The 227,973-nt window shown below is 67.5% G+C and carries 198 protein-coding genes, 7 tRNA genes and 1 pseudogene (2 of these 206 only partly in view); 84 read left to right on the top strand and 122 right to left on the bottom strand.

Translation table 11 applies throughout. The features are described 5' to 3' along the window. Both pdxR and RALTA_RS06775 read left to right on the top strand, forming a co-directional pair. A protein-coding gene (pdxR, locus tag RALTA_RS06780; protein ID WP_193352063.1) for a MocR-like pyridoxine biosynthesis transcription factor PdxR crosses the window boundary here: on the top strand, nt 1-136 show its 3' end. The gene continues 1,460 nt to the left of window position 1, outside the view; only the last 136 of its 1,596 coding nucleotides appear in the window; its start codon lies beyond the left edge, outside the window; the stop codon is at nt 134-136. Nucleotides 137-269: 133 nt separating this feature from the next. Continuing rightward, complete coding sequence (locus tag RALTA_RS06775) at nt 270-1,703, top strand: FAD-binding oxidoreductase (protein ID WP_012352689.1); 1,434 nt, start codon at nt 270-272, stop codon at nt 1,701-1,703. Between the two features lie 94 nt (nt 1,704-1,797). Here RALTA_RS06775 and RALTA_RS30250 read toward each other — a convergent pair. From RALTA_RS30250 to RALTA_RS06760, 4 genes and pseudogenes are all read right to left on the bottom strand, one after another. Beyond that, nucleotides 1,798-1,929: pseudogene (locus RALTA_RS30250) on the bottom strand (molybdopterin cofactor-binding domain-containing protein); the annotation flags it as partial. A gap of 4 nt (nt 1,930-1,933) precedes the next feature. Continuing rightward, nucleotides 1,934-4,069, bottom strand: a complete 2,136-nt coding sequence (ppk1, locus tag RALTA_RS06770) for a polyphosphate kinase 1 (protein ID WP_012352688.1) — start codon at nt 4,067-4,069, stop codon at nt 1,934-1,936. Nucleotides 4,070-4,217: 148 nt separating this feature from the next. Beyond that, nucleotides 4,218-5,168, bottom strand: a complete 951-nt coding sequence (locus RALTA_RS06765) for a GlxA family transcriptional regulator (protein ID WP_012352687.1) — start codon at nt 5,166-5,168, stop codon at nt 4,218-4,220. 240 nt (nt 5,169-5,408) lie between these two features. Next, nucleotides 5,409-6,119: an SDR family NAD(P)-dependent oxidoreductase gene (locus tag RALTA_RS06760; protein WP_012352686.1), complete on the bottom strand. Its 711-nt coding sequence runs from the start codon at nt 6,117-6,119 to the stop codon at nt 5,409-5,411. Nucleotides 6,120-6,398: 279 nt separating this feature from the next. Here RALTA_RS06760 and RALTA_RS06755 point away from each other — a divergent pair, with 279 nt between their 5' ends. Beyond that, the gene (locus RALTA_RS06755) at nt 6,399-7,310 is read left to right on the top strand and encodes a LysR family transcriptional regulator (protein WP_012352685.1); all 912 of its coding nucleotides are present in this window, start codon (nt 6,399-6,401) and stop codon (nt 7,308-7,310) included. A 13-nt stretch (nt 7,311-7,323) separates the two neighbouring features. Here RALTA_RS06755 and RALTA_RS06750 read toward each other — a convergent pair whose 3' ends face one another. Then, nucleotides 7,324-7,788 (bottom strand): RidA family protein, encoded by a 465-nt coding sequence (locus tag RALTA_RS06750; protein WP_012352684.1) that lies wholly within the window; start codon nt 7,786-7,788, stop codon nt 7,324-7,326. Nucleotides 7,789-8,100: 312 nt separating this feature from the next. On the opposite strand from RALTA_RS06750, the gene RALTA_RS06745 reads away from it, so the two are divergent. Continuing rightward, the gene (locus RALTA_RS06745) at nt 8,101-8,946 is read left to right on the top strand and encodes a MipA/OmpV family protein (RefSeq protein WP_041232123.1); all 846 of its coding nucleotides are present in this window, start codon (nt 8,101-8,103) and stop codon (nt 8,944-8,946) included. 98 nt (nt 8,947-9,044) lie between these two features. Here the strand turns inward: RALTA_RS06745 and RALTA_RS06740 are convergent, their stop codons facing one another. The 3 genes from RALTA_RS06740 to RALTA_RS06730 form a co-directional block, all read right to left on the bottom strand. Then, nucleotides 9,045-9,446, bottom strand: coding sequence for a cupin domain-containing protein (locus RALTA_RS06740; protein WP_012352682.1), 402 nt, complete (start codon nt 9,444-9,446; stop codon nt 9,045-9,047). Between the two features lie 4 nt (nt 9,447-9,450). Continuing rightward, entirely contained in the window at nt 9,451-9,930 is a 480-nt protein-coding gene (locus tag RALTA_RS06735; RefSeq protein ID WP_012352681.1) for a carboxymuconolactone decarboxylase family protein, read from the bottom strand. A 214-nt stretch (nt 9,931-10,144) separates the two neighbouring features. Continuing rightward, nucleotides 10,145-11,512 carry a patatin-like phospholipase family protein gene (locus tag RALTA_RS06730; protein ID WP_041232122.1) on the bottom strand — a complete coding sequence of 456 codons (1,368 nt, stop codon included), beginning with the start codon at nt 11,510-11,512 and terminating at the stop codon, nt 10,145-10,147. Nucleotides 11,513-12,162: 650 nt separating this feature from the next. On the opposite strand from RALTA_RS06730, the gene RALTA_RS06725 reads away from it, so the two are divergent. From RALTA_RS06725 to RALTA_RS06710, 4 genes are all read left to right on the top strand, one after another. Beyond that, nucleotides 12,163-13,257, top strand: a complete 1,095-nt coding sequence (locus tag RALTA_RS06725) for a branched-chain amino acid aminotransferase (protein WP_012352679.1) — start codon at nt 12,163-12,165, stop codon at nt 13,255-13,257. A gap of 263 nt (nt 13,258-13,520) precedes the next feature. Then, complete coding sequence (locus RALTA_RS06720) at nt 13,521-14,915, top strand: amino acid permease (RefSeq protein ID WP_012352678.1); 1,395 nt, start codon at nt 13,521-13,523, stop codon at nt 14,913-14,915. Nucleotides 14,916-15,005: 90 nt separating this feature from the next. Then, complete coding sequence (locus RALTA_RS06715; RefSeq protein WP_012352677.1) at nt 15,006-15,629, top strand: TetR/AcrR family transcriptional regulator; 624 nt, start codon at nt 15,006-15,008, stop codon at nt 15,627-15,629. Nucleotides 15,630-15,685: 56 nt separating this feature from the next. Next, the gene (locus RALTA_RS06710; protein ID WP_012352676.1) at nt 15,686-16,564 is read left to right on the top strand and encodes an NAD(P)-dependent oxidoreductase; all 879 of its coding nucleotides are present in this window, start codon (nt 15,686-15,688) and stop codon (nt 16,562-16,564) included. A gap of 85 nt (nt 16,565-16,649) precedes the next feature. Here RALTA_RS06710 and fabI read toward each other — a convergent pair whose 3' ends face one another. From fabI to mnmC, 12 genes are all read right to left on the bottom strand, one after another. Then, a complete protein-coding gene (gene fabI, locus RALTA_RS06705; protein ID WP_012352675.1) occupies nt 16,650-17,429 on the bottom strand; it encodes an enoyl-ACP reductase FabI in 780 nt (259 codons plus the stop codon). 79 nt (nt 17,430-17,508) lie between these two features. Then, nucleotides 17,509-18,699, bottom strand: a complete 1,191-nt coding sequence (locus RALTA_RS06700) for an acetate/propionate family kinase (RefSeq protein WP_012352674.1) — start codon at nt 18,697-18,699, stop codon at nt 17,509-17,511. 4 nt (nt 18,700-18,703) lie between these two features. Beyond that, nucleotides 18,704-19,666 (bottom strand): phosphate acetyltransferase, encoded by a 963-nt coding sequence (locus RALTA_RS06695; RefSeq protein ID WP_277915541.1) that lies wholly within the window; start codon nt 19,664-19,666, stop codon nt 18,704-18,706. A gap of 39 nt (nt 19,667-19,705) precedes the next feature. Next, nucleotides 19,706-22,006 carry a DUF3141 domain-containing protein gene (locus RALTA_RS06690; RefSeq protein ID WP_012352672.1) on the bottom strand — a complete coding sequence of 767 codons (2,301 nt, stop codon included), beginning with the start codon at nt 22,004-22,006 and terminating at the stop codon, nt 19,706-19,708. A gap of 61 nt (nt 22,007-22,067) precedes the next feature. After that, nucleotides 22,068-22,655 (bottom strand): DUF1344 domain-containing protein, encoded by a 588-nt coding sequence (locus RALTA_RS06685; protein ID WP_012352671.1) that lies wholly within the window; start codon nt 22,653-22,655, stop codon nt 22,068-22,070. 56 nt (nt 22,656-22,711) lie between these two features. After that, the gene (locus RALTA_RS06680) at nt 22,712-22,966 is read right to left on the bottom strand and encodes an RNA-binding protein (RefSeq protein ID WP_012352670.1); all 255 of its coding nucleotides are present in this window, start codon (nt 22,964-22,966) and stop codon (nt 22,712-22,714) included. 406 nt (nt 22,967-23,372) lie between these two features. Continuing rightward, nucleotides 23,373-23,448: transfer RNA gene (locus RALTA_RS06675), tRNA-Val, on the bottom strand. A 189-nt stretch (nt 23,449-23,637) separates the two neighbouring features. Continuing rightward, nucleotides 23,638-26,049, bottom strand: coding sequence for an endopeptidase La (gene lon / locus RALTA_RS06670; protein ID WP_012352669.1), 2,412 nt, complete (start codon nt 26,047-26,049; stop codon nt 23,638-23,640). Between the two features lie 253 nt (nt 26,050-26,302). After that, complete coding sequence (gene clpX / locus RALTA_RS06665; RefSeq protein ID WP_012352668.1) at nt 26,303-27,580, bottom strand: ATP-dependent Clp protease ATP-binding subunit ClpX; 1,278 nt, start codon at nt 27,578-27,580, stop codon at nt 26,303-26,305. Nucleotides 27,581-27,832: 252 nt separating this feature from the next. Continuing rightward, nucleotides 27,833-28,483, bottom strand: a complete 651-nt coding sequence (clpP, locus tag RALTA_RS06660; protein WP_011615108.1) for an ATP-dependent Clp endopeptidase proteolytic subunit ClpP — start codon at nt 28,481-28,483, stop codon at nt 27,833-27,835. A 100-nt stretch (nt 28,484-28,583) separates the two neighbouring features. Next, nucleotides 28,584-29,939 carry a trigger factor gene (tig, locus tag RALTA_RS06655; protein WP_012352667.1) on the bottom strand — a complete coding sequence of 452 codons (1,356 nt, stop codon included), beginning with the start codon at nt 29,937-29,939 and terminating at the stop codon, nt 28,584-28,586. A gap of 230 nt (nt 29,940-30,169) precedes the next feature. Continuing rightward, nucleotides 30,170-32,143 carry a bifunctional tRNA (5-methylaminomethyl-2-thiouridine)(34)-methyltransferase MnmD/FAD-dependent 5-carboxymethylaminomethyl-2-thiouridine(34) oxidoreductase MnmC gene (gene mnmC, locus RALTA_RS06650; protein ID WP_041232121.1) on the bottom strand — a complete coding sequence of 658 codons (1,974 nt, stop codon included), beginning with the start codon at nt 32,141-32,143 and terminating at the stop codon, nt 30,170-30,172. 145 nt (nt 32,144-32,288) lie between these two features. Here mnmC and RALTA_RS06645 point away from each other — a divergent pair, with 145 nt between their 5' ends. After that, a complete protein-coding gene (locus RALTA_RS06645; protein ID WP_012352665.1) occupies nt 32,289-33,146 on the top strand; it encodes a 23S rRNA (adenine(2030)-N(6))-methyltransferase RlmJ in 858 nt (285 codons plus the stop codon). Here the strand turns inward: RALTA_RS06645 and RALTA_RS06640 are convergent. After that, complete coding sequence (locus RALTA_RS06640) at nt 33,121-33,489, bottom strand: VanZ family protein (protein WP_012352664.1); 369 nt, start codon at nt 33,487-33,489, stop codon at nt 33,121-33,123. The genes RALTA_RS06645 and RALTA_RS06640 overlap by 26 nt on opposite strands. Nucleotides 33,490-33,736: 247 nt before the next feature. On the opposite strand from RALTA_RS06640, the gene RALTA_RS06635 reads away from it, so the two are divergent. After that, nucleotides 33,737-33,823: transfer RNA gene (locus tag RALTA_RS06635), tRNA-Leu, on the top strand. Between the two features lie 244 nt (nt 33,824-34,067). Beyond that, the gene (locus tag RALTA_RS06630) at nt 34,068-34,520 is read left to right on the top strand and encodes a hypothetical protein (RefSeq protein WP_041232325.1); all 453 of its coding nucleotides are present in this window, start codon (nt 34,068-34,070) and stop codon (nt 34,518-34,520) included. A 39-nt stretch (nt 34,521-34,559) separates the two neighbouring features. Here RALTA_RS06630 and RALTA_RS06625 read toward each other — a convergent pair whose 3' ends face one another. Both RALTA_RS06625 and RALTA_RS06620 read right to left on the bottom strand, forming a co-directional pair. Beyond that, on the bottom strand, nt 34,560-37,673 hold the full coding sequence (locus tag RALTA_RS06625) for an efflux RND transporter permease subunit (protein WP_012352662.1): 3,114 nt from the start codon (nt 37,671-37,673) through the stop codon (nt 34,560-34,562). A 4-nt stretch (nt 37,674-37,677) separates the two neighbouring features. Further along, nucleotides 37,678-38,820 (bottom strand): efflux RND transporter periplasmic adaptor subunit, encoded by a 1,143-nt coding sequence (locus tag RALTA_RS06620; protein ID WP_012352661.1) that lies wholly within the window; start codon nt 38,818-38,820, stop codon nt 37,678-37,680. A 463-nt stretch (nt 38,821-39,283) separates the two neighbouring features. Between RALTA_RS06620 and hpnD the strand changes: the two genes are divergently transcribed. Both hpnD and RALTA_RS06610 read left to right on the top strand, forming a co-directional pair. Then, nucleotides 39,284-40,120, top strand: coding sequence for a presqualene diphosphate synthase HpnD (gene hpnD, locus RALTA_RS06615; protein ID WP_012352660.1), 837 nt, complete (start codon nt 39,284-39,286; stop codon nt 40,118-40,120). A 53-nt stretch (nt 40,121-40,173) separates the two neighbouring features. Next, nucleotides 40,174-41,439 (top strand): Zn-dependent hydrolase, encoded by a 1,266-nt coding sequence (locus RALTA_RS06610; protein WP_012352659.1) that lies wholly within the window; start codon nt 40,174-40,176, stop codon nt 41,437-41,439. Here RALTA_RS06610 and RALTA_RS06605 read toward each other — a convergent pair. Next, a complete protein-coding gene (locus tag RALTA_RS06605) occupies nt 41,436-41,783 on the bottom strand; it encodes a hypothetical protein (protein WP_012352658.1) in 348 nt (115 codons plus the stop codon). The two genes, RALTA_RS06610 and RALTA_RS06605, sit on opposite strands and share 4 nt — an antisense overlap. Before the next feature lie 302 nt (nt 41,784-42,085). Between RALTA_RS06605 and ompR the strand changes: the two genes are divergently transcribed. The 6 genes from ompR to RALTA_RS06575 all read left to right on the top strand — a co-directional run bounded on the left by ompR (nt 42,086) and on the right by RALTA_RS06575 (nt 47,943). Beyond that, entirely contained in the window at nt 42,086-42,808 is a 723-nt protein-coding gene (ompR, locus tag RALTA_RS06600) for an osmolarity response regulator transcription factor OmpR (RefSeq protein WP_010810107.1), read from the top strand. 24 nt (nt 42,809-42,832) lie between these two features. Next, a complete protein-coding gene (locus tag RALTA_RS06595; RefSeq protein WP_012352657.1) occupies nt 42,833-44,182 on the top strand; it encodes an ATP-binding protein in 1,350 nt (449 codons plus the stop codon). A 225-nt stretch (nt 44,183-44,407) separates the two neighbouring features. After that, entirely contained in the window at nt 44,408-45,709 is a 1,302-nt protein-coding gene (tcuC, locus tag RALTA_RS06590; protein ID WP_012352656.1) for an MFS transporter, read from the top strand. A gap of 265 nt (nt 45,710-45,974) precedes the next feature. Then, nucleotides 45,975-46,523 (top strand): peroxiredoxin, encoded by a 549-nt coding sequence (locus RALTA_RS06585; protein WP_012352655.1) that lies wholly within the window; start codon nt 45,975-45,977, stop codon nt 46,521-46,523. 107 nt (nt 46,524-46,630) lie between these two features. Continuing rightward, nucleotides 46,631-47,152, top strand: coding sequence for a carboxymuconolactone decarboxylase family protein (locus RALTA_RS06580; protein ID WP_012352654.1), 522 nt, complete (start codon nt 46,631-46,633; stop codon nt 47,150-47,152). Between the two features lie 218 nt (nt 47,153-47,370). Further along, on the top strand, nt 47,371-47,943 hold the full coding sequence (locus tag RALTA_RS06575) for a GNAT family N-acetyltransferase (protein ID WP_012352653.1): 573 nt from the start codon (nt 47,371-47,373) through the stop codon (nt 47,941-47,943). A 2-nt stretch (nt 47,944-47,945) separates the two neighbouring features. Here RALTA_RS06575 and ispF read toward each other — a convergent pair whose 3' ends face one another. Next, nucleotides 47,946-48,455, bottom strand: a complete 510-nt coding sequence (ispF, locus tag RALTA_RS06570; protein WP_012352652.1) for a 2-C-methyl-D-erythritol 2,4-cyclodiphosphate synthase — start codon at nt 48,453-48,455, stop codon at nt 47,946-47,948. A 4-nt stretch (nt 48,456-48,459) separates the two neighbouring features. Beyond that, nucleotides 48,460-49,200 carry a 2-C-methyl-D-erythritol 4-phosphate cytidylyltransferase gene (ispD, locus tag RALTA_RS06565; protein ID WP_041232119.1) on the bottom strand — a complete coding sequence of 247 codons (741 nt, stop codon included), beginning with the start codon at nt 49,198-49,200 and terminating at the stop codon, nt 48,460-48,462. Between the two features lie 230 nt (nt 49,201-49,430). Between ispD and mfd the strand changes: the two genes are divergently transcribed. From mfd to RALTA_RS06525, 8 genes are all read left to right on the top strand, one after another. After that, nucleotides 49,431-52,880 carry a transcription-repair coupling factor gene (gene mfd, locus RALTA_RS06560; RefSeq protein ID WP_012352650.1) on the top strand — a complete coding sequence of 1,150 codons (3,450 nt, stop codon included), beginning with the start codon at nt 49,431-49,433 and terminating at the stop codon, nt 52,878-52,880. A 78-nt stretch (nt 52,881-52,958) separates the two neighbouring features. Continuing rightward, entirely contained in the window at nt 52,959-54,182 is a 1,224-nt protein-coding gene (gene argE / locus RALTA_RS06555) for an acetylornithine deacetylase (RefSeq protein ID WP_012352649.1), read from the top strand. A 234-nt stretch (nt 54,183-54,416) separates the two neighbouring features. Beyond that, nucleotides 54,417-55,808, top strand: a complete 1,392-nt coding sequence (locus tag RALTA_RS06550; protein ID WP_012352648.1) for an amidohydrolase — start codon at nt 54,417-54,419, stop codon at nt 55,806-55,808. Nucleotides 55,809-55,908: 100 nt separating this feature from the next. Next, entirely contained in the window at nt 55,909-56,763 is an 855-nt protein-coding gene (serB, locus tag RALTA_RS06545; RefSeq protein WP_012352647.1) for a phosphoserine phosphatase SerB, read from the top strand. Nucleotides 56,764-56,955: 192 nt separating this feature from the next. After that, nucleotides 56,956-57,243, top strand: a complete 288-nt coding sequence (locus tag RALTA_RS06540) for a hypothetical protein (RefSeq protein ID WP_012352646.1) — start codon at nt 56,956-56,958, stop codon at nt 57,241-57,243. After that, entirely contained in the window at nt 57,240-57,551 is a 312-nt protein-coding gene (locus tag RALTA_RS06535; protein WP_012352645.1) for a hypothetical protein, read from the top strand. The genes RALTA_RS06540 and RALTA_RS06535 overlap by 4 nt, the downstream gene beginning before the upstream one ends. Nucleotides 57,552-57,561: 10 nt before the next feature. Next, entirely contained in the window at nt 57,562-59,211 is a 1,650-nt protein-coding gene (locus RALTA_RS06530) for a PepSY-associated TM helix domain-containing protein (protein WP_012352644.1), read from the top strand. A 100-nt stretch (nt 59,212-59,311) separates the two neighbouring features. Next, nucleotides 59,312-59,551: a DUF2789 domain-containing protein gene (locus tag RALTA_RS06525; protein WP_012352643.1), complete on the top strand. Its 240-nt coding sequence runs from the start codon at nt 59,312-59,314 to the stop codon at nt 59,549-59,551. 13 nt (nt 59,552-59,564) lie between these two features. On the opposite strand, the gene RALTA_RS06520 is transcribed toward RALTA_RS06525, so the two are convergent. From RALTA_RS06520 to RALTA_RS06500, 5 genes are all read right to left on the bottom strand, one after another. Continuing rightward, the gene (locus RALTA_RS06520; RefSeq protein ID WP_012352642.1) at nt 59,565-60,782 is read right to left on the bottom strand and encodes a cystathionine beta-lyase; all 1,218 of its coding nucleotides are present in this window, start codon (nt 60,780-60,782) and stop codon (nt 59,565-59,567) included. 141 nt (nt 60,783-60,923) lie between these two features. Next, nucleotides 60,924-61,547, bottom strand: a complete 624-nt coding sequence (locus RALTA_RS06515) for a hypothetical protein (RefSeq protein ID WP_041232118.1) — start codon at nt 61,545-61,547, stop codon at nt 60,924-60,926. A gap of 8 nt (nt 61,548-61,555) precedes the next feature. After that, nucleotides 61,556-62,740 (bottom strand): beta-ketothiolase BktB, encoded by a 1,185-nt coding sequence (bktB, locus tag RALTA_RS06510; protein ID WP_012352640.1) that lies wholly within the window; start codon nt 62,738-62,740, stop codon nt 61,556-61,558. 115 nt (nt 62,741-62,855) lie between these two features. Next, nucleotides 62,856-64,235, bottom strand: a complete 1,380-nt coding sequence (gene rimO, locus RALTA_RS06505) for a 30S ribosomal protein S12 methylthiotransferase RimO (protein WP_050976441.1) — start codon at nt 64,233-64,235, stop codon at nt 62,856-62,858. Nucleotides 64,236-64,394: 159 nt separating this feature from the next. Beyond that, the gene (locus tag RALTA_RS06500) at nt 64,395-65,351 is read right to left on the bottom strand and encodes a tRNA dihydrouridine synthase (RefSeq protein WP_012352638.1); all 957 of its coding nucleotides are present in this window, start codon (nt 65,349-65,351) and stop codon (nt 64,395-64,397) included. A gap of 222 nt (nt 65,352-65,573) precedes the next feature. Between RALTA_RS06500 and RALTA_RS06495 the strand changes: the two genes are divergently transcribed. Together RALTA_RS06495 and RALTA_RS06490 are read left to right on the top strand one after the other, a co-directional pair. Beyond that, on the top strand, nt 65,574-65,873 hold the full coding sequence (locus RALTA_RS06495) for a type II toxin-antitoxin system RelE/ParE family toxin (protein WP_041232117.1): 300 nt from the start codon (nt 65,574-65,576) through the stop codon (nt 65,871-65,873). A 3-nt stretch (nt 65,874-65,876) separates the two neighbouring features. Beyond that, on the top strand, nt 65,877-66,167 hold the full coding sequence (locus tag RALTA_RS06490) for an addiction module antidote protein (protein ID WP_012352636.1): 291 nt from the start codon (nt 65,877-65,879) through the stop codon (nt 66,165-66,167). A 57-nt stretch (nt 66,168-66,224) separates the two neighbouring features. Here RALTA_RS06490 and phaR read toward each other — a convergent pair whose 3' ends face one another. From phaR to phaC, 4 genes are all read right to left on the bottom strand, one after another. Beyond that, nucleotides 66,225-66,776, bottom strand: coding sequence for a polyhydroxyalkanoate synthesis repressor PhaR (gene phaR / locus RALTA_RS06485; protein WP_012352635.1), 552 nt, complete (start codon nt 66,774-66,776; stop codon nt 66,225-66,227). A 421-nt stretch (nt 66,777-67,197) separates the two neighbouring features. Beyond that, complete coding sequence (locus RALTA_RS06480) at nt 67,198-67,938, bottom strand: 3-ketoacyl-ACP reductase (protein WP_012352634.1); 741 nt, start codon at nt 67,936-67,938, stop codon at nt 67,198-67,200. A gap of 71 nt (nt 67,939-68,009) precedes the next feature. Beyond that, nucleotides 68,010-69,191, bottom strand: coding sequence for an acetyl-CoA C-acetyltransferase (locus tag RALTA_RS06475; RefSeq protein ID WP_012352633.1), 1,182 nt, complete (start codon nt 69,189-69,191; stop codon nt 68,010-68,012). Nucleotides 69,192-69,270: 79 nt separating this feature from the next. Then, nucleotides 69,271-71,052, bottom strand: coding sequence for a class I poly(R)-hydroxyalkanoic acid synthase (phaC, locus tag RALTA_RS06470; RefSeq protein ID WP_012352632.1), 1,782 nt, complete (start codon nt 71,050-71,052; stop codon nt 69,271-69,273). 467 nt (nt 71,053-71,519) lie between these two features. Here phaC and RALTA_RS06465 point away from each other — a divergent pair, with 467 nt between their 5' ends. Then, nucleotides 71,520-71,747, top strand: a complete 228-nt coding sequence (locus tag RALTA_RS06465) for a hypothetical protein (RefSeq protein ID WP_012352631.1) — start codon at nt 71,520-71,522, stop codon at nt 71,745-71,747. 63 nt (nt 71,748-71,810) lie between these two features. Here RALTA_RS06465 and pgeF read toward each other — a convergent pair whose 3' ends face one another. Together pgeF and RALTA_RS06455 are read right to left on the bottom strand one after the other, a co-directional pair. Further along, nucleotides 71,811-72,614: a peptidoglycan editing factor PgeF gene (gene pgeF, locus RALTA_RS06460; protein WP_012352630.1), complete on the bottom strand. Its 804-nt coding sequence runs from the start codon at nt 72,612-72,614 to the stop codon at nt 71,811-71,813. Next, the gene (locus tag RALTA_RS06455) at nt 72,598-73,854 is read right to left on the bottom strand and encodes an RluA family pseudouridine synthase (protein ID WP_012352629.1); all 1,257 of its coding nucleotides are present in this window, start codon (nt 73,852-73,854) and stop codon (nt 72,598-72,600) included. Before RALTA_RS06455 ends, pgeF begins: the two co-directional genes overlap by 17 nt. Before the next feature lie 17 nt (nt 73,855-73,871). On the opposite strand from RALTA_RS06455, the gene RALTA_RS06450 reads away from it, so the two are divergent. Continuing rightward, nucleotides 73,872-74,702: an outer membrane protein assembly factor BamD gene (locus RALTA_RS06450; RefSeq protein WP_012352628.1), complete on the top strand. Its 831-nt coding sequence runs from the start codon at nt 73,872-73,874 to the stop codon at nt 74,700-74,702. Between the two features lie 79 nt (nt 74,703-74,781). On the opposite strand, the gene RALTA_RS06445 is transcribed toward RALTA_RS06450, so the two are convergent. The 3 genes from RALTA_RS06445 to RALTA_RS06435 are packed head-to-tail and all read right to left on the bottom strand — an operon-like array spanning nt 74,782 to nt 78,051. Further along, nucleotides 74,782-77,001 (bottom strand): ATP-dependent DNA helicase, encoded by a 2,220-nt coding sequence (locus RALTA_RS06445; RefSeq protein ID WP_012352627.1) that lies wholly within the window; start codon nt 76,999-77,001, stop codon nt 74,782-74,784. 25 nt (nt 77,002-77,026) lie between these two features. Further along, nucleotides 77,027-77,230, bottom strand: a complete 204-nt coding sequence (locus RALTA_RS06440; RefSeq protein WP_012352626.1) for a DUF465 domain-containing protein — start codon at nt 77,228-77,230, stop codon at nt 77,027-77,029. Nucleotides 77,231-77,262: 32 nt separating this feature from the next. Beyond that, nucleotides 77,263-78,051, bottom strand: coding sequence for a hypothetical protein (locus RALTA_RS06435; RefSeq protein ID WP_012352625.1), 789 nt, complete (start codon nt 78,049-78,051; stop codon nt 77,263-77,265). Nucleotides 78,052-78,216: 165 nt separating this feature from the next. Between RALTA_RS06435 and RALTA_RS06430 the strand changes: the two genes are divergently transcribed. Beyond that, nucleotides 78,217-80,562, top strand: coding sequence for a Tex family protein (locus tag RALTA_RS06430; RefSeq protein WP_012352624.1), 2,346 nt, complete (start codon nt 78,217-78,219; stop codon nt 80,560-80,562). A gap of 87 nt (nt 80,563-80,649) precedes the next feature. On the opposite strand, the gene RALTA_RS06425 is transcribed toward RALTA_RS06430, so the two are convergent. Together RALTA_RS06425 and RALTA_RS06420 are read right to left on the bottom strand one after the other, a co-directional pair. After that, nucleotides 80,650-82,014, bottom strand: a complete 1,365-nt coding sequence (locus RALTA_RS06425; protein ID WP_012352623.1) for an ATP-binding protein — start codon at nt 82,012-82,014, stop codon at nt 80,650-80,652. Beyond that, nucleotides 82,011-82,682 (bottom strand): response regulator, encoded by a 672-nt coding sequence (locus RALTA_RS06420; RefSeq protein ID WP_012352622.1) that lies wholly within the window; start codon nt 82,680-82,682, stop codon nt 82,011-82,013. Before RALTA_RS06420 ends, RALTA_RS06425 begins: the two co-directional genes overlap by 4 nt. A gap of 222 nt (nt 82,683-82,904) precedes the next feature. On the opposite strand from RALTA_RS06420, the gene RALTA_RS06415 reads away from it, so the two are divergent. Beyond that, nucleotides 82,905-84,707, top strand: coding sequence for a glycosyltransferase family 39 protein (locus RALTA_RS06415; protein ID WP_012352621.1), 1,803 nt, complete (start codon nt 82,905-82,907; stop codon nt 84,705-84,707). A gap of 3 nt (nt 84,708-84,710) precedes the next feature. Next, a complete protein-coding gene (locus RALTA_RS06410; protein WP_012352620.1) occupies nt 84,711-85,766 on the top strand; it encodes a bifunctional UDP-4-keto-pentose/UDP-xylose synthase in 1,056 nt (351 codons plus the stop codon). A 66-nt stretch (nt 85,767-85,832) separates the two neighbouring features. Here RALTA_RS06410 and RALTA_RS06405 read toward each other — a convergent pair whose 3' ends face one another. The 12 genes from RALTA_RS06405 to RALTA_RS06350 all read right to left on the bottom strand — a co-directional run bounded on the left by RALTA_RS06405 (nt 85,833) and on the right by RALTA_RS06350 (nt 98,507). Further along, entirely contained in the window at nt 85,833-86,255 is a 423-nt protein-coding gene (locus RALTA_RS06405) for an Hsp20/alpha crystallin family protein (protein WP_012352619.1), read from the bottom strand. A 15-nt stretch (nt 86,256-86,270) separates the two neighbouring features. Next, entirely contained in the window at nt 86,271-86,711 is a 441-nt protein-coding gene (locus RALTA_RS06400; RefSeq protein ID WP_012352618.1) for an Hsp20/alpha crystallin family protein, read from the bottom strand. Nucleotides 86,712-86,907: 196 nt separating this feature from the next. Beyond that, complete coding sequence (locus RALTA_RS06395) at nt 86,908-87,987, bottom strand: alpha/beta fold hydrolase (protein ID WP_041232322.1); 1,080 nt, start codon at nt 87,985-87,987, stop codon at nt 86,908-86,910. 123 nt (nt 87,988-88,110) lie between these two features. Then, nucleotides 88,111-88,500, bottom strand: coding sequence for a hypothetical protein (locus RALTA_RS06390; protein WP_012352616.1), 390 nt, complete (start codon nt 88,498-88,500; stop codon nt 88,111-88,113). A 453-nt stretch (nt 88,501-88,953) separates the two neighbouring features. Further along, nucleotides 88,954-90,852: a potassium transporter Kup gene (locus tag RALTA_RS06385; RefSeq protein ID WP_012352615.1), complete on the bottom strand. Its 1,899-nt coding sequence runs from the start codon at nt 90,850-90,852 to the stop codon at nt 88,954-88,956. A 322-nt stretch (nt 90,853-91,174) separates the two neighbouring features. Further along, nucleotides 91,175-91,915, bottom strand: a complete 741-nt coding sequence (locus tag RALTA_RS06380; protein ID WP_012352614.1) for an ABC transporter ATP-binding protein — start codon at nt 91,913-91,915, stop codon at nt 91,175-91,177. Further along, the gene (locus tag RALTA_RS06375) at nt 91,912-92,682 is read right to left on the bottom strand and encodes an ABC transporter ATP-binding protein (protein ID WP_012352613.1); all 771 of its coding nucleotides are present in this window, start codon (nt 92,680-92,682) and stop codon (nt 91,912-91,914) included. The genes RALTA_RS06380 and RALTA_RS06375 overlap by 4 nt, the downstream gene beginning before the upstream one ends. After that, a complete protein-coding gene (locus RALTA_RS06370; protein WP_012352612.1) occupies nt 92,679-93,758 on the bottom strand; it encodes a branched-chain amino acid ABC transporter permease in 1,080 nt (359 codons plus the stop codon). The genes RALTA_RS06375 and RALTA_RS06370 overlap by 4 nt, the downstream gene beginning before the upstream one ends. 1 nt (nt 93,759) lies before the next feature. Beyond that, entirely contained in the window at nt 93,760-94,626 is an 867-nt protein-coding gene (locus RALTA_RS06365; RefSeq protein WP_012352611.1) for a branched-chain amino acid ABC transporter permease, read from the bottom strand. A 102-nt stretch (nt 94,627-94,728) separates the two neighbouring features. Then, nucleotides 94,729-95,934 (bottom strand): ABC transporter substrate-binding protein, encoded by a 1,206-nt coding sequence (locus RALTA_RS06360; RefSeq protein ID WP_012352610.1) that lies wholly within the window; start codon nt 95,932-95,934, stop codon nt 94,729-94,731. A 121-nt stretch (nt 95,935-96,055) separates the two neighbouring features. Further along, the gene (locus tag RALTA_RS06355; protein ID WP_012352609.1) at nt 96,056-96,886 is read right to left on the bottom strand and encodes an alpha/beta fold hydrolase; all 831 of its coding nucleotides are present in this window, start codon (nt 96,884-96,886) and stop codon (nt 96,056-96,058) included. Nucleotides 96,887-96,899: 13 nt separating this feature from the next. Continuing rightward, nucleotides 96,900-98,507, bottom strand: a complete 1,608-nt coding sequence (locus RALTA_RS06350) for a benzoate-CoA ligase family protein (protein ID WP_012352608.1) — start codon at nt 98,505-98,507, stop codon at nt 96,900-96,902. 280 nt (nt 98,508-98,787) lie between these two features. Between RALTA_RS06350 and RALTA_RS06345 the strand changes: the two genes are divergently transcribed. The 15 genes from RALTA_RS06345 (at nt 98,788) to RALTA_RS06275 (ending at nt 115,316) form a co-directional block, all read left to right on the top strand. Beyond that, a complete protein-coding gene (locus RALTA_RS06345; protein ID WP_012352607.1) occupies nt 98,788-99,735 on the top strand; it encodes a helix-turn-helix transcriptional regulator in 948 nt (315 codons plus the stop codon). A 99-nt stretch (nt 99,736-99,834) separates the two neighbouring features. Next, entirely contained in the window at nt 99,835-101,532 is a 1,698-nt protein-coding gene (gene boxC, locus RALTA_RS06340) for a 2,3-epoxybenzoyl-CoA dihydrolase (protein ID WP_012352606.1), read from the top strand. A 31-nt stretch (nt 101,533-101,563) separates the two neighbouring features. Beyond that, nucleotides 101,564-102,988: a benzoyl-CoA 2,3-epoxidase subunit BoxB gene (boxB, locus tag RALTA_RS06335; protein ID WP_012352605.1), complete on the top strand. Its 1,425-nt coding sequence runs from the start codon at nt 101,564-101,566 to the stop codon at nt 102,986-102,988. 12 nt (nt 102,989-103,000) lie between these two features. Then, on the top strand, nt 103,001-104,245 hold the full coding sequence (gene boxA, locus RALTA_RS06330; RefSeq protein WP_012352604.1) for a benzoyl-CoA 2,3-epoxidase subunit BoxA: 1,245 nt from the start codon (nt 103,001-103,003) through the stop codon (nt 104,243-104,245). Nucleotides 104,246-104,355: 110 nt separating this feature from the next. Continuing rightward, on the top strand, nt 104,356-104,745 hold the full coding sequence (locus RALTA_RS06325; RefSeq protein ID WP_012352603.1) for an MbcA/ParS/Xre antitoxin family protein: 390 nt from the start codon (nt 104,356-104,358) through the stop codon (nt 104,743-104,745). Continuing rightward, nucleotides 104,705-105,457, top strand: coding sequence for an RES family NAD+ phosphorylase (locus RALTA_RS06320; protein ID WP_012352602.1), 753 nt, complete (start codon nt 104,705-104,707; stop codon nt 105,455-105,457). The genes RALTA_RS06325 and RALTA_RS06320 overlap by 41 nt, the downstream gene beginning before the upstream one ends. A gap of 121 nt (nt 105,458-105,578) precedes the next feature. Beyond that, nucleotides 105,579-105,654: transfer RNA gene (locus RALTA_RS06315), tRNA-Met, on the top strand. Nucleotides 105,655-105,858: 204 nt separating this feature from the next. Beyond that, nucleotides 105,859-106,443, top strand: coding sequence for an NUDIX hydrolase (locus RALTA_RS06310; protein WP_011615057.1), 585 nt, complete (start codon nt 105,859-105,861; stop codon nt 106,441-106,443). 40 nt (nt 106,444-106,483) lie between these two features. Continuing rightward, a complete protein-coding gene (aat, locus tag RALTA_RS06305) occupies nt 106,484-107,236 on the top strand; it encodes a leucyl/phenylalanyl-tRNA--protein transferase (protein WP_012352601.1) in 753 nt (250 codons plus the stop codon). Nucleotides 107,237-107,315: 79 nt separating this feature from the next. Continuing rightward, nucleotides 107,316-108,113, top strand: a complete 798-nt coding sequence (locus RALTA_RS06300; protein WP_012352600.1) for an arginyltransferase — start codon at nt 107,316-107,318, stop codon at nt 108,111-108,113. A 109-nt stretch (nt 108,114-108,222) separates the two neighbouring features. Beyond that, nucleotides 108,223-109,257, top strand: a complete 1,035-nt coding sequence (locus tag RALTA_RS06295) for a quinone-dependent dihydroorotate dehydrogenase (RefSeq protein WP_012352599.1) — start codon at nt 108,223-108,225, stop codon at nt 109,255-109,257. A 435-nt stretch (nt 109,258-109,692) separates the two neighbouring features. Continuing rightward, nucleotides 109,693-110,670 carry an ABC transporter substrate-binding protein gene (locus RALTA_RS06290; RefSeq protein ID WP_012352598.1) on the top strand — a complete coding sequence of 326 codons (978 nt, stop codon included), beginning with the start codon at nt 109,693-109,695 and terminating at the stop codon, nt 110,668-110,670. A gap of 180 nt (nt 110,671-110,850) precedes the next feature. Continuing rightward, nucleotides 110,851-111,747 (top strand): ABC transporter permease, encoded by an 897-nt coding sequence (locus RALTA_RS06285; RefSeq protein WP_012352597.1) that lies wholly within the window; start codon nt 110,851-110,853, stop codon nt 111,745-111,747. A 1-nt stretch (nt 111,748) separates the two neighbouring features. Further along, complete coding sequence (locus tag RALTA_RS06280; protein ID WP_012352596.1) at nt 111,749-112,543, top strand: ABC transporter ATP-binding protein; 795 nt, start codon at nt 111,749-111,751, stop codon at nt 112,541-112,543. 409 nt (nt 112,544-112,952) lie between these two features. After that, on the top strand, nt 112,953-115,316 hold the full coding sequence (locus RALTA_RS06275) for a TOTE conflict system archaeo-eukaryotic primase domain-containing protein (RefSeq protein WP_041232320.1): 2,364 nt from the start codon (nt 112,953-112,955) through the stop codon (nt 115,314-115,316). A 153-nt stretch (nt 115,317-115,469) separates the two neighbouring features. Here the strand turns inward: RALTA_RS06275 and RALTA_RS06270 are convergent, their stop codons facing one another. The 3 genes from RALTA_RS06270 to RALTA_RS06260 are packed head-to-tail and all read right to left on the bottom strand — an operon-like array spanning nt 115,470 to nt 117,903. Next, nucleotides 115,470-115,739 (bottom strand): hypothetical protein, encoded by a 270-nt coding sequence (locus RALTA_RS06270; RefSeq protein WP_012352594.1) that lies wholly within the window; start codon nt 115,737-115,739, stop codon nt 115,470-115,472. Further along, complete coding sequence (locus RALTA_RS06265) at nt 115,736-117,148, bottom strand: LutB/LldF family L-lactate oxidation iron-sulfur protein (RefSeq protein ID WP_012352593.1); 1,413 nt, start codon at nt 117,146-117,148, stop codon at nt 115,736-115,738. The genes RALTA_RS06270 and RALTA_RS06265 overlap by 4 nt, the downstream gene beginning before the upstream one ends. A 29-nt stretch (nt 117,149-117,177) precedes the next feature. After that, the gene (locus tag RALTA_RS06260) at nt 117,178-117,903 is read right to left on the bottom strand and encodes a (Fe-S)-binding protein (RefSeq protein WP_012352592.1); all 726 of its coding nucleotides are present in this window, start codon (nt 117,901-117,903) and stop codon (nt 117,178-117,180) included. A 237-nt stretch (nt 117,904-118,140) separates the two neighbouring features. Between RALTA_RS06260 and RALTA_RS06255 the strand changes: the two genes are divergently transcribed. From RALTA_RS06255 to RALTA_RS06245, 3 genes are all read left to right on the top strand, one after another. After that, nucleotides 118,141-118,926, top strand: a complete 786-nt coding sequence (locus tag RALTA_RS06255; protein ID WP_012352591.1) for an IclR family transcriptional regulator — start codon at nt 118,141-118,143, stop codon at nt 118,924-118,926. Nucleotides 118,927-119,064: 138 nt separating this feature from the next. Continuing rightward, complete coding sequence (locus RALTA_RS06250; protein ID WP_012352590.1) at nt 119,065-119,811, top strand: FadR/GntR family transcriptional regulator; 747 nt, start codon at nt 119,065-119,067, stop codon at nt 119,809-119,811. A gap of 15 nt (nt 119,812-119,826) precedes the next feature. Next, complete coding sequence (locus RALTA_RS06245) at nt 119,827-121,239, top strand: FAD-binding oxidoreductase (protein ID WP_041232319.1); 1,413 nt, start codon at nt 119,827-119,829, stop codon at nt 121,237-121,239. A gap of 67 nt (nt 121,240-121,306) precedes the next feature. On the opposite strand, the gene pbpG is transcribed toward RALTA_RS06245, so the two are convergent. From pbpG to RALTA_RS06220, 5 genes are all read right to left on the bottom strand, one after another. Continuing rightward, nucleotides 121,307-122,524 carry a D-alanyl-D-alanine endopeptidase gene (pbpG, locus tag RALTA_RS06240; RefSeq protein ID WP_145987328.1) on the bottom strand — a complete coding sequence of 406 codons (1,218 nt, stop codon included), beginning with the start codon at nt 122,522-122,524 and terminating at the stop codon, nt 121,307-121,309. A 272-nt stretch (nt 122,525-122,796) separates the two neighbouring features. Beyond that, nucleotides 122,797-123,519: a nitroreductase gene (locus tag RALTA_RS06235; protein ID WP_041232114.1), complete on the bottom strand. Its 723-nt coding sequence runs from the start codon at nt 123,517-123,519 to the stop codon at nt 122,797-122,799. A gap of 16 nt (nt 123,520-123,535) precedes the next feature. Then, nucleotides 123,536-123,994, bottom strand: coding sequence for an acyl-CoA thioesterase (locus RALTA_RS06230; RefSeq protein ID WP_012352586.1), 459 nt, complete (start codon nt 123,992-123,994; stop codon nt 123,536-123,538). 93 nt (nt 123,995-124,087) lie between these two features. Then, on the bottom strand, nt 124,088-125,014 hold the full coding sequence (locus RALTA_RS06225; RefSeq protein ID WP_012352585.1) for a DMT family transporter: 927 nt from the start codon (nt 125,012-125,014) through the stop codon (nt 124,088-124,090). Beyond that, nucleotides 125,011-125,955 (bottom strand): histone deacetylase family protein, encoded by a 945-nt coding sequence (locus RALTA_RS06220; protein WP_012352584.1) that lies wholly within the window; start codon nt 125,953-125,955, stop codon nt 125,011-125,013. Before RALTA_RS06220 ends, RALTA_RS06225 begins: the two co-directional genes overlap by 4 nt. A gap of 361 nt (nt 125,956-126,316) precedes the next feature. On the opposite strand from RALTA_RS06220, the gene phaP1 reads away from it, so the two are divergent. After that, nucleotides 126,317-126,895 (top strand): TIGR01841 family phasin PhaP1, encoded by a 579-nt coding sequence (gene phaP1, locus RALTA_RS06215; protein WP_012352583.1) that lies wholly within the window; start codon nt 126,317-126,319, stop codon nt 126,893-126,895. Between the two features lie 357 nt (nt 126,896-127,252). On the opposite strand, the gene lpdA is transcribed toward phaP1, so the two are convergent. From lpdA to aceE, 4 genes are all read right to left on the bottom strand, one after another. Continuing rightward, nucleotides 127,253-129,040 carry a dihydrolipoyl dehydrogenase gene (gene lpdA, locus RALTA_RS06210; protein ID WP_012352582.1) on the bottom strand — a complete coding sequence of 596 codons (1,788 nt, stop codon included), beginning with the start codon at nt 129,038-129,040 and terminating at the stop codon, nt 127,253-127,255. 33 nt (nt 129,041-129,073) lie between these two features. Beyond that, on the bottom strand, nt 129,074-129,736 hold the full coding sequence (locus RALTA_RS06205; RefSeq protein ID WP_012352581.1) for an Ntn hydrolase family protein: 663 nt from the start codon (nt 129,734-129,736) through the stop codon (nt 129,074-129,076). A gap of 72 nt (nt 129,737-129,808) precedes the next feature. Continuing rightward, a complete protein-coding gene (aceF, locus tag RALTA_RS06200) occupies nt 129,809-131,497 on the bottom strand; it encodes a dihydrolipoyllysine-residue acetyltransferase (RefSeq protein WP_012352580.1) in 1,689 nt (562 codons plus the stop codon). 167 nt (nt 131,498-131,664) lie between these two features. Next, entirely contained in the window at nt 131,665-134,352 is a 2,688-nt protein-coding gene (aceE, locus tag RALTA_RS06195; protein WP_012352579.1) for a pyruvate dehydrogenase (acetyl-transferring), homodimeric type, read from the bottom strand. Between the two features lie 475 nt (nt 134,353-134,827). Between aceE and RALTA_RS06190 the strand changes: the two genes are divergently transcribed. Continuing rightward, nucleotides 134,828-137,389 carry a PAS domain S-box protein gene (locus tag RALTA_RS06190; protein ID WP_407637501.1) on the top strand — a complete coding sequence of 854 codons (2,562 nt, stop codon included), beginning with the start codon at nt 134,828-134,830 and terminating at the stop codon, nt 137,387-137,389. Nucleotides 137,390-137,554: 165 nt separating this feature from the next. Continuing rightward, nucleotides 137,555-138,187, top strand: coding sequence for a response regulator transcription factor (locus RALTA_RS06185; RefSeq protein ID WP_012352577.1), 633 nt, complete (start codon nt 137,555-137,557; stop codon nt 138,185-138,187). Nucleotides 138,188-138,283: 96 nt separating this feature from the next. Here the strand turns inward: RALTA_RS06185 and RALTA_RS06180 are convergent, their stop codons facing one another. Continuing rightward, complete coding sequence (locus RALTA_RS06180) at nt 138,284-138,964, bottom strand: hypothetical protein (RefSeq protein ID WP_012352576.1); 681 nt, start codon at nt 138,962-138,964, stop codon at nt 138,284-138,286. Nucleotides 138,965-139,121: 157 nt separating this feature from the next. Here RALTA_RS06180 and folD point away from each other — a divergent pair, with 157 nt between their 5' ends. The 5 genes from folD to RALTA_RS06155 all read left to right on the top strand — a co-directional run bounded on the left by folD (nt 139,122) and on the right by RALTA_RS06155 (nt 145,467). Then, on the top strand, nt 139,122-139,973 hold the full coding sequence (gene folD / locus RALTA_RS06175; protein WP_012352575.1) for a bifunctional methylenetetrahydrofolate dehydrogenase/methenyltetrahydrofolate cyclohydrolase FolD: 852 nt from the start codon (nt 139,122-139,124) through the stop codon (nt 139,971-139,973). A 113-nt stretch (nt 139,974-140,086) separates the two neighbouring features. Continuing rightward, a complete protein-coding gene (locus tag RALTA_RS06170) occupies nt 140,087-142,171 on the top strand; it encodes a M3 family metallopeptidase (RefSeq protein ID WP_012352574.1) in 2,085 nt (694 codons plus the stop codon). Next, nucleotides 142,168-142,998: an exodeoxyribonuclease III gene (gene xth, locus RALTA_RS06165; RefSeq protein ID WP_012352573.1), complete on the top strand. Its 831-nt coding sequence runs from the start codon at nt 142,168-142,170 to the stop codon at nt 142,996-142,998. The genes RALTA_RS06170 and xth overlap by 4 nt, the downstream gene beginning before the upstream one ends. 130 nt (nt 142,999-143,128) lie before the next feature. Next, on the top strand, nt 143,129-143,653 hold the full coding sequence (gene hpaR / locus RALTA_RS06160; RefSeq protein WP_085960175.1) for a homoprotocatechuate degradation operon regulator HpaR: 525 nt from the start codon (nt 143,129-143,131) through the stop codon (nt 143,651-143,653). Nucleotides 143,654-143,673: 20 nt separating this feature from the next. Continuing rightward, complete coding sequence (locus tag RALTA_RS06155; protein WP_025582110.1) at nt 143,674-145,467, top strand: SulP family inorganic anion transporter; 1,794 nt, start codon at nt 143,674-143,676, stop codon at nt 145,465-145,467. Nucleotides 145,468-145,648: 181 nt separating this feature from the next. Here RALTA_RS06155 and RALTA_RS06150 read toward each other — a convergent pair whose 3' ends face one another. Next, on the bottom strand, nt 145,649-145,912 hold the full coding sequence (locus tag RALTA_RS06150; RefSeq protein WP_018006788.1) for a DUF1488 family protein: 264 nt from the start codon (nt 145,910-145,912) through the stop codon (nt 145,649-145,651). 227 nt (nt 145,913-146,139) lie between these two features. Between RALTA_RS06150 and RALTA_RS06145 the strand changes: the two genes are divergently transcribed. Next, nucleotides 146,140-146,215 (top strand) — tRNA-Lys (locus tag RALTA_RS06145). Nucleotides 146,216-146,321: 106 nt separating this feature from the next. Here RALTA_RS06145 and RALTA_RS06140 read toward each other — a convergent pair. Together RALTA_RS06140 and RALTA_RS06135 are read right to left on the bottom strand one after the other, a co-directional pair. Further along, the gene (locus RALTA_RS06140) at nt 146,322-147,710 is read right to left on the bottom strand and encodes an 8-oxoguanine deaminase (RefSeq protein WP_012352569.1); all 1,389 of its coding nucleotides are present in this window, start codon (nt 147,708-147,710) and stop codon (nt 146,322-146,324) included. 144 nt (nt 147,711-147,854) lie between these two features. Then, complete coding sequence (locus RALTA_RS06135) at nt 147,855-148,763, bottom strand: LysR substrate-binding domain-containing protein (RefSeq protein ID WP_012352568.1); 909 nt, start codon at nt 148,761-148,763, stop codon at nt 147,855-147,857. Nucleotides 148,764-148,905: 142 nt separating this feature from the next. Here RALTA_RS06135 and RALTA_RS06130 point away from each other — a divergent pair. The 3 genes from RALTA_RS06130 (at nt 148,906) to RALTA_RS06120 (ending at nt 151,001) form a co-directional block, all read left to right on the top strand. Next, nucleotides 148,906-148,981: transfer RNA gene (locus tag RALTA_RS06130), tRNA-Lys, on the top strand. A 355-nt stretch (nt 148,982-149,336) separates the two neighbouring features. Then, nucleotides 149,337-150,317: a tripartite tricarboxylate transporter substrate binding protein BugE gene (locus RALTA_RS06125; RefSeq protein ID WP_012352566.1), complete on the top strand. Its 981-nt coding sequence runs from the start codon at nt 149,337-149,339 to the stop codon at nt 150,315-150,317. 324 nt (nt 150,318-150,641) lie between these two features. Further along, nucleotides 150,642-151,001 carry a hypothetical protein gene (locus RALTA_RS06120; protein ID WP_012352565.1) on the top strand — a complete coding sequence of 120 codons (360 nt, stop codon included), beginning with the start codon at nt 150,642-150,644 and terminating at the stop codon, nt 150,999-151,001. A gap of 67 nt (nt 151,002-151,068) precedes the next feature. On the opposite strand, the gene RALTA_RS06115 is transcribed toward RALTA_RS06120, so the two are convergent. After that, entirely contained in the window at nt 151,069-152,586 is a 1,518-nt protein-coding gene (locus tag RALTA_RS06115) for an acetyl-CoA hydrolase/transferase family protein (protein WP_012352564.1), read from the bottom strand. A 388-nt stretch (nt 152,587-152,974) separates the two neighbouring features. On the opposite strand from RALTA_RS06115, the gene RALTA_RS06110 reads away from it, so the two are divergent. Both RALTA_RS06110 and RALTA_RS06105 read left to right on the top strand, forming a co-directional pair. Further along, entirely contained in the window at nt 152,975-153,526 is a 552-nt protein-coding gene (locus tag RALTA_RS06110) for a hypothetical protein (RefSeq protein WP_041232112.1), read from the top strand. Nucleotides 153,527-153,704: 178 nt separating this feature from the next. After that, nucleotides 153,705-158,558, top strand: coding sequence for an NAD-glutamate dehydrogenase (locus RALTA_RS06105; RefSeq protein WP_012352562.1), 4,854 nt, complete (start codon nt 153,705-153,707; stop codon nt 158,556-158,558). Between the two features lie 21 nt (nt 158,559-158,579). On the opposite strand, the gene RALTA_RS06100 is transcribed toward RALTA_RS06105, so the two are convergent. Continuing rightward, nucleotides 158,580-158,921, bottom strand: coding sequence for a hypothetical protein (locus tag RALTA_RS06100; protein ID WP_012352561.1), 342 nt, complete (start codon nt 158,919-158,921; stop codon nt 158,580-158,582). Nucleotides 158,922-159,493: 572 nt separating this feature from the next. Further along, nucleotides 159,494-159,880, bottom strand: a complete 387-nt coding sequence (locus tag RALTA_RS06095) for a hypothetical protein (protein ID WP_012352559.1) — start codon at nt 159,878-159,880, stop codon at nt 159,494-159,496. 185 nt (nt 159,881-160,065) lie between these two features. On the opposite strand from RALTA_RS06095, the gene RALTA_RS06090 reads away from it, so the two are divergent. Together RALTA_RS06090 and RALTA_RS06085 are read left to right on the top strand one after the other, a co-directional pair. Beyond that, nucleotides 160,066-160,326 carry a hypothetical protein gene (locus tag RALTA_RS06090; protein WP_012352558.1) on the top strand — a complete coding sequence of 87 codons (261 nt, stop codon included), beginning with the start codon at nt 160,066-160,068 and terminating at the stop codon, nt 160,324-160,326. A gap of 297 nt (nt 160,327-160,623) precedes the next feature. Continuing rightward, nucleotides 160,624-160,848: a DUF2188 domain-containing protein gene (locus tag RALTA_RS06085; protein WP_012352557.1), complete on the top strand. Its 225-nt coding sequence runs from the start codon at nt 160,624-160,626 to the stop codon at nt 160,846-160,848. Nucleotides 160,849-160,863: 15 nt separating this feature from the next. Here RALTA_RS06085 and RALTA_RS30245 read toward each other — a convergent pair whose 3' ends face one another. The 14 genes from RALTA_RS30245 to RALTA_RS06020 all read right to left on the bottom strand — a co-directional run bounded on the left by RALTA_RS30245 (nt 160,864) and on the right by RALTA_RS06020 (nt 173,379). Further along, nucleotides 160,864-161,004 carry a hypothetical protein gene (locus RALTA_RS30245; protein WP_018006801.1) on the bottom strand — a complete coding sequence of 47 codons (141 nt, stop codon included), beginning with the start codon at nt 161,002-161,004 and terminating at the stop codon, nt 160,864-160,866. 196 nt (nt 161,005-161,200) lie between these two features. Next, nucleotides 161,201-161,277 (bottom strand) — tRNA-Pro (locus RALTA_RS06080). Nucleotides 161,278-161,332: 55 nt separating this feature from the next. Continuing rightward, nucleotides 161,333-161,758, bottom strand: coding sequence for a MerR family transcriptional regulator (locus RALTA_RS06075; protein ID WP_012352556.1), 426 nt, complete (start codon nt 161,756-161,758; stop codon nt 161,333-161,335). A gap of 117 nt (nt 161,759-161,875) precedes the next feature. Further along, complete coding sequence (locus RALTA_RS06070) at nt 161,876-162,286, bottom strand: integration host factor subunit alpha (RefSeq protein WP_012352555.1); 411 nt, start codon at nt 162,284-162,286, stop codon at nt 161,876-161,878. A gap of 87 nt (nt 162,287-162,373) precedes the next feature. Then, nucleotides 162,374-164,821, bottom strand: a complete 2,448-nt coding sequence (pheT, locus tag RALTA_RS06065; RefSeq protein ID WP_012352554.1) for a phenylalanine--tRNA ligase subunit beta — start codon at nt 164,819-164,821, stop codon at nt 162,374-162,376. 60 nt (nt 164,822-164,881) lie between these two features. Continuing rightward, entirely contained in the window at nt 164,882-165,913 is a 1,032-nt protein-coding gene (pheS, locus tag RALTA_RS06060; protein ID WP_012352553.1) for a phenylalanine--tRNA ligase subunit alpha, read from the bottom strand. A gap of 237 nt (nt 165,914-166,150) precedes the next feature. Next, nucleotides 166,151-166,507, bottom strand: coding sequence for a 50S ribosomal protein L20 (gene rplT, locus RALTA_RS06055; RefSeq protein ID WP_008650487.1), 357 nt, complete (start codon nt 166,505-166,507; stop codon nt 166,151-166,153). A 28-nt stretch (nt 166,508-166,535) separates the two neighbouring features. Further along, nucleotides 166,536-166,733, bottom strand: coding sequence for a 50S ribosomal protein L35 (gene rpmI, locus RALTA_RS06050; protein WP_006575466.1), 198 nt, complete (start codon nt 166,731-166,733; stop codon nt 166,536-166,538). A 167-nt stretch (nt 166,734-166,900) separates the two neighbouring features. Continuing rightward, nucleotides 166,901-167,422: a translation initiation factor IF-3 gene (gene infC / locus RALTA_RS06045; RefSeq protein ID WP_081479471.1), complete on the bottom strand. Its 522-nt coding sequence runs from the start codon at nt 167,420-167,422 to the stop codon at nt 166,901-166,903. A 47-nt stretch (nt 167,423-167,469) separates the two neighbouring features. Beyond that, nucleotides 167,470-169,377: a threonine--tRNA ligase gene (gene thrS, locus RALTA_RS06040; RefSeq protein ID WP_012352551.1), complete on the bottom strand. Its 1,908-nt coding sequence runs from the start codon at nt 169,375-169,377 to the stop codon at nt 167,470-167,472. Between the two features lie 358 nt (nt 169,378-169,735). Beyond that, nucleotides 169,736-169,812, bottom strand: a tRNA-Val gene (locus tag RALTA_RS06035). 21 nt (nt 169,813-169,833) lie between these two features. Continuing rightward, nucleotides 169,834-172,062 carry a RelA/SpoT family protein gene (locus tag RALTA_RS06030; protein WP_012352550.1) on the bottom strand — a complete coding sequence of 743 codons (2,229 nt, stop codon included), beginning with the start codon at nt 172,060-172,062 and terminating at the stop codon, nt 169,834-169,836. 15 nt (nt 172,063-172,077) lie between these two features. Then, nucleotides 172,078-172,440: a RidA family protein gene (locus RALTA_RS06025; protein ID WP_012352549.1), complete on the bottom strand. Its 363-nt coding sequence runs from the start codon at nt 172,438-172,440 to the stop codon at nt 172,078-172,080. A 57-nt stretch (nt 172,441-172,497) separates the two neighbouring features. Beyond that, nucleotides 172,498-173,379 (bottom strand): alpha/beta fold hydrolase, encoded by an 882-nt coding sequence (locus RALTA_RS06020; RefSeq protein ID WP_012352548.1) that lies wholly within the window; start codon nt 173,377-173,379, stop codon nt 172,498-172,500. A 202-nt stretch (nt 173,380-173,581) separates the two neighbouring features. Between RALTA_RS06020 and RALTA_RS06015 the strand changes: the two genes are divergently transcribed. Next, nucleotides 173,582-174,358 (top strand): 3-hydroxybutyrate dehydrogenase, encoded by a 777-nt coding sequence (locus tag RALTA_RS06015; RefSeq protein WP_012352547.1) that lies wholly within the window; start codon nt 173,582-173,584, stop codon nt 174,356-174,358. 39 nt (nt 174,359-174,397) lie between these two features. Beyond that, nucleotides 174,398-174,892 carry a DUF411 domain-containing protein gene (locus RALTA_RS06010; RefSeq protein WP_012352546.1) on the top strand — a complete coding sequence of 165 codons (495 nt, stop codon included), beginning with the start codon at nt 174,398-174,400 and terminating at the stop codon, nt 174,890-174,892. A gap of 43 nt (nt 174,893-174,935) precedes the next feature. On the opposite strand, the gene RALTA_RS06005 is transcribed toward RALTA_RS06010, so the two are convergent. The 3 genes from RALTA_RS06005 to RALTA_RS05995 all read right to left on the bottom strand — a co-directional run bounded on the left by RALTA_RS06005 (nt 174,936) and on the right by RALTA_RS05995 (nt 176,873). Next, a complete protein-coding gene (locus tag RALTA_RS06005; RefSeq protein WP_012352545.1) occupies nt 174,936-175,316 on the bottom strand; it encodes a putative zinc-binding protein in 381 nt (126 codons plus the stop codon). Between the two features lie 205 nt (nt 175,317-175,521). Then, nucleotides 175,522-176,160, bottom strand: a complete 639-nt coding sequence (locus RALTA_RS06000; RefSeq protein ID WP_012352544.1) for a CoA transferase subunit B — start codon at nt 176,158-176,160, stop codon at nt 175,522-175,524. Nucleotides 176,161-176,171: 11 nt separating this feature from the next. Further along, entirely contained in the window at nt 176,172-176,873 is a 702-nt protein-coding gene (locus tag RALTA_RS05995) for a CoA transferase subunit A (RefSeq protein WP_012352543.1), read from the bottom strand. Between the two features lie 181 nt (nt 176,874-177,054). On the opposite strand from RALTA_RS05995, the gene RALTA_RS05990 reads away from it, so the two are divergent. Then, on the top strand, nt 177,055-177,600 hold the full coding sequence (locus RALTA_RS05990; protein ID WP_018006818.1) for a PAS and helix-turn-helix domain-containing protein: 546 nt from the start codon (nt 177,055-177,057) through the stop codon (nt 177,598-177,600). A gap of 12 nt (nt 177,601-177,612) precedes the next feature. On the opposite strand, the gene RALTA_RS05985 is transcribed toward RALTA_RS05990, so the two are convergent. The 5 genes from RALTA_RS05985 to RALTA_RS05965 all read right to left on the bottom strand — a co-directional run bounded on the left by RALTA_RS05985 (nt 177,613) and on the right by RALTA_RS05965 (nt 182,119). Beyond that, entirely contained in the window at nt 177,613-178,014 is a 402-nt protein-coding gene (locus RALTA_RS05985; protein ID WP_012352541.1) for an acyl-CoA thioesterase, read from the bottom strand. Nucleotides 178,015-178,066: 52 nt separating this feature from the next. Beyond that, nucleotides 178,067-179,095 (bottom strand): DctP family TRAP transporter solute-binding subunit, encoded by a 1,029-nt coding sequence (locus tag RALTA_RS05980; protein WP_012352540.1) that lies wholly within the window; start codon nt 179,093-179,095, stop codon nt 178,067-178,069. A gap of 64 nt (nt 179,096-179,159) precedes the next feature. Continuing rightward, nucleotides 179,160-180,464 carry a TRAP transporter large permease gene (locus RALTA_RS05975; RefSeq protein ID WP_012352539.1) on the bottom strand — a complete coding sequence of 435 codons (1,305 nt, stop codon included), beginning with the start codon at nt 180,462-180,464 and terminating at the stop codon, nt 179,160-179,162. Next, complete coding sequence (locus RALTA_RS05970; RefSeq protein WP_012352538.1) at nt 180,461-181,063, bottom strand: TRAP transporter small permease; 603 nt, start codon at nt 181,061-181,063, stop codon at nt 180,461-180,463. Before RALTA_RS05970 ends, RALTA_RS05975 begins: the two co-directional genes overlap by 4 nt. 270 nt (nt 181,064-181,333) lie before the next feature. Beyond that, entirely contained in the window at nt 181,334-182,119 is a 786-nt protein-coding gene (locus tag RALTA_RS05965) for an SDR family oxidoreductase (protein ID WP_041232111.1), read from the bottom strand. Between the two features lie 351 nt (nt 182,120-182,470). Here RALTA_RS05965 and RALTA_RS05960 point away from each other — a divergent pair, with 351 nt between their 5' ends. Continuing rightward, the gene (locus RALTA_RS05960; protein ID WP_012352536.1) at nt 182,471-184,159 is read left to right on the top strand and encodes an electron transfer flavoprotein-ubiquinone oxidoreductase; all 1,689 of its coding nucleotides are present in this window, start codon (nt 182,471-182,473) and stop codon (nt 184,157-184,159) included. 84 nt (nt 184,160-184,243) lie between these two features. Here the strand turns inward: RALTA_RS05960 and RALTA_RS05955 are convergent, their stop codons facing one another. The 3 genes from RALTA_RS05955 to RALTA_RS05945 all read right to left on the bottom strand — a co-directional run bounded on the left by RALTA_RS05955 (nt 184,244) and on the right by RALTA_RS05945 (nt 187,387). Next, nucleotides 184,244-185,290, bottom strand: coding sequence for a lipase secretion chaperone (locus RALTA_RS05955; RefSeq protein WP_081479470.1), 1,047 nt, complete (start codon nt 185,288-185,290; stop codon nt 184,244-184,246). Continuing rightward, nucleotides 185,277-186,398, bottom strand: coding sequence for an esterase/lipase family protein (locus RALTA_RS05950; RefSeq protein ID WP_012352534.1), 1,122 nt, complete (start codon nt 186,396-186,398; stop codon nt 185,277-185,279). The genes RALTA_RS05955 and RALTA_RS05950 overlap by 14 nt, the downstream gene beginning before the upstream one ends. A gap of 89 nt (nt 186,399-186,487) precedes the next feature. Then, nucleotides 186,488-187,387, bottom strand: coding sequence for a flagellar brake protein (locus RALTA_RS05945; protein ID WP_012352533.1), 900 nt, complete (start codon nt 187,385-187,387; stop codon nt 186,488-186,490). A gap of 241 nt (nt 187,388-187,628) precedes the next feature. Here RALTA_RS05945 and RALTA_RS05940 point away from each other — a divergent pair, with 241 nt between their 5' ends. Beyond that, the gene (locus RALTA_RS05940) at nt 187,629-188,345 is read left to right on the top strand and encodes a FadR/GntR family transcriptional regulator (protein ID WP_012352532.1); all 717 of its coding nucleotides are present in this window, start codon (nt 187,629-187,631) and stop codon (nt 188,343-188,345) included. Nucleotides 188,346-188,382: 37 nt separating this feature from the next. After that, nucleotides 188,383-189,489: an NAD(P)/FAD-dependent oxidoreductase gene (locus tag RALTA_RS05935; protein WP_012352531.1), complete on the top strand. Its 1,107-nt coding sequence runs from the start codon at nt 188,383-188,385 to the stop codon at nt 189,487-189,489. An 83-nt stretch (nt 189,490-189,572) separates the two neighbouring features. Here the strand turns inward: RALTA_RS05935 and RALTA_RS05930 are convergent, their stop codons facing one another. The 7 genes from RALTA_RS05930 to RALTA_RS05900 form a co-directional block, all read right to left on the bottom strand. Continuing rightward, nucleotides 189,573-191,318 carry a glycoside hydrolase 5 family protein gene (locus tag RALTA_RS05930; RefSeq protein WP_012352530.1) on the bottom strand — a complete coding sequence of 582 codons (1,746 nt, stop codon included), beginning with the start codon at nt 191,316-191,318 and terminating at the stop codon, nt 189,573-189,575. Between the two features lie 110 nt (nt 191,319-191,428). Further along, a complete protein-coding gene (locus RALTA_RS05925) occupies nt 191,429-192,355 on the bottom strand; it encodes an SMP-30/gluconolactonase/LRE family protein (RefSeq protein ID WP_041232110.1) in 927 nt (308 codons plus the stop codon). After that, on the bottom strand, nt 192,324-193,145 hold the full coding sequence (locus tag RALTA_RS05920) for an NAD-dependent epimerase/dehydratase family protein (RefSeq protein ID WP_012352528.1): 822 nt from the start codon (nt 193,143-193,145) through the stop codon (nt 192,324-192,326). Before RALTA_RS05920 ends, RALTA_RS05925 begins: the two co-directional genes overlap by 32 nt. Next, the gene (locus tag RALTA_RS05915; protein WP_012352527.1) at nt 193,138-193,863 is read right to left on the bottom strand and encodes a ribonuclease activity regulator RraA; all 726 of its coding nucleotides are present in this window, start codon (nt 193,861-193,863) and stop codon (nt 193,138-193,140) included. The genes RALTA_RS05920 and RALTA_RS05915 overlap by 8 nt, the downstream gene beginning before the upstream one ends. Nucleotides 193,864-193,878: 15 nt before the next feature. Next, nucleotides 193,879-195,066 carry a mandelate racemase/muconate lactonizing enzyme family protein gene (locus RALTA_RS05910; RefSeq protein ID WP_012352526.1) on the bottom strand — a complete coding sequence of 396 codons (1,188 nt, stop codon included), beginning with the start codon at nt 195,064-195,066 and terminating at the stop codon, nt 193,879-193,881. A gap of 13 nt (nt 195,067-195,079) precedes the next feature. Further along, nucleotides 195,080-196,066 carry a Bug family tripartite tricarboxylate transporter substrate binding protein gene (locus tag RALTA_RS05905; protein ID WP_012352525.1) on the bottom strand — a complete coding sequence of 329 codons (987 nt, stop codon included), beginning with the start codon at nt 196,064-196,066 and terminating at the stop codon, nt 195,080-195,082. A gap of 60 nt (nt 196,067-196,126) precedes the next feature. Further along, on the bottom strand, nt 196,127-196,780 hold the full coding sequence (locus RALTA_RS05900) for a GntR family transcriptional regulator (RefSeq protein WP_012352524.1): 654 nt from the start codon (nt 196,778-196,780) through the stop codon (nt 196,127-196,129). 79 nt (nt 196,781-196,859) lie between these two features. Between RALTA_RS05900 and RALTA_RS05895 the strand changes: the two genes are divergently transcribed. Then, complete coding sequence (locus RALTA_RS05895) at nt 196,860-198,293, top strand: aldehyde dehydrogenase family protein (RefSeq protein ID WP_012352523.1); 1,434 nt, start codon at nt 196,860-196,862, stop codon at nt 198,291-198,293. A 74-nt stretch (nt 198,294-198,367) separates the two neighbouring features. Continuing rightward, a complete protein-coding gene (locus RALTA_RS05890; protein WP_012352522.1) occupies nt 198,368-199,414 on the top strand; it encodes a porin in 1,047 nt (348 codons plus the stop codon). 12 nt (nt 199,415-199,426) lie between these two features. Here RALTA_RS05890 and RALTA_RS05885 read toward each other — a convergent pair whose 3' ends face one another. From RALTA_RS05885 to RALTA_RS05865, 5 genes are all read right to left on the bottom strand, one after another. Beyond that, a complete protein-coding gene (locus tag RALTA_RS05885) occupies nt 199,427-200,701 on the bottom strand; it encodes an MFS transporter (protein ID WP_012352521.1) in 1,275 nt (424 codons plus the stop codon). Nucleotide 200,702: 1 nt separating this feature from the next. Next, nucleotides 200,703-201,812: a chorismate synthase gene (gene aroC / locus RALTA_RS05880; protein WP_025582179.1), complete on the bottom strand. Its 1,110-nt coding sequence runs from the start codon at nt 201,810-201,812 to the stop codon at nt 200,703-200,705. Nucleotides 201,813-201,897: 85 nt separating this feature from the next. Beyond that, nucleotides 201,898-202,632 carry a glutathione S-transferase C-terminal domain-containing protein gene (locus RALTA_RS05875; RefSeq protein WP_012352519.1) on the bottom strand — a complete coding sequence of 245 codons (735 nt, stop codon included), beginning with the start codon at nt 202,630-202,632 and terminating at the stop codon, nt 201,898-201,900. Between the two features lie 21 nt (nt 202,633-202,653). After that, nucleotides 202,654-204,552, bottom strand: coding sequence for an MFS transporter (locus RALTA_RS05870; protein WP_025582183.1), 1,899 nt, complete (start codon nt 204,550-204,552; stop codon nt 202,654-202,656). Between the two features lie 170 nt (nt 204,553-204,722). Continuing rightward, entirely contained in the window at nt 204,723-205,169 is a 447-nt protein-coding gene (locus tag RALTA_RS05865; RefSeq protein WP_012352517.1) for a CBS domain-containing protein, read from the bottom strand. A gap of 243 nt (nt 205,170-205,412) precedes the next feature. Here RALTA_RS05865 and RALTA_RS05860 point away from each other — a divergent pair, with 243 nt between their 5' ends. The 3 genes from RALTA_RS05860 to RALTA_RS05850 all read left to right on the top strand — a co-directional run bounded on the left by RALTA_RS05860 (nt 205,413) and on the right by RALTA_RS05850 (nt 207,969). Further along, on the top strand, nt 205,413-206,729 hold the full coding sequence (locus RALTA_RS05860) for an O-acetylhomoserine aminocarboxypropyltransferase (RefSeq protein WP_012352516.1): 1,317 nt from the start codon (nt 205,413-205,415) through the stop codon (nt 206,727-206,729). Then, nucleotides 206,729-207,553, top strand: a complete 825-nt coding sequence (locus tag RALTA_RS05855) for an alpha/beta fold hydrolase (protein ID WP_012352515.1) — start codon at nt 206,729-206,731, stop codon at nt 207,551-207,553. The genes RALTA_RS05860 and RALTA_RS05855 overlap by 1 nt, the downstream gene beginning before the upstream one ends. Before the next feature lie 98 nt (nt 207,554-207,651). Continuing rightward, nucleotides 207,652-207,969, top strand: coding sequence for an Mpo1-like protein (locus tag RALTA_RS05850; protein ID WP_041232108.1), 318 nt, complete (start codon nt 207,652-207,654; stop codon nt 207,967-207,969). Between the two features lie 171 nt (nt 207,970-208,140). On the opposite strand, the gene RALTA_RS05845 is transcribed toward RALTA_RS05850, so the two are convergent. After that, nucleotides 208,141-209,487, bottom strand: coding sequence for a YihY family inner membrane protein (locus RALTA_RS05845; RefSeq protein ID WP_012352513.1), 1,347 nt, complete (start codon nt 209,485-209,487; stop codon nt 208,141-208,143). Nucleotides 209,488-209,692: 205 nt separating this feature from the next. Here RALTA_RS05845 and wrbA point away from each other — a divergent pair, with 205 nt between their 5' ends. Genes wrbA through RALTA_RS05830 form a run of 3 tightly spaced genes read left to right on the top strand, consistent with a single transcriptional unit; the run spans nt 209,693 to nt 212,135 of the window. Then, nucleotides 209,693-210,295: an NAD(P)H:quinone oxidoreductase gene (wrbA, locus tag RALTA_RS05840; protein WP_012352512.1), complete on the top strand. Its 603-nt coding sequence runs from the start codon at nt 209,693-209,695 to the stop codon at nt 210,293-210,295. Then, entirely contained in the window at nt 210,292-210,699 is a 408-nt protein-coding gene (locus RALTA_RS05835; protein ID WP_012352511.1) for a DUF2069 domain-containing protein, read from the top strand. Before wrbA ends, RALTA_RS05835 begins: the two co-directional genes overlap by 4 nt. 17 nt (nt 210,700-210,716) lie before the next feature. Beyond that, the gene (locus tag RALTA_RS05830; RefSeq protein WP_041232107.1) at nt 210,717-212,135 is read left to right on the top strand and encodes an FAD-binding oxidoreductase; all 1,419 of its coding nucleotides are present in this window, start codon (nt 210,717-210,719) and stop codon (nt 212,133-212,135) included. Between the two features lie 12 nt (nt 212,136-212,147). Here RALTA_RS05830 and RALTA_RS05825 read toward each other — a convergent pair whose 3' ends face one another. The 8 genes from RALTA_RS05825 to RALTA_RS05790 form a co-directional block, all read right to left on the bottom strand. Continuing rightward, the gene (locus RALTA_RS05825) at nt 212,148-212,996 is read right to left on the bottom strand and encodes an N-formylglutamate amidohydrolase (RefSeq protein ID WP_012352509.1); all 849 of its coding nucleotides are present in this window, start codon (nt 212,994-212,996) and stop codon (nt 212,148-212,150) included. A gap of 2 nt (nt 212,997-212,998) precedes the next feature. Next, nucleotides 212,999-214,036, bottom strand: coding sequence for a porin (locus RALTA_RS05820; RefSeq protein WP_012352508.1), 1,038 nt, complete (start codon nt 214,034-214,036; stop codon nt 212,999-213,001). A gap of 165 nt (nt 214,037-214,201) precedes the next feature. After that, nucleotides 214,202-215,161: an ABC transporter ATP-binding protein gene (locus RALTA_RS05815; protein ID WP_012352507.1), complete on the bottom strand. Its 960-nt coding sequence runs from the start codon at nt 215,159-215,161 to the stop codon at nt 214,202-214,204. Then, entirely contained in the window at nt 215,158-216,120 is a 963-nt protein-coding gene (locus tag RALTA_RS05810) for an ABC transporter ATP-binding protein (RefSeq protein WP_012352506.1), read from the bottom strand. The genes RALTA_RS05815 and RALTA_RS05810 overlap by 4 nt, the downstream gene beginning before the upstream one ends. 10 nt (nt 216,121-216,130) lie before the next feature. Next, nucleotides 216,131-217,078, bottom strand: coding sequence for an ABC transporter permease (locus RALTA_RS05805; RefSeq protein ID WP_012352505.1), 948 nt, complete (start codon nt 217,076-217,078; stop codon nt 216,131-216,133). A 61-nt stretch (nt 217,079-217,139) separates the two neighbouring features. Next, a complete protein-coding gene (locus RALTA_RS05800) occupies nt 217,140-218,111 on the bottom strand; it encodes an ABC transporter permease (protein WP_012352504.1) in 972 nt (323 codons plus the stop codon). Between the two features lie 39 nt (nt 218,112-218,150). Then, nucleotides 218,151-219,797 carry an ABC transporter substrate-binding protein gene (locus tag RALTA_RS05795; protein ID WP_012352503.1) on the bottom strand — a complete coding sequence of 549 codons (1,647 nt, stop codon included), beginning with the start codon at nt 219,795-219,797 and terminating at the stop codon, nt 218,151-218,153. A gap of 195 nt (nt 219,798-219,992) precedes the next feature. Next, nucleotides 219,993-220,751: an IclR family transcriptional regulator gene (locus RALTA_RS05790; protein WP_012352502.1), complete on the bottom strand. Its 759-nt coding sequence runs from the start codon at nt 220,749-220,751 to the stop codon at nt 219,993-219,995. A 244-nt stretch (nt 220,752-220,995) separates the two neighbouring features. Between RALTA_RS05790 and RALTA_RS05785 the strand changes: the two genes are divergently transcribed. Further along, nucleotides 220,996-222,162 carry a thiolase domain-containing protein gene (locus RALTA_RS05785; RefSeq protein WP_012352501.1) on the top strand — a complete coding sequence of 389 codons (1,167 nt, stop codon included), beginning with the start codon at nt 220,996-220,998 and terminating at the stop codon, nt 222,160-222,162. 17 nt (nt 222,163-222,179) lie between these two features. Beyond that, on the top strand, nt 222,180-222,578 hold the full coding sequence (locus tag RALTA_RS05780; RefSeq protein WP_012352500.1) for a Zn-ribbon domain-containing OB-fold protein: 399 nt from the start codon (nt 222,180-222,182) through the stop codon (nt 222,576-222,578). A gap of 50 nt (nt 222,579-222,628) precedes the next feature. Here the strand turns inward: RALTA_RS05780 and RALTA_RS05775 are convergent, their stop codons facing one another. From RALTA_RS05775 to RALTA_RS05765, 3 genes are all read right to left on the bottom strand, one after another. After that, entirely contained in the window at nt 222,629-223,504 is an 876-nt protein-coding gene (locus RALTA_RS05775; RefSeq protein ID WP_012352499.1) for a pirin family protein, read from the bottom strand. 133 nt (nt 223,505-223,637) lie between these two features. Further along, on the bottom strand, nt 223,638-224,213 hold the full coding sequence (locus tag RALTA_RS05770; protein ID WP_012352498.1) for an acyloxyacyl hydrolase: 576 nt from the start codon (nt 224,211-224,213) through the stop codon (nt 223,638-223,640). A 271-nt stretch (nt 224,214-224,484) separates the two neighbouring features. Beyond that, nucleotides 224,485-227,973, bottom strand: the 3' portion of a protein-coding gene (locus RALTA_RS05765) for a pyruvate carboxylase (protein ID WP_041232106.1). The gene runs 15 nt beyond the window's last position; the window shows 3,489 of its 3,504 coding nt (coding positions 16-3,504); its start codon lies beyond the right edge, outside the window — the gene reads right to left on this strand; its stop codon occupies nt 224,485-224,487.

Below are 227,973 nucleotides of genomic sequence, written 5' to 3'. Positions count from 1 at the left end.
GGAGGACGATATCGGACCCGCCTTCCACAAGCTTGCCGAAGTCATCGAGCCTGCGCTGGAGCACCTGGCCCGTACGCGCCAGCCGCCACGCGAATTCAGCGCGCGCATCAACAACGAAGCGTGGAGCGGTGCGTGACGTGGTGCCACCGTGCCGGCGCCGATTGGCTCTTATCATCGTGCGCGGCCTTGCCCTAGCATTCTCCGCTGCGCCTGGGCGCTCTCCCCCGCTCTTGCAGCCCTACCGACTCCCTTAACCGGAAAGACCCCCGATGGCACCCGTGCAAGACCCCTCCGCCCTGCTGGCCGAACTGGCCGGCGTCCTCGATCCCGCCGGCCTGCAGGTTGGCGATGCCATCGAAACCCGCTTCCGCAAGGACTGGTACGCACCACTGGACCCGCATCCGCCGGTCGCGGTGGCACGGCCGCGCAGCACGGCCCAGGTGTCGGCCGTGCTGGCCATCTGCAATCGCCACCGGCAGCCGGTGGTGCCGCAGGGTGGTCTGACCGGACTGGCGGGCGCCGCAACGCCTGCCGGCGGCGAACTGGTGCTGTCGCTAGAGCGCATGCGCGGCGTGGAAGAAATCGATGCGCAGGCCGGCACCATGACCGTGCTGGCCGGCACCACGCTGCAGGCCGCGCAGGAAGCCGCGCGCGCGGCGGACTGGCTGTTTCCGGTGGACCTGGGCGCGCGCGGCAGTTGCCAGATCGGCGGCAACATCGCCACCAACGCGGGCGGCAACCGCGTGATCCGCTACGGCATGATGCGCGAGCAGGTGCTTGGGCTGGAGGCGGTGCTGGCAGACGGCACTGTGGTCAGCTCGCTCAACAAGATGCAGAAGAACAACGCCGGCTACGATCTGCGCCAGCTATTTGTCGGCAGCGAAGGTACGCTCGGCGTGATTACGCGCGCCGTGCTGCGCCTGGCGCCACTACCGGGCTGCACGCAGACTGCCCTGTGCGCGCTGCGCAGCTATGAAGACGTGGTGGCGCTGCTGCGCCATGCGCAACGCCGGCTGTCCGGCCGCGTGTCGGCCTTCGAGGCGATGTGGGCCGATTTCTATGAACTGGTGACGACGCGCGTGCCCGGCGTACGCGCCCCGCTGCCCGCCGGCTCACCGTTCTATGTGCTGGTCGACCTGCAGGGCAACGACGCCGGACAGGACGGCGCGGCCTTTGAATCGATGCTGGAAACGGCGATGGAAGCCGGCCTGATCACCGACGCTGCCGTTGCCACCAGCGAAAAGGAAGCCGAGCACTTCTGGAAGCTGCGCGACGCGGTCGCCGAGTTCCCGGTGATGTGGGCGCCCAATGCCGCCTACGACGTGAGCCTGCCGATCGGCCAGATCGGCCGCTTCGCCGAGAGCCTGCGCGCGGCGGTGCTGGCGCGCTGGCCGCACGCCGAGCTGGTAAACTTCGGCCATGTGGGCGACAGCAACCTGCATGTCAGCATTTATCTTCCCGGCGCGACGGCCGAGGACTTTCCCGAGCATGAGATCAGCGAGGTGCTCTACCCCAAGGTGCAAGAGTTCGACGGCAGTATTTCCGCCGAGCATGGCATCGGCACGCACAAGAAGCCGTTCCTTGGGCATTCGCGCACGCCCGAGGCGCTCGCGTTGATGCGCTCACTCAAACGGTCACTGGATCCCAACCTTATCTTGTGCCCGGGCCGGGTAATCGACGTGGACCCGGAACTGCCAAGGTGAAGCAAGGACGCATGAATGGCTCAGTTTCCCTGCCTGAAGCGCTGCGCCGCTGCCGCCCTGACCCGCCACGCGGCCCTGCAAGCCGTGCTGCACCCAGGTCATGGCTGATAAAGTTGCCGTAGCGCGCATCCAGCAGGGTCTGTTCCATCAGCGCCGCGCCGATGCCCCAGGTCATGCCGCCCAGAATCTGGGAGCGCGCTGTCCTGTGGTTGAGGATGCGGCCGGCACACTCAGGTCAGTGCAGCCAGCAGCATGCGCTGTGCCGACTCGCCTTCAGGCACAGGCTGGCGCGCATAGTCCCCTTCGGACGTCATCATCCACGCTTCGCGCCGGTCGGACAGATACGGCTTCAGCCCTTCGGATATCACACGCGCCTTCAACACGGGATCGAGCACCGGAAAACAGATCTCGATCCGGCGGGACAGGCTTCGGTCCATCCATTCGCCACTGGACAGCATGACCTTTTCCGCCCCGCCATCGTGAAAATAGAAAATGCGCGAGTGTTCGAGAAAGCGGCCCATGACCGATCTCACCGTGATGTGCTCGGACAGTCCGGCGATACCCGGACGCAACGCGCATGCGCCCCGGACGATCAGGTCGATGCGCACGCCGTCGGCCGACGCATCGTATAGCGCCTGGATCAGTTCCGGCTCCAGCAGCACATTCATCTTGGCGATCATGCGCGACTTGCGCCCGGCCCTGGCGTGCGCGGCCTCACGTCGGATCGCCGCCAGCAACTGGCTCTTTAACGTAAACGGCGACTGCCAGATATGGGTCAGGCTTTGCGTCTGGCCGCGGCCGGTCAGCTGGCTGAAGACTTGCGCCACGTCCCGGGTCAGCGATTCGTTGCAGGTCAGCAATCCGAAATCGGTATAGGTGCGCGACGTCTCATGGTGATAGTTTCCAGTGCCGAGATGCACATAGCGCCTGAGCGCTCCGTCCTCCCGCCGCACCGCCATGAGCATCTTGGCATGCGCCTTGAAACCGACGACGCCGTAGACCACATGCGCGCCGGCTTCCTCCAGCTGCGCCGCCCATCCGATATTGGCCTCTTCATCGAAGCGGGCCATCAGCTCCACCACGGCCGTGACTTCCTTGCCGTTGCGCGCCGCCTCGATCAGCGACGACAGCAGCGCCGAGTCGTACCCGGCGCGATACACCGTCTGGCTGATTGCCACGACATCCGGATCCTGCGCCGCCTGCCTGACGAAATCGACCACCGGCGCAAACGACTGGAAGGGATGGTGCAGCAGGATGTCGCCATCGCGCATGGCGCGAAAGACGTCCGGCTGTTCCCGCAGGACCTTGGGCAGGCCGGGCCGGAAAGGCAGGTATTTCAGGTCCGGCCGGTCGACCTGGTCGGGCACGTGCATCAGCCGGACCAGGTTGACCGGACCATTGACCGAGAACACTTCGCCGGGCCCCAGCCCGAACTGTTCCTGCAGGAACGCGGTCATGGCGCGGGGACAATTGTCCGCCACCTCCAGCCGCACCGCATCGCCAAGATGCCGGTGCGGCAGTTCGCCCTGCAGCGCCTCGCGCAGGTTCTTGACCTCTTCCTCGTCCACGAACAGCTGGCTGTTCCGGGTGACGCGGAACTGGTAGCACCCGCGAACCGTCATGCCACTGAACAGCTCGCCGACATGGGCATGCAGGATCGAGGACAGGAACACAAAGCCGTGCTGGCATCCGGCTATGCTCGCCGGCAGCGCGATGACGCGTGGCAAGGCTCTTGGCGCCTGCACGATCGCATTGCCGGAGCTGCGGCCGAAGGCGTCCTTCCCCTCGAGCTCCACGGCGAAGTTCAGGCTCTTGTTCAGCACGCGTGGAAAGGGATGCGCCGGATCCAGCCGGATCGGCGTCAGGACCGGCATCAGCTCGGCAAAGAAGAACGCGCGGATCCAGGCCTTCTGCTCGGCGTTCCACGATGGCCGTCGCAGAAAGCAGATCTGCTCCTGCGCCATGGCGGGAATCAGCACGTCGTTGAACAGCCGGTACTGTTGCTCGACCAGCTCCCGCACCCGCCGGTTGACCGCGGCATAGACTGCCTGCGGCGTCATCCCGTCCGGGCCGACCACCGGCGACGACAGTGCGCACTGCTCCTTCAACCCCGCCACCCGGACTTCATAGAACTCGTCCAGGTTGCTGCTGAAGGTGCACAGGGCCCGCAGGCGCTCGAGCAGCGGCATGGCGGGATCGGCCGCCTGCTGCAGGACGCGGTCAAAGAACGCCAGCTGGCTGAGTTCGGGGTGGATATAACGTGCATTGCCATTGGACAGGGTCGCCGAGTCCGCCTGCTCGCCCGTGCGCCCTTCCCCGCGCCGGTCCGCCGACTCGTCCTGCATGGAGCTGGATTCGTTTGTCATGATGCCGTGCCAAGGAGAAACCGTGTTCAGATTCTAGCTGGCGTAACGCGCATATCGGTGCGATTCCGCTTGCGGGGTTGGCGAAGGATGGCCTGCATTGGCATATCCCGGCAATGCCTCTTTGCTGGCCGTGTGATGCGTGCTGCCATCAGGCCGTCTGCAAGGCGCCGCCGCGCGCCATGCGGCGGATCGCTTGCGGCGGTTGGCCGAACGCCCTCAGGAAGGCCCGCCGCATGCGCTCGGGATCGCCGAAACCGGTATCCCGGGCCACGACATCGATGGGATGGCGTCCGCTTTCCATCATCAGCCGCGCCGCTTCCACGCGCAGGCGCTCGACCGCCTTTGCCGGACTCTGGCCCGTTTCGTCGCGGAATGCGCGGGAGAACTGCCGGGCGCTGAGGTGCGCGGCTTGCGCAAGCTGCTCCACCGACAGTTCTTGCTTGAGGTTCTGCCGCGCAAAATCCAGCGCGCCACGAATGCGATCCGAGCGCGGCTCCAGTTCCAGCAGCGCTGAAAACTGTGACTGGCCGCCGGCGCGGCGATGGTATACGACCAGCCCCCTGGCAACGTCCCGCGCGATCGCGGCACCCGCGTCTTTCTCCACCATCGCCAGCGCCAGGTCGATGCAGGCCGACATGCCGGCCGAGGTCCAGACCGGGCCATCGATAATGAAGATGCGGTCCTCCTCCACGCTGATGTCCGGGAAGCGGCGCCGCAACTGCTCCGCGTAATACCAGTGCGTCGTGGCACGGCGGCCAGCCAGCAAGCCGGCCTCCGCCAGGGTGAAGGCGCCGGTACACGTCGCGCCGATCCGCCGCGAGGTCCGTGCCGCCCGCTGCAGGAACTTCACCAGCGCCGGCGGCGCGGGCAGGACGTCATTGTCTCCCACTACCAGGACGGTATCGAAGCGACGCCTGCCAAAGGGTTCGGTACTGACGGAAAAGCCCCCGGAAGTCGACACCGGTCCGCCATGTTCGGACAGCAGGTGGACCTGGTAGAGCGGCACGTCGAGGTACCGGTTGGCGAACTCCAGCACCGTCGACACCGCCAGGTTCAGCGCCTGGAAGCCGGGATAGAGGGCAAGGGCCACATGTTGCATGGTGAACTCCTCATGGCAGTGGAAGGCACATTCCCTGTCATGGCATAAACGGTGGGATCCATGACATTGTTGCCATCGCCATTGTGCACCTGATCTTCCATGTCGCGCTATCGCGCCTGCAAGCCCGGGTCGAGCGCTGGGTCCGTTGATGCGCCGCCTGGCGGACGTCATGCGTTTGCGCAAGCGCTGACCGCGGCGGCCGGCCGCTGGTGCCGGCAAGCAACGCCGCGGGTGGCCTGCTCAATGGCCCGCGCTCTGGCCGCCGTCGACATGCAGGATCTCGCCGGTGACGAAGGGCGCCGAATCGAGATACAGCACGGCATCGACAATGTCGCGCATCTCGCCCATATGGCCCACCGGGTGCAGCGCGCTCAGCGCCGCGTGCGTTTCGGGCGGATGCATCGGCGACTTGATGATGCCGGGCGAGACCGCATTGGCGCGGATGCCTGTCCTGGCGTATTCGATGGCCAGCGACCGCGTTGCGGCGTTCAGTCCGCCCTTGGTCAGCGAGGCCAGCACCGACGGCACGCCCTGGATGGCATGGTCGGCCAGGCTGGTGGTGATGCTGACCACGTGGCCACTGCGCTGTTTCTCCATCTCGGCAATGGCGAGCTGCGTGATATGGAAGAAGCCGGCCAGGTTGATCCCGGTGACGGTCGCATAGTCCTCGCCGGTATAGCTGGTGAAGGGCTTGGCGACGAAGACGCCGGCATTGTTGACCAGCGTATCGATGCGGCCGAACCTCGCCACCGCCTCGGCAATGACGCGGCGCGCCGTCGCGGGATCGGCGATATCGCCGGCGACTGCCAGGATCTCCGCGTCGTCCGACGGCCTGATGCTGCGCGCCGTCGCCACCACGCGGTGGCCGCGCTCGCGGAAGCCCTTGACCAGTTCGGCGCCAATGCCCTGCGATGCGCCCGTGATGACTACGACTTTCTTTGCTGTGCTCATGTCTGGTACCTCGATATCGTGGGATTCGGCCTTGCCGCCGATCGGGCCGGCGGCTCCGATGGGTTCCAATCTAGGCAAATCTCCCGCGCCTTCGAAGACCTCGCGAGAACAAACAGTTGTGCGCCGGCAGTACAAATGCGGGCGACGGCAGGACACCCGAACGCCGCGCGGTTGGCGCCTGCGCCGGCATGCGCCCGCACCATCGACTTCTGCGGACGACGCCCCTATGATCCTCGGATCGATCGACTCGACAGGCCGCCCCGCCAGCGGCTACCCGACATGAAACGGCAATTCGACGACCTTCAGCTTGGCAGCATCGAACTGTTCTGCCTGGCGGCGGAGCTGGGCAGCTTCACCGCGGCGGCCGTGGCCGCCGGCGTGACGCCACCCGCAGTCAGCCGCACCGTCCAGCGGCTGGAGGAACGCCTTGGGGTCCGCCTGTTCGTGCGCACCACGCGGCAGATCAGGCTGACTGACGAGGGGCGGGTGTACTTTGAGCAAAGCCGCGGCGCGCTGGCGCAGCTGCTGGACGCCGAGCGCCAGATCAGCGGCCAGCAACGGGCACCCGCCGGCCGCTTGCGGATCAGCCTGCCGACGCCTTATGCCCACTATCGCGTGCTGCCGGTGCTGCCGGCATTCCGGGAGCAGTACCCGGAAGTCGAGATCGACGTGCACATCAGCAACCGCAACGTCGACTTCGCCGACGACACCTATGACCTTTCGGTGCGGGGACGGGCACCGGACGACTCGAACCTGATCGCGCGCAAGCTCGAGGACGCCGAACTGGTGGTCGTGGCGGCGCCGGGATACCTGCGCCGCGCCGGTACGCCGCAGTCGCCGGAGGACCTGCTCAGGCACGAGTGCATCCAGTTCGAGCGTCCCAGCAGCGGCCGCAGGATTCCCTGGACGCTGCGGATCCATGGCGAGGAAACCGATGTCGTGACGGCCGGCTCCTACGCGGTGTCCGAGGACATTCTCGGCGGGGCAACCCTGGTGCGCGCCGGCGCCGGGCTGTTCCAGACTTACCGCTTCGTGGTGGAACAGGACCTGCGCGACGGCGCGCTGGTGGAGGTGATGCGGGATTACGGCGGCAGTTCGCGGCCTTTTGTGCTGCTGTACCCGTCGGCGCGGCACGTCACACGCCGGGTACGGGTGTTCGTCGACTTCCTCGTCGAGAAGTTCTCGGCTTAGCGCGACGCAAGGACTATGCGGGCCGGACCTGTGCTATGACGACGAGTATCACGGCGGCGTTGCCCGGCTGCTGCAAGTGCGAAGAGATGGTGCGCGCATGGCCGGCTTTTTCCGCCAGCACGTCACGGAACAGGTCGGACGCCCCGTCGAGGACCGCCGGCTGCCCGAACCAGCCTGGCGCACTGGCGATGTGGCCGTCCACGCGGACGATGTGGTCCAGGCGATCGAAGCCGTCCAGGTAGGCATCGATCTGTGCCAGCACGTTGAGCGCCGCCAGCTCGGCCGCGCTTCTGCCCTGCTCGACGGTCAGCTCAGCACCGATCTGGCCCTGCCAGATCACCTTGCCATCCTGCAGCGGCAACTGTCCCGAGATAAACAGCAGGTCGCCGGCCTGGCTGACCGCGGTATAGCTGCCCAGGGGTTGCGGGGGCGGCGGCAAGACAAGGCCGCGCGCGGCGAGGCGTTCACGAATCGACATATCGGCTCCAGTCAGGCCCGCTCACACAAGGCGTCCCGGACAGGACGCCCCAGGGCCCATGCGACCCACTCTATGCGACCCCCGCCATCGGATAAAGGCATCACCAGGAACAGCAATTGGTACTGCGGGGAACAAATGCTGCGCCGCCGGGGGGCTGAGCGGGAACCGCGCAGCCGGCCACTCTGGTTATACTTGGCCTGGTTTTGCTCCTGCTCGGTTTTTCCCCGCAATTCCACCAAAGTTCTCCGGAGCCACGCCATGCGAACCGGGCATTGCGCCAGCCGATCACGGCATGGCTTCCCAGAGACGAGGTTGCGCAAACACTATCGCGCGCTCCCGGCAATTGCCGTGGCCTTCGCCACGGCGTGCGGGGCACAGGATTTCGATGCCATCGAACGGCCGTTGTGGGAAGTCGGGCTTGGGGTCGGCGGCATCACCCTGCCGCACTACCGCGGCTCGGACGCACGCGCCAACCTGTTGTTTCCGGTCCCCTACTTCGTATACCGCGGCGAGCATTTGCGGGCAGACCGCAACGGGGTGCGCGGCAAGCTGTTCGACAGCGACCGGATCGAGATAAATGTCAGCCTCGGCCTCTCGCTACCCGTCGAAAGCAGCGAGGATGCGGCGCGCCGCGGTATGCCGGACCTCAAGCCCGCCGTCGAAATCGGTCCTTCGCTGGCGCTCACGCTTTGGCGATCCGCTCAGGACCGTACCCGGCTGGACCTGCGCCTTCCCATACGGCTGGCGGTGACGGTGGAATCGTCGCCCAAGGCGATTGGCTGGATCTTCTCGCCGCACCTGAACCTGGACGTTGCCAACGTTGGCGGCCTGCCCGGCTGGAACCTGGGCCTGATGGCGGGGCCGCTGTTCTCGACCGCGCGTTACAACCAGTATTTCTATTCCGTCGAAGAACAGTTCGCGACCGCGGCGCGTCCGGCCTATATCGCCCAGGCCGGCTATTCCGGCAGCATGGCGCTGGCTTCGTTGTCCAGGCGGTTCCGTCATGTCTGGTTCGGCGCCTTCGTCCGCTACGACCGGCTGGATGGTGCCCGCTTCGAGAGCAGTCCTCTGGTGCGCCAGAAGGACGCCCTGGCCGCCGGACTGGCACTGAGCTGGATCTTCGGCCAGTCGTCGACGTACGTACCGAGCCGCGAATAGCGCCACCGGCGGGTCGGCACATCGCGCGGCTGCCGCCGGCGGATCCTGGATTCGTGATTCAGGGCCCCGGACCGTGACCGGCCCGGGGCACGGCTGCGCTAGTTCACCGGGGTGAAGATCGGCGCACCCTGCTTCTTGAGCAGGAACACGACAAACTTTGCCGGCTTGGTCTTGCTGGCATTGCGACCGACGGTGTGGAGATCGTCCGGGCCTTCATAGAAGGTCTCGCCCGCCTTCAGCGTGACTTCCTTGCCGCCCTTCACGCCCATCACGATGCTGCCCTCGAGCACATAGACGAACGCATGCGCGTCATGGCGATGCACCGGGTCGAAGCCGCCGGGCGGGTACTCCACGGTGATCATCTGGACTTCCTTGCCCGCATAGTCGGGCAACGCCTTCGTGGCCAGCGACTGGACCACCACCTCCGGCGGCGCGGCGTGGGCCAGCGGCGCCGACATCAGCAGCACCAGGCTTGCCGCCATGGCAATCGACCGTGTCATGGCATTACTCCAGATTGGCCTTGTCCAGCCCGAACGCCTTGTCGGAAGAACCGGGGACCATGCGGAACGCTACGTTCAAGCGGTTCCACGTATTGATGGTGCCCACCAGGAAAGTCAGGTCGGACAGCTCCTTCTCGGAATACTGCGTGCGAACGCGCTCGTAGACATCGTCCGGCACGCCTTGCGCGGGCAGCTGGGTCAGGGCCTCGGTCCAGGCCAGCGCGGCGCGCTCGCGCGCCGAGAACAGCGTCGATTCGCGCCAGATCGCCACGTGATGCAGCCGGAGCTCGCGCTCGCCGTGGATCTTGGCCATCTTGATGTGCATGTCGACGCAGAACGCGCAACCGTTGAGCTGCGAAGCGCGAATCTCCACGAGTTCGCGAATGTGCTGCTCGATCGTCGTTTTCTGGAAAAGGCTGTTCAGCTCCATGAGCTTCTTGGACAGCTCCGGGGACTGCTGGAAGTAGTTGAGACGCTGCGTCATGATCTCTCTCCTGCTGAGATGGCGGGAATGCCCGGCGGACCCGCGCCGGACGTCGCGCGGGTACCGCTTGCAACGAATCGTAGCCGTGGGCCGGCGGCACCGGTAGTTCCGCCGAGGGACACGCACTGTTACCGTGCCGACACCAATCGTCCGGCACGATGGCATTCCCGCAGCGCAGGCCTGGCCGGCAGACCACCCGCCTTCCGCGCCGGCCCTATCGGGCTGCGTTGGCTTCGCGCTCGAACTCGCGGATCACCGGGTTGCCCAGGATGGCATCCCGGCCCGCTTCGATCAGGCGATCGACATCCTTCTCGGGCAACCGAAGCCGGGTCGGCAGCTCGTTCAGGCTTGCAGATCGCGCCGGGTCGAGGGCGTCGAAGGCAATTCGCGTAACGAAGAACTCGACGTCGTCGCAGCGCCAGCCTGGACGGCGCTCGGCAATCGCCTGCTGCCGGACAAACGGCATGGCGCACCGATACGCGACGAGGTCGTTGCGCCACTGGCGCATCATGGGAACGAAGGCGTCATAGCTCATGCGCACGTTGGTGGCCATTGCCGCATCGATCGACGCGTTGGCGACTTCGATTCCCGACGGGCCATCCTGGCGCCGGTTCCAGTCGCCACGCGGACCCTGGCCGGCGTCCACCACGACGAACAGCAGCCGCCGCACATGGATCGCGTCGTTCTCGCTCATGGGCCCATAAGCCGTGCCCAGCAGCAAACGGGATTGGAAAATGGTGGCCAGGCCATAGTTGTCGGTCACGCCACCGTCGACCAGCTTGATGTACTTGCCCTTCGACAGGTCCCGGTGGCCGCGCACGGCAGCCGCCAGCGCGCCAAGCAGCAGCGATTGCCCGGGCGCATGGGCATGGTCAAGGTTCGGCAGCGGCGCACGGCATGCGTCGGTGTGCTTTTCCAGCACGATGGGCGCGAAGAACAGCGGCACCGCCATGGAGGCGGCGACGGCCTCGGACACGGGAAAGCTGGCGAGATCGCTGCAAAGCGCATCGAATGCCAGCTGGCTGAACGGAAACGCGACCCGGTAATAGACGTTGGTGGCGTTGATCCACACCAGAGGCTTGCCGCGCCGGAACATGTCGGCGTAGGTGGCTCCCTTGAACACGTCTTCGTCCAGCCATGCCTGAAGATCTTCCCGGTTGTTGAGTCCCCCGGCAAACAGCCGCGCAATGTTGAGGGGATTCAGCAGGCTGAAGCGAAGCCGGGCCTCTCCGTCCTTCAACAGCACCGATCGGAACGTCGCCAGGCTGTCCTTGCCGTGCAGGCCGAAGTATGCGGCGGTGAGCGAGCCGCCGGAAACGCTGCTGATGAAGGCGACGTCGTCGAGCAAGGAAGCGCCGCCGGGAGCTCGCATGGCGTCCAGCCCCTGCAGCGCGCCGAAGGCGAAGGCCGCGGCCCGCGTGCCGCCGCCGGAGAAGGCCATGGCGATGGTCGTCGGCCCGGCGACGTCGGTGGGCTCGCGCAGGGGGACGGTTGCGCTGGCCGCCGTCGGCTGGGGCAGATTGCGGGGGACATTGTGCGAAAGCGAGCCGCAGGCACCGACTCCCGCAAGCCACAGCAGCATCAGCGCCCGGCAGGCTCTTTGCCAAGTGCCGCGCCCGCTACCCGGCGTGCCGGTTGGCCCGGTCAGGCAGTGCTTGCGGCGGAGAGTGCGGTCAGGGCGAGACATGCCTGGTGTGGCGCAGCCGGCGGGATGGAAAGGTGGCGATGCGTTGCCGCATGCATCCGTTGGCCAGGATGCCTCACCATGATATGGCATCACTGCGGGGACGGCACGTAGCCGGATTAGCGACCGGAGCGACCGGAGCGGCTTCGGATGTAGGGAAGGCCCCCATTCTTGCAGATCAGAATCCATCGTCCGCTATGCGTTTTGAAGATACCAGATGTGGGAATTATTGAATTTACGGCGGCGCGGCCGCTTCTTACACTCCTCCAGACAAATAAAACATCCGGAGACAGACATCGTGAATGCGACAATACTCGCCAGACCGCACCAGGCCGCAACGCGGCAGCGACTGGCCGGCAACGGCGGCAGCCTCGACACGGCGCCGTCTGCCTGAGCGCGATCCGGGCACTGCGACGCCCGCCGATACCGATTGGCTTGGCGGCCTCCTATCGCATGGCCCGTACCAGTACTCCCTTGTAGCGCACCCGTCCGGTCACGCCACCGCGGCGGCCAGGCCATATGGCCCAACATCCCCCGAGCACTGAAGCATGAGCACTGAAAATTCACTGCAGTTCGCCCTGGAGCCCCATCCCGGCCCCACCCCCGCCGACCAGATCGCCTCCAGCCTGGAGAATCCCGTCTTCGGCCGCGTGTTCACGGATCACATGGTCACGATCCGCTGGACCGACGGTCGCGGCTGGCATGACGCCAGGGTGGAAGCACGCCGTCCTTTCCAGATCGACCCCGCCTGCGCCGTGCTGCACTACGCGCAGGAAATCTTCGAGGGCATGAAGGCATACCGTGGCGAAGGCGGCAAGATCTCGCTGTTCCGGCCACTGGAGAACGCCAGGCGCTTTCGCGCCTCCGCTGCCCGCATGTCGATGGCCGACCTGCCCGAGGCCACCTTCCTGCAAGCCGTGGAAGCGCTCGTCGACATTGACCGCGCCTGGATTCCCGGCAGCCAGGGCAGCCTCTACCTGCGCCCGTTCATGTTCGCCTCGGAGAATTTCCTCGGGGTGCGCGCCTCCGCCGAATTCATTTTCTGCGTGATCGCGTGTCCGGTCGGCCCGTATTTCAAGCCAGGCAAGTCGGCGGTAACGGTCTGGGTCTCGGACCAATACACCCGCGCGGCTTCCGGCGGCACCGGCGCCGCCAAATGCGGCGGCAATTATGCAGCCAGCCTGATCGCGCAGACCGAGGCCGCGGCCAAGGGCTGCGACCAGGTGGTGTTCCTTGACGCCGCGGAGCACCGCTGGATCGAAGAGCTCGGCGGCATGAACGTGTTCTTCGTGATGGATGACGGCTCCCTGCGCACGCCCCCCTTGAAAGGGACCATCCTGCCAGGCATTACCCGCGCTTCGATCATCGAGCTGGCCCGCCACGAGGGCATTGCGGTCAACGAAACGCCATACGACTTCGCTTCGTGGCGCGCCGATGCAGCCAGTGGCCGGGTCAGGGAAACCTTCGCCTGCGGCACCGCCGCGGTCGTCACCGCCATCGGGCAGGTGCGTCACGCCGGCGGCGAATTCACCATCGGCAACGGCGGCGAAGGCGAAGTCACGCAACGGCTCCGTGCCTTGCTGACCGGCATCCAGCGCGGCAGCATCGCCGACCCGTTCGGATGGGTGCATCACGTCGCTTGAGATCGGCGTGACTGACGCTGGCGGCGAGCAAGCAATCGGAGGGCAACGCTCGCCGCGTTGACTTGGCTTGACGTCTGCCCCCGCTTCGGCGGTCTGGGGCAATTCCACAAAAATTACCGGGACCGGCGCGCGACCTGCGTGCCGGCGAGCCGTGCCGCCTACCCGTCGGCACGCTGCCCGGATGCCAGCGCACCGCATGCCGCGCCGCCATCTCCGGCGCGGATCCGTGCGCGCGCGGCACAACCCATGCAGGAGATCCCTATATGAGCTTGTTCCGAACCAAGGATATCGACGCCATGCTGGCGCAGAGACACGTCGCCGCCCTGAAAAAGGTGCTAGGTCCGGTCGACCTGGTGCTGATGGGCATCGGCGCCATCATCGGCACCGGCATTTTCGTGCTGACCGGCACCGGCGCGCTGACCGCGGGGCCGGCGCTGACGGTGTCGTTCGTGATCGCGGCGCTGGCGTGCGGCTTTGCCGCGCTGTGCTACGCGGAGTTCGCTTCGGCGATCCCGGTGTCGGGCTCGATCTATACCTACAGCTACGCCACGCTGGGCGAGATCGTGGCATGGATGATCGGCTGGGACCTGCTGCTGGAATACGGGCTGGCGACGTCCGCGGTGTCGGTGGGCTGGTCGGGCTATTTCCAGTCGCTGATGGCGGGCTTCGGCATGAAGCTGCCGGCGGCGCTGACCGCGGCGCCGGGCTCGGTGCCGGGCGTGCACACCGTGCTGAACCTGCCGGCGTGCCTGATCATGCTGGCCATCACCTGGGTGGTGTCCTACGGCGTGCGCGAGTCCGCGCGCGTCAACAACCTGATGGTGGCGGTGAAGATCGGCGTGGTGTTGCTGTTTATCGCGGTGGGCGTATGGCACGTGCAGCCGGCCAACTGGCAGCCGTTCGCGCCGTTCGGCTTCACCGGCATCTTCAATGCGGCGGCGCTGGTGTTCTTCGCGTTTATCGGCTTCGATGCCGTGACGTCGGCGGCGGAAGAGGTGCGCAACCCGCGCCGCGACCTGCCGATCGGCATCATCGGCTCGCTCGCGGTCTGCACCGTGCTGTACGTGGTGGTCGCGGCGATCATGACCGGCATCGTGCCGTTCGCGAAGTTTGCCGGCGTGGACCACCCGGTCTCGCTGGCGCTGCAGTTCGCCGGGCAGAACTGGGTGGCGGGCTTTGTCGACCTGGGCGCGATCCTGGGCATGACCACGGTGATCCTGGTGATGACCTACGGCCAGACCCGCGTGATCTTCGCCATGTCGCGCGACGGGCTGCTGCCCGAGCGCCTGTCATCGGTGCACCCGGTGCACGCCACGCCGTACTTCGCCACCTGGACCGTCGGCCTGGTGTTTGCCGCAATTGCCGCCTTCGTGCCGCTGAACGTGCTGGCGGAACTGATCAATATCGGCACGCTGGCCGCGTTTACGCTGATCTCGGTGGCGGTGCTGGTGCTGCGCAAGACCCGGCCCGATCTGCCGCGCGCATTCCGTTGCCCGGGCGTGCCGGTGGTGCCGCTGCTGTCGATCGGCTTCTGCCTGTTCCTGATGGCGCATCTGCAGGCGCTGACCTGGGCTGCGTTCCTGGTGTGGCTGGCGCTGGGGCTGGTGATCTACTTCGCCTATGCGCGGCGCAATGCCGTGCTGCACGGTGGTGCCTGACCGCCCAAGCCCGGTGGGGTCTTCGGACCCATCGGCCATGCAAGCTGTTATATTGGGAGCAATCATTTCCTAATTGGCAAAGCCACCAGCATGTCCGCAAGCCAGTCCCACAACCCCACACGCCCGCGCAGCAGGGGCCGCCCGCGCGAGTTCAGCCTCGACCAGGCACTGGATCGGGCCGTGCGCGTGTTCAGTGAACGCGGTTACCACGGCGCTTCGATCAGCGATCTCACCCGCGCCATGCGCCTCGCCCAAGGCAGTCTCTACAAGGCGTTCAAGGATAAGCAATCGCTGTTCCTGGCGGCGTTTGATCGCTACCGCTCCCTGCGCTCGGAGACACTGCAGCGCGCCATCGATAACGCCGGCACCGGGCTGGATCGCCTGCGCGCCACCCTGGCCTTCTACGCCGAATCCGCGCAGGGCGCGGCTGGCCGGCAAGGTTGCCTGGTCGTCGCCAGCACGGTGGAACTGTGTGCGTTCGACAAACCCGTCGCCCGCCATATCGCCGCCGCGCTGTCGCGCAACGAGGCGTTTCTGGCCGAACTGATCCGCCAGGGCCAGGAAGACGGCTCGATCCCGGCCCATGTGAATGTCGAAGCGACTGCGCAGGTGCTGCTGTGCCTGACGCAAGGCATGCGCGTGGTCGGCAAGACCGGGCGCAGCCGGGAGCAGATGCAGGCCGTGGTGGACGCTGCGCTCAAGGTATTAACCTGAAATTTTTTTGGCTATTTAGGAAACATTCATTCCCTTTTGACCAAGGAGGACTTGCCATGAAGATCGCTTTTCTCGGCCTCGGCACGATGGGCCTGCCAATGGCCGCCAATTTGCTCAAGGCCGGCTACGCGGTGCGTGGCTGGAATCGCTCGCCCATGCCGGTGGCGAGATTGGCAGCGCTCGGCGCGCAGAGCGCCGCCACACCTGTCGAGGCGGTGGCCGATGCGGACGTGCTGATCTCGATGCTGGCCGACGATGCAGCCACCCGTGCCACGCTACTGGATGCGCAGGCACTGCGCGCGCTCAGGCGGGGAGCGATCCATGTCAACATGGCCACGATATCGGTGGCGCTGGCAGCCGAGCTGGCCGCCTTACACCAGTCGCAAGGCGTGGACTACGTTGCCGCGCCGGTGCTCGGACGGGTAAACGTCGCGGAAGCAGGCCAGCTCAACATCCTGGTGGCCGGCAAGGCAGAAGCCATTGCAAGCGTGCAACCGCTGCTGGATGTACTCGGTCAAAAGACCTGGCAGCTCGGGGAGCGGCCGGAACAGGCCAATGCGGCCAAGCTAGCCGTTAACTTCATGATCGCCAGCGCCATTGGCACGATGGGCGAAGCCGTGGCCCTGGCGCACGGCCATGGGGTGGATAAGGCCGGCTTCCTGGAGCTGGTCACGTCCACGGCCTTCGCCGCCCCCGTCTACAAGGGGTATGGGCAGGCCATCGCCGAAGAACGCTTCGAGCCGGCAGGATTCAAGCTCGCGCTCGGCCTCAAGGATGTGCGCCTGGCGCTGGAAGCCGCGGAACAGGCCAACGTTCCGCTTCCGCTGGCGAGTACGCTGCGCGATACCCATATCGAAAGCCTTGCGCATGGCGACGGCCACCTGGATTGGGCGGCACTGTCGCGCACGTCCGCACGCCGTGCCGCGCAGGCCTGAACCGCCACCGTACCTGTGACCGCATCGCGGCAACCATCGCAGTGCGGTGGATGGCTAGCGCCACGTCGACATGTTTGCTGGCCTTTCACGCCATGATATTGACGCCGCCATCCACATACAGGGTCTCGCCCGACAGCCGCCTGGCGTACGGCGTCGCCAGGAAGGCGCAGGTGTACCCGACGTCCATGACGTCGACCAGTTCGCCCAGCGGAGCGCGTTCCACAGCGTCAGCGAGCATCAGATCGAAGCCCTTCAGCCCGGACGCAGCGCGAGTCTGCAGTGGTCCTGGCGAGATTGCATGCACGCGAATGCCGCGCGGGCCCAGCTCGTATGCCAGATAGCGTGACACGGCTTCCAGGGCGGCCTTCACCGGACCCATGACGTTGTAGTTCGGCACCACCTTGTTGGCGCCGTGATAGCTCATGGTGAACATCGTGCCACCGTTGCCCATCAGGGGCGCTGCCAGGCGGGCCATACGCACGAAGGAATGGCAGGACACATCCATTGCCTTGGCAAAGCCCTCTGCCGAACAGTTGAGCAGGCCACCCTGCAGATCGTCCTTCGGCGCCCAGGCAATCGAATGCACGAGGATATCCAGCCCTCCCCACTGGTCCCCGATGCGCGCAAACAACGCGTCCATTTCGGCCGGGTTCGTGACATCCAGCGGCATGAAGATGGAAGCGTCCAGCTCCTGCGCCACCGGCTCGACAAACTGGCGCGCCTTTTCGCCGGGATAGGTCACGGCGATCTCCGCTCCCAGTTCACGGAAGGCTTTGGCGCACCCATAGGCAATGGAATGCTCATTCGCTATCCCGCACACAAGCGCGCGGGTGTTGGCGAGGATCGGCTGTTTCTCGGCTGTCATGTCACTTTCCCGATGGGTTCGTTGCTGCGGTGGCGCCACCGATGCCCATGCCCGTTACCAGTCCGGGTCGCTGGCCCGGTCATCGGTCCTGTGCCGCGAGGATCTCCCTGGTATGCCTGGCAATCATCAGCTCCTCGTTGGTCGGGACGACCCACACCGGGACTCGGCTCGAAGCCAGGCTGATGCGCGGCCCGTCGCTGTCGTTCGCCGCGGCATCGATGCTCACGCCGAGCCATGCCGCGAGCTGGCAGACGCGCTCGCGGATCGGCGCAGCATGCTCGCCAATGCCTGCGGTAAACACCAGCGCATCCAATCCCTGCGCGGCAGCGGCCAGCGAGCCAAGCTCCCTGGCAATGCGGTAGGTGTACAACTCGATGGCAAAGCGGGCGCGCGGATCGTCGCTGGCGAGCAGCGCGCGCATATCGCTCGACACGCCGGAGACGCCGAGCAGGCCGGACTTGCGGTAGATCAGGTCCTCGATGGCCCGCGCCTCCATGCCGAGTTCGCTGATCAGGTACAAGATCACCCCTGGATCGAGACTGCCGCTGCGGGTTCCCATCGGCAAGCCATCCACCGCGGTAAAGCCCATGGTGCTGGCCACGCTGCGGCCTCCCACCAGCGCGCACATGCTGCTGCCGTTGCCGAGGTGGGCCACGACCGTGCGCCCTGCCGCCGCGGCAGCGTCGACGCTCGGCAGCACCCCGGCGATGTACTCGTAGGAAAGCCCGTGGAAGCCGTAGCGCCGGACGCCGCGGCCGGTCACTTCGGCAGGCAGCGCGAATGCCTGTGCCACCTCCGGCTGTGCCCGGTGGAAAGCGGTATCGAAACAGGCGACTTGCGGCAGCTCCGGACGCCGCTCGGCGAGGATCCGGATCGGCTTGAGGTTGTGGGGCTGGTGCAGCGGGGCAAGCGGGCACAGCGTGTCAAGTTCCGCCAGCAGCGCCTCGGTGACCCGCGCAGGCCGGGTAAGACGCACGCCCCCATGGACGACCCGGTGCCCCACCGCGCTCAGCGAATGCCCTTCGCCGTGGGCGCGCAAAAAATCTGCCAGGAAGGCGATGGCCCCTTCGTGCCCGAGTTCGCTGCCGGCATCCCACTGCCTGGCCTCGATTTCGGCGCCCGTCCCGTCCATCGCGCGGAATGCCGGTGCCGTGTAAAGCCCGTCGATGCTGCCGCGCAGGACCAGTCTCAAGGCGTCGTCATGGGTATCGTAGGCACAGTACTTGATGCTCGACGAACCCGCATTCAGGACCAGGATCAGTTCGGCCATGGCATCACCCCGCCACCTGGCCGGATTCGCGGCGCGCCCTGGCCACCAGCGCGGCCACGGCGCAGGAGGCCAGCCGTGTCGTGACCGAGTCGGCACGGCTGGTCAGAATAATCGGCACCCGCGCGCCCAGCACGATGCCCGCGGCGTCGGCGCCGGCCAGGAAAGTCAGGCTCTTGGCGAGCATGTTGCCGGCGTCCAGGTCCGGCACCAGCAACACATTGGCGCGCCCCGCCACCGGCGAATCGATCTTCTTGATCCGCGCCGCAGCCAGGTTGATGGCATTGTCCAGCGCAAGCGGACCATCGACCACCGCGCCGGTGATCTGATGGCGGTCGACCATCTTGCATAGCGCGGCGGCATCGAGCGTGGACGGCACCTTGGGGTTGACCGTTTCCATTGCCGACAGGATTGCCACGCGCACCTCATCGACCCGCAGCGCGTGGGCCAGGTCGATGGCGTTCTGCAGGATGTCGGCCTTCTCGGCGAGCGTCGGCGCGATATTGACTGCGGCGTCCGTGACGATCAGGGCGTCTGCATGCCCCGGCACATCCATCACGAAGCAGTGGCTGATGCGCCGCGCCGTGCGCAAACCGCTGTCGCCCTTGACCACCGCCCCCATCAGCTCGTCGGTGTGCAGGCTGCCCTTCATCAGGGCCTCGGCCTTGCTTTCGCGCACCAGCTGCACGGCGGCGGCCGCTGACGCATGGCTGTGCTCGGCATCGACGATCGGGTACTCGCGGATGTCGATGCCGGCGGCCCGGGCGGCGTCCTCGATGCGGGCACGCGGTCCGACCAGAATCGGCGCGATCAGGCCCAGCCGTGCGGCCTCCACCGCGCCTTCGAGCGAAGCCTGGTCGCACGGATGCGCCACCGCGGTAGGCGTGGCCGGCATGGTCTTGCAGTAGTCAATCAGACGCTGGTACTTCTCATGCCTGGCGTTCACGGTTTGCTCCTGCGTCAGGATCATCGGTTCCGGCCGCCGGCGCTGAAGGCGACCCCCAGTGCGCTAGGACGCGCGCTTGAGCGCGCGTTCCGGCCTGGCTTCCAGCACCGCGCGGATCTTTTCAAGCATGGTTGCCTGCTCCGCCGTGGGCGTGGCGCCAAGCAGCCGCGCATCGGTACGCAGCTTCTCCGCCAGCGTCCGCAGCCGCTGCCCGTCGGCCTGGTGCCTGAGCAGCGTCGGCAGGGTCTTGAGCGCCTGGTCGGGCGCGTACCGCGCGATCAGTTCCTGCTGGCCGCGGATCTTGCGCCAGGCGTCCGGCGCAAGATCGGGCAGCAGGTCCGCATAGTCCGTCACCAGTTCCTTGCCCAGCTCCAGCCGGGACAGTGGCAAGGGCTCGCCCTTGCGGCTCAGCAGGCAGGCGAGCCGGGCGATGGCCTCGGCGTATCCGCCACGCGCCACCGCGGCCAGCGCCGCCTTGACCTCCGGCAGCTCCTCCGGCGCGGTAGCGGCTGTTGCGCCGGCGCGGGCGGCAGGCTCGCTCCTTGCCAGGAACGGGAACAGGTTGGCGTACACATTGAAGAAGGTGTACTCGGTCATCGCATCGCGCACGGCCCGGTAGGCGTCCAGGCTGGCGCTGAGGATTTCCGCGCCCGCTTCTTCCTGCTGCCGGAGCGGGTGGTCTGGCTGCAGTGCCTGCCGGTTGGCCCTGACCGCGTCCGCAGCCGGCTTGAGCCACGCCATCCACGGGTTCAGGTCCGAGAACAGCCAGTTCTGCATGCGCAGCGGATGGAATTCGCGCTGCACCCGTGCTGTCATCTCGTTGGACACCGCCTGGACATAGGGCTGCGCAAACAGTTCGTAGGCGCGTTGCGTGAAGTCAGACAGGTTCGCGACCGCCTCGAACGGCTTCTCGTCCACCCGTTCGAAGCGGTTGAGCCTGCTGGCAATCTCCTCGAGCGAATGTTCCTCGAACTCGACCTCGTACTCCACGCCTTCGCTGCCCTTGCGCTCCTGGATCCGCATGGCGTAGAGCCCCGGCGGCAGCAGCTCGATGCTCTTGAGCACCGAGACGATCTGCGCGTGCTCCTTCTGCGCGACCTTGCCGGAGACGAAGATGCCGAGGTGGCCGACACTCTCGTGCATCATGCCGACAATGACCTGACCGCGCGCCTTGATCTCCTCGGTGCTGCCATAGATGTCCGCGACCCAGTTGAAGGCCTGCTGAGGGGGCGTGATGTTGTCGCCCAACGAGGCAAACAGCACGATCGGCGAGCGGATCTCGCGCAGATCGAACGCCTTGCCGCCGGCCCCCTTGACATCACCGCCCCAGAGCTTGTTGCCGACGAACAGATTGCGCGTGATCCATTCGATCTCCTCGCGGTTCATAAGGTAGTAGCCGCCCCACCAGCGCTCGAATTCCAGGAAGCGCGGCGGCTCGGTATCGACCTTCCTGTACAGGTTGTAGTACTTGTCCCAGAGACTATTGGCCGGATTCAGGTTCTCGAAATTCTGCACCAGCCAGGCGCCGTCGAACTTGCCGTTACCGAGGTCGGCCGTATACGAAGCCAGCCAGGTCCCGCCCAGCAATCCGCCGGAATAGCGCATCGGGTTATCGCCTTCGCCTTCGCTCCAGGCACCACTCCAGTACGACATTGGCGCGCCGTTGATGACGATGGGCCCGGTGTCGTCCGGGTCAGAGGCGCCGAGCATCATCGCGGCCCAGCCCCCCTGGCAATTGCCGATGATGGCTGGCTTGGCACTGTGCGGATGCAGCGCGCGCACGCGCTTGATGAACTGTTGCTCGGCCTCGCACACGTCCAGCAGGGTCTGCCCGGGCTCCGGGTCGCGGAAGAAGATGACGAAATAAACGGGGTGGCCGGCACGCAGCGCGACGCCCACCTGCGAGTCGTCCTTGAAGCCGCCGATGCCCGGACCATGGCCAGCGCGCGGATCGATGATGACATAGGGGCGGCGGCTGTCATCAATGGTCACGCCGTCGGGTGGCGTGATCTTCAGCAGTGCGTAGTTGACGGGCCGTTCGAACTTGCGCCCATCCAGGATGGTTTCATAGCCGAAATGCAGGACCGGCCTGAGCCCCTGCATGGTGTTCTCGACAAAGTTGTTGCCCCGTTGCCGCAGCGTGTCCCAGAACAGGACGGCACGCTGCATGCTGTCGACGGCATAGGCATAGCCGCTCATCGGATCCAGGCCGCCTCCCTGGATGGCCGGGCCGCCCGAAGCGTCGGCCGCCTGCCGCACACGGCCGCTATAGACCTCCTGTGCATGCCTCAGGCGCTTCTGCAGCACCATGCCGGTCTTGAGACCCACTTCGCGCGCGCGCACCAGTTGCTTTGCCGCATCCATACTGTCCTCCGCTGGAATCTGTCACACTGCGCGCCAGCAAGGCGAGCTGGCACCGGTCCGGCTACCGGGCAGCGGCAGGCTGCACCGACACGGCAACGGCTTCGGTATAGACCGCTTCGACCCGGTCGCCTCTCTTGATGCCGTTCATGCGCTCCGGATCCCCCACCAGCAGGACCATGGTGCGTCCCTTCGGCCCCTTCAGGGTAACGGACCTGGCGGTGGTGTCGAAGTCGATCACGTCCGCCGTGATAGTCACTTCCCTGCCGATCGTGCCGCCCGGCTTGGCACCCGGCGCGGCGCGCTCGGAGATCTTGCGCTCATGCACGGCGAGCGGCCCGCTGCCCTTCTTGAGGCTCAGGGCAAGCGCTTCCCTGTACGCGATCGTGACGGTATCGCCGACCTTGAGCTGCTCGAAGTTGCGCGCCTCCGGCCCCACGACCAGATCGGTGGTCTTGCCGTCCGCCGACTTGAGCGACACCGTCCGTGTCGGCGCATCGATCTTGACGATGCGGGCAGTCAGCGTGGCGGTGCCGGTCGCGATGGCCCCTTCGGGCGTTTGCGCGACATCCACGCGGGTTTCGGTTTGCGCCGATGCGATAGCGCTGGCCGCGGTCATCACAACCGCAACCAGCAGTGTGCTGGGTTTCATGTTGGCTCCCTCCTGTCAGTATTGCTGAACGCGCCGCGCTGCCCGATGCCGACGCTTCAGTTGAAGCGCTCTCTCAGCACCAGCGCAGAAATCTTGTGGCCTCTCCAAAACATGTCGTGGATACGCTCGCGCAGCTTTTCCAGTGTGTCGTCGTCGAGCGTATCGAAGGTCAGCCGCACCGCAGGCCTGGTGCCGTCGCCTGCCACGTGTTCAATGCTGGTGTATTGCGGGAGCCCGTATTTCACGAGAAAGGAGCCGATTTCCTCATCCGTGGCTGCTGCGTCCAGGTTTCCAAGCAAGAGAATAGACATGACTCATCTCCGAAGATGGGCACGAATCTGAAGACGCAGCCGGCAGCATCGCCGACGGCTTTCGCAGTGTGTCCGCTTTTGTCCACGCCGATTCACGAACTCTAGCTTCTGTCCTGCGCAAAACAGAACTGAATCTTTTTCGATAAGCAGTAAGAAGATTTTTTACCTACACGACTGATGTCCGACACACCCGTCGCGCGAATGCGGATCACGGTCAACTGAGTAAAGCGGATCCTAGCCTGTCGGCAAAGGAATTTTCGCGAGCGCGATGTGTTGGCGGGAAAGGCATGGGGCTTTCGTCACCCGATGCTGAGGAGGACCCATGCAGGCTCCTGTGCCTGATGGTGAAACAGGTATAAAAAAAGGACCTAGATCGCTCTAAGTCCTTGATTTACCGGCCTCGCGGTGGTGGGTGCTGAGGGGTTCGAACCCCCGACCTACGCCTTGTAAGGGCGCCGCTCTACCAACTGAGCTAAGCACCCGCTCGGCCATCGCAGGCTGTCTGCCTGCCACGTGCTGAACGCTCCGCACCTCGCGGCAGTTGCCGTGGTTTGCGTTGCGAGGGCGCAAGTTTAATACAGGTGATTTCGGTTTGCCAAGGGCGCCAGGACAAAAAAACGCCGCGGGGCATTGCTGCCCTGCGGCGCTTCGTTCATGCGGCTGAGGCGGCGTCAGTGATGCAGGCGCTCGACCTTCGCCGTGGCCTTGTCCGCCACCTCGGCGGGCTTGGCGTCCTCTTCCGGCAGGGCCTCGGGCTTGCGCTCGAGCGCCAGTTCCAGCACCTTGTCGATCCAGCGCACCGGCACGATCTCGATGGCGTTCTTGACGTTGTCCGGGATCTCGGCCAGGTCCTTGACGTTCTCCTCCGGGATCAGCACCAGCTTGATGCCGCCACGGTGGGCCGCCAGCAGCTTCTCCTTGAGGCCGCCGATCGGCAGCACCTCGCCGCGCAGGGTGATCTCGCCGGTCATGGCGACATCCGCGCGCACCGGGATGCCGGTCAGCACCGACACCAGCGCCGTGGTCATGGCGCCACCTGCCGACGGGCCGTCCTTGGGCGTGGCGCCTTCGGGCACGTGGATGTGGATGTCGCGCTTCTCGAACATCTCATCGGTGATGCCCAGGCGGCGTGCCCGCGAACGCACCACCGAACGCGCGGCCTCGACCGACTCTTTCATCACGTCGCCCAGCGAACCGGTACGGGTGATGTTGCCCTTGCCCGGCATGATCGCGGCTTCGATGGTCAGCAGGTCCCCGCCCACCTCGGTCCACGCCAGGCCGGTCACCTGGCCAACCTGGTTTTCCTTGCCGGCCAGGCCGAAGTCGTACTTGCGCACGCCCAGGAATTTGTCCAGGTTCTCCGAATCGACCTTGATCGTGCCCGACTCCTTCTTCAGCAGCAGCAGCTTGACCACCTTGCGGGCGATCTTGGACACCTCGCGTTCCAGCGAACGCACGCCCGCTTCGCGCGTGTAGTAGCGGATGATGTCGCGGATCGCGCTTTCGGTGACCTCGATCTCGCCGGCCTTCAGACCATTGTTCTTGATCTGCTTGGGCAGCAGGTAGCGCTGGGCGATATTGACCTTCTCGTCCTCGGTGTAACCCGACAGGCGGATCACTTCCATACGGTCGAGCAGCGGCGGCGGGATGTTCAGCGAGTTCGACGTCGCCACGAACATCACGTCGGACAGGTCGAAGTCCACCTCGATGTAGTGGTCCTGGAACGTGTGGTTCTGTTCCGGGTCCAGCACCTCGAGCAGCGCCGACGACGGATCACCGCGGAAATCCATGCCCATCTTGTCGATCTCGTCGAGCAGGAAGAGCGGATTGCGCACGCCGACCTTGGACAGGCTCTGCAGGATCTTGCCCGGCATCGAGCCGATGTAGGTACGGCGGTGGCCGCGGATCTCGGCCTCGTCACGCACGCCACCCAGCGCCATGCGCACGAACTTGCGGTTCGTCGCGCGCGCCACCGACTGGCCGAGCGAGGTCTTGCCCACGCCGGGCGGCCCGACCAGGCAGAGGATGGGTGCCTTCACCTTGTCCACGCGCTGTTGCACCGCGAGGTACTCGAGAATGCGTTCCTTGACCTTCTCCAGGCCGTAGTGGTCTTCATCCAGCACGCGCTCGGCGTTGGCGAGGTCGTTGTTGACCTTGCTCTTCTTGCGCCACGGCAGGTTCACCAGCGTGTCGATGTAGTTGCGCACGACGGTGGCTTCGGCCGACATCGGCGACATCAGCTTGAGCTTCTTGAATTCGGCGTCGGCCTTCTTCTTGGCTTCCTTCGGCATGCGCGCAGCCTTGATGCGCTTGTCGAGTTCTTCCAGGTCGGCGCCTTCTTCGCCCTCGCCCAGTTCCTTCTGGATGGCCTTGACCTGCTCGTTCAGGTAGTACTCGCGCTGGCTCTTTTCCATCTGGCGCTTGACGCGGCCACGGATGCGCTTTTCGACCTGAAGGATGTCGATCTCGCCCTCGAGCTGCGACAGCAGGCTTTCCAGGCGCTCGGTCACATTGACCATCTCCAGGATCTTCTGCTTCTGCTCGAGCTTGATCGGCAGGTGCGCGGCGATGGTGTCGGCCAGGCGCCCTGCCTCGTCGATGCCCGACAGCGAGGTCAGGATCTCCGGCGGGATCTTCTTGTTGAGCTTCACGTACTGGTCGAACTGCGACACGATGGCGCGGCGCAGGGCCTCGGTCTCGGCGCTTTCGCCCGGTGCGGGCGGCACGGGCACGGCTTCGCACATGAAGTGCGAATCGTCCTCGCTCACCTCGCGGATATTGGCACGCTGCGTACCTTCGACCAGCACCTTCACGGTACCGTCGGGCAGCTTCAGCATTTGCAGGATATTGGCGATGCAGCCGACCTCGTACAGGTCGTCGGCGGTCGGCTCGTCCTTGGCCGCCGTCTTCTGGGCCACGAGCATGATGCTCTTGCCCGCCTCCATCGCAGTCTCAAGCGCCTTGATGGACTTTGGGCGTCCCACGAACAGCGGGATCACCATGTGCGGAAACACCACCACGTCGCGCAGCGGCAACAGTGGCAGGCGAATCGGCTCGGCCGGGAGGAGTTGTGTTCCGGACATCATTTTCCCCAAGTCAGTCATTTAAGGCGTAAATTGGGCCGCCTGAATCGATTACAAGATACGTGCCAATCGATTCCTCAAGGCAGGCAGATGCCGCTACCTGCACTTGGTGGCCCCTCTGAAACAGCATACCCGCGTTTCCTCCCTCTCGTCGGTAGAAATAAACAAAAAAAGCCGCTCGCTTCTACGCGAACGGCCTTTCCGCCTGCTGCCGGTGTGGTGCCGACCACTTACCACGCTGGCAGGCCTCGCGTCAGTTGGACCCTGCCACCTTGGGCTGCTGTTCCTCATACATCAGCAGCGGTGGTGCGTCGCCGTTGATCGTATTCTCATCGATCACCACCTTTTGCACGCCCTTGTAATTAGGCAGGTCATACATGACGTCCATCAGGGACTGCTCCAGGATCGAGCGCAGGCCGCGGGCGCCGGTCTTGCGGCGGATCGCCTTGCGTGCGATGGCGCTCAGCGCGCCCGGACGGATTTCCAGCTCGACGCCTTCCATCGCCAGCAGCTTCTGGTACTGCTTGACCAGCGCATTCTTGGGCTCGACCAGGATCTGCATCAGGGCAGCCTCGTCCAGCTTGGCCAGCGTCGCCACCACCGGCAGGCGGCCGATCAGTTCGGGGATCAGGCCGAACTTGATCAGGTCTTCCGGCTCGGTCTGGGGCAGCACCTCGCTGACGTCGCGCTCTTCCTTGCTCTTGACCTGCGCGGCAAAGCCGATGCCGGTCTTGTCCGAGCGCTGCATGATGACCTTTTCCAGGCCATCGAAGGCGCCGCCGCAGATGAACAGGATGTTGGTCGTGTCCACCTGCAGGAAGTCCTGGTTCGGGTGCTTGCGACCCCCTTGCGGCGGCACCGATGCCATGGTGCCCTCGATCAGCTTGAGCAGGGCCTGCTGCACGCCTTCGCCGGACACGTCGCGCGTGATCGACGGGTTGTCCGACTTGCGCGAGATCTTGTCGATCTCGTCAATGTAGACAATGCCGCGCTGCGCCTTCTCGACTTCGTAATTGCAGTTCTGCAGCAGCTTCTGGATGATGTTCTCGACATCCTCGCCCACGTAGCCGGCTTCGGTCAGCGTGGTCGCGTCGGCGATCACGAACGGCACGTTCAGCAGGCGCGCCAGCGTCTGCGCGAGCAGCGTCTTGCCGGAGCCGGTGGGTCCGATCAGCAGGATGTTGCTCTTGGACAGCTCGACATCGTCCTTCTTGCCGAGGTGCTTGAGGCGCTTGTAGTGGTTGTAGACCGCCACGGCCAGGATCTTCTTGGCCTGTTCCTGGCCAATCACATACTGGTCCAGGCTTTCGCGGATCTCGTGGGGCGTGGGCAGGTCGGAGCGCGCGGCCGCGGCGGCGTCTTTCTCGGATGCCGTGGCCTCGTCGCGAATGATCTCGTTGCACAGGTCGATGCATTCGTCGCAAATGAACACCGACGGGCCGGCAATCAGCTTCTTGACCTCATGCTGGCTCTTGCCGCAGAAGGAGCAGTACAGAAGCTTTTCGCTGGATGAACCTTTTTTGTCCGCCATAGGAATCAGTCACTTTTGCAGTGCGCACACCGCGGAGCGACAGGCTCCTCGGCGATACGCTTCAAACGCATCATACGCCAAAACAATTGGCACCACCGGCGGCTCCCCCCGGCTGTGGGGCGAAGACCCCGTTTCACAGGTTCCGATGCAAAAAACGAGGCACGGGGCCTCGTTCCGGTGTAGCCTTCGCCATTTGGGCCCAGCCAGCGTGGCAAGCCGCCGTTCCACGATAGGCCACGGCGGCGCGCCGCATCAGCCGCGGCGGGCGAGAACCTTGTCGATCAGGCCGTAGTCGACCGCCTGGTCGCCGCTCATGAAGTTGTCGCGATCGGTATCGCGGGCAATCTTCTCGACCGGCTGGCCCGTCACTTCCGACAGGATGGTGTTGAGCCGCTCGCGCAGGTACAGGATCTCGCGCGCCTGAATCTCGATGTCCGAGGCCTGGCCGCGTGCGCCGCCCAGCGGCTGGTGGATCATGATGCGCGAATTGGGCAGCGCCGAACGCTTGCCCTTGGCGCCCGCCGCCAGCAGGAAGGCACCCATGCTCGCCGCCATGCCCATGCACAGCGTGGACACGTCGGGCTTGATGAACTGCATGGTGTCGTAGATCGCCAGACCCGCCGACACCGAACCGCCCGGCGAGTTGATGTACAGCGACACGTCCTTGTCGGGGTTCTCGCTTTCCAGGAACAGCAGCTGTGCCACCACCAGGTTGGCGGTCTGGTCGTTGACCTCGCCCACCATGAACACCACGCGCTCCTTCAGCAGGCGCGAGTAGATGTCATAGGCGCGCTCGCCCCGGCCGGACTGCTCGACGACCATCGGCACCAGCCCCAGGCCCTGGGTTTCCAGTGCCGAAGCCTGCGTGGTGGCGAGACGGTCAAGCAAATCATTGCGGGTCATGCATGTTCTCCATGGATTCGTCGGATCGCAAGGCAATCCGGGGTAACTCGGGAAGTCCCTGCCCCGCGCCGTGGCGCGGGGCTGCCGGTCCCTTCCGGCCTCAGGCTTGCTGCGCGTTGCCTTCGGCGGTGAGTTCCTCGAAGGACACCTTCTTGTCGGTGACCTTGGCCTTGTCGCACACGAAATTTACCACGTTGTTTTCGAGCACGTAGGCTTCCATTTCGGCCAGGCGCTGCTGGTCGCCGTAGTACCAGCGCATGACTTCCTTGGGGTCCTCGTAGCTCTTGGCGAAGTCCTCGATCTCGGCCTTGATCTGGTCGGCCTTGGCTTCCAGGCCGTTGGCCTTGACGATCTCGGCCAGGATCAGGCCCAGCTTGACGCGGCGCTCGGCCTGCTGCGCGAACATCTCGGCCGGGATCGGCATGTCCTTGGCGTTGGGCATGCCACGCTGCTCCAGGTCGCGGCGGGCCATCTCGACCAGGCGCTCCTGGTCCTGCTCGATCAGGGCCTTGGGCACGTCCAGCTCGCTGGCCTTCAGCAGCGCTTCCATGACCTGGTCCTTCAGCATGGCGTGCGTGCGGCGCTTCACTTCGCGCTCGAGGTTTTCGCGGATGTCGGCGCGCATCTTCTCGACGCTGCCGTCGGCGATGCCCAGCGACTTGGCGAAGGCTTCATTCACTTCCGGCAGGTGGGCCCACTCGACCTTCTTCAGGGTCACGGTGAACTCGGCGGTCTTGCCAGCCACTTCCTTGCCGTGATAGTCGGCCGGGAATGCCAGCGGGAAGGTCTTGCTTTCGCCGACCTTCAGGCCCAGGGTGGCCTGCTCGAACTCGGGCAGCATGCGGCCTTCGCCCAGCACGAACGGGAAGTCCTCGGCCTTGCCGCCGGCGAATTCCACGCCGTCGATCTTGCCGACGAAGTCCACGGTCACGCGGTCGCCGTTCTGCGCGGTCACGTCGGCACCGCCGTCGCCATGCTCGCCGGATTCGCCGCGGGCGTGGTAGTGCACGCGCTGCTTGCGCAGGATGTCGATGGTCTTGTCGACTTCGGCGTCGGTGATCTCGGTGCTGGTGCGGGTGACTTCAGCCGCCGACAGGTCGCCGATGGTCACTTCCGGGTACACCTCGAAGGTGGCGTCGAATGCCACTTCATCCTCGCCCACGCCTTCGTTCTTGATCTCGAACTTGGGCTGGCCGGCAACCTTGACGTCCTGTTCCTTGGTGATGTCGAAGAACTTGCGCGCGGCCTTGTCGAAGCGGACTTCGAACTCGACCTGCTGGCCGTACTGCTTCTCGACCATCTTCATCGGCACCTTGCCCGGACGGAAGCCCGACATCTTCACGGTCTTCGACAGGCGAACCAGGCGCTCCTGCTTTTCCTTCTCCACTTCGGCCTTGGGGATGGCCAGGGTCACCTTGCGGTCCAGCTTGCCGAGGTTCTCAATCACGTTCGACATGGTCGTAGATCCAATCCAGAAATGTAGTTGTGTTCGTAGGTGCTGCCGTCTTGTACGCGTACCGCCCGCTTTACCGCCACGGCGCCGTCACCACAGGACGGCCAGGGCAGCGCACCGGCGAACGGAAAGCTCCGCGCAAACGGAAAACGGGGATTATCGCACGGTTTTGATTCGCTTCCGGCAGATTTTGCCCGGAACGCGCCCCAACCATGCAGCGTCGCTGCGCCACGCTACGCTGCCTGCCCATGGCGCAGCGCGCGCAGCAGCAGGCGTGCCGGATCCACCGCATCGGCCAGGTCCGCCTCCAGCGGCAGGGGCTCGCCCTCGATCTGGCTGGCCAGCAGTTCCGCGCCCAGCGCAGCCCAGGTGAGGCCGCGCGAGGCATAGGCAAGCGCCGCATAAAGCCCGGGCAGGCGCGGCATGTCGCGCAGGTGCGCGCCGCGCAGCGACGCGGCCTGTGCCACCGCGGCGGCCTCGTCGGGCACTTGCCCGATCAGCGGCAGCCGGTTGTGCGTGACCGTGCGCACGCCGACATAGCCCGACACATCGGCGGGATCGATTTCGGCCACCGCGCCGGCCCGGTCCGGCAGCAGGCCGGCCAGCCTGCCAAGGTTGGCGGCGTGGACCGCCGGCTGCGCCACCAGGGGACCGATGTCTTCGTCATAGCTCGAGCCGACGCGGCCGCTGCCGTCGGCGGCACGCGGCAGCAGGTAACCCGCGCCGGTCACCACGCAGTCGGGCCAGCCGCCGAGCGCGTCGACCTGCGCGGCCGCCAGCGTGGTCAGTTGCCCGCGCACGCGGCGCAGGCTCCAGTGTTGCTGCGGCAGCAGTTGCTGCGCCTCATGTGCATTGGCCAACACCAGCACCGCTGCCGACGCCAGCACGGTGCCGTCCGGCGCGAGCGCGCGCCATTGCCCGTCGACGAGCGCGATCGCGCCGACCCGGCAGCCGAAGCGCGCCGTCACCGCATCACCGGCACGCGCCAGCTGCGCCGCGCAGATGTCCGGCGGCGCGACCCACCCGCCCTGCGGGAACCACAGGCCGCCGCGCGGCACGCCGGCGTGGTGCGCGGCAGCCGCCTCGGCGGCGCTCATCCAGCGCACGAATTCCGGCGGCAGGCCCATCGCTGCCAGCGCGGCACGCTGCGCCTCGCCTTCGGCCTCGTCCTCGCCGATCTGCAGCACGCCGCAGCCTTGCCAGCCAACCGGATGCCCGGCTTCGGCCAGCGCCGCCCAGGCGCGCAGCGCGTACTGGTTGCCGGCACGCGACAGCCGCGACAGCAGGCTGTCGTCGGCCGACACGTGCGCATGCATGGCCGCGGCGCGATGCGCCGAGGTCTGCCGCGCCGGCCCGTCATGGGCATCGAACAGGGTCACGCGCCAGCCGCGCGCGGCCAGCCGCTCGGCCACGGCGCAGCCCGCCAGTCCGGCGCCGACCACGATGGCATGCCGCTCGGCCCATTGCGCGGGCTGCGGCGGCGCGTGGCGGCGCGATTTCCATTGCGGGCGAAAGTGCGCCACGGTCATGTCGCGCTTGCCGCCAAAGCCGGCCGCCTTGCTGACCTCGAAGCCGACTGCCTTCAGCCCCCGCCGCACGAAACCCGCGGCGGTATATGTCGCCAGCGTGGCGCCGGGGCGCGCCAGCCGCGCCAGGCCGCGGAACACCGGTGGCGACCACATATCGGCATTGCGCGCCGGCGAGAAGCCGTCGAGGTAGAAGGCATCGGCACCGGCGGCCAGGCGCGGCAGCATGGTCTCGGCATCGCCCAGTGCCAGCGTCAGCACCACGCGGCCCTGGTCGAACGCCAGCCGGTGCAAGCCCGGCAGCGCCAGCGGCCACTGCGCCTGCAGCGCCTGCGCCAGCGGCTGCAGCCCGTCCAGGCCAGCATGCAATTGCGCCAGCCCTTCGCGCGTAAACGGATGCTTTTCGATCGAGACGAAATGCAGCGTGCCGCAGCGCTGCGGGTCGTCGCGCCACGCCTGCCAGGTCGCCAGGAAATTCAGGCCCTGGCCGAAGCCGGTCTCGACGATGACGAACTGCCGTTGCCCGACCCACGCACCGGGCAAGCCATTGCCGCCGAGGAAGACATGGGCGGCCTGCGCCAGGCCGCCTTCGGTGCTGTGGTAGACGTCGTCGTAACGGGGCGAATACGGGGTGCCCTGGGCAGACAGGATGGGCTCGGCGGGCTCGAGTGCGCGCGGCATGGGACAGGAAACTCGAAAGCGGAATGCCCCCGACGGAGCGTCAGGAGCGTGGCAGGGGCGACTCGCGGCGGATGGTAGCATAGCGGCCTTCCCGCGGACGCCGCCGTCTGCCCCGATCTTGCGCCGCCAGGGTGCCCTGCTCCACATGCTCAGCTATCGTCACGCCTTCCATGCCGGCAATCACGCCGATGTCCTAAAGCACGCCGTCGTGGTGCAACTGCTCGCGCACCTGGCGCAGAAGGACAAGGCATTCTGGTACATCGACACCCATGCCGGCGCCGGCCTTTATGCGCTGGACCACGCCTACGCGCAGAAGAAGGCCGAGTTCGAGACCGGCATCGCGCCGCTGTGGCGCGCCGCCGCGAGCGGCACTGAACTCCCGGCGATGCTGGACGAATACCTGGACCAGGTGCGCGCGCTCAATCCGGACGGCAGCCTGCGCCACTACCCGGGCTCGCCGTGGCTGGCCTGGCAGATGCTGCGCGAGCACGACCGCTTGCGCCTGTTCGAGCTGCACAGCACCGAGATCCAGGTCTTGCGCGACAACTTCCGCGGCGCCGGGCGCCGCGTGATGCTGTACGACGGCGACGGCTTCGGCGGCATCAAGGCCATCCTGCCCCCGCCCCCGCGGCGCGCACTGGTGCTGGTCGATCCTTCCTACGAAGACAAGCAGGACTACGCGCGCACCGTGCAAACCGTGCGCGACGGGCTGGAACGTTTTGCCACCGGCGTCTATGCGGTCTGGTACCCGCAGGTGCAGCGGCGCGAAGCGGTGCAGTTGCCGGTGCAGCTCAAGGGCCTGCCGCTCAAGAGCTGGCTCCATGTGACCCTGACGGTCAAGCGCCCGGTCGAAGGCGGCCTGGGGCTGCACGGCAGCGGCATGTTCATCGTCAACCCGCCGTGGCGGCTGCAGGAAGCGCTGCAGCAGGCCATGCCGGTACTGGTCGGCCTGCTCGGGCAGGACGACGGCGCCGGGTTTACGCTCGAAGCCGAGGAGCGCTGAGCCGCCGCACCAGCCAGTCCAGCGCGATGGCCGCGGCCACGCCGACGGCGTCGGCAAAGAGGTCGAGCCAGTCGGCCTCGCGGTAGCCGGTCTGTCCCTGCAGCAGCTCGATCAGGCCGCCATACGCGACCAGGCCCAGCCATAGCGGCCAGCCGCGCCCGGCGTAGGCGCGTCCGCCCAGCACGCCCAGCATCGCGAATCCGAGCGCATGGTTGGCCTTGTCCCAGCCGGTGGTTGGCAGCGGCTGCGTCGGCGGCATCAGCGACAGCGCCAGCACAGCGGCGGCACAAGCCCAGAACAGCAGGCGCCAGTGCAGCGGGGTCGGGGTCGGAACGGCAAGCATGGGCGGGACGAAGGTCGGCAAAGCCGACAATATAGCCGCACGGGCCAGCCACCGGCGCACAGGCGCCACGGGGCTGGATTCCCCCCGCGCCTTGCGCTACAATCCGCAACCTCGTTGCACTGCGGACTGCCGACGGCAGCTCCGGCAAGCATGCGGGCAAAGGCGGGCACTTCCAGCCGCCTTTTTTGCTTTCATATCCGGCAACGAGCATCGCGGCCGCCCGCCTCCGGGCAGCGCCGCAAGGACCGCGAGGGTGGCGAAATTGGTAGACGCACCAGGTTTAGGTCCTGACGCCAGCAATGGTGTAGGGGTTCGAGTCCCCTCCCTCGCACCACCCGCCTTGCAAGTGGCGGGGTGACAACCTTCCCCCTTCAGAATTCGATCGGCCCATGCGGCAAGCGGCTGCGTGCCTAGCGCTGCCGTGTGCGTTGGCGGCGCTTGCCACGGGTGGTAGAACACCTGAGTGGCACCGCCTTTCGCGGACCCTTGCGGCGATCTATGCTGAAGATGTCGGGGCCGCCGTGCGCACGTTGCAGGTGGTGTCCGGCATCATCACCTCAGCCCTGATCGGAGGGCATATGAAATTCCCTGCCTTGCTGTTGGCAGCGTCGATGGCCGCTGGCTGGACATCGCTCGCACACGCCGCCGGATGCCAGTACGACATGCAGTGCAAAGGTGAGCGGATCTGCCACCAGGGGCAATGCGTCTACCCTGAAGTGGAAGAGTCGGCCGAGGCAGGCGGGCCGTCCAAGACTGGCGCTTCGGCTTCCGCTTCCGCTGCCCCTGCCGCCACCGCGGCGGAGGTCACCCCGGTTCCGACCACATCGGTGACGTCCAGCGCTCCCGCCACCCTGACCGGCACCACCGTCAAGCGCAGCCCCGCCCCGCCACCGCCGCGCGGATGCTGCACGGTGGCCGGCAAGCTGAAGCTGTCGCCGGCCTCGGCTTCGGACACCAGCCTGGCCAGCGGCGATGCCTGCCAGGGGCTGACCGCCTCCGGCAAGCCGGTTCCCGGCACGATCTGCAACTAGGCGCAGCCCCCGGCCGGGGCAGGACCATGACGCGGGCCGTCACACGGCCACGGAGCCAGGCCCGTCTTCGGGGCGCCTGACGCGGAACCATGCCGCGTACAGCGCTGGCAGGAACAGCAGCGTCAGCACCGTGGCGATGATCAGCCCGCCCATGATGGCCACCGCCATCGGCCCCCAGAACATCGAGCGCGACAGCGGGATCATCGCCAGCACGGCCGCGGCCGCCGTCAGGATGATCGGGCGGAAACGGCGCACCGCGGCTTCGACGATGGCGGTCCACTGCGGCACGCCGGCGCGGATGTCCTGCTCGATCTGGTCGACCAGAATCACCGAGTTTCGGATGATCATGCCCAGCAGCGCGGTGATGCCCAGCTGCGCCACGAAGCCCATCGGCGCCCGCAGCAGCAACAGCGTGGCCGCGGCGCCGATCAGCCCGAGCGGGCCGGTCAGGAACACCATGGCCGCGCGCGAGAAGCTGTGGAGCTGCAGCATCAGCAGCGTGAAGATGATGAAGATGCACAGCGGCAGCTGCGCCGCGATCGAAGCACCGGCCTTGCCGCTCTCTTCTTCCGCGCCCGCCACGGTGATGCGGTAGCCCGGCGGCAACTGCGCCCGCAGCGCGTCCAGCTTCGGGTTGATCTGCGCGGTGACGGTGGGGCCCTGGATGCCGTCGACCACGTCGGCCTGCACCGTCACGCCGAAATCGCGGTTCTCGCGCCAGACCACGCCGGGCTCGGAGCGCAGCGTCACGCGTGCCACCTGCGTCAGCGGCACCACGCGGCCGGTGTTGGTCGGCACCAGCATGTTGTTCAGGTCCGAGATCGCGTCGCGCTCATTGCGCGGCGTGCGCATCAGGATCTCGATCAGCTTGTCGCCGTCGCGGTACTGCCCCACCGGCACGCCGCTCAGCACCGTCTGCGTGACGCGGGCGATGGCCTGGGTCGTTACACCAAGCGCGCGCGCCTTGTCCTGGTCGATCTCCAGGCGCAGCATCTTGACGTTCTCGTTCCAGTTGTCGTTGACGCCGACGGTGTTGGGGTTGGCGCGCATCTCGGCCTTGACCTGGTCGGCCAGCCGGCGCACGCCGGCGGCATCCGGCCCGATCACGCGGAACTGCACCGGATACGCCACCGGCGGCCCGTTGGGCAGCAGCTTGACGCGTCCGCGCAGGTACGGGAACTCGGCGTCGAGCAAATGGATGACGCGGCGGCGCAGCGCGTCGCGCACTTCGGTGCTGGCCGGCATCACGATCACCTGCGCCACGTTGGACTGAGGGAAGATCTGGTCCAGCGGCAGGTAGAAGCGCGGCGCGCCGGTGCCGACGAAGGTGGTCAGGCTGGCGACGTCGCGGTCCTTGCCGATCCGTTGCTCGAAGCGCTTGGCTTCGGTCTCCATCTGGGCAAAGCTGGTGCCTTCCGGCATCCACAGTTCGACCATCAGCTCCGGCCGGCTGGAATCCGGAAAGAACTGCTTCTCGACGAACTTGAAGGCGTAGAGACCCAGCCCGAACGCCACCAGCGTGATTGCGATCACCAGCTTGCGCCAGGCGACACACCAGTCCACCAGCCGGCGGAAGCGCGCGTAGAACGGCGTGTCGAAGACCTCGTGGGCCTCGCCCGCGCCCGCGCCGCGCGTCTTGAGCAGCAGGTAGCCCAGGTAGGGCGTGAAATAGACCGCGGCCAGCCACGACAGCACCAGCGCCAGCGCCGTCACCGCGAAGATGGCGAAGGTGTACTCGCCCACGGTCGAGCGCGCCAGCCCCACCGGCAGGAAGCCGGCCGCGGTGATCAGCGTGCCGGTCAGCATCGGCATCGCCGTCGAGGTATAGGCGAAGGTGGCGGCCTCCATCTTGGAGAAGCCCTCTTCCAGCTTGCGCACCATCATCTCGACCGCGATGATGGCGTCGTCGACCAGCAGGCCCAGCGCTACGATCAGCGCGCCCAGCGAGATCTTGTGCAGGCCGATGCCGAAGATGTTCATGAACAGGAACGTCACCGCCAGCACCAGCGGGATGGTCAGCGCCACCACCAGGCCGGGGCGCACGTCGAGCCGCAGCGGTCGCGTGTGCAGGCCGAGCGAAACAAAGCTGACCGCCAGCACGATCACCACCGCCTCGATCAGCACCCGCACGAACTCGCCGACCGAGCGCTGCACCGCCTGGGGCTGGTCCTGTACCTGGTCCATCTCGATGCCCACCGGCAGCTGGCCGCGCAGCCGCTCGAAGGCGGCGCGCAGGTTCTTGCCCAGCTCGATGATGTCGCCGCCCTTCTGCATCGAAATGCCCAGCCCGATCACGTCCTTGCCGTTGAAGCGCATGCGCTGCTGGGTGGGGTCGATATAGCCGCGGTAGACGTGCGCGATGTCGCCCAGGCGGATATTGGCGATGCCGTTGGGCCCGCGCAGCACCAGGTTCTCCAGGTCTTCCACGCTGGCGAACTGGCCCGACAGGCGCACCTGCAGGTTGTCGGTCGGGGTCACCAGCACGCCGCTGCCGGTCAGGTTGTTCTGCTGCGAGATCTGGTCGGCGATGGCGTTGATGTCCAGCCCCAGCTGGGCAAAGCGGGCCTGGTTGAATTCGATGTAGACCTTCTCGTCCTGCAGGCCGATCAGCGACACCTTGGCTACCGACGGCACGCGCAGCAGTTCCTGGCGCACCAGGTCGGCATATTCGCGCAGCTCCTTGTAATTGAAGCCATCGGCCGAGAGCGCGTAGATGGTGCCGTAGACGTCGCCGAACTCGTCGTTGAAGAACGGCCCCCGCACGCCGGCCGGCAAGGTCTGCTGGATATCGCCGATCTTCTTGCGCACGGTGTACCAGATCTGCGCCGTCTCCTTGGCCGGCGAGGTGTCCTTGAGCTGGAAGATCACCGTGGTCTCGCCGGGCTTGGAGAAACTGCGGATCTTGTCCGCATAGGGCACTTCCTGCAGCTGGCGTTCGATCTTGTCGGTGACCTGGACCGCGATCTGCTCGGCGGTGGCGCCTGGCCAGAAGGCCTGCACCACCATCACGCGGAAGGTAAACGGCGGGTCCTCGTCCTGGCCCAGCTGGAAAAACGCCAGCAGGCCGCCGAGCAGCAGCACCACCAGCAGGTAACGGGTCAGGGGCTGGTGTTCGAGCGCCCAGCGCGACAGGTTGAAGCGGGAATGGTCCATCCGCTCACCCCTGCTTCGGGGTAGCGGCTGCCGCCGACGCCGGCGCGACCATTTGCAGCGGTCGCACCTTCTGGCCTGGGCGCAGCAGGTGCACGCCCGCGGTGACGATGGTCTGGCCCGGGGCCAGGCCCTGGCGCACTTCGATCTCATTGCCGAAGGCCTCGCCCAGCGTCACCGCCACCGGCTTGACCGTGCCGGAGGGGGCATCGTAGACCCAGACCATGTCGCGACCCTGCTCCTGCAGCAGCGCGGTCAGTGGCACGCGCAGCGCCGGCGCGGCACCGTTGCGCACGAAGGTCACCACCGCGGTCATGCCCAGCTTGAGGTCGGCGGGCGGGTTGGGCACGCTCACGCGGGTGGCATAGGTGCGCGTGACCGGGTCCGCCGCTGCGGCGATCTCGCGCACGCGGCCGGGCAGCGCGCGCTGCGGCTCGGCCCAGGTATGGACGGTCACGTCAGTCAGCCCGCGCAGCAGGCCGACCTGGTCCTCGGGCAGGCCGATGGCCACCTCCTTCTCGGCGGTCTGCGCCACCCGCACCACCGGCTGGCCCGGGGTGACCACCTGGCCCACCTCGGCGTCGATGGCGGTGACCACGCCGTCGGCGTCGGCATGCAGCACGGCATAGGCAGTCTGGTTGGACTGGCTGCGCAGCCCGGCCTGGGCCTGGCGCAGGCGCGCTTCGGCGGCATCGAAGCTGGCCTGGCGCCGGTGCTGCTCGGCGGCGCTGATAAAGCCCTTGGCGAACAGGTCGTTGTAGCGCTTCAGGTCCGCCGCGGCGAGGTCGCGGTCGGTGCGGGCGGCCTCGAACTGGGCGCGCGAACCGGCCTCGGCCAGCGACAGGTCGGCGGGATCGAGCCGGGCCAGCGGCTGGCCCTTGCTGACCACGGCGCCGACATCGACCAGCCTGGCCGCGATCTTGCCGCCGACGCGGAAGCCGAGCCGCGACTCGACGCGCGGGCGCACGTCGCCGGAAAACTCGAAGGCGGTCTTGCCACTGTGCGGGCTGAGTTGCATCATGCGCACCGGGCGGATCTCCGGCGCCGACTCCGGCGGCTTGCCGCAGCCGCCCAGCACCAGCGCACCGACCAGTGACAGCGCCGCCACGGCCATGCCATCGCAGCGCCTGGCCTGCCGCAGCAGCTTCATGACGACGGGGGTGACAGGGGGGGCGGAGGTATCCGCGGCCGCAAGTTCCGGCACATGGCAAAGCACTGGCATCGGTAGGCAACGAGTCGGGATGGACGGGACAGACCAGGCGGGCCACGCTCGGCCCCTTCGCGCCGGGCCATGTAGCGGCTGAATGTGGCGGGCAGAGGCGGCAGCCTGACGGTGGCCGGCGCACGGCCGGAAAGCCGGCACAGGCACTAAATAACTTGCCGGTCAGTAATATAACGACCGCCCCGGGGTGCGTCAAACGGCAGGCGACGAAACGCCTGGAAGGAACCTTCAGCGGCGCGCCACGGCCGCGAACCGCGCCAGGCGGCCCCGGGGGCCATTCGCCCGCGGTGCTACAATCGGCGCGCCGCGACGCGGCTGACACTCGTCGGCCCGGCAGCCCCGCTATTCCGCGGGTTCCCCGCGGTTTCCCCATTTTCGACCCGAGACCGGCGTGACGCCCGATCAGTATTGCCAAGAGAAAGTCGCCCAGAGCGGCTCGAGCTTCTATTACAGCTTCCTGTTCCTGCCGGCCGAGCGGCGCCGTGCCATTACCGCGCTGTACGCATGGTGCCGCGAGGTCGACGACGTGGTCGACGACACCCATGACGCCGGCCTGGCCCACCAGCAGCTCGACTGGTGGCGTGCCGAGCTGCGCCGCCTGTTCGACGGCGCGCCAACCCACCCGACCACCCAGGCCCTGCAGCCGCATGTCGCCAGCGCCGGCCTGAGCCAGGCCGAGATGGCCGAGGTGCTGGAAGGCATGGAAATGGACCTGACGCAGACCCGCTACCTGGACGAGGCCGGCCTGTCCCGCTACTGCCACTGCGTGGCCGGCGTGGTGGGCACGCTCAGCGCGCGCCTGTTCGGCTACACCGATCCGCAGACGCTGGTCTTTGCCGAAAAGCTTGGCCAGTCGCTGCAGCTGGTCAATATCCTGCGCGATGTCGGCGAGGATGCCCGGCGCGGGCGCATCTACCTGCCGGTCAATACGCTGCAGCAGTTCCAGGTGCCGGCCTCCGAAATCCTCAAGGGCGAGCATTCCGGGCGCTTTGTCGCCCTGATGCAGTACCACGCCGGGCGGGCACGCGCGCTGTACCAGGAGGCGCTGGCGCTGCTGCCCCGGCAGGACCGCCGCGCCCAGCGCGCCGGCCTGCTGATGGGCGCGATCTACCATGCGCTGCTCGATGAACTGGAAGCCAGCCAGTTCCAGGTACTGAACCAGCGCATCGCGCTGACACCGCTGCGCAAGCTGTGGATCGCCTGGAAAACCTGGGTCCGCAACAGCTAGCGCGCCGTCCACGCCCGCCATTCCCGACCTCTTTGCCCCTTAGCCGTACCGCCATGACGCAACCCGCTTCCGCTTCTCTCGGCGACACCATCCTCGCCCATGCCGACGAACTGGCCCGCTTCTCCGACATGGAGGGCGGACTGACCTGCGCGTACCTGACCCCGGCCCACCGCGCGGCACAGGACCTGCTGGCGCAGTGGATGGCGGCCGCCGGCATGCAGGTGCGCATCGATGCCATCGGCAATGTCATCGGCCGCTATGCCGCCGACCCCGCGGCTGGCGACGCCCGCGTGCTGATGACCGGTTCACACTTCGATACCGTGCGCAATGGCGGGCGCTATGACGGCCGGCTTGGCATCCTGCTGCCCATCGCCGTTATCGGCGCGCTGAACCAGGCCGGCATCCGCCTGCCCTATCACGTCGACGTGGTGGCCTTTGCCGAGGAGGAAGGGCTGCGCTTCAAGACCAGTTTTCTTGCCAGCAGCGTGCTGGCCGGGCGCTTCGACCCCGCCCTGCTAGAGCGCCAGGATACTGACGGTGTGACCCTGCGCGAGGCGCTGGCGGTATCCGGCCTGCCCGGCGCCGGCGACCTGCAGGCGCTGCGCGCCGCAGCGCTCGACCCGGCGTCGCTGCTGGGTTTTGTCGAAGTGCATATCGAACAAGGGCCGGTGCTGCTGCACCATGGCCTGCCGCTGGGCGTGGTCACGCAGATTGCCGGCAGCAGCCGTTTCTCGGTCCGCGTCGAAGGCCTTGCCAGCCATGCCGGCACCACGCCGATGGGCATGCGCCGCGACGCCGCGGCGGGCGCGGCGGAGATGATCCTGCTGGTCGAGCAGCGCTGCGCGGCGGCGCCGACGCTGGTCGGCACGGTGGGCCAGCTGCAGGTGCCGGACGGGTCAAGCAATGTCATCCCGGCGGCCTGCACGTTCTCGATGGACATCCGCGCCGGCGAGGACGGCATCCGCGAGGCCGCCATCGCCGACATCGTCGCCGGTATCGCGCAGATTGCCGCGCGTCGCGGGCTGACCGCGCAGGTGGAGCGCGTGCCGCCGGTCAACAACGCGCCGTGCGCGCGCTGGCTGATGGATCAGTTCGGGGCGGTGCTGAAGAAGCGCGGGCTGCAGGCGTTCGAGCTGCCGTCCGGCGCCGGCCATGATGCCATGATGATGCAGCGGGTCACCGACGTGGCCATGTTGTTCGTGCGCTGCGGCAACGGCGGCATCAGCCACAACCCGCTGGAGACCATCACCGCCGACGATGCGCAGCTGGCCGCCGAAGTGTTTGTGGACTTCCTGCGCCACTTCCAGCCGCGCGGCTAGCCGCCCTGGTAGATGTCGCGTCCGAAGTCGTAGAGATTCTTGCGCAGCCTGCGGCGCTCGTCTGGCGACAGGCGCGAGCCGCCGCGATCGTCGCCGCGCCGGCGCTCCGCTTCGCGCTGCTCGGCACGATGGCGCTCGGCCCGGGCGCGGGCCTCGCGCTGGCTGTTTGCCGGATCGCTAGCCTGAGCCGACGGGTAGCGCTTGAGCAAGTGCGCCATCCCGGCCGATTGCGCCAGCGCCGTCCCGGGCGGCAGGCACAGCGCCAGCACGGCCAGCGCCAGCGCAAGGCATGCGCCGGCGATACCTTGCTGCGGATGCCCGTGCCGGGTTCGGTTCACTTTCATTGATAATGGCGGTCTTGGCTTCGCGATCGGGCAGCGGTTGGACTGCCCTGAAGCCCGGAATTCCGGTACCCCGTCCGCTGCCGCGCCCTCTGCAAGCATTGCGCCAGCGGGCGCTGGGCAGGCTGGCGGAAGCCGTGGACCGTCCGGCGGAAATGCGCGGAAAACTGCCGGGCAAGGCGCCGAAAAGGATGGATTGCGCAGTGTAATCGCCCGATTGATGCACGCTGCCATACCACGGGGTAAAGTATGTAACGTTTTGTTAAGCCATTTTGAGCGAAAGCGATAGTCGCTAAGATACCGCCATGGAAAATACCAGCCACAAGATTCTTGTCGTCGACGATGACCCGCGTCTGCGCGATCTGCTGCGCCGCTATCTGGGCGAACAGGGTTTTACCGTGCTGGTGGCGGAGAACGCCACCGCGATGAACAAGCTCTGGCTGCGCGAGCGTTTCGACCTGCTGGTGCTGGACCTGATGATGCCCGGCGAGGACGGCCTGTCGATCTGCCGCCGGCTGCGCGGCGCCAACGACCAGACCCCGATCATCATGCTCACCGCCAAGGGCGAGGACGTGGACCGCATCGTCGGCCTGGAGATGGGCGCCGACGATTACCTGCCCAAGCCGTTCAACCCGCGCGAGCTGATCGCGCGCATCCACGCGGTGCTGCGCCGCAAGGGCCCGGCCGAGGTGCCCGGCGCCCCGTCGGAAACGCCCGAGACCTTCGCCTTCGGCGATTTCGTGCTGAACCTGGCCACGCGCACGCTGACCAAGAACGACGAGGAAATCACGCTGACCACCGGCGAGTTCTCGGTGCTCAAGGTGTTCGCCCGCCATCCACGCCAGCCGCTGTCGCGCGAAAAGCTGATGGAAATGGCGCGCGGCCGCGAATATGAAGTGTTCGACCGCAGCCTGGACGTGCAGATCTCGCGCCTGCGCAAGCTGATCGAGCCGGATCCCAGCAACCCGCGATTCATCCAGACGGTGTGGGGCCTGGGCTATGTCTTCATTCCCGATGGCGTGAAATAACCGATTGCGGCCGCTGTTCCTATCGTGGCGACCGTAATCGGCCGTACCGCAACGCGGTTCTTTGGTTCGCTGTTCTGGCGGACCTTCATGCTGATCGCCCTGCTGCTGGCCATCTCGCTGGGGATCTGGTTCCAGAGCTATCGGCTGTTCGAACGCGCCCCGCGCGCGCAGCAGATCGCCATGCAGGTGGTCAGCGTGGTCAAGCTCACGCGCGCCGCGCTGCTCTACTCCGACCCCGCGCGGCGCCGCTTCCTGCTGCTCGACCTGGTGCAGAACGAAGGCATCAAGGTCTATCCGCGCGAGCAGGACGACGACTTCGCCGCGCCCACCGCCAACCCGTTCCTGACCTCGCTGGTGCAGCAGGAGATCCGCAGCCGCCTGGGCGAGGACACCGTGCTGGCCACCACCGTCAACGACATCCCCGGCGTATGGGTCAGCTTCGAGATCGAGGGCGACGACTACTGGGTGGCGATCAGCCCGGAACGCTTCGAGCGCGTGCCCGGCATCCAGTGGCTGTGGTGGAGTATCGCCGCGCTACTGCTGTCGATCATCGGCGCGGCGTTTATCACGGCGCGCGTCAACTACCCGCTCAAGCGGCTGGCCAACGCCGCGCGCGCCATCGGCGCGGGCGGCGACCCGCCGCCGCTGCCCGAGCACGGCGCCAGCGAAGTGGCGCTGGCCAACCACAGCTTCAACCAGATGGTGCGCGACCTGCGCCAGCTCGACGACGACCGCGTGGTGATGCTGGCCGGCATCTCGCACGACCTGCGCACGCCGCTGACGCGGCTGCGGCTGGAAACCGAGATGTCGCCGATGGACACCCCCACGCGCGACGCCATGATCGCCGACATCGAGCAGATGGACGCGATCATCGGCCAGTTCCTCAATTACGCCCGCCCGCCGCTGGAGACGGTCGAGCCGGTGGACCTGTCGGCGCTGGTGCACGATGCCGTCGGCGTCTATGCCGCGCACGACGACGTGCGCGTGCATGTGCGCGCGAAGGAGCCGGTGATGGCGGTGGCCAACCGCATGGAAGTGCAGCGCATCCTCGACAACCTGGTCGAGAACGCGCGCCGCTACGCCAAGGACGAGCAGACCGGCATGGCCGTGGTCGAGATCTCCACGCGCGTCGACGACAAGGAAGCCGTGCTGACCGTGGCCGACCACGGCAAGGGCGTGCCCGATGGCCAGCTGTCGCTGCTGACGCGGCCCTTCTACCGGCTCGACGCCGCGCGCAGCGAAGCCAAGGGCGCCGGCCTGGGCATGTCGATCGTCAACCGCATCATGCAGCGCAACGGCGGCCGGCTGCTGCTTGCCAACCGCGCCGCGCCGGCCACGGGGCTGGTGGTGAGCGCGTGTTTCCGGCGCGCCTGAACGGCGCACGGCATCGCATGCGCGATGCCCTGACAGGTTTTCGACAGCCGCTGATAGCCTTCTGAAAGGCATTTGACAGGTCAATGACAGGGGGGCGGCGCACACTGGCGCCCGTCATCAGGCCCGCGGCATCTCCGTTCCCCATGTGGCGCCGCCCGCGCGCCTGGCTGATACCTCCCGACAATCAAGCCGCCGGATCGCACCGGCGGTGCCTGAGAGACAGCCATGTCAGAGACCACCGCAGCGTCCGCCGGCTCGCAGCACGGGTTCCGCACCGTGTTCCGTGTCGTCAGCGGCAACTTCCTGGAAATGTATGACTTCATGGTGTACGGCTTCTATGCCGCGGCCATTGCCAGGACGTTCTTCCCCAGCGGCAACGAATTCGCCTCGCTGATGCTTTCGCTCGCCACGTTCGGGGCAGGCTTCCTGATGCGGCCGCTGGGTGCGATCGTGCTGGGCGCATACATCGACCATCACGGCCGCCGCAAGGGCCTGATCCTGACCCTGGTGCTGATGGCCATGGGCACGCTGCTGATCGCCTGCGTGCCGGGCTATGCCACCATCGGCGTGGCCGCGCCGCTGCTGGTGCTGGCCGGCCGCCTGCTGCAGGGCTTTTCCGCCGGGGTGGAGCTCGGCGGGGTCTCGGTCTACCTGTCCGAGATCGCCAAACCCGGGCGCAAGGGCTTCTATGTCGCGTGGCAGTCGGGCAGCCAGCAGGTCGCGGTGATCTTCGCCGGCCTGCTCGGCGTGATCCTGCACGCCACGCTGGCACCGGCGCAGATGGATGAATGGGGCTGGCGCATTCCGTTCCTGGTCGGCTGCCTGATCGTGCCGTTCCTGTTCCTGATCCGCCGTTCGCTCGAAGAGACCGAGGCCTTCAAGGCGCGCAAGCACCGCCCGGCGATCGGCGAGATCTACCGCTCGATGCTGGAAAACTGGCGCATCATCCTGGCCGGCTGCATGATGGTCGTGATGACCACGGTGTCGTTCTACATGATCACCGCGTACACGCCGACCTTCGGCAAGACCGTGCTGAAGCTGGACGACACCGACAACCTGATCGTCACCATGTGCGTGGGCCTGTCCAATTTCATCTGGCTGCCGCTGATGGGCGCGCTGTCGGACCGCGTCGGGCGCAGGCCGCTGCTGCTGTGCTTCACGGCGGCGACACTGCTGACGGCCTACCCGGCGGTGTCGTGGCTGGTTGCCGAGCCGTCGTTCGCGCGGCTGCTGATGGTGGAGCTGTGGCTGTCGTTCCTGTATGGCAGCTATAACGGCGCGATGGTGGTGGCACTGACCGAGATCATGCCGCCCGCGGTGCGCACCACCGGCTTCTCGCTGGCCTACAGCCTGGCCACCGCGCTGTTCGGCGGCTTCACGCCGGCTATCTCGACCTACCTGATCCACGCCACCGGCAACAAGGCGGCGCCGGGACTGTGGCTGATGTTCGCCGCGCTGTGCGGGCTGGTCGCGACGCTGGTGATCTTCCGCGCGCGCCGCACCGGGGTGGCCATGCAGGCGGCTTGATTTCTGCGCGATCGTCACCAAGTTCGCACTTGCGGCGTCATCGCGCATGGCATACTGGCCCATCGCCTCGGCGGCGCGCTGGCGTGCGACACACTACATGCCCTGCCTATCGGGCTCTTTGAGAATATCAATTAGCCCCGGCCCGGATGATGACGCATAATCACGTTTTGTCGCGGTACGCCGCCGCAAGCAGCCGTATCACCGGTCCCACGCCGGGCACGCGGCAGCGGCACCGCTCTCATTGCAACCGTATCAGGAGAAGTCTATGAAGACCGTTGGTGACAAGCTCGAAGCCTTCCACGTCGTCGGTGTCAAGCCGGGTTTCAACAATCACGAAGAGAACGGCCAGTCGGCTTTCGAAGACATCACTGAAAAGTCGTTCGAAGGCAAGTGGAAGATCATCTACTTCTACCCGAAGGACTTCACCTTCGTGTGCCCGACCGAAATCGTCGCCTTCGCCAAGCTGAACGGCGACTTCGCCGACCGCGATGCGATCGTGCTGGGCGGCTCGACCGACAACGAGTTCGTCAAGCTGGCATGGCGCCGCGAACACAAGGACCTGAACAAGCTGAACCAGTGGCAATTCGCCGACGTGACCGGTTCGCTGATCGACCAGCTGGGCGTGCGTGACCACGCCGCCGGCGTGGCCCTGCGCGCGACCTTCATCGTCGACCCGGACAACGTGATTCAGCACGTTTCGGTGAACAACCTGAACGTGGGCCGCAACCCGGACGAAGTCCTGCGTATCCTGGACGGCCTGCAGACGGACGAGCTGTGCCCGTGCAACCGTGCCGTTGGTGGCGCCACGCTGTAATTTTTCTGCCAGTCGCCAGACGCCGTGGCGATCCGCGGGGGGCCCTGCCCTCCGCATCGAAACCCGCATGCGCGGGTTTTTTGAGCCCTGATCGATAGGAGAAATAAATGGAATTCCTCAGCACGATTAAGAACCTCATTCCCGATTACGCCAAGGACATCCGCCTGAACGTCGACGGCACCATTGCCCGCTCCTCGCTGGAAGGCAACGATGCGGTGGGCGTGGCGCTGGCGGCGGCATTCGCGGCGCAGAGCAAGGTGCTGGTGGATGCCATCCGCAATGCCGGCGTGCTGTCGCCCGACGAAACCAACGGCGCGCTGACCGCGGCCGCGCTGATGGGCATGAACAACACCTGGTACCCGTATGTCGAGATGGCCGACGACCCGGACCTGGCCAGCCAGCCCGCCGGGCTGCGCATGAACGCCTACGCCACGCATGGCGGCGTGGACAAGCGCCGCTTCGAGATGTACGCGCTGGCCGCATCGATCGTCGGCAAGTGCCATTTCTGCGTAAAGTCCCACTACCAGTTGCTGAAGAACGAACAGGGCATGACCGCGCAGCAGCTGCGCGACGTCGGCCGCATCGCCGCGGTGATCGTGGCGGCCGCCAACGTGATTGCAGCCCAGTAAATGGCACAGTCAGGGTCCCGGTAAGCGGCCCAGCAAGGCATCTGCGCGCCCCCGCGCCCTTCCCCTGGCAGCCCGGCAACGGGCGCCGTAGCACAACAGCCGGCAGCTTCCCATCGGAAATTGCCGGCTGTTCCCATCCTGCAACCGTGATGGCCCCGTCCTGCGCGGGCGCGGCGATCCGCCTACAATCCAGGCAGGATACGCACTTTCAGCCTGCCATGACCCTGCCTTCGCCGACTTCCCCCCGCTTCCATTACCGCCTGGCAGCGGTGCATGACTGGGGCGATATCGCCGCCGTCACGCAACAGGCCTACGGGCAATACGAGCTGGCCATCATGGAAGATTGCCGCGCCTCGTTCCAGCGCGGCATGCAGGCCGTGCTGGCGACCAGCCACCCCGACATGGAATGGTGGGTGGCGGAGACCGATCACGGCATCATGGGCGCCGTGCTGTTCTGCCACCCGGGCGCGACGTTGCCGGCACTGGACGGCAGCACCATCACCCTGACCCAGCCCGAAGCACGGCTGCTGTCGGTCAGCCCGCAGGCGCGCGGCCTGGGGCTGGGCCGCACGCTGATGCAGATCTGCATCCAGCGCGCGCGCGATATCGGCGCGTCGACGCTGGTGGTGCGCACCATGCCGGAAATGGCGTCCGCCAACCGGCTGTGCCAGCAAATGGGATTCACCAAGCGCACCGAGGCGGGCGCGCGCAGCGGCGCGATGGCGCGGCTGATCGACTACACCTACGCCATCCCGCCCGAAGACACCACGGCGGACACGCCCCGCGCCTGAGCTCAGTCCTGCGCGTCCGCCACCGAGGCGCGCCAGAGCAGCACCGCGGCCTGCGCCACGATGCCTTCCTGGCGGCCTTCGAAGCCCAGCTTCTCGTTGGTTTTGGCCTTGACGTTGCAGCGCCCGCGCGCAATCGCCAGGTCTTCGGCCAGGTTGGCCACCATGGCGCCAATATGCGGCGCCAGCTTGGGCGCCTGCGCAATGACCGTGGCGTCGACGTTGCCGATCTCGTAGCCGGCCTCGCGCACGCGACGCGCCGCCTCGCGCAGCAGCGCGCGGCTGTCGGCACCGGCGAACTGTGCGTCCGTGTCGGGAAAATGGCGCCCGATATCGCCCAGCGCCGCGGCACCGAACAGCGCATCGGTCACCGCGTGCAGCAGCGCGTCGGCATCGGAATGGCCCAGCAGGCCACGGTCGTGCGGGATCTCGACCCCGCCCAGGATCAGTTTGCGGCCGGGCACCAGCGCGTGGACGTCATAGCCCTGTCCCACCCGGATATCGAAAGGCATCATGCGGTCATGCTCCTTTGGCGTGGCTGCCCAGCAGCACTTCGGCCAGCGCGAAGTCCTCCGGGTAGGTCACCTTGAAATTGCGCAGCGAGCCGTTCACCAGCCGCGGATGCAGGCCCAGGCGCTCGATCGCGCTGGCCTCGTCGGTCACCACCGCGCCGGCCGCCATGGCGTCCTGCAGCGCCTGGCGCAGCACGCCCAGGCGGAACATCTGCGGCGTCTGCGCCTGCCACAATCCTTCGCGCGGCACGGTGGCGCCGATGCGGGCGTCATCCTGGGCCCGCTTCAGCGTATCCGGCACCGGCACGGCCAGGATGCCGCCAATGGCGGCGTCCGGATCATCGTCGCCGTCGCTTTCCACCGCGCGTACCAGCGCGTGGATCATCGCCGGGGTCAGGCCCGGGCGCGCGGCATCGTGCACCAGCACCCAGTCGGCGTCGGTCGCGCCCAGCTGCGCCAGGTGGTGCAGGCCGGCCAGCACCGACGCATGGCGGCTGTCGCCGCCGACAAAGGCGGTATCGAAGCGCAGCCCGGCAAACGCGGCCGCGCCGAAGCGCGATTCCAGCGGCATGTCGTCGGGTGCCAGCACCAGCGCGGTGGCGCTGATGGCGTCGCACGCCGAGAACGCCGCCAGCGCGTACCAGATCATCGGCCGGCCGGCCACGGTCTGGTATTGCTTGGGCACGGCGCCGCCGGCGCGGCTGCCGGTACCGGCACAGGGAATCAGGGCAAAGCGGCGAGCGGACACAGGATCGGCGTGGAGTGAAAGAAGCGCTGGCAGCCCGCCGGCCCGGACCAATGCTTTGACAAAGGGGCGGCAGCGGGACAACCGGTGCGCATTCTATAATACGGCCCTTGCCCGTCGCCATGCCGCGTCGCCGTTACCGGCAGGGCGCCACCGGCACCTGGAGTCCCCTGTTCCGACCCCCGCCCGCAATGCCGGCGGGGTGTCGTCGTTTTTGAACGCCCCCTGCCGACATGCCTGACGCCACGCCCGCCTTTCCCTTTGTCAACCTGCCGCTGGTCAAGCCGGGGCTGCGCCACAGCGTGGCGGGCCTGCGCGGCTCGGCCGATGCGCTGGCGGTGGCCGCTTATGCGCGCCAGCACCACGAGCGCGCGCCGATGCTGGCAGTGGTGTGCTCGCATGCCGTCGATGCGCAGCGCCTGGCCGAGGAAATCCCGTGGTTCGCGCCGGAGTTGCGCGTGCGCCTGCTGCCCGACTGGGAAACCCTGCCCTACGACAGCTTTTCGCCGCACCAGGACCTGGTCTCCGAACGGCTGGCGACGCTGCACGACATCCAGACCGGCCAGTGCGACGTGATGCTGGTGCCCGCCACCACCGCGCTGTACCGGCTGGCGCCGCCGGCCTTCCTGGCCGCTTACACCTTCTTCTTCAAGCAGGGCGAGCGGCTCGACGAGGCCGCGCTCAAGGCGCAGTTCACGCTGGCCGGCTACGAGCATGTCAGCGCGGTGATGCGGCCCGGCGAATACAGCGTGCGCGGCGGCCTGATCGACCTGTATCCGATGGGCTCGGCGCTGCCGTACCGCATCGACCTGTTCGGCGACGAGATCGAGACCATCCGCGCCTTCGATCCCGACACGCAGCGCAGCCTGTATCCGGTCAAGGAAGTGCGGCTGCTGCCCGGGCGCGAATTCCCGCTCGACGAAGCCGCGCGCACCGCCTTCCGCGGCCGCTGGCGCGAGGTGTTCGAGGGCGACCCGACCAAGTCGCCGATCTACAAGGACATCGGCAACGGCGTGCCGTCGGCCGGCATCGAGTATTACCTGCCGCTGTTCTTCGAGCACAGCGCCACCGTGTTCGATTTCCTGCCCGCCGACACGCAGCTGGTGTTCGCCGGCAATGTCGACGAGGCCATCCGCCGCTTCTGGGCCGACACCACCCAGCGCTACAACTTCATGCGGCACGACCGCGAGCGCCCGCTGCTGCCGCCGGCGGACCTGTTCCTGTCCGAGGAGCAGTTCTTCGTCGCGGCCAAGCCGATGGCGCGGCTGGTGCTGCAGGGGGAAGCCGGCGCGGATCAACCGGCGTTCTCGGCCATCCTGCCGGATGTCGCGGTCAACCGTCGCGCCGAAGACCCGCTGGTCAATCTAGAGTCGCTGCTGCTCGACAAGCAGACCCGCGTGCTGATGTGCGCCGACTCCGCCGGGCGGCGCGAGACGCTGCTGCAGCTTTTTGCCGAAAGCGGCCTGCGTCCGCATCCGGTCGAAGACTTTGCCGCGTTCCTGACCGGCGACGCGCATTTCTCCATCGCAGTGGCGCCGCTGCAGAGCGGCTTCGCGCTGCCGCAGGCACGGCTGGCCTTCGTCACCGAAGCCGAGTTGTACGCCGGCACCGCGCGCCGCACCGGCCGCCGCAAGCAGGAACAGGCTTCCGCCGTCGATTCGATGGTGCGCGACCTGGCCGAGCTGAAGATCGGCGACCCCGTGGTGCACAGCGAGCACGGCATCGGCCGCTACCAGGGCCTGGTGACGCTGGACATGGGCCAGGGCGACGAGGAATTCCTGCACCTGGACTACGACAAGGGCAGCAAGCTGTACGTGCCGGTGCACCAGTTGCACGTGATCTCGCGCTATTCGGGCGCCGATCCCGATACCGCCCCGCTGCACCACCTGGGCTCGGGCCAGTGGGACAAGGCCAAGCGCCGCGCCGCGCAGCAGATCCGCGATACCGCCGCCGAACTGCTCAACCTGTACGCGCGCCGCGCCGCGCGCGAGGGTTTCGCCTTCCCGCTGTCGCCCAAGGACTACGAGACCTTCGCCGAGAGCTTCGGCTTCGAGGAAACCCCCGACCAGGCCGCCGCGATCGCCGCGGTGATCGCCGACATGACCTCGGGCAAGCCGATGGACCGGCTGGTCTGCGGCGATGTCGGCTTCGGCAAGACCGAGGTCGCGCTGCGCGCGGCCTTCGTCGCGGTGCTGGGCGGCAAGCAGGTGGCGATGCTGGCGCCGACCACGCTGCTGGCCGAGCAGCATTTCCAGACGCTGTCCGACCGCTTTGCGGAATGGCCGGTGCGCATCGTCGAGCTGTCGCGCTTCAAGACCAAGAAGGAGATCGACGCGGCGATCAAGCAGATCAACGAGGGCAGCGTCGACATCGTCATCGGCACCCACAAGATCCTGTCCGACCAGGTGAAATTCCAGCGCCTGGGCCTGGTCATCATCGACGAGGAACACCGCTTCGGCGTGCGCCAGAAGGAAGCGCTGAAGTCGCTGCGCGCCGAGGTCGACGTGCTGACGCTGACCGCCACGCCGATCCCGCGCACGCTGGGCATGGCGCTGGAAGGCCTGCGCGATTTCTCGGTCATCGCCACCGCGCCGCAGAAGCGGCTGGCGATCAAGACCTTCGTGCGGCGCGAGGAAGACGGCGTGATCCGCGAGGCCATCCTGCGCGAGCTCAAGCGCGGCGGGCAGGTCTACTTCCTGCACAACGAAGTCGAGACCATCGAGAACAAGCGCGCCAGGCTGGCCGAGCTGGTGCCCGAGGCGCGCATCGCGGTCGCGCACGGCCAGATGCACGAGCGCGAGCTGGAGCGCGTGATGCGCGACTTCGTCTCGCGCCGCGACAACATCCTGCTGTGCACCACCATCATCGAGACCGGCATCGACGTGCCGACCGCCAACACCATCCTGATCCACCGCGCCGACAAGTTCGGGCTGGCGCAGCTGCACCAGCTGCGCGGCCGCGTCGGGCGTTCGCACCACCAGGCCTATGCCTACCTGCTGGTGCATGATGTCGACGGCCTGACCAAGCAGGCGCAGCGCCGGCTCGAGGCGATCCAGCAAATGGAGGAACTGGGCTCGGGCTTCTACCTGGCCATGCACGACCTGGAAATCCGCGGCGCCGGCGAGGTGCTGGGCGACAAGCAGTCGGGCGAGATCCACGAGATCGGCTTCCAGCTCTACACCGACATGCTCAACCACGCGGTCAAGGCGTTGAAGGCCGGCAAGGAGCCCGACCTGATGGCGCCGCTGGCCGCCACCACCGAGATCAACCTGGGCACGCCCGCGCTGCTGCCTAACGATTACTGCGCCGACGTGCACGAGCGCCTGTCGCTGTACAAGCGGCTGGCCAACTGCGAAACCCCGGAGCGCGTCGACGATATCCAGGAAGAGCTGGTCGACCGCTTCGGCCGTCTGCCGGCGCAGGCGCAGGCGCTGGTCGAGACCCACCGGCTGCGCATCGCCGCGGCGCCGCTGGGCGTGCGCAAGATCGACGCCGGCGAAGCCACCATCAGCGTGCAGTTCGTGCCCAACCCGCCGATCGACGCAATGCGCATCATCGACCTGGTGCAGAAGAACCGCCATATCAAGCTGGCGGGACAAGACAAGCTGCGCATCGAGGCCAAGATGCCCGACGTGGCGGTGCGCGCGCAGACCATCAAGCATACGCTGCGGCAACTGGCGTAAGGCCATGCTGATCGCGCATGGACGCGGCGCGCGGCCGGGTGTAGCATCGATTCCTTAACAAGTTAGCGATATCGCCCCATGCCCACCCAAGCCGCCCCCGCCGGATCCGCCGGCCAGCCCGTTACCGAACCCGCCGCGCGCGGCAGCGCGCTGGAATGGACCCAGCGGCTGGTCGCCTATGACACCACCAGCCGCCATTCCAACCTGGGCCTGATCGAGTCGGTGCGGGACCATTTCCTGGCCAAGGGGTTGAAGCCGCATCTGAGCTATAACCCGCAACGGGACAAGGCCAACCTGTTCGTCACCGTGCCCGCGGCCAATGGCGACACCAACGGTGGCATCGTGCTGTCGGGCCATACCGACGTGGTGCCGGTGGACGGGCAGGCATGGACCACCGACCCGTTCAAGCCGGTGGTGCGCGACGGCAAGCTGTACGGCCGCGGCACCTGCGACATGAAGGGCTTTATCGGCACCAGTCTGTCGCTGCTGCCGGCCATTCTCGACGCCCGGCTGCGCGAGCCGGTGCACTACGCGCTGTCGTTCGACGAAGAGATCGGCTGCATGGGCGCGCCCTACCTGCTGGCCGAACTGCGCGAGCGCGGCGTGACGCCCGGCGGCTGCATCGTCGGCGAGCCGACCAGCATGCGCGTGATCGTCGCGCACAAGGGCATCAACGCCTACCGCTGCTGCGTGCGCGGCCAGGCCGCGCATTCGTCGCTGACGCCGCGCGGCGTCAATGCCATCGAATACGCGGCGCGGCTGATCTGCTTCATCCGCGACATCGCCGACGAGTTCAAGGCCAACGGCCCCTACGACCGGGCCTTCGACGTGCCCTACACCACCGCGCAGACCGGCACCATCCAGGGTGGCATTGCGCTCAACACGATCCCGGCGCTGTGCGAGTTCGTGTTCGAGTTCCGCAACCTGCCCGGCGTCGATCCGGAAGCGATCTACGCGCGCATCCACGGCTATGCCAACGACGTGCTGCTGCCGAAAATGCGCGCCGAGCACGCCGACGCCGACCTGACGCTGAGCAAGATCGCCGCCGCGCCGTCGCTCGACGTGGCCGAGCAGGAAGCGATCACGCAGCTGGTACGCGCGCTGACCGCGGACCGCGACACCAACAAGGTGGCCTACGGCACCGAGGCGGGACTGTTCCAGCGCGCGGGCATTCCTGCGGTGGTGTGCGGGCCCGGCGATATCCAGCAGGCGCACAAGCCGGACGAGTTCGTTGCGCTGGAGCAGCTGGCCGCGTGCGAGGCGTTCCTGCACAAGGTGGTGGACAGCCTGCGCGTGAGCTGACGGCCGGCGTATCGAAACCTTGCTCCCCTCGCCCGCTTGCGGGAGAGGGGATGGGGGAGGGGCCGGCGTTTCCACAAAGTTGCGCGCATCGCATCGAGATGCGCCTGCCCTCTCCCCCGCCCCTCTCCCAAAGGGAGAGGGCAGACCCCACTCCGCTTTCGTTGGCGCATGGCTTTTCGCAGCGCGCCAACTACACCGCCAGCATCAAACCAACAACAACGAAGGAGATCCTGCATGGCCGCACGTCGCACCGCTTCCCGTTCCACCCCCCCCCGCTTCACCCTCGCCGGCCTGGCCCTGGCCGCCGGCCTGCTGTGCCACGCCGCACAGGCGCAGGTGCCGGCCGCACCGACCGCGCCCCTCGGCGCCGATGCGCTGCACGCCCAGATCGAGACCCGCGCCAAGGCCGTCGAAAAGCAGCTGATCGCCTGGCGCCGCGATATCCACCAGCATCCGGAGCTGGGCAACTACGAGACCCGTACGGCAAAGCTGGTGGCTGACCACCTGCGCAAGCTCGGCATGGAGGTGAAGACCGGCGTGGCCAAGACCGGCGTGGTCGGTCTGCTCAAGGGCGGCAAGCCTGGCCCGGTGGTGGCGCTGCGCGCCGACATGGACGCGCTGCCGGTGAAGGAGCGCGTCGACGTGCCGTTTGCATCGAAGGCCAAGGGCCAGTACCTGGGCAAGGAAGTCGACGTGATGCACGCCTGCGGCCATGACACGCATGTGGCGATTCTCATGGCCACGGCCGAAGTGCTGGCCGGCATGAAAGACCAGCTGCCCGGCACGGTCAAGTTCATCTTCCAGCCGGCAGAGGAAAGCCCTGCCGACTTCGAGCCCAATGGCTCGAACATGTGGGGCGCCAAGCAGATGGTGGCCGAGGGCGTGCTCGACAACCCCAGGGTCGACGCCATCTTCGGGCTGCACGTCACCAGCGGCATCGAGTCGGGCAAGCTCGGCTGGCGCAGTGGCGCCTCGATGGCGGCGGCCGACCAGTTCTGGATCGACGTCAAGGGCCGCCAGACGCATGGCGCGCGGCCGTGGGGCGGGATCGACCCGATCGTGGTGGCATCGCAGATCGTGATGGGCCTGCAGACCATCCAGAGCCGCCAGGTCAATGCCATGCTGGAGCCGTCTGTGATCACCGTGGGCACCTTCCACGGCGGCAACCGCATGAATATCGTGCCGGAGAAGGTCGAGATGATGGGCACCATCCGTACCTATGACGAAGGCATGAAAAAGGACATCCATGCCCGCATGAAGCGCACCACCGAGGCCATTGCCTCCAGCGCCGGGGCCGAGGCGAATTTCCGCGTGGTCGAGCTGTACAACGCCACCATCAACCAGCCGGCGCTGACCGAGAAGATGGCGCCCACGCTGCAGCGCGTCGCCGGCGACGGCAACTGGATGATCACGCCCAAGGCCACCGCGTCGGAGGACTTTTCGTTCTACCAAGAGAAGGTGCCGGGCTTGTTCTTCAATCTCGGCGTGACGCCCAAGGGGCAGGACGTGACCAAGGCACCGTCGAATCACTCGCCGGAGTTCTATGTGGATGAGCCGGCGCTGATCAACGGCGTGCGCGCGCTGTCCAGCCTGACCGTGGACTACATGGTGATGGCGCAGCGCTGATTCGCCCGGGGGCGCCGCGGGGGGCTACAATAGCGCCTTTGCCGCGTAGCAGCCCCCCCGCCTTGCCGACGACCGCGCAAGCGCCCGATTTTCGCCCGTCATGCCCCTGATCCTGCAGAGCCTCGCCCCGCTGTCCCCCGCCGACCTCGACACCGCCCGCACCCTGGCCCGCGCTTCCGCGCTGGTGCCGCGCAGCGACACCGTGGCCGTGGCCGAGGACTGCGCGCCGCTGACGCCGGCGCTGCGCGACGCGCTCGACGACTTCTGCGGCCCGCGCGCGATCGACTGGGCGGTGGTGCCGGCCGGGCGCAAGCTGTCCGACTTCCGCCTGGTGGCGATGGACATGGACTCGACCCTGATCACGATCGAGTGCATCGACGAGATCGCCGACTTCTGCGGGCTCAAGGCCGAGGTCTCCGCCATCACCGAAGCCGCCATGCGCGGCGAGATCACCGACTTCAACGAAAGCCTGCGCCGCCGCGTGGCGCTGCTCAAGGGGCTGGACGCCGCCGTGCTGGACCGGGTCTACGCCGAGCGCCTGCGGCTGTCGCCGGGCGCCGAACGCATGCTGCAGACGGTGCAGGCGCTGGGCCTGAAGACGCTGCTGGTCTCCGGCGGCTTCGTGCACTTCACCGACCAGCTCAAGCCCCGCCTGAAGCTGGATTTCACCCGCGCCAACACGCTGGAGATTGTCGACGGCAAGCTGACCGGCAACGTCGTCGGCGAGATCGTCAACGCCGAGGTCAAGGCCCGCACGGTACAGGAAGTCTGCGCCCAGATCGGCGCCACGCCGGACCAGGCCATCGTCATGGGCGATGGCTCGAACGACCTGAAGATGATGGCCGTGGCCGGACTGTCGGTGGCATTCCGCGCCAAGCCGGTGGTGCGCGCGCAGGCCAGCGTCGCGTTCAATCATGTCGGGCTCGACGGCCTGCTGGCGCTCTTCCCGCATTGAGCCCCGCCGCGGGCCCAATGCCGTTCAGTTAAGGTATCAGACACTACCGTCATTCCCGCGCAGGCGGGAATCCAGCGTCTTTTAATGTCGCTGGGTTCCCGCCTGCGCGGGAACGACTGTAGGCCGAGCCGGTGCTTGCGCACACAAATGCGAATCATTATTATTAATGTTTCGTTGATCTGACATTGCCCCATGCAAGTTCTGGCCGTCCTTCTTGGCCTGGCTGCGGCCGCGTGCCTGTACCTGGCCGCGCCCAACCAGGCGTTGCTGCCGCCCGGCACCCTGAGCCGCCCGCGGCTGGCGGGCTGGCTCGGGCTGGCCCTGACAGGTGCCAGCACCTGGCTGTGGAGCCTCACCGACGGCTGGCCCGTGGCCGTCGCCGCCAGCCTGGTCACGGTACCTTGCGCCCTGTCGGTGTGGCCGTTCATCGGCACCTACGCGGCACGCAAGCGCCACGGCGCGCGGGAGCGGCAAGCATGAGCGCGGACACCTCCGGCATGGGCACCAAGTGGCTGGCCGGCACGCTGCTCGGCCTGCCGCTGGCGATGGTGCTGTGCACGCTGGCGATCCTGGCCCTGCCGGGCGGCTGGCAGACCGGCATCGTCGCGGCCGTGACGGCCTGCCTGCCGGGGTGGGTAGCGATCATCAGCGCCAGCCTGCTGTTCCGTTCCAGCCGCAGTGCGTGGCTGTGGCTGGGCCTCGCCAACCTGCTCGGCTTCGGCGCACTGTGGGCGCTGCGCCTGTCCGGCCTGGCGCCGGCCGCGCTGGCCACCCTGCCCGCCCCCTGAGACTGCCATCATGAAAACCGCAACCCTGCGCCTGTACCAGACGCTGCACACCTGGGTCGGCCTGATGGCCGGCTGGGCCCTGTTTATCGCCTTCTTTGCCGGCGCCATCACCGTGTTCCACCACGAGCTGCACGTCTGGCAGTCGTCATCGCGGCTCAAGGGCAGCGCGCCGGTCGAGGCAAAGGCCGACCCGGCCGCGGTCGACCGCTTCATGCAGAAGCTGGTCGCGACCCATCCCGAAGCCGCGGCCAGTGCCTACGTGATCATGCCGTCGGAGGGCGAGCCGAATATCTCGGCCTACTGGCAAGACAAGGCCGGCGAGTGGCAGATGACCACCGATGCGCGCCTGGCCGGCAACGCGGCGATGCAGCGCGACACCTCGCGCGACCACGTCATGGGCGAGCTGTCGGCCTTCCTGAACAGCCTGCACTACTCGCTGGGCATACCGGTCGGCGGCATCTATTTCATGGGCGCGATCTCGGTGCTGTACGGACTGGCACTGGTGTCGGGCGTGCTGCTGCACCTGCCGCGGCTGAAGAAAGACCTGCTCGCGGTGCGCCCGGGGCGCAACCTCAAGCGCTTCTGGATGGACACGCACAACGTGCTGGGCCTGTTCAGCCTGCCCTTCCACCTGGTCTTTGCCATCACCGGTGCGCTGTTCTGCCTGTCGCTGGTGCTGATGATGGTGCTCAACACCGTGACCTTCAACGGCCGCCTGTTCGAGGCGGTACCGACCGCCACCACCGCGGTGCCCGAAGTGGCCGCGGCAGGCCGCGCGGTGCCGACGCTGCCCACCGCCACGCTGATGCAGATCGCCCGCGAGCACGGCGGCGAGCGCTTCACGCCGGAGTCGTTCCGCTTCCAGCGCTACGGCGACGCCAACGCCGTGGTCGAAGTGCGCGGCACCAGCACGCACGCGCTCGGCAACCTGGGCTCGGTCGGCATCCACGCCGCCAGCGGCGAACCCAGCGCCGGCCAGCTGACGGCCAACCAGACCGCCGGCGCGCGCGACAGCAACCACGGGCTCTACAGCGCGCTGTACGCGCTGCATTTCGGCACCTTCGGCGAGCTGCCGGTGCGGCTGGTCTACCTGCTGGCCGGGCTGGCCGGCGCCTTCCTGTTCTACTCGGGCAACCTGCTGTGGATCGAGTCGCGGCGCAAGCTGCGCCAGGCCGAGCAGCCGCGCGTGCATCGCCTGCTGGCGCAGGCCACCGTGGGCGTCTGCATCGGCTGCTGCATCGGCGTGGCGCTGTGCTTCCCGGCGGCGCTGCTGTGGCCAGAGCGCGCCGTCAGCCAGACCTATTTCACCGTGTTCGGCCTGGCCTGTGCCTGGGCGCTGCTGCGCCCGCCGGTACGCGCGGCGGTGGAACTGCTCTACGCTGCCGCGCTGGCAGCGCTGACGGTGCCGCTGTCGAATGCGATCCTGACCGGCGACCACCTGCTGCACAGCATCCCCGCCGGACACTGGATCATCGCCGGCTTCGACCTCGGCGCGATCGCGCTGGCCGCGGGCTTTGTCGCCCTCGCCCGCGCCACCGCGCGCCGCGCACGCAGCGGGCCGGCGGAATCGGTCTGGGCCATGCCGCGCCCGGCACGGGCGGAACAGGCCGCCAGACCGGCCGCCGCGGCCAAGGCGATGTCCGGCACCGAGACGCACTGACGCGCAGCACCGGCACAAAAAAACGGACGCCGCGGCGTCCATTTTTGTTGCCTGCGCTGCCCTACACTACCAGAGGCCAACCACCGCGAGCCCGACCATCATGGAACCGACCTTCCACCAGTTTTCCGAACTGTTCGACCAGCTGGGCCTGGCATCGGACGAAGCCAGCATCCGCGCCTTCATCGGCAGGCACGCGCCGCTGCCCGAGACCGTCGAGCTGGCCGAGGCCCCGTTCTGGACGCCCGCCCAGGCCGCGCTGCTGCGCGACGAGCTGCTCGACGACGCCGACTGGGCCGAAGTCGTCGACCAGCTCAACCTGGCGCTGCGGCAGCCGGCCTGACGTTGCCGCCGGATCAGGCTGCCAGCGTGGCCTCGATCGCCTGGCGCAGGTCGGCGATCAGGTCGCGCGTGTCTTCCAGACCGATATACAGCCGCACCAGCTCGCCGGTATCGTGCCAGCCGGCCGGCGGCCACGTGCCCGCCGGGCGCATGCCCTGCACGTGGTACGGTACCGCCAGGCTGTGCGCGCCGCCCCACGACCAGCCGATGGCGAACAGCTGCAAGGCCTCGACGAAGGCATCGACCTGCTGGCGTGTATAGCGCTCGCGCAGGACGATCGCGAACAGCCCGCTGGCGCCGGTGAATTCGCGCCGCCAGTTGGCATGGCCCGGACAGTCCGGCAGCGCGGGATGCAGCACGCGGGCCACCTCCGGCCGCTGGTGCAGCCATTCGGCCACCTCGCGGGCGGCACGGTCATGGGCGGCCAGCCGCACCGGCAGGCTCGGCAGCGAGCGCAGCACCAGGTGGCAGTCATCGGCTGACACGCCCCAGCCCATCAGCATGCGGGTGCGCTTGAGCCGGGCGTGCAGGGCATCGTCGCAGGTCAGCACCGCGCCCATCAGCACATCGCTGCCGCCCGACTGGTACTTGGTCAGGGCCTGCACCGAGATGTCGATGCCCAGTTCGAACGGGCGGAAGTAGACGCCGGCCGACCAGGTGTTGTCGATCGCGGTCAGCACGCCACGCGCGCGCGCCGCGGCGACGATGGCGCCGCAGTCGGGCACCTCCATCGTCACCGAGCCCGGCGACTCCATCCAGATCAGGCGCGTGTTCGGCTGGATCAGCGCAGGCACCGCGGCGGCGTCCATGGGGTCGTAGTAGCGTACGGTCACACCGAAGTCACGCGCCAGCCACTCGCCGTGGTCGCGGTTGGGGCCGTAGACGTTATGCGGCACCAGCACGTCGTCGCCGCTCTTGAGCAGCGCGAAATACACCAGCGAAATCGCCGCCAGGCCCGACGGCTGCAGCAGTGTATGGCGCGCGCCCTCGAGCAGCGCCAGATGCTGGCACAGGGCCTCGCTGGTCGGCGTGGCATGCAGCCCGTAGCGCCAGTAGGTTGTAGCGCCATCGCCATGCGCGCGCAGTTCGGCGAGGTTGCGGAACACCACGGTCGAGCCGCGGTGCGTGGCCGGGGAGAACGAGGCAAAGCCGGGGGCGATATCCAGCTCGGGCTGGACCGCGACGGTCTGCAGGTAATGGGATGCGGGCTTGTCGGACGGGGAATCGGACACGGCGGTTTCCTTGCTGGCTGCCGGCCGGCCGCGGAACGCAGCCGGCGGCACGATCGGCATGTGAGGCGATAAGCCTCCGAGCTTACCAGCAAATGCCGCCCGCGCCACCGGGAGCCTTCAGCGCGTGGCGGCGGAAAAGGCCTACCAGCCGGAAATCGACGATTTCGGCGGCGGCGGCGCGTAGGTGACGCCGCTGCTGGGCGTCATGTCGAACGGCGGAATGACCAGCAGGCCCAGCGGGCGGATGAAGAACGGCAACACGATGGCGGGATTGAAGGCATCGGTCCAGGTGCCGCGCACGGCGCCGCTGGCGTCGATGGTGCCCTCCCAGTTGCCCGACACCCGGGTGCCGTCGTCGGACTCCTCCATCAGGAAGGCGCCGCCGTCCCACTCGCCGGCCAGAAGGCGCACGCCGGCGCCACGGCCGCTGTACTCGCCGCGCACGCTGTCGCGCTCGTCGGGCTTGGGGCCCAGGCGCAGGCGCACCGGCTGGTCGCCGACCTTGCCGACATAGACCGGCAGCGACGCGTACTCGGGGCGTGGCGCCAGCGGCCTGGCGGGACCGGTCGACAGCGCCGCGCCGCGGCGGGCCTCGCCGTCGCGGATGGCCTGGTTCAGGCCCAGGGCTTCACCGCCGGCGGCGGCGCCGGCCACCGGGCCGGTCGACAGCTCGGTGGCCGGCGCCGCCTGCGCCGCACCCGCCAGGGCGAGCGCGGCAGCGGCACCAAGGGTCGTGCAGAGTTCGGTCAGCCAGGCCACGCGCAAGGCAGTCCTCAGATCCGTTCGAAGATGGCGGCAATGCCCTGCCCGCCGCCGATGCACATCGTCACCAGCGCGTAGCGGCCTTGCACGCGTTGCAGCTCGTGCAGCGCCTTGACCGTGATCAGCGCGCCGGTGGCGCCAATCGGGTGGCCCAGCGAGATGCCGGAACCGTTCGGGTTGACCTTGGCCGGGTCCAGCCGAAGCGCCTTGCTGACCGCGCAGGCCTGCGCGGCAAAGGCCTCGTTGGCTTCGATCACGTCCAGGTCCGACACCTGCAGGCCGGCACGCTCCAGCGCGATCTTCGTCGCCGGCACCGGGCCGATGCCCATGGTCTTGGGGTCGACGCCGGCATGGCCGTACGACACCAGGCGCGCCAGCGGCTTCAGGCCGCGGCGCTCGGCCTCGGCGCGCTCCATCATCACCACCGCGGCGGCGGCATCGTTCAGGCCCGAGGCATTGCCGGCGGTGACGGTGCCGTTTTCCTTGACGAAGACCGGCTTGAGCTTGGTCATGTCGTCCATGGTGGCATCGTGGCGCACGTGCTCGTCGGTGTCGAAGGTGACCTCGCCCTTGCGGCCCTTGGTCACCACCGGGACGATCTGGTCCTTGAAGTAGCCGGCCTTGATCGCGGCGGAAGCGCGGCGGTGCGATTCCAGCGCGGCCTCGTCCTGTTGCGTGCGCGAGATGTCGTATTCCCTGGCCACGTTCTCGGCGGTCACGCCCATGTGGATGCGGTGGAACGGGTCGTGCAGCGCGCCCAGCATCATGTCGACCAGGCCGGCGTCGCCCATGCGCGCGCCCCAGCGTGCCGCCGGAGCCAGGTACGGGGCGCGGCTCATGCTTTCGGCACCGCCGCCGATGGCGACGTCGGCATCGCCCAGCAGGATGGTCTGCGCGGCGCTGACGATGGCCTGCAGGCCCGAGCCGCACAGCCGGTTGACGGTCAGCGCCGGAGCGTTGATGGAAACGCCGCCGTTGACGGCCGCGACGCGGCCCAGGTACATGTCGCGCGGCTCGGTCTGGATCACGTTGCCGAACACCACATGGCCGACGTCGTCGCCCGACACCTGCGCGCGGGCCAGCGCCTCGCGCACGACCAGCGCGCCCAGTTCGGCCGGCGCCACGTCCTTCAGGCTGCCGCCAAAGGTCCCGATCGCGGTGCGGACACCGCTCACTACTACGACTTCACGCGTCATGACTGTCTCCATCCAGGTTATGTTGCACCGCACAGTATAGCCGCAGCGCAGCCGAAGTGAACGGTCGTACTTTTACCTAAGGGCAGCCTTGCCGGCATCGTCCGGCGGGACTAGCTCAGACCTCGCCCCACAGGTCGTGGCCGTCGGCGCCGGTGATGCGCACGTCGACAAACTCGCCGGCGCGGTAGCGTTGCGAAGTCCGTTGCGGCGGCGCGATATAGACCAGGCCGTCGATTTCCGGCGCATCGGCCGACGAACGGCCGATGCCGCCATCCTGGTTGACTTCGTCGACCAGCACCCGCAGGGTCTGGCCCACCTTGCGCTGCAGGCGGCGTGCCGAGACCGCCTCGGCCACTTCCATGAATCTGGCGCGGCGTTCCTCGCGCACCTCGTCGGGCAGCGCGCCGGGCAGGTCGTTGGCGGTCGCGCCTTCCACCGGCGAATACGCAAAGCAGCCGACACGGTCCAGTTCGGCCTCGGCAATGAAGTCCAGCAACGTCTGGAACTCGGCTTCGGTCTCGCCCGGGAAGCCGGCGATAAAGGTGCTGCGGATGGTCAGTTCCGGACAGATCTCGCGCCAGGCGCGGATGCGGTCCATGGTCTTCTCGGCGTTGGCCGGGCGCTTCATGCGCTTGAGCACGTCCGGGTGGGCGTGCTGCAGCGGCACGTCGAGGTACGGCAGCACATGGCCGTTGTTCATCAGCGGGATGATCTCGTCGACATGCGGGTACGGGTACACGTAGTGCAGGCGCACCCAGGCACCGTACTGCGCGGCCAGCTCGCCCAGCGCCGCCACCAGCTCCGTCATGCGGGTCTTGAGCGGGCGGCCGTTCCAGAAGCCCGTGCGGTACTTCACGTCGACGCCGTAGGCGCTGGTGTCCTGCGAGATCACCAGCAGTTCCTTGACCCCGGCCTTGAACAGGTTCTCGGCCTCCAGCATGACTTCGGCCACCGGGCGCGAGACCAGGTCGCCGCGCATCGACGGGATGATGCAGAACGAGCAGCGGTGGTTGCAGCCCTCCGAAATCTTCAGGTAGGCGTAGTGCTTGGGCGTGAGCTTGATGCCCGCGGCCGGAACCAGGTCGGTGAACGGGTCGTGCGGCTTGGGCAGGTGCGTGTGCACGGCCTGCATCACCTCGCCGAGCGCGTGCGGGCCGGTCACGGCCAGCACCTTCGGGTGAACCGACGACACGATGTCGTGTCCTGCCGCGTCCTTCTTCGCGCCCAGGCAGCCGGTAACGATGACCTTGCCGTTCTCGGTCAGCGCTTCGCCGATGGCGTCCAGGCTTTCCTGCACGGCTTCGTCGATAAAGCCGCAGGTATTGACGACGACCAGGTCGGCGCCGTCATAAGTGCCGCTGATGGCATAGCCCTCGGCGCGCAACTGGGTGATGATTTGCTCGGAGTCGACCAGCGCTTTCGGGCAGCCAAGGGAAACGAATCCCACACGCGGACTATGGTCTTTCTGGTTCGTTGCTTCTGAGGGGTTTTTCACGTTGGAATCCGAATGTGGGGCTTGGCACGGCAGCCGGACCGTGGGTCACTGACACAAGGCCGCCGGGCGCGAAACAGGCAATCGCGCATTTTAACCGTTTGCCGGAATTTGCCGGCGCCTGACGCACGACATGACTGCAAGACCACGGTTACGCCGAAGTCACTCCGCGCGTTGAAGGCCTTGCAGGACGTGCGCGATCTCCTGCGAGTCCTGCATGCGCCGGATCGCCGCATGCAGTTCGCCGGCCTGCGGCCACGTCCGCTTGAGATAGCTGAGCCAGAGCTTGACGCGTCCGTGTTCGTGGCACGAAGCGATGCGGGCATGCAGCTTGTTCAGGTACGCCGCGATCTGGCCCAGCACCAGCGGCCACTCCTGGTCCGACGGCGTGCCGGGCATCTGGCCACGAATGCGCAAGGCCAGGAACGGGTCCGAGACCGCGCCGCGCCCGATCATGACGTCGTCGCAGCCGCTGACCTCGCGGCAGCGTACCCAGTCGGCGACGGTCCAGACGTCGCCATTCGCTATCACGGGTATGTCGACGGCCGCCGCAATGCGCGCGATCCAGTCCCAGTGGGCCGGCGGCCGGTAGCCATGGTCCCGCGTGCGGGCATGCACCACCAGCGACGCCGCGCCGCCTTCGGCCAGCGCGGTGGCGCAGTCGATGGCCAGCGCGGTATCCGAGACGCCCAGCCGCATCTTGGCGGTCACCGGAATAGTGGCCGGCACCGCGGCGCGCACCGACGCGACGATCCGGTTCAGCAGCGCCGGATTGGTCAGCAGCATCGCGCCGCCGCCATGGCGGTTGACGACCTTGGCGGGACAGCCGAAGTTCAGGTCGATGCCATGCGGCGACAAGGTCGCGGCATAGGCGGCATTGCGCGCCAGCCACTCGGGATCGCTGCCGAGCAGCTGGATCACCATCGGCGTGCCGCTGCGGGTATGGCCGCCGGACAGGATCTCGGGCGTGTCGCGCTCATAGACCCGCGCCGGCAGCAGCGACCCCGTCACCCGCACGAACTCGGAGACGCAGCCGTCGTAGCCGCCGGTTGCGGTCAGCACATCGCGCAGCACATAGTCGGCAAGCCCTTCCATCGGGGCCAGGAACAGCCGGCTCATGGCAGGCACCGCGCCGCGGGCACCGGCGCCGGAGAGAAAGGTTGGAGAAGGCAGGACATGGGACGCCGCGCAAGCAAGGCGAGTCCCGAACCGAGCCGCCGCTGAAGGGTGCGATACAGAGGCCCCGGACGGGGCAGAGCGCGCATTCTACCTGCTTTGGGATGGGGTGGTTTTTCGGGAATCGATGATTCCACGCCTGTAGCCTAGAGGCTACGGTGTGGTATGCTCAGCATCCGCACAACCCAAACGTTCGACCGCTGGTACTCCGCCTTGCGCGACAACGCTGCCAGGATTCGCATCCAGGTCCGAATCGACCGCATGCTGAACGGAAATCCAGGCGACGTGAAAGCCCTTGGCGCTGGCCTCTTTGAAATGCGGGTGGATCATGGCCCCGGCTACCGCATCTATTTTCAGCGACGCGGTGAAGTTCTTGTCGTTCTTCTCTGCGGCGGCAACAAGTCGACCCAGCACGCTGATATCGACCGGGCACGCCACCTCGCGGCGAATCTTGACCTGGAGTGAGCCATGAAAGAACCAACCCGCCCTTGGGACTCGGCCGCACAACTGCGCAACGAAACAGAAATCGCCGCCTACCTGGACGCCTGCCTGGCCGAGGCCGGTGACGACGATCGCTTCATTGCCTACGCGCTCGGCGTGGTCGCACGCGCGCGCGGCATGACGCGGCTGGCCCGCGAAACCGGCCTGTCGCGCGAAAGCCTCTACCGTTCGCTGTCTGGCGAAGGCAATCCGGAATTCGGGACGATCTGGAAGGTGATGCGGGCGCTGGGGATCCGCCTGCATGCAAGCGCCGGCTGAGCGCGCCGGCCCCGGGTGCTGATGCGCGGCGGGCGCCCGGCCCGCCGGCGCTGGTTGCTACTTCTTGTCCGGCTGGTTGAACGGGAACGTGCCGAACATGTTCTTGGCCTGGTTCTGCATCTGCTCCTGCATCTGCACGAACAGGTTCTTGCTCTGCTCGATGTAGTTGCTCATCATGCCCTGCATCATCGGGCCCTGCATGTTCATGAACTGCGACCACATGTCCGGGCTGAAGGCTTCCCCGGAGTACAGGCCCTTGGAGTTCTCGGCCAGCTTGTTCTGGATGTCGATGAAGGCCTGGATGTTCTTTTCCAGGTAGGTGCCCATCATGCCCTGCATGGCATGGCCGTAGAAGCGGATGATCTGCGACAGCATGGCGCTGGAGAACATCGGCACGCCGCCGGTCTCTTCTTCCAGGATGATCTGCAGCAGGATGCTGCGCGTCAGTTCGTCACCGGACTTGGCATCGACGACCTTGAAGTCCTCGGAATCCATCACCAGCTGCTTGACGTCGGCCAGGGTGATGTAGGTGCTGGTCTGGGTATCGTAGAGCCTGCGGTTGGGATACTTTTTGATCAGTCGCTCTGCGCCTTTTTTGGTCGTGGCCATCGGTGCTCTGTCCTTGTGTCGTCGCTGATTGCGCGCTGCTGCACCGCATGGGGTGCAGTGCGCAAATCGGTACCGCCCGCGCCATCTGCTGTTATCGTGCCGGCCGTCTTGCGGCTGTTCGCGCATGGCTGCGCGCCGCGGCCCGCCGTCTCGCCCCCGCGAGGGCCATGCTGCACGACTATGGTGCTGGCTGCGCCGCTGCCCTGATTCTATGCCCAACAAAGCACTAAGAAAAGCGACGAGGCTTAAGGAAAACCCGGTAAACCGGGCCATCGCGGCGCCGATGCAGTACGCCCGAAAATGATTCGCGGGCCATGCCGGCCCGCGAAACCCGCGGCGAAACATTGCGTCCGCCGCCTTGTGCGCCGCGCTGGCTGCACCGCAAAACGCGGCCGCCGGCGCGGCTGGCTGGAGCGCCAGGTCAGCCCATATGCAGGCCGCCGTTGAGCGAGAAGTCGGCGCCGGTCGAGAAGCCGGACTCCTCCGACGCCAGCCAGGCGCAGATCGAGGCGATCTCTTCCGGCTCGCCCAGGCGCTTCACCGGAATCGTGCCGACGATCTTGTCGAGCACATCCTGGCGAATGGCCTTGACCATGTCGGTGGCGATATAGCCCGGCGAAACCGTGTTCACCGTCACGCCCTTGGTCGCGACCTCCTGCGCCAGCGCCATGGTGAAGCCGTGCAGGCCAGCCTTGGCGGTGGAGTAGTTGGTCTGGCCGAACTGGCCCTTCTGCCCGTTCACCGACGAGATATTGACGATCCGGCCCCAGCCGCGGTCGGCCATGCCGTCGATCACCTGCTTGGTGACGTTGAACAGCGAGGTCAGGTTGGTGTCGATCACCGCATCCCAGTCGGCGCGGGTCATCTTGCGGAAGACCACGTCGCGCGTAATGCCGGCGTTGTTGATCAGCACATCGACTTCGCCGACCTCGGCCTTGACCTTGTCGAAGGCCGCCTTGGTCGAGTCCCAGTCCGCCACGTTGCCCTCCGAGGCGACGAAATCGAAGCCCAGGGCCTTCTGCTGCTCCAGCCACTTTTCACGGCGAGGCGAGTTGGGGCCGCAGCCGGCCACTACGCGAAAGCCATCCCTGGCCAGCCGCTGGCAAATGGCGGTCCCGATACCACCCATGCCGCCGGTCACATACGCAATGCGCTGAGTCATGTCCACTCCTTGATTGGCTTTTCGTTATTTGCCGCCGGGCCGCGCCATGCGCGAGCCCGGCGCACCCCTTCTTAATTGCGCTCGACCGCCAGCGCCACGCCCATGCCACCGCCGATGCACAGCGACGCCAGGCCCTTTTTGGCATCGCGGCGCTTCATTTCGTGCAGCAGCGTCACCAGGATACGGCAGCCCGACGCACCGATCGGATGGCCGATGGCGATGGCGCCGCCGTTGACATTGACCTTGGAGGTATCCCAGCCCATCTGCTGGTGCACCGCCAGCGCCTGCGCGGCGAAGGCTTCGTTGATCTCCATCAGGTCCAGGTCCTGCGGGGTCCAGCCGGCGCGCGACAGCGCGCGCTTGGACGCCGGCACCGGGCCCATGCCCATCACCTTCGGGTCCACGCCGGCGTTGGCGTAGCTCTTGATGGTGGCGAGCGGGGTCAGGCCCAGTTCCTTGGCCTTGGCCGCGGACATCACCACCACCGCGGCGGCGCCGTCGTTCAGGCCCGAAGCGTTGGCCGCGGTCACCGAGCCGGCCTTGTCGAAGGCGGGCTTGAGGCCGGCCATGCTGTCCAGCGTGGCGCCGTGACGGACGAATTCGTCGGTCTTGAACGCCACCGGGTCGCCCTTGCGCTGCGGGATCAGCACCGGCACGATTTCTTCATCGAACTTGCCGGCCTTCTGCGCGGCTTCGGCCTTGTTCTGCGAGCCCACCGCGAATTCATCCTGGGCCTCGCGCGTGATGCCGTATTCCTTGGCCACGTTCTCGGCGGTGATGCCCATGTGGTACTGGTTGTACACGTCCCACAGGCCGTCGACGATCATGGTGTCGACCAGCTTGGTGTCGCCCATGCGGAAGCCGTCGCGCGAGCCCGGCAGCACGTGCGGCGCGGCGCTCATGTTTTCCTGGCCGCCGGCGACCACGATCTCGGCGTCGCCGGACATGATGGCGTTGGCGGCCAGCATCACAGCCTTCAGGCCCGAGCCGCATACCTTGTTGATGGTCATCGCCGGCACCATTGCCGGCAGGCCGGCCTTGATCGAAGCCTGGCGCGCCGGGTTCTGGCCCGAGCCGGCGGTCAGCACCTGGCCCATGATCACTTCGCTGACCTGCTCCGGCTGGATCCCGGCACGCTCCAGCGCGGCCTTGATCACGATCGCACCCAGTTCCGGCGCCGGAATCTTCGCCAGCGAGCCGCCAAATTTGCCAACCGCGGTACGGGCCGCGGATACGATGACAACGTCAGTCATGGTGTAGTCCTCTCAATGGAAACAGGGACCCGCAGTCTGCCGGCGCCCACGCGGGGGCACGCCGGCGGACGCGCGGGCATCAAGCCTTGGCTTTGACGTATCGCCCAGGCGCGGGTTCGATTGCAGGGTAGCGCGCGTTGCCGTACTGCGCAGGCGCGGCGCGCTTGGCGCCGGCATGGCTGGCCAGCCATGCCGACCAGTCCGGCCACCAGCTGCCGGGGTGCTCGGTGGCGCCGGCCAGCCATTGCTGCGGCGAAGCCGGCAACGCGTCGTTGGTCCAGTGGCTGCGCTTCTTCTTTGCCGGCGGATTGATCACGCCTGCAATATGGCCGGACGCGCCCAGCACGAAGCGCAGCTTGTTCTTCAGCAGTGCGGTCGAGGCATAGGCCGCGGTCCACGGCACGATATGGTCCTCGCGAGAGCCGTAGAGATAGGTCGGCACGTCGATGCTGCCCAGGTCCACCGGCGCATTGCAGACGGTCAGCTTGCCGGGCACCTTCAGCTCGTTCTGCAGGTAGGTATGGCGCAGGTACCAGCAGTACCACGGCCCCGGCAGGTTGGTCGCGTCGCCATTCCAGAACAGCAGGTCGAACGGTACCGGGGTATTGCCCTTCAGGTAATTGTCGACCACGTAGTTCCACACCAGGTCGTTCGGGCGCAGGAACGAGAAGGTATTGGCCAGCTCCAGCCCGCGCAATAGCGCGCACGGCGCGCCGGCGGCGCCGCCCAGCGTGGCTTCGCGCAGCTGCACGTGGCCCTCGTCGACGAAGACGTCGAGGATGCCGGTGTCGGCGAAGTCCAGCAGCGTGGTCAGCAGCGTCAGGCTGGCCGCCGGACGCTGGCCGCGCGCGGCCATCACCGCGAGCGCGGTGGAAATGATGGTGCCGCCGACGCAGAAGCCCAGCACGTTGATCTGGTCCTCGCCGCTGATGTCGCGCGCGACTTCGATGGCGCGGATGGCGGCGTGCTCGATGTAGTCGTCCCAGGTGCGCGACGCCATGCTGGCATCGGGATTGCGCCACGACACCAGAAACACCGTATGGCCCTGCTCCACCGTATGCCGCACCAGCGAGCTTTCCGGCTGCAGGTCAAGGATGTAGTACTTGTTGATGCAAGGCGGCACCAACAGCAGCGGGCGCGCATGGACCTTGGCGGTGAGCGGCTTGTACTGCAGCAGCTGGAAGTACTCGTTCTCGAAGACCACGGCGCCTTCGGTCACCGCGACATTGCGGCCGACTTCGAAAGCGGTCTCGTCGGTCTGCGAGATCTTGCCGCGCGTCAGGTCTTCCATCATGTTGCGCACGCCGGCGCGCAGCGATTCGCCGCCCGATTCGATCAGCAGGCGCTGCGCTTCCGGATTGGTGGCGAGGAAGTTGGCGGGCGACATCGCGTCGACCCACTGCGAGATCGCAAAGCGGATGCGCTGGCGCGTCTTGGCATCGGCCTCGACGGCATCGGCAAGCTCGGTCAGCGCGCGGGCGTTAAGCAGGTAGAAAGCGGCGGCGTAACGGTACGGCATGTTGTTGCGCCACGCGTCGCCGGCAAAACGACGGTCGTGCAGCGGGCCGGTGCCGTCGGGCTTGCCCTCGGCCAGCGCCTGCCACAGCGCCGCGAAGTCTTTCATGTAGCGTTGCTGGATGTCGGCCATCTGCGCGGGCGCAATCTTGATGCCTGCCAGCGAATCCAGGCCCGGGATGCCGGACATCATGCCGGAGGCGGCCGCGTGGCCGTTGCCTTCAGTGCCCTGCCACTGGCGGGACCATTCCAGCCATGTGGCTGGATCGAATGGCCCCGGCGTGAACCTGGGTGGTTGGGACTTGCCTTCCTGCGTGGAAGCTGCCGCACCTTTGCCGGTCGCCATGATCAGTTTGTCTCTCTGCCGTCACTATTCGAACCGGCTCCGGGGCATTGCCCTGGCCGGCACTCTGCATGGGGAGATGCTATCCGAATGGACCCGGCTCCAGCCCTCCCCGCAGCGGGAGGGTCAGCCGGCACATCTGCCCTGGAACTGGCCTGGAACCCGGGCCGCGCAATGCGCGGCCGGGGCTTGTATCCATTCCGATAGCGGCTCCCCATTATCCTGCGGCATATCCCTCGACATCCGGCGGGCATCAGTCCTCGTCCGCCGGCGCCATGCGCTATGCTTGCCGGAAAAACCTGGGAATCGTCAGCGATTCCGAGACATTCGAGGCCATTGTTGCCTTGCAACGTGCGCGCTGTCAATGCGGATATCCGCCCCGGCGCCGTGCGCCGCCCGACCTACCGGACGGTATGCAGCGCACGCATCTGCCGAGGCCATCGAGCCTAGCCGAGAAGGATGAAATTCTGATGTACATCGTGGCCATTGGCTGGCTCTACGTGGCGCTGATGATGGCGATCACCGAGCACAACGTGGTGGCGGGCGTCGCCACCTTCCTGATGTATGGGGTCGCGCCGGTCGCGCTGGTGCTCTACATCATGGGCACGCCCGGCCGGCGCCGGCGCAAGGCTGAAGCCGAACGCGCGCAGGCAACGGGTACCACGTCCGGCGAGGCGGCAAGGCAGGAGGACGAGTAAGGCGGCCGAGTAAGGCGGCCCAGCAAGGCGGCCAAGTAACGCGGACGAGCAAGTCAGCGCCGCTCAGTCGGCCAGCCAGACCAGGCTGGCCATGCGCCCGGTCACGCCGTCGCGCCGGTACGAATAGAAGCGGTCGGCATCGGCAACGGTGCAGGTATCGCCGCCGTGAACGTCGACACAGCCCGCGCGCGCCAGCCGCGTACGCGCCAGCGCATAGAGGTCGGCAAAGTACTTGCCCGGGGCGCCGGCTTGGAATGCGGCGGCAACCGCGGCTTGTTCATCCGGACGGGCCTGCGCGAGAAAGGCCTCGCGCACCTCGGCGCCCACCTCGAAGGCCCCGGGGCCGATCGCCGGCCCCAGCCATGCCAGCCAGCGCATGGCAGCGCCGCCGGCGGCCGCCTGCATCCGCGCCAGCGTAGCCTCGATCACGCCGTTGCACAGGCCGCGCCAGCCCGCATGGGCGGCACCCACCACCGTTCCCTGCGCATCGCACAGCAGCACCGGCAGGCAATCGGCCGTCATCACGGCGCAGACGTGGCCCGGCGTGACCGCCAGGCTCGCATCGGCCCGCGGCACAGGATCGCCCGGTGCGGCCACATGGTCGACCGTCGCGACCGCGCAGCCATGCACCTGTTCCAGCCATTGCGGCATCGACGGCAGGCACGCGGCCAGCCGCGCGCGGTTGCGCGCCACGTCGCCCGGATCGTCGCCAACGTGGGTGCCCAGGTTCAGGCCGCCCGGCATGCCGCCGGCCAGCCCGTACGGCCCCTGGCTGACGCCGCCCTGGCGCGTGGTCGACAGCGCGCGCACGCGCGCCGGCGCGGGCCAGTCAGGCACCAGCCAGGCGGGATCAGGCGTCGCGCTCATCGCCGTCACCGTCGTCGTCATCGTCATCGTCGCCGGCGTATTCCCAGTGGGCTTCGCCGCCTTCCCACACTTCGTCCCAGGCCTCGTCTTCGTCGTCGGCCTGCGCGCTTTCAAAGTCGAGCGCGTCGATCAGCGCCTGCAGGTCTTCGGGCGGCTGCGCGGTCCATGACATGTGCTTGCCGGTGGCCGGATGCACCAGGCCAAGCTTGTACGCATGTAGCGCCTGGCGCTCGTAGGGCACCGGCAGCGGCACGCGGATGGCGGGACGCTGGCCGCGCTGGGTGGCGCGGAAATAGACCGGGTCGCCCACCAGCGGGTGCCCGATCGATTCGAAATGCACGCGGATCTGGTGGGTGCGGCCGGTCTCGAGCTTGCACATCACCATCGACACAAAGCCCCGCCCCAGCGGCACCGTGGCCAGGGTACGGAAATGCGTGCGCGACGGCTTGCCGCTGGCGGTCTGCACGATCGCCATGCGCGTGCGCTCGCGCGGGTCGCGGCCGATGGGGGCGTCGATGGTGCCCTCGTCATAGGTGCGGCCCCAGACCAGCGCGATATACGTGCGCTTGACCGTGCGCGCCTGCAGCTGGCGCACCAGGTCGGTCTGCGCGGTCAGCGTGCGCGCCACCACCATCAGCCCCGACGTCTCCTTGTCGAGCCGGTGCACGATGCCCGCGCGCGGCAGCGACGCGGCGCCGGGGTCGCGGTGCAGCAGGCCATTGAGGACGGTGCCGCTCCAGTTGCCGGCGGCCGGGTGCACCACCAGCCCGGCGGGCTTGTTGATCACCAGCAGCGTGTCGTCCTCGTAGACCACGTCGAGCGGCACGTCCTCGGGCGCGAACGCCGACGCTTCGGGCGCGGCCTGCGGCTGGACCTCGATCCGGTTGCCCATCTGCACCGCGTCGCGCGGACGGCGCACCTGGCCGTCGACGCGCACCGCGCCGCTTTCGATCCATTGCTGCAGGCGGCTGCGCGAAAACTCGCTGAAGTGACGCGCCAGCAATTTATCGAGGCGCTCGCCATGCGAGGCGCTGTCCACCTCCAGCGACAGGGTCACGGGCAGGCCGGCAGCGGCTGCCGGCGCATCGACGGCATCGTCGAATTCATCCGGGCCGGCCTCGAAACCGGCCACCGCCGCGGCGGCGCGCACCCGTTCGGGTGGCAGTCCTCCCACGCCGGCTCCGGCTTCCGGGTTCGGCTGGGGGCTTGGGCTATAATGCTTGACGCTATTTTTCTTCATCCGGGATACGATTGCCCATGCAATTGCAGAGCATGAAACGCGCGCGCTGGCGCACGACAATTGGAGCGGTTCTGCTCGCAGGCGGCTGCGTCATGCTGTCTGCATGCGGCCTGCTCGCGGACCAGCCCGACGAAACCGCCGGCTGGTCGGCCAACAAATTATATTCGGAAGCCAAGGATGCCCTGGATGGCGGCGACTATACGCGCGCCGTCAAGCTGTATGAAAAGCTCGAGGGCCGCTATCCGTTCGGCCGCTATGCGCAGCAGGCACAGATCGACACCGCCTACGCCAACTACAAGGACGGCGAAACCGCGGCGGCGCTGGCGGCGGTGGACCGGTTCATCCAGCTGCACCCGAACCATCCCAACATCGATTACGCCTACTACCTGAAGGGGCTGATCAACTTTAACGACAACCTCGGCTGGCTGGGCCGCTTCTCGGGGCAGGACCTGAGCGAGCGCGACCCCAAGGCCGCGCGCGCCGCCTACGATGCCTTCCATACGCTGATCACGCGCTACCCGGAAAGCAAGTACACGCCGGACGCCACGCTGCGCATGCAGTACATCGTCAACTCGCTGGCCCAGCATGAGGTGCATGCCGCGCGCTACTACTTCCGCCGCGGCGCCTACCTGGCGGCCGTCAACCGCGCCCAGCAGTCGCTGAAGGACTACGACGGGGCGCCGGCCAACGAAGAGGCCCTGTACATCATGATCCGCTCGTACGACGCGATGGGCATGAAGGACCTGCGCGACGACACCGCGCGCGTGATGGAGAAGAACTTCCCGGAAAGCGACTTCATCAAGTACGGCGCGCGCCGCAAGGACAAGTCCTGGTGGGAAGTGTTCTGACGCCGCAGCGCCGGCAGCGCTAAAAAAACGGGACGTGTCGGATGACCGTCCCGTTTTCTTTTGCAGGGGCCCGTCGCGATCAGTCGGCGGCCGCGTCCCCTGTACCGGTTTCATCCTGCTGCCCGGCGGGCGAACCGCGCAGCGACTCCAGGAAGCGCACCACCGTGGCTGCCTCGCGCGTGCGCGTGAACGGCGGCAGGCTTTGCCAGATCTGGCGCCCATAGGGCTTCTCGACCAGGCGCGTGTCGAAGATCGCCAGCACGCCACGATCCGATTCCGAGCGGATCAGCCGCCCCGCCCCCTGCTTGAGCGTGATCACCGCATGCGGCAGCTGGTGCACGGCAAACGGGCTCAGGCCCTTCTTCTGCAGCACTTCCATGCGCGCGGCCAGCACCGGATCGTCCGGCGGCGCGAACGGCAGCTTGTCGATGATCACCAGCGACAGCGCCTCGCCGCGCACGTCCACGCCTTCCCAGAAACTCTGGCTGCCGACCAGCACCGCATTGCCCAGCTCGCGGAAGCGGTCCAGCAGCTCGGTCCGGCTGGCCTGGCCCTGCACCAGCAGCGGCAGGTTCAGGCCGCGCTCGGCAAAGGCATCGTAGAGCAGGTCCGAGGCACGCTGCACCGCGCGCAGCGTGGTGCACAGCAGGAAGGTGCGCCCGCCGGCCGCCTCGATCAGCGGCAGCGCCGCCTGCACCACCGCATCGGTGAACTGCGGCGACTGCGGCGGTGGCATGTCGCGCGGCACGTACAGCAGGCCCTGCTTCGCGTAATCGAACGGGCTGGGCAGCGTCAGCGAGCGGTCCTTGTCGAGCCCCAGCTGCGCGGCGTAATGGGTGAAATTGCCCTTCACCGACAGCGTCGCCGAAGTGAAGATCCACGCGCGCGGCTGGCCGCCGCGCTGGCGCGTAAAGATCGGCGCAATCGACAGCGGCGTGCGGTGCAGCTGCACGGTGTGCGAGAACACCTCGACCCAGCGCACCGTCTCCGGGCCGGCGGATGCCACGGCCTCGCCCTGCTCTTCCCCTTGCGCCGGCTGCGGTGCCGGCGCGGCCGGGGCATCGGTGCGCCAGGCGGCCAGCTTGTTGGCCAGTTCGAGCGCGCGGCGGTGGCACTGCTGCAGCGATTCGGCGCGCTCGGCCTGGCTTTCGAGCATCTCGACGAAGTCCGACAGCGCCGCGTCGAGCGCATCGAGGGTCTCGTTGAACGGTTCGGCGATGCGGCGGTCGGCCTCGATCTGACCCAGCGCCAGGCGTGCATTGTCCTTGCTGAAGGCCAGCCGCAGGTCGCGCGCGGCGCGTTCCAGCGGCGCGCCCAGCGCCACCCAGTCGACCGCATCGCGCGCGTGCGACAGGCCTTCGGCCACGGTGTCGCGCGCGATCTCCAGCAACTGGCTGGTCGACAGCGTCTCGCCGAAGAACAGCGTAGCGGTCTCGGGCAGCTGGTGCGCTTCGTCGAAGATCACGGTGTTGGCCGCGGGCAGCAGCTCGGCCATGCCGGTGTCGCGCAGCACCACGTCGGCAAAGAACAGGTGATGGTTGACCACCACCACGTCGGCCTGCTGCGCCTCCTTCCGCGCGCGCATCACGAAGCAGTCCTTGTAGTAGGGGCATTCCGAGCCGAGGCAGTTGTCGCGCGTGGAGGTCACCATCTGCCACACGGGCGCGTTCTCCGGCACCGACGCCAGTTCCGCCTTGTCGCCGGTGGCGGTCTCCTTGATAAAGCGCCCGATCTCGCGCAGCCACGCCGCATCCTGGCGCGAGGCCAGGCGCCCGCCAGCCTGCGCGCGCTCCAGGTGGTAGTGGCAGACGTAGTTGGCCCGGCCCTTGAGCAGCGCCACCGAGACCGGCACATTGAGCGCGTGGCGCACCGTGGGGATGTCACGCAGGAACAGCTGGTCCTGCAGGTTCTTGGTGCCGGTGGACAGGATGACCTTGCCGCCCCACAGCATCGCGGGCACCAGGTAGGCGTAGGTCTTGCCGGTGCCGGTGCCCGCCTCGACGATGACGGCGTCATTCTGCGCGATCGCGCCGGCGACGGCCTCGGCCATCTTGTGCTGCGATGCACGCGGCCGGTAGCCCGGAATGGCCTGCGCCAGCGTGCCGGTGTCGGCAAAGATGGTGGCAAGCTCGGCGCCACGGCTGGCAGCGGCATCGGCCGGCGCGGCATGCGCATTCTCTACGGCGTCGCTCGGCTCGCTCGCGTCGCTGTCGAGGGACAGCTGGGGGGAATCGGGAAGATCGGACAAGATGGGGAATGTTGTATGGGCTGCGGCAAACCGGCAGCGATCGCCGGCCATCGCCGCGCCCGGGGCGCGTCGGCGCTCAGGCCGGCACGTCGGGTTCCAACTGCAGCTGCAGCAGCGTGATGGCGTCCTTCAGCTTGAGCCGGCGCTTCTTCAGCCGGCGCAGCTGCAGTTCGTCATGGATTGCATCGCCGGCCAGCCGGTCGATCAGGAAGTCGAGATCGCGGTGCTCGATCTGCAATTCCATGATGCGCCGTTCGAGGGTATTCAGGTTGCTGTCCATCTTTGCCTCCGCTGCCATCACCGTGCCGGCGCTCAGAAGCCGAACGGGCGCGGCGCCGACGCCGGGCCCTGTTGCTGCTCCCTGGCCTTGGCGCGCCGCTCTTCCAGCGCCTTCTGGCGCTGCTCGAGGTCGCGCTGCTTGGCGTCGTATGCCTTCACGTTCTCCTCGCGCTGGCGGGCCTGCTCCGCGCCCTTCTGCTGCGCCTCGCGCATGCGGGCATCGAAGTCAGACTGCTTCTTTTCGTAGGCCTGGGCGTTGGCGGCGCGCTGCGGCGCCCCGGCCTGGCGCTGCGCGTCGCGCAGCTGCTGTTCCTGCTGCTTTTTCTCGTACGCCTCGCGGCTGGACTGCTCGCTGGCGGCGCGCTGCGGCTGGCTGGCCTCGAACTCGGCGCGGCGCAGCGCCTGTTCGCGGTCGCGCTCGGCAGCGCGGTGGGCACGCTCGGCCTCGCCCACTTCCAGCTCGCGCTTGCGCAGCACCTGCAGCTCCTCGCGCTGGATTTCCTTGGCATTGTCGATGCAGCGGGTGACGAAGAACTTGCTGTAGCACTCGCGCTCGGCGGCGGCAAAGCGGTAGTTGGTCCACGCGCGCGAATCGCCGATGGCCTTGCGCTCGGCGGCAAAGTCGCGCGCGGCAGCGGGTGCGGCGGCGGGGGCCGAGGCCTGCGCCTGTGCCGCGCGCAGCGGCATCAGCGCAGCGCATGCCGCCACGGCCACGGCGGCCAGGGCACCGCGGCGGATCAGGAAGACATCGGACACATTGGCGAAGGTTGGCATGGCCGGGAGGGTGGCCTTGGCAACGGCCGGGCGGGACTTGACGATCATGTCCGGATTCTAGCATCCGGGCCGGAGCGCGGCCTGCCCGCGGTCGCCCTGCAGGTGCGCGCGACGCCGCCCGCCTGGCCTGCGGCGCCAGCCGCGCCGGACGCCCGCGCGCTTGTGGCAAAATGCCCCGCTTTCGACTGACTGCGTCTCACGCTGCGTTCCACGATGTCCAACCTGCCCGCATCCGTCTCGCAAAAGATCGTCGCGCTTATCGCGGCCGAACTGTCCGTGCAGCCCCGCCAGGTGGCCGCGGCCGTGGCGCTGCTCGATGAAGGCGCCACCGTCCCCTTCATTGCCCGCTACCGCAAGGAAGTGACCGGCAACCTCGACGACACGCAGCTGCGCAACCTGGAAGAGCGCCTGCTGTACCTGCGCGACATGGAGGACCGCCGCGCCGCGATCCTGGCGTCGATCGAGGAGCAAGGCAAGCTCACGCCCGAGCTGCAGGCGGCCATCGAAGCCGCGCAGACCAAGCAGGCGCTGGAAGATCTCTACCTGCCCTACAAGCCCAAGCGCCGCACCCGCGCCCAGATTGCGCGCGAATGCGGGCTGGAGCCGCTGGCGCTGGCGTTGCTGGCCGATCCCACGCTCGACCCGCAGGCCGAGGCGGCGAAGTACGTCAATGGCAACCCCACCGCCGACGGCGGCGTGCCCGACGTCAAGGCGGCGCTGGACGGCGCGCGCGACATCCTGTCGGAGCAGTTCGGCGAAACCGCCGAACTGCTGGGCAAGCTGCGCGAGCACCTGTGGAACCACGGCGTGGTGGCCTCCACGGTGATGGAAGGCAAGGAAACCGCGGAAGAAGAGAAATTCCGCGACTACTACAACTACAGCGAGACCTTGCGCACGGTGCCGTCGCATCGCGCGCTGGCGCTGTTCCGCGGCCGCAATGCCGGCGTGCTGATGGTCAAGCTGGGCCTGGGCGAAGAGCAGGACGCGATGGTGCCGCACCCGTGCGAAGGCATGATCGCGCGCCATGTCGGCATCCAGCAGCTGGGCCGCCCCGCCGACAAGTGGCTGGGCGACGTGTGCCGCTGGTGCTGGCGCGTCAAGGTGCAGCCGCACTTGGAGACCGAGCTGCTGACGCAGCTGCGCGAGACCGCCGAGAGCGAGGCCATCAAGGTGTTCGGCCGCAACCTGCATGAGCTGCTGCTGGCGGCGCCGGCCGGTCCCAAGGCGGTGATGGGCATCGACCCGGGCATCCGCACCGGCTGCAAGGTGGCCGTGGTGGACAGCACCGGCAAGCTGCTGGAGACCGCCACCATCTACCCGCACGAGCCGCGCCGCGACTGGAACGGTTCGCTCGCCGTGCTGGCACGCCTGGCAAAGCAGCACGGGGTGGCGCTGGTTTCGATCGGCAACGGCACCGCCAGCCGCGAGACCGACAAGCTGGTGCAGGACCTGATCAGGCAGATGCCCGAGCTGAAGCTGACCAAGATCGTGGTCAGCGAAGCCGGCGCGTCGGTCTACTCGGCGTCCGAACTGGCCGCCAAGGAGTTCCCCGACCTGGACGTGTCGCTGCGCGGGGCGGTGTCGATCGCGCGCCGGCTGCAGGATCCGCTGGCCGAGCTGGTCAAGATCGATCCCAAGTCGATCGGCGTGGGCCAGTACCAGCACGACGTCAACCAGCGCGAACTGGCGCGCGCGCTCGACGCGGTGGTCGAGGACTGCGTCAACGCCGTCGGCGTCGATGTCAACACCGCGTCGGCGCCGCTGCTGGCGCGTGTGTCGGGCCTGAACTCGGTGCTGGCGCGCAATATCGTCGAGTTCCGCGACGCCAACGGCGCCTTCGCCAACCGCAGTGCGTTGAAGCAGGTGCCGCGCCTGGGCGACAAGACCTTCGAGCAGGCCGCGGGCTTCCTGCGCATCAACGACGGCGACAATCCGCTGGACCGCTCGTCGGTGCACCCGGAAGCGTACCCGGTGGTGCAGCGCATCCTGGACCACGTCAAGAAGGGCCTGCGCGACGTGATGGGCAACCGCGAGGCGCTGCGCGGCCTGGCGCCGGAAAAATTCACCGACGAATCGTTCGGCCTGCCCACGGTGCGCGACATCCTGTCCGAGCTGGAAAAGCCGGGCCGCGACCCGCGTCCGGAGTTCAAGACCGCGACCTTCCAGGAGGGCGTCGAGGACGTGAAGGACCTGCAGCCCGGCATGGTGCTGGAAGGCGTGGTCACCAACGTGGCCGCGTTCGGCGCGTTTGTCGATATCGGCGTGCACCAGGATGGCCTGGTCCATATCTCGGCGCTGTCGAACAAGTTCGTCAAGGACGCGCACGAAGTGGTCAAGGCCGGGCAGATCGTCAAGGTCAAGGTGATGGAGGTAGACGTCAAGCGCAATCGCATCGGCCTGTCGATGCGGCTCGACGACGAACCCGGCCAGGCCGCGGCGCGCGCCGGCAGCGACCGGGGCGGCCAGCGCAATGGCGGCGGCAAGGGCTTCGGCGGCGGCCGCCGCGAGCCGGAGCCGGCCGGCGCCATGGCCGCCGCCTTCGCCAAGCTCAAGCGCTGATCGCACCTGCCTCGGGCACAGCGCCCCGCACGGGAAACCGTGCGGGGCGTTTTCGTCTCTGGCTGTTTCAGGCTGTTTCAGGCTGTTTCAGGCGCCGCGGGCGATGCGCACGGCCAGTCCCGTGCCGGCACGCCCGGCACCGTCGGCCCCGTTGGCAAATCCCAGCTCCAGCCCATGCAGCCGCGCCACGCGCCGCGCGATGGAAATGCCCAGGCCGTGGCCCTGCTCGTGCTGCCCGGCGCCGCCGCGGAAAAAGCGGTCACCGAGGCGCGCCAGCAATTCGGGCGCGACGCCGGGACCCTGGTCGCGCACGGTGATGCTGTCGGGCCGGAAATCGACCAGCACCAGCGCGCCTGGCGGGCTGTAGCGGATCGCGTTGTCGAGCAGGTTGCGCAGCAGCAGCGACAGCAGCGCGGAATCGCCCGCGACCGGCAACGCAGCCTGGCCCGGCGGCGGCCAGGCCAGCTCCACGTCGACCTGCTTGTGCTGCGCCAGCGCCAGGCAGTCGGACAACGCCTGCTGTGCCACCGGTATCCAGTTGACCGGCTGGCGCGACGGCAGCCCGGCGGCATCCTCGAGCCGGCTCAGCGTCAGCAGCTGCGACACCAGCCGGCCGATACGGTCGATGCCGGCGGCGACATTGGCCCGCGCCAGCGCGCGTTCGTCGCGGTCGGGCGAGCGCTCGGCGATTTCCCACTGCGCCTTGAGCGCTGCCAGCGGCGTGCGCATTTCGTGCGCGGCATCCGCCGTCAGGCGCCGCTCATGCTCGATCGAATCGGAGACGCGCGCCAGCAGCCGGTTCATCGCGTGCACCAGCGGCACCAGTTCGCCCGGCACGGCATCGAGGCTGAGCGGACGGCGATCGTCCGCGGCGCGCGCTTCGATATCCGCGGACAGCATGCGCACCGGCGCCAGCGCGCGGCGCATGAAGCCGATCAGCAGGCCGATCAGCAGCGGCAGGCCCACGGCCCAAGGCAGCACCTGCGCGGCAATGTAGGACAGGATCAGCTCATTGCGCTCGCCCAGCTGCTGGCCCACGCACACGCGCCAGCCGGTGTCGGGATCGTCGAGGTAATAGAGCCGCCAGCGCTGCCGCTCGAGCGTGACTTCGGTAAAGCCCTTGACGCCCTCGGCGCGGGGCAGCTTGTCGCCGTCGGGATCGATATGCAGCGGCTTGCCGTCGGGCAGCCAGGCGGCAATGGCCAGGTCGCCGAGGCCGGCGTCGCCCAGGTCGCCTTCGTCGAGACGCGGCACGCGCGCGCGCGACATGCCCGCGCCGATGTCGACCAGCGGCACGACCGACTGCATCTGCAGCGCCATGCGTACCATGTCGGTGTCATAGAGCTCGTTGATCTCGTGCCGCGCGCGCACATAGGTCATGCCCAGCGTCAGCAGCCATACCACCGGCGCGGCCACCAGCACCGCCAGCACCAGCCTGCGCTGCAGCGTCATGCGCAGTCCTCGGCCGCGCCCAGCGTGTAGCCGGCGCCGCGGAAGGTGCGCACGATCTTCGGATGGATCTTGCGGCGCAAGTGGTGGATGTGGACTTCCAGCGCGTTGCTCTCGATCCCGCCCTGCCAGTCATAGAGCTTGTCGCGCAGGATTTCGCGCGTCAGCAGGCGGTTGGGGTGCGCCAGCAACAGTTCGAGCAGCATGGCTTCGCGGCTGGTCAGCTCGACCGGCTTGCCCTGCCAGTACGCCTGGCGCGCGGCCGGGTGGAAGGTCAGCGCGCCGTGCTGCCACACCGGGGCGGACATCCCCGCCGCGCGGCGCGTGACAGCGCGCAGCCGCGCGGCCAGTTCATCGAGCGCGACCGGCTTGACCAGGTAGTCGTCGGCACCGGCATCGAGCCCGCCGATGCGGCTGTCGACGGCATCGCGCGCGGTCAGCACGATCACCGGGATGCGGCTGCCGCGCGCGCGCCAGCGCGCCAGCAACGTCATGCCGTCTTCGCCCGGCAGGCCCAGATCCAGCACCACGGCATCGTAGTGGGCCAGGCCGAGCGCGTGATCGGCGTCGGTGCCGTTGCGAAACCAGTCGACCGCGTAGTCGAGCAGCTGCAGGCCGCGCCGCAGGCCGTCGCCCAGCATCGGGTCATCTTCAACAATCAAAAGTCTCATGCTCTGGAGTGGCCTGGAGGTATCACGGCGTGGTGCGCGCGCCGCTTAATGTGCCATTAAGGTTCGCGGATTATGCTCCGCTCACCTTTCAATTGCCTGCCCGTACAACGCGGCGCGCCTCACCGGCGTGGACATGGCTGGTCCGCCCGCACCGGCCCGCTCGCCACTTGCCGCGGCCTGTGCCGCGCCATCCTGTTCCCGCCCATGCTGTTCCGTTCCCGCATGCCGCACCATCCCGACCGCGTTGCCGCCGCTCCGGGTCTGCTCCCTGCCAGGGCCGCCATGGCCGGGGATGCGGCACGCACCGCCGGGGTGCCGATACTGGTGCCGATGCTGGTGGTGATGGCCTTTGCGCTGCTGTGGTTCGGCACGCTCGGCATGCGTCACCTGCTGGGCCCCGACGAGGGCCGCTATGCCGAGATCGCCCGCGAGATGCTCAACAGCGGCGACTGGGTCACGATCCGCTATGACGGCCTGAAGTACTTCGAGAAGCCGCCGCTTCACATGTGGATGACGGCGGTGTCCTACGCGTTGTTCGGCATTGGCGACTGGCAGGCGCGGCTGTGCGTGGCGCTGGCGGGCGCCGTGGGGCTGGGGGCATCGATGCTGGCGGCCGCACGCTGGTTCGGCAAGCGCGCCGGGGTGATGGCCGGGCTGGTGCTGGCCGGCGCGCCAATGTGGAACGTGGCGGCGCATTTCAACACGCTCGACATGACGCTGTCGGGCGCCATGGCCTGCGTGCTGGCGGGCCTGCTGCTGGCGCAGCATCCGGCCACTGCGCCGGCCGCGCGCCGCCGCTGGATGCTGGCGTGCTGGGCGGCAATGGGCGTGGCGGTGCTCACCAAGGGGCTGGTCGGGGTGGTGCTGCCCGGGCTGGTGCTGGTGCTCTACACCGCCGTGACGCGCGACCTGGCGCTGTGGCGGCGCCTGCATGCCCCGGCCGGGATCGCGCTGATGCTGCTGGTGGCGGTGCCGTGGTACTGGCTGGTGGCGCGGCGCAACCCCGAATTCCTGCGCTTCTTCTTCATCCACGAGCACTGGCAGCGCTATACCTCGACCGCGCATGCGCGCCCGGGCGCGCCGTGGTACTTCGTGCCGCTGCTGGCAGGCGGCTTCCTGCCCTGGCTGGGCTTGCTGCCGGGCATGGTCCGCGCGGTCGCGCAACGCGCCGGCGTGGTCCGGTCCGCGGGCGCCGGCGCCACCCCGCCCTTCCAGCCGGCGCTGATGACCGGCCTGTGGGCGCTGGCCATTTTTGTGTTCTTCAGCCTGTCCGGCTCGAAGCTGCCGGGCTACATCGTGCCGATGTTTCCCGCGCTCGGCATCCTGGCCGGCGTGGCGCTGACGCAGGCCGGCGAGCGTGCCTGGGACTGGCAGCTGCGCGCCATGCTGGCCGTCGGCACGCTCGGCATGCTGGCGAGCCCGTGGGTGGCCACGCTCGATGCCAACCATACGCCCAACGCGCTATACCGCGCCTATGCGCCGTGGGTGGCGCTGGCGTGCGCGCTGCTGATCGCGAGTGCCGCCGCGGCGCGATGGCTGCAACGGCGCCGCGGCCGCATGGCCAGTGTCACCGGCTATGCGTTCGGCATGCTGCTGGCGTTCTCCGCCGCGCTGCTGGGCCACGAAGCGATCGGCCGTGCAGCCTCCGGCATCGACCTGGTGGCGCCGATCGAACGCGTGCTGCGGCCCGGCATGCCGCTGTACGGCGTCGGCATGCTTGACCATACGCTGCCGTTCTACCTCGGCCATCCGCTCACCATGGTGGCGCAGGCCGACGAACTGGACTTCGGCGCCGCGCAGGAGCCGCAAAAGTGGGTGCCGACCGTCGAGGCCTTCGTCGACGCCTGGCAGCACGGTCCGCGCGCCGTCGCGCTGCTGTCGCCGGCAACGTTTGCCGAACTGAGCGCGCGTGTGCCGATGCATGTCATCGCGCGCGACTGGCGCCGAGTTGCGGTGTCCAACTTTGCCTTGGCCGGCGAGCGCCAGACGCGCCGGCTTGTTTCCGATTTCCACGCCACTCCTTAACGCATGCAAGTCAAGAAAGTACTCATCCTTGGCGTCAACGGCTTCATCGGCCACCACCTGACGCGCCGCATCCTGGAAACCACGCCGTGGGAAGTCTACGGCATGGACATGAACACGGACCGCCTCGGCGATCTCGTCGAGCATCCGCGCATGCACTTCTTCGAGGGCGACATCACCATCAACAAGGAGTGGATCGAGTACAACATCCGCAAGTGCGACGTGGTGCTGCCGCTGGTGGCCATCGCCACCCCCGCCACCTACGTGCGCCAGCCGCTGCGCGTGTTCGAGCTCGACTTCGAAGCCAACCTGCCGATCGTGCGCGCCGCGGTCAAGTACGGCAAGCACCTGGTGTTCCCGTCGACCTCGGAGGTCTACGGCATGTGCAGCGACGAGGCGTTCGACCCCGACGCCTCGCCGCTGGTCTACGGCCCGATCAGCAAGCCGCGCTGGATCTATGCCTGCTCCAAGCAGCTGATGGACCGCGTGATCCACGCCTACGGCATGGAGCAGGGCCTGGACTACACGCTGTTCCGCCCCTTCAACTGGATCGGCGCCGGGCTGGACTCGATCTTCGAATCGAAGGAAGGCTCGTCGCGCGTGGTGACGCAGTTCCTCGGCCACATCGTGCGCGGCGAACCGATCAAGCTGGTCGACGGCGGCGCGCAGCAACGCGCCTTCGCCGACATCGCCGACGGCATCAGCGCGCTGATGCGCATCATCGAGAACCCGGGCGGCGTGGCCAGCGGCAAGATTTACAACATCGGCAACCCCGGCAATATCCACTCGGTGCGCGAGCTGGCCGAGATGATGCTGAAGATGGCCGCCGACTACCCGGAGTACGCGCAGCAGGCGCGCCTCACCAAAATCGTCGAGACCTCCTCGGGCGACTTCTACGGCAAGGGCTACCAGGACGTGCAGCACCGCGTGCCGAAAATCGACAACACCATCGAGGAACTGGGCTGGCGCCCGGAGATCGGCATGGAAGCGGCGCTGCGCCGCATCTTCGAGGCGTACCGCGGCCACGTCAGCGACGCCCGCGTGCTGGTCAACCAGGGCTGAGCGCTCGCGGACCATGCAAAGCAGAACGGCGGTGCCTGGGCACCGCCGTTCTGCATCCGGGCACGCCTAGCCCACCGAGACCTCGATCCGGCGCGGCCGCGCTTCATCGCGGCGCGGGATGGTCAGCTTGAGCACGCCGTCCTGCAAATTGGCCTGGATCGCCGACGCGTCGAGATCCGGGCTGAGCGTAAAGGTGCGCGCATAGCGCGGCTGCCGCACTTCGGCATGCTGCACGCGCAGGCCGGCCGGCATCGGCAGCACCGCCTCGCCCTCGATGCGCAGGTTGCTGTCGTGGACGTTGACTTCCAGCTTCTCGCGCGGCACCCCCGGCAGGTCCGCCCACAGCGTCACGCCGGCGGCGGTCTCGAAGATATCGACGGCGGGAATCAGCGTCATGGCCGGCGCCTCGTCGCGGCGCTGCGCCACGGCACCGCCCTGCCCGGCCGCACTGGCCTGGTCGCGCTGGACGACTGGATTCGAATCGGTCATGGCTACCTCCTCACGTTAGCTGATGGTGATGGCACGCGGGCGCGAGGCCTCGCGCTTGCCGACGCTGATCGACAGGCAGCCGTTGGCATAGCGCGCCTGCACCTTGTCGGGATCGGCCGCCTGCGGCAACTCGATCACACGGCGGAAGCTGCCGGCAAAGCGCTCCTGCGCATAGGGACGCGCTTCGGCGTCGCCCTCCGGCTGCGTCGCGGCGCGCTCGCCGCTGATGGTCAGCAGGCCCTTGTCGACCGACACATCGAACTGTTCCGCCTTGAGGCCCGGGGCAAACACCACGATCTCGATGGAGTCGTCGGTAGTGCCGATATTGAGCGGCGGAAACGCACCGAAACGCCCGGAGCGCAGGCTCGACGGAAAGCCGCCGAACAGGCCAGCCATCTGCCGTTGCATCCGGTCGAATTCACTGAACAGATCAGTCCCGAAAATGAAATCACTCATGGTTGGATCCTCCTTCTGTGCAGCGGGAAGGCGCACGGACGCCTGGGTTCCCTGCCATCGGTGGCGCCGCTGGCCGGGAAGCCACAGCGCGTTGCTGCAGCGGCTGGGCAACCCTTAGTTAGTGACCAGCCGGGAGGATTTCAAGAGGGAAATGGCGCGGTGCCGGCACGGCTGTGCCGGCGCCCTGAATGAGGTCTCAGGCACCGGCGCGATCGAAGCCGGCCTTGCGCGCGAGCACGATGGCCTGCCCGCGGTTTTCCACTTCCAGCTTGGCGAAGATGCTGGTGATATGGTTGCGCACGGTCTTCTCGCACAGGTCCAGGTGTGCAGCGATCTGCGCGTTGTCGCGCCCCTGCGCGATCAGTTCGACGATATCGCGCTCGCGGCGCGTAAGCGCGGTGAACGCGGGGCAGCGTGCCGGCTGCGCCGACGGCAGGAACGCACGCACCTCTTCCAGCCAGCGGCGCCAGGCGGGCTCGGTGTCCAGCAACAGGTGATTGCCGCTTTCCAGGGGCACGAAGCGCGCGCCGGGAATCTCGCTGGCCATCAGGCGTCCCTCGTCGAACGGCACGCGCGCATCGCGCACCGCGTGCAGCACCAGCGTCGGGCACGAGACGCGCGGCAGCAGCGCCACCACATCGATCTCGTTGAACACGCGCATGAAGCGCGCGGCATTCAGCGGCGAAGTCGACACGCGCTCCAGTTCGTTGAACCAGGCATGCTGCTCGGCGGTGCCGCCAGGGATGAACTGCGTGGTGAAGAACTGGCGGAAGGCGGGGTTCTCCTGGCCCCAGCCGAGTTCGGCCAGCTTGTTCATCAGCTCGGCTTCCTCGCGCAGGCGCTGGCTGAGATGGTCGCGCTTCAGGCGCCCGCGCGCGTAGCCGCCGTGCAGCACGAGGTGGCTGACGCGCTGCGGATGCGCGACCGCGTAGGCCACCGCGATCGATGCGCCCTGCGAGATACCCAGCAGCGGGAAGTGGTCCACGCCGGTGGCGTCGACAATGGTTTCGAGATCGCGCAGCCAGGCGTCGAAGGACAAGTCCTCGATGTCGCGGTCGGAGAGGCCGCAGCCGCGCTCGTCATAGCGGATCAGCGTATGCGTCTCGGACAGCGCCGTGATCATGTGGCTCCACACCGGGCTGCCGACATCGAACTCCAGGTGGCTCATCCAGTTGGCCGCCTTGACCAGCGGCGCGCCGCTGCCGGTGACGGCATAGGCCAGCCGCACGCCATCGCGGCTGGTGCACAGGCGGATCTGCTGCTTGAACATCGGCATGTCGGGGCCGCGCGGGCGCAAGCTGCCCGCCGGCAGCCGCGGGCCGCGGCTGCCATGCGGGCGCGCCGCGTGACCTCCCTAGCTTAGGCAAAGGATGGGCGGCGCAAAAGCGCCGCAGCGGCTTCAGGACAGGCATTCGCCGCTGCCGCGCGCATCGCTGCGCGCGCCGTCGACATACGGATCACGAGACCGGGCGCGCGCGCCTTCGGTGAAGACGTCGAAGCGGCCCACGCGCGCGCCGTCCGTATAAGGGTCCGGCTTGCGCATCCCGTCATGACCGGGTTCAAAGCCGCGCACGCGGCACACGGAAAGATTGCCGCGCGCGACCACGGGCAGCAGCGCGGTGCCCGCGGCCGGACTGCGCGCGCCCTCGGTAAAAGCATCGCGCTGGGCGGCATGGCGTGGCACGGCAGCGGCCAGGGCTTCGCCATACGCGCCGGCCTGGGCCGCCTGGCTGAAGCCGGCGGCGAATGCGGCAGCGGCAACGAGGGTCTGGGCAAGATTCCTATGCATTGCAATCTCCAACTGCGGTAGCCGGGGGCGGGTCTACCCCGGCAAATCCGTCATGCGGGCGATCGAAGACAAAGCGGCGTGGCTGCACGGGATCGCCCGTGCCGTGCAAGCCATTGCCTGGCGCGGCTCGGCTGCCATCCCATCAGGGCAGCGGCGTGGCGCCGGACTCCGGGATCCGGGGTGTGCTGGGCAGTCTGGATGCCGCCACGCCGGGGAGGGAACTGCCGCAAGGCGCGGGGCTGAGACAAGCTGAGGGACGCATTGTCGGATGCGGTCGGGCTTGCCGCATGAGTCCACGGTCCCGGTTCAGGCCGACGGCAGCCCGGTTTCCGGGACCTGTGCCCCGCCCCCCGGACATCGCCGCCCAAAGAAAAGCCCCCGGGACGCCTGGCGGCGCAGGCCCGGGGGCTGGCAGAGCGGACGGTGGGGGCGGCGGACGCTGCCCCCGCGCGCTCAGATCTCGACCTTGGTACCCAGTTCCACGACCCGGTTGGCCGGGATCTGGAAAAAGTCCGACGGCTTGGCGCCGTTCTGGTGCATCCAGGCGAACAGGCTTTCGCGCCACATCGGCATGCCAGGCAGCTTGGACGGGATGACCGATTCGCGGGCGATGAAGAAGGAGGTCTCCATCAGCTCGAAATGCATGTCCAGCTTGCGATCGGCCAGGTCCAGGACCTTCTGCACGTCAGGCGTTTCCTTGAAGCCGTACTCGGACTTCAGGATAAACACGCCGCCGCCCAGGTCCTTGCAGCTCAGGCGATGGTCGTCGTCCACGTAGGGGACGTCGCGCGTGATGAAGTTGAGGAACACCACGCGCTCATGCAGCACGCGGTTGTGCTTCAGGTTGTGCAGCAGCGAGACCGGCACCGAATCGGTGTTGCCGGTCAGGAACACCGCGGTGCCTTCGACCCGGTGCGGCGGGTGCGCCAGCAGGCCGGCGATGAACGGCTCGAGCGGGATGCCGTCTTCCAGGCTGCGCGCGCGCAGCAGCTTGCGGCCGCTGTACCAGGTCATCAGCAGGAAGAACGCAGTGCTGCCCAGCAGCAGCGGGAACCAGCCGCCTTCGGCAACCTTGAGCAGGTTCGCCGCGAAGAACGACAAGTCCACCACCAGGAAGGCCGTGCCCAGCATCGCGACCAGCGCGGGGTTCCATTTCCAGACATTGCGCATGCACACCGTCGCCAGGATGGTGGTGATGACCATGGTGGTGGTCACCGCGATGCCATAGGCAGCGGCGAGATTCTCGGACTTCTTGAACGAGATCACGACGGCAAACACCAGCACCAGCAGCATCCAGTTGACCACCGGCAGGTAGATCTGGCCGATCTCGGCCGCCGAGGTGTAGCGCACCCGCATGCGCGGCAGGAAGCCCAGCTGGATGGCCTGGCTGGTCAGCGAGTACGCGCCCGAGATGACCGCCTGCGAGGCGATCACCGTGGCGCAGGTGGCCAGCAGCACCATCGGGATCAGCAGCAGCTCCGGCACCATCAGGTAGAACGGGTTCTCGGCGCCGGCCGGGTTGTTCAACAGCATCGCGCCCTGGCCAAAGTAGTTCAGCATCAGGCACGGCATCACCAGAATGAACCAGCCGATGCGGATCGGGCGCGCGCCGAAGTGCCCCATGTCGACATACAGGGCCTCTGCGCCGGTCAGCACCAGGAACACCGAGCCAAGCACGATGAACGCCTGCAGCGCGTGCTCGACGAGGAAGGTAATGCCGTAGTACGGATTCACCGCCTTCAGGATCTCGGGCGCCTGCACCAGGTTGTAGATGCCCAAGGCGCCCAGCGCCAGGAACCACGCCGTCATCACCGGCCCGAACAGCTTGCCCACTGCCGCGGTGCCGTGGCGCTGGATCAGAAACAGCGCCGCGAGGATCGCCAGCGTGATCGGTATCACGAACTGCGACAGCTGCGGCGCGGCGATTTCCAGTCCCTCCACCGCCGACAGCACCGAGATCGCCGGCGTGATCACCGCGTCGCCGTAGAACATGCAGGCGCCGAAGATGCCCAGCATCATCAGTACCTTGGCCTTGCCGGAGCGTGCCGCCACGGTGCGCAGCACCAGTGCCATCAGCGCCAGCACCCCGCCCTCGCCGTCGTTGTCGGCCCGCATCACGAACACCACGTACTTGATCGAGACCACGATGATCATGGCCCAGAACAGCATGGAGATCACGCCCAGCACGGCGTCCGTGCTGAAGGCGATGCCGTGTTCCTTGCTGAAGCATTCCTTGAGGGCGTAGAGCGGGCTGGTGCCGATGTCGCCGAAGACGACGCCTACCGCGCCGAGCACCAGCGCGCGCGTGCTGGGGCTCTCGACAAAATAGTGGCTGGTTGTGGACTGGGTCATGAAGTTGGGTCTGCCCGACCGGAGCGCCGGCAGGTTTGTTGGCTCTGCCGCGGGCCGGTCCGATCCGGCGCAACAGCTTGCTGCGCCAGGGGCCGGTGCTGGTTGCGGTTCTTATTGCATTGCACAAACGCGCGCAATTCTAGTGGAACTGTCGACTATCGACCACTGCGGCAAAACGGGATGCCGCTTTCGTGACTTCGCAAGAATGGGAGGGAAGTGGCGGATGGTCAAGCCCTGGCAGAGCAAAACAGCGACACCTTGCGCCCGCAAGTGCCGTTGCGGCAGGGCAACAACAGCGCCTTTTCCGCCACATTGGTGCCGGTCAGACCCCCAGGTAGCGGTCCAGCGCTTCCGGCTTGCCAGCCAGGTCCGATGCGGGGCCGGACAGCACCACCCGGCCCTTTTCCAGCACCACGGCGCGGTCGGCGTGCGCCAGCACCGAGCGGAAATTGCGGTCAACCACCACCGACGCGATACCGGTGGTCCGCACGGTCGCGATCACGGCCCAGATCTCGCGCACGATGCGCGGCGCCAGCCCTTCGGTGGCCTCGTCCAGCACCAGGCAGTCAGGATTGGTCATCAGCGCGCGGCCGATCGAGAGCATCTGCTGCTCGCCGCCGGACAGTTGCTGGCCGCCATGCGACAGACGTTCCTTCAGGCGCGGGAACAGGTCGAGCACGCGTGCCTCGTCCCAGTCGCTGCGGCCATTGCAGCCCTTGCGCGCGGCCATCAGCAGGTTCTCGCGCACCGACAGGCTGGGGAAGATGCCACGCCCCTCGGGGACGTAGGCCACTCCCAGCCGGGCGACCTCGAACGGCTGCGCGCGCGAGACATCGCGGCCGGCCACCAGGATCCGGCCCTGGCGCTGGCGCACGTGGCCGAGCAGCGTACGCAGCAGCGTGCTCTTGCCCATGCCGTTGCGCCCGAGCAGCCCGACCGTCTCGCCCGCGCCGACGGTGAAGTCGATGTCGCGCAGCACGTGGCTCGAGCCGTACCAGGCATTGATGCCGGTGGCCTCGATCATCGGCGCGGCCGGGGCCGAGGCGGAGTTCTGCTGGTTCATGCGGCCTCGTCCTCTTCCTCGCCCAGGTAGGCCACCTGGACGTCGTGGTTGGTGCGGATGGCCTCGGGGCTGCCGCTGGCGATCACGGCGCCATTGACCATCACGGTGATGCGGTCGGCGACCGAGAACACCGCGTCCATGTCATGCTCGACCAGCAGGATGGCGTGGCCTTCGCGCAGGCCGCGCAGCAGCGCCAGCATCCGCGCCGACTCTTCCGCGCCCATGCCCGCCAGCGGCTCGTCCAGCAGCAGCGCGACCGGCTGCGTGGCCAGGCACATCGCCACCTCCAGCTGGCGCTTCTGCCCGTGCGCGAGATCGCTGGCGCGCCGGTCCGCCAGGTGGTCCAGCCCGGCCCGCTCCATGGCCTCGTCGGCCAGCGTCGCGCTGGTGCGGCAGCCCTGGGCGCTTTCCCACAGCCGCCAGGCACGCTGCGCGCGCGACTGCGCCGCCAGCCGGCAGTTCTCGCGCACCGTCAGCGGCAGGAAGATGTTGTTGCGCTGGTAGCTGCGCCCTACTCCATGCCGCGCCAGCCGGTGCTGCGACCAGCCCGTCACGTCCTCGCCTTTCAGCCGCAGGCGGCCGGAGGAAGGCGACAGTTCACCGGACAGCATATTGATCAGGGTCGACTTGCCGGCGCCATTGGTGCCGATGACGGCGTGGATCTCGTGCAGCGCCAGCGTCAGGTCGACGCTTGCCACGGCGGTCAGGCCGCCGAAGCGCCGCGTCAGCTGCTGCGCCTCGAGGATGGGGCTGGCGGGCGCGTTCATGCGGCCTCCGTATGGCTGCGCGGCTCGGCGGCGGCTTCGTCGGTGCCGGAGCCGGCATCGCCATTGCGGCGGCGCCGGCGTCCGTGCCGCAGCACCGACGGCAGGCTGACCAGCCCGCGCGGCAGCAGCGCCACCGCGACAATGATGAACCCGCCCATCAGCAGCTGCCAGTGCTTGGTCAGCGTACTGAACCACTCGGCCAGCAGCACGAACGAAAACGCGCCCAGCACCGCACCGGCCAGGCTGCCGACGCCGCCGAGGATCACCATCAGCATGGCGTTGCCCGACTGGTGCCACGACGCGATCTCCGGATTGACGAAGCCGAACTGGATCGCATAGAGAAACCCGGCCAGCCCTGCCAGCAGCCCGCCTGCGACAAAGGCGCCAAGCTGGTATCGATAAGTGGCATAGCCGGCCGCGCGCATGCGCTGCTCGTTGTGGCGGATGCCGACCAGCGCGTGGCCGAAGCGCGAGCGCAGCACCAGCATCAGCACAGCCACGGTCGCCACCAGCCCGAGCCACACCAGCCAGTAGAAGTGCATCGGGTCGTTCACCGTCAGCAGGTGCTCGCCCGGCACGGGAAATTCCGGGCGGAAGTAGATATAGGTGCCATCGCTGCCGCCCGCGACCTTGGTGTCGTGGAACACGAAGTACACCATCTGCGCGAACGCCAGCGTCACCATGATGAAATACACGCCGCGCGTGCGCAGCACCAGCGCGCCCACCACCAGCGCCAGCGCCGCCGATGCCGCCAGCGCGCCGGCCAGCAGCACCCAGCCGTTGCCGGGCCCGCTCTGCGGCGCCAGCATGGCCGTGGCATAGGCGGCCATGGCGAAGTAGGCGGCATGGCCCAGGCTGACCAGCCCGGTGTAGCCGATCAGCAGCTGCAGCGACAGCGCGAAGATCGCCATGATCATCACCTTGCTGAGCAGCTCGATATAGAACTTGTGGCTGTCGGCGGTCAGCAGCAGCGGCAGCCCGGCCAGCACCGCGAAAGCCACCACCCAGCCCAGCGCGGTGGCCAGCGTGGCGTTGCGCGCAGCGTGCCGGCGTGCCGGCAATGTCGTCGGATTCATGTCACCCCGCCTTGAACAGCCCCTGCGGCTTCCACAGCAGGATCACCGCCATCAGCAGGTAGATCAGCACGCCGGCTGCCTCCTGCCAGAACACCTTGCCGAAGGTATCGACAAAGCCCAGCAACAGCGACGCCACCAGCGCGCCCTTGACCGAGCCGATGCCGCCGATCACCACCACCACGAAACAGACGATCAGCACCTGCGCGCCCATGCCCGGATAGACCGACGACACCGGCGCGGCGATCATGCCGGCCAGCACCGCCAGGGCCACCCCAAGCGCGAACACAAAGCGGTACAGCACCGTGATATTGATGCCCAGCGACTGCACCATCTCGCGGTTGGTCGCGCCGGCACGGATCATCATGCCCAGGCGCGTGCGGCGGATCACGTAGTACATCGCCAGCGCCACCACCAGGCACACGGCGGAGATGAACAGGCGGTACACCGGATAGGTCATGTCGTTGCCGATCGGCAGCGCGCCGTCGAGCAGCGCCGGCACCTGCACGCCGTGCACGTCATCGCCGACCAGGATGCTGCGCAATTCCTCGAACACCAGGATCAGGCCATAGGTCATCAGCACCTGCTGCAGGTGGTCGCGCTCGTACAGGTAGCTGAAGAAGGCCCACTCCAGCACATAGCCGAACGCCACCGCCAGCACGATGCCCAGCGGAATGGCGATGAACAGGTTGCCGGTCAGTCCGGCCAGCGTGAAAGCCAGATAGGCGCCCAGCATGTAGAAGCTGCCGTGGGCCAGGTTGATCACGCCCATGATGCCGAAGATCAGCGTCAGGCCGCTGGCGACCAGGAACAGCAGCAGGCCGTACTGGACGCTGTTCAGGCACTGGATGAGAAAGGAGACGATGTCCATGCGGGCAATACATCAAGGAACCGATAGCGCCACGCAGGCTGGTGGCAAGCTCCCCTCCCCCGCGTGCGGGAAAGGGGAGAAAACACGCGGGTGTTAAAGCGCTTACAGCCGGCACCCGCGCGCGGGGTCGGCCAGCGCCTTCACCGCCACGGCACTGACCTTGTTCTCGCGCCCGTCCACCTTGCGCAGGTAGAAGTCCTGCACCGGGTTATGCGCCTTGGACAGCGTGAAGGTGCCGCGCGGGCTGTCGATCCTGGCGCCGCCCATGGCCTTGTAGAGCTCGGCCTTGCGCGTCATGTCGCCCTTCACGGCGCTCGCGCCGGCTGCCAGCAGCTGGGCCGCATCGTAGCCCTGCACCGCATACACATCGGGCTGCAGCTTGTAGGTCTTGGCGTAGTCCAGGCGGAAGTTCTTGTCGCGCGGGTTGGTCAGGCCGTCGGCGTAATGCAGCGTGGTCTCCAGGCCCTGCGCGGCGTTGCCCTGCGCCTCGAGCGTGCCGTCGGTGAGGAAGCCCGACCCGTACAGCGGGATCTTGTCCTTCAGCCCGGCCGCGGCCCAGTCCTTGACGAACTTGACCGCGCCGCCGCCGGCAAAGAACACGAACACGGCGTCGGGCTTGAGCGATGCCACTTCGGTGATCAGCGCCTGGAACTCGACATTGGGGAACGGCAGGCTCAGTTCCTTCACCACTTTGCCGCCCTTGGCCTCGAACGCCTCCTTGAAGCCCTTGACCGACTGCTCGCCGGCGGCGTACTTCCAGGTCAGCGTTACCACCTTCTTCAGGCCGCGCTCGCCCAGCACCTGGCCCATCGCATAGCCCGGCTGCCAGTTCGAGAACGAGGTGCGGAAGATATTGGGCCCGCACAGCGGCCCGGTGGCCTCGTCGACGCCGGCGTTGGGAATGATCAGCAGCGTATTGTTTTCCTTGGCCACCTTGACGATGCCCATCTGCACGCCGGAATGCACCGTGCCCACCACCACGTCGACCTGGTCGCGCTTGACCAGCTTGGTGGCATTCTCCGGCGCCTTGGCCGGATCGGATTCGTCGTCGACCTTGAAGTACTCGATCTCGCGCCCGCCCAGCTTGCCGCCCTGCTGCTGCACGTACATGCGGAAGCCGTTCTCGATGGCGTTGCCCAGCGCGGCGTAGGTGCCGGTGTACGGCAGCATGAAGCCGACCTTGATCTTGCCGCCGGCGGGAGCGCCGGCCGCGGGGGCCGCGGTCTGCGCCGACGCGCCGGCCATGGCAAAGACGGTGGCGACGGCAAGGCAGGCAGGCGCAAGCCTGCGCGATGGGAAGCGACGCATGGTGTCTCCTGGTGGTCAAGCCGGTTGGCTCGCTGGACCGTTGCCGGTCACCCCTGCCCTTGCCATGGGCCGCCGGCGCACCTGGCACCGGGAACCCCTGCGCAACCGGCGGGAAGCCGAATTATTTTAGGTTTGAAGTATATGCGTTTATATGCCGAACCGCGGCCAGCGTCAACGGATCTTTTTGGTCGCGATGGGGCGAATGTCCGCATCGCGCGAGTTTAAGCAAGGTGGTCTGGGGGGCATATCGATGGATACCCTCGATCTGCGCCATGGTGCCGTACTCGTCGTCTTCGCCCTGCACCGCAAGCACCGGGCATTGGATGCCGGACAGCAGCGGCCGCAGGTCCCAGCGGCGGAATTCCGGGTCGAGCCAGATATCGTTCCAGCCCCAGAACGCCGAATCGACATCCGCGTGGTGGCGCGCCAGCCGCTCGCGCAGGTCGGTTTCCAGGTAGGCCTGGCGCGTCGCCGCGATGCTGCGCACCGACAGGTCTTCGACCACGATATGCGGCGCCAGCACGGTGATGCCCGCCACCGCCTCCGGGAAGCTGGCGGCATGGATCAGCGCGATCGAGCCGCCATCGCTGTGGCCGAGCAGCCAGGGCGTGCCGTGCGCGCGGCCGGGTCCGATTTCGAGCGCATCGAACAGCGCGGGCAACGCCTCGCGCGCCTGCCGGTGCATGAAATCGGGGCGCCACTTCTCGCCGTGCGGCCGCGGCGTGGAGCGGCCGTAGCCGTAACGGGAAAACACCAGTCCGCAGTAATCGCCGGCCTCGCAGAAGTCGCGCGGAAAATCCCGCCACATGCTGACCGAGCCGAGGCCCTCGTGCAGGAACACCACCAGCGGACGCTGCGCGCGCTCCGGGCGCAGCCACTGGTATTCGATCTGGATACGGCGGTTGTCGAACGGGATCTCGACCAGGCTGCCGGGCATGGACATTGGTTGCATCGGTTAAAGAAGTTCAGCCGCGCGCGGCCTGCTCGCGCTGGCGCAGGCGGAAGCGCTGGATCTTGCCGGTGGCGGTCTTGGGCAGTTCCGGCACGCATTCGATCTGGCGCGGGTACTTGTACGGCGCCAGGCGCGACTTGACGAAGGCCTGCAGTTCCGCCGCCATGCCGTCGTGCCATTGCTGGCCCGGGCGCAGCACCACGAAGGCCTTGGGCTTGACCAGTTCGTCGGCGTCCGTCACGCCGATCACCGCCGCTTCCAGCACGGCCGGATGCTGTGCCAGCGCGGCCTCGACCTCGAACGGCGAGACGTAGATGCCGCCCACCTTCAGCATGTCGTCGCTGCGGCCGGCGTAGGTGTAGTAGCCATCCGCATCGCGCAGGTACTTGTCGCCGCTGCGCGTCCAGGCGCCGACGAAGGTTTCGCGGCTCTTGTCGCGATTGCACCAGTACATCAGCGCGGCGCTCGGGCCCTTGATGAAGAGCTCGCCGATCTCGCCCGCGGCGCACGGCTGGCCCTGCTCGTCGAGCAGCCTGATTTCGTAGCCGGGGACCGGCACGCCGGTGGTGCCGTAGCGCACTGCGCCCGGCCGGTTCGACAGGAAGATATGCAGCATCTCGGTGGAGCCGATGCCGTCGAGGATGTCGCAGCCGAAATGCGCCAGGAAGCGTTCGCCGATATCGCGCGGCAGCGCCTCGCCCGCCGAGGTGCAAACGCGCAAGGCCACGTCCGCGCGCGCCGGCAGGTCCGGCGCGGCCAGCATGCCGGCGAACAGGGTCGGCACGCCGCAGAATACCGTCGGCTGGTGCTCGCGCAGGCGTTTGAACACCGCGGCGGGCGTGGGCCGCTCGGCCATCAGCACGGTGGTCGCACCGACCGACATCGGAAAGGTCAGCGCGTTGCCGAGCCCGTAGGCAAAGAACAGCTTGGCGGCGGAGAACACCACGTCGTCCTCGCGGATGCCCAGCACCTGCCGGGCATAGAGGTCGGCGGTATGGAACAGGTTGGCGTGGGTGTGCACGGTCCCCTTGGGCCGGCCGGTTGAGCCGGACGAGTACAGCCAGAACGCCATGTCGTCGGGGCCGGTGCTGGCTGCGGTCGCCGGCGTGCGGGTGCGCGCCAGCATCGCGCCGACGCTGCAGGACGGCGCGGCGCCGGCATGTGGCGCCGCCTGGATCACGGTCGGGGCCAGCCCGCTCTTGTCGATCGCAGCCTGCATCACCGCCAGCAGCGGTTCGGACACCACCACCGCGCGGGCACCGCTGTGGTCCAGCATGTAGGCGTAATCGTCCGCCGTCAGCAGGGTATTGACCGCCACCGGCACCACGCCCGCCAGCAGGCAACCGAGGAACACCACCGGAAAATCGACCGTGTCGAGCGCGCACAGCAGCACGCGCTCTTCCTGGCGCAGGCCGGCCGCGCGCAGCGCCCCGGAAAAGCGGCGGGAACGGTCGTCCAGTTCGGCGTAGGTCAGCGAGGTGGTGTCGTCGCGGTAGGCGGTCTTGCCGCCGCGGCCTGCCTGGAGGTTGCGCGACAACAGGTCCTCGGCGGCGTTATAGCGTGACGGCAGCGCCGCAATGGCACTGGCGGCGTCGGCAGCCGCAGGGTCGGGGGGCGTCATGTCTCACTCCTTGGTATCGCGCGCCACGGCCCGCCGGCCGGCAGGCGCGCGACGGCGCCAGGCCAGTCGCTGTTGTCGGGGCCGGTCTTGGGGCAGCCGGATCCGCTTATTGATGCATTTTATTTCACATCAACTATTATGCAACCAAGGGAATGCACTATAGGACAGGGTTCGCGGTGGCAGCCGCCTCCGGCACCACTTGGCGCGCTGCGCTGACCGTATAATGCGCCCCTGCTTTCGCCCCAGCCTTTCTTTAGGCCGCACCTACCTGACCGACACCATGCGCCGCGATTCCGCTCCGCTGCCCGCCGCCAGCGCCGCCGAGGCCGACACGCCTGCCGCGCCCGCTGCCAACGCCGAACGCGACCCCTACCTGACCCAGCTGGGCGAGCGCATCCGTTCGCTGCGCGCCTCGCGCGGCATGTCGCGCAAGGACCTGGCGCGCGGCGCGGCCGTGTCCGAGCGTTATCTTGCCAACCTGGAAACCGGCACCGGCAATGCGTCGGTACTGCTGCTGCGGCAGGTGGCGCGCGCGCTGGACGTGCCGCTGCCGGTGGTGCTGGCCGAGGTCGACACCCTCAACGGCCAGCAGGCGTCCGAGTTCGCGCAAATGGTGCAGTGGCTGGCGCAATTGCCCGCCGGCGAGCTGGCCCGCGTGCGCGAAGCCTGCCGCCACGCGCTGGCGCCGGAACAATCGGGCGATGCGCGCCACCGCCGCATCGCGCTGATCGGGCTGCGCGGCGCCGGCAAATCGACGCTGGGGCGCGCGCTGGCGGCCGCGCGCGACGTGCCGTTCGTCGAACTGAATGCGGTGATCGAGCAGGAAGCGGGCGCCAGCCTGTCCGAGATCCACTCGCTGTACGGGCAGGCCGCCTATCGCCGCTACGAAATGCGCGCGCTGGAACGGACCCTGCGCGAACACGACCGCATGGTGCTGGCCACGCCAGGCAGCCTGGTGTCGGAACCGGCGACCTTCAACCTGCTGCTGGCGCAGTGCTTCACCATCTGGGTCCGCACCTCGCCTGAAGAGCACATGGCGCGCGTGGTGGCCCAGGGCGACATGCGGCCGATGGAAGGCAACCGCGAGGCCATGGCCGACCTGCGCCGCATCCTGGAGGCGCGCGCGCCGCTGTATGACCGCGCCGACCTTTCCATCGACACCAGCGGCCAGGACGCCGCTACCTCGCTGCAGCAACTGCGCGCCCGGCTGCAGGCCGCCGGCGCCTGAACCGGCCCGGCGGGCTGACAAAGACGTTGCACCGCCCGTCTCCATGCACTATATTTCATCAAAAGCCGCAAGGCACTATAGTGCACTCAGGAGACAGCCATGTCCACGCCGGCCATTGCCCCGCAACCCTTTGACCCGGCAGACGCGTCCGCGCCGGTCACATTCGAGCGCCACCCCGACCAGTACCGCCACTGGAAGCTCAGCTTCAACGGCCCGATCGCCACGCTGGCGATGGATGTCGATGAAGAAGGCGGCCTGCGTCCCGGCTATGCGCTCAAGCTCAATTCCTACGACCTTGGCGTCGACATCGAACTGCACGACGCGCTGCAGCGCATTCGCTTCGAGCATCCCGAGGTCCGCACCGTGGTGCTCACCAGCGCGCGCGAGCGCATCTTCTGCTCCGGCGCCAATATCTTCATGCTGGGGCAGTCCTCGCATGCGTGGAAGGTCAACTTCTGCAAGTTCACCAACGAGACCCGCAATGCCATCGAGGACGCCAGCCGTCACTCGGGGCTGAAGTTCATCGCCGCGTGCAACGGCACCACCGCCGGCGGCGGCTATGAGCTGGCGCTGGCGTGCGACGAGATCGTGCTGGTCGACGACCGCTCTTCCGCGGTGAGCCTGCCCGAGGTACCGCTGCTGGGTGTGCTGCCCGGTACCGGCGGCCTCACGCGCGTGACCGACAAGCGCCATGTGCGTCGCGACCACGCCGATATCTTCTGCACCACCACCGAAGGCGTGCGCGGCCAGCGCGCCAAGGACTGGAAGCTGGTCGACGAAGTAGTCAAGCCGGCGCGCTTTGCCGAATACGTGGCCGAGCGCGCCGCGGCGCTGGCAGCCACCAGCGACCGCCCGCAAGGCCACCACGGCATCACCCTGACGCCGCTGTCGCGCGCCGTGGAGCCGCACGGCTATCGCTACGAGACCGTGCGCGTGCATATCGATGCCGCCGCGCGCAAGGCCACGCTGACCGTGTTCGGGCCCGACAAGCACCAGCCCGCCGATCTCGCCGGCGTGGTCGCGGCGGGCGCGCAATGGTGGCCGCTGAAGATGGCGCGCGAACTCGACGACGCCATCCTGACGCTGCGCACCAACCACCTCGATATCGGCATCTGGGTGCTGAAGACCGAAGGCGACCCGGCCGCGGTGCTGGCGGCCGATGCCCTGCTGCAGGCGCACGCCGGCCACTGGTTCGTGCGCGAGACCGTCGGCATGCTGCGCCGCACGCTGGCGCGGCTGGATGTGTCGTCGCGCAGCCTGATCGCACTCATCGAACCGGATTCCTGTTTTGCCGGCACGCTGCTGGAACTGGCGCTGGCCGCCGACCGCAGCTATATGCTGCACCTGCCCGACGCGCCCGACGACGCGCCACGCGTGTTCGTCTCGCCGCTCAATTTCGGCCACTATCCCATGCCCAACGGGCAGACCCGCCTGGCGGCGCGCTTCTACGGCGACGAGGCCGCGCTCGGCCCGGTGCGCGACCATATCGGCGCGCCGCTGGACGCGCTCAGCGCCGATTCGCTCGGCCTGATTACCGCGGCGCCGGACGACATCGACTGGGAAGACGAGATCCGCATCGCCCTGGAGGAACGCGCCAGCCTGTCGCCGGATGCGCTCACGGGGATGGAAGCCAACCTGCGCTTCGGCGGCGCCGAGACCATGGAAACCCGCATCTTCGGCCGGCTCACCGCCTGGCAGAACTGGATCTTCCAGCGCCCCAACGCCGTCGGCGAGCACGGCGCGCTGAAGGTCTTCGGCAGCGGCAACAAGGCCCGCTTCGACTGGGACCGCGTCTAGCGCACCCGCCCGACAACACAGGAGACAGCCCGTGAGCATCGACTACAGCCAGAAGATCCCCAACAACGTCAACCTGTCCGACGACCGTGCGCTGCAGCGCGCGCTGGAACACTGGCAACCGGCGTTCCTCGACTGGTGGCGCGACATGGGGCCCGACGGCTCGCACGGCTTCGAGGTGTACCTGCGCACCGCCGTGTCGGTCGATCCATCGGGCTGGGCGCATTTCGACCACGTCAGGATGCCCGACTACCGCTGGGGCATCTTCCTGCAGCCGGCCGATCCCGAGCGCCGCATCCACTTCGGCGAGCACAAGGGCGAGGCCGCATGGCAGGAAGTGCCGGGCGAGCACCGGGCCAACCTGCGCCGCATCATCGTGACCCAGGGCGACACCGAGCCCGCCTCGGTCGAGCAGCAGCGCCACCTCGGCCTGACCGCGCCCAGCCTGTACGACCTGCGCAACCTGTTCCAGGTCAACGTGGAAGAGGGCCGCCACCTGTGGGCGATGGTGTACCTGCTGCACCGCTATTTCGGCCGCGACGGGCGCGAGGAAGCCGAGGCGCTGCTGGAGCGCCGCTCCGGCGATCAGGACAACCCGCGCATCCTCGGCGCCTTCAACGAACGCACGCCGGACTGGCTGTCGTTCTTCATGTTCACCTACTTCACCGACCGCGACGGCAAGTTTCAGCTGTGCGCGCTGGCCGAGTCCGGCTTCGATCCGCTGGCACGCACCACGCGCTTCATGCTGACCGAGGAAGCACACCACATGTTCGTCGGCGAATCCGGCGTATCGCGCGTGATCCAGCGGACCTGCGAGGTCATGCGCGAGCGCGGCATCGAAGACCCGGCCGAGGTGCGCGCCGCGGGCGTGATCGACCTGCCGACCATCCAGCGCTACCTGAACTTCCACTACAGCGTCACCATCGACCTGTTCGGCGCCGACCAGTCGTCGAACGCGGCCACCTTCTACAGCGCCGGGCTGAAGGGACGCTTCGACGAGGGCAAGCGAGCCGACGACCATGTGCTGAAGAACGATGTCTACCGCGTGCCGGAAGTGCGCGACGGCCGCCTCGGCGAGCGTGAGGTGCCGATGCTCAACGCGCTCAACGAAGTGCTGCGCGACGACTACATCAAGGACAGCATGGGCGGCGTGGCGCGCTGGAACAAGGTCATCGAGAAGGCCGGCATCGCCTTCCGCCTGACGGTGCCGCATAAGGCCTTCAACCGCAAGATCGGCACGCTGGCCAACGTCCATGTCTCGCCCGACGGCAGGCTGATATCGGAAGCCGAATGGAAGGCTCACGAACGCGACTGGCTGGCGACCGACGAAGACCGCGCGTTCGTCGCCTCGCTGATGGGCCGCGTGACCGAGCCCGGCAAGTACGCCAACTGGATCGCCCCGCCGGCGGTGGGCATCAACCGCCAGCCGATGGATTTCGAATACGTGCGCTTTAACTGAACCCGACTCGCCATGGGCGCCCCCGACATCATCAAGCAGCACCTGATCGATCCGGAAATCTGCATTCGCTGCAACACCTGCGAAGACACCTGCCCGATCGATGCCATCACCCACGATGACCGCAACTACGTGGTCCGCGCCGACGTGTGCAACGGCTGCAATGCCTGCCTGTCGCCGTGCCCGACCGGCGCCATCGACAACTGGCGCACCATGCTGCGCGGCCAGGCCTACCCGATCGAGGCCCAGCTGCTGTGGGACGAGCTGCCGGCCGAGGTGCCGCTGCCGGAACTGGACATCGCGGACGAAGCCGCGCCCGCCACCACGGGCGGCGGCACGGCCGCGGCCGACGGCGCCGCGATCCAGGCCGTGGAAACCAGCCGCCATACTTCGCCGCGCGCGCCGTGGTCGGCCGCCCATCCCTATGTGAACCTGCATGGCGTGCGGGCGCCGGTGACCGCCACCGTAGCCGGCAACTACCGGCTCACGGCCGCGGATGCCTCGAGCGACATCCACCATATCGTGCTGGACCTCGGCACCCATTTCTTCCCGATCCTGGAGGGCCAGTCGATCGGCATCGTCCCACCGGGCACGGATGCCGCGGGCAAGCCGCACTACATCCGCATGTATTCGGTCGCCAGTCCGCGCGACGGCGAGCGCCCCGGCTATAACAACCTTGCGTTGACGGTAAAGCGGGTCGATCAGGACCACGACGGCAAGCCGGTGCGGGGCGTGGCCTCCAATTACCTGTGCGACCTGGCCAAGGGCGACACGGTGCAGGTGGTGGGTCCGTTCGGCTCGACCTTCCTGATGCCCAACCACGCCGAGGCCAGCGTGATGATGATCTGTACCGGCACCGGGTCGGCGCCGATGCGCGCCATGACCGAGCGCATGCGCCGCAACGTGGCCCAGTTCAACGGACGCCGGCTGCTGTTCTTCGGCGCGCGCAATGCCGCCGAACTGCCCTACTTCGGCCCGCTGCTGAAGCTGCCCAGGGATTTCCTCGAGATCCACTTCGCCTTCTCGCGCGACCCGGCCACGCCGCGCCGCTATGTCCAGGACGCGATCCGCGAAGCCCGGGACAGCGTCGCAGCGCTGCTGGGCGACGCCAACGGCCACGTCTATATCTGCGGCCTGAAAGGCATGGAGGAAGGCGTGCTGGCCGCATTTGAAACGGTCTGCGCCAGCGCCGGTCTTAACTGGAAGGCGCTGGAAACCACCATGAAGGCCGAAGGACGGTTGCATATCGAGACCTATTAGCCGCGACCCGTGCCACCGGCGCGCGCCGCGTCGCAGGCCGGATTTGGGCAACCTCTTCCCTTCTGAAATTCATCGCCTATAATCTTTCTGAAGAAACAGGAGCACAGGCGATGCAATCCAGGCGGATTCCGGAGACCGATCCCGCCGGCGGCCCCGACCCCGGCACTACGCTGACCAAGGCGGTCATGCGCGCCGCCGGCTTCCTGGGCATCAGCCAGGCGATGGTGGCGAGCGTACTTGGCATCAGCACCGCCTCGGTGTCGCGCATGGCATCGGGCGGCTACGTGCTGGATGCGCATCGCAAGGAGTGGGAGTTCGGCGTCTTGTTCGTGCGCCTGTTCCGCTCGCTCGACGCCATCCTGGGCCATGGCGACCAGGCCCGGCTATGGCTGACCAACGACAACCTCGCGCTGGGCGGCAAGCCGCTTGAACTGATCCGCACAACCGAAGGTCTGGTCCGTGTCGTTCACTATCTGGACGCCACCCGCGGTCGCATCTGAGCGCCGGCAGTTCGCGCTCACGCTGTGGCGGGCGGTGGAAGCCCAGCATGTAGTCTCCACCATGCCGCTGGTCGACAGCCTGGAGGAACAGGCGGTCCTGGAAGCGGTGCTCGACGCCGGCAAGCCGGCCGTGCCCCTCGAGGCGCGCCATCTGCACTACCTGCTGTTCACCCCGTTCCGCTACCCGCCATCGCCGTGGGGCTCGCGCTTCCGCGCCAGCCAGGATCCGGGCGTGTTCTATGGCGCCAACGAGATCCGCACGGCCTGTGCCGAGCTAGGCTACTGGCGCTGGCGCTTCCTGAACGACAGCCCCGCGCTGCCGCGCATCGACGCGCGCGCGCAGACGCTGTTCGAAGTGCGTGTCGAGACCTCCGGCGTGGCGCTGGACCAGCCGCCGTTCGACCGCGACCGCGCCGCCTGGACCGACCCGGATAATCACGAGCCCTGCCAGGCGTTCGGCCGCGTCGCGCGCGAAGCCGGACTCGGCATGATCCGCTACACCTCGGTGCGCGATCCGCAGCACGGCCCCTGCGGCGCGGTGCTGACGCCGCGCGCGTTCTCGCATCCGATGCCGCTGGCCACTACCACGTGGATGCTGACCGTGCGCCGCGACCGCGTGATGTGGCAGCGCGACGACCTGCAGCAGCGCGACAGCTTCGAGTTCGAGGCCGCGCTGTGGCAGCGCACAAGCGATACCCCCGAGGCCCGCTGAACCTCCGCCCCGCTACGGCGATCTAATCGTTATGGCATGCGGCAATGCGCATCGCTGGCAGGTTTCCTAAACAGGTGTTGCATTGCGCAACCAGATGCCATATAATCTTTTCTTCGACGGACGCGGGGTGGAGCAGTTGGCAGCTCGTCGGGCTCATAACCCGAAGGTCGCAGGTTCAAGTCCTGCCCCCGCAACCAACCGCACAGACGCGTGTCTGTGACGCCGTCGACGCAGACAAACCCGCCTCCGGCGGGTTTTTTGTTTTGGTGCCGCCGCTCCGCGCACCGTAGCGGTGGCTGCGGCATTCGCGCGTCGCCACCCATGGTGCAGCACCGCTCCAACGGCCCGCCGGCGCGCTCGGCGAGGGTGATACACTTTCGCCATTCTCCCGGACGCCCCTCATGAAATTCTGCTCGAACTGTGGTCATGCTGTCGTGTTGCGCGTGCCTGACGGCGATAACCGCCCGCGCAGCGTTTGCGACAACTGCGGCACCATCCACTACGTCAATCCCCGCAACGTAGTCGGCACCATCCCGGTCTGGGAAGACAAGATCCTGCTGTGCAAGCGCGCCATCGAGCCCCGCTACGGCTTCTGGACCCTGCCGGCGGGCTTCATGGAGATCGGCGAGACCACCGCCCAGGCGGCCTCGCGCGAAACACTGGAAGAAGCCGGCGCGCGCGTGCAGGTGGGCGAGCTGTTCTCGATCCTGAACGTGCCGCATGTGCACCAGGTTCACCTGTTCTACCTCGCCACGCTGGACGACCTCGACATTGCGCCCGGCGAGGAAAGCCTGGAAGTGAAGCTGGTGGAAGAGGCCGATGTGCCCTGGGATGAACTGGCCTTCCCCACCGTGATCCATACCCTGCGCTGCTTCTTCGCCGACCGCGCCGCCGGCCGCCTGCAGGACGGCAGCTTCCGGCTGCACAGCCTGGACATCGACAAGCCCATGCGCCCGCTGACCAGCCGGGCCACGGTCACCCCCTGAGCGGCGGGCCTGCCGCGCACCGCCCTCCGGCGCAGTCCGCATGATTGCCTGGCTGGACCCGCAAGATCCGTTTCCCCCGGTCGAGCACGCGCTCGGGCCAGACTCCGAGGCGCCCGGGCTGCTCGCCGCCAGCCGCGAACTGTCGCCGCAGCGGCTGCTGCTGGCGTATCGCCAGGGCATCTTCCCGTGGTATTCGAGCGGCCAGCCGGTGCTGTGGTGGAGCACCGATCCGCGCATGGTGCTGGCGCCGCCGGCACTGCGCGTCTCGGTCAACCTGCGCAAGACGCTGCGGCGCGTGCTGCGCGATGCCGACTGGGAAATCCGCGTCGACCATGATTTCCTGGCCGTGATGCGCGCCTGCGCCAGCACGCCGCGCGAGGGCCAGGACGGCACCTGGATCACCGACGCCATCATTGCCGCGTACGGCGCGCTGCACCGCAACGGCCTGGCCCACTCGGTCGAGAGCTGGTACCGCGGCGAGCGCGTCGGCGGCCTGTACGGCGTGGCGCTGGGACGGATGTTCTTCGGCGAATCCATGTTTGCGCACCGCACCGACGCCTCCAAGATCGCGCTGGCGGCGCTGTGCGCGTTCCTCGGCAACCACGGCGTGGCGATGATAGACTGCCAGCAGGAAACCGACCACCTGGCCTCGCTGGGTGCGCGCCCCATCCCCCGCGCCGAATTCGTGGCCCATGTGCGCGCGGCAACGGCGCAGCCGGCGATCAGTCCGTGGCGGTTCGACAAATCGGTGCTGGAGCGCTGGGCCGGGACACCCGCCGCGCCGGCAGCCTGAATCCCTGGCACGGGTGCGGACGCTGGCGCTGCGGACCACCGTGCAAACCGCGCCGTCCCGCCCCGGAGCCCCCTGAGTCATGAGCAAGCTGAAGGAACTACCGCTGTCCGCGCTGCAGTTCTATGCCACGGCGCCTTACGCTTGCAGCTATCTCGACGGGCGCATGGCGCGCTCCCAGGTGGCCACGCCGGCGCACCTGATCAATGCCGACGTCTATTCGCGCCTGGTGCGCGCGGGCTTTCGCCGCAGCGGCATCTTCACCTACCGGCCGTATTGCGACGATTGCCACGCCTGCACGCCGTGCCGCGTGCTGGTCGACCAGTTCACGCCAGACCGCTCGCAGCGTCGCGCCTGGAACCGCCACCAGCACCTGCAGGCGCTGGTGGCCCCGCTGACCTACGTCGAAGAACACTACTCGCTGTACCTGCTGTACCAGTCGATGCGCCATGCCGGCGGCGGCATGGACCAGGACAGCCGCGACCAGTACGAGCAGTTCCTGCTGCAAAGCCGGGTCAACTCGCGCCTGGTCGAATTCCGCGATCCGCCGGGCTCGCCCGAGGCCGGGCGGCTGCGCATGGTCAGCATGATCGACGTGCTCGACGACGGGCTGTCGTCGGTCTACACCTTCTACGATCCGCTCGAGCGCAACGCCAGCTACGGCACCTACAACATCCTGTGGCAGATCCGCCAGACCCATGCGCTGGGCCTGCCACACCTGTACCTGGGCTACTGGATCGCCGACAGCCGCAAGATGGCGTACAAGGCGCGCTTCCGGCCCCTGCAGGTGCTGACAGGCAACCACTGGCATGCGTTCGAAGACCTGGGCACGGAGGCCGCCGAAGCCGCCGCGCCAGTGCCGCCGGCCCCGCAGGCCTAGCCCCGCCGCGCCAGCGGCCGGCGGCGCAGCCGCCCTTCCGGGCGGGCCAGCCGCTACAATGCCGCCCTGGTCCCGACTTCCGCGCCGGCCCGCCGGCCGCCTGCCCAACGTGCTCAACGCGCTCTACCCCCTGTTTCGCCCCGCCCTGTTCTCGATGGATGCCGAGGACGCCCACCATTTCACGCTGAACAACCTGCTGCGCGCCCACCGCATGGGCCTGGGCAGCTGCATCGGCAACCGCATTGCCGAAGACCCGCACACGGTCATGGGGGTGCGTTTTCCCAACCCGGTCGGCCTGGCCGCGGGGCTGGACAAGGACGGCGCCTATATCGACGGCCTGGCCGCGCTCGGCTTCGGCTTTATCGAGGTGGGCACTGTCACGCCGCGCGCGCAGCCGGGCAACCCGCGCCCGCGCATGTTCCGGCTGCCGCAGGCCGATGCGCTGATCAACCGCATGGGCTTCAACAACGGCGGCGTCGATGCCTTTGTCGCCAATGTGCGGGCTTCGCGCTGGAAGGCCGAGGGCGGCGTGCTGGGGCTGAACATCGGCAAGAACGCCGATACCCCGATCGAGCGCGCCAACGACGATTACCTGTACTGCCTGGAGCGCGTCTATCCGCACGCCAGCTACGTGACGGTCAACATCTCTTCGCCGAACACCAAGAACCTGCGCCAGCTGCAAGGCGCGAGCGAGCTCGACAGCCTGTTGTCGTCGCTGAAGGACGCGCAGCAGCGCCTGGCAGACCAGCACAAGCGCTATGTGCCACTGGCGCTGAAGATCGCGCCGGATCTCGACGCCGACCAGATCGGCAACATCGGCGACGCGCTGGTGCGCCACAAGATCGACGGCGTGATCGCCACCAACACCACCATCTCGCGCGAGGCGGTCAAGGGCCTGCCGCATGCCGAAGAAGCCGGCGGCCTGTCCGGGCGCCCGGTATTCGAAGCCTCGACCCGCGTGGTGCGCGCGTTGCGCGGCGTGGTCGGCGACGCGGTGCCGGTCATCGGCGTGGGCGGCATCTTCGGCGGCGCCGATGCGCGCGCCAAGATCGAAGCCGGGGCCAGCCTGGTGCAGCTCTACAGCGGCCTGATCTACCGCGGCCCGGCGCTGGTGCGCGAGTGCGCCGCGGCGCTGCGCGGCTGAATTCCCCGGTCGCCCACGCCTTCACCTGGCACCTGGCCGGTGCACCACCCGGCTGTGCCAGGTGGAGGGAAAACCTCGACGCCCCGGTCGCGCGCAATTGCATGAAGACGCGGCCGCCGCAATCGGGGTAATCCACAAGCAAACCTCGGTTCCCGCGCAATAAAATGCGCCTCGATGGCGGATAGCGGGCGTCTGGCAGCATCGGATGCCCCACTTCCGCATGATGACTGTCCATTTCGTGCGCGGGAAGTGGTATCCTCGCAGGCTTATCGCTGTCGCATCCGACGCGTCCGCGCACGCTCCCTCCCGCCGCAGGAAGCCGCCGCGCCCGCCCGGACCGGCACCGTGCGCCAGCCGGCGCGCGCGCCAGGACGGCGGACCGAACCATCCGCGGCCGTATCCAATCCAGAACCGAGTTTCGGGGGAGCACACATAATGAAGTCCACCAAGGGTCTCGCAGCATCCAAGTCCATCCTGGGCGGCGCCATGGCGCTGGCACTGCTGTACGGCGGCGCCGTGCAGGCCCAGACCGTCAAGGTGCTGTCGATCGTCGACCATCCCGCGCTGGACGCCATCCGCGACGGCGTGCGCGCAGAACTGAAGGCAGCCGGCTATGACGCCGACAAGAGCCTGAAGTGGGAATACCAGAGCGCCCAGGGCAATACCGGCACCGCCGCGCAGATCGCCCGCAAGTTCGTCGGCGACAACCCCAACGCCATCGTCGCCATCGCCACGCCGTCGGCACAGGCCGTGGTGGCCGCCACCAAGACGGTGCCGGTGGTGTACTCGGGCGTGACCGATCCGGTCGCCGCGCAGCTGGTCAAGAGCTGGTCCGCCTCGGGCACCAACGTGACCGGCGTGTCGGATAAGCTGCCCCTGGACAAGCAGGTCGCGCTGATCAAGCGCGTGGTGCCGAAGGCCAAGACCGTGGGCATGGTCTACAACCCGGGCGAGGCCAATTCGGTGGTGGTGGTCAAGGAGCTGAAGGAACTGCTGGCCAAGGAAGGCCTGACCCTGAAGGAAGCCGCCGCGCCGCGCACCGTGGACATCGGCCCGGCCGCCAAGAGCCTGATCGGCAAGGTCGACGTGATCTATACCAACACCGACAACAACGTGGTGTCGGCGTACGAGGCCCTGGTCAAGGTGGCCAACGAATCGAAGATCCCGCTGGTCGCGGCCGATACCGACAGCGTCAAGCGCGGCGCCGTCGCGGCACTGGGCGTCAATTACGGCGACCTGGGCCACCAGACCGGCAAGGTGGTGGTGCGCATCCTGAAGGGCGAGAAGCCTGGCGCGATTGCCTCGCAGACCAGCGACAACCTGGAACTGTTCGTCAACACCGGCGCGGCCGCCAAGCAAGGCGTCACGCTGGCGCCGGAGCTGGTCAAGGAAGCGAAGACCGTCATCAAGTAAGCACAGCCAGCCACGCCCTGCCACCCCGCCGCCGCAAGGCGGCGGATGCGCCGGCCCGGCCTACCCGGCCTGGCCGGACCGACCAGGGCGAGGCGCCCGGCGGCCCCACCCGGGCGTGCCGGCCGCACCGCCCCGAAACCGGCGCAAGGCAGACGCCGGACCCTGCAACAGGATTCCCCCATGTCCCTCTTTTCCCTTCTGGGCGCCCTGGAGATCGGCCTGATCTTCAGCCTGGTGGCGCTCGGGGTGCTGATTTCCTTCCGCATCCTCAACTTTCCCGACCTGACCGTCGACGGCAGCTTCCCGCTGGGCGGCGCCGTGGCCGCGACGCTGATCGCCGCCGGCCAGGACCCGTTCCTGGCGACCGTGGTCGCCATCGCGGCCGGCGCACTGGCCGGCTGGATCACCGGCTGGCTCAACGTGCGGCTCAAGATCATGGACCTGCTCGCCAGTATCCTGATGATGATCGCGCTGTACTCGGTCAACCTGCGCATCATGGGCCGCCCCAACGTGCCGCTGATCACCGAACCGACGCTGTTCACCGTGCTGCAGCCGGAGTGGCTGCCGGACTACGTGCTGCGCCCGCTGGTGCTGTTCGTGGTGGTGGTGGTCGCCAAGGTCGGCCTGGACTGGTTCTTCAGCTCGCAACTGGGCCTGGCCATGCGCGCCACCGGCGCCAACCCGCGCATGGCGCGCGCCCAGGGCATCCCCACCGGCCGCGCCACGCTGGCCGGCATGGCGCTGTCCAACGCGCTGGTGGCACTGGCCGGCGCGCTGTTCGCGCAGACCCAGGGCGGCTCCGATATCTCGATGGGCATCGGCACCATCGTGATCGGGCTGGCCGCGGTGATCATCGGCGAGACCATCCTGCCGGCACGGCGGCTGATCTGGACCACGCTGGCCGTGGTGCTGGGCGCCATCCTGTACCGCTTCTTCATCGCGCTGGCACTGAACAGCGACTTCATCGGCCTGAAGGCGCAGGACCTGAACCTGGTCACCGCCGCGCTGGTGACGATCGCGCTGGTGCTGCCGGCCACGCGCAAGAAGCTCTTTGCCCGCAAGAACGGAGGTGCCTGAGATGCTGCGCGCACAAGACCTGAAACTCACCTTCAACCCGGGCACCCCGATCGAAACCCGCGCGCTGCGCGGCCTCAGCCTGGAAATCCCGAGCGGGCAGTTCGTCGCCGTGATCGGCTCCAACGGCGCCGGCAAATCGACCTTCCTGAATGCGATCAGCGGCGACCAGATGGTCGACTCGGGCCGCATCACCATCGATGACACCGACGTCACGCGCAAGCCCGCCTGGGACCGTGCCCACCTGGTGGCACGCGTGTTCCAGGACCCCATGGCCGGCACCTGCGAAGCGCTGACCATCGAGGAGAACATGGCCCTGGCGATGGCCCGCGGCAGCCGCCGCGGCTTCCGCCCGGCGCTGAACCGCGCCTCGCGCGAGCTGTTCCGCGAGAAGCTGCGCCTGCTCAACTTGGGCCTGGAAAACCGCCTCACCGACCGCATCGGCCTGCTCTCCGGCGGCCAGCGGCAGGCGGTGAGCCTGCTGATGGCCTCGCTGCAGCCGTCGCGCATCCTGCTGCTGGACGAGCACACCGCCGCGCTCGACCCGAAGACCGCCGCGTTCGTGCTGGAACTGACCGCGCGCATCGTCGAGGAAAGCAAGCTGACGACGATGATGGTGACGCACAGCATGCGCCAGGCGCTGGACTACGGCCAGCGCACGGTGATGCTGCACCAGGGCCAGGTGGTGCTGGATGTCTCCGGCGACAAGCGCAAGGGGCTCGATGTGCCGGACCTGCTCAAGATGTTCGAGCAGACCCGGCATGAGCAGCTGGATGACGATGCGCTGCTGCTGGGGTGATCGCGCTGGCAAGAAAAACGGGGAGCTTCGGCTCCCCGTTTTTTGTTTGGCGCCGATCAGCGGGCGACGGCAATGGGGCGCGCCATGACGCCCAACTGCGCCGACTGTGCGCTCCCGACCCCGCTTGCATGCCGGCGATAGCCGATGCGCTGAACTGCTCGGTACGCGACGGGCGCTCGATCTTACCGCTACATACGCAGAACAGGCAGCAAGGAAGTGTCGCTTAAACGATAATCAAAAAATCGTGGGATTTTTAAACGTCTGCCGGCCAAATTAAACGACTGGAGCAAAACGTGACGACTAAATGGATGGGGTATAAGTGGCTCGCAGAAACCCGGCCGGCCCGGATTCGCGACACCGAGGATAGCGACTGAGTGAGGGGATAAATTGCTCGGCGAGTATGAAGTCGATGACTGATCACGATGCGTTCGCTGCACTGCAAGCCGAGAACGCCCGCCTGATCGGGCTACTGGAATTGCATGGCATCGACTGGCGCGTGCCGCCGAAGGAGCCTGCGCCTTGCGTTCAGGATGCTGAACCGTCGCGCTTTTCCACGAGTGACAAAGTGGCACTGTTCCGCCGGTTGTTTCGCGGCCGGACGGATGCCTACCCGATACGTTGGGAGAGCAAGGCAACAGGCAAGTCTGGCTACGCGCCGGCTTGTGCCAACGAATGGCGCGCAGGTATCTGCGAAAAACCGCGCATCAAATGCGGTGACTGCGGCAACCGATTGCTGGTCCCGCTCTCGGATCAGGTCATCTACAACCATTTGGCCGGCCAGCACACGGTGGGCGTCTATCCGCTGCTGGAAGATGACGCCTGTTATTTCCTCGCCGTCGATTTCGACGAGGCCGAATGGCAGGACGATGCCCGCGCCTTCGCGCAATCCTGCGGTGAACTGGGCGTCCCGGTTGCGCTGGAGATTTCCCGCTCCGGACAGGGCGCCCACGCCTGGGTCTTCTTCGCTGGCAAGGTGGCGGCCCGCGATGCGCGCCGCCTGGGCACGGCGATCATCAGTCACACCTGTTCGCGCACCCGGCAACTCAAGCTCGGGTCCTACGACCGGCTGTTTCCCAACCAGGACACGATGCCCAAGGGCGGCTTCGGCAATCTGATTGCCCTGCCACTGCAGAAACATCCGCGCGAGCACGGCTATAGCGTGTTCGTCGATGCCGACCTGCATCCCTATCCCGACCAGTGGGCGTTCCTGGCATCGATCCGGCCGATGGCACCCCACGACATCGAGCCGACCATCTTGCGCGCCACCGGTGGCGTGCACCCCTTGGATGTCACCTTCATCGGCGACGAGGACTTGGCAACGCCATGGCGGCGCGAAGCCCTCATGGGACAGACACTGGCAGGTACGATGCCTGAGTCACTGACTTTGACGCTGGCTAACCTGGTCTATTTTGAGAAGGCGCAGCTACCGCAGCCGCTGGCCAACCGCCTGATCCGTTTGGCGGCATTCCAGAACCCCGAGTTCTGCAAGGCGCAAGCCATGCGGATGTCAGTGTGGAACAAGCCGCGGGTGATCGGCACCGCGGAAAACTATCCGCAACACATTGCCCTACCACGCGGCTGTCTCGAGGCCGCGTTGAAACTGCTGCGTGATAACGGCATCGGCTGTGATCTACGCGACGAGCGCTGCTTGGGTGAGCCCATCGACGTCAGTTTCGCCGGCACGCTCCGCCTCGATCAGGAGGCCGCCGTTGCCGGGATGTTGCAGCACGACGCGGGTGTGCTGTGTGCACCGACCGCGTTCGGCAAGACTGTCACTGCGGCCGCGATGATCGCCCGTCGCGGCGTCAACACCCTGGTGCTGGTACATCGCACTGAACTGCTCAAGCAATGGCAAGAGCGCCTGCAGGCCTTCTTGGGGGTCGGCAAAGGCGTGGTCGGCACCATCGGCGGCGGCAAGATCAAGCCTTCCGGCAGGATCGACATCGCCGTGATGCAATCTCTGTCGCGTCAGGGTGAAGTCAACCCGCTGGTCGAGAACTATGGTCATGTCATCGTCGATGAATGCCACCACGTCGGCGCGGTGTCGTTCGACGCCATTCTGAAACGGACCAAGGCCAAGTACGTGCTAGGCCTGACCGCCACCCCGATTCGCCGCGATGGCCAGCAGCCCATCATCTTCATGCAGTGCGGGCCGATACGATACACCGCGGCGAAGGCGCCCAACTCACCTCACGCCTTGATGGTCGTAGCGCGCACACGCCTTGCGCGAATCGAGCTGCCGACCGAGTCTGGCATTCAGGATGTGTTTCGGCACCTGGTTCACGATCAGGTCCGGACTGACGCCATTGCTGCGGAGGTGCGTGAGGCCTTCACTCAAGGCCGCAAGATTTTGGTGCTGACAGAACGCACCGAACATGTTGACGCCATCCAGGCCGCTTTGAATGAGCAAATTTCCCGGCTATTCGTGCTGCACGGGCGGATGTCAAAGCCGCAACGCGCGGCATTGATCACGGCGCTCAATGCCCTGCCAGCCGACGCTGCTCGCGTGTTGCTGGCGACCGGGAAGCTGGTCGGTGAAGGGTTCGACCACCCGCCCCTCGACACCTTGGTGCTCGCGATGCCCGTGTCATGGAAAGGGACGCTGCAACAGTACGCCGGCCGGCTGCACCGAGAACATGCCGGCAAGACTGAAGTGCGGATCATCGATTTTGTCGACGCTGGCCATCCGGCATTACTGCGGATGTGGGACAAGCGCCAGCAAGGGTACCGAGCCATGGGCTATCGGATGGCGGCAGAAGTCGGCATTGGATGACCGTTTTCCCGCTTCCGAAAGCCGCTCGGAATGGTCCCCGCGCGTCATGTCGAAACGGTCTGCATGCATGTATCCGCCTTGCCTGGTGAGCCCTTGCCAATGCATGCCCGCAGCCTCGATGAGCTCCGCGCACCCTGTCGAAGCGTGAAGGCCTCAGACCGTTGCCGCCTTGTCCAGCCACCGCGCCAGCTGGTCGGTGACCGCGGTGCTGGAAAACGAGCAGCTGTCCTGCGCGAACACCGCCGCCATCTCCAGCCGGCGCAGCAGCTCCTCCATGGCCTGGCCGTAGACCGGCGGCAAGGCCAGCGCGCTGCCGGCGTCGCGCCATTCGCGCACCAGGTCCTGCGCGGGCTTTGCGCCGGCCACGTGCTGCTCCAGCGCGGCGCGCATGCGCGCCAGCGCTTCCGAATTGTTAGCGCTCATGAACGCGCCCTCCTTTCCTTGTAGAGTTCGCGGAATGTGCGGCCCGACGGCGCCGGCATGTCGCGGGTTTCGGTCCAGCCCTTGCCGGCCATCGGCAGGCTGGTGATCAGCCGGTTGCCGCCTCCCATGCGGCCCAGCCACCAGGCGCCGATGCGCGTGGCGAAGGCATACAGGTCAGGCCGCTTGGCCACGTAGCCCCAGGCCTTCAGCGCAAAGCGCTCCTGCCACGGCCGCAGGCCGCGTTCCATCTGCTTCTCGCGCAGCTTGCGCAGCAGGTCCGACAGCGGGATCGAAGCCGGGCAGACCCGATTGCACTCGCCGCACATGGTCGCAGCCTGCGGCAGGTCCACCGCATTCGCCAGCCCGACGTAGCTGGGCGTCAGCACGCTGCCCATCGGGCCAGGATAGACCCAGCCGTAGGCATGGCCGCCGATCTTCTGGTAGACCGGGCAATGGTTCATGCAGGCGCCGCAGCGGATGCAGCGCAGCATCTCCTGGAATTCGCCGCCGATCAGTCCCGAGCGGCCGCCGTCGACCAGCACGAAGTACATGTGCTCGGGGCCATCGCGCTCGCCTTCGGCGCGCGGGCCGGTCAGCAGCGAGAAATAGTTGGAGATGGCCTGGCCGGTGGCTGAACGCGGCAGCAGGCGCATCACCGTGGCCAGGTCTTCCAGCGTCGGCAACACCTTCTCGATGCCGGTCACGGCCACGTGCACGCGCGGCATTACCGTGCACATGCCCTCATTGCCTTCGTTGGTGACCACGGCCACCGAGCCGGTCTCGGCGATGATGAAGTTGCCGCCGGTCACGCCCATGTCGGCGCTGAGGAATTCCGGGCGCAGCACTTCGCGCGCCTCGCGCGTCATCTCCGGAATCTCGGTCAGCCGTGGCTTGTGGTGGACTTTGGCGAACAGGTCGGCAATCTCGTCCTTGTCCTTGTGCACCACCGGCGCAATGATGTGCGAGGGCGGCTCAGAGTCGTTGATCTGCAGGATGTACTCGCCCAGGTCGGTCTCGATGCTCTGCACACCCATCTCGCCCAGCACCTGGTTCAGACGCATTTCCTCGGTCACCATCGACTTGCTCTTGATGACCTTCTTCACGCCATGCTTGCGCGCAATCTCGGCGACCAGCCGGGCGGCGTCGGCGGTGGTCTCGGCAAACAGCACGGTGGCGCCGCGCCGGGTCGCGTTCTCTTCAAACGTGGCAAGCCAGACGTCGAGGTTCTCGAGTGCGCGGTTGCGCCGCTCTTTCAGGGCTTCGCGCGTGGCGTCGAAATCGATATCCCGGATCGCCTCGGCGCGCGCCGTGACAAACTTGGTCGAAAGCTTTTTCAGGTTTTGCTGCAGGCGCTGGTCGGCCAGCTTCTGCCCGGCGCGCGCCTTGAATTCCATGCTGTGGACTTGCATCGTGGCGAATTCCTGATGTGTCTGCGCGGTCAGGCGTCGCCTGCCAGCACCTGCGCGATATGCAGCACGCGCGTGCGGCTGTCGCCGGTGCGGCGCAGGCGGCCTTCGATATTGAGGATGCAGCCCAGGTCGCCAAGCACCACGGCATCGGCACCCGTGGCCCGGATGTTGGCGCACTTCTCGTCGACGATGGCCGTGGAGATATTGCCGTACTTGACCGAGAACGTGCCGCCGAAACCGCAGCAGGCCTCGCAGTCCTTCATCTCCGTCAGTTGCACGCCGGGCAGGCGCGACAGCAAGGCGCGCGGCTGCTGCTTGACGCCCAGTTCGCGCAGGCCGGAACACGAATCGTGGTACGTGATCTGGCCCGAGAACGTCGATGGCAGGGTCTCGACCCGGACCACGCTGGCCAGGAAGTCGGTCAGCTCGTACACGCGTTCGCGCAGGCGCTCGTAGCGGCCGTTCAGTTCGGGATCGTCACGCAGCAAATCGGCGTAGTGATGCCGGATCATGCCGCCGCAACTGCCCGACGGCACCACGATGTAATCGAACATCTCGAATTCGCGCAGGAATTTCTCGGCCAGGTCGCGCGATACCGCGCGCTCCCCCGAGTTGTAGGCCGGCTGGCCGCAGCAGGTCTGCGCCTCGGGCACCATGACCTCGCAGCCGGCGGCTTCCAGCAGCTTGAGCACCGAAAAACCGATTTCGGGGCGCATCAGGTCCACCAGGCAGGTGTGGAACAGACCGACTCGCATTGTTGACTTCTCCCAGACCCTGAAACCCCGCAATTATGCGCGCTTGGCGTCGCGGGTGGCGCACAAAGCGTTCATCGGCGTGGTGAATTCGGTGCCATGCACGCCACTTTGCGAGGCGACATCACCGGCCGATTCTTACCGTAATGTCATTTCACCTATTGAAATTTTCACGATGCGAGATAGAATCAGGCAGACACTTAAAAATGCCGCAAGGCAACATTTCTACGTTTCCCAACCATGTCCGACGCAGACAAGTCACCCGGCAAGACGTCCATCCAGGTCATCGAGCGCATGATGACCCTGCTGGACGCCCTCGCGCAGCATGCCGACCCGGTCAGCCTGAAAGAGCTGTCGCTGGCCACCGGCCTGCATCCTTCCACCGCGCACCGCATCCTCAACGACATGGTTGCGTGCCGCTTCGTCGATCGCTCCGATCCCGGCAGCTACCGGCTCGGCATGCGGCTGCTGGAGCTGGGCAACCTGGTCAAGGCGCGCCTGTCGGTGCGCGACGCGGCGCTGGCGCCGATGCGCGCGCTGCATCGCGTCACCGGCCAGACCGTCAACCTGTCGGTGCGCCAGGGCGACGAGATCGTCTATATCGAGCGGGCGTACAGCGAGCGCTCCGGCATGCAGGTGGTGCGGGCCATCGGCGGCCGCGCCCCGCTGCACCTGACCTCGGTGGGCAAGCTGTTTTTGGCGGCCGACGAGTCGGCGCGCGTGCGCAACTACGCGACCCGCACGGGGCTGGCCGGCCACACCCGCACCTCCATCACCGACCTGGCCAAGCTGGAACGCGAACTGAACTGGGTGCGCACCAACGGCTATGCCCGCGACAACGAAGAGCTGGAGCTGGGCGTGCGCTGCATCGCCGCCGGCATCTATGACGACTCGCGCCGGCTGGTGGCCGGCTTGTCGCTGTCGGCGCCGGCAGACCGGCTGCAGGACAGCTGGCTGCAGAACCTGAAGGACACGGCCCTGCAGATCTCGCGCGGCATGGGGTACGTGACCGAAGCCGCCGCCTGAAGCCCATCGCGCAAGCCGCCGCCAACGCGCGGGCTGCCGGCAAGGCAGTCCGCGCGTTTTAACGTGGGCCGGCGCCTTTTCTGGATCAAGGGTTTACCCTTTGTTTTCAGATAACCAGCAAACCTTATAATCGACGCCATGCGAACCCGCACCGTCACCCTTACCGAACAGGTCACGCGCCAGCTTCGCGCCGATATCGAAAGCGGCGCCTACCCCGTCGGCAGCCGCCTGCCGACCGGCCGGCAACTGGCCGAGCAATACGGCGTCAGCGCCGCCGTGATCCGTGAAGTGACGGAGCACCTGCGCTCGCAGGGCTTCGTCGAATCGCGCCAAGGGGTCGGCTGCACGGTGCGCTCGCGCACCGGCGCTTCGGGCTTCCAGCTGCCGCGCGAGCCCGAGCTCGACGCCGGCGAACTAGCTGACCTGTACGACCTGCGCATCGACCTGGAAGGCGCCGCCGCGGCGCTGGCCGCGGTGCGCCGCACCGATGACGACGTGGCCGCGCTGGCGGCATTGCTGCAGCGTCTGCAGGACCGGCTCTATGACCCGCAGCCGGCCGCCGACCTCGACGCGGCGTTCCATATCGGCATCGCCGCCGCCACGCACAATCCGTACTACCGCCAGCTGCTGCAATACCTGAACCTGCAGCTGCACCAGGCCGTTGCCACCGCGCGTGCCAATACGCTGCGCCAGCCGGGCCTGGCCGAGACCGTGCATGCCGAACACGAGGCGATCGTGGCTGCGATCCGCCGCGGCGATGCCGGCGCGGCACGCGCGGCGGCGGTGGCGCACCTGCAAAACGCCGCGCGCCGCCTCGGGCTTGCGCTGCGCGCGCGGGTCGACACAGCGATGGCGAGCGCTGCCAGCCCCGCACCTCTTTCCTGAGACCATACCACCATGATGCAAAACGGATCCTTTGCCCAGCGGCTTACCGAAGCCCTCGGCCCCGACACCGCGCTGACCCGCCCCGACGATATCGCGCCGTGGCTGTCCGACTGGCGCGGCATTTACCGCGGCCAGGCACAGGCTGTGCTGCGGCCCCGTACCGTCGACGAGGTAGCGCGCGCGCTGGCGCTGTGCCAGCAAGCTGCGGTGCCGGTGGTGCCGCGCGGCGGCAATACCGGCCTGTGCGGCGGCGCCACGCCCGATGCGCGCGCGCAAAACGTGGTGCTGAGCCTGGACCGCATGAACGCGGTGCGTTCGCTCGATACCATCGCCAATACCATGGTGGCCGAGGCGGGCTGCATCCTGGGCAACCTGCGCCGTGCCGCGCAGGACGCCAACCGCCTGCTGCCGCTGTCGCTCGCCGCCGAGGACTCGTGCCAGATCGGCGGCAACCTGGCCACCAATGCCGGCGGGGTCAACGTGGTGCGCTATGGCATGACGCGCGAGCTGGTGCTCGGGGTCGAAGCCGTGCTGCCGAACGGCGAAATCTTCCACGGGCTGCGCACGCTGCGCAAGGACAATACCGGCTACGACCTGAAGCAATTGCTGATCGGCTCCGAAGGCACGCTGGGCGTGATCACGGCGGCGGCGCTGCGCCTGTTCCCGCGCACCGATACGCGCAGCGTGGTGCTGGCGGCAGTGGCCTCGCCGGCGCAGTCGCTGGCGCTCTATGAACTGCTGTTCGAGCAATGCGGCGCACGCCTGCAGGCCTTCGAGTTCTTTACCGGCGATTGCCTGGACCTGGTGCTCGCCCATGCCGAAGGCGTGCAGGAACCGTTTGCGCAGCGCTACCCGGCCTACGTGCTGGTGGAGCTGGCCGATACCACCGACGAGGCGGCGCTGAACGCGCTGCTGGAACGCGTCATCGGCGAGGCGCTGGAGCGTGAACTGTGCCTCGATGCCGCGGTCTCCGCGTCGCTGGCCCAACTGCAGGCGCTGTGGAAGCTGCGCGAGGAAATCTCCGAAGCGCAGCGCGCGGACGGGCCGCATCTCAAGCACGACGTGTCGCTGCCGATCGAGCGGATTCCGGCCTTCATGGATTCGATGGCAGCCCGGCTGCGCACGCTCGATGCCGCGATCCGGCCCTTTGTGTTCGGGCACTTCGGCGACGGCAACCTGCACTACAACCTGTCGCGTCCGGCCGGCGCCCCGCGGGACTGGGCGGCCACGCACGGCGAGGCCGTCACCGATGCGGTGCTGGACGAGGTGATGCGTTACGGCGGCAGCATCAGCGCCGAGCATGGCATCGGCCAGCTCAAGCGCCACGCGTTCCTGGCGGTCAAGGATCCGCTGGAACTGCGGCTGATGCGTGAAATCAAGGCGGTGTTCGATCCCGCCGGCATCATGAATCCCGGCAAGCTGCTCTGACGGCTGCGCCGCCAAAAAGAAAAACGCGCCGCAGGACGGCGCGTTTTTTCCGGTCTGGCGTGCGGCCTCAGATGCCGCGCGATTGCTGCGAGGCCAGCACCGCGTGGGCGCTGCCCGGGCCCTGCGTCAGGTTGGGCGAGGACGGGAAGCCGCGCTGCGGCGAGGAAGGCGAATGCTCGAGCCAGTCCTTGACGCGGTTGGCATCGGCAAAGCGCGACAGCTTGCCGGCCGAATCCAGGAACACCATCACCACATTGCGTCCCTGCACCCGGGCCTGCATCACCAGGCACTGGCCGGCCTCGGAGATAAAGCCGGTCTTCTGCAGGCCGATTTCCCAGTTGCCGCCGCGCACCAGGCGGTTGGTGCTGACGTAATGCTGGGTGCGGCCCAGCACGTTGACCTCATGCTCGGTCTGGGTCGAGAACTCGCGAATGGTCGGATTGCGGTACGCCGCGTTGACCATGCGTACCAGGTCGGTCGCACTCGACACGTTGCTGCTCGACAAGCCGCTGGAATCGACGAAATGGCTGTCGTTCATGCCCAGCTCGCGCGCCTTGCGGTTCATCGCCTGCACGAAGGCAGGCAAGCCGCCCGGGTAGTGTCGGCCCAGCGCCGAAGCGGCGCGGTTCTCGGACGACATCAGCGCCAGCAGCAGCAGTTCCTGGCGCGTCAGCTGCGTGCCGAAGCGCAGGCGCGAGCTGCTGTGCTTCTCGGTGTCGCGGTCCTCCTCGGTAATGGTCAGCACCTCGTCCATCGGCAGGCGCGAATCCATCACCACCAGCGCGGTCATCAGCTTGGTGATCGAAGCAATCGGTAGCACGGCGCTGGCATTCTTCTGGAACAGCACCTCGTTGGAATTCTGGTCCATCACCAGCGCCACGCTGGAGCGCAGCGCCAGGGCATCGTCGGTGTCGCGCAGGCCCATGGCTTCGCCCAGCGACGGCTTGGACGGCGTAAACGCCGCCCGCACGGGGGCCGCGCGCTGCGCCACGACGACGTGGCGCTTGCCATTCTTCAACACCACCACCTTGCGCGTGGGCGCTGCCTCGCTCTTTGCCACCTTCGCGTTGCGAGCGCTTTTGGCGACTGGCTTGGCAGCGCTCTTTTTGTCGGTTTTGGCGGAATTAGCCTGCTTTTTGCTTGTTTTTTGCGTGGATGCGGCCTTGGTGGCCGCCTCAGCCACAGGCACCGCGACCATCGACACCGACACCAATACCGCGGCGGCGACGGCGGACAGGGGTGTGGAGCCGAAGAATCTGGAGAAAATGGAATCAGACCGGAACATGATTCGTTCAGCGCATAGGAATGGCGCTAGTGTAGGAAAGAAAGAAATTGTTAGCAAGATTAAAGACTTACAGACGCTCCTTAAAGTTCGATTCACATACATTTCCACATTGCGGAAAAAGTACGTGATGCATCACGTGCGCTATCGAACTCGCGGCGCGCTTGACCCAAGCGCGGTCCGGCTCACCCTGCTATCCCCTTTGTAGCGATGAAGCCAGTTCGGAACTCGTCAGTGATATCGGCGTCCATCGTTACATGTTGAAACAAATTTCACTATGAGAGAAAACGCGCAAACCCGCTGACCGGCTCACGTTCCGTAGTGAGGCGGTTTGCGACGGCCTCCGGATCGGCAAAACCCAGCGACATGCCGCATACCACCATTTCTTCCGGCGGCAGCCGCAGGTGGCTGGCGATGATCTTGTGGAACTGCGTAAACGCCGCCTGGGGGCAGGTATCGAGCCCACGTGCCCGGGCGGCGACCATGATGCTTTGCAGGAACATGCCGTAGTCGAGCCAGCTGCCCTGCTCCATGATGCGGTCGATGGTAAAGATCAAGCCCACCGGCGCATCGAAGAAACGGAAGTTGCGCGCATGCTGTTCATGCATGCGCGCCTTGTCCTCGCGGCTGATTTCGAGCAGGCCGTACAGATCCCAGCCCACCTTGCGCCGCCGCGACAGATAGGGGTCGGCCCATTCGCGCGGATAGTATGGGTACTCCTCCCTGTACTTGCTGTCGCGCTCGGGATCTTCGTAGGCGGCCAGCACGTCGGCGCACAGCTTTGCCTTGGCCTCGCCTGACAGCACATAGACGCGCCACGGCTGCGTATTGGTGCCCGACGGCGCGCGGCTGGCAACAGCCAGGATCTCTTCCACGGTACTGCGCGGCACGGGCGTATCGAGAAAGGCCCGCACCGAACGCCGCGTCAGGATCGCGCGGTCGACGCAATCCACGGCCTCCTGCGTACCGAGTTGCTTCTCGTGGGACATCTTGTTCATCTCCTGTTGCCCCTGCCTATTCCCGCGCGCCCGTCACCGCGCCCGCCGCCACCAGCGGCAGCAGCGCTTCGCGCAGCGCGCCGGGCAGCGGTACCGGCCGGCGCGTGACGCGATCGACATAGACGTGGATGAAATGCCCTTGCGCTGCGGCGGCCTCGTTGTCGCCGCTGAACAGGCCGACCTCATAGCGCACGCTCGACGTGCCCAGCCTGGCTACGCGTAAACCCGCTACCACGGTCTCGGGAAAACTGAGCGACGAGAAGTAGTTGCACTGCGTCTCGATCACCAGCCCGATGGTGTCGCCCGACGTGATATCGAGCACGCCCTGCCGGATCAGGTAGGTATTCACCACGGTGTCAAAATAACTGTAGTAGACAACGTTGTTAACGTGGCCATAGACATCGTTGTCCATCCAACGCGTGGTGATCGGCTGGAAGTAGGGATAGGCACTGCGAGGCTCGGCTTGAGGTTTCATGGGGCGAGAAGGAGACTGGACGCGAGACAGTACGAAATGCGGAGATTGTGAACCGGCGGCCTGCGCGATACGACCGATACGAACGCGCCGCGCCTAACGGCGGATGACAAGCGCAACGCCCAGCGCGGCCAGCACCATGCCGGCGGCAGCCAGGGGCGGAAAGCGCTCGCCAAACAGCAGCCAGGCCATCACGGCCGTGGTGGGCGGGGTCAGGTACATCAGGCTGGACACCCTGGTGGCGGCACCCTGCCGGATCAGCAGGAACAGCAGCGAGATCGCGCCGATCGACAGCGCTACCACCGACCACGCCAGCGCGCCCAGCATGGCGGGAGTCCACTGCACCGCCCGCGTCTCGAACAGGAACATGAAGGGCACGCAGGCGAGCGCCGCCGCGGCGAACTGAATCACGGAACCCATGCGCAGGTCGAACACCGGGCAGAAATGCCGCTGGTAGACCGTGCCCACGGTGATGCTGAGCAACGCGCCCACGGCCAGTGCGAGACTGGCCGGCGTCAACCCGCTCGTGCCGAGCTTGTTTGCCACCACCAGTGCCACGCCGGCGATGCCCAGCAGCAGGCCCAGCCACTGGCGAGCGCCGATGCGCTCGCCCATGCGCGTGGCGATCAGCGCGGTCAGGATCGGCTGCATGCCGACGATCAGCGCCGATACGCCAGCCGGCATGCCCAGCTTGATCGCCGCCCAGACGCCGCCGAGGTAACCCGCCTGCAGCAGCAGGCCCGCCACCGCGATATGCCCCACCACGCGCCAGTCGGTAGCGGTCGAACCGGTCACGCGCGGCAGCGGCACGCGTGCCAGCAGAACGAACGGCACCATCAACAACAGCACGCCGGCAAAGCGCAGGAACAGGAAGGTCATCGGCTCCGCGTACGGCATGCCGTATTTGGCGACGATAAAGCCGGTGCTCCAGATCAGCACGAACAGCCACGGCATCGACGCGACCCAAAGCGTGGCGTGCGGGCTGGCCGCGCCGGTGCGGCCTGACTCGATCACATCGTTCATGACGCCACCGCGAGCTGCGCCCCAACGCGCGCATACAGCGCGTGGTACTGCGCATGGTATTGCGCGGCAAGGCGCACCGTCTGCGCATGGACGGCAACGGTGTCCTCGATCTGGTTGCCGTAGCCGCCGGCCATGGTCACTGCTACCGGCAGCCGGCGAGCCTGCGCGGCGTCGAACACCAGGCCGTCGCGCCGGGCCAGGCCAGCCATGGTCAGCTTGAGCCGCCCGAGCCGGTCGCCCTCGTGCGGATCCGCGCCAGCCAGGTAAATGAGCAGGTCCGGCTCGAAGCGGCTGAACAGCGTGTCCAGCGCTGCCTGCAGCGCCTGCGCGTAGGTCTCGTCGTCGCAGCCGTCCGGCAGGCCGACGTCGAGGTCGCTCGCTTCCTTGCGGAACGGGTAGTTCTTTTCTCCGTGCAGCGACAGCGTGAATACCGACGGATCCCCGTGCAGGATCGACGCGGTGCCGTTGCCCTGATGCACGTCCAGGTCGATCACCGCCACGCGGCGCACCGCGCCGTCGCGCTGCAGCACGCGGGCGGCGATCGCGGCATCGTTGAAGACACAGAAACCGCCGCCCTTGTCCGCGTACGCATGGTGCGTGCCGCCCGCGAGGTTCACGGCAATGCCTTCGCGCAGCGCACTCCGGCACGCCTCGATGGTGGCGCCGGCGGAACGGCGCGAACGCTCCACCATCGCTTCGGACCAAGGAAAGCCGATCTCGCGCTGGCGCGCGGCGTCAAGCGTCCCGGCCGAGGCCGCCTCCACGTATTCCGCCGTGTGAGCCAGCAACAGCGCATCGTCGCCGGCGCGAGGCGCCTCAGACAGGCGCAGCCCCGGCACCTGGGCCGACACCGCGTCGCGCAGCATGCTGTACTTGCGCATGGGGAAGCGATGTCCGGGCGGCAGCGGCAGCACGAAGTGATCGGCGTAGAAAGCGAGCATGGACGGAGGCCTGGGCGATTCTGTTCACATCTTGTTGGAGTTCCGGCCTCGGCCGGGCGTGCCGGCGCGGGCAGCCTGGCATGGTAGCACCCCTGCCGCCGCACCGCCGGCGCCGCCCTGGAATGGCGGAAACGCCACCTTGGGAAGTGCCTCCGCCCTTGTTTTTGTGCAACGCACAAAATCTTCTTGACATTGGATCAACCGCCCCTAAAATACCGATTGTTGCGGCGCACAAACACTCCTGGGCGCCCTGACCCACCCACACGCCTGGGCTGGCCGAAGCGGGTTCAACACCGTCACGGCCCTGACATCTAGGCGGCTTAATTTGCTTGACCTTGAAGTTCACCACTGGAGACCAGCAATGATCCTCACCCCGGAACAAGTCGCAGCAGCACAAAAGGCTAACCTCGAAACGCTGTTCGGCCTGACCACCAAGGCGTTTGAAGGCGTCGAAAAGCTCGTCGAACTGAACCTGCAGGTCGTCAAGACCACGTTCGCCGAAAACGTGGACAACGCCAAGAAGGCGCTGTCGGCCAAGGATGCGCAGGAACTGCTGGCCATCCAGGCCGCTGCCGTGCAGCCGGTCGCTGAAAAGACCCTGGCCTACACCCGTCACCTGTACGAAATCGCTTCGGAAACCCAGAGCGAATTCGCCAAGGTGGCCGAGGCCCAACTGGCCGAAGGCTCGAAGAACGTCCAGGCCCTGGTCGAAAACTTCGCCAAGAACGCCCCGGCCGGTTCGGAATCGACCGTGGCCATCGTGAAGTCGGCGATCTCCGCTGCCAACAACGCCTACGAGTCGGTGCAGAAGGCGACCAAGCAAGCGGTCGAAATCGCTGAAACCAACTTCCAGGCCGCTGCTTCGGCTGCCACCAAGGCTGCCCAGCAAGCCAGCGCCACGGCCCGCACGGCCACGGCGAAGAAGGCCGCTACTGCCTGATAGCCAGTGTTGAAGACGGACCGGCTGCGGCCGGTCCGTTGGCAAAGCCCATCGCCATGCGATGCAGTGGGCTTTGCCAACGATGAAGGAAGTGCCCCGACCGACCGGCCCGGCGCTGCCTTGTCTGCCGATGTCTCCTCGGTACCGCGGTCTCCTTGTCCAAAGGTATCGTTAAACCCGACCTCTACAGGTCGGGTTTTTTTTGGCCCTCGCCTCAGCCAGCCTTTCCCGCTGCCCTTTCCCCTCTCGCTGCAAGCCGCCACGCATTGACGCTGATAGGTTATGGCGGTTAATTGCGAAACCACGCAAAACAAAGCCCGCCATCAGGCGGGCCTTGTCATCGCGGCGGGCAGCGCGTCAACGCTTGCGCGGCGGCGGCACGTCGGTGCACGTGCCTTCGTAGATCTCCGCCGCCATGCCGATCGACTCGCCCAGCGTCGGGTGCGGATGGATGGTCTTGCCGATATCGACGGCGTCGGCGCCCATCTCGATTGCCAGGCACACTTCGCTGATCAGGTCGCCGGCATGCGTGCCGACGATGCCGCCGCCGATCACGCGATGCGTTTCTTCGTCGAAGATCAGCTTGGTGAAGCCCTCGTCGCGGCCGTTGGCGATGGCGCGGCCCGAGGCGGCCCACGGGAACACGCCCTTGCTGTACTTGATGCCCTGCGCCTTGCACTCATCCTCGGTCAGGCCGGCCCAGGCCACTTCCGGATCGGTGAAGGCCACCGACGGAATCTGCTTGGCGTCGAAGAAGGCCTTCTCGCCATGCGCGGCCTCGGCCGCCACGTGCGCTTCGTGCACGGCCTTGTGCGCGAGCATCGGCTGCCCAACGATATCGCCGATGGCGTAGATGTGCGGCACGTTGGTGCGCATCTGCTTGTCGACGTCGATAAAGCCGCGCTCGGTGACGGCAACACCGGCCTTCTCGGCGCTGATGCGCTTGCCGTTGGGCGAGCGGCCCACCGACACCAGCACCAGGTCGTAGCGCTGGGGCTCGGCCGGCGCGGCTTCCCCTTCGAACCTGACGTAGATGCCGTCCGGCTTGGCTTCGACCGCGACCGTCTTGGTATTGAGCATCACCTTGCCGAAACGGTCCTTGTTCTTCTTTTCCCAGACCTTGACCAGGTCGCGGTCGGCACCGTTCATCAGGCCCGGCAGCATTTCAACGATATCGATGTCGGCACCCAGCGTGCTGTACACCGTGGCCATTTCCAGGCCGATGATGCCGCCGCCGATGACCAGCATCTTGTTGGGGACTTCAGGCAGTTCCAGCGCGCCGGTCGAGTCGACGATGCGCGGGTCTTCCGGAATGAACGGCAGCTTCACCGCCTGGCTGCCTGCGGCGATGATGGCCTTCTCGAAGCGGATCACGGTCTTCTTGCCGGTGGTCTGCTTGCCTTCGCCTTCGGTCAGTTCCACTTCCAGGTGATGCGGGTCGAGGAAGTTGCCCACGCCGCGCACCACCTGCACCTTGCGCGCCTTGGCCATGCCGGCCAGGCCGCCGGTCAGCTTGCCGACCACCTGGTTCTTGTAGTGGCGCAGGCCGTCCAGGTCGATCTTGGCCTCGCCGAACAGGATGCCGTGGGCGGCCAGCGCCTTGGCTTCGTCGATCACCGCGGCGTTGTGCAGCAGCGCCTTGGACGGGATGCAGCCCACGTTCAGGCAGACCCCGCCAAGCGTGCCGTAACGCTCGACCAGCACGGTATTCATGCCCAGGTCGGCGGCGCGGAACGCGGCGGAGTAGCCGCCGGGGCCGGCGCCCAGCACCAGCATCTCGCACTGGATATCGGCACCGCCGGCGTGGCTCGCGGCGGCAGGGGCAGGCGCCGGCGCGGCCGCTGCCGGCGCGGGAGCCTGCGCCGGCGCCGGGGCCTGTGCCGGTGCAGGCGCCGCGGCGGCGGCAGCCTGGGCCTCGATGGTGCAGATCACCGCGCCCTGGCCTACCTTGTCGCCCACCTTGACCTTGACGTCGACCACCTTGCCGGCGGCCGACGACGGCACATCCATGCTGGCCTTGTCGGATTCCAGCACGATCAGGGACTGTTCCACCTCGACCGTGTCGCCGGCCTTGACCAGCACCTCGATCACTTCCACCGCGTCGAAATCGCCGATATCCGGCACCTTGACTTCGATCACACTCATGTTTGCTCCTCTATGCGCGCCCGCCTCTCGGCTTCAGGGCGCGCCGTCGTTGTTGGTTGCTGCGTTGCCGCCCGCCGGACTGCCGTCCGCGCCATCGTCCTGGTCCGCTGCCGCCGCGGCATCCTGCTCGCGCAGCCGCACGGTATGCACCTCGATCGGCCCCGCCGAACTCTTGTCGAACTCCACGCCGGCATCGACGCCGATGCGCGCGATCTCGCCCGCGCCGAGGTCCGGCCGGTCATAGACCGCGTGCATCGCGCCCAGCGCGTAGTTGCGGCCCGAGCCGATGCCCCAGAAGCGGTCGAACGAAAACACCTCGCGGTACGAGTAGACGCCGAAGATGCCCGCCGGATTGGCGATCAGGCATACGATCTGCGACGACTCGTAGGGATCGTCATCGTCTTCCTTGGTATTGACGAAGTAGTCCGACTTCAGCTTCTCGTGCACCTTCAGGAAGGTGCGGAAGACGTCGTCGCGCGAGCCCAGCCGGCACTCGTCGCCCAGCCCCGCCAGCAGCGTGCGCATGACCGGGAAGTGCGCCGTGGTCCCGGCCAGCGCGATAAAGCCGTCGCCAACCGGAAACACCTTCTGGTTGCGCTCGTAGGCGCGCGACAGGCGCGTATCGCCGAAGGTGACGAGCGCGTCCGCCGCGATCGCCACCTCGGCGCCCTTCCTGACGACAACACAGGTAGTCATGGCTTGCTCCCGGTTGCGCGTGGCGCGCCGCGCGGGCCAGGCTGTTGCCCTGCCCGCGCGGCGCCACCCCGCTTAGAGCAGGATGCGGCGGAAGTCCGCCAGCAGTTGCGCGAAGTACGTGTTGAAGCGCGCCGCCTCGGCACCGTCGATGACGCGGTGGTCCCACGACAGCGACAGCGGCAGCGTCAGGCGCGGCGCGAACTGCTTGCCGTCCCACACCGGCTTCATGTACGACTTGCACACGCCCATAATGGCCACTTCGGGCGCATTGATGATCGGCGTGAAGTACGTGCCGCCGATGCCGCCCAGCGACGAAATCGAGAAGCAGCCGCCCTGCATCTGGTCGGGCTTGAGCTTGCCGTCGCGCGCCAGCTTGGCCAGCTCGCTCATTTCCTGGCTGATCTCGAGCACGCCCTTCTTGTCGGCGTCCTTGATCACCGGCACAACCAGGCCGTTCGGGGTGTCGGCGGCGAAGCCGATGTTGAAGTACTTCTTCAGCACCAGGTTGTCGCCGTCGAGCGAAGCATTGAAGTTCGGGAACTTCTTCAGCGCCGCGACCGTGGCCTTGATCATGAACGCCAGCATGGTCACCTTGACGCCGGCCTTCTCGTTTTCCTTGTTCAGCTGCACGCGGAAGGCTTCCAGGTCGGTGATGTCCGCTTCGTCATGGTTGGTGACGTGCGGGATCATGACCCAGTTGCGGTGCAGGTTGGCACCCGAAATCTTCTTGATGCGCGACAGGGCCTTGCTTTCGACCTCGCCGAAGCGGGTGAAATCGACCTTCGGCCACGGCAGCAGGCCGAGCTCGCCACCACCGGCGCCGGCCGCGGCAGCCTGGGCCGGCGCGGCGGCCTGGCCGGTCATCACGCCCTTGACATAGTTCTGCACGTCTTCCTGGGTGATGCGGCCCTTGGGACCGGTGCCCGGCACGCGCGAGACATCGACGCCCAGCTCGCGCGCGAACTTGCGCACCGAGGGGCTGGCGTGGGCGGCCTTGCCGGTTGCGCCGACAGGGGCCGGCGCGGCAGCCGGCGCAGCGGCCGGCGCGGGCGCGGCGGCAGGCGCCGGCGCCGGAGCGGGCGCGCTGGCAGCGGCAGCCGGTGCCGCGGCGGCAGCGGCCGGTGCGGCAGCAGCGGCGGTGGCCGCGCCTTCCAGGATCAGCAGCAGCGTGCCTTCGGACACGTTGTCGCCGACCTTGACCTTGACTTCCTTGACCACGCCGCCCTGCGGCGAAGGCACGTCCATGGTGGCCTTGTCCGATTCCAGCGTCACCACCGCGTCTTCTGCGCTGATGGTGTCGCCCGGCTTGACGTGGACTTCGATTACCGGAACGGCGTCGTAGTCGCCGATATCGGGCACCTTGACTTCGATGGTGCCGCCAGCGGCGGCCGGCGCCGCGGCGGGAGCGGGAGCGGGAGCGGGAGCGGGCGCAGGGGCCGGAGCGGCTGCGGCAGGTGCCGGCGCGGGAGCCGGTGCGGGCGCGGCTGCAGGTGCGGCGGCAGGTGCGGCAGCGGCCTGCCCGGCCGGCTCCAGCATCACCAGCACCGAGCCTTCGGCCACGTTGTCGCCAACCTTGATCTTGACGTCCTTGACCACGCCGGCCTGCGGCGACGGCACGTCCATGGTGGCCTTGTCGGACTCCAGCGTCACCAGCGCGTCTTCCGCGTTGATGCTGTCGCCGGGTTTCACATGCACTTCAATGACGGGGACGGCGTCATAGTCGCCGATATCCGGCACCTTGATTTCAATCGCTTGACTCATTCAGTGTCTCCTGGGCAGGCCGGCACGCGCGACATCCGCAAGCGGCGAGATTACCTTCGCCGCCCGCTTCTGTCACGCCGCCGTGCCGCAAGGCGCCGTCGGGACTCGGCCCGAGGCGCCCGCGGCACGGCGTTGCCGTACTGCGGGGGTGGGTGCAGGCTGCCGGATCAGACCGACATCGGGTTGGGCTTGTTCGGGTCGAGGTTGTACTTCTTGATCGCCTCGGCAACCTTGTCGCGGCCGATCGCGCCCTCGTCGGCCAGCGCCTTGAGCGCGGCCAGCGTGACCCAGTAACGGTCCACTTCGAAGAAGTGGCGCAGCTTCTCGCGCGTATCCGAGCGGCCGAAGCCATCGGTGCCGAGCACCACGTAGCGGCGCGGCACGTACGGACGGATCTGCTCAGCGAAGGCGCGCACGTAGTCGGTCGAGGCAATCACCGGGCCGCGGGCCGACTTCAGCTTCTGCGTGACAAAGGCTTCGCGCTGGGTCTCGGCCGGATGCAGCAGGTTGTAGCGCTCGGCGGCCTGGCCGTCGCGCGCCAGTTCGGTGAAGCTCGGGCAGCCCCACAGGTCGGACTCGACGCCCCAGTCCTTCTTCAGCAGCTCGGCGGCGGCGATCACCTCGCGGAAGATCGTGCCCGAGCCCAGCAGCTGCACGCGCGGCGCGTTGCTGTTCTCGACGCCCTTGCGGAACTGGTACATGCCCTTGACGATGTCCTGCTCTACGCCAGCCGGCATTTCCGGATGCTCGTAGTTCTCGTTCATCACCGTCAGGTAGTAATAGACGTCTTCCTGTTCGGCGTACATGCGGCGCAGGCCGTCCTGCATGATCACCGCCAGTTCGTACTGGAAGGTCGGGTCGTACGAGATGCAGTTCGGGATGACGGCGTGGAACACATGCGAATGACCGTCTTCGTGCTGCAGGCCTTCGCCGTTCAGCGTGGTGCGGCCGGCGGTGCCGCCCAGCAGGAAGCCGCGCGAGCGCATGTCGGCGGCGGCCCAGCACAGGTCGCCGATACGCTGGATGCCGAACATCGAGTAGTAGATGTAGAACGGGATCATCTGCACGCCGTGCGTCGAGTACGACGTGGCGGCGGCGATCCAGTCGCACATGGCGCCGGCTTCGTTGATGCCTTCCTGCAGCACCTGGCCAGTCTGCGATTCCTTGTAGAACATCAGCTGGTCATGGTCTTCCGGCACGTACTTCTGGCCTTCCTGGTTCCAGATGCCGACCTGGCGGAACAGGCCTTCCATGCCGAAGGTGCGCGACTCGTCCGGGACGATGGGCACCACGTGCTTGCCGATCTGCTTGTCCTTCAGCAGCGTGTTCAGGATCCGCACGAAGGCCATGGTGGTGGACACTTCGCGGCCTTCGCCGGTGGCCTTGAGCAGGGCTTCGAACGCCTTCAGCTCCGGCACCTGCAGCGCTTCGGCCTTCTGGCGGCGCGCCGGCAGGTAGCCGCCCAGGTTCATGCGCGCCTGGCGCATGTATTCCAGTTCCTTCGAGCCTTCCTCGAAGGTGAGGTACGGCACGTCTTCGAGCTTGTCGTCGGCGACTGGGATATTGAACTGGTCGCGGAACTTGCGGATCGCGTCGACCGGCATCTTCTTCTGCTGGTGCGCGACGTTCATGGCCTGGCCGGCGTCGCCCATGCCATAGCCCTTGATGGTCTTGGCCAGGATCAGCGTGGGCTGGCCCTTGTGCTCGCTGGCGGCCTTGTAGGCGGCGTAGATCTTGTGCGGGTCGTGGCCGCCGCGGTTCAGGCGCCAGATGTCCTCGTCGGACCAGTCGGCGACCATCGCCTTGAGCTCGGGCGTGTTGAAGAAGTGCTCGCGGACGTAGGCGCCGTCCTTGGCCTTCATGGTCTGGTACTCGCCGTCTACGCATTCCATCATGCGCTTCATCAGCAGGCCCTTGGTGTCGCGCGCCAGCAGTGCGTCCCACTTGCTGCCCCACACCACCTTGATCACGTTCCAGCCGGCGCCGCGGAACTCGGACTCCAGTTCCTGGATGATCTTGCCGTTGCCGCGCACCGGGCCGTCCAGGCGCTGCAGGTTGCAGTTGATGACGAAGACCAGGTTGTCGAGTTTCTCGCGGCCGGCCATGCCGATCGCGCCCAGCGATTCCGGCTCGTCGGTCTCGCCGTCGCCCAGGAAAGCCCAGACCTTGCGGTCGCCAGCCTTGGCCAGGCCGCGGCTGTCCAGGTACTTCATGAAGCGGGCCTGGTAGATGGCCATGATCGGGCCCAGGCCCATCGACACCGTCGGGAACTGCCAGAAGTCCGGCATCAGCCACGGGTGCGGGTACGACGAGATGCCCTTGCCGTCGACTTCCTGGCGGAAGTTGTCGAGCTGGTCCTGGGTCAGGCGGCCCAGCAGGAAGGCGCGCGAGTACACGCCCGGTGCCGAGTGGCCCTGCACGAAGACCAGGTCGCCGCCGCTCTGCTCGGACGGGGCGCGCCAGAAGTGGTTGTAGCCGACGTCGTACAGCGTGGCCGCCGAGGCAAACGACGAGATATGGCCGCCGACATTGGTGTGCTTGTTCGCGCGCAGCACCATCGCCATGGCGTTCCAGCGGGTGTACGAGCGGATCCGGTGCTCGATGTCCTGGTCGCCGGGGATGCGGGCCTGCTGCTCGACCGGGATGGTGTTGATGTATTGCGTCTCGGCGTGGAACGGCTGGGTCACGCCGTTCACGCGAGCGTATTCGATCTGCTTGTCGATCAGGAACGCGGCGCGCTCCGGGCCTTCCGCGGCCAGCACGCCCTGCAGGGCGTCGAGCCATTCATGGGTTTCCTGGGGATCGGCGTCGTTGGCGCTCGAGGCGCCGAGGATCTGCTCTGGTACGGCGGACATGACTGTCTCCTGGGTGAATTCTTGGCTTCCGCGTCCGCGCTGGCGCGCCGGACACGACTCAACGTATGACTCGCACCGACTTGCGGAGGATCGGTGCCATTGCCGCCTTGCATCGGAGCCGCCGCCGGGAAACCTGTTCCGGTTTCTCCGCGCGGCAGGCGCATGGCTACCGCCCGCATTCTTGGGTCGGTCCGATTCTATGGAAGCCGAAAGTCGAGCACAAGCGAAATTTTCAAATTGCGATATCGTTTTTTATAATGTGGAATTATGTGGCAGCGCACAAAGAAGCACTGCCGAAAGGGCATGGCGCGTGTCGCCGCCCTGGCGGCGCCGGCATGCGGCGCCGGGATTTCATTGGCGCTTTCCCCAAGCGACGCACCGCAATAATCTCGGTACACTGGTCGGTCAGCCGTCAATCCCTCCCATGCCGTTTTCCAACCGCCTCGATCGTCTTTTCCGCAGCCTGCGCGCCGCCATGCTTCCTTCCGATGCGTCGGGTACAGCCAAGGCCGCGGGCGGCGAGTCCGCGCATGTCCCGCATGCGCCCTCCCCGGCGGCGGGCCTTGGGCCGATCGAAGCGCTCGGCTCCGACGACGGCGTCCCGGTGGCGCCGCCGCGCGGCCTGTGGTGGCTGCGCTGGCGCAACCTTGTGGCCACCAGCTGGTTCATGTTCATCCCGCTGGTTGCCATTGTGCTCTTCACCGTGGCGATGGGCGTGATCCTGTGGTCGCTGCACGAGACCGAGCGCCAGCAGCAGCGCGACGCGCTGTACCGCGACGCGGCGTGGGCGCAGCAGCGCGTGCGGCTCTCGCTGCTGAGCAACCAGGACCAGCTGGCCTCGCTGGCGCGCGACATCGCCGCCGCGCAGCTGGAGCAAGGCGCTTACCGCACCGCGGCGCAGGAGATCCTGCGCGAGAACCCCGAGATCGTCTTCATCAACTGGCTCGACGCCACCAAGCGGGGCCGCTGGTCGCTGCCGTCGACATCAGAGTTCGCCAGCCGCCTGCGCGAGAGCCAGGACCAGCCGCTCGAGCCCGAAGTGCTCGACACCTTCGATGCCGCGCGCGAGACCCAGCGCGTGGTCTACTCGCGCCCGCTGGTCAACGAGCGCGGCGACAGCTTCATGCTGATGGAAGTGCCGATCGTGCGCGACAACGAGTTCCTCGGCACGCTGGGCGCGCTGTATTCGATCAACGGCATCCTGACCCACCTGCTGCCGCCCGAGCTGACCGAGCGCTACCGCTTCTCGCTGATCGACAAGAACAACCAGACCCGCGCCAGCACCTCGCTGCGGCCGGTGCCGGGCAACGCGCTCTCGTATGAGGTGCTGCTCGACCCGCCGGGCCATTCGCTGTCGCTGCGCGCCGATGCCTACCCGCCGGCCTCGAACCTGCCCAACAACATGCTGCTGTGGCTGGTGGTGGGGCTGTCCTGCTTCCTGCTGTGGAGCCTGTGGAGCATGTGGCGGCATACCAGCCGCCGCTCCGAGGCGCAGCGCGCGCTGCTGGCCGAGACCTCGTTCCGGCGCGCGATGGAAAACTCGATGCTGATCGGCCTGCGCGCGCTCGACCTGAACGGCCGCATCACCTACGTCAACCCTGCGTTCTGCCGCATGACCGGCTGGCAGGAGAACGACCTGGTCGGGCGCCTGCCGCCCTTCCCCTACTGGCCGCCCAACGACCAGCAGGAGATGCAGAAGCAGATCGACCTGACGCTGCAGGGCAAGTCGCCCGCCGGCGGCTACGAGATGCGCGTGATGCGCCGCGACGGCAGCAGCTTCTACGCCCGCATGTACGTGTCGCCGCTGGTCGACAGCCGCGGCCGCCATACCGGCTGGATGAGCTCGATGACGGACATCACCGAGCCCAAGCGCGCGCGCGAGGAACTGGCCGCCGCGCATGACCGCTTCACCACGGTGCTGGAAAGCCTGGACGCCGCAGTGTCGGTGCTGGCCACCGACAAGGCCGAGCTGCTGTTCGCCAACCGCTACTACCGCCAGCTGTTCGGCTGGGAGGCCGAGGGCCACCTGAAGCTGGCCGGCGACGAACTCGACAAGGACCAGGTCTCGAGCGACAACACCGACTTCGTCGATGCCTATGCCGGCCTGCCGGCATCGGAGCTGATGCCGTACGCGTCGGATGCGCGCGAGGTGTTCGTGCCCGACATGCAGAAATGGTTCGAAGTGCGCCGCCGCTATATCCAGTGGGTCGACGGCCACCTGGCGCAGATGCAGATCGCCACCGACATCACCGTGCGCAAGGCCGCCGAGGAAATGGCGCGCCAGCATGAAGAACGCCTGCAGTTCACCAGCCGCCTGACCACCATGGGCGAGATGGCGTCGTCGCTGGCGCATGAACTGAACCAGCCGCTGGCCGCGATCAACAACTACTGCATGGGCGCCGTGGCGCGGCTGCATTCGGGGCGCAGCACGCCCGAGGACCTGATCCCGGTGCTGGAGAAGACCTCGGCGCAGGCGGTGCGGGCCGGCACCATCATCAGCCGCATCCGCGGCTTCGTGAAGCGCAGCCAGCCGCAGCGGCGCGAGGCCGCGCTGCACGACATCGTCGCCGACGCGGTGGGCCTGGCCGACCTGGAGGCGACGCGCCGCCGCGTCACCATCCTCACCCGCCTGCCGGCGCCGCCGCTGACGGTCTATGTCGATCCGGTGCTGATCGAGCAGGTGCTGGTGAACCTGCTCAAGAACGCGGTCGAGGCCATGGCCGGGCTGCCGGCGATGCGCGCCGGCGGCGTGGTGCGGCTGCATGCGCGGGTCGAGCCCGGTGAGATTGGCGACAACGTCCATATCGACGTCATCGACCAGGGCCCGGGCGTGGACGAGGCCACCAAGGAGCGGCTGTTCGAGCCGTTCTTCAGCACCAAGTCCGACGGCATGGGCATGGGGCTGAACATCTGCCGCTCGATCATCGAGTCGCACCAGGGCCGGCTGTGGGTCGAAAACAATGTCGACGGCATCGGGTGTACATTCAAGATCATGCTGCCGCTGCAGTCGGCCCCGGCCGAGACGCTGGCCGAATAACAACGATCGAGCGCCTGCGCACGCGGGCCCGCGCACCCTTGCGCATCATCGGATGCCTGGCACCGGCCGGGCCGCTTCCCCTCCGACGTGGGGGGCCTGTCTCGCCACAGAGGGCCGCTGCCGGTTACACTTCGCAGCAATGAATTGTTGTCCCGAGGAGACTACATGACCGCAACGCCAAACCCCACGCCCCACCGCGGCGAGACCGTATTCATCGTCGACGACGATGAAGCCATGCGCGACTCGCTGACCTGGCTGCTGGAGGGCAATGGCTATCAGGTGCGCAGCTTCACCAGCGCCGAGCAGTTCCTCGCCGCCTACGACGCCAGCCAGGTGTCCTGCCTGATCCTGGACGTGCGCATGCCGGGCATGAGCGGGCCGGAACTGCAGGAGCGCATGCTGGCCGAGCAGATCGACATTCCGATCGTCTTCATCACCGGCCACGGCGACGTGCCGATGGCGGTGTCGACGATGAAGCGCGGCGCGATCGACTTTATCGAGAAGCCCTTCGATGAGTCCGAGCTGCGCGCGCTGGTCGAGCGCATGCTGCAGAAAGCCCGCACCGACCATTCCACCGCGCGCGAGCAGCGCGCCGCCAAGGACCTGCTGGGCAAGCTGACCACGCGCGAGCAGCAGGTGCTGGAGCGCATCGTGGCTGGCCGCCTGAACAAGCAGATCGCCGACGACCTGGGCATTTCCATCAAGACCGTCGAGGCGCACCGCGCCAACATCATGGAAAAGCTCAACGTCAACACCGTCGCCGACCTGCTGCGCCTGGCGCTGTCGCGCAACAGCTGAGCGGCTGCGGCTGCCCGCTAGCCTGGTGCGGCCACGGGCCGCACGGTCCGCTGTGCGTCCCCTGCATGGCTTGCCCGCGCCCGGCGGCGCCACCGCTCAGCGGCCCAGGTAGTCTTCGTCGCGGAAAGTGACCACCCATTGTGGCCGATAGACCACAAAGATCGCGACCAGCATGCCGGTGAGAAACGCCTCGCCAAAGGCCAGGATAACGGCCCCCAACAGGGTGTCGGAAAGGCTCAGGGCCTGGTCCGGCATCGTCAGGAAGCGCCAGCCCGCCTGCGCCGCGCCCGCCGCGAGCGCGGCCAGCCCCGCCGCGAAATAGCCGTGCCCGAGGATGAAGACGAAGGGATGGCGCGGCAGCAGGCGCCGCATCACGGCGTGCAGGCCCGCCGAGACCAGCGCCGGCAGCAGCGCCAGCCAGACATAGCGCCCCCATAGTGCGGGCCAGTCGAACTGGCTCCAGCCGTGCCCAGCCAGGTACTCCAGCCCCAGCAGCGAGACCACGTCCGCGGCGAACAGCGACAGCAGCGCCAGCGGCAGCCCGAACAGCGTCACCATCAGCGTGGCCCCCAGCAACTGGATCACCATGCCGCCGGCCAGCGTCGCGCGTACCGTCCACAGCAGCGCCACCAGCAGCATCGCGCCCAGCCAGGCATTCTGCAGCGCATCGCGGCGCAACAGCCGCCAGGGCCGGCGTGTCAGCGCCCACAGCAGTCCCGACAAGGACAGCAGCACCAGCAGCGGATCGGACAGCGTCGAGGCAAGCGCGGTAGGCATGCGGCCGATGCTACCAGTACCGGGGCAGCGCGATGGCTGTCGGCGGTCAAGCTCCGTGCGACAGCCAGCGCGCACCCTTTATAATTCCGCCTTTGGCCCCGCCGCGCGCCCGCGCCGGCCGGCGCCTCCACCTTCTCGCCATCATCCCCCTGCCTCCATGCCTGCCCAACTGATCGACGGCAACGCCCTTGCCAAGCAAATCCGCTCCGAAGCCGCCCAGCGCGCCGCCCGCCTGACCGAACGCGGCCACCAGCCCGGGCTGGCCGTGGTCCTGGTGGGCGAAGACCCGGCCAGCCAGGTCTATGTGCGCAACAAGGTCAAGGCCTGCGAGGACAACGGCTTCCATTCGTCGCTGGACCGCTATCCGGCCGACCTGTCCGAGGCCGACCTGCTGGCCCGGATCGACGAACTCAACCGCGATCCCCGTATCCACGGCATCCTGGTGCAGCTGCCGCTGCCCAAGCACATCGACAGCCACAAGGTGCTGGAAGCGATCGCGCCCGAAAAGGACGTCGACGGCTTCCATGTCGCCAACGCCGGCGCGCTGATGACCGGCGCCCCGCTGTTCCGCCCGTGTACGCCCTATGGCTGCATGAAGATGCTGGAATCGATCCAGTACCCGCTGCGCGGCGCGCGCGCCGTGGTGGTGGGCGCGTCCAACATCGTCGGCAAGCCGATGGCGATGCTGCTGCTGCAGGGCGGCGCCACCGTCACCATCTGCAACAGCAAGACCCGCGATATCGGCGCCCACACCCGCGACGCCGACGTGGTGGTGGCCGCGGTCGGCAAGCGCAACCTGATCACGGCCGACATGGTCAAGCCCGGCGCGGTAGTGATCGATGTCGGCATGAACCGCGACGACCATGGCAAGCTGTGCGGCGACGTCGACTTCGCCGGCGTGCGCGAAGTCGCCGGCTACATCACGCCGGTGCCTGGCGGGGTGGGGCCGATGACCATCACCATGCTGCTGATCAACACGCTGGAAGCCGCCGAGCGCGCCGCGGGCTGATCCCGCGGCTTGCCGCCGGCGCCCGATGCGCCACCCGGGGCACTGGAAAATCCGCCGCCCCGGCCCCATTTGCGGGAATATTGCCTCCAGGACCAGCCAACCGAGAACACGCCATGGACCACGCCGCCAACGCTACCAATCCGCTGCTGGACTTTTCCGACCTGCCCCGCTTTGCCGAGATCCGGCCGGAGCACATCAGCCCCGCGCTCGACGTGCTGCTGGAACGCGCGCAACAGGCCGTCGCCCGCGCCGAGGACCCGGCTACGCCGGCCGACTGGGCCAACGCCGTGCAGGCGCTCGAAGCCGCCACCGAGCCGCTGGGACGCGCCTGGGGCGTGGTCAGCCACCTGAGCGCCGTGGCCGATACGCCCGAGCTGCGCCAGGCACATGCCGAGAACCTGCCGCGCATGACCGAGTTCTGGTCCTCGCTCGGCCAGAGCCTGGCGCTGTACGACAAATACAAGGCGCTTGCGGCCAGCCCGGCGTTTGCCGGCATGAGCGCGGCGCGCCACCAGCTGATCGAGAACGAGCTGCGCGGCTTCCGCCTGGGGGGCGCCGAGCTGCCCGAGGACAAGAAGCCCCGCTTTGCCGAGATCCAGGAGCAACAGGCCCAGCTGTCCAAGGCCTTCTCCGACCACGTGCTCGACGCCACCAACGCATACGCGCTGATCATCGAAGACGAGGCGCGCCTGTCCGGCCTGCCCGACGATGTCCGCGAAGCCGCCCGCCACGCCGCGGAAAAGGATGGCAAGGCCGGCTGGAAGTTCACGCTGCACTTCCCCTCGTACTTTCCCGTGCTGCAGTACGCGGACGACCGCGCGCTGCGCCAGACCCTGTACGAAGCCAACGTCACGCGCGCGTCCGAGCTCGGGCCGCAATACGGCCAGGGCCAGGCCGACTGGGACAACACCGCCAATATGCGCGAGCAGCTGGCGCTGCGCCGCGAAGAGGCGCAGGTGCTGGGCTACCAGTGCTATGGCGAAGTCTCGCTGGTGCCGAAGATGGCCGAGTCGCCGGCCGAGGTGCTCAAGTTCCTCGACGAACTGGCGGTCAAGGCGCGCCCCTATGCCGAACAGGACTGGGCCGAGCTGAAGGCCTTCGCCGCGGCCGAGCTGGGCCTGCCGGAACTGGCGCCGTGGGACGTTGCCTATGCCTCGGAGAAGCTGCGCCAGCAGCGCTACGCGTTCTCCGAACACGAGGTCAAGCAGTATTTCCCGGAAGCCAAGGTGCTGGAAGGCCTGTTCGGCGTGGTGCAGAAGCTGTTCTCGGTGAGCATCCAGCCCGAGCAGGCGCAGACCTGGCATCCGGACGCGCGTTTCTTCCGCGTCAGCACCCCCGATGGCACGCTGCTGGCCCAGTTCTACATCGACCTGTACGCGCGCGAAGGCAAGCGCGGCGGCGCCTGGATGGACGATGCACGCGGGCGCAAGGTGCTCGAGCATGGCGGAGTGCAGACGCCGGTGGCCTACCTGACCTGCAATTTCTCGGCGCCGGTCGGCGGCAAGCCCGCGCTGTTCACCCACGATGAAGTCATCACGCTGTTCCACGAGTTCGGCCACGGCCTGCACCACATGCTGACGCAGGTGGGTGAGCTGGGCGTGTCGGGCATCAACGGCGTGGAATGGGATGCGGTGGAGCTGCCGTCGCAGTTCATGGAGAACTTCTGCTGGGAGTACGAAGTGCTGACCGGCATGACGCAGCACGTCGACACCGGAGAGCCGCTGCCGCGCGCACTGTTCGACCGCATGCTGGCGGCGAAGAACTTCCAGAACGGCATGATGACGCTGCGCCAGATCGTGTTCTCGTCGTTCGACATGCACCTGCATACCGATTTCGATCCGGCCGGCGCCACCTCGGTGCTGGAGCTGTCGCGCCAGATCAACGACCGTGTGCACGTGGTGCCGCAGCATCCGCTGTCGCGCTGGCCAAACACCTTCAGCCATATCTTCGCCGGCGGCTATGCCGCGGGTTACTACAGCTACAAGTGGGCCGAAGTGCTGTCGGCCGACGTCTACGCGGCGTTCGAGGAAGCCGCGCAGCTGTCGGGCACGGTGCTGGACAGCGAAACCGGCGCGCGCTACCAGCGCGAGATCCTGTCGGTGGGCGGCAGCCGCCCGGCGATGGACTCGTTCGTGGCGTTCCGCGGCCGCGCGCCGCAGATCGACGCGCTGCTGCGCCACGGCGGGATGGCGGCATGAGCGCAACGGGACTGCCGGGCCAGGGCCCGCTGCGCATTGCCAGCTGGAACGTCAACTCGCTGAAGGTGCGACTGCCGCAGGTGCTGCAGTGGCTGGCCGAGCAAGAGCAGGCCGGCGCGCCGATCGACGCGCTGTGCCTGCAGGAACTGAAGCTGCCCGACGACAAGTACCCGCTGGCCGAACTGGAAAATGCCGGTTTCCACAGCATCTACACCGGCCAGAAGACGTACAACGGCGTCGCCATCCTGGCGCGCGACGCGAGCATGCCCGGTCCCGTCGACGTGGTGCGCAACATCCCCGGCTTCGAGGACGCGCAGCAGCGCGTAATCGCCGCGACGTATGGCGACCTGCGCCTGGTCTGCGCCTACTTCCCCAACGGGCAGTCGCTCGACTCGGACAAGTTCGCCTACAAGCTGCAATGGCTGGAAGCGATGACCGCGTGGCTGCGCGAGGAAATGGCGCGCCACCCGCGGCTGGCGCTGCTGGGCGACTTCAATATCGCGCCGGAAGACCGCGACGTGCACGATCCGGCCAAGTGGGAAGGCCAGAACCTGGTCTCGCCGCCGGAGCGCGCCGCCTTTGCCGCGCTGCTCGAACTGGGCCTGGCCGATGCGTTCCGCAAGTTCGAACAGCCGGAGAAGGCGTTCTCGTGGTGGGACTACCGCATGCTGGCGTTCCGGCGCAATGCCGGGCTGCGCATCGACCATATCCTGCTGTCGCCGGCGCTGGCGGAGCAGTGCACCGCCTGCGTGATCGACCGGGTGCCGCGCACGTGGGAGCAGCCATCCGACCACACGCCGGTGGTCGCGACGCTGCACTGCGCCTGACACGCCGCGACTGGCGCCCGCGGCAGCCACGCTGGCGCCAGTCGCCGGTTCAGGCAAGCCCGGGCAAGCCCCGCTCGCTCCGCGCAGCCGTGCCCGCTACACTGCGGGCATGAGCCCTCCCAGCCAGGCCATGTTTCGCCATCGCAATCTCCCTCACCTGCTGCTGCAAGCGCGCGAAGCGTTGCTGGCCGGCTTCCGGCCGATCCTGCGGCAGTTCGGCGTGACCGAGCAGCAATGGCGCGTACTGCGCACGCTCAACGAGCGCGGCCCGATGGAGCCGAACCAGCTCGCCGAGGCCTGCCTGATCCTGAGCCCCAGCCTGACCCGCATGCTGGCGGGCATGGAAGACGCCGGACTGGTGGAACGCACGCGCTCTGCCACCGACCAGCGCCGCCAGCTGGTCAACCTGACGGCCGCCGCGCGCGACGTCATCGCCCGGATGGAACCCCTGATCGACGCCCGCTACCAGCAGCTCGCGCAGCAGCTGGGCGAAGCGCGGCTGGCCGGTATCTATGGCGCGCTTGACGCCATGCTGTCCGGCCTGGGCGCTACTCAGGCACCGGTCCCGCCCGCACCGGTCCCGCCCGAACCTGCGCCGTCCACGCCGACCACGGCCGCCCTGCCGCCGTCCGGCCGCGGCGGCGAAGAGGGCTAGCCCTTCCCGTTCGATTGCCGATGCCAGCGCCAACCACCGGATCCCTGCTGCCGCGCCTGTTCCCATGGAGCCAGCGCGTCGACCCGACCACGCTACGCGCCGACCTGGTGGCGGGACTGCTCGGAGCCGTGCTGGTATTGCCGCAGGGCGTCGCGTTCGCCACGCTCGCCGGCCTGCCGCCGCAATACGGCATCTACAGCGCGGTGGTGCCGTGTATCGTGGCGGCGCTGTTCGGGTCCAGCTGGCACGTCATGTCAGGACCGACCAACGCCAACTCGCTGGCACTGTTCGCGATGCTGAGCCCGCTCGCCTTCGCGGGCAGCCCGGCCTATATCGGCCTGGCGCTGGCGGTCACCATCGTGGTGGGCGTGATGCAGCTCGCAGTGGGCACGCTGCGGCTGGGCTCGCTGGCCAACTTTATTTCGCCGTCGGTGCTGCTCGGCTTTACTTGCGGCGCGGCGACGCTGATCGGCCTGTACGCGCTGAAGGACCTGTTCGGCCTGTCAGTGCCGACCGGTACCAGCGCATTCGGCGTGTTGCGCCACCTGTTCGAGCATGCCGGCACCATCAACTGGGACGCGGCCATGGTCGGCGCCGTCACGCTGGCGGTGACGCTGCTGTGCAAGCGGCTGTGGCGGCGCCTGCCGTTCATGCTGCTGGGCCTGCTGGCCGGCTATGGCGTGGCGCTCTGGCTGAACCAGGCTGGCGGCCACCACGTCAACGTCGTCGGGCCGATTCCGTCGGCACTGCCGCACTTCCAGGTGCCGGACGTGGACTGGCGCAAGCTGCCCGACCTGCTCGGCATCGCCGCGGCGCTGACCATCGTCGCGCTGGGCCAGTCGATCTCGATCGCCAAGGCGGTGGCGTTGCGCTCCGGCCAGCATATCGATGCCAACCGCGAGTTCATCGGCCAGGGCCTGTCGAATATCGCTGGCGGCTTCTTCTCGGGCTATATCTCCTGCGGCTCGCTCAACCGCTCGGTGCCCAACTTCGAGGCCGGCGCGCGCACGCCGCTGGCGAGCGTATTCTCTGCGTTGTGGCTGGTGGCGCTGGTCGCGGTCAGCGCGCCGCTGCTGGCGCAGATCCCGATGGCGGCGATCGCGGCGATGCTGCTGCTCGTGGCGTGGGGCCTGCTCGACATCGCGCGGCTGCGCCGCATCTTCACGCTCAGCCGCACAGAGTTCGCGATCGCCATCGGCACCTTTGCCGCCACGCTGGTGATCCGGCTGGAAATGGCGGTGCTGCTCGGGACCGTGCTGTCGCTGGTGGCCTACCTGTACCGCACCTCGCGCCCCGCGGTGCGCAGCCTGGTGCCGGATGCCGACGACCCGGGCCGGCGCTTCACGCCGCTGGACGAATTGCGCCGTCCGCAGCCGGAATGCCCGCAGCTCAAGCTGCTGCGCATGGAGGGGGCGATCTACTTCGGCGCGGTGCAATACGTGACCGACCGCCTGCACTGGCTGCGCACCGTCAATGCCGGGCAGACCCACCTGCTGGCGATGACCAAGAGCATGAATTTCATCGACCTCGCCGGCGCGGAAATGTGGGAATACGAGCTGAGCGAGCGCCGCGCGCTCGGCGGCGACCTCTACTTCCACCGTCCGCGCACCCAGGTGTTGCAGACCTGGGCGCAGACCGGCTTCACCGACAAGCTCGGCGCCGACCATGTCTTCCCGACCAAGCGGCAGGCGCTGCACACCATCATCGGACAGCTGTCGCCGGAAGTCTGCGCCGGCTGCACGGTGCGCCTCTTCGAGGAATGCGCGTCGCGGCCGGGCGCCACGGCAGCGCCGGCAGCGTCCGCGCAGCCTTGAGCGGAGCGCCCGCACAGGCGCGCTTCGCCACGGTCACGGCGGCAAAAAAACGGAAGAAACTGGGAATTGCCTGCGCCGGCGGCACCGGCTGGCAAGCAAGGCCGGACGGCCTATGCTCTGAACCCTGATGTCAGACGGGCGCCCGCGGCTTGCCTGGGGCTGGCCGGGGCATCCATCCGCATCAGATCGGCGCCACGTGGGCGCGCTTGACGACGATAGGCTGCGGCGCGCCCTGTTCGATCAGCACCACGGCGGCGCGTTCGATGGTTTCGCGGCCGGCGCGGAATGCTTCTTCGAGTGACAGCACCTGATCGGCGCTGAAACCTTCCCACAGTGCTTCGCGTGTCACCACGCAAGTCACCTTCTCGCCATTGACAAGTGCCTGGAACAACAAGCCTTCGTTATTGATGTCATAGCGCTCTTGCTCTTGGAATTTGATATCCATCGGTGCAGCCCTCCATATGCAAGTGGAGAAACATCCTAACATGGCTCCGGCAAAATCGTATGAGTAGAACCCTATGCGACAGGGTTCATTCGGAAGACCACCGCGACCGCCGTTCGGTTCCGTCGCCCACCCCCTTCGCACGCGGGGCGCGTTCGCATAGATTGCCATGGCAATTGCGCCAGGCAATTGACAGCGCCGGAAATCATGCTAAAATCTCGTTCTTCGTTGGGGCGTTAGCTCAGTTGGTAGAGCAGCGGACTCTTAATCCGTAGGTCGAGTGTTCGAGTCACTCACGCCCCACCAGCGAATACAAAAAGGCCGGAAGCAGCAATGCTTCCGGCCTTTTGCTTTGGACGGCCCGGACCGATCCGTTACGGCAGAGGCACCGCCCCCGCCGCACCGCATTGCGTCACGCGCCGACGCTGGCCCGTTCGAACAGCGTGCGCGCCAGCGCGCGATGGCGCAGCAGCACCGCGGGCAAGTCGGCCGTGAGCAGCTCGCCGTCGCGCACCACTTCCCTGCCATTGATCACGCTGGCCGCGACATTGGCCGGCGTGCAGAACACCAGCGCTGCCACCGGGTCATGGCCGGCGCCGGCATAGCCGACCGATGACATGTCGAAGGCAACGAAGTCCGCCGACATGCCCGGTGCCAGCGCGCCGATATCGTCGCGGTTGAGCACGCGCGCGCCGCCCAGCGTGGCGATTTCCAGCGCCTCGCGCGCGCTCATCGCGGCCGGACCGTAGCCCACCCGCTGCAGCAGCATGGCCTGGCGCGCCTCGCCCAGCATATGCGCGCCGTCGTTCGACGCGCTGCCGTCCACGCCCAGACCCACCGGCACCCCCGCATCGCGCATCGCACGCACCGGCGCAATGCCCGATGCCAGCCGCATGTTCGAGCACGGGCAATGCGCCACGCCGGTGCCGGTCCGCGCGAACAGTGCGATGCCCTCGTCGTCCAGCTTGACGCAGTGCGCGTGCCACACATCGTGCCCGACCCAGCCCAGGTCCTCGGCATACTGCGCCGGCGTCAGGCCGAACTTCTCGCGCGAATAGGCGATGTCGTTGTCGTTCTCGGCCAGGTGCGTATGCAGCGACACGCCGTAGTGCCGCGCCATCACCGCCGACTCGCGCATCAGGTCGCGCGATACCGAGAACGGCGAGCACGGCGCCAGCACCACGCGCAGCATCGCGTGGCGCGCGCTGTCGTGGTACTGCTCCACCAGGCGCTGGCTGTCGCGCAGGATGGCCGCCTCGTCTTCCACCACCACGTCCGGCGGCAACCCGCCCTTGCTGCGGCCCACGCTCATCGAGCCGCGCGCGGCATGGAAGCGCATGCCCATCTCCTGCGCCGCGGCGATCGAATCGTCCAGGCGCGAGCCATTGGGAAACAGGTAGAGGTGGTCGCTGGTGGTGGTGCAACCTGACAGCATCAGCTCGGCCATCGCGGTCTTGGTCGACACCGCGATCATTTCCGGCGTCAGGTGCGACCACAGCATGTACAGGTTGGTCAGCCACGAGAACAGCTCGGCATCCTGCGCCGCCGGCACCGCGCGCGTCAGGCTCTGGTACATGTGATGGTGCGTGTTGACCAGCCCGGGCGTGACCACGCGGCCGCGCATGTCGAGCACCTGCGCGCTGCCGTCGTCGACCATGCGCCGGTATTGCGGCGGCAGTTCCGCGGTGGGGCCGACCCATTGCACGGCGGGGCCCTCGGCGACCAGCGCACCGTCGCGGATCTCGCGGCGTTGCGCATCCATGGTCACGAGGACGTCGGCATTGAGGGCAATCAGGGTCATGGCGGAATTCCTTCTATGGTGCGAAAAATGAGAGGTCGGTCGGATACGATCGCCGCCAGTCTACGGCGGCGTGGTGCCGCGTCCCAAGCGCAGAATTCCGAGCAGACTGTCCACAAAAAGTGGACACCCGCCAGCGGTGCCGGCTCAGCGTGCCTGCGCGAACAGCATCGCCATCGCGTCGCTGATGCGCTCGGCCATCAGCCCCGCCGCGGCACTGAGTTGGCCGCCGGCGCGCGCCACCAGCGTCAGCGTCTGTCCTTGCAGGTGGCGGTCGCGCAACGGCACGTACACCAGCGCCTGGCGCGCGCGCTCCTCCATCACGTCGAGCGGGTTCAGCAGCGCAATGCCGGTACCCAGAAGCACCAGTTGCCGGATCAGCACTGTCGAGGTCGACTCCGCCACCGGCGAGACTTCGATCGCATTGCGCGCGAACGCCGCATCCAGGATGCCGCGGATCGACAAGGCGCGCGCCGGCAGAATCAGCGGGTAGCCGACACATTCGCTCAACAGCACCGATGGCCGCGCCGCCAGCGCATGGCCCGGCGGCACCACCGCGCCGATCTGCCAGTCGCTGCTGGCCAGCGCGCGGAACGCCGGCAGTTCCGGCAGGTCATAGCCCAGCCCGAGGTCGGCATCGCCCTGCTCCACCGCCGCCACGATGTCGGCCACTGGCAGGTCATTGACGCGCACCACGATGCCCGGATAGCGCTGGCGGAAGTCATGCACCAGCGACGGCATCAGCGACCCTGCCAGGCCCGCTGTCACCGCCACCGTGACCTCGCCGCGGCGGGCGCCCTTGAAGTCTTCGATGCGCTCGCGCAGCGCGTCATGCTCGCGCAGGGTCTGGCGGACGTGGGCCAGCACCATCTCGCCCAGCGGCGTCAGGCGCAGGCGCTTGTTGATGCGCTCGAACAGCGGCGCGCCAAGTTCGGCCTCGAGGTCCAGGATCTGCCGGTTGACCGCGGTCGGCGCCACGTGCAGGTGCTCGGCGGCCTTGCGGATGGAGCCGCGGCGGACGACCTCGTCGAGATAGCGTAGGACTCTGGCGTGCATGGGTCTGGCAAACAGGTGGATGCGGTGCCGGCGCGGACGCGCATGACGGCGGCCTGGCATTGTAGCGGCCAGTCATTCCTAAAAAATGCCGCGAAGGCTATTGCGTCGCATCCGATACCTTGCTACAATCTTTTTCTTCGTTGGGGCGTTAGCTCAGTTGGTAGAGCAGCGGACTCTTAATCCGTAGGTCGAGTGTTCGAGTCACTCACGCCCCACCAGTGAATTCAGAAAAGCCGGAAGCTTGCTTCCGGCTTTTTGCTTTTTCGCACGTCTTCCGACAGCCCCGCCGCGGCTTCGCGCGCGGTCGGCAGCGCAGCCCGTTTCTTGATACGCGGGTTGTCACCAATTCCCCTGCACGCGCTTTCCCGGTTGAATCGCTCCCGCGCATGTTGTGGAACATAGTTCCGTATCGCGGAACTATCACAAGATGCCGGCCGTACCGCATCCCGGCACGGCCTGGTCATGCCAGCACGGGAAGCGCTGACAGCGCGGGACGCCGGATCCTTAACCCGATCCGCAAAGACGCCTGCAGCCCGGCTGGCGAATCAGTGAAAGAAGAAATGGAGGCCCTCCTTGAAAGCAGTCCTTAACGCCGGCGCAGCCGCCTGCATCGCGGCCCTTGGCCTGGCCCACGCCGGCCTGGCGCACGCCCAGTCCTACCCTGCCAAGCCGATCCGGCTGATCGTGCCGTTCGCGGCCGGCGGCACCACCGATATCGTGGCGCGCGCGGTGTCCGACGGCCTGGGCCGTGAACTGGGCCAGCCGGTGGTGGTGGAAAACCGCGGCGGCGGCGGCGGCGCCATCGGCGCCGACGCGCTGGCCAAGTCCGCGCCGGACGGCTACACGCTGGGCATCGCCACGGTCAGCACCATGGCGACCAACCCGGCCACCAACCCCAAGAATCCGTACGATCCGCTCAAGGACTTCGCGCCGATCACCAACCTGGTCAACGTGCCCAACGTGCTGACGGTGAATCCGAAGGTTCCGGCCAAGACTCTGAAGGAATTCGTGGCGATGCTGAAGGCCAATCCCGGCAAGTACAGCTATGCCTCGGCCGGCAAGGGCAGCATTTCGCACCTGGATGGGGAACTGTTCAAGGACATCACCCAGACCGACATGGTCCATATCCCCTACCGGGGGTCGGGCCCGGCGCTGAACGACACGCTGGCGGGCCAGGTCAACGCGCAATTCGACAACCTGCCGTCGTCGATGCCGCATATCCAGGCCGGCAAGCTGCGCGCGCTGGCGGTGGCGGCGCCCAAGCGCGTCGAGGGCCTGCCCGACGTGCCGACCTTTGCCGAAGCCGGCATGAAGGACATGAACAACATGGCCTGGTACGGCCTGGTGGCGCCGGCCGGCACGCCGGCGGCGATCATCACGCGGGTGCATGACGCTGCGGTCAAGGCGCTGCAAGACCCCAACGTCAAGCGCCGCCTGGCCGACAGCGGGGCCTACACCGACGGCAACACCCCGGCGCAATATGCCGCGCAGATCAAGCGCGAGCTGGACCTGCGCAAGAAGATCGCGCGCGACCAGAACATCACGCTGGAATAAGCCTCTCCGGCGGCATCGGCCACCGCCGGAACGTAAAGCCGGCTGCCTCGGCAGCCGGTTTTTTTATGAGGCGGCGCCGGTAAATGCGCCGCGCACCACTCAGATTCTTCCTATTTCCGCCGCATTTGATCCCGCACAGCACGCCCTCCGTGCCGGTAACGTTCAATACGAATAGAAGAAACTTTCACTTTGCGGACACGCGCTGACTCGGTACATTTACCGGGTGCTCCGCAACACACGCGCCGGCAGTCGACCGGCCAACGTCCGGCCCCAAAACCGGTTTCGCGCAGGCGCTGCGCGGCCGTCATTCGCGAGGATAACAAGATGCTGAAGAAGTCCATTCCCCCCCTGATCGTTGCAGCCCTGGCCGCGCTTGGCGCGACCCAGGCATATGCGCAGAAAAACTACACGGAAGGCGGCGATCTCTACAGCGGCAGCCACACCAAGAAAGCCGGGCCGAACCAGGGCGCGGCCAAGTCGGGCAAGTTCGACCCGTATACCGACGGCGCCAAACAATCGACCAAGTCGGAACTGACCAACTCCGGCAAGAAGTTCGACCCGAACACCGATGGCGCCAAGTCCGGCAAGTACGACCCGTACACCGACGGCGCCAAGGCTGGCAAGGCCGATCCCTACACCGATGGCGCCAAGGCGCCCGCCAGCCAGGGCACCAAGGCGCAATAACGCCGCCTTCGTCTGGCAAGACAGCCCGCGCGAGCGGGCTGTTTTCTTTTTGCCGGGCCGCCTGCGCTCAGGCGGCCAGCGCCTGCGCCGGCCGCGCCGGCTGCATGGTGCCGCGGTCGCGGAACGCGGCATGCCAGGACAGCGCCTCTTCCACCCGGTGCGGAGTCTGGCCGCCGTGCGCGCAGGCGCGGCGGAAATAATCGCCCAGCAGGTGGCGGTACTGCGGGTCGGCGCAGTTGGCGATGATGGTGCCCGCACGCTCGCGCGGGGCCAGGCCGCGCAGGTCGGCCAAGCCGTGTTCGGTGACGATGATGTCGACGTCGTGCTCGGTATGGTCCACGTGCGCCACCATCGGCACGATGCTCGAGATATCGCCGCCCTTCGCCACCGACTTGGTGACGAACACCGACAGGTGCGCATTGCGGGCAAAGTCGCCCGAACCGCCGATGCCGTTCATCATGTGCGTGCCGCCGACATGGGTCGAGTTGACATTGCCGTAGATGTCGCACTCGAGCGCCGTGTTGATGGTGATCAGCCCCAGCCGGCGCAAGATCTCCGGATGGTTGCTGATTTCCTGCGGCCGCAGCAGCAGGCGCGAACGGTAGCGGTCCAGGTTCGACAGGAAGCGCTGGTACACCTCGCGCGTCAGCGTCACCGACGAGGCCGAGGCAAAGGCGAGCCGGCCCGCGTCCAGCAGTTCGATGGTGCTGTCCTGCAGCACCTCCGAATACATCTGCAGGTCGCGGAACGGCGACGCGATCATTCCGTGCAGCACGGCATTGGCAATGGTGCCGATGCCGGCCTGCAGCGGCTGCAGCGACGGCGACAGGCGCCCGGCGCGGACTTCGCGCAGCAGGAATTCATTGAGATGGCCGGCAATCTGGCGCGTGTCGGCATCCGGCGGCAGCGCGTTGGACGGGCTGTCATCCTTGGCCGTGAAGACAATGGCGGCGATCTTCTCGGGGTCGACCGGGATATACGGCAGGCCGATGCGCTGCGCCGGCGCGATCAGCGGGATCGGCTGGCGGTACGGGCGCTGCACCGGGAAATAGATGTCGTGCAGCCCTTCCAGTTCCAGCGGCATGTTCAGGTTGATCTCGACGATCACCTGGCGTGCCAGCATGGCAAAGCTGGCCGAATTGCCCACCGAGGTGCTGGGGATGATGCCGCCCTGCTCGGTGATCGCGACCGCTTCGACCACCGCGACGTCCACCGGCGCGATCTGGCCCGAGCGCAGCTGCTCGACGGTTTCGGACAGATGCTGGTCGATGAACATCACTTCGCCCGCATTGATCTTGCGACGCAGCGTGGCATCGGACTGGAACGGCAGCCGGCGCGCGATCACGTCGGCTTCCGCCAACACCCGGTCGATGTCGTTGCCGAGCGAGGCGCCGGTCATCAGGGTGATGCGCAGCGGCTCGGCGGCCGCGCGCCGCGCCAGCGCGAACGGCACTTCCTTGCAGTCGCCCGCGCGCGTGAATCCGCTCATGCCTACCGTCATGCCGTCGCGGATCAGCGCGGCGGCTTCGTCGGCCGAGACTACCTTGTCATGCAGCCTGGCCAGGCGAATGCGTTCCTTGTCCATCTTGATCTCCGGTCTGACGGCCGGCCCGTGCCTGCGCCGCTCGCCCCGTGCGGGCCGGGTGGCTGGTCGCGGGGTCTCCGGCAGGCAGTGTAGCCAGCCACGCCTATTCCAGCGATGATTTAAAGTCATTCATCCCAGTCGCTTTTTTCATAATTTCGCGGACGGTTCGCGCAGCAGCCGCCACTATCGCGCGGGTTCGGCTCAGGACATTCCCGCAGTTGTCACAAATCTGGCAAAAGATTCTGTTAGTCTCGCCGTTCGGTCGACCCAGCCCACCCCAGAGGCTGCGGCGGCCGTGCCGCCCGGGCCGGCCATGCTCCGGCCCCTTGCACCCCTGCGGGTGCCTGTGCATTGCGGTGGCGGCAAAACACAACAGGAGACGCCATTCATGCAACCAAGACCCCTCGAACCCAGCGAGCCGGTTGTCCTTGCCCTGATTGACGCAGTCACCGCCTGGCAAGGTGCGTTGGACCAGACCCTGCGCGCCTCGGGCCTTAACTATTCCCAGTGGCTGTTGCTGCGGGCCATCCGCCAGGGTGCCTTCAAGCGCGGCTTGCCGTTGCCTGGTCCGATGCCCATTGATGCGGCGCAATCGGAAACCATGCTCGACGAGCTGCGCCGCGACGGCTGGATCGAATACACCGCGACGCTGGCGCCGCGCATCGCGGAAGGCGCCACCGCGCGAGTGCAACGTACCGCGCAGGCCCTGAGTGCGCTGCACAGCGTCTCGATGGCGGCCTTCAACTCGCAGGAGCGTGCCGCGCTGGGCAGCCTGCTGGACCGGATGAAAGCCACGCTGGACGGCCACACCTCGCGCCAGGCCAGGGCCGTGGCCGAGGCCCCTCGCCAGGAGCGGTACACGCAACCGTTGCCTTGCCCCGGCCTGCCGCCGGTGGCACATCGCCCCGCCTCCAGCCCCGGCCTCGCCGCTCGCTTCTGATCGCCTGAGCCCGGCCAGGCCGGTCCCGCGGATTGCCGCCGGGGCCTGGCTGGCCTCCCCTCCCCTGTCAGCGCCGGTACCCGCCACTTTGTTGCGCCGGGTACTCGGATTTTTCCTAAAGTATGAGCATGCCCCGGCACATGCTCCGGCGGCCCATCGACACCGCGAGGAGGGGAACATGCCGCAGGAGAACGAAGACAAGGTCGCGCACCTGCTGGACGAACTGGCCACCTTCGCGCGCGGGCGGCTGCCGGCGGCGATGGTCAACGTGGTGGCCCCCTTCCTGCAGCACTACTACGACCAGGCCGACGCCGAAGACCTGCTGCAACGCGAAGTGGCCGACCTGTACGGTGCGGTAATGGCGCACTGGCAGACGGCGCAGAAGTTCACCCCCGGCAGCGCCCGCATCCGCGTCTACAACCCCAACCTGGAAGAGCATGGCTGGCACTCCGACCACACCGTGGTGGAGATCGTCAACGACGACATGCCGTTCCTGGTCGACTCCGTGACGATGGAGATCAATCGCCAGGGCCTGGCGCTGCATTCGGCCATCCACCCCGTATTCCGCGTCTGGCGCGGCGGCAACGGCATCGAGCGGATCGCCCCCGCCGGCGCCGGCGAGGCCGGCGACAGCTCGCGCCTGGAGTCCTTTATCCATTTCGAGATCGACCGCACCGGCGAATCGTCGCGCCTCGACGCCTTGCGCAACGGCATCTCGCAGGTGCTGGTCGACGTGCGCGCCGCGGTGGAAGACTGGCCGAAGATGTGCGAGATCACGCGCGCCACCATCGGCGCCATGGCGCAGGCGCCGGACGCGGCCGCGCCGGAAAGCGTCGAGGCGCGCGCCTTCCTGGAATGGATGATGGACGACCATTTCTCCTTCCTCGGGCAGCGCGACTACCAGCTGATCGCGCGCGACAGCCGCTACTACCTGCGCGGCGTGGCCGGCTCCGGCGCCGGCATCCTGCGCGAGAGCCTGCGCGAGCCCGACGCCGAAGACCTGACCCCGCTGCCGGCGGCGGCCACCGCGATCATCGAAGGCAGCGCGCCGATCTTCCTGACCAAGGCCAATTCGCGCGCCACCGTGCACCGGCCCGGCTATCTCGACTACGTCGGCGTCAAGCTGCTCGACGAAAACGGACAGCTGTTCGGCGAGCGGCGCTTCGTCGGCCTGTACACCTCGACCGCCTACATGGCGCCGATCGCCGACATCCCGCTGGTGCGGCGCAAGTGCGCCAACATCCTGGCGCGCGCCGGCTTCCTTGCCAAAGGCCACCTGTACAAGTCCCTGGTCACCATCCTGGAACAGTACCCGCGCGATGAACTGTTCCAGGCGACCGAGGACGAGCTGTTCGACATCACCACCGGCATCCTGCGGCTGCAGGAACACCAGCGCACGCGGCTGTTCGTGCGGCGCGACCGCTTCGACCGCTTTGTCTCGTGCCTGGTGTTCGTGCCGCGCGACAAGTACAACACCGACCTGCGCCAGAAGATCCAGAAGCTGCTGACCGCGGCCTTCCACGGCACCAGCTGCGAATTCACGCCGCTGTTGTCGGAATCGCCGCTGGCGCGCATCCAGCTGACCGTGCGCGGCGAGCCCGGCACCATGCCCAAGGTCGACACGCAGGAGCTGGAAGCGCGCATCGTGCATGCCAGCCGCCGCTGGCAGGACGACCTCGCCGAAGCGCTGCACGAAAGCCACGGCGAAGAGCAGGGCAACCGGCTGCTGCAGCGCTATGGCGGCTCGTTCCCCGCCGGCTATCGCGAAGACTACCCAGCACGCACCGCGGTGCGCGATATCGAGCTGATGGAGCACGCGGTACGCGGCAACGGCATGGCGATGAACCTGTACCGCCCGATCGAAGCCGCGCCCGGCGCATTCCGCTTCAAGGTGTACCGTGCCGGCGCACCGATCGCGCTGTCGCTGAGCCTGCCGATGCTGGAGCACCTGGGCGTGCGCGTCGACGAAGAGCGCCCCTACCTGATCGAGCCCGACAGCGGCGAGCCGGTATGGGTACACGACTTCGGGCTCGAGATCGCCGACAGCGGGGGCGCCGCGGATTTCGACATCGCGCGCGTCAAGGCGCTGTTCGAAGACGCCTTCGCGCGCGCATGGCACGGCGAGATCGAGAACGACGATCTCAACCGCCTGGTGCTGCGCGCCGAACTGGCCGCGCGCGACGTGACCATCCTGCGCGCGTACGCACGTTACTTGCGGCAGGTGGGCTCGACCTTCAGCGATGCCTATATCGAGCGCGCGCTGACCGGCAACGCGGGCATTGCCGCGATGCTGGTGGCACTGTTCGTGGCGCGCTTCGACACCTTCAGCCAGGTGGCCACCGACACCGCGCGCCAGGCGCGCTGCGACAAGCTGCTGGCCGACATCGGCACGGCGCTGGACAAGGTGCCCAACCTCGACGAAGACCGTATCCTGCGGCTCTTCCTTGGCGTGATCAACGCCACCGTGCGCACCAACTATTTCCACCGTGGCGAGGACGGCCAGCCGCGCCCGTACCTGTCGTTCAAGTTCAATCCCGCGCTGGTGCCGGGCTTGCCGGAGCCGCGCCCGATGTTCGAGATCTGGGTCTACTCGCCGCGCGTCGAAGGCGTGCACCTGCGCGGCGGACGCGTGGCGCGCGGCGGGCTGCGCTGGTCGGACCGGCGCGAGGACTTCCGCACCGAAGTGCTGGGCCTGATGAAAGCGCAGATGGTCAAGAACACGGTGATCGTGCCGGTCGGCTCCAAGGGCGGCTTCGTGGTCAAGCGCCCGCCCCCGCCCACCGACCGCGACGCCTTCCTGCGCGAAGGCATTGCCTGCTACCAGACCTTCCTGCGGGGGCTGCTGGACCTGACCGACAACCTCGTCGGCGGCGAACTGGTGCCGCCACCCGACGTGGTGCGCCACGACGACAACGACCCCTACCTGGTGGTAGCCGCCGACAAGGGCACGGCCACGTTCTCGGACTTTGCCAATGCGATCTCGGCCGAATACGGGTTCTGGCTGGGAGATGCCTTTGCGTCCGGCGGATCGGTCGGCTATGACCACAAGAAAATGGGCATTACCGCGCGCGGCGCGTGGGAATCGGTCAAGCGGCACTTCCGCGAGATGGGCGTCGACATCCAGGCCACCGACTTCACCGTGGCCGGCATCGGCGACATGTCGGGCGATGTGTTCGGCAACGGCATGCTGCTGTCGCCGCATATCCGGCTGGTGGCCGCATTCGACCACCGCCACATCTTCCTCGATCCCGATCCGGACCCGGCGCGCAGCCTGCAGGAACGCACACGGCTGTTCGGCCTGCCGCGCTCGAGCTGGGCCGATTACGACGCCACGCTGATTTCCGCGGGCGGCGGCGTCTTTCCGCGCACGGCCAAGACCGTCCCGTTGTCGCCGCAGGTGCAGGCGGTGCTCGGCATCACGGCGACGGCGCTGTCGCCGGCCGAACTGATCCATGCCATCCTGATGGCGCCGGTCGACCTGCTCTACAACGGCGGCATCGGCACCTACGTCAAGTCCAGCCAGGAGACGCACCTGCAGGCTGGCGACCGCACCAACGACGCGGTGCGCGTCAATGGCAGCGACCTGCGGTGCAAGGTAGTGGGCGAAGGCGGCAACCTGGGCTTCACCCAGCTGGGCCGCATCGAGTTCGCGCGCAAGGGCGGCCGCATCAACACCGATGCCATCGACAACTCGGCCGGCGTGGACTGCTCCGACCATGAAGTGAACATCAAGATCCTGCTGGGCCTGGTGGTCGCCGACGGCGAGATGACCGAGAAGCAGCGCAACAAGCTGCTGGCCGAGATGACCGACGAAGTCGGCCTGCTGGTGCTGCAGGACAACTACTACCAGACCCAGGCGCTGTCAGTGGCCGGCCGCAGCAGCGCCGCGCGGCTCGACGGCGAGGCGCGCCTGGTGCGCTGGCTGGAACGCGCCGGGCGCCTGAACCGCGCGCTCGAGTTCCTGCCCTCGGACGAGGACATCGCCGAGCGCAAGCTGGCCGGCGAAGGACTGACTTCGCCCGAGCGCGCCGTGCTGCTCGCCTACAGCAAGATGTGGCTGTACGACGAACTGCTGGGCTCGGACGTGCCGGAAGACGCGCTGGTTGCCGGCCTGCTTGCGGACTACTTTCCGGTGCCGCTGCGCCAGCGCTACGGCGACGCCATGCAGCGTCATCCGCTGCGGCGCGAAATCCTGTCGACGCACCTGACCAATATGCTGGTCAACCGCATCGGCGCCACCTTCGTGCACCGGATCATGGAAGAAACCGATGCGCGACCCGCCGACATCGTGCGCGCCTGCCTGATCGCGCGCGACGTGTTCGGCCTGACCGCGCTGTGGCAAGAGATCGACGCGCTCGACAATCGCGTGGCAGACGCCGAGCAGGCGCGCATGTTCGGCTCGGTGGCGTTGCTGCTGGAGCGCGCTTGCCTGTGGTTCATCCGCTATCTGCGCAGCGGCAGCAGCGCCACCGAGAACCTGGCGCGCTTTGCGCAGGCGGCCCAATGGCTGGCGCCCCGGTTGCCGCAACTCTTGCCGCAGGCGGATGCCGCCGCGTTGACCGAGCACACGCGTGCGCTGATCGAGGCGGGAGTGGGCGAGACACTTGCCATGCGCGTGGCCGGCAGCGAGATTTCCGCCGCGGCGCTCGATATTGCCGAAGTGGCCGCTGCGTGCGAGCGCAGCCTGGATCTGGTGGCGGGGGTCTACTTCGCGCTGGACAGCCACCTGAGCTTCAGCTGGCTGCGCGAACGCGCGCTGGCTTTGCCGTCGGATACCCACTGGGACCTGCTGGCGCGCACCACCACGCTGGAAGACCTGGGACGGCTCAAGCGCGCGCTGACGGTCAGCGTGCTGTCGCAGTCGGGCGATCAGTCCTCGCCGGAAGCGATGATCGACGCCTGGCGCGCCAGCCGCCACGGCGCACTCGAACGGTTCACGCGCATGCTGGCGGACCAGCGCGCTTCCGGGGCGGCGGGGCTGTCGATGCTGTCGGTCGCGGTGCGCGAGATCGGCATGCTGGAGCGAAGCTAGCCGCGCCCCGAGTCCGGCGGCTTACTCGTCGGAGCCGGCGCCGATGTCCGCATCGGCGTCGTCGCCGCACGGACGCAGCTCGAGGCCGAGCAGGATCAGCAGCTCGAAGGCATCGGACAGCAGGTGCTTCTGCCTCGGCAACAGGCTGGCGTACGGCATGTCATAGATCGACTGGTGCGCAGAGCGCTCGCCCTTCAGGCCGCGGTCGCGCGCGATGTCCGACAGCAGCGCGGCAAACCCGGACAGGTCCTGCGCCGCCAGCGCCGAGTTCAACACCCTGGCGATAACTTCGGGCGAAGCGTTCGCCCAGCCCATGCGTTCGGCATTGGAAGCGGGGTCGTGGGAAGGGTCGGCAAAGTCCATGTTGTGTTTAACGGTCCTGCCTAAACTAGCTTAAGCCGCCAACGATGTGAATTTGACCCCACACAGGTGGGGTGACATGCCTTGCCGCAGGGGGGCTACCGCTGTGCTGGCTTGGCGCCGTGCTTCGCGCGGCCCGGCGCTGGTGCCCTTGCCTGTGCCCTGGCGGCCCGCTTGAGCGCCGGCTTTTCGGCGGACGTTCCGGCTGCCTTTCCCGCCGTGTTTCCCGCCGTGTTTCCCGCTGCCTTGGCGGGGACCTGGCGATACGTCGTGCTGCCATCCGCTGCCTTGCGAGCCTTCACGTGATTGCGGGCTCCACACTGCGGGCAGCGGAACACGGGGCCCTGCCCTTCATCGCGGATCTGCACCTCATCCTGCTTCCAGCGCGCGCCGCAAGCCTGGTTCCCACAAACAAACATGAATTCTCCTGGAGAGTGCCGGTGCGTGTCCTGGCACGAGCGCCGGCGCGCCACCGAAACGGTCCGCGCGTACGCAGGCGCGATTATCAGGCCTGTTGGCGGGCAGCGGGTCGATTTGCCGCAGATTCCGCGGCCTCGCCGTTGTCGCCCTTTCCGTCAGCCATTGCGCTGCACCCATTGCTTCGCCCAGGCAATCGCGGCGGCGCGTGCCTCGTCCGGCGTGGCATGCGTGGTCGGCGGCGCCCCGCCTTCGAGCACCACGGCGCCCGATTCCCAGATATCGCACAGGGCCTTGAACCGCCCCATCCCCAAGGCATGGCAAAACACATGGATGACGAAACCGCGGTACTCGACCACGTCGGTGGCGGCATCGGTGAGCACCTGGTCCGCGGTGACGTCGGCCGGCAACAGCGGCGCATCGGGCTGTCGCAATTCGCGCTGCGCGGCAGCGGTGCGGGCAGAGCACGCCAGCGCGCCGCCGGCGACGGCGCCCAGCAGCACGCCCAGGCCGAACCAGCAGGCTTTGCTTCCGCTCCCAGTCATGGCATCTCCTGTAGCGATCCGGCGGTCCCGGCAAGACAGCGTGATGGGCGCTGTCATCGGTTTCAGGTTATACCAGGCAGCCGGTCACGTACCGCCCTGCCGATGGCCAGTTTTGAGAATCTGGAGGATGACCGAACGGCACGCCGCCGCTATACTGTACATCCATACAGTATCAGGACACTGCCATGCCCTTGTACCAGTCCGAATCCATCCTGCTCGAAGCCTATTACTTCGGCGACGACAGCGAATCCGTGCGCTTGCGCTGCGGCAGCGTTTGCGTGAACGCCGGCGCCATCCTGGTTGACGGCATCGAGCCACGCCAGCTGCAATCGCTGCGCTGGACGCCGGATTTCCTGTCGTTCGAGGCGCAAGGCATGCGCCACCGCTATCCGGTAAGCCGTCCGGCGCTGGTCGGCCCCGCGCAAGCGCGGTTCGCCTTGCTTTAAGCTACGCCCTTTGATTTCGGCAATGCGCCCGCATAAAAAAACAGCCCGCCGCGGCGGAGCATGCGGGCGGGCTGGTGAGTACAGCCGGGCCAGTCTACGCGCCCGCACATGAGCGTCATGCCGTAAGCACCCCGGTATCCCGGCGCCTTTTCCGGTTTCCGGCCCGCGCCATCGCATCGTCAGACCACCCCAAGGCGAACTGCGCCTCAAAAGACACTGGCGCTGTCAGACGGCCACCGATACCGGCCGCGGCAAGCAGCGTGGAGACTAGGGCATCTTCCACAACGGAGGTGCGCCATGCCAGCCAGGAACATCCACGTCGTACCGCTCGAAAGCGGCTGGGCCATTGAATCCGAAGACGGTACGGGCGGACGCCAGCTCTACGCGACGCAAGAAGACGCGATCGCCGCGGGCACCGAAAAAGCCCGGCAGCTCCACGCGGAACTGCTCGTCCACGGCCGCGACGGCCGTATCCGAATGCGCAACAGCTTTGGCAATGACCCTCGCGACATCCCGGGCTGAACCGGCCGCCGCGCTTCAGCCTCCGCTGGCGCGCAACCCTTCCACGCGCGCGCGCGTCGCGTAATAAGCCAGCACAAGCGATGCAGTCAATGCCAGCCCGGCAACTGCCAGCGCGATGCATGTGGTGCCTGCGATTCCGTTGCCCTTGTCCGACATTGCCCTCTCCGTCGCGATGAAGTCCACTGTGCCACCACTATAGGTGCAATGGACGCAATCGAAAAACGGCCACGACCGCATGGCTTCGCACACGCGGTGACCGCGCCTTGTTCCAGGCGCGACGTCGCGCATACCGCGATCCGGGCACGGCAATAAAAAAAACCCGCTTGGCGATTTGCCAAGCGGGTTTCTTGTCTGGTCGGGGCGAGAGGATTTGAACCTCCGACCACCTGCACCCCATGCAGGTACGCTACCAGGCTGCGCTACGCCCCGAAGCAAAAGATTATAACAGAAGCATTTCTCGTATGACTAGCTCCTGACGTGGAAATTATCCGTGCTTCGCGATCTCGCGCAACTGCGCCAGCAGGTGCTGCACGTCGACCAGCGCATTGCGCAGACCCGCGATGTCGACCGACAGCGCCGGCGCTTTCTCCGCGGCGGTTTCCATCGATTGCTGAGCTGTCGTGGCGGCGCCGTGATGACGGCCCTCGTCGAGCCGGTTGCGCGCGCCGTTGATGGTGAAGCCCTGCTCGTACAGCAGCTCGCGGATGCGGCGGATCAGCAGGACTTCATGGTGCTGGTAGTAGCGGCGGTTGCCGCGCCGCTTGACCGGCTTGAGCTGCGTAAACTCCTGTTCCCAGTAGCGCAGCACGTGCGGCTTGACGGCGCAAAGCTCGCTCACCTCACCGATGGTGAAGTAGCGCTTGGCCGGGATCGGCGGCAACGCGATGCGGTCGCTGGGTTTGTCCGACATGCAGAGGTGTAGACGAGCGTCAGGCCATGCCGGCCAGGAGGTTGGCGCGCGTCACGCGCGCGCCGAGAAGAATACCGATGCCGGCCTCGGGAAGCAATCCGCCGTTCGGGTGACGCGTCAGCCGGCGATGCCGGCGCGTTCTTCGACCAGGCCCTTCAGCTTCTGGCTGGCGTGGAACGTGACTACGCGGCGCGCGGTGATCGGGATGACTTCGCCGGTCTTGGGATTGCGGCCGGGCCGCTGGGGCTTGTCGCGCAACTGGAAGTTGCCGAAGCCGGAAAGCTTGACGCTGTCGCCCTGCTCCAGCGCTTCGCGGATGACGTCGAAGAAGGCCTCGACCATGTCCTTCGATTCACGCTTGTTCAGGCCCACCTGGTCGAACAGCATCTCGGCAAGCTCGGCCTTGGTCAGCGTGGGAACTTCGGTCGCGCGGGCTTCCGGCATTGCATCGTCAAGGGAGGATGCCTGCCGGTCGCTCATCTCACCCAGTGCTGCAGCGGTCATGGAATTCGCGTCTCGATCATTCATGTCGATCGCTCGAGTATCTGTCTGGCGATCCGCCCGGGGCGAGCCCGGGCGCCCTTTTTATCGTGCTCCGTCGGTCCTGGCGACGGATCAACCGCGCAGCCGCGCCTGGAAGGCTTCGGTCAGCGCGTCGACCATGCAGCGCACCGCGCTGTCGACGGTTTCGTCCTGGAGGGTCGACCCAGTATCTTGCAAGGTCACCCGGAACGCAAGGCTTTTCTCGTCCGCGCCAATGGCCGTGGAAGCGCCCTTGGGACGGAACTCGTCGAACAGCACCAGGCCCTGGCAGAAGCGGCCGTAACCCTGTTTTTCCAGGGCCGCGCGCATGGCGTCGAGCAGGTCCTGCACGCGTACCGATTGCTTCACGACCACGGCCAGGTCGCGCACGGCGGCGGGGAACTTGGAGATCTCGGTGTACGCCGGCAGGCCGGTGGCGCGCAGCGCGTCGAGCCGCAGTTCGAACAGCACCGGTGCATGCGCCAGCTCATACTCCTGCAGCCAGCGCGGATGCAGTTCGCCAACCACGCCCACGGGCTTGCCGTCGAGCAGCACGCGCGCGGCGCGGCCCGGGTGCAGCGCCGGATGCGATACCGGCTCGAAGCGCGGCACGCGCGGATGGAACAGCGCCTCGACATCGCCCTTCACGTCGAAGAAGTCGACGTTGCGCGTAGCGATGCCCCACTGCTCCTCGAACGCCGGGCCGTAGGCGATGCCCGCGGCCATCATCGGCTGGTCATACCCGGCCACGGTCAGGCCGCCGTCCTTGACGCCGGCGTCGCGATGGAACACCCGGCCCACCTCGAACAGGCGCACGCGCGCGGCCTTGCGGTTCAGGTTGTAGCGCACCTTGTCGACCAGCCCGCCGATCAGCGTCGAGCGCATCACCGCCAGCTGGCTGGCGATCGGGTTCAGCAGGCGGATCGGCTGGTCGTTGGCGGCGAAGTCGCGCTCCCACTTCTCTTCGACGAAGGCGAAGTTGATCACTTCCTGATAGTCGCGCGCGGCCACGGCATGGCGCACCACGTGAGTGGAACGGCTGCCTTCGTTGGTCGGGCGCATTTCGCTCTCGGCGACCGGCGGGCGCGCCGGAATGCGCTCGAAGCCGTAGATGCGCGCGACTTCCTCGATCAGGTCTTCCTCGATCTCGATATCGAAGCGGTAGCTCGGCGGCGTGACTTCGAACAACTCACCTTCGGCACCCTGCGTACGCGTGAACGGCAGCTGCAGCCGCTGGAACACGTCGGCGATGGCCGCCGGCGACAGCTCGATGCCAAGCACGCGCTCGGCGCGCGCCACGCGCAGGCTGACCGGCTTGCGCACCGGCAGGTTGACCACATGGTCGTCCACCGGGCCGGCCTGGCCTCCGCAGATGGCAAGGATCAGCGCGGTGATGCGCTCGATATGCTCGACCGTGGTGGCGTAGTCCACGCCGCGCTCGAAGCGGTGTCCGGCGTCGGTAGAGAAGTTGTAGCGGCGGCTGCGGCCCTGGATCGCGGCCGGCCACCAGAAGGCGGCTTCGAGGTAGATGTCGGTAGTGTCCAGCGTGACGGCGGTGCTGTCGCCGCCCATGATGCCGGCCAGGCTCTCGATCTCTTTTTCGTCGGCGATCACGCCGACCTGCTCGTCGACCTCGATGGTGTTGCCGTTCAGCAGCTTGATCTGCTCGCCCTTGCGGCCCCAGCGCACGTCCAGGCCGCCGTGGATCTTGTGCAGGTCGAACACGTGCGACGGACGACCCAGCTCCAGCATCACGTAGTTCGAGATATCGACCAGCGCGGACACGCTGCGCTGGCCCGAGCGCTCGAGCCGCTGCACCATCCACAGCGGCGTGGCGGCACGCGCGTTGACGCCGCGGATGATGCGCCCGGAGAAGCGGCCACAGAGATCGGGCGCCGACACCTTGACCGGCAGTTTGTCCTGGATCGTCACCGGCACCGGCTGCATGTCGGGCAGGTTCAGTGCGGCACCGGTCAGCGCGGACACTTCGCGCGCGACGCCGTGGATCGACAGGCAGTCGGCCTTGTTCGGCGTCAGCTTGATGACGAAGACCTGGTCGTCCAGGTCCAGATACTGGCGGATGTTCTGGCCGACCGGCGCGTCGTCCGGCAGCACCATCAGGCCGCCGTGGTCTTCCGACAGCTTCAGTTCGCGCGCCGAGCACAGCATGCCGTAGCTGTCCACGCCACGCAGCTTGCCGACCTTGATCTCGAACGGCTTGCCGCCATCCTCTGCCGGCGGCAGCACCGCGCCGACCAGCGCGCACGGCACCTTGATGCCGGGCCTGACGTTGGGCGCGCCGCAGACGATCTGCAGGGTCTCGCCGGTGCCGGCATCGACCTGGCATACGTTGAGGCGGTCGGCATTGGGATGGCGCTCGGTCGACAGCACGTGCGCAACCACCACCTTGTCGAACGGCGGCGCGACCGGGCCCACCTCTTCCACTTCGAGGCCGGCCATGGTCAGGCTGTGCGACAGCGCGTCGGTGGAAATCTTTTCAGGGTTGGCGAAGGTGCGAAGCCAGGATTCCGAGAATTGCATGGCGCTTCTGATCCGGTAAGTATTCGGTGTAGTCGGTGACGAGTTTTGACGGTGCGCCGGTCAGGCGAACTGGCGCAGGAAGCGCACATCGCCCTCGAAGAACAGGCGCAGGTCGTTGATGCCATAGCGCAGCATGGTCAGGCGCTCGAGGCCGGAGCCGAACGCGAAACCGATATAGCGCTCGGGATCGAGGCCCATGTTGCGCAGCACGTTCGGGTGCACCTGGCCCGAACCGGAGATTTCCAGCCACTTGCCATTGCCGAAGGCCATGTCGATTTCCGCCGAGGGCTCGGTGAACGGGAAGTACGACGGGCGGAAGCGCACCTGGATGTCGTCGCGCTCGAAGAACTTGCGCAGGAAATCGGTGTACACGCCCTTCAGGTCGGCAAAGCTGACGTCCTCGCCGATCCACAGGCCTTCAACCTGGTTGAACATCGGCGAGTGGGTGGCGTCGCTGTCGACGCGATAAGTGCGGCCCGGGCAGATCACCTTGATCGGCGGCATCGCCTTGCCGGCGTACTTCTCCACATGCATCCTGGCGTAGCGCACCTGCATCGGGCTGGTGTGCGTGCGCAGGAGCAGCAGCTTGTCTTCGCTGTCGCGGCCGTCCACGTAGAAGGTGTCCTGCATCGAACGCGCCGGGTGGTTGTCCGGGTTGTTCAGCGCGGTGAAGTTCATCCAGTCGGTTTCGATCTCGGGACCGTCGGCCACGTCGAAGCCGATCGAGCCGAAGATCTGCTCGACGCGCTCCCACGTGCGCATCACCGGATGCAGGCTGCCGCGCGCCACTGCGCGGCCCGGCAGCGTGACGTCGATGGCTTCGGCGGCCAGGCGCGCGTTCATCAGCGCGTCGGCCAGCGCCTGGCGTCGCGCCTGCAGCGCGGCTTCGACCTGCTGCTTGACCTGGTTGATGCGCGCGCCCTCGCTCTTGCGGGTTTCCGGGTCGAGCTTGCCGAGCCCCTTGAGCAGTTCGGTCAGCGCGCCGGTCTTGCCCAGGAAGCGGGCTTTTTCGTTTTCCAGCGTGGCGTTGTCGTTGGCGGCGGCGAAGGCGGCCTGGGCGTCGGCGACGATTTGGTCCAGATCCTGAGACATGGCGGCGGTCGTGGAGTGTTCTGGCGTCGGCCGGAAGCATCCTGGCCGACGTGGGTTGGCACTACGTGCGGTATGCGTTTCCGGATGCCGTCTCAGCGGCTGGCGCAAAACGGTATCCGGAACCGCAAATAAAAACGGGGCTCGGTGAGGAGCCCCGTTTCAGCGGACCTTGCGGTCAGCGGTCGACCTTGCGGTCGGTGCTTGCCCGGCGGCGCTTACGCGCTACCGGAGCCGGCATCAGGCAACGGTGGCTTTCACCTGGTTGACGATGGCGGCAAAGGCAGGCTTGTCGTGAATAGCCATGTCCGACAGCACCTTGCGGTCCAGTTCAATCGAAGCCTTCTTCAGGCCGTTCATGAACACGCTGTAGGTCATGCCATGCTCACGCGTCGCGGCGTTGATACGCGCAATCCACAGGGCGCGGAACACGCGCTTCTTGTTGCGGCGATCGCGGTACGCGTACTGGCCAGCACGCATGACCGCCTGCTTGGCGATGCGATAGACATTATTGCGACGGCCGCGGTAACCCTTGGCAGCGTCGATAACCTTCTTGTGACGGGCCCGTGCAGTGACCCCACGCTTTACTCGAGGCATGTAATTCTCCTTTCGTTGTCGTCAGGGGTTATGCGTAAGGCATCATCGCGCGCACCGACTTCAGGTTCGTCTCATGGACGTCCTGAGTACCGCGCAGTTGACGCTTGTTCTTGGTGGTCTTCTTGGTCAGGATGTGACGCTTGAAGGCCTGGCCACGCTTGAACGAACCGTTCGGACGGGCAGTAAAGCGCTTGGAAGCGCTTTTCTTCGTCTTCATCTTCGGCATGAAAAACTCCAGCTCATATGACATGCATGCAGGTGGACGGCTGACGCCGACGCTTGCAAGACCCGCATCCACTTGTTGTTGCGCGACGCCCCTTGCAGGACACGCGCGACTTCCGCACGAAGCAACACCGGGATGCGTGGCATCCCGGCCGCTGCACCGCGCAAGAATTACTTCTTCTTCTTGGGGGCGAGCACCATCACCATCTGGCGCCCTTCCATCTTCGGCATCTGCTCGACCTGGCCAATTTCTTCCAGGTCCGCCTTCAGGCGTTCGAGCATGCGCGCGCCGATTTCCTGGTGGGCCATCTCGCGACCACGGAACCGCAGCGTGATCTTGGTCTTGTCGCCATCTTCCAGGAAGCGCTTCAGGTTGCGCAGCTTGACGTTGTAGTCGCCGTCATCCGTACCCGGCCGGAACTTGACTTCCTTGACCTGGATGATCTTCTGCTTCAGCTTGGCCTCGTGGGCGCGCTTGGCTTCCTCGTACTTGAACTTCCCGTAATCCATGATCCGGGCGACGGGCGGAGTCGCGTTGGGGGCGATCTCCACCAGGTCCAAGTCCTTGTCCTCAGCCAGCCGCAGAGCGTCCATGAACTTGACGATGCCGAGCTGCTCGTTATCAACCCCTACCAGGCGCAGTTCAGGCGCGCTGATTTCCCGGTTGATGCGATGACCTTTGTCCGTAGCGATGTTGCGTTACCTCAAGAAGACAAAAAAACAAGCCGTGCTCACCACCCTCAGGCTTTGCTGGCGACGTCGTGTTGCAGACGCTCAACAAACGCGGAGACGGGCATCACACCCAGATCCACGTTGCCACGGGCACGCACGGCCACTTGATTGGCATCCCGCTCCTTATCGCCCACCACCAGCAGGTAGGGGACCTTTTGAAGCGAATGCTCGCGGATTTTATACGTAATTTTCTCGTTACGCAAATCGGCCTTGGCCCTAAACCCTTGTTTTTGCAGCAATTGCACGACGCTTTCGGCGTACTCTGCCTGAGAATCCGCAATATTCATGACCACGACCTGGTCCGGGGCCAGCCAGGCCGGCAGCGCGCCGGCGTGGTTTTCGAGCAGGATGCCCAGGAAGCGCTCGAACGAGCCCAGGATGGCGCGATGGAGCATCACCGGGCGCTTGCGGGAATTGTCCTCGGAAACGTATTCAGCACCCAGGCGCTCCGGCAGCACCAGATCCAGCTGCAGCGTACCGCACTGCCAGGAGCGGCCGATCGCGTCCTTGATGTGGTATTCGACTTTCGGGCCGTAGAAGGCGCCCTCGCCGGGCAGCTCTTCCCATTCCACGCCGCAGGCGCGCAGCGCCAGGCGCAGGCCTTCCTCGGCATGGTCCCAGATCTCGTCCGAGCCGGCGCGCTGGTCGGGGCGCAGCGACAGCTTGACCTTCACGTCCTTGAAGCCGAAGTCGTCATAGACCGAGAACGCCAGTTCGTTGAAGGCCTTCGCCTCGGCGACGATCTGCTCTTCCGTGCAGAAGATATGCGCATCGTCCTGCACAAAGCCGCGCACCCGCATCAGCCCGTGCAGCGCCCCGGACGGCTCGTTGCGATGGCAGGCACCGAACTCGGCCAGGCGCAGCGGCAGGTCGCGGTACGAGCGCAGGCCGTGGTTGAAGATCTGCACATGGCCCGGGCAGTTCATCGGCTTGATCGCGTAGTCGCGCTTCTCCGACTCCGTGACGAACATGTTCTCCTTGTAGTTCTGCCAGTGACCCGACTTCTCCCACAGCGAACGGTCCATCACCTGCGGCGTACGCACCTCGTCGTAGCCGGCGTCCGTCAGGCGGCCGCGCATGTACTGCTCGACAGCCTGCCAGACCTGCCAGCCCTTCGGGTGCCAGAACACCATGCCAGGCGCCTCTTCCTGCAGGTGAAACAGGTCCAGCGTCTTGCCCAGCTTGCGGTGGTCGCGCTTCTCGGCCTCCTCAAGCATGTGCAGGTAGGCCTCCTGGTCTTCCTTTTTGGCCCACGCCGTGCCGTAGATGCGCTGGAGCATCTCGTTGTTGGCGTCGCCGCGCCAGTAGGCGCCGGCCACCTTCATCAGCTTGAAGACCTTGAGCTTGCCCGTCGACGGCACGTGCGGGCCGCGGCACAGGTCGACGAAATTGCCTTCGCGATAAAGGCCGATTTCCTGGTCGGCCGGGATCGAGCCGATGATCTCGGCCTTGTACTTCTCGCCCATCGACTCGAACAGCGCCACCGCTTCGTCGCGGTTCCACACTTCGCGCGTAACCTTCTCGTCCTTGCGCGCCAACTCCGTCATCTTCTTTTCGATGGCAGCGAGGTCTTCCGGCGTGAAGGGGCGCTTGTAGGCGAAGTCGTAGTAGAAGCCGTTCTCGATCACCGGCCCGATCGTCACCTGCGCGTCCGGGTACAACTCCTTGACGGCATAGGCCAGCAAGTGCGCCGTGGAGTGGCGGATCACATCGACGCCGTCGGCATCCTTGTCCGTCACGATGGCCAGTTCCGCATCGCGCTCGATCTTGTAGCTGGTGTCTACCAGCTGGCCGTCCACCTTGCCGGCCAGCGCGGCCTTGGCCAGGCCTGCGCCGATGCTCTGCGCCACTTCGGCAACCGTCACCGGGCCGGGAAACTCGCGGCGGGACCCGTCCGGCAGCGTGATTGCGATCATTTCGACTCTCCAGGTTCCGCCGGCGGCGCCTTGCGCCTCGCCCGAGCGGATCAAACTGCATCTTGTGGCACCGGCCCGCATGCCTGCGCGCTGGCGATCTGTTCTTGGCTGCCCCGCCCTGCCGCACGGCAAGGCGGCAGCTTATCAGGGCGGCTGGCAAGCGACGGACGAAAAAAAACGCGGCCAAGGCCGCGTTTCTCTTTGTCAAACCCGATCCAACCGGGTCGAAGGCGCACCTCGACTACTGTCGCTTGCCAGCGGTAGTAGTTCGCGGTGTCATAACCATGATGCCCTTCCGTTCCGTATGGGGTTGAATCGGACTTGCCGCACTGCTTTTTACTGCTTTACTGCAATTCGTTGGTAGGCTCGATTGGACTCGAACCAACGACCCCCACCATGTCAAGGTGGTGCTCTAACCAGCTGAGCTACGAGCCTAGCGAAGCCGCAAGTATAGCATCACTTTCTTTTCGCCTGCAACACCCCCTGGACTTCCTCGATCAGCAGCAGTGCGCGCTGCAGCTGCGTGGCCTCGGAGACCTCCGCGGTGAACTGCATGCGCGCCACGCCCTTGCTGGACAGCGTCTTGACGCCCGTGACGTTGATCTTCTCGCGCGACAGCACTTCCGAGATGTCGCGCAGCAGGCCCTGCCGGTCGATGGCCTCGACATGGATGTCGACCGGATAGACCGCGGCGTGGCTCTTCTTGCCCCACTCGGTCTGGATCACGCGCTCCGGCGCGCGCGCCGACAGCTGCTGGAAGGTGTGGCAGTTGCGGCGATGGATCGACACCCCGCGCCCGCGCGTGACAAAGCCGACGATGTCGTCCGGCGGCGCCGGCTTGCAGCAGCGCGACATCTGCGTCATCAGCGAATCCACGCCCACCACCAGCACGCCGCTCTTGGCGCCGCGCGCCACGCTGGTGGCGCGGCTCTTCTTGGTGACGGCGTCTTCCTCGCTCAGCGGCGCCTGGACCTCGCCCTCGGGGTGGCGCAACGCGTGCTCCACATGGCGCAGGCTGAACTCGTCCTTGGCCACCGCGGCGAACAGCTCGTCCGGAGTCTTGAAGCCCAGCCGCGTCGCCAGGTCTTCCAGCTTGACCGCGGTCTTGCCTTCCCGCTGCAGCGTCTTGTCGATCAGCGCGCGGCCCTGGGCGATGGTTTCCTGCGAGTCCAGCGCGTTGAACCACGCGCGCACCTTGGCGCGCGCGCGGCTGCTGGCGAGGTAGCCCAGGTCGGCATTGAGCCAGTCGCGCGACGGCCCGCCCTGCTTGACCGCGATGATCTCGACGGTCTGGCCGTTCTTGAGCGGCGTGTTCAGCGGCACCATGGTGCCGTCCACGCGCGCGCCGCGGCAGCGGTGGCCGAGATCGCTGTGCAGGTAGTAGGCGAAATCCACGGCGGTTGCGCCCTGCGGCAGCGCCACCACGCGCGCCTGCGGCGTCAGCACGTAGATGTGGTCGTCGATCGCGGCGTGCTTGATCTGCTCCCATGACTCGTCATGCGCCACGCTGTGGTCGGCATCGTCCTTCCACGCCAGCAGCTGGCGCAGCCAGGCAATCTTCTCGTCGTAGCGCTCGCTGGCGGAGAACTGCCCGGCATAGCCGCGGCTGCCCGCCTCCTTGTAGCGCCAGTGCGCGGCCACGCCGTATTCGGCAAAGTGGTGCATCTCGTGCGTGCGGATCTGCACCTCGAAGGCGCGGCCGTCATCGCCGATCACCACCGTGTGCAGCGACTTGTAGCCGTTGGCCTTGGGCCGGGAGATGTAGTCGTCGAACTCGCGCGGGATCGGCTGCCAGATATGGTGCACGATGCCGAGCACCGTATAGCAGTCCTTGATATCGTCGACGATCACGCGGAAGGCGCGCACATCGTACAGGTCGGCAAAATCCAGCTCCTTGCCGCGCATCTTCTTCCAGATGCTGTAGATGTGCTTGGGCCGGCCGCTGACCTCGGCGCGGATGCCCGCGGTGGCCAGCTCGGACTGCAGCCGCGCGATGGCGCCGGCGATATAGCCTTCGCGCTCGATGCGCTTTTCATCCAGCAGCCTGGCGATGCGCTTGTAGGTATCGGGCTGTTCGAAGCGGAAGGCCAGGTCCTCCAGCTCCCACTTCATCTGCCAGATGCCCAGGCGGTTGGCCAGCGGCGCGTAGATGTCGAGCGTTTCGCGCGCCACGCCGGGCAGCGGTGACTGCTTAGTCTCGGCCAGCCAGCGCAGCGTCTGCAGCCGCGAGGCCAGCCGCACTAGCACCACGCGGATGTCCTGCGCAAACGCCAGCAGCATCTTGCGCAGCGCCTCGACCTGCTCGTGGCGCGCCTGGGCTTCGTTCTTCGACGGCGCGGCCGACTCCGCATCCGGGCGATTGCCGGCGATGGCGCCGATGCGCAGCAGCTGCCGCACGCCATTGACCAGCCGCGCCACTTCCTCGCCGAAGCGCGGCTCGATCTCGGCTTCGGTCTCGGGCACGAATGCCGCCAGGCCGAACAGGCATGCCGCCGCGCGCGCGGAATCATCCACGCGCAGGCCGTCGAGGATGCGCAGCATCCCCTCCGCGTGCGACGGCACGGTCTCGCCTGTGGGCAGCGCGACGCCTGCGCCGTGCTCGCGCACGTACGCCAGGGCGCGCTCGACCAGCTCGGTATCCGGAATGCCCGCGACCCGGCCGGCCAGGTCGGTCGACGTCACCATGTCACAGCGCCTGCATCAGTTGAGCGCAGCGGTGACCACCACTTCGATCAGGTAATCGGGATTGGCCAGGCGGGCTTCGACGGTGGCGCGCGGCGGCGTGTTGCCTTGCGGCACCCAGGCATCCCAGACCTCGTTCATCTCGCCGATCAGGTCGATGTTGGTCAGGAAGATCTGGCACGACAGGATGCGGGTCTTGTCGCTGCCGGCCTCGGCCAGCAGGCGGTCGATATGGCCCAGCACCTCGCGCGTCTGGCCGCGGATATCGGCCTTGGGATCGACCTCGGGCACCTGCCCGGCCAGATACACCACGCCGTTGTAGACCGCGTATTCGGACAAGCGCTTGCCCACATGGGCGCGCTTCAGTTCAGGAAGACTCATGGCAATGCGTAACTCGATAAAAACAGCCGGATGACAACCTGGCCGCAACGCGTGCGGTCAGGCGCCGGTAAAGAACTGGCGCACGATCGCGATCTGCGCCGGATCGACGAAGGTCGGGGCGTGCCCCACGTCGGGCACCTCCACCGAGCTCACGTGCTTGCCGCGCGCCACCATCTCGGCCACGGTCTCGCGCAGCAGCAGGTCAGACTGCGCGCCGCGCACCACCAGCACCGGAGCCTCGATGGCTTCGAAGCTGCGCCACAGCGCGGCTTCGCCGGCGGCGATGGCCTCGGGCGTGGACTTGCGGAACGGCACCGCCAGTTGCGGATCGTAATGCAAGCCCCATTCCAGGCCGTCGCCGCCCTGCACCGGCTTCAGGATGGCGGCGTTGAGCTCGCGCCACTGCTCGGCGGTGTGGCGCCCGAACGAGGCGCTGATGGTCTGCAGGTACGCCAGCCCTTCCTCGAAGGTCTTGAAGCGCACCGGCAGGCCAAGGTAGGCACCGATGCGCTCGACCGCCGAAGGCGCGATCCGCGGACCGACGTCATTGAGCAGCAGCTTGCGCACCGGCGACTTCGGCAGCCCGGCCAGGCCCATGCCGATCAGGCCGCCCATCGAGGTGCCGAACCAGTCCACCTTCTCCACATTGAGCCGCGCGATCAGCGTGACCATGTCGGAGACATACTGCGGCACCACATAGCCGTTGGCATCGGCCAGCCATTCCGAGCGGCCGCGGCCCACCACGTCCGGGCACACCACGCGGTAGTCGCCGCACAGCGCGCGGGCGACGGCGTCGAAGTCGCGCCCGGTGCGCGTCAGGCCGTGCGCGCACACCAGCACGCGCGGATTGGCGGGGTCGCCCCACTCGTGGTACGCCATGCGGTGCAGGCCCGCCGGACTGATGCACTGGACGAAACCGAGACGCGGACTGGCAGACATCTGGACTCCCTGGCAAACCGGACGCAAGGCGCCAGCAGGCACCGCCGCCGGAAGTTGAGCAAAGCTGGATTGTACGCCGCAGCGGGTACAATGCCACAGCACAGTGTCCGCGCCCCGCGCGCGGCCGCGCACCGCCACGGCGCGCGCCGCCCATCCGGCGGCTGTTCTGCCGTGGCATCCCTTTCTCTCGACGGAGGCTTACATGCTCAACGGCAAGACCGCCCTGGTGACTGGCTCGACCAGCGGCATCGGACTCGGCATCGCAAAGGCGCTGGCGGCGCAGGGCGCCCACATCATCGTCAACGGCTTTGGTGACGCGGACGCCGCAAAGAACGAGATCGCGCAGGCCGGCCAGGGGATCCGCGTCGGCTATCACGGCGCCGACATGAGCAAGGCGGCCGACATCGAGGACATGATGCGCTACGCCCAGGCCGAGTTCGGCGGCGCCGACATCCTCGTCAACAATGCCGGCATCCAGCACGTCGCGGCCATCGAAGACTTCCCGCCCGAGCGCTGGGACGCGATCATCGCCATCAACCTGACCTCGGCCTTCCATACCACGCGCCTGGCACTGCCCGGCATGAAGCAGAAGAACTGGGGGCGCATCATCAACGTCGCCTCGACCCACGGGCTGGTGGCCTCGGCGCAGAAATCGGCCTATGTCGCGGCCAAGCACGGCATCGTCGGCTTCACCAAGGTAACCGCGCTGGAAACCGCGCAGACCGGCGTGACCGCCAACGCGATCTGCCCGGGCTGGGTGCTGACGCCGCTGGTGCAGAAGCAGGTCGAAGCCCGCGCGCAGAAGGAAGGCATCCCGGTCGAGCAGGCCAAGCGCGAGCTGGTGCTGGAGAAACAGCCCTCGGGCCAGTTCGTCACGCCCGATGAACTGGGCGCACTGGCCGTGTTCCTGTCGTCCGACGCGGCCCGCCAGGTGCGCGGCGCGATCTGGAACATGGATGGCGGCTGGGTGGCGCAGTAAGGTGCTACATCTGCGCACCACAGCAAGGAGCAACAAGCAATGATGCAACGACGACGTTTTCTCGGCACCCTCGGCGCGCTGGCGCTCGGCACGCTCGCCGTTGGCGTGCTGGGGCCCGCGGCCGATGCGTTCGCGCAGGCGAAGAAGCCGCTGGCCATCGACGTCTACAAGAGTCCGCTGTGCGGCTGCTGCGAGGAATGGGTCAAGCACCTGCGCGCCAACGGCTTCACCGTGACGGTGCATGACGTCGAGGATACCGGCGAATACCGCAAGCGCTTCGGCATGCCCGAGCGCTTCGGCTCCTGCCATACCGGCCATATCGCCGGCTATGCGATCGAGGGCCACGTGCCCGCCGCCGACATCCGCAAGCTGCTGGCGGCCAAACCCAAGGCGGTCGGGCTGGCAGTGCCGGGCATGCCGGTCGGCTCGCCGGGCATGGAACAGGGACCGCGCAAGGATCCGTTCGACGTGCTGCTGGTCAAGGCCGACGGCGCTGCCTCGGTGTTCAGCCGCCACAACAAGCCGGCGGCCTGACGTGCCGCCGCGCCGGATGCGCCGCGGCGCATCCGGCCATCCGCTACCCCTGTGCGAGGCGCTCCAGCGCCGCCTCGACCTCCCGCCACACCGCCTCGGTCTCGTCCTCGGTGCATTCGCCGTGCTGGCGCTTGACCGCGCCCAGCCGGTTCAGCACCAGGTGCTGGTCCGGCACCACGCCCGCGTTGGCCAGGCACGCCTGCACGCAGGCCAGCGGACACCCGTCCAGCGCCAGGATCGGCCGGCCCGATCGCGCCACGCGCGTCAGCGCCGGCACGCCGCCGCCCACGCCGCTGATGCACGACATTTCCGCGCGGCCGCCGCGGTCCAGCCGCACTGCGCAGGCATTGGCCAGTTGCGCCACGCTGGAGCAGCCGGAGCAGGCGTAGACCAGGGGCAGGGTTCGGGTGGGGGTAGCGGGCATCGCGCACCTTCCGTAAAGCATTGACTTGGCAAGCACACGCCTGCCCGAAAGCGGCCAGCATAGCGACCCGTGCGGGGACAGGCCATTCGCCGATATAGCTAGCTGGCCCAGCCGATCGACCTAGTCGGTTATCCGGCCATCCAATGAAAAAAGCCCTGTGGCGCAATGCGCCACAGGGCTCGTCAGGCCATGGCCGAAGGCTGGCTTACAGCAGCGGCGCCCCCGTCTTCGCCTGGATTTCCTCGCGGCTGACGCCCGGAGCGGTCTCCACCAGCTTGAGGCCATCCGCGGTCACGTCGATCACGCCGAGGTCGGTGATGATGCAGTTGACCACGCCCACGCCGGTCAGCGGCAGGTTGCACTGCTTCAGGATCTTGAGATCCTCGGTGCCGTCCTTCTTCTTGGCGGTGTGTTCCATCAGCACCACCACGCGGCCGACGCCGGCGACCAGGTCCATCGCGCCGCCCATGCCCTTGACCATCTTGCCCGGGATCATCCAGTTGGCCAGGTCGCCCTTCTCGCTGACCTGCATGGCGCCCAGGATGGCCAGGTTGATGTGGCCGCCGCGGATCATCGCGAACGAGTCGGCCGACGAGAAGATCGACGAGCCCGGCAGCGTGGTCACGGTCTGCTTGCCGGCGTTGATCATGTCGGCGTCGACTTCTTCCTCGGTCGGGAACGGGCCGATGCCGAGCAGGCCGTTCTCGGATTGCAGCCAGACTTCCATGCCTTCGGGCACCCAGTTGGCCACCAGCGTCGGCAGGCCGATGCCCAGGTTGACGTAGAAACCGTCCTGCAGCTCGGCCGCGGCGCGCGCGGCCATTTCGTCACGTGTCCATGCCATGATGGGTCTCCTTAGCTGGCCGCGCGCACGGTGCGCTGCTCGATGCGTTTCTCGGGATTGGCGTTGAGCACCAGGCGCTGCACGAAGATGCCGGCCAGGTGGATCTCGTCCGGATCAAGCTCGCCGGTCTCGACGATCTGCTCGACCTCGGCCACGGTGACCTTGCCCGCCATCGCGCACATCGGGTTGAAGTTGCGCGCGGTGCGGCGGAACACCAGGTTGCCGGCCTTGTCGGCCTTCCAGGCCTTGACCAGCGCGACGTCGGCGGTCAGCGAACGCTCCATCACGTACTTTTCGCCGTCGAATTCGCGGATTTCCTTGCCTTCGGCGACGATGGTGCCGACGCCGGTCTTGGTGAAGAAGGCCGGGATGCCCGAGCCGCCGGCGCGCAGCTTTTCGGCCAGCGTGCCTTGCGGGGTGAATTCCAGCTCCAGTTCGCCGGCCAGGTACTGGCGCTCGAACTCCTTGTTCTCGCCGACGTAGGACGAGATCATCTTCTTGATCTGGCGCGTGGCCAGCAGCAGGCCCAGGCCGAAGCCGTCGACGCCGGCGTTGTTGGAGATGCAGGTCAGCTGCTTGGCGCCGCTGTCGCGCAGCGCGCCGATCAGCGCCTCGGGAATGCCGCACAGGCCGAAACCGCCCACAGCGATCGTCTGGCCGTCGCGGACGACGCCTGCAAGCGCTTCTGCGGCGCTGGCGTAGACCTTGTTCATGCTTCGCTCCTTCCTCGGTAGTCCCCGTCGACTCCCCCGCCGGCGGGTGGTGCGGCGGGCGACGCAGGGAAATTGTAACGGTACAATCGGCAACAGGCGGCAAGCCGTCGCCGTCACGCGTCCGACCGACAGCATACGCAAGCACAGCCGGCTACGCCATTACGTAAAAATACATAAGCAGATGCCCGCCATCGACTACCAGACCGCCTTCCAGCTCGCCCCAGTCGGACTGGTGCTGTCACGCGAGCGCGTAATCGAGGACTGCAACGAAGAGGTCTGCCGCATCTTCGGCACCACGCGCGAGGCCCTGCTGGGCCAGTCGTTCCAGGTGCTCTACCCCACCGCCGACGAATTCGAGCGCACCGGCGCGCGCATCGCGCCGATCATGGGCAAGCGCGGCATGTATTCGGACGAACGCATCATGAAGCGCGCCGGCGGGGAACTGTTCTGGTGCCACGTCACCGGCCGCGCGCTGGACCGGAGCCAGCCGCTCGGCGCAGGGATCTGGACCTTCGAGGACTTGTCGCAGAAGCGCCAGGTCACCGCCGAACTGACCGCGCGCGAACGCGAGATCGCGGCGCAGCTGGTGGAAGGCAAGACCAGCAAGCAGATCGGCAAGCTGCTGGCGATCAGCCCGCGCACGGTCGATATCTATCGGGCGCGGCTGATGAAGAAGTACGGAGCGAGTACGTCGGTGGACCTGGTGCAGCGGCTGGTGGCCCACTGACGCTGAAAACCATCACTCTTCGATGATCGCCCGGATCTCGGCCGGCACCGGCACCGATTTCTCCGCCGCATAATCGCACCACACCACCTTGGCACCGCCCTCGGCCCACACCACGTCAGGCAGGTCGGTGCGCCGGATTTCCATGCGCGTCTCGAAGCTGGTACGGCCCAGCTGTCCCGCATAGACCCGGCATTCGATCTCGCCCGGATAGCGCAGCTGCTTCAGGAAGGTCATATGGGCATTGATGATGACCGGCCCCTGCCCGTTCGCATCCTTGCCGCCGCGGCCCAGCGACGCGAACCACTCGATGCGCGCCTGCTCCAGATACTGGAAATAGACGGTGTTGTTGACATGGCCCATCGCGTCCATGTCGCCCCACCGGATCGGCATGACCACCGTGTAGACGTGTTTCATCACAGCCTCCAATGCAACAGGCCCGCCAACACTGGCGGGCCTGCCTCATGACTTAGCGCTTGGCAATCGCGCCTTCGGCCTTGGTGACAAGGTCGGCGCCGATCTGCTTCTTCCACTTGTCGTAGACCTTGGCGGTCGCCTTGCGGAAGGCGTCGTGCTCGGCCGGGGTCAGGTGCGTGACCTTGACGCCGTGGGCTTCCATGTCCTTCCAGGCGGGCGCATTCGCCTCGGCCAGTCCCTTGCGGGCCAACGCGATTTCCTGCTTGCCGGCATCGATGGCCGCCTGTTTGACGATCTCGCGGTCGGCCGGGGTCCAGCTTTCCCAGATCTGCTTGTTGACCACGAAGATCAGCGGATCGGCGACGTAGCCCCAGGTGGTGACGTACTTCTGGCCGACCGTGTACAGCTTGGCGGCGGCGAACACCGACTGCGGGTTTTCCTGGCCGTCGACCGCGCCCGAGGCCATCGCCGGCTGCGCGTCGGCCCAGCTCATCTGGGTCGGGTTGGCGCCCAGCGCGTTGAACGTCTCGATATAGAGCGGCGAGCCCACCACGCGCAGCTTCAGGCCCTTCAGGTCTTCCGGCTTGCGGATCTCGCGCTTGGAGTTCGACACCTCGCGGAAACCGTTCTCGCCCCAGGCCAGCGGCACCACACCGGCCTTCTCCAGCGTGGCGAAGATCGACTTGCCGACCTCGCCCTGCGTCAGCGCGTCGAGCGCCTTGTAGTCGGGCATCAGGAACGGCAGCGAGAACAGGTTCAGTTCCTTGACCTGCGGCGACCAGTTGATGGTCGAGCCCACCGCCATGTCGATCACGCCCTGGCGGATCGCCGAGAATTCGCGGGTCTGGTCGCCGGCCACCAGCGAGGTGCCCGGGTACAGCTTGATGTTGATGCGGCCGTTGGTGCGCTGCCTGACCAGGTCGGCCCAGATCTCGCCGCCCTTGCCCCACGGGAAGGCCGGGCCGAGCACCAGCGACATCTTGTACTCGGACTTGTAGGTCTGGGCCATTGCGCCGGCGGGGGCGAAGGCGGAAGCGGCCAGGGCAGCGGCCGTTGCGAGCATCAGGGCACGACGTTTCATTTCATCTCCTCAGGGGAAAAGCGTCAGGTTCTTGTTGGTGAATGCAAAATCAAGGCAACAGCGATCAATAGCCGAGGTACTCCGGCAGCCATGTCGCCAGCGGCGGATAGGCCAGCACCATCAGCATGGCAATGAACATCGCCAGCAGCATCCAGATCACCCATGGCACGGTTTCTTCCATGCGCACGCGGGCGATCCGGCACGACACCATCAGGTTCACGGCCAGCGGCGGCGTGAACTGGCCGAGCGCCACCTTCAGCGTCAGCACCACGCCGAACCACACCGGATTCCAGTGGAAGGCGTTGGAGATCGGCAGCAGCAGCGGCACGAAGATCAGGAAGATCGAGATGCCGTCGAGGAACATGCCCACCGTCATCAGCAGCAGCACGATCAGCGCCAGCACGCCGTATTCGCCCAGCCCCGAAGTGGCGATTGCCTGCGCCAGCGGATCGATCACGCCCAGCGTCGACAGCGCGTAGGCAAAGATGCCGGCCAGCGCCACCACCAGCAGGATCACCGCCGAGGTTTCGGCCGCTTCCTGGAAAATCGTGAACAGGTCGCGCAGGCCGATGCTGCGGTACACCACCATGCCGACGAACAGCCCATAGACCACCGCCACCACGGCGGCTTCGGTCGGCGTGAACCAGCCGGCGCGCATGCCGCCCAGGATCAGGAACGGCGCCACCAGGCCCCACGCGGCCTCGCGCAGGCTCTTCCAGAATGGCGGGCGCGGCAGCGCGGCTTCGGCGGCGCCCATGTTGTGCTTGCGCGCCAGCCACACCGCCGGCACGATCAGCGCGATGCCCGCGAGCACGCCCGGGATCATGCCGGCCGCGAACAGCGCCGGCACCGACGCACCCGGCACCAGCACGCTGTAGATGATGAACGCCACCGACGGCGGGATCAGGATGTCAGTGGCCGCGGCCGCGCCGACCACCGCCGCGCTGTAAGAGCCGGGATAGCCCGCGCGCGACATCGCCGCGATCATCACGCCCCCGACCGCGGCCGCATTGGCCGGACCCGAACCGGAAATGCCGCCGAGGAACATCGCCACCAGGATCGCCACCAGCGGCAGCATGCCCGGGCCGCGCCCGACCACGGCAATGGCGAAGGTCACCAGGCGCTGGGCCACGCCGGAACGGTCGAAGATCGAGCCCACCAGCACGAACATCGGGATCGCCAGCAGCGGATACTTGGCCAGCCCCGCATAGAAATTCTGCGGCACGGCCAGCAGGCCGAACATCTGCGTATCGAGATTGGACAGGCCGATCGCAACCAGGCCGCCTAGCCCCAGCGACACGCCGATCGGCACGCCCAGCAGCATCAGGCCGATAAAGACCACGAACAGGATGATGGCAACCAGCGTCATTGCGCACGCTCCGTCGCCGACCGGCTCTCTTGATGCAGCGCCTTGAGCGCCCGCACGTTGCGCACCATCAGCGCCAGCGCGCGCAGCGCGATGCCTGCCGACAGCACCGGCAGCCAGATCGAGTACCACCAGCTTGGCACGCCGATGCCGGGCGAGGTCTCGCCGAAGGTGTATTCGTCCCAGGTGATGCGTGCGCCCAGCACCGCCAGCGCGATGAACATCACTGCCACCGCCAGCGCCGACAGGATCGCCAGGCGCCGCTGCCGGGCCGCGCTGCCGCGTTCGAAGAAGAACTCGATGCGGATATTGCGGTCGCGCGCCACCGCGGCGCTGCCGGCCACCAGGGCCAGCACGATCATCAGGAAGACCGAGAATTCCTCGGTCCAGGCAAACGACTCGTCGGTGAAATAGCGGACCACCACGTTGGCGAAGGTGATGCCGACCAGCAGCACCATCACGATCACGCCAATCCAGTCCTCGATGCGGGGTGAAACCCGGAATTCAGCGTCCTGCGCTTCGTCTGTCGCCCGCGGGATCACCGCGGAATCGACGACGTGTTGCGGCACGGCGTTGCGCCGTGCCTCTTGTTGTTGCTCCATCTCCCCGGCCTCCGGTCCAGGGCCGCTCGGGCCATGCGGCCACCGCGGCGTTCTCGCTTTGTATGTAAAGACTTAATCTGCAGACATGGCGGATTATGCCAAGACTGGCCTGCCACGCACGAAATTTCTGAAGTTTTGACGCTTGCTGACGACGGCGCGCCCAAGGGGACCGGATAAGCCCTGGGTTGGCGCTCGGGCATCCCGCGGCGCTTTTGGCGCATGGGCGGGATGCGGGGGGACTTGCGCCCCCCGGTGTCAGCGCGCGGGCGCTCAGACCATGCCGTCGTCGGCGGTGATGACGGCGCCGTTGATGAACTGCGACTGGTCCGATGCCAGCAGCAGCAACAGCCCGTCGAGGTCTTCCGGCTTGCCCAGGCGCTTGCGCGGCAGCATCTGGATCAGCTTCTGCCCGGCGTCGGAGTCCCAGTGGTGGTGGTTGATATCGGTGTCGATATAGCCGGGGCAGATGGCGTTGGAATTGATGCCATGGCGCGCCCATTCCAGCGCCATAGCCTTGGTCATGTGCACCACCGCCGCCTTGCTCATGCAATAGACGCCGATCTGCGACAGCACCTTCAGCCCCGCCACCGACGCGATATTGACGATGCGCGCCTGCGGCAGCGGGCTGCCGTTGCGCTCGGCGCCCTTGGCGCGCGCGATCATGCGCTTGGCGACTTCCTGCGCGACGAAAAAGGCGCCGCGGGTATTGGTGTCGAAGACGAAGTCGAAGTCTTCCGGGGCCACGTCGGTCAGCTTCTGCGTGGTCGACACGCCCGAGTTATTGACCAGGATATCGATCGCCCCGGCTTCGGTCTCGGCGTGCGCCACCGCGGCGCGGATACTGTCCGGGTCGGTCACGTCCAGGCGCACCACGTGGGCACTGCCGCCCTCGGCCTCGATCGCGGCGCGCAGTTCCTTGAGCCGCTCGGTGCGGCGCGATGCCAGCACCACCTTGGCGCCGGCGGCGGCGAGCACCGTGGCGAAACGCGAGCCCAGCCCGCTCGAGGCGCCGGTTACCAGCGCCACCTTGCCTTCCAGATTGATCGACAAACCCATGATTACCTCTTGTACGGGAGCCCCTCCGCCCTCATCAGGAGCAGAAGGCAGCATATCAAAAAAAAGAACGACCGTTCCAAAAAAATCCTTGCCTGTGGGTGGCGAGTCCCGGACAATGCCGGAGATTCTAAGAACTTGGCCCGCAAAGGGAAAGAGGGAAAACGCGCGATCCGGCCGTGACCGGACGCCGTTCCGGCGCTGTTCGGAGCGAAACAGCACCGATTTCACCGCCGCGCCCGCGCGGCTCCCCCGGCGGCCCACGCGCCGCGCCCGGGCCGGGTTCTCAGCACAACGATCACCGCATTTCCCACAATTGCCAGCTAGCAGCAAAGAAACAGAGGGTTAGAGACAATGGATCAGCAACAGCTCCTGGAGCAGTTCGGCCCGCGCGAAGCCATGGAATACGACGTGGTCATCGTCGGCGGCGGCCCCGCCGGCCTGGCCACGGCCATCCGCCTGAAGCAACTCGCGCAGGAGAAAGGCGCCGACGTCAACGTGTGCGTGCTGGAAAAGGGCTCCGAGCCCGGCGCCCACATCCTGTCGGGCGCCATCATGGACCCGCGCGCCCTGAATGAGCTGATCCCGAACTGGAAGGAGCTGGGGGCGCCGCTGAACCAGGCCGTGACCGAGGACAAGTTCCTGTTCCTGAACGAGACCGGCTCCAAGGGCACGCCGCCGGCGCTGCTGCCCGAGTGCTTCCACAACGAAGGCAACTACATCGTCAGCCTGTCGAACTTCGTGCGCTGGCTGGGCCAGCAGGCCGAGGCGCTGGGCGTCGAGATCTTCCCGGGCTTCCCCGCCGCCGAGGTGCTGTACAACGAAGACGGCTCGGTCAAGGGCGTGGCCACCGGCAACATGGGCATCAACAAGGAAGGCGAGCCGACCGAGAACTTCCAGCTGGGCATGGAGCTGCATGCCAAGTACACCATCTTCGCCGAAGGCGCGCGCGGCCACCTGGGCAAGCAACTGATCGAGAAGTTCGGCCTGGATGCCGGCAAGGATCCGCAGAGCTACGGCATCGGCCTGAAGGAGCTGTGGGAGATCGACCCGGCCAGGCACAAGCCCGGCCTGGTGGTGCACACCGCCGGCTGGCCGCTCGATCCGGCCACCTACGGCGGCTCGTTCCTGTACCACATGGAAGACAACAAGGTCGCGGTCGGCTTTGTGGTCGGCCTGGACTACACCAATCCGTGGCTGTCGCCGTTCGAGGAATTCCAGCGTTTCAAGACGCACCCGGAAATCCGCCAGTACTTCGAAGGCGGCAAGCGCTTGTCCTACGGCGCGCGTGCCATCACCGCCGGCGGCCTGCTGTCGCTGCCCAAGACCGTGTTCCCGGGCGGCGCGCTGGTCGGCTGCGATGCCGGCTACCTGAACGCCTCGCGCATCAAGGGCAGCCACGCCGCGATCAAGACCGGCATGCTGGCAGCCGAGGCCGCCTACGACGCGCTGCAGGCCGGCCGCCAGCACGACGAGCTGAGCGCCTACCCCGCCGCGTTCGAGCAGAGCTGGCTGTACAAGGAGCTGCTGCAGGCCAAGAACTTCAAGCAGTGGTTCAAGAAGGGCCGCACCACCGCGACGCTGATGACCGGCATCGAGCAATGGCTGTTGCCCAAGCTTGGCATCCGCAACCCGCCCTGGACCATCCATCGCGTCAAGCCGGACCATGTGTACCTGAAGCCGGCGGCCGAGTGCGAGAAGATCGTCTACCCGAAGCCGGACGGCAAGCTGACCTTCGACCGCCTCAGCTCGGTGTTCATCAGCAACACCAACCACGAGGAAAACCAGCCGGCGCACCTGACGCTGAAGGACGCCAGCGTGCCGGTCAGCATCAACTGGGACAAGTACGCCGGCCCCGAGTCGCGCTACTGCCCGGCGGGTGTGTACGAGTTCGTGCAGGACGAGACCTCGGGCAAGGAGCGGCTGCAGATCAACGCGCAGAACTGCGTGCACTGCAAGACCTGCGACATCAAGGACCCGACGCAGAACATCGTCTGGGTGACGCCGGAGGGCGGCGGCGGCCCGAACTACGTCGGCATGTAATCCGGCCGCGCAAGCGCGCTGGCAAGTGAAAACGGCACCGGATTCTTCGGTGCCGTTTTCTTTTTTGTGCGGCCGCCGCGGGCGTTAGCGTGCCTGCCGCCGCGCTGCCATCGCCTGGTCGACCACCTCCGCCTGCAGCGCCTCGCTCGGATTGTCGAAAGCCTGCCTGCGCAGCGTGTCCAGTTGCTGCCGCCGGTCCTGCTCCGACAGCCCGGCGAACGCCTCGATCTGCGCGCGGCGCGCGGCGTAGTCGTCGTAGCGCTGCTGCCATGACTGCTCCGCCTGCCCCTGCTGCTGGTAGCGCTGCGCCACCTCTGCGCCGTAGGCCTGCGCCAGCGCTGCGCCGATGTCCTGCGTGGTGCGTCCGGCCGCCTGCAGGTCGGCGATGGTCTGGCTGATGGCCCGGGGGCGCGCGCTGGCTTCGCGCGCCGCGCGCACGGGCTCGGGCAGCGCGGCGTCGACCTCGGCCAGACGCTGCCGCCGCTGCGCGTCGTCCAGGCCGGGCTGCGCCGCGATCTCCAGCCGCGCCAGCATGGCTTCGTCATAGGCCCGCTCGTCGCCGAACCAGGCCTGCGCGACCTCGGGCAGCCAGCGCTGGCGCGCCGCATGGCGCTGCGTCAGCAATGCGCGCAGCTGCTGCACCTGCTGCGCATCCAGCATGCCGTCCGCGCCCGCCAGCGGCTTGCGGGCGGCCTCGGGCTGGATCTCTGCCAGGCAGGCCACGTAGCGGCGCCACAGCTGCCAGGCTTGCCCGGCCGCGGGCTGCGGCACGTGGCGGCGGATATCGTCATGCACCAGCGCATCGAGCGCGTCGATGCCGCCGGCGTCATGGCGCGCGCTCAGGAAATAGTCGAAGTAGGTGCGCAGCGCGCGCGTCAGCCGCAGGTTGCCCGCGGCGTCGGCCTCGGGTCCGGCAGGCATCGCTACGCCTGACAGCGATGGCCACGCGGCCACGCCGGCCGGCGCCGGGTCCGCCGATGGCGCGGACGGAGCCGTGGCGCTGACCGCCACCGCGCGCTGCGGCACGGGCGCCGGCGCCGACGGCGCCGTCAACCCATACACCACGGCTGCGGCGGCGCCGGCCGGCAGCAAGGCCCGCCACAGCCGCGGCGCACGCTCAGAGCTGGTCATTGCGCAGACGGTTGGCGTGGTTCAGGATCACCGTGCGGGGATCGGCATCCTGGTACAGCCCCGCCATCTGGTTGACCTCGTCCAGATGGTTCCAGTAATAGCCGGTGGCCAGCACCCGGCCCCACTTGCTGCTGCACACCGAGACCAGGCCGTCGTTGGCGCCGGCGCCCTTCAGCGCCATCAGCCGCCCCGAGGTCGACATCATTACCGTGGACGGATCCAGCAGGTTGGAACGCAGCAGGCTGAGCGGACCGCCCTGCCCGGTCCACGAATACGCGGCCTGGCGATGGGTGACGAGGTTGCCCGCGGCGTCGCGCGCCTGGCGCTGCTCGGACACCGCGCCGGGGCTGTCGCAGTCCGGGCCCAGCGCCGACTTCGTGCCCGGCACCAGCGTGGCGTCGAGCCGCGCATTCTGCCCGGCGGCGCCGCGCGTGGTCAGGCTCTCGAGCGAGGCCAGCGCATCCTGGTCCAGCGCCTGCCCGTTGCTGATGCCGTTGAACCAGCCGACCGTGTCGAACACGCCCTGGATCAGGCTGACCAGCACCGGGCCGGCGATGGGGATGGCGCCGATGCCGTTGATCAGGTCGAGCACGGTGTCGGCCACTTCGCTGCCGCGGTGCGGGCTGCCGATGGTGGTGACCGAGGCCACGTCCTGCGGCGACATCGCCGCCAGCACGCGCGCGGTGGGCCCGCCCTGGCTGTGGCCGATCAGGTTGACCTTGTCGGCGCCGGTTTCCAGCTTGACCGCGCGCACATAGGCCTGCAGCGCCAGCGCGCGCTCGGCGTCGCTGTTGAACGATGGCACCGTGGCGACATAGACCTGCGCGCCATGGTCCCGCAGCACTTCGGGGATGCCATACCAGTAGTCGAGCACGCCGGCCATCTTTGCCGCGCCGGTCAGCCCGTGGACCAGCACGATCGGGTAGCGCGTTTTCGCGTAGTCGCCATTGGCGGTGAGCGCGGCGGCGGCAGGCACTGGCTGCGCCAGCATGGCGGCGGCGGCCAGCGCCGCGGCGGCGCCTGCCAGCCTGTGCAGGGGGTTGGGGGATTGCTGCGGGCGTGATACGGGCGTGCGTGGCCCGCACGCGTGGTTTTCGCCGTGCTCCATCTGGTCTCCTCGGTGGTGGGTCTTTTTATGCTGGAAGCAGTAAAGACGGCCCGATCCGGGGAGACAATCAAAACATTAGCGGATTCCCTCTAAACGGCTGCTACAGCAGCGGGAGCAGGCTGCACGGGCATGCGGGTGCTGGTAAGCAGCTGTTCGTAGATGTAGCACTGCAGCAGTGTCAGCTCGCGCTCGGCCAGCACATCGAAGGCCACGCCGAACGCGGGAAAGTCGGCATCGTCGGCCTCCCCGGCCGGCGCCACGCGGACCCAGCCATCGATCACCACCTCGCTGTCCAGCGACGCGGTACGCAGATTGAAGCGCAGCCGCACGCGGCTGCCCGGCGCCGGGGCCGGGGTGGTGGTCTGCACCAGCGCGCCGCCGGTGCTGAGGTCCGACAGCAGCGCCAGCCGCGCGGCGCTGCCGCCGCTGCCTCCGATGCCGTCCTCGTCGCCGGGTTCGGTCAGGTACGCGGCCAGCCGGGTCGGCACGCGCGCCGCCTTGCGCACCGGCGTCGCGTGCCGCTGCACCGGCGCGGACAGCACCAGGTAGCGGAACGGGCTGCGGCACACCGCGGTAATGGTCGAGGTAAAGCTGTGGATCGCCTGCCCGGAAAAGCCGCGCAGCACCACGCCGTCGCCGGCCTGCAGCGGCAGGTCGCGCCCGCCCAGTTGCGGCCAGGTGATAAAGAGGCCCTGCTCGATAAAACCGATCAGGCGGCTGGCGGCCGGGCGCGCCGCCTCGCCGTCGAGCTTGACATGCAGCAGCGTGCCGACCTGCAGGCCGAGCGGCCCGGTGGCAGGGCGCGGCTCGTCGGCGGCCTCGCCGCCGGCATCGTCGCGGCAGACCGTGCCGTGGCGGAACACCAGCGCCAGGTCGCGCGCATCGGGAATGATGTTGCCGCTGCCGAGCACCAGGTTGCCCTCGCCATCGAGCAATGACCAGGGCAGCGGGTGGCCGACGGGGAGATCGTTAGGGGTGAGCTGGATCATGGCTGTTTGCAGTTGGCCCCGGCGTGCGTGCCGGGACGCGACGAGCCCTGGGCGGAACTGATGCTCGGACTCCGCCGCCTGTATGGGACTTCTATCGGCCTCGGTGCGCCGAAATTTAGTACCGGACGATGAAATGCCCGGCCGCATGTGTAGCATCGGTTACCTGCAGCGCACTTGACGCGACGCAAGCTTGAGATCAGAATCGCTTAAAGCTGTCAGACAGCCTGACACATTGAACGCCATGACCACACCGCTGCCCCGCCCGGCTTCGCTTGCCACGCGCATCGCCCAGACCCTGCATGACGATATCCTTGCCGGCCGATACGGCGCGGGCGCCCGCCTGCCGGCGGAGTCCGCGCTGGCCGATGCCTTCGGCGTCAGCCGTCCGATCGTGCGCGAGGCCATTGCCCAGCTGAAGGCCGACGGCGTACTGGTCACCCGCAAGGGCTCCGGCGCCTATGTGTCCGACACCCCGGGCGGCCAGGCCTGGCGCGTGGCCAGCGCGCCCGACGGCGGCCCGACGCTGGCACAGTTGTTCGAGCTGCGCCGCGTGGTGGAAACCGCGTGCGCAGAAATGGCGGCGCAGCGGCGCACCGACGCCGACCTCGCCGCCATCCGCGCCGCGCTGGCATCGATGCAGGCGCAGGCCGACGGGCGCGGCGACATGGCCAGCGCCGCCGCTGCCGACATGGCATTCCACCATGCCATCGCCGAAGCCGCGCACAACCCCTGCTTTACCGGCCTGACGGATTTCGTCAGCCAGCAGATGCTGGCCGCGCGCCAGCGCGCGTGGGAGAACACCGCGCGGCTGGGCACCGCCACCGGCGCGCCGCGCGCCGCCGACCGGGAGCATGCCGCGCTGGCCGAAGCCATTGCCGCCGGCGACGCCGCGGCCGCGCGCAACGCCGCGCAGCAGCACCTGACGGCAGCCGCCGCGCGCCTGGGCCTGTCCGCCTGAACCCCAATACATCGAGACCCTGAAGCAAGGAACAACCATGGAAACTGTGGATTGCGTCGTGATCGGCGCCGGCGTGGTGGGACTGGCGGTAGCGCGCGCGCTGGCGCTGCAAGGCCGCGAAGTGATCATCCTGGAAGCCGAGAACGCCTTCGGCACCATCACCAGCGCGCGCAACAGCGAGGTCATCCATGCCGGCATCTACTATCCGGCCGGCTCGCTCAAGGCGCAGCTGTGCGTGCGCGGCAAGGCCATGCTGTACGACTACTGCGCCAGTCGCCACGTGGCGCACCAGCGCTGCGGCAAGCTGATCGTCGCCACCAGCGAGGCCCAGGTGGCGACGCTCGAAGGCATCCGCGCCAAAGCGGCCGCCAATGGCGTGGACGACCTGCGCCTGATCGGCCGCGCCGAAGCGCAGTCGCTGGAGCCGCAGCTGCAGTGCCATGCGGCGCTGCTGTCGCCATCGACCGGCATCGTCGATAGCCATGGCCTGATGACGGCACTGCTGGGCGATGCGGAGAACGCGGGCGCGATGCTGGCGGTGCAGTCGCCGGTGCTGGGCGGCGCGGTCACGGCGGATGGCATCCGGCTGGAGATCGGCGCGGAAGACGGCAGCGCCACCACGCTGCTGGCGCGCACGGTGGTGAATTCGGCCGGGCTGACGGCACCGGAACTGGCGCGCCGCATCGACGGCATGCCGGAAGCCCATATCCCGCCGCAGTACTACGCCAAGGGCTGCTACTTCACGCTGGCCGGCCGCGCGCCGTTCTCGCGGCTGATCTATCCGGTGCCGGAGGCCGCCGGGCTCGGCGTGCACCTGACCCTCGACCTGGGCGGCCAGGCGCGCTTCGGCCCCAATGTACGCTGGATCGACGAGATCGAATACGGCGTGGACGCGGCCGACGCCGACGCGTTCTATGACGAGGTGCGCCGCTACTGGCCGGGACTGGCCGATGGCGCGCTGCAGCCGGGCTATGCCGGCATCCGTCCCAAGATCAGCGGCCCGCATGAAGCCGCGGCCGACTTCCGCATCGACGGCCCCGCCGTGCACGGCGTGCCGGGGCTGGTTCACCTGTTCGGCATCGAATCGCCGGGGCTGACCTCGTCGCTGGCGATTGCCGAGCGGGTCTGCGCGGCGCTGGACTGAGCAAGCGCCGCGAGCTTGCGGCGGTGTCCCTCACCGCGCCTGCGGGCACGGGCCGCGGCAAGGCGCCACAGCCCGCCCGCTACCTAGCGCAGCGACCCCTGGAGGACGCGCGCATCAACCACTAGTGCCGGCCAGTCGGCCACCGGCACCGACATCGTCACCGCTGCAGGCGCGTTCGCTGAAATGGTGCCCGCGGGCATGTCATAGACGCGCCCATCCATCATGTCGACATAGCGCGGCGCGGCGCCGGTCGCTGCGAGGCCGCCGAAGCCGATGCCGTTGCACGACACCTGGACCACGGCGCGCGGCTCCGCCGTGTCTGGTACGGGCAGCTTGGTCTTCTTCCAGACGCCGATCACGGTTGCCTCCACGCCTCCCTTGCGCTGCCGCCACGCGTGAGCGGTATAGCCGGCGGGTGCGGTGCAGCCGTGCTCGGGAACCGGCTCCATGCGGCTGTCGAACAGCGCCGTGACGTTCTGGAAGGCGCCATAGGCGATCTTCTTGCCCGCGACGCGCTGGTCGCCATTTAGGAACGGCGTATCGAGATTCGGGTCCCACACGCCAGTGGTCAGCAGGCCCTTGGTGTTCTTGGCATCGTTGTAGTGCAGGTCCGAGATCGTGAACATGCTGGTCTCGATGCCGCGCGCGAGATCGCCAAGAACGCGACGCAGGTTGTACTTGGCCTGGTTCTTCTCGGTCCATGCCCTGGTGCCGCTGTCGCACATTGCGTAGGTCATGCACGGCGTCGACGGTGCGCCGTTCTCGTCCATGCGCGGCTTGAAGCCGTAGCCGTGCACCAGGGCCAGGAAGTTTTCCATGCTGCGTGCATCCCACGGATTCTGGTCGTAGTCGACGTTCATGGTGTACGGATGGAAGGCCACGTAAACGTCTTCCGACGGCACCGTCGGCCCCTTGTTGTCATGGAAATACTTGAGCGACGTCAGGATGTAGTTGCGCGCGTCCTGGACCTCGGCCGAGTCATTGCAGTTTTCCAGGCAGGACAGCGCGTAATGCACCGTATACCACGACCCGATCGTCAGCTTTGCGTTGGGCTGGATCTGTTTGATCAGCCTGGCCGTGTCCACGATCAACATCTTGTAGGTGTCGAGGTCCTTGGTGGGCTCGTTCCAGATCTGCCAGTCGGTCACCTTGTCCTTGTACCGCGTCACCGTGGCCTCGACGAACTTGAGGAAGCGCTCCTTGCCCGCGCCGGTGGGGAAGCTACCGCCGAGCCCGGCGCCGCCGCAATCGGTGCAGCCGGGGCGGACGTTGCCGTAGCCGAGGAACACCATGGGCTCGTGCTTCTGTTCGATGGCACCGTCGATGATCTCGTCGAGCTTGGCAAAGCTGTAGGTCGCCGGCGTGGTAATGGTCTGTTCGATATCGTTCCAGCCGGACTGGATGCGCACTTTGGTGGTGCCGAGCGGGTTCAGGAATTCGCGCCAGTTCGAGAACACGCTGAAGTTGCGGTCGGTGGTCTCGCCGCCGATCATCAGGTGGCTGGTCAGGCCGTCTGCCCTCAGTTCGGCCGTGGTGCGCGGCTTGATGCGGCCGAGCAGCGTGTAGCCGGGCTCGGCCACCGACTCGAGCGCGGCATAGCTGGCCGGATCGGCTTCGAGGATGGCGCGCGTGGCGGCGCTGATGGGGGGGGTCAGCACGCGCCGGTCAGGGCCGGGCTTGGCCGCACCCGGCGCAGGCGGCGCGGACGGCTGACCGCCCGCGGCTGCCGGTTGCGGCCCGGCATCGGTGGGATTGTCGCCGCCACAGGCGGCCAGAGCAAAAGCCAGGCTTACGGCGCCGGCCAGGCTGACATAGTTGCGAATCTTCATGCTGCTCCTCTTTCTGGTTGTAGTAGTACCGCCGCGTGCCGTCCTCCGGCGCCGCCAGAGCGGAACCGGATCGCAACCCACTGCGACACGAAGAAACGGTTAGTGCCCTGCTACGTCAGTCGCAGGCGGACAGGAGGCGGCGCGTCAGATGCCAGCAGGTCCAGCAACTGGAACAGCTGGCCATCCTCGGGCCTGATGTCGTCCGGCCCCCATTGCGGCCGGACCAGCGACGTGACAAAGACCGAGCCGTGCGGCCCGGGGCACACCATGCTGGGGGCCTGGCATGGCACCGCAAGCTTGCGGATGCGCTCGCCGCCAGGCGCATGGACGTTGATGCAGCCGGCCGAGACGCCGGCCGACCAGTAGTTGTCGTGGCCGTCGATGAAGGCACCATCCGGGCGCCCGGCTTGCTCGTCGGCGTCGACCCATGGAGCGATGTCCGCGAGTGTTCCGGTCTGCGCCTGCCAGCGCGCGCGATAGACCACGCCTGCCTTGCTGTCGGAGAAGTGGAAGGTTTGCCCGTCACCGGACCAGGCAAAGCCGTTCGCGATATGCAGGCCATCCAGCAGCACGCGGCTGCCCCGTTGCGGATGCCAGGCGTGGAGCTGGCCGGTTGGCCGGCCCGCGCCCGAGTCGTCCATCGAACCGAAGACAAACCAGGCACCGCAAGGGGACACCCGGCCCTCGTTGAGCCGGTTGTGCGGGCGGTCCGGCTCCGGTGCCGCCACGGTGCACAGCGATGCGCGCTCCGGGTCGAGGATCGCCAGCTCATCGCGCAAGGCGAGCAGGATGCTACCGTCAACGCAGAGCGCATGCGCACCCACCGGCTTGGGCAGCGTCCAGGTGTCGAGCCGGCCCGTTGCCGGATCGAGCGCATGCAAGGCGGGCGCCCGCACATCGATCCAGGTCAGGCGCGCGTCCGCCCAGATCGGGCACTCGCCCACGCGGTTGCCGACCCGGAATTGGCGCAATGCCAGCCCTTGCTGCGTGCGGCCCGACAGGACCTCAACGATCGACGTCGAATAGGGAACGATCACGATTGAACTCCGCTGCGGCAAAGTCGCCGCCCTGGAAATGTTCTGCCAGCGGATCACTGCTGACCTTGTCCTGCAAAGCCTCGCGGTAAGGGTCAGCCGAATCCTGCGGCCGGTAGCCAAGCACATGGGCGCGCGTGTTGTCCCACCAGGTCCGGGCATTGTCGGAGACGCCATAGACGATGGCGTTGTCGTAGTCGGCCTCCATGCCGACCCGCACCAGCTGCGCCAGGTCGCGCGGGCTGACCCAGTGCGACAGCATCCGCGCATCGAGCGGTTCGGGCGAGCAGTGGCCAATGCGCATGCCAAAGCCCTTCAGCCCGAACTTCTGCGCGTACAGGCCCGCCACCGCTTCCATGAAGACCTTGGACACGCCGTAGCGCGAATCCGGGCGCGGCAGGTCTTCGCTGCCGACGGTAGTGGCGCGCGGATACAGGCCCATTGCGTGGTTGGAACTGGCGTAGATCATGCGCTGAACGCGCGCCGCGCGCGCCGCCTCCCACAGGTTGGCGACGCTGGCGACGTTGGCCGGCAGGATCACGTCCCATGCCGCTTCGCGCGGATAGCCGGCGAAATGGACCACCATGTCGGCGCCGGCCAGCAGCGCGGGCAACTGGCTGGCGTCCTCCAGCGCGCACTGGAAAGCGGTCTCGTTGCCGGCCTGCGGCGTGACGGGCCGCACGTCGCAAAGCCGCACCTCGCGGCATGCGGCGGCCAGCAACGGCCGCACATGCTGGGCCAGGCGCCCCGCCGCGCCGGTCAGCACCACGATGGGCAAGCGCTGCTCAGTCATAGCGGTGGCCCTCCTGCGCCTTCCATTGCGCGTATTCCTGCTGCAGCGCCGGATCGAGCAGCGGATACAGTCCCGGCAGGCTGGCGCCGGCCAGAATCTTCTCGTTGACCCAGTCCTCGTACATGGTCTGCTGGACTGCTTCCTGGGCGACGTCTTCCGCCAGGTGCCTGGGGATGCAGACGATCCCTTCCGCGTCGGCCACCATGATGTCGCCCGGATAGATGCTGACGCCGGCGCAGGCAATCGGGAGTTGCAGGTCGACTGCATGGTGACGGATCAGGTTGGTCGGCGCCGATGGCCGGGTGTGCCAGGCGGGGAAGTTCATCGCCGCGATCTCGGGGCTGTCGCGGAAGCCGCCGTCGGTGACCACGCCGGCGCCGCCCCGCAGCCAGAGCCGGGTAATCAGCAGGTTGCCGGACGATGCCGCCGTGGCGTCGCCGCGGCTGTCCATGACCAGCACATGGCCGGCCGGGCATTCCTCGATGGCCACGCGCTGGGGATGGCGCGGATCGTCGAACGCCGTGATCGGGTCGAGGTCCTCGCGTGCCGGGATATAGCGCAGCGTGAACGCCGGACCGACGAAGCGGCACGCGGAGGGATTCAGGGGCCTGAGGCCCTGCAGGAACACGTTGCGGAAGCCGCGCTTGAACAGGATGGTGGTCAGCGTGGCGGTGGATACGCGCAACAGGATTTCGCGCGAGGCGTCGGACAGGGGCATGGAATGGTCTCCTTCTTACGATTGCGTCAGGCGTGCGCGGGTGCGCCGCGCCTGGAGATATGGGGTTTCTTGCGAAGTGCCGGGCTCCCAGCCGCCGGCGGGCAAGGCAACGTTGCGCTCGCTGGGATGGGCCGCGATAAAGTCAGGCTCCAGGCTGGTGCCCAGGCCGGGCCCGGCCGGCACCAGGATCTGGCCATCTTCGGCGTGGAGCGAATCGGTAATGGCCTGCGCCTTGCCGGGCCAGTCGGGTTCCAGGCGCTCGAGGATGAGGCCGGTCGGCGAGGTCGCGATCCAGTGCACCGCGGCGAACTCCGCCACCGGACCCAGCGAGCCCGAATGCGGCGCCAGCAGCAGTGAACGCGCCTCGGCCAGGGCGGCAATCTTCTTGAGCTGCGTCGGCCCGCCGGTGCGGCCGGTGTCAGGCTGGACGATATCGACCAGGCCGCTCGCCATCAGCCGGTCGAACTCCGCCAGCGTGCCAAGGCGCTCACCGGCGGCAAGCGGCAACGCGACGCTGTCGCGCACGCGGCGCCAGCCCAGTTCGTCTTCCGGGCCGACCGGCTCTTCGAGGAACAGCAGGCGCGCGCCTTCCAGCGCCCGCCCTACCGCCACGGCATCCGCACCGGTCAGCCATGCCGGGCCGTGCAGGTCGACGATCAGGTCGACATCCGGCCCGATCGCTTCGCGCACCGCCCAGGCGCGCTCGACGATCTGCTGCGTCCCGCCGACCTTGACCGCGCGTACGCCGCGCGACACCGCGGCGCGCGCCGTCTCGGCATCCTTCACGTGGGCGTAGTAGGACACGCGCTGGCGCAGCGCCCCGCCGAGCAGGTCGTGCAGCGGGCGGCCCAGCGCCTGTGCCTTGATGTCCCATAGCGCCGTGTCCAGCGCCGCCAGCGCCCCGGCGCCGACCACGCCGATGTGGCCGTGGCCCATCAACGCCACGCGCAGCTTCTGGTGCAGACGCTCGGTCTGGAACGGGTCCTCGCCGGCCAGCAGCGGCGCCAGGTCCGGCAGCCCGGCCGCGACCACGCGCGGCCATCCGGATCCTTCGCCGATGCCGACCAGGCCCGCGTCGGTGGCAACTTCAACGAACAGCCAGTTGCGCCCCGTCGCCAGGGCGCTTTTGCCCGCCCCGCCCCATGCCGTATGGGTCGGCGCGCCGGCCTGCATCAGGTGAACTTTGACCTGCGTGATTTTCATCGTGTCCGGAGGGTTATTGCGGCTTGATGTTTGCTGCCTTGATGAACGCACTCCAGCGTGCCAGTTCCTCCAGGTAGAGCTTCTGGAAATCCGCGGGCGTCGCGCTGGCCGTGGGCTCCATGCCCATGGCCTGTGCCCGGGCCTGCACCGCCGGCTGGCGCATGGCCGCGTTGAGCGCCGCATGCAGCTTGTCGATGACGGCAGGTGGCGTACCGGCCTTCACCGCCAGGCCCTGCCAGCTGCGGATATAGGTCTCCTTGGGCAAGCCCGCCGCCGGGGCCGGCGGTGCCTTGACGCCGCTTACCGCACTGGCCTGCATCACCGCCAGGGGCCGCACCTTGCCCGCATCAATGTAGGACTTGAGGGTCCCGGAGCCCAGGTCGAACATCACGTCCACCTCGCCCGACATCAGGCCTTGCAGCGCGGGCGTGCCGCCGCGGTAGGGGATATGCAGTGCCGGCATGTGCTCGGCGCGCTTGAGCAGCTCGAGCGCCAGGTGCGACGACGTGCCGATGCCACCGCTGCCGACCTTGAGCCCGCCATCGAGCCTGCGCGACGCCGCGATGACATCGGCCGCCGACCGGTACGGGGACGAGGCTGCCGCCAGCATGAAGACCGGAACGCTGGTCATCTGGCCCACCATCGCCAGGTCGGTGCGCGGGTTGTAGGGCACGCCGATCATCGACGGATTGGTGGCCAGGTGAATGGCCGCGAAGATCACGGAATAGCCATCGGGCGCCGCGGCCAGCGCGGCCTGGGTGGCGATGTTGCCGGAGGCGCCGCTGCGGTTGTCCACCACCACCGGCTGGCCCAGGCTCTTGGACATTTCCTCGGCGACCGCGCGGGCCATGGTGTCGGCCGCGCCGCCTGGCGCAAAGCCGACGATCAGCTGGATCGGCCGGGACGGATACGGCGCGGGGGCGGCGCAAGCCGCATGAATCAGCCCGAAGGCGGCGGTGAATGAAAACGCTAGGCGCACGGCGCCCTTACCGAACTCCATGTCGGCTGTCTCCTGGTTCAGGTTTGGAACGATTTCGTGGCGCCCGGCCGGCGCCACGGCTTAGTGCGGTGTTTCGATCATGCGCAGCAAGTCGTCGCGCGCCGATTCGGCGTGATCCAGCGCGATGCGCGCGGCCAGCGCGCCGTCGCCCTTGCGCACCGCCGCCACCAGCTTGCGGTGCTGCGCAATCACCGCGTCCTTGCGCTGCGGGCCATAGCCAAGCGAACGGCGCAGGGCATCGACCAGGCTGGAGCGCGAGCCGAGCACATCCACCGCTGGCTGGTTGCCGGCCACCTGGTTGAAGACCCGGTGGAATTCGCGGTTCGCCGCCACGCTCGCGCCAGTGTCGTCGCCGCTGACGACCTCCTCGTAATGCAGGCGCGCCGCATCGATCCGCTCGATGTCCTCGGGCGTCGCGAGCGCCGCGACCTTGGCCGCCAGCATCTGCTCGATGGCCCCGCGCATGTCATAGATGTTGGCAATGTAGGCCGCGTCGACGGTGGGGATCACCGCGCCGCGGTGCATCTGCATGTCGATGATGCCCTCGCCCTGCAGGTGCAGCAGCGCCTCGCGCACCGGATTCAGGCTGACTTCGTACCGCTCCACCATTTGCGCCAGCGTGATGTGCGCACCGAGCGGCCAGATTCCGGCGGCAATATCGGCGCGGATCTGTTCGCGCAGACGGACATAGGTGGGAGTGTTGATGCGTTGCATGGGGAAATCCGGTGCATCCGGTTGCGTTTGGTAAAGCACGAGCTTACTATACACTGGATTTTCCAAAATCCAAAATCCAATGCGATACCAGAACTACATCAACGGCCGGTGGGTCGACAGCGAACAGCACGACCCCAACCGCAATCCCTCCGATTTGTCCGACCTCGTTGGCGAAGCCGCCATTGCAACCCCTGCCCTGGCGCAGGAAGCCATCGCGGCGGCCAGCGCAGCCTTTGGTGCGTGGTCCGAAAGTCCCGTGCAACTGCGCGCGGATATCCTCGCTCGCGTCGGCCATGAAATCGTGGATCGCAAGGACGAGCTCGGACGGCTGCTGGCGCGCGAAGAAGGCAAGACCCTGCGCGAGGCCATCGGCGAGGTCATGCGCGCCGGACAGATTTTCAAGTACTTCGCGCAGGAAGCGCTGCGGCCGCACGGGCAGCTGGTGGCATCGGTGCGGCCAGGCATCGATGTGGAAGTCACGGCAGAACCGGTCGGCGTGGTCAGCATCATCACGCCGTGGAATTTCCCCATCGCCATCCCGGCATGGAAGCTTGCGCCTGCGCTGGCGTTCGGCAATTGCGTGGTGTTCAAGCCGGCGGAACTGGTGCCGGGCTCGGCCTGGGCGCTGGCCGAGATCCTGTCGCGCAGCGGGCTGCCCGACGGCGTCTTCAACATGGTCCTGGGCCGCGGCACGGAACTTGGCCCGGTCCTGACGACGTCCCCGGATGTCGCGGCTGTCTCCTTTACCGGATCGGAGGCTACGGGCCGCCGTATCGCGCAGGCCCTCGGCGGAACCAGCACGCGGCTGCAACTGGAGATGGGCGGCAAGAACCCGCTGGTGGTGCTGGGCGATGCGGATATCGCCGTGGCCGTCGACGCCGCCGTGCAAGGCGCCTTCTATTCCACGGGCCAGCGCTGCACGGCGTCATCGCGGATCATCGTGACCGACGACATCCACGACCGCTTCACCAGGGCATTGCGCGAGGCCACGCAGCGGCTTCGCGTCGGCCACGCGCTGGACGATGCCACCGACATCGGCCCCGTGGCCGACGCCAGCCAGCTCGACAAGGACCTCGGCTACGTCGCCCTCGGCCGCCAGGAAGGCGCCGTGCTGGCGTGCGGCGGCGAACGTCTGCGGTGCGCCAGCGACGGGTTCTATCTGGCGCCGGCGCTATTCCTCGAATGCGAAAGCGGCATGCGCGTAGCCCAGGAAGAGATCTTCGGACCGGTGGCGACGGTGCTGCGCGCGCGCGACCACGACCATGCCCTCGAGCTTGCCAACGACACCCCGTTCGGCCTGTCGGCGGGCGTGTGCACGCGCTCGTTGTCTGCGGCGCGCCGCTTCCGGCGGCAGCTGCGCGCCGGCATGGTCATGGTCAATACAGCCACCGCGGGCGTGGACTATCACGTGCCGTTCGGCGGCATCAGGGCCTCCTCATACGGCCCGCACGAGCAGGGCTGGGCCGCGCGCGAATTCTTTACTGCCGGCAAGACGAGCTACATCCGGGCCTGACACCCCGCCTTTTTTGCAGCACCTGCCAGGGCGCCTGCCGTCCTGGACATTCCAATATCCATCACGGAGACAACATGAAGAAGTTCTTCCTGCCGCTTTGCCTTGCCAGTGGATTCGCCGGCCCGGCCCTCGCCCAGAGCGGGGTTTCGCTGTACGGACTGATCGACACCACGATCCGCTACACCACCCACGAGAACCCCAGCGGCGACGGCAAGTTCCAGATGGGCGACGGCGTACTTACCGGCACGCGCTTCGGCATGCAGGGCACCGAAACGCTCGGTAACGGCTACCGCGCCTTCTTCGTGCTCGAGAACGGCTTCCTGCCCGATACGGGCATGGCCTCGCAAGGCGGCCGGTTGTTCGGGCGCAAGGCCTTCGTCGGCCTCGGCGGGGATTTCGGCAGCCTGAAGCTGGGCCGCGACTTCACCGTAATCCACGAAGTCATTGCCAGCTACGACACCATGGCGTTGCCCAACCTGGGGCTGATCGCCTTCCAGAGCGGCAACTACACCGGCGGCGTGCGCCAGGACAACATGCTCAAGTACTCAGGCGTATTCGGGCCGGTCACCGTGGCCGCGCAGCATGCGTTCGGCGAAGTCGCCGGCAGCTTCCCGGCATCGTCGTCGACCGGCGCGAGCCTGACCTACAGCAGCGGCCCCGTCAAGCTTGCCGGCGGCTACCAGATCATGCGCGACACCGCCACCTACTTCGGCACCGCGGTACCGACGAGCGACCAGCAGGTATGGTCGGTGGGCGGCACGTACCGGTGGGGCAATACGCTGTTCAACGCAGGCTTCACGCGCAGTACGTACGACCAGGCGGGCTATCGCGACAACGCCTACTATGCCGGGCTGAAGCACGCGTTCAGCGATGCATGGACGTTTTATCTCACCGGCACCTATGACCGCATGAAGATCAACGGCGACGGCGGCAACCGCTATACGGCGGCGATGATGGTGGACTACAACCTGAGCAAGCGCACCGATGTCTATGTCGAAGCCGACTACACCGCGCTGACGGGCACCTGGCGCACCCTCGCGTCAAGGCCCAACTTCGTCACGCCGTTCTTCGGCCATGGCAACCGCATCGGCGTGACCACCGGGCTGCGCCACAAGTTCTGAACGCCGGACGGCTCAGCGGCCCTGGACCGAGTCGCCACGGCTGACCGCCTCGGCCCGCTCGGCCCCCTCGGCCCCCTCGGCCGCCTTGACCGCTTTTGCCGGGCTGCCTTCCGCGCGAAAGCTCATCACCGCGCAGAAGGCCCCCGCCGCCGCGGCCACGGCGGCGAGGCCGAAGGTATGCGCCGGCGCCAGCGCATTCCAGGTCCAGCCCATCGCCAGCCCGCCCAGCGTGCCGCCGACGCCGTAGGAGATGCCGGTGTACAGCGCCTGTCCCCGCCCCTGCAGCGGCCCGGCAAACCACACCTGCAGGCGCTTCAGGCTGGCGCTGTGGTGCGCGGCGAAGGTGGCCGCGTGCAGCACCTGCACCACTGCCATCAGCCACGCGAACTGCGCCAGGTAGCCGGTCAGCCCGAAGCGCAGCGCCGCCAGCACGAAGGTTCCCGCCAGGATGGTGCGCAGCGCGTAGCGCGCGAACAGCAGGCCCTGATAGTAGAAGAACACGATCTCGGCAACCACGCCGATGGTCCACATCACGCCGATGGCGAACTTGCTGTAGCCCAGCGTCTCCAGCCACAGCGAATAGAAGACGTAGAGCGCCGCGTGCGCGAACATCATCAGGAAGGCCGACGCCAGGAACCAGGCCACGTCCGGGCGGCGCAGCAGCGGCAAGGCCCGCGGCGGCGGCGTGCGCGGGCCCTCGTCGGCCGCGTCGCGCATGGTCAGAACCACCGCCGCCAGGATCGCCAGCAGCGCGCTGGCCACCCACGGGAACGCGCGCATGCCGACCGCCTCGAACAGCGCCCCGCCGGCCAGCACCGCGCCGATGAAGCCGAGCGAGCCGAACATGCGGATGCGGCCGTAGCTGTGGTCGAAGGCGCCGTGCCGGCGCAGCGTGGAAATGGTCAGGGCATCGCCCAGCGGCGACATCGCGCTGGTCAGCAGGCTCAGCGTCAGCATCATCGCCATCATGCCGCCGTAGCTGCCGACGCCCGGCAGCAGCAGGAATGCCAGCAGCGAAGTGAACGCGCTGACGCGCAGGATGCGCACGCGCGTGTGCATCACGTCGGACAGCCAGCCCCACAGGTAGGGCCCGACGATGCGGCTGACCTGGAAGCTCGCCATCAGCACGCCGATCTGCACCGGGTCGAAGCCGCGGTCGGCGAAATACAGGCTGACGTAGGGAGAGATCAGGCCGACGTAGCCGTAATAGCCCAGGTAGAACAGCCCGAAGCGGGCATAGTCAGGGCCGCCGGCAGCGCCGGGGCCTGTCCCGCGCAGCGGCGGCAAGTCAGCGGGTCTGTCCGGCCTGCGCGGGGATGCGCGGCGTTTCGACGCGGACGTCGCCGCACTGCGCGCGGTGGCGCAGCGCGTGGTCGATCAGCACCAGCGCCAGCATGGCCTCGGCGATCGGCGTGGCGCGGATGCCCACGCACGGATCGTGGCGGCCGAAGGTCTCGACGGTGGCGGCATTGCCGGCCTTGTCGATCGATTCGCGCGGGGTGCGGATCGAAGACGTCGGCTTGATCGCCAGCGACACGGTGATGTCCTGCCCGGTGGAGATGCCGCCCAGCACGCCGCCGGCGTTGTTGGTGCGGAAGCCCGCGGCGGTCAGCTCGTCGCCGTGGACGCTGCCGCGCTGCGCGACGCTGTCGAAGCCGGCGCCGATCTCGACGCCCTTGACCGCGTTGATGCCCATCATGGCGTGCGCGATATCGGCATCGAGCTTGTCGAACAGCGGCTCGCCCAGGCCCACCGGCACGTGGCTGGCCACCACCTCGATGCGCGCGCCGACCGAGTCGCCGTCGCGGCGCAGCGCGTCCATATAGGTTTCCAGCTCGGGGATGATGTCGGCGTTGGCGGCGAAGAACGGGTTCTCCGGCACATGCGACCAGTCGGTAAACGGCACCGCGATCTCGCCCAGCTGCGACATATAGCCCCGGATCTCGGTGCCGTACTGTTCGCGCAGCCATTTCTTGGCCACCGCGCCCGCCGCCACCACCGGCGCGGTCAGGCGCGCCGACGAGCGGCCGCCGCCGCGATGGTCACGGATGCCGTATTTCTGCCAGTAGGTGTAGTCGGCATGGCCCGGGCGGAAGGTCTCGACGATATTGCCGTAGTCCTTGCTGCGCTGGTCGGTGTTGCGGATCAGCAGGCAGATCGGGGTGCCGGTGGTCTTGCCCTCGAACACGCCGGACAGGATCTCGACCTGGTCGGGTTCCTTGCGCTGGGTGACGTGGCGCGAGGTGCCGGGCTTGCGGCGGTCCAGGTCGCCCTGGATATCGGCCTCGGTCAGCGCCAGGCCCGGCGGGCAGCCGTCCACCACCGCGCCGATGGCGGGCCCGTGCGATTCGCCGAAGGTGGTGACTGTGAAAAGCAGGCCAAGGGTGTTGCCGGACATGATGGAAACCGCACAGGAATTGGGGACGGCCTCCATTGTAAGGCCAATGGCCATGCGCGGGCGGCCCCGGGCGGTGCCGAAACGCTCAGGCCGCTACGCCCTGCGGCACCGGTGCGGCCGCCAGCTCCGGGTAGAACTCGGCGCGCATCCGCGCCATATAGGCCACCAGGTTGGCATGGCCCTCGGCCGCGGTGCGGATCGGGGTGTCGAATACGGGGCACAGCAGGCTGCCGGCAAAGGCGAACAGCGTGGCATCCGCCCCGCAGGGCTTGTCGCCCATCAGGTAGCGCTTGTCTCCCAGGATGTCGGCGATCGAGGTCACACCCTTGGTGGCCAGCGCCACCAGCTCTTCCTCGCTATGCCGGCCCAGGCCCTGCCCCCACAGCGTCTTGCGCACCTTGTAGCGCACCAGCCGCTCGGCCAGGCCGCGCACCGGCGCCGGCACGCTGCGGAAGAACTGGGCCGGGCCCTTGTCGAAATTGGCCTGGTCCAGCCAGCGCACGCGCGCCACCGCCCAGTAGAGATGGTCCTCCATCAGCTTCTCGGCGGCCCAGGCAATGCCGCGCTCGGCCGGGCCCAGGCCGTCGTCGAAGTCGATGTGGTAGGTCTTCTCGATGTGCCAGCGGATCATGGTGGAATCGGCCACGATCCGGCCCATGTCGTCCAGGTACGGCAGCTTGCCCTTGGGCGCGCGCCGCAGGCTGCCGCGGCGCGCGTGGTACGGCAGGCCGGCCAGCTTGAGCAGCATCTCGGCCTTGGTCACGAAGGGGCTGGCATCGGGCAGCCCGAAGGCGGGGCCGAAGGTGTAGAGGGTAATCATCGGGGATCGCCTTTGCGTGAGCTAGCGCCAGTCGCCGCGCAAGGCCTGCACCATCTGCTGCAGTCCTTCCGGCGTAGCCGCCTCGGGCGGCACCGGCTCGCCCACCACCAGTTCGAGCCGGTTCAGGATGCCGCGCCGGAACGGCCGCGACATCGCCGGCGCGCCCTTGCGCGAGAAGAAGCTGCCCCACAGTCCGCGCAGCGCCATCGGCACCACCGGCACCGGGGTGCGGCGGATGATCTGCTGCACGCCCTGCTTGAACGGATTGATCTCGCCGGTGGCGGTGATCTTGCCTTCGGGGAAGATGCAGACCAGGTCGCCGTCTTCCAGCGCCTGGGCCACGCTGTCGTAGGCACGCCTGAGCATCTCGGGGTCCTGGTGCGCCGGCGCGATCGGGATCGCGCGCGCCTGCCGGAAGAACCACGACAGCAGCGGCACCTTGAAGATGTTGTGGTCCATCACGAAGCGCACCGGGCGCGGGCTGCAGGCCATCAGCACCACCGCATCGGCAAAGCTGACGTGGTTGCACACCAGCACCGCCGGACCGTCCGCGGGGATGCGCTCGGCGTTGATGCGGCGCAGGCGATAGAGGGTATGGACCAGGATCCAGGCGATAAAGCGCAGCAGGAACTCCGGCACCAGCGAGTAGATATAGACCGCCACCACCGCATTGAGCAGACCGACCACCAGGAACAGCTGCGGGATGCTGTAGCCGGCCTGCGTCATCGCCACACCCAGCAGCGATGCGGCAATCATGAAGAAGCTGTTCAGGATATTGTTGGCCGCGATGATGCGCGCGCGGTGCGTGGGGGCGCTGCGGCTCTGGATCAGCGCGTACAGCGGCACGCTGTAGAAGCCGCCGAACATGGCCAGCAGGAACAGGTCGGCCAGCACGCGCCAGTGGTGCGGCGCGGCCAGGAAGGCGCCGACGCCGCTCAGCGCGGCCGGCGCCTGGCCCTGGCTGGCAAAGTACAGGTCGACCGCGAACACGGTCATGCCAATCGAGCCGAACGGCACCAGGCCGACCTCGACATGGCGCCCGGACAGGCGCTCGCACAGCAGCGAACCGGTGCCGATGCCCAGCGAGAACACCGCCAGCAGCAGCGTCACCACATTCTGGTCGCCGCCCAGCACATCCTTGGCATAGCTGAAGAACGAGGTCAGGAAGGTCGCCCCGAGGAACCACAGCCACGAAATGCCGAGCAGGCTCAGGAACACGGTGCGGTTGCCGCGCGCCAGCACCAGGTTGCGCCAGGTCTCGGAAAACGGGTTCCAGTTGATGCGCAGGTCCGGCTGCGGCGCCGGCGACGCCGGGATCCCGCCCGCCACCAGGCGCCCGGCTATGGCAATGGCCACGCACACCGCGCCCACGTACAGCGGACCGACAATGGTGCCGCCCTGCCGCAGCCCCGCCAGCTCGCCGCCGATCAGCGTGCCGATCAGGATCGCGACGAAGGTGCCCATCTCGACCAGCCCGTTGCCGCCGACCAGCTCGCTCTCGTCCAGGTGCTGTGGCAGGTAGGCAAACTTGACCGGCCCGAACAGCGTGGAATGCAGCCCCATCAGGAAGGTGCCGGCATACAGCAGCGGCGCGCTGTGCCAGGCAAAGCCGGCCAGCCCCAGCACCATGATGGCGATCTCCAGCGACTTGACCAGCCGGATCAGCCGCGACTTTTCCAGCTTGTCGGCGATCTGCCCGCTGGTGGCCGAGAACAGCACGAACGGCGCGATAAAGATTGCCGAGATCAGGAACGCCGCGCTGCGCGCATCGACGCCCTCGAACAGCGCCGTGTGATAGGTCACCAGCGAGGTGAAGGCGACCTTGAACACGTTGTCGTTCATCGCCCCCAGGAACTGGGTCCAGAAGAACGGAGCGAAGCGGCGCAGGCCGAGCAGTCGGAACTGGCTGTGTTGGCTCATTGGATGGGCCGGTCGGTCGGGACGACCGCCAACGGAGTGGGAACGCCGGCTAGTGTGCCGCAGCCGCGGCCTGGCCGCCACCTTGCCGCGGCCGGGCCGAGGCCCACCAAGGGTATTTCCGCAGGCGGCCGGCGGTTGCAGGCGGTTTCAGGCGGCGCGGCGCGGCGCCATCACTCGGCGCGCTCTTCCGGCCAGTCGCGGATATACGCCTTGAGCATCTTGTTCTCGAAGCTCTGGTCCTCGACCACGGCCTTGGCAACGTCGTAGAACGAGATCACGCCCATCAGCGTGCGGTTGTCGAGCACGGGCAGGTAGCGGGTGTGACGCTCCAGCATCATCCGGCGGACCTCGTTGACGTCGGTTTCCATGGTGCAGGTCAGCGGCGCATCGTCCATCACCTTGCGGATGCTGCTGGTGCCGACGTTGCCGTTGTTGCGGGCCAGCGTCTCGATGATCTCGCGGAAGGTCAGCATGCCGACCAGGTCGCCGTACTCCATCACCACCAGCGAGCCGATATCGTGCTCGGCCATGGTGTGCACGGCGACCAGCAAGGAGGTGTCAGGCGTCACGGTGTAGAGCGTATTGCCCTTGATCTGGAGGATGTCGCTGACTTTCATGGTGGTCTCCGCTGCCTGGCTCTGTCCGAGCTGAAACTGAGGGCCTCGCCGCGGCGCTTGCGGCGGCGGGGCCAGTCACTTTGTTGTCTGTATCGGGGTGTGCGGGCGCCTTGCCCGTTGGCCGATGCTAGCCCAAACCCGCCGCCAAAGTAAAGCGGGAGGCCGGTTTGCGGGCCGCCGGCGCGCGTGGGCGGGCGCGCGGTGCTACGATGCTGGCCGGAGACAACTCAAGGCTGACCGACCATGTCCGGAACCCGCTTCGACACGCTGGCGCTGCACGCCGGCGCCGCGCCCGACCCCGCCACCGGGGCCCGCGCCACCCCCATCCACCTGACCACGTCCTTTGTGTTCCGCGACAGCGAGCACGCCGCGTCGCTGTTCAACATGGAACGCGCGGGGCACGTCTACTCGCGCATTTCCAATCCCACCGTGGCCGTGCTCGAGGAGCGCATCGCCGCGCTCGAGAACGGCGCCGGCGCCATCGCCACGGCCTCGGGCCAGGCCGCGCTGCACCTGGCGGTGGCCACGCTGATGGGCGCGGGCTCGCACATCGTGGCGTCGTCGGCGCTGTACGGCGGCTCGCACAACCTGCTGCACTACACGCTGCGCCGCTTCGGCATCGAGACCACCTTCGTCAAGGCGCGCGACATCGACGCCTGGCGCGCCGCCATCCGGCCCGATACCCGGCTGCTGTTCGGCGAGACGCTGGGCAACCCCGGGCTGGACGTGCTCGACATCCCGACCCTGGCGCAGCTGGGCCAGGACCACGGCATCCCGCTGCTGGTGGACTCCACCTTCACCACGCCCTACCTGCTGCGCCCGTTCGACCATGGCGCCGGCCTGCTCTACCACTCCGCGACGAAGTTCCTGGGCGGCCACGGCACCACCATCGGCGGCGTGCTGGTCGAGGGCGGCACCTTCGACTTCGAAGCCTCGGGACGCTTCCCTGAGCTGTCCGAGCCCTACGAGGGTTTCCACAACATGGTGTTCACCGAGGAAAGCACGGTGGCGCCGTTCCTGCTGCGGGCGCGCCGCGAAGGGCTGCGCGATTTCGGCGCCTGCATGAACCCGATGGCGGCGTGGCAGCTGCTGCAGGGCGTGGAGACGCTGCCGCTGCGCATGAGCCGCCATGTCGACAACACCCGCAAGGTGGTGCAGTTCCTGGTATCGCATCCGATGGTGGAGTCGGTGTCCTACCCGGAACTGGAATCGCACCCCGACTACGAGCTGGCCAAGCGCCTGCTGCCGCGCGGCTGCGGCGCGGTGTTCAGCTTCAACCTGAAGGGCAACCGCGCTGCCGGCCAGCGCTTTATCGAAAGCCTGTCGCTGTTCTCGCACCTGGCCAATGTCGGCGACGCGCGCTCGCTGGTGATCCATCCGGCGTCGACCACGCACTTCCGCATGGACGCGGCCGCGCTGCAATCGGCGGGCATCACCGAAGGCACGATCCGGCTGTCGGTCGGCCTGGAGGATGCCGATGACCTGATCGACGATCTCAAGCGCGGCATGAAGGCGGCCGAGAAGGCCATGGGCGCGGGCAACAAGGGAGGGCAAGCCTGATGGAACTGAACCTTGCCGGCCAGCCGGCCTACGCCTATACCGGCGGCAAACCCTTCGACCCTGCCCTGCCCTGCGCCGTCTTCGTCCACGGCGCGCAGAACGACCACAGCGTCTGGGCGCTGCAGACGCGCTGGTTCGCCAACCATGGCTTCTCGGTGCTGGCGGTGGACCTGCCCGGCCACAACCGCAGCCAGGGCGCGCCGCTGGCCACGGTCGAGGCCATGGCGGACTGGGTCATGGCGCTGGTGGCCGCCGCCGGCGTTACGGCGCCGGCCTTCGTGTTCGGGCACAGCATGGGCTCGCTGATCGCGCTGGAATGCGCGGCCCGGCATCCGCAGATGGTGCGCGGCATCGGCCTGCTGGCCACCGCGTATCCGATGAAGGTCTCGGACGCGCTGCTGGACGCCTCGCTCAACCGCGAGGGCGACGCCATCGCCATGGTCAATGCGTGGTCGCATTCCAGCCTCGCCAACAAGCCGTCGTCGCCGGGCCCCGGCGCGTGGATGCACGGCGGCAGCCAGCGGCTGATGGAGCGCGTGTCGCGCAACAACCCGCAGGCGCATGTGTTCCACAACGACTTCTCGGCGTGCAATGCCTATGCTCACGGCGAGGAAGCCGCCGCGACGGCGGCCTGCCCGGCACTGTTCATCACCGGCAGCAAGGACATGATGACCTCGCCCAAGGCAGCGCAGGCGCTGGCCGGCAAGATGCGCAATGCGAGCGTGGTGACGGTGCCGTGCGGCCATGCGCTGATGGGCGAGCGCCCGGATGAGGTGCTGGATGCGCTGGCGGCGTTCGCGCGCAAGGTCGTGGCAGCGGGCTGACGCAGGCCCCGGACGGCTCGCCACGCCGGCGGCCGTCCGCATTACATCCCGGCGCCGAAGGTCTACACTGCAGCAAACAAGACTTGCCGGAGACAGCCATGGCCCACGCCCGCCTGCGCGAGTTCGAGAATTTCGCGGCCTTCTTTCCCTACTACCTGAGCGAGCACCAGAACCGTACCTGCCGGCGGCTGCATTTCGCCGGCTCGACGGTGGCGCTGCTATGCCTGGTGGCGCTGGTCGTGACCGGCAACTTCTGGTGGCTGCTCGCCGCGGTGGTGGCTGGCTATGCGTTCGCCTGGGTCGGGCACTTCGGCTTCGAGAAGAATCGGCCGGCTACGTTCCGGCATCCCGTGTATAGCCTGATGGGGGATTGGGTGATGTATGCCGATATCTGGCGGGGGAGGATTCCGTTTTGAAGGGAGCGGGGCTTGGCGCTTGTTTGGGGTGGTCGCTGTTGGTGACATGCTGTCGGCGCTTGAACCGCGTTGTTCCGCCCCTGCTGGGCGGAACAACGCATTTCAACAGCCGACAGCATGTCACAAACAGCGCCCACCCAACAACGCCAACGTCGACGCCTAACCAATAATTCAAACCTGCCCATGCCACCCCGGCGGCACCACCTCCAGCGCACGCCGCGGGCGCTGACCCTCGCCATCGCCCGCCGTCGGCGGCAAATCCACCGGCTGCTGCCGGAACACCGCCTCCAGCGTCTGGTCCAGCTGCGGATTGTCCAGGATCGACTTGAGCGCTTCGGCGCCGCGCAGATGCTGCGCCAGTGCCGTGCGCGGCAGCCGCGGCAGGTTCAGCACCAGGCGGTCATGCAGCGTGCGCAGCGTGACCTGCGACGGGTCGCACAGCAGCGCCCAGTGGGCCTGGCCGCGCTCCTGCTGCAGGCGGCCGACCAGGTGCATGGCCTTTAGCTTGTCCAGCAGGCTGGAGAGGTAGTCGGCCTCGACCCGCAGCTTGCGGCTCAGGTCCAGTTCGCCGACGCTGCGCGGCACTTCATCGCGGGCGCGGTAGAGCAGCAGCAGCACGCCCAATGCGTCGAAGAACTCGCTGCCGGCAAAGCTGCGGCGGCGCCAGTAGCCCTGACGGATCACCGGCAGGTTGGCGGCGATGGTCGCGCCCAGCAGCGTCACCAGCCAGCTCAGGTAGATCCACAGCAGAAACAGCGGCAACGCGGCGAAGGTGCCGTAGACCGCGGTGTAGGCCGGGATCTCGGTAATGAAATAGCCGAAGCCGCGCTTGGCGAACTCGAACGCCACCGCCGCGACCAGCCCGGCCACGATGGCGTCGCGCCACTCGACATAGGCGTTGGGCACCGCCGTGTACAGGAAGGCAAAGGCCAGCGCCGACAGCAGCACCGGCGCCGCGCCCACCAGCAGCCCCAGCCCCATCGGCATGGTGCCGACATAGCCGGCCGAGATCGAGATCAGGTAGGAGCTGATCGACAGGCTGGCGCCGATCAGCACCGGACCGAAGGTCAGCACCGCCCAGAACACCAGCACCCGCTGCGCCAGCGGGCGGCGCTGCTTGACGCGCCAGATCGCGTTGAGCGCGTCTTCGACGGTCAGCATGGTCAGCACCGAGGTCACCATCAGCCCGGCCAAACCCATCGCGGTCAGCCCGCGCGCGCTCTTGGCGAACATGCCGAGATAGCGCTGGATCGATTCGCTGACGTTGCCGGGAATCAGGTTCTGGAACAGGAATGCCTCGATGGCGTTGCGGAAGTCGCGGAACACCGGGAACGCGGCGAGCAGCGCGAAGGCCACGGTCAGCACCGGCACCACCGCCAGCACGGTGGTGAAGGTCAGGCTGGCCGAAACCTGCGGCAGCCGGTCTTCGGCGGCGCGGCGCAGCGCGTAGCGCGCCAGGGCACGCACCTTTTGCAGGTTCCATTCCCGGCGCAGGCGGGCGACGCGGGCTCCAATCATGCGCAAGCATCCTCCTGGATCTGGCTGTTCGGACCGTGGGTCCGATCGTCGGTCGATTCGATAGGCGGCCCCGTCACGCGTGCAGCGCGAGGCCATCGGGAGATGGCGCGGGGGGCGCATCTATAATACGCGCATTGTTGCCGGCGCCCACCCGCATCCCCTTTCACCACCCTTCACTGCCATTCACCGCCGGCCGTCCCGCGCCATGACCGAGATCCTCGTCCTGTACTACAGCCGCCACGGCAGCACCCGCAAGCTCGCCGAACTGATCGCCACCGGCATCGACAGCGTCGCCGGCGCGCAGGCCCGCCTGCGCACGGTGCCGCCGGTTTCCACCGTGTGCGAGGCCACCGCGCCGGACATCCCCGCCGACGGCCCGCCCTATGCCGAGCTGCGCGACCTGGAGGAATGCGCCGGGCTGGCGCTGGGCAGCCCCACCCGCTTCGGCAACATGGCCGCGCCGGTGAAGTATTTTCTCGATGGCACCGTGGCCCAGTGGCTGTCGGGCGCGCTCGCCGGCAAGCCTGCCTGCGTGTTCACCGCCACCGGCAGCCTGCACGGCGGGCAGGAGACCACGCTGCTGTCGATGATGCTGCCGCTGCTGCACCACGGCATGCTGATCCTGGGCCTGCCGTATTCCGAGAAGGGACTGATGACGACTGCCTCCGGCGGTACGCCCTACGGCCCCAGCCACCATGCCCACGGCGACAACCGCGGTCCCGTTACCGAAGAGGAATCGGCCCTGGCCCTGGCCATGGGCCGCCGGCTGGCGCAAACCGCGCTGCGCCTGGCCGGAGCGCAGGCATGACGCCCGCCGCGGACAACGACCAGGCCCTGCACAGCCCGTGGCTGTACCGGCTCAGCGTGGGCAGCCTGCTGGCGCTGCTGGTGCTTTGCATTGCCTGGGAATGGTTGCTGGCGCCGCTGCGGCCGGGCGGCTCATGGCTGATCCTGAAGTTCCTGCCGCTGCTGCTGCCGCTGCGCGGCGTACTCTCGCGCAACCGCTACACCATGCAGTGGTCGTCGATGCTGATCCTGCTGTTTTTCACCGAAGGCATCGTGCGCGCCACCAGCGACCGCGCGCCCTCGTCCACGCTGGCGTGGGTGGAGGTGGCACTGACGCTGGTGTTCTTCACCAGCACCATCCTCTACCTGCGTCCGTACAAGCGCCGCGCCCGCGCCGCCGCCAAGGCCGCCGCGCCGAAGTCCTGAATCCGTCCGCCATTGCCATGACCTCGCCTCAAGACTCTTTCCTCGCACTGTGCCGCGCCGCGCTGGGCCCGCAGCACGTGCTGACCGATACGGCCGACCAGGCGCCCTACCTGACCGACTGGCGCAAGCGCTATCGCGGCGAGGCGCTGGCGGTGCTGCGCCCGGGCACCGCCGCCGAGGTCGCCGAGGTGGTCCATGCCTGCCACGCGCACCGGATCGCCATGGTGCCGCAGGGCGGCAACACCGGCCTGTGCGGCGGCGCCACGCCGGTGGCGGACACGCCGCAGGTGGTGATTTCGCTGCAGCGGCTGAACCGCATCCGGCAGGTCGATCCGCTCAACAACACCATCACGGTCGAGGCCGGCGTGGTGCTGCAGCAGTTGCAGGAGGTAGCGCGCGAGCACGGCCGGCTGTTTCCGCTGAGCCTGGCGGCCGAGGGCAGCTGCACCATCGGCGGCAACCTCTCGACCAATGCCGGCGGCACCGCGGTGCTGCGCTATGGCAACACGCGCGAGCTGTGCCTGGGGCTCGAAGTGGTGACGCCCGCGGGCGAAACCTGGCACGGGCTGCGCGGGCTGCGCAAGGACAACACCGGCTATGACCTGCGCGACCTCTTTATCGGCGCGGAAGGCACGCTGGGCATCATCACCGCTGCGGTGATGAAACTGTTCCCGCTGCCGCGCGCGTCGGTCACGGCGCTGGCGGCGGTGCAGAGCCCGCGCGCCGCGCTGGCGCTGCTCGCCATCGCGCAGTCGCACGCCGGCGCCATGCTGACCGGCTTCGAGCTGATGTCGGCGCTCAGCATGACGCTGGTGACGCGGCACTTCCCGCAGCTGCGCTATCCGTTCGCGCAGATGCATCCGCAACTGGTGCTGCTGGAACTATCCGACAGCGAAAGCGAAGCCCATGCGCGCGGCATCTTCGAGGCGATGATGTCGGCCGCCTTCGACGCCGGCGTGGTCGCCGACGCCGTGGTGGCCGAGTCGGTGCAGCAGTCGCACGACTTCTGGAACCTGCGTGAGCACATTCCGCTGGCGCAGGTGGAAGACGGCAAGAACATCAAGCACGATATTGCCGTGCCGGTCTCGCGCGTCGCGGACTTTATCGAGTGCACCGACGCGCTGCTGCAGAATGCGTTTCCCGGCGCGCGCATGGTCACCTTCGGCCATCTCGGCGACGGCAACCTGCACTACAACGTAGCGCCGCCGGAGGGCACCGACCACGATGCGTTCCTGGCGCACCAGGACCAGGTCAACCGCATCGTGCATGACAGCGTGCGCTCGCACAACGGATCGATCTCGGCCGAGCATGGCCTGGGCCAGCTCAAGCGCGAGGAAAACCGGCACTACAAGAGCGAGGTCGAGCTCGCCATGATGCGGGCGATCAAGGGCGCGCTGGATCCGCTCGGGCTGATGAATCCGGGCAAGGTGGTGTAAGCGCGCCCGCGCTCAGCGGCGCAGCTCGGTCTGGATATAGGCCGCGACGTGCTCGAGCAGCTCGTCGAGATGGCCGCGCAGCGCGGCAAAGCCCGCATGCTGCGCCAGCGTGGCCTCGTCCATGTACAGCGCCCGGTTGATCTCGATCTGCAGGCTGTGGCGCCGCTGCGCCGGATCGGCATAGGCCCGGATCAGTTGCGCACCCTTGTATGGCCAGTTGATGGCCACCTTGTAGCCGAAGCCGCCCAGGCACTCCGCCACAAGTTCGATGAATGCCGCCGAGCAAGTCGCGCCGTCGCCGTTGCTGACGACGAAATCCGGCCGCGGGGCGCCGTTGTCGATGTTCATCGCATTGCCGCGCGACTTCATCGAATGGCAGTCGAGATGCCACACCGCGCCGCAGCGCGCATGGTGCTGCGCCAGCAGGCCGGATAACGCGGCGTGGTACGGGTCGTAGTAGGTCTTGAGCAGGTATTCCGCCATATGCGGCGACAGCGTCGCGGCATAGACCGGCACGCCCGGCAGCGCCAGCCGGCGCAGCACGCCCATGCCGCGGCCGGACTTGTCGCTGGGGTGCACTGCATAAGGCATGGCGCCGTCGATCAGCTCGGGATCGATATCGTCGCGGGCGCGGTTGACGTCGACCAGCCAGCGCGGGAAGTCCGCGCACAGCAAGGTCCCGCCCACGCCCGGCGCATGCGCGAAGAGCTGGTCGACATAGGCGTCCCAGCCCGACAGCAGCGCTTCGGGCGGCGCCGCCAGCGGCAGGGTCTCGGCGTGCAGCAGGCCGCTGTGCGGGGAGTCCACCACCAGCGGCAGCGCCGCCCCGGCCGGTTCAGTCAGCGAATACGGAAGCGTCATGGTCAGAATTTGTGCTGGATGCCGACGCCCACCGTGGTCACGGTGTCGCCGGACTTGTGCGAGTTGGGATCCTCGCGGTCAAAGAAGACGTAGGGCATGGTGCGCTTGCTCAGGCTGTAGCCATAGCTGGCCTGCACCTTGCTGAGCCGGCCTTGCGGGTCGCGCTGCACCGCGCGCTGCATGTAGTTGACGGTAACTTTATGGGCGCCGTACGGCACCGAGAAGCCGACCAGCCAGTACGGCACGTCGGTGCGCGTGGTCGCGGTGCCGGCGTAGCGGTCGCGCCCGACGATGCCGTAGAGGTTGATCACGGTGAAATCGTACGAAGCCACCGCCTGCACCTTGTCGCGGAAATCATTGGCCACCAGGCCGCCGCTCTTGGCATCGCGCGAATAGCCCAGGCCCGCGGCGAACTTGCCGGCGGAGTAGTTCAGTCCCAGGTCGAACTGGCGGAAATCGTCCTCTGCCTGCACCGGCGAACGGGTGTTGGGCGTCGCCGGGTCCGGCCCCCCCAGGTTCATGCGCGCCCGCAGCGAGAAGCCGCCGAAGCTCGGCGTCATATACCCCAGCGCATTCGACACGCGGTTGCGCGCATTCAGCACCCTGGTGCCGATCGCGGTGGCGCCCGCATCGTGGATGGCGAAGTCGATGTTCTGCGTCACTTGCGAATAGATCGGCGAACCCACGATTGTCGCCGAATCCAGCCGCCCCAGCGCGATCGCGCCGAAGCCGCCCTGCAGGCCGACGAAGGCGTTGCGGAACTGCGGGGTGGTAGCCACGCCGTTGTCAGCGCCGAAGCCCTGCTCCAGGCCGAATGCCGCACGCAGGCCGCCGCCCAGCTCCTCGCTGCCGCGCAGGCCCCAGCGCGAAGCGTTGTCCGTCATCTGCGTCGCCCCGCCGTCGGGCCCCTTCTGGTATTCGATGTCGGTGTCGATGCGGCCGTACAGCGTCACCGTGGCGTCGGCCGCGGCCGATGCCAGCGCCAGCGCGCCGCCGAGGCAGGCGCGTCCGAGTGCGCGCCGGGTGTGGATACCGTTCATGCTGCTGCTCCCCTGTCGTGGTCTGTCATGCAAAAAAAGTCCCCCCTCTGTGGTCCAACTGCCGCGTGGCCTGCCTGCGCAGCGCGCACGCTCCCGCCCATCCCGCGCAGGCGGGATGGCACCGTTCGATCGGGAGGTGAGCAGGCCGCGCCGGCCGGCGGCTATCTAGTCATTCAGATGGCAGGCGGACAGCCGTCCGCCGATATCGCGCAGCAGCGGCACCTGCGCCGTGCAGCGCGCGCTCGCGTGCGGGCAGCGCGGATGGAAGGCACAGCCGCTGGGCGGCGCGAGCGGGCTGGGCAGTTCGCCGCGAATGGGCTGGTGCGCGGGAGGACTGGCGCCCAGGCGCGGCGCGTCGGCCAGCAACGCGCGGGTATAGGGATGGTTGGGCGCGGCGAACACCTCGCGCGCGGGGCCGCTTTCGACGATGCGGCCCAGGTACATGATCACCACGCGGTCCGACATATGCTCCACCACCGCCAGGTTGTGGCTGATGAAGACATAGGTCAGCGCGTGCTCGCGCCGCAGCTGCATGAACAGGTTGATGATCTGCGCCTGCACCGAGACATCGAGCGCGGACACCGCCTCGTCGCAGATCAGCAGGCGCGGTCGCAGCGCCAGCGCGCGCGCGATTGCCACGCGCTGGCGCTGGCCGCCGGAGAACTCGTGCGGATAGCGCCCGGCATAGCCGCGATCTAGCCCCACCTGCTGCAGCAGCTCGCCGGCGGCCGCGGCGGCGCGCGAGCGCTGGATCAGGCCGTGGTAGACCGCGCCTTCGGTGATGGCCTGGCCGATGCGCAGGCGCGGGTTCAGCGACGCATAGGGGTTCTGGAACACCATCTGCACCGCGCGGTGATAGGCGGCCGAAGCGATGTCGGCACGCTTGCCCTCCCACGCGATATCGCCACCTGTCTGCGGCAGCAGGCCGGCCAGCATGCGGCCCAGCGTGGACTTGCCGCAGCCGGACTCGCCCACCACGCCCAGCACCTCGCCCTGGCGCACCTGCAGCGAGACATCGTTGACCGCATGCACCGCCTGCGCCGGCTTGCCGGCCATGCGCGCGAGCAGGCCGGGCTTGAGCAGAAAGCGTTTCTGCAGGTTGTGCGCTTCGAGCATGACCGTCATGCCGCCTCCAGGGGATAAAAGCAGCGCAGCGTGCGGCCGCGCACAGTGGTTTCGACAGGGATCTGGGCGCACGCGGGACGCGCGCGCGGGCACCGTGGCGCAAAGGCGCAGCCCGGCGGCAGCGCCGCCAGTGCCGGCGCTGCGCCCGGAATCGCGCGCAGGGTGGCGCCGCGCATCGCGGGCGTCGGCAGCGAATCGAGCAGGCCGCGCGTGTACGGATGCAGCGGCCGGCTGATCAGTTCGGCGACGGGCCCCTGCTCCACCACCCGGCCCGCGTACATGACGCAGACGCGGTCGACCAGGTCCTTGACCACGGCAAGGTCATGGCTGATCCAGATCGCGGCGGCGCCGGTCTCGCGCACCAGTTGCTTCATCTCGTAGAGGATCTGCGCCTGGATGGTGACGTCTAGCGCGGTGGTGGGCTCGTCGGCGATGATCAGGTCGGGCCGGTTGATCAGCGCGTTGGCGATCGCCACGCGCTGGCGCATGCCGCCGGACAGCTCGTGCGGATAGGCGCGCATGCGCTCCCGCGGCGCCGGGATGCCGACCCGCGCCAGCGCATCGACCGCCTGCGCATGGGCCTGCGCGCGGGTGCGGCGGTAATGCACCAGCACCGTCTCGGCGAGCTGGTCGCCCACGCGCATCACGGGGTTCAGCGACATCATCGGGTCCTGGAACACCATCGCGATACGGTCGCCGCGCAGCGCCTGCCACTGGCGCGGCGAGCACGCCAGCAGCTCCTGTCCCTTGAAGCGCACCGAACCGCCGGTGACGCGCCCGGGCGGGTCCAGCAGGTTCATCAGCGAGAACGCCGTGACCGACTTGCCCGAGCCGGACTCGCCCACGATGCCCAGGATCTCGCCCGGCTCCAGCGTGAACGACACGCCGTCGACCGCCTTCACCGCCCCGTGCGCGAACGCAAAGCTGGTGCTCAGGCCGGAAACTTCCAGTAGTGCCATGCCGGGCTCCTTACGCTTCCAGCCGCGGGTTGAGCACGCGGCGCAGGCGGTCGCCCACCAGATTGATCGAGCCGATCAGCAGCACCAGGGCCACGCCCGGGAACACGCTGATCCAGTACTTGTTCGACAGCATGTATTCGAAGCCGTTGGCGATCAGCATGCCCAGCGACGGCTGCGTGCGCGGCAGGCCGATGCCGAGGAAGCTCATGGTGGCCTCGAGCGTGATCGCATGCGCGATCTGCAGCGTGCCGGTCACCACCAGCGGCGCCATGCAGTTGGGCAGGATATGGCGGAACATCACGCGCATCGCCGGCAGCCCCTGACCGAGCGCGGCCTCGACATACTCCTTGCGCCGCTCCACCTGCGCGGCGCCGCGCACGGTGCGGGCAAAGTAAGCCCACTGCACGATCACCAGCGCCAGCAGGGTCTTGTCCACGCCCTGCCCCAGCACCGCCAGCAGGATCAGCGCCACCAGCACCGCCGGCAGGCTCAGCTGCAGGTCGACCACGCGCATGATGGCGGCATCGGCCACGCCGCCGAAGTAGGCCGCGGACAGCCCCACCGCGCTGCCCACCATCAGCGCCACCACCGCGCTGATCACGCCCACGCCCACGCTGATGCGGATGCCGTAGAAGATCGCGCTGAGCAGGTCGCGTCCGGCGCCGTCAGTGCCGAGCCAGTAGTGCGCCTGGCCTTCATAGCCCGTGCTGCCCGGCGGCAGCTCGGAATCGATCACCGACACCGTGGCGAGGTCATAGGGGTTCTGCGGGCTGATCGCATGGGCCAGCACGGCCACCAGCAGCAGCGCCAGCAGCAATGCCAGCGCGGCGGCGGAGACACGGTTGGCGCAGAAGCGCCGCAGCAGTGAAGGTCTTGCCGGCGGCGCGGCGGCTGGCGCCGGCGCGAGCGCGTGGAGCGCGGGAACGGCTTCATCGTTTTCGGATAGAGGCAGGGACATCGGTTCAGTCTCGGTCTTCGGTATTCAGTCTTCGATAGCGGGGAATGCAGGCGGCGGGGGACTAGGCCGCCTTGTGCCGCAGGCGCGGATCGAGCACCACGTACAGCAGGTCGACCACCAGGTTCAGCACCACGAACAGCAGCAGCGTGACCAGCAGGTACGCCACCACCACCGGGCGGTCCAGCGCCAGCACGGAATCGATGATCAGCTTGCCCATGCCGGGCCAGGAGAACACCGACTCGGTCACCACCGAGAAGGCGATCAGGTGGCCGAACTCCAGCCCGACCACGGTCACGATCGGGATCAGCACATTGGGCACGACGTGGCGCAGCACCAGCCGAGCGCCGCCCACGCCCTTGGCGCGCGCGAACTTGATGTACTCCTGCCCTGCCACCTCGCGCGTGCCGGCCTCGGTCAGCCGCGCCACCAGCGAGATCTTGAACAGCGACAGGGTCAGCGCCGGCAGCAGCAGGAAGCGGATGCCCTCCCAGCTGGTCACCGACAGCGGCACGCCCAGCACCGTGCTGACCGGCCCGCGCCCGCCCGACGGCAGCCAGCCCAGGTTCACCGAGAACACCAGGATGCCGATCATGCCGATCCAGAACGTCGGCATGATCACGCCGCCGAGCGAGGCCGCCATCAGCATCCGCGCCAGCCGGCTGTGCGGCTTCAGGCCGGCGTAGACGCCCATCGGGATGCCGATGCCCAGCGACAGCAGCAGCGCCGTCACCGCCAGTTCCAGCGTGGCCGGCACGCGGCTGACGATCAGCTCGATCGCGGGCCGGTTGTAGACGAAGGAGTCGCCCAGGTCGCCGTGCAGCGCGCCCTCGAGAAAGCGCAGGTATTGCTGCGGCACGGGCAGGTCCAGGCCGAGCGCATGGCGCGCCTCGGTGATCTCCTGCTCGGTCGCGGTGGGGCTGACCAGCAGGTGCACCGGGTCGCCGATCAGGTTGACCGCGCAGAAGGTCAGCACCGACATGATCCAGAGCACCGCGATGCTCTGCAGCAGCCGTTTGAGTAGGGTTTCAAGCATGGTAGGAAGCCGGTGGGATGCGGATACGTAGTGGCGTGATCAACGTTGCGGCAGCGCCGTCGGCGCCGGGCGGATGTTGCCGGCATAGGTGAAGCCGTCGCTGCGCGGCTGCACGACAAGACCGTCGCGATAGGCCCAGGCCGCGCGCAGGTGATGCAGCGGGATGATGCCGGCGTCGGCCGCCAGCCGTTCCGCCGCGCCCTGCTGCGCCAGCTCTCGCGGGGCCGGCGCCATGGTGCGCATGGCCTGCCCGATCAGGTCGTCAACGGCCGCGTTGGCATAGCCGCTGCGGTTGTTGGCGCCCAGGCCGGCGGCCTTGTCCTGCGCATGCGCCACCGCCACCAGCGGCTCCAGCGAATCGCCGCTGACCGCGCCGATGCCGAGCAGGAAGGCGCTGAACTCCGGCTTGCCGCCGGCGCCGCCCGAGGTGGCGCGGGTGATATAGACCGAATACGGCAGCGTGCGCACCTCGGTGCGGATGCCGGCCCGCGTCAGCATCTGCCCGACCGCTTCACAGGTCTTGGCATCGTTCAGGTAGCGGTCGTTGGGGCAATGCAGCGTCAGGCGGAAGCCCTGGGGATAGCCGGCCTGCGCCAGCAGCCAGCGCGCCCGCTCCACGTCGGCGCGCGGCGCCGGCACCGCCGGGGCAAAGCCGAAGAAGCCCCGTGGCACCATCTGACCGGCCGGCACCGAATCGCCCTTGGTCACGCGCGCCGCGATCAGGTCGCGGTCGATCGCCAGGCTGATCGCCTGCCGCACGCGCACGTCGCGCAACGGGTTGGCCGCCAGCGGCTGGCCGGCGTGGTCCTGCACATAGGGCGAGACCGCGCGGGCCTGGTCCAGCTGCAGGTAGTTCAGCATGTACGAGGTGGCGGCAACCACGCGGATGCGGCCGTTGGTGCGCGCAAAGGCTTCGGCAATGCTGGCCGACGACGCGTCGATCACGTCCACCAGCCCGGACAGCAGCGCCGAGGCCCGCGCCGGCTCCTTGGGGATGAACTGGAACACCACCCGCTGCCACGGCTGCGGCCCGCCCCAGTAGTCGGGATTGCGCGACAGCGTCAGCTGCTGGCCATGCTCCCACGCCACCAGCCGGTACGGGCCGGTGCCGATCGCGGCGCTGCCATGCGCGAAATCGGCCTCGCGCACCCCCGCCCCCAGCGAGCGCGGCAGCATCGCCACCATGCCCACGTTCTGCGGCAGCACCGGGTTGGGTGAACGCGTGCGCACGCGCAACGTCAGCGGCCCGGTGACCTCGACCGCCGCCACCGACTTCAGGTAGGTGCGGAAGGTGCGCGCGCCCGGCAGTTTCATCGCGCGCTCGATCGAATAGCGCGCATCCTCGGCGGTAAACGGCTCGCCATTGCTGAAGCGCACGCCGGGACGCAGCTGGAATTCCCAGGTGCGGTCGTCCAGCTGCTGCCAGCCGGTGGCCAGCAGCGGCACCGGGCGCAGCGCGTTGTCCAGGCCGACCAGGGTTTCGTAGACATGGCCCCACAGGTTGCGCCCGGCGGCGTCGAGCACATGGGGATCGGCGGCGCTGATCTCGGCCTTGTAGCCGATGCGCAGGTCGGCGGCGCCTGCGGCGTTCGCGACGTTCACGCCGGCGAGCAGCGCCGCGGCAACAAGGCTTGCCGCGACAGATGCGGCAAGGCGCGACGCCAGGTTGACGGCAGGGTTGGACATGGTGGGGTGGTTCGTTTCCCGAAACATTGTTTCATTCAGTGATACCGTGTATCGAAGAATAAGACATCGAGGCCCATGTCGTTAAGCAGGGTTTACCCCCGAGGCGCCCACACCAGGCCAAAAAAAAGGCGCCGAAGCGCCGTTTGGGACGGGAACTGCGCGGGACGTGCCGCGCTCGTGTCGACTTGTACCGGCTCAGCCGCCCGCGTAGCCGAGTGCCCGCGACAAGTTGGCGGCCTCCGCCACCACCATCGCCACATGGGTGTCCAGCGCCTGCCGCGTGGTGCGGCTGGCCGGGCTGGCGATGCTCAGCGACGCCACCGCCGCGCCGCTGTGGTCGCGCAGCGGCGCGGCGGCAGACACCGCGTCGGCATCGCGCTCGCCCACCGACACCGCATAGCCGGCGGCACGGATCGCCGCCAGTTCCTCGCGCAGCGCCTGCGGCTCGATGATGGTCTTGGTGGTGAAGCGTTCCAGCTGCTGCGCCAGCACCGCATCCACCACCTCGGGTGCGGCGAAGGCCAGCAGCAGCTTGCCGGAGGCCCCCACATGCAGCGGCCGCCGGTTGCCGATCTCGGTATGCACGCGCACCGACTGGGCCGACTCGTGCCGAGCCACGCAGACCGACTCCAGCCCGTCACGCACGCGCACGATCACGTTCTCGCCGCAGGCCGCGCCGATCGCCGCCAGCCGCGGGCCCACCAGCTTGACCAGGTCGAACTGTTCGCGCGCGGCATTGCCCACCAGCAGCGCGTTGTAGCTGAGCTTGTAGACCGCCGCCGGCGATTCGCGCGCGATCAGGCCGCGGTGCTCCAGCGTGGTCAGCAGGCGGAACGCGCGCGCCTTGGTCAGCCCGGCGCGCCGTGCCAGTTCGGTCACGCCCAGCGATGGGTGCTCGGCTACCAGCATCAGCAGGCCCAGGGCCTCATCCACCGCTTCAACGATGTAGGTCATCGATCCTTTTGCTCAGATTCAGTAGTGTCCAGCGCAGATTGTAGCGGTCGCCGCAATCGTTCGCGCCGCAAGTGCTGCGCGCCCGGCTTAGATGGCAGCGCCCGCGCCCGCCCCGAATACAGCCTTCGGCACTTCCGAATACAGCGCAGCGGCCAAGCTACGCAATACTCTCGGGATCGCCGTGCCGGCATCGCGCCCGCCCCGCCCCCGCGCTGGCACCCCCTGACGCACCGAAGGAGAACAGATGAGCATCAACGGCAAGGCCTATATCGTCGGGGCCTACGAGCACCCGACCCGCAAGGCACCCGACAAGACCGTGGCACAGCTGCACGCCGAAAGCGCCAAGGGCGCGCTGCAGGACGCCGGCCTGACGCTGGCCGATGTCGACGGCTATTTCTGCGCCGGCGACGCGCCCGGGCTGGGCGCGGTCAACATGGTGGACTACCTCGGCCTGAAGGTGCGCCATGTCGATTCGACCGATACCGGCGGTTCCGCGTACCTGGTCCATGTCTCGCACGCGGCGCAGGCGATCGCCGCCGGCAAGTGCAACGTCGCGCTGATCACGCTGGCGGGCCGGCCGCGCTCCGAAGGCTCCACCGGCACGCAGGCGCGCAACTGGGGCGCCAACCTGCCCGACCTGCCTTTCGAAAGCCCGTTCAGCCCGGTCACGGTCAACCTGTACGCGATGGCGGCGATGCGCCATATGCACGAGTACGGCACCACCGCCGAGCAGCTCGCCTGGGTCAAGGTGGCCGCGTCGCATCACGCGCAGCACAACCCCCACGCCATGCTGCGCGACGTGGTCACGGTCGAAGACGTGCTGAACTCGCCGATGATCTCGGATCCGCTGCACAAGCTGGATTGCTGCGTGGTCTCGGACGGCGGCGGCGCGCTGGTGGTGGCACGCCCGGAGATCGCCGCGACGCTGCGGCGGCCCAAGGTGAAGATCCGCGGCGCCGGCGAATACATCAAGGGCCAGCTCGGCGGCGAAGTCGACCTGACCTGGTCGGGCGCTCGGTTCTCTGGCGCCACGGCGTTTGCCGAAGCCGGCGTGACCCCGGCCGACATCAAGTACGCGTCGATCTACGACAGCTTCACCATCACCGTGCTGATGCAGCTGGAAGACCTGGGCTTCTGCAAGAAGGGCGAAGGCGGCAGGTTCGTCGCCGACGGCAACCTGATCTCGGGCGTCGGCAAGCTGCCGTTCAATACCGATGGCGGCGGCCTGTGCAACAACCACCCGGCCAACCGCGGCGGCATCACCAAGGTCATCGAGGCCGTGCGCCAGTTGCGCGGCGAGGCCCACCCCGCGGTGCAGGTCGCCCATTGCGACCTCGCGCTGGCCCAGGGCACCGGCGGCTACCTGGGCTCGCGCCACGGCAGCGCCACCCTGATCCTGGAACGTGAATAAAGCGCGGGAGCACTGACATGACCACCCCACATATCCCAGCCGTCTACAAGGCGCCCGACGAACAGCCCGACAACCTGCCGTTCTGGCAGGCCGCGCGCGAAGGCCAGCTGCTGGTCAAGGTCTGCGACGACTGCGGCAAGCCCCACTGGTACCCGCGCGTGCTGTGTCCGTTCTGCATGGGCACCACGTCGTGGAAGCCGGCCAGCGGCCGCGGCACCATCTACACCTACAGCGTGACGCGCCGCGCCGGCCCCAATCCGTTCTGCATCGCCTACGTGAAGCTGGACGAAGGCGTGACCATGATGACCCATATCGTCGATTGCGATCTCGATACGGTGCGGATCGGCCAGAAGGTGCAGGTCAAATTTTCGCCCAGCGACGGCGGCGCGCCGGTGCCGACCTTCACGCTCGCCTGAGGGGGCGCGGCAGTCAGCCAGCGTTGCGCCGGCTGACTGCGAGCGGCGGCCTACTGCCGGCCCGCCGCCATGCTGCCGAAGCGGCCGCTGCTGAAGTCGCGGAACGCCTGGGCGATCTCCGCCTCGCTGTTCATCACGAACGGGCCGTGGCCGACGATGGGCTCGTCGATCGGCTCTCCGCTGAGCAGCAGCACCACCGCATCGGTGCCGGCCTCGATGCCGACCGCATCGCCGGCTCCGTCCAGCACCACCATCTCGGCATCGCGTACGGTAGCCTCGGCGTTGACCGTAACCTTGCCGCGCAGCACCACCAGCGCGGTATGCCAGCCCTCGGGCAGCGCCAGGCGCGTGCTGGCGCCCTGGTTCAGGCGCATGTCCCACACGTGCATCGGCGTAAAGGTGCGCGCCGGGCCGCGCTTGCCTTCATATTCGCCGGCGATCACGCGCACCGTGCCGGCGCCGTCGGGCATCGGCACCGCCGGGATATCGCCGTCGACGATCGCCTGGTAGCCCGGCGCGGCCATCTTGTCGCGCGCCGGCAGGTTGACCCACAGCTGCACCATTTCCAGCGCGCCGCCGCTTTGCGTGAACGCGGGCGAATGGAATTCTTCGTGCAGGATGCCGGCGCCCGCCGTCATCCATTGCACGTCGCCCGGACCGATGACGCCGCCCTGCCCGGTCGAGTCGCGATGCGCGACCTCGCCCTTGTAGACGATGGTCACGGTCTCGAAACCGCGGTGCGGATGCTGGCCCACACCGCGCGGACGCTGGGTCGGCGTGAAGTCGGCCGGGCCGGCGTAGTCCAAAAGCAGGAACGGGCTGAGCTGCTTGCCGTGGCTGGTGTACGAAAACATCGAGCGCACCGGGAAACCATCCCCGACCCAGTGCGGACGCGGTGCGCTGTAGACACCCAGAATGCGCTTCATGTTGATCTCCGAGAGTGCCGGCCAGGCGCGGCCGGCAATGATCCATGCAGCGATGATAGGTGCCGCGGCCAGTGCGCGGTAGGCGGCGGGATTGCGATGCAGCGTCCTGCGGCTGGAACGATGCCGCCGCCCTTCAGAAGCGGTAGCGCACGTAGCCCATGCTGAAGTTGGTGCCCGGATTCGGGTCCTGGATGCCGGCGTTGGACAGGTGCTGGAAGCGATAGCCGACCGTCAGCCGCCGCGCCTTGCCGAACGCGACGCCCACGCCAATCATGTCGGAGAACTGGAAGGCCGAGCCCATGCGATGGCCGCCGGCGATTTCGGTGTGGCTCAGCACGCGCAGGCCCACCGAGGCCTCGACAAACGGCGTGACGTGCTCACCCGCATAGCTGAGCCGGAAGATCGGCGACACGCCGAATTCCGTCAACTGGCTCGACGGCCGCGACGACAGCGCGCGCCAGTTCGCCACGTTGACCTCGCCGTCCAGCGCCAGTGCCAGCCGGTTCGACAGCTGCCACTGCACGATCTCGTCCCAGCGCGCCGACACTTCGTATTTCTCCACGCCGTGCCGGTTGTCGCGCCCATAGCCCGCCTGCAGCGAGAACCCTGCCGCGCCGGCGGCGCCGGGCAGCGCCAGCAGGCAGGTTGCGAAAGAGACCGCAGCCGCGGCCGGCGACCACCGTGCTGCGTTTTTTATCTTCACTGACATCCGTATATGTCGGGCCGCGCCTGCACCAACGGGTCGCGCCGCCACTTTGTTTTGATCACGGCTCGACACGATAGCAGCGCGTCGCGATGGCAGAAGCCTCCGTCAGGCAAACACAGTGTTCCAAAGCAGGAACAATATGCATGCGCCCGCGCAGACGGTGCCTGGCCGGCCCGCTGCAGCGCCATCCAGACAAAAAACCCCGGAAAGACCGTGGTCTTCCGGGGTTTTGCGCAAGGCTCGGGCTGCGCGGCGGTGTGTCACACCGCCGGGCTCAGTCCTTCAGTTCCACCAGCAGGTCCTTCGCCGCCACCCGATCGCCCGCCTTCACATGCACCGCGGCAATCTCGCAGTCCCGGTCCGCGGCGATATGGGTCTCCATCTTCATCGCCTCCAGCGCCAGCAGCGTGGTGCCCGCGGCGACGCGCTGGCCCGGCTGCACCGCCACCGTCACGATCGAGCCCGGCATCGGCGCGGCGACATGCAGCGGGTTGTCCGGTTCGGCCACCGCCCTGCCCTGGCGCGCGGCCGCCGCCTGCGCGGTGCTGCGCGGTTCGACCAGCGTGGTGCGCGATTGCCCGTTCAGCTCGAACTGCACCTTGATCTTGCCTTCGCCGGCATCGGGGTGGGTGCCCTGCAGCGAGACCAGCAGCGTCTTGCCGGGCTCGATGTCGATGGCCACCTCTTCCTGCGGCTGCAGGCCATACAGGTAGGCCGGCGTCGGCACCACCGAGGTGTCGCTGTACTGGCGCACATGCGCATGGTACTCGGCGGCCTGCTTGGGATACATCAGGTACGAGGCCAGCTGGCGGTCGTCGAGCGGCTGCTCGCACGCCGCCGCGCCCGCGGCGCGGGCCGCGTCGAGGTCGACCGGCGCGATCTGGTCGCCGGGGCGGTACGGCGCGGGCGGGTCGCCGCGCAGCACCTTGCGCGACAGCGCCGCCGGGAAGCCGTCGGGCGGGAAGCCGAGCTCGCCCTTGAACAGCGACACCACCGATTCCGGGAAGGCCATCTCCCTGGCCGGATCGCACACGTCGGCGGCGCTCAGGTCGTTGGCCACCATCATCAGCGCCAGGTCCCCGACCACCTTGGAGGTCGGCGTCACCTTGACGATGTCGCCGAACATCTGGTTGACCTCGGCGTACGCGCGCGACACCTCGGTCCAGCGATGCTCGATACCAAGCGAGCGCGCCTGCTCGCGCAGGTTGGTGTACTGGCCGCCGGGCATCTCATGGCGGTACACGTCGGCGGTGCCGGCGCGGATCTCGGATTCGAACGGCGCGTAGTAGCGGCGTACCCCTTCCCAGTACATCGACGCCTCGTGCAGCCGTTCCAGGTCCAGGCCGGGGTCGCGCTCGCTGCCGGCCAGCGCCGCGGCGATGCTCGACAGGTTGGGCTGCGACGTCAGCCCGCTCATTGCATCGAGCGCGCCGTCGACCGCATCGCAGCCGGCCTCGATCGCGGCCAGCGCCGACGCCGCCGAGATGCCGCTGGTGTCGTGCGTGTGGAAATGCACCGGCAGCCCGGTCTCTTCCTTGAGCGCCCTGACCAGTGCGGCCGCCGCCTGCGGGCGGCAGATGCCCGCCATGTCCTTGATGCCCAGCACATGCACGCCGGCCTGCTGCAGCTCGCGCGCGATGCCGACGTAGTACTTCAGGTCGTACTTGGAGCGCTTCGGGTCGAACAGGTCGCCGGTATAGCAGATCGCACCCTCGCACAGCGCGCCGCTCTCGCCGACCGCATCGATCGCCACGCGCATATTGCGCACCCAGTTGAGCGAATCGAACACGCGGAACACATCCACGCCGGCGCTGGCCGCCTGGCGCACGAAGAAGCGCACCACGTTGTCCGCATAGTTGGTGTAGCCGACCGCGTTGGAGCCGCGCAGCAGCATCTGGAACAGCACGTTGGGCACGCGCTCGCGCAACTGCTCCAGGCGCTGCCACGGGTCTTCCTTCAGGAAGCGCAGCGCCACGTCGAAGGTGGCGCCGCCCCAGCACTCCAGCGAAAACAGCTGCGACAGCTCGCGCGCATAGAACGGCGCGATCGGCAGCATGTCGGCGGTGCGCATGCGCGTGGCGAACAGCGACTGGTGCGCGTCGCGCATGGTGGTGTCGGTCAGCAGCACCTGCTTCTGCTCCAGCATCCAGCGCGAGAACTTCTCGGCGCCAAGCTCGCGCAGGCGGTCGCGCGTGCCGTAAGGCAGCGCGGCATTGGTGTCGATCGCCGGCAGCACCGGCGCGGGCAGCGGCAGCGACGGCAGCGCGCGGCCGCTCATCTCGGGATGCCCGTTGACGCAGACTTCGCCCAGGTAGCGCAGCAGCTTGGTGGCACGATCCTGGCGTTTGGCGAAAGCCAGCAGCTCCGGGGTCTTGTCGATAAAGCGCGTGGTCACGTCGCCCGAACGGAACGCGGGATGGTTGATGACGTTCTCGAGGAACTGCAGGTTGGACGCGACGCCGCGGATGCGGAACTCGCGCAGCGCCCGGTCCATGCGCCGCATCGATTCCGGCGCGGTCGGCGCCCAGGTGGTGACCTTGACCAGCAGCGAATCGTAATACGGCGTGATCACCGCGCCGCCGTAGGCGGTACCCGCGTCCAGCCGCACACCAAAGCCCGCGGCGCTGCGATACGCAGTCAGGCGGCCATAGTCGGGCAAGAAACCGTTCTCCGGGTCCTCGGTGGTGATCCGGCACTGCAGCGCATGGCCGTTCAGGGCGATGTCCTGCTGCACCGGCACGCCCGCGGCGCGCACCACGATCTTGCCGTCGGCATCGCGCGTGTTCTCGGTCATGCCGATATGGCCGCCCTCGGTGATGCGGATCTGCGCCTTGACGATATCGATGCCGGTGACCATCTCGGTGACGGTATGCTCGACCTGGATGCGCGGATTGACCTCGATGAAATAGAACTGGCCCGAGTCGGCATCCATCAGGAACTCGACCGTGCCGGCATGGGTGTAGCCGACCGCGCGCATCAGCCGCAGCGCCGAATCGCACAGCGCGCCGCGGCCGGCAGCGTCCAGGTAGGGCGCCGGCGCGCGCTCGACCACCTTCTGGTTGCGCCGCTGCACCGTGCAGTCGCGCTCGTACAGGTGCACCAGGTTGCCGTGCGTGTCGCCCAGCACCTGCACTTCGACATGGCGCGCGTTGCGTACCAGCTTCTCGACGTAGACCTCGTCATTGCCGAATGCCGCCAGCGCCTCGCGCCGCGCCGCGGCCAGCGCACCCTCCAGGTCCTGCTCGCCCTCCAGCACGCGCATGCCGCGCCCGCCGCCGCCCCAGCTCGCCTTGAGCATCAGCGGATAGCCGATGGCGGCGGCCAGGCGCTTGCACGCCTCCAGGTCATGCGGCAATGGATCGGTAGCCGGCATCACCGGCACGCCCGCCGCGATCGCCGCGTTGCGCGCCGCCACCTTGTTGCCGAGCTTGCGCATCACCTCCGGCAACGGGCCGACCCAGCGGATGCCGGCATCGATCACGGCCTGCGCGAACTCCGGGTTCTCCGACAGGAAGCCATAGCCCGGATGGATCGCGTCAACCCGCGCCTGGCGCGCAATGCGCAGGATGTCGTCGATGTCGAGATAAGCCGCCAGCGGCTTCTTGCCCGCGCCGACCAGGTAGCTCTCGTCGGCCTTGAAACGATGCAGCGCGAGGCGGTCTTCCTTCGAATAGATCGCCACCGTGCGCACGTTCATCTCGGCGGCCGCGCGCATCACGCGGATGGCGATCTCGGAACGGTTGGCAATCAGCAGCGATTGGAT

The organism is Cupriavidus taiwanensis LMG 19424 (genome assembly GCF_000069785.1).
GTDB classification, from domain to species: domain Bacteria; phylum Pseudomonadota; class Gammaproteobacteria; order Burkholderiales; family Burkholderiaceae; genus Cupriavidus; species Cupriavidus taiwanensis.
Note: the sequence above shows the minus strand (reverse complement) of the source record. Positions and strands in the feature narration are given on the sequence as shown.

Coding starts and splice junctions, on each gene's coding strand:
- RALTA_RS06710 (WP_012352676.1), top strand. CDS start 15,686: ATGAAGATCGCTTTTCTCGGCCTCGGCACGATGGGCCTGCCAATGGCC.
- RALTA_RS05915 (WP_012352527.1), bottom strand. CDS start 193,863: ATGCCCCTGTCCGACGCCTCGCGCGAAATCCTGTTGCGCGTATCCACC.
- RALTA_RS06640 (WP_012352664.1), bottom strand. CDS start 33,489: ATGCTTGCCGTTCCGACCCCGACCCCGCTGCACTGGCGCCTGCTGTTC.
- RALTA_RS06205 (WP_012352581.1), bottom strand. CDS start 129,736: ATGACTACCTGTGTTGTCGTCAGGAAGGGCGCCGAGGTGGCGATCGCG.
- RALTA_RS06695 (WP_277915541.1), bottom strand. CDS start 19,666: ATGATCCTGACGCAGGAGCAAACCGTGAACGCCAGGCATGAGAAGTAC.
- RALTA_RS05780 (WP_012352500.1), top strand. CDS start 222,180: ATGACCACCCCACATATCCCAGCCGTCTACAAGGCGCCCGACGAACAG.
- RALTA_RS06630 (WP_041232325.1), top strand. CDS start 34,068: ATGAAATTCCCTGCCTTGCTGTTGGCAGCGTCGATGGCCGCTGGCTGG.
- phaP1 (WP_012352583.1), top strand. CDS start 126,317: ATGATCCTCACCCCGGAACAAGTCGCAGCAGCACAAAAGGCTAACCTC.
- RALTA_RS06105 (WP_012352562.1), top strand. CDS start 153,705: ATGCCGCAGGAGAACGAAGACAAGGTCGCGCACCTGCTGGACGAACTG.
- RALTA_RS30245 (WP_018006801.1), bottom strand. CDS start 161,004: ATGTCGGACAAGGGCAACGGAATCGCAGGCACCACATGCATCGCGCTG.
- RALTA_RS06015 (WP_012352547.1), top strand. CDS start 173,582: ATGCTCAACGGCAAGACCGCCCTGGTGACTGGCTCGACCAGCGGCATC.
- pgeF (WP_012352630.1), bottom strand. CDS start 72,614: ATGAGCGCGACGCCTGATCCCGCCTGGCTGGTGCCTGACTGGCCCGCG.
- pbpG (WP_145987328.1), bottom strand. CDS start 122,524: ATGTTCCGGTCTGATTCCATTTTCTCCAGATTCTTCGGCTCCACACCC.
- RALTA_RS06405 (WP_012352619.1), bottom strand. CDS start 86,255: ATGACCGATTCGAATCCAGTCGTCCAGCGCGACCAGGCCAGTGCGGCC.
- RALTA_RS06090 (WP_012352558.1), top strand. CDS start 160,066: ATGCCCTTGTACCAGTCCGAATCCATCCTGCTCGAAGCCTATTACTTC.
- RALTA_RS06075 (WP_012352556.1), bottom strand. CDS start 161,758: ATGTCGGACAAACCCAGCGACCGCATCGCGTTGCCGCCGATCCCGGCC.
- RALTA_RS05950 (WP_012352534.1), bottom strand. CDS start 186,398: ATGGAGCACGGCGAAAACCACGCGTGCGGGCCACGCACGCCCGTATCA.
- RALTA_RS06680 (WP_012352670.1), bottom strand. CDS start 22,966: ATGTCTATTCTCTTGCTTGGAAACCTGGACGCAGCAGCCACGGATGAG.
- RALTA_RS06400 (WP_012352618.1), bottom strand. CDS start 86,711: ATGAGTGATTTCATTTTCGGGACTGATCTGTTCAGTGAATTCGACCGG.
- RALTA_RS05835 (WP_012352511.1), top strand. CDS start 210,292: ATGACGCCCGCCGCGGACAACGACCAGGCCCTGCACAGCCCGTGGCTG.
- RALTA_RS06475 (WP_012352633.1), bottom strand. CDS start 69,191: ATGACTGACGTTGTCATCGTATCCGCGGCCCGTACCGCGGTTGGCAAA.
- pheT (WP_012352554.1), bottom strand. CDS start 164,821: ATGCAATTCTCGGAATCCTGGCTTCGCACCTTCGCCAACCCTGAAAAG.
- RALTA_RS06350 (WP_012352608.1), bottom strand. CDS start 98,507: ATGACGCCCCCCGACCCTGCGGCTGCCGACGCCGCCAGTGCCATTGCG.
- rplT (WP_008650487.1), bottom strand. CDS start 166,507: ATGCCTCGAGTAAAGCGTGGGGTCACTGCACGGGCCCGTCACAAGAAG.
- RALTA_RS05995 (WP_012352543.1), bottom strand. CDS start 176,873: ATGAACAAGGTCTACGCCAGCGCCGCAGAAGCGCTTGCAGGCGTCGTC.
- mnmC (WP_041232121.1), bottom strand. CDS start 32,143: ATGCCGCGCGCACTCGAGCCCGCCGAGCCCATCCTGTCTGCCCAGGGC.
- RALTA_RS05910 (WP_012352526.1), bottom strand. CDS start 195,066: ATGAAAATCACGCAGGTCAAAGTTCACCTGATGCAGGCCGGCGCGCCG.
- RALTA_RS06030 (WP_012352550.1), bottom strand. CDS start 172,062: ATGGTGACGTCGACCGACCTGGCCGGCCGGGTCGCGGGCATTCCGGAT.
- RALTA_RS06535 (WP_012352645.1), top strand. CDS start 57,240: ATGAGCGCGGACACCTCCGGCATGGGCACCAAGTGGCTGGCCGGCACG.
- RALTA_RS05890 (WP_012352522.1), top strand. CDS start 198,368: ATGAAGAAGTTCTTCCTGCCGCTTTGCCTTGCCAGTGGATTCGCCGGC.
- RALTA_RS06275 (WP_041232320.1), top strand. CDS start 112,953: ATGACTGATCACGATGCGTTCGCTGCACTGCAAGCCGAGAACGCCCGC.
- RALTA_RS05820 (WP_012352508.1), bottom strand. CDS start 214,036: ATGAACGGTATCCACACCCGGCGCGCACTCGGACGCGCCTGCCTCGGC.
- RALTA_RS06720 (WP_012352678.1), top strand. CDS start 13,521: ATGAGCTTGTTCCGAACCAAGGATATCGACGCCATGCTGGCGCAGAGA.
- RALTA_RS05875 (WP_012352519.1), bottom strand. CDS start 202,632: ATGATTACCCTCTACACCTTCGGCCCCGCCTTCGGGCTGCCCGATGCC.
- RALTA_RS05785 (WP_012352501.1), top strand. CDS start 220,996: ATGAGCATCAACGGCAAGGCCTATATCGTCGGGGCCTACGAGCACCCG.
- RALTA_RS05855 (WP_012352515.1), top strand. CDS start 206,729: ATGGAACTGAACCTTGCCGGCCAGCCGGCCTACGCCTATACCGGCGGC.
- RALTA_RS06425 (WP_012352623.1), bottom strand. CDS start 82,014: ATGACGCTGCAGCGCAGGCTGGTGCTGGCGGTGCTGGTGGCCGCGCCG.
- RALTA_RS05870 (WP_025582183.1), bottom strand. CDS start 204,552: ATGAGCCAACACAGCCAGTTCCGACTGCTCGGCCTGCGCCGCTTCGCT.
- RALTA_RS06300 (WP_012352600.1), top strand. CDS start 107,316: ATGAGCAAGCTGAAGGAACTACCGCTGTCCGCGCTGCAGTTCTATGCC.
- RALTA_RS06715 (WP_012352677.1), top strand. CDS start 15,006: ATGTCCGCAAGCCAGTCCCACAACCCCACACGCCCGCGCAGCAGGGGC.
- RALTA_RS06290 (WP_012352598.1), top strand. CDS start 109,693: ATGAAGTCCACCAAGGGTCTCGCAGCATCCAAGTCCATCCTGGGCGGC.
- RALTA_RS06070 (WP_012352555.1), bottom strand. CDS start 162,286: ATGAATGATCGAGACGCGAATTCCATGACCGCTGCAGCACTGGGTGAG.
- RALTA_RS06180 (WP_012352576.1), bottom strand. CDS start 138,964: ATGCCTACCGCGCTTGCCTCGACGCTGTCCGATCCGCTGCTGGTGCTG.
- RALTA_RS05850 (WP_041232108.1), top strand. CDS start 207,652: ATGGCCCACGCCCGCCTGCGCGAGTTCGAGAATTTCGCGGCCTTCTTT.
- RALTA_RS06260 (WP_012352592.1), bottom strand. CDS start 117,903: ATGCGAGTCGGTCTGTTCCACACCTGCCTGGTGGACCTGATGCGCCCC.
- rpmI (WP_006575466.1), bottom strand. CDS start 166,733: ATGCCGAAGATGAAGACGAAGAAAAGCGCTTCCAAGCGCTTTACTGCC.
- RALTA_RS06395 (WP_041232322.1), bottom strand. CDS start 87,987: ATGCCGATGTTCAAGCAGCAGATCCGCCTGTGCACCAGCCGCGATGGC.
- tig (WP_012352667.1), bottom strand. CDS start 29,939: ATGTCGAACGTGATTGAGAACCTCGGCAAGCTGGACCGCAAGGTGACC.
- RALTA_RS05790 (WP_012352502.1), bottom strand. CDS start 220,751: ATGACCTACATCGTTGAAGCGGTGGATGAGGCCCTGGGCCTGCTGATG.
- RALTA_RS06250 (WP_012352590.1), top strand. CDS start 119,065: ATGCGAACCCGCACCGTCACCCTTACCGAACAGGTCACGCGCCAGCTT.
- RALTA_RS05775 (WP_012352499.1), bottom strand. CDS start 223,504: ATGAAGCGCATTCTGGGTGTCTACAGCGCACCGCGTCCGCACTGGGTC.
- RALTA_RS06580 (WP_012352654.1), top strand. CDS start 46,631: ATGGAATTCCTCAGCACGATTAAGAACCTCATTCCCGATTACGCCAAG.
- argE (WP_012352649.1), top strand. CDS start 52,959: ATGCCCACCCAAGCCGCCCCCGCCGGATCCGCCGGCCAGCCCGTTACC.
- RALTA_RS06150 (WP_018006788.1), bottom strand. CDS start 145,912: ATGGATATCAAATTCCAAGAGCAAGAGCGCTATGACATCAATAACGAA.
- RALTA_RS06135 (WP_012352568.1), bottom strand. CDS start 148,763: ATGCACGCCAGAGTCCTACGCTATCTCGACGAGGTCGTCCGCCGCGGC.
- RALTA_RS06500 (WP_012352638.1), bottom strand. CDS start 65,351: ATGAGCCGGCTGTTCCTGGCCCCGATGGAAGGGCTTGCCGACTATGTG.
- RALTA_RS05830 (WP_041232107.1), top strand. CDS start 210,717: ATGACCTCGCCTCAAGACTCTTTCCTCGCACTGTGCCGCGCCGCGCTG.
- RALTA_RS05770 (WP_012352498.1), bottom strand. CDS start 224,213: ATGTCAGTGAAGATAAAAAACGCAGCACGGTGGTCGCCGGCCGCGGCT.
- RALTA_RS06760 (WP_012352686.1), bottom strand. CDS start 6,119: ATGAGCACAGCAAAGAAAGTCGTAGTCATCACGGGCGCATCGCAGGGC.
- RALTA_RS06765 (WP_012352687.1), bottom strand. CDS start 5,168: ATGCAACATGTGGCCCTTGCCCTCTATCCCGGCTTCCAGGCGCTGAAC.
- RALTA_RS06735 (WP_012352681.1), bottom strand. CDS start 9,930: ATGACGCAGCGTCTCAACTACTTCCAGCAGTCCCCGGAGCTGTCCAAG.
- RALTA_RS06610 (WP_012352659.1), top strand. CDS start 40,174: ATGACGCAACCCGCTTCCGCTTCTCTCGGCGACACCATCCTCGCCCAT.
- RALTA_RS06280 (WP_012352596.1), top strand. CDS start 111,749: ATGCTGCGCGCACAAGACCTGAAACTCACCTTCAACCCGGGCACCCCG.
- RALTA_RS06430 (WP_012352624.1), top strand. CDS start 78,217: ATGTCCAACCTGCCCGCATCCGTCTCGCAAAAGATCGTCGCGCTTATC.
- pheS (WP_012352553.1), bottom strand. CDS start 165,913: ATGTCTCAGGATCTGGACCAAATCGTCGCCGACGCCCAGGCCGCCTTC.
- RALTA_RS06625 (WP_012352662.1), bottom strand. CDS start 37,673: ATGGACCATTCCCGCTTCAACCTGTCGCGCTGGGCGCTCGAACACCAG.
- RALTA_RS06255 (WP_012352591.1), top strand. CDS start 118,141: ATGTCCGACGCAGACAAGTCACCCGGCAAGACGTCCATCCAGGTCATC.
- RALTA_RS06360 (WP_012352610.1), bottom strand. CDS start 95,934: ATGCGTCGCTTCCCATCGCGCAGGCTTGCGCCTGCCTGCCTTGCCGTC.
- ppk1 (WP_012352688.1), bottom strand. CDS start 4,069: ATGACAAACGAATCCAGCTCCATGCAGGACGAGTCGGCGGACCGGCGC.
- RALTA_RS05970 (WP_012352538.1), bottom strand. CDS start 181,063: ATGGAGCAACAACAAGAGGCACGGCGCAACGCCGTGCCGCAACACGTC.
- RALTA_RS05975 (WP_012352539.1), bottom strand. CDS start 180,464: ATGACGCTGGTTGCCATCATCCTGTTCGTGGTCTTTATCGGCCTGATG.
- RALTA_RS06285 (WP_012352597.1), top strand. CDS start 110,851: ATGTCCCTCTTTTCCCTTCTGGGCGCCCTGGAGATCGGCCTGATCTTC.
- RALTA_RS06740 (WP_012352682.1), bottom strand. CDS start 9,446: ATGACACGGTCGATTGCCATGGCGGCAAGCCTGGTGCTGCTGATGTCG.
- RALTA_RS06690 (WP_012352672.1), bottom strand. CDS start 22,006: ATGGATGCGGCAAAGCAACTGGTGCGCGCGCGCGAAGTGGGTCTCAAG.
- RALTA_RS06020 (WP_012352548.1), bottom strand. CDS start 173,379: ATGTCTGCCAGTCCGCGTCTCGGTTTCGTCCAGTGCATCAGTCCGGCG.
- aroC (WP_025582179.1), bottom strand. CDS start 201,812: ATGTCCGGCAACACCCTTGGCCTGCTTTTCACAGTCACCACCTTCGGC.
- RALTA_RS05985 (WP_012352541.1), bottom strand. CDS start 178,014: ATGAAACACGTCTACACGGTGGTCATGCCGATCCGGTGGGGCGACATG.
- aat (WP_012352601.1), top strand. CDS start 106,484: ATGATTGCCTGGCTGGACCCGCAAGATCCGTTTCCCCCGGTCGAGCAC.
- RALTA_RS05895 (WP_012352523.1), top strand. CDS start 196,860: ATGCGATACCAGAACTACATCAACGGCCGGTGGGTCGACAGCGAACAG.
- RALTA_RS06775 (WP_012352689.1), top strand. CDS start 270: ATGGCACCCGTGCAAGACCCCTCCGCCCTGCTGGCCGAACTGGCCGGC.
- RALTA_RS06385 (WP_012352615.1), bottom strand. CDS start 90,852: ATGACCCAGTCCACAACCAGCCACTATTTTGTCGAGAGCCCCAGCACG.
- RALTA_RS06605 (WP_012352658.1), bottom strand. CDS start 41,783: ATGAAAGTGAACCGAACCCGGCACGGGCATCCGCAGCAAGGTATCGCC.
- clpP (WP_011615108.1), bottom strand. CDS start 28,483: ATGACCCGCAATGATTTGCTTGACCGTCTCGCCACCACGCAGGCTTCG.
- folD (WP_012352575.1), top strand. CDS start 139,122: ATGCCTGCCCAACTGATCGACGGCAACGCCCTTGCCAAGCAAATCCGC.
- boxA (WP_012352604.1), top strand. CDS start 103,001: ATGGGCGCCCCCGACATCATCAAGCAGCACCTGATCGATCCGGAAATC.
- ispF (WP_012352652.1), bottom strand. CDS start 48,455: ATGATGCCTTTCGATATCCGGGTGGGACAGGGCTATGACGTCCACGCG.
- ompR (WP_010810107.1), top strand. CDS start 42,086: ATGGAAAATACCAGCCACAAGATTCTTGTCGTCGACGATGACCCGCGT.
- RALTA_RS06410 (WP_012352620.1), top strand. CDS start 84,711: ATGCAAGTCAAGAAAGTACTCATCCTTGGCGTCAACGGCTTCATCGGC.
- serB (WP_012352647.1), top strand. CDS start 55,909: ATGCCCCTGATCCTGCAGAGCCTCGCCCCGCTGTCCCCCGCCGACCTC.
- clpX (WP_012352668.1), bottom strand. CDS start 27,580: ATGGCGGACAAAAAAGGTTCATCCAGCGAAAAGCTTCTGTACTGCTCC.
- RALTA_RS06390 (WP_012352616.1), bottom strand. CDS start 88,500: ATGCATAGGAATCTTGCCCAGACCCTCGTTGCCGCTGCCGCATTCGCC.
- hpaR (WP_085960175.1), top strand. CDS start 143,129: ATGTTTCGCCATCGCAATCTCCCTCACCTGCTGCTGCAAGCGCGCGAA.
- RALTA_RS06530 (WP_012352644.1), top strand. CDS start 57,562: ATGAAAACCGCAACCCTGCGCCTGTACCAGACGCTGCACACCTGGGTC.
- RALTA_RS05860 (WP_012352516.1), top strand. CDS start 205,413: ATGTCCGGAACCCGCTTCGACACGCTGGCGCTGCACGCCGGCGCCGCG.
- RALTA_RS06755 (WP_012352685.1), top strand. CDS start 6,399: ATGAAACGGCAATTCGACGACCTTCAGCTTGGCAGCATCGAACTGTTC.
- RALTA_RS06140 (WP_012352569.1), bottom strand. CDS start 147,710: ATGACCCTGATTGCCCTCAATGCCGACGTCCTCGTGACCATGGATGCG.
- RALTA_RS06370 (WP_012352612.1), bottom strand. CDS start 93,758: ATGAATCCGACGACATTGCCGGCACGCCGGCACGCTGCGCGCAACGCC.
- RALTA_RS06575 (WP_012352653.1), top strand. CDS start 47,371: ATGACCCTGCCTTCGCCGACTTCCCCCCGCTTCCATTACCGCCTGGCA.
- RALTA_RS06440 (WP_012352626.1), bottom strand. CDS start 77,230: ATGGACAGCAACCTGAATACCCTCGAACGGCGCATCATGGAATTGCAG.
- RALTA_RS05965 (WP_041232111.1), bottom strand. CDS start 182,119: ATGGGTTTGTCGATCAATCTGGAAGGCAAGGTGGCGCTGGTAACCGGC.
- fabI (WP_012352675.1), bottom strand. CDS start 17,429: ATGACAGCCGAGAAACAGCCGATCCTCGCCAACACCCGCGCGCTTGTG.
- RALTA_RS06170 (WP_012352574.1), top strand. CDS start 140,087: ATGGACCACGCCGCCAACGCTACCAATCCGCTGCTGGACTTTTCCGAC.
- RALTA_RS06100 (WP_012352561.1), bottom strand. CDS start 158,921: ATGGACTTTGCCGACCCTTCCCACGACCCCGCTTCCAATGCCGAACGC.
- mfd (WP_012352650.1), top strand. CDS start 49,431: ATGCCTGACGCCACGCCCGCCTTTCCCTTTGTCAACCTGCCGCTGGTC.
- RALTA_RS06420 (WP_012352622.1), bottom strand. CDS start 82,682: ATGAGACTTTTGATTGTTGAAGATGACCCGATGCTGGGCGACGGCCTG.
- RALTA_RS06685 (WP_012352671.1), bottom strand. CDS start 22,655: ATGAAACCCAGCACACTGCTGGTTGCGGTTGTGATGACCGCGGCCAGC.
- RALTA_RS05945 (WP_012352533.1), bottom strand. CDS start 187,387: ATGATCCAGCTCACCCCTAACGATCTCCCCGTCGGCCACCCGCTGCCC.
- RALTA_RS06415 (WP_012352621.1), top strand. CDS start 82,905: ATGCCGCACCATCCCGACCGCGTTGCCGCCGCTCCGGGTCTGCTCCCT.
- RALTA_RS06220 (WP_012352584.1), bottom strand. CDS start 125,955: ATGCTCGCTTTCTACGCCGATCACTTCGTGCTGCCGCTGCCGCCCGGA.
- RALTA_RS06115 (WP_012352564.1), bottom strand. CDS start 152,586: ATGGACAAGGAACGCATTCGCCTGGCCAGGCTGCATGACAAGGTAGTC.
- RALTA_RS06270 (WP_012352594.1), bottom strand. CDS start 115,739: ATGAGCGCTAACAATTCGGAAGCGCTGGCGCGCATGCGCGCCGCGCTG.
- RALTA_RS06110 (WP_041232112.1), top strand. CDS start 152,975: ATGCAACCAAGACCCCTCGAACCCAGCGAGCCGGTTGTCCTTGCCCTG.
- boxC (WP_012352606.1), top strand. CDS start 99,835: ATGTCCACGCCGGCCATTGCCCCGCAACCCTTTGACCCGGCAGACGCG.
- RALTA_RS06725 (WP_012352679.1), top strand. CDS start 12,163: ATGAGCACTGAAAATTCACTGCAGTTCGCCCTGGAGCCCCATCCCGGC.
- bktB (WP_012352640.1), bottom strand. CDS start 62,740: ATGACGCGTGAAGTCGTAGTAGTGAGCGGTGTCCGCACCGCGATCGGG.
- RALTA_RS06025 (WP_012352549.1), bottom strand. CDS start 172,440: ATGAGTCTTCCTGAACTGAAGCGCGCCCATGTGGGCAAGCGCTTGTCC.
- RALTA_RS06445 (WP_012352627.1), bottom strand. CDS start 77,001: ATGGCCGGCGATCGCTGCCGGTTTGCCGCAGCCCATACAACATTCCCC.
- RALTA_RS05795 (WP_012352503.1), bottom strand. CDS start 219,797: ATGTCCAACCCTGCCGTCAACCTGGCGTCGCGCCTTGCCGCATCTGTC.
- RALTA_RS06235 (WP_041232114.1), bottom strand. CDS start 123,519: ATGAACAAGATGTCCCACGAGAAGCAACTCGGTACGCAGGAGGCCGTG.
- RALTA_RS06550 (WP_012352648.1), top strand. CDS start 54,417: ATGGCCGCACGTCGCACCGCTTCCCGTTCCACCCCCCCCCGCTTCACC.
- RALTA_RS05930 (WP_012352530.1), bottom strand. CDS start 191,318: ATGAAGATTCGCAACTATGTCAGCCTGGCCGGCGCCGTAAGCCTGGCT.
- RALTA_RS05815 (WP_012352507.1), bottom strand. CDS start 215,161: ATGACGGTCATGCTCGAAGCGCACAACCTGCAGAAACGCTTTCTGCTC.
- phaR (WP_012352635.1), bottom strand. CDS start 66,776: ATGGCCACGACCAAAAAAGGCGCAGAGCGACTGATCAAAAAGTATCCC.
- RALTA_RS06000 (WP_012352544.1), bottom strand. CDS start 176,160: ATGGCATGGACACGTGACGAAATGGCCGCGCGCGCCGCGGCCGAGCTG.
- RALTA_RS06120 (WP_012352565.1), top strand. CDS start 150,642: ATGCTGAAGAAGTCCATTCCCCCCCTGATCGTTGCAGCCCTGGCCGCG.
- RALTA_RS06010 (WP_012352546.1), top strand. CDS start 174,398: ATGATGCAACGACGACGTTTTCTCGGCACCCTCGGCGCGCTGGCGCTC.
- RALTA_RS06435 (WP_012352625.1), bottom strand. CDS start 78,051: ATGATCGTCAAGTCCCGCCCGGCCGTTGCCAAGGCCACCCTCCCGGCC.
- aceF (WP_012352580.1), bottom strand. CDS start 131,497: ATGAGTCAAGCGATTGAAATCAAGGTGCCGGATATCGGCGACTATGAC.
- RALTA_RS06095 (WP_012352559.1), bottom strand. CDS start 159,880: ATGACTGGGAGCGGAAGCAAAGCCTGCTGGTTCGGCCTGGGCGTGCTG.
- RALTA_RS06230 (WP_012352586.1), bottom strand. CDS start 123,994: ATGAAACCTCAAGCCGAGCCTCGCAGTGCCTATCCCTACTTCCAGCCG.
- lpdA (WP_012352582.1), bottom strand. CDS start 129,040: ATGAGTGTGATCGAAGTCAAGGTGCCGGATATCGGCGATTTCGACGCG.
- RALTA_RS06345 (WP_012352607.1), top strand. CDS start 98,788: ATGCGCCGCGATTCCGCTCCGCTGCCCGCCGCCAGCGCCGCCGAGGCC.
- wrbA (WP_012352512.1), top strand. CDS start 209,693: ATGACCGAGATCCTCGTCCTGTACTACAGCCGCCACGGCAGCACCCGC.
- lon (WP_012352669.1), bottom strand. CDS start 26,049: ATGTCCGGAACACAACTCCTCCCGGCCGAGCCGATTCGCCTGCCACTG.
- RALTA_RS06155 (WP_025582110.1), top strand. CDS start 143,674: ATGCCAGCGCCAACCACCGGATCCCTGCTGCCGCGCCTGTTCCCATGG.
- RALTA_RS06265 (WP_012352593.1), bottom strand. CDS start 117,148: ATGCAAGTCCACAGCATGGAATTCAAGGCGCGCGCCGGGCAGAAGCTG.
- phaC (WP_012352632.1), bottom strand. CDS start 71,052: ATGGCGACCGGCAAAGGTGCGGCAGCTTCCACGCAGGAAGGCAAGTCC.
- RALTA_RS05935 (WP_012352531.1), top strand. CDS start 188,383: ATGGAAACTGTGGATTGCGTCGTGATCGGCGCCGGCGTGGTGGGACTG.
- RALTA_RS06225 (WP_012352585.1), bottom strand. CDS start 125,014: ATGAACGATGTGATCGAGTCAGGCCGCACCGGCGCGGCCAGCCCGCAC.
- RALTA_RS05805 (WP_012352505.1), bottom strand. CDS start 217,078: ATGTCCCTGCCTCTATCCGAAAACGATGAAGCCGTTCCCGCGCTCCAC.
- RALTA_RS05900 (WP_012352524.1), bottom strand. CDS start 196,780: ATGCAACGCATCAACACTCCCACCTATGTCCGTCTGCGCGAACAGATC.
- RALTA_RS06325 (WP_012352603.1), top strand. CDS start 104,356: ATGCAATCCAGGCGGATTCCGGAGACCGATCCCGCCGGCGGCCCCGAC.
- RALTA_RS06185 (WP_012352577.1), top strand. CDS start 137,555: ATGACCGCAACGCCAAACCCCACGCCCCACCGCGGCGAGACCGTATTC.
- RALTA_RS06585 (WP_012352655.1), top strand. CDS start 45,975: ATGAAGACCGTTGGTGACAAGCTCGAAGCCTTCCACGTCGTCGGTGTC.
- RALTA_RS05905 (WP_012352525.1), bottom strand. CDS start 196,066: ATGGAGTTCGGTAAGGGCGCCGTGCGCCTAGCGTTTTCATTCACCGCC.
- RALTA_RS05845 (WP_012352513.1), bottom strand. CDS start 209,487: ATGATTGGAGCCCGCGTCGCCCGCCTGCGCCGGGAATGGAACCTGCAA.
- RALTA_RS06480 (WP_012352634.1), bottom strand. CDS start 67,938: ATGACTCAGCGCATTGCGTATGTGACCGGCGGCATGGGTGGTATCGGG.
- RALTA_RS06495 (WP_041232117.1), top strand. CDS start 65,574: ATGCTCAGCATCCGCACAACCCAAACGTTCGACCGCTGGTACTCCGCC.
- RALTA_RS05920 (WP_012352528.1), bottom strand. CDS start 193,145: ATGACTGAGCAGCGCTTGCCCATCGTGGTGCTGACCGGCGCGGCGGGG.
- RALTA_RS06450 (WP_012352628.1), top strand. CDS start 73,872: ATGCAATTGCAGAGCATGAAACGCGCGCGCTGGCGCACGACAATTGGA.
- RALTA_RS06465 (WP_012352631.1), top strand. CDS start 71,520: ATGTACATCGTGGCCATTGGCTGGCTCTACGTGGCGCTGATGATGGCG.
- RALTA_RS05990 (WP_018006818.1), top strand. CDS start 177,055: ATGCCCGCCATCGACTACCAGACCGCCTTCCAGCTCGCCCCAGTCGGA.
- RALTA_RS05810 (WP_012352506.1), bottom strand. CDS start 216,120: ATGGCACTACTGGAAGTTTCCGGCCTGAGCACCAGCTTTGCGTTCGCG.
- RALTA_RS06085 (WP_012352557.1), top strand. CDS start 160,624: ATGCCAGCCAGGAACATCCACGTCGTACCGCTCGAAAGCGGCTGGGCC.
- RALTA_RS05980 (WP_012352540.1), bottom strand. CDS start 179,095: ATGAAACGTCGTGCCCTGATGCTCGCAACGGCCGCTGCCCTGGCCGCT.
- RALTA_RS06245 (WP_041232319.1), top strand. CDS start 119,827: ATGCAAAACGGATCCTTTGCCCAGCGGCTTACCGAAGCCCTCGGCCCC.
- RALTA_RS05800 (WP_012352504.1), bottom strand. CDS start 218,111: ATGCTTGAAACCCTACTCAAACGGCTGCTGCAGAGCATCGCGGTGCTC.
- RALTA_RS06730 (WP_041232122.1), bottom strand. CDS start 11,512: ATGCTGCTGTGGCTTGCGGGAGTCGGTGCCTGCGGCTCGCTTTCGCAC.
- RALTA_RS06700 (WP_012352674.1), bottom strand. CDS start 18,699: ATGGCCGAACTGATCCTGGTCCTGAATGCGGGTTCGTCGAGCATCAAG.
- RALTA_RS06525 (WP_012352643.1), top strand. CDS start 59,312: ATGGAACCGACCTTCCACCAGTTTTCCGAACTGTTCGACCAGCTGGGC.
- RALTA_RS06750 (WP_012352684.1), bottom strand. CDS start 7,788: ATGTCGATTCGTGAACGCCTCGCCGCGCGCGGCCTTGTCTTGCCGCCG.
- RALTA_RS06005 (WP_012352545.1), bottom strand. CDS start 175,316: ATGCCCGCTACCCCCACCCGAACCCTGCCCCTGGTCTACGCCTGCTCC.
- aceE (WP_012352579.1), bottom strand. CDS start 134,352: ATGTCCGCCGTACCAGAGCAGATCCTCGGCGCCTCGAGCGCCAACGAC.
- RALTA_RS06645 (WP_012352665.1), top strand. CDS start 32,289: ATGCTCAGCTATCGTCACGCCTTCCATGCCGGCAATCACGCCGATGTC.
- RALTA_RS06310 (WP_011615057.1), top strand. CDS start 105,859: ATGAAATTCTGCTCGAACTGTGGTCATGCTGTCGTGTTGCGCGTGCCT.
- RALTA_RS06455 (WP_012352629.1), bottom strand. CDS start 73,854: ATGAAGAAAAATAGCGTCAAGCATTATAGCCCAAGCCCCCAGCCGAAC.
- RALTA_RS05940 (WP_012352532.1), top strand. CDS start 187,629: ATGACCACACCGCTGCCCCGCCCGGCTTCGCTTGCCACGCGCATCGCC.
- RALTA_RS05960 (WP_012352536.1), top strand. CDS start 182,471: ATGGATCAGCAACAGCTCCTGGAGCAGTTCGGCCCGCGCGAAGCCATG.
- tcuC (WP_012352656.1), top strand. CDS start 44,408: ATGTCAGAGACCACCGCAGCGTCCGCCGGCTCGCAGCACGGGTTCCGC.
- RALTA_RS05955 (WP_081479470.1), bottom strand. CDS start 185,290: ATGACCAGCTCTGAGCGTGCGCCGCGGCTGTGGCGGGCCTTGCTGCCG.
- xth (WP_012352573.1), top strand. CDS start 142,168: ATGAGCGCAACGGGACTGCCGGGCCAGGGCCCGCTGCGCATTGCCAGC.
- RALTA_RS06365 (WP_012352611.1), bottom strand. CDS start 94,626: ATGGACATCGTCTCCTTTCTCATCCAGTGCCTGAACAGCGTCCAGTAC.
- RALTA_RS06490 (WP_012352636.1), top strand. CDS start 65,877: ATGAAAGAACCAACCCGCCCTTGGGACTCGGCCGCACAACTGCGCAAC.
- RALTA_RS06380 (WP_012352614.1), bottom strand. CDS start 91,915: ATGAACCAGCAGAACTCCGCCTCGGCCCCGGCCGCGCCGATGATCGAG.
- RALTA_RS06540 (WP_012352646.1), top strand. CDS start 56,956: ATGCAAGTTCTGGCCGTCCTTCTTGGCCTGGCTGCGGCCGCGTGCCTG.
- RALTA_RS05825 (WP_012352509.1), bottom strand. CDS start 212,996: ATGACGCTTCCGTATTCGCTGACTGAACCGGCCGGGGCGGCGCTGCCG.
- RALTA_RS06355 (WP_012352609.1), bottom strand. CDS start 96,886: ATGCAACCAATGTCCATGCCCGGCAGCCTGGTCGAGATCCCGTTCGAC.
- thrS (WP_012352551.1), bottom strand. CDS start 169,377: ATGATCGCAATCACGCTGCCGGACGGGTCCCGCCGCGAGTTTCCCGGC.
- RALTA_RS06620 (WP_012352661.1), bottom strand. CDS start 38,820: ATGAAGCTGCTGCGGCAGGCCAGGCGCTGCGATGGCATGGCCGTGGCG.
- RALTA_RS06375 (WP_012352613.1), bottom strand. CDS start 92,682: ATGAACGCGCCCGCCAGCCCCATCCTCGAGGCGCAGCAGCTGACGCGG.
- RALTA_RS05865 (WP_012352517.1), bottom strand. CDS start 205,169: ATGAAAGTCAGCGACATCCTCCAGATCAAGGGCAATACGCTCTACACC.
- RALTA_RS06190 (WP_407637501.1), top strand. CDS start 134,828: ATGCTTCCTTCCGATGCGTCGGGTACAGCCAAGGCCGCGGGCGGCGAG.